The sequence below is a fragment of the Paenibacillus sp. TAB_01 genome (assembly GCF_043945595.1).
Classification (GTDB): domain Bacteria; phylum Bacillota; class Bacilli; order Paenibacillales; family NBRC-103111; genus Paenibacillus_S.
Genome location: NZ_JBIFNP010000001.1, coordinates 1532672 through 1763357 on the forward strand (window position 1 = coordinate 1532672; position 230686 = coordinate 1763357).

A 230686-nucleotide genomic window follows, 5' to 3' on the forward strand; every position below is an offset into this window, starting at 1 on the left:
CGCTGCTGACCTCAGCTGTGCCGGAGGAGCAGGGATCGATTTTTATTCTCCGCCCCGACGGCACCGTTCTGCTGGACAGCAACCAGCAGCTGATCGGACATCCTTACCCGAACGAGGAATTGCTGAAGCGGTCCTGGCTCGACCAATACAGGCAGCGTATCGGAACTGGAAATAGATGGTAAAAATTATTTGGCATTCAGCAAAAGGATGCGCTCCACCGGCTGGAACATTGTATCGCTGGTCAAGGACGAGGCGATCGTCGCCAAGACGAGCGCGCTGAAGGTGTCTCTGCAGGCGTTGTTCCTGATCGTATTTATTTTCGGGCTGTTCGCCCTGATCGGCTTTGAACTCGCCATCATCCGCCCTATGCTGGAGCTGAGGAAAGAAACGAACCGGTTGAAGACCGGCGACTTTTCCGCCCATGTGGCGATCCGCTCCCGCGATGAAATCGGGGATTTGGGCCGGCAGTTTAATAATATGGTACAGACGATAAAGGATCTGATCGACAAGAAGTACAAGCTGGAAATCCGCCAGAAGGAATCCGATCTCCGGTTTCTGCAAAGCCAGATGAACCCGCATTTTCTGTACAATACGCTCGATATTATCCGCTGGACGGCAAGGCTTGAGAAAGCGCCCGAAACAAGCCAGCTGATCGAAGCGTTGTCCGGCTTTTTCCGGATGAGCATGAACAGGGACAAGCAGACGACCACTTTGGCCGATGAGATGGAGTTCGTCCGTTCGTATCTCCACCTGCAGCAGAAGCGGATGGGCAGCAAGCTGTCGTTCTCTTTATTTATGGATGCTTCGCTGGAGCATACGGCGATGCCGCGGCGGCTGATTCAGCCGCTGGTGGAGAACAGCATCAAGCATGGTTTTCTCCCCCGGCAAAAGGGGGAAATCCGGGTACGCTGCTACCGCTCCGCTCCGAATGAGCTGGTTATCGATGTGATCGATACGGGAACCGGCTTCTCGGAAGAGCGGCTGCGCGCGATTCATCAAGCGCTGTCCCAGAAGAACAGCGACGAGCGGCTGGTCGGCCATGCGATCTTTAATATCAACGAGCTGATCACTCTTGCCTTCGGCAGCGGCTACGGTGTCGAGTTCCCGGCAGAGTACAATAAAGCCGGCGCATGCGTCCGGTTGACCATTCCCGCTCCAAGGAACCGAGAGGAGGTACAGGAAGCGATATGACCATCAAAATGCTGATTGTAGACGATGAACCTATCATTTGCAGAGGAATCCGGGAGACGATCCCTTGGGATCAGATCGGCGTGGAGGTGGCGGGCGAAGCGTACGACGGGCTGGAGGCGCTGGAGGCAATCGGCAGCGGGCCGGTTGACCTCGTGCTGACGGACGTTCATATGGACGGCATGGACGGCCTTGCCTTGTCCAAAATGCTGAGAGAACAATATCCGGACACCCGGATTATTATTTTGAGCGGCTACGATGATTTTGAATATGCCCGGCAGGCGATCCGCATCGGTGTGGAGGATTATCTGCTCAAGCCGGTCGATGTCGACGAATTGATGGGCATGGTGAAGCGCATCGCGGACGAGCTGTCGCACGAAGCGGAGCAACGGAAGGAGCGGCAGCGCGAGAGCTGGCTGAGCTGGTTAAAACAGTCCATGCAGAACAGCGGAGTCCTGCTGGACGGCGATCTGCCCGAAGGCTTCGTTCCGGCGGCAGGGCAGCGTTTCCGCATGATCGCAAGCCAGCAGGAGGACTATGCGCTCTGGGCTGAGCGGACCGAAGAAGAGCAGCGCCAGGCGGCGAGGCGCCAATGGGAGCAGGAGGTCCGGGAGGCCCTTGCCTGCGACGGTCAGGAAGCCTTTTCGTTCTTTTATCACCCGAACCTGCTGATCACCCTGTGCGTCGAGCTCGAGCCTGCCGGCCTCAAGGATCCGCTTGCGGCGCTGAGCGAAGTGAAGGGGCCGCTGGCAGGGAACCGGCTTTATTTCGGCGTCTCGCCTGTATTCCAGGCGCTGGAAGAGACGTATACCCGTGGCGAGGAGGCCGTTGCCGCTTTACAGCTTGGCATCGCCCAGGGAGAGCGGAGCGTGCTCCTTTACGGAGAGGCGGTAGTCCCGCCCAAGCCCCGCGGCATGTTTGCTCCCGTCGAGCTGGAGAAGCAGCTGGTGAACCTGCTGTTTAACGGCACCGAGGAGGAGCTGGAGGCGGTGCTGCGCGCGATCATGACCCAATCGAAGGAGCGAGGCTACCTTCCCGCGGATATCGCGCAGGGGATCAAGGAGCTGAAAATCCTCATTCAACGGAGGCTGCGCACAAGCGGGATCGATGTGTCCGGCGATTTGAAAAGCTCTCTGTCCGGCGAACCGGACCCGCATGTTTACAACTCCTACCGGTCGCTCGAAATGCTGATGCGGCGGGAGCTGCTGTCCTTGTTCTCGCTGATCCATTCCTCCGTGGCAGGCAAGAACCATTGGACGATCGAGCGGGTCAGGAAGTATATCGAATCGCATCACAGCCATGATCTTAAGGCTTCCGAGGTGGCGGCCTGGCTCAAAATTACGCCGAACTATTTCAGCATTATATTTAATCAGCATTTCGGCAAAGGCTTTGCGGAATATTTAAACGAGGTGCGGATCGAGCATGCCAAAGGCATCCTGCGCGGGACGCATGACCGGGTGTTCGAAATTGCGGAGAAGGTCGGCTACAACGATTACAAATATTTCTGCTCCATCTTCAAATCGTATACGGGGGTCACGCCCACACAATACCGTAAGCTGGCAGAAAGGACTCCGGTCTAAGGCCGTCCGGCGGTCTCGGACCCGGAAAGGACTAATATTATGGAGGAAGCTTCAAGGATAGGGGCGCGCTCGTTTGCCGTTATCAAGGGCTTTAATTTCTTTATTTACGGCGCTATCGCGATTTATTCGTCATTTTTTCCGCTTTATTTGAAGTCGATCGGCGTTTCGTCTCTGCAGATCGGTCTTTTGCTGGCTGGGGAGCCGTTTATCTCCATTCTGGCCAATCCGTTCTGGGGGTATTTGAGCGACCGTTGGAACCATACGAAGCGCGTGCTGCTGCTGCTCTTGATCGGGAACCTGGTAGTCATGCAGAGCGTATTTCTCCAAAGCTCCTATACGCTGTTATTTGCGCTGATGCTGGCCTATTTCTTTTTTCAAAGCCCGCTGTTCTCCCAGAGCAACAGTTTGATCCTGGATGCCATCGAGCATACGGGCAAAAGATTCGGCGAATTCCGCCTCTGGGGCTCTTTGGGCTGGGCGCTGATGGCCGCCGCTGCCGGACCGGTATTGAGCCTGCTCGGCATCGGCCGGTTCTGGGTTATGTACAGCGCGATCGTGCTGATCTCTATCGGGATCGCCCTTGCGCTTCCGCGGGGCCACGTTCGTTCCAAGGAAAGCAAGCTGCCGGGCGGGTATGCGGCTATCTTCGCCAATAAAAGCTTTGCCGCCTTTCTGCTGATCGGCGTGCTGATCTCGATTCCGAACGGCATGAATACGACGTTTATGCCGATTTATATGTCGGAGCTGGGCGGGAAGGAAGGGCTGATCGGCTTGTCGGCTTTTTTGACATCCATCTTTGAAATCCCGGTCTTTCTGCTGTTTGACCGTCTGCTGCCGAAAAACCGGCGGACGATGATTCTGTGCCTCGGAGCGGTCAGTCTTCTCTATGCGCTGCGCTGGCTGCTTATGTCTCTGGCGTCATCGCCGTATGAGGTCGTCTGTATTCAGATTTTGAACAGCATCACCTTCGGCGGTTATTACTATATCGGAACGCAGCTGACCACCATGCTCATTCCCAGGCAGTACCGTTCCTCCGGGCAGGCCCTCTATGCGTTGAGCTGGGGAGGGCTGTCCGGTATCGCGGCCGGCGTCTTAGGAGGCTGGATCTTCCAAAATCTAGGAGCCGTGGCGATGTACCGTCTTGGTACGCTGCTTGCCGTGCTGGGAGCCGCATGCTTTGCAGCTATGTTCGTATGGCTCCGGCGGACGGGAATTAGAACGGAAGCGGAGGAGTAATTGAACCCCCGAAGCCAGCGCCGCCGCTCTGGCCTGAATATATAGGCAAAGACGCTTCCGTCCCACGTATCTTGTGGTTGTGGAAGCGTCTTTGCTCATGCTCCGGACTAAGTTACGGAGAATGCCCTTTCAGAAAGCAATGGTCTTTTCTCAAAGGCTGAGGTTATTTTCGGGATACAGGAGCGGTCAGTAGCCGAGCAGCTTCTTTCCTTTTTCCTTCCACATCTCTACAAAAGGCTCGTCAATAGCCCACTGGATCATGACGACGGATTCGCTCGGGGCAAGGCTCAGCGTTAGCAGCGGTTTGGATCCGAGCTTTCCGTCGAACGGATAGACGGTAATTTCGCTGGACGACACAACCCCCACCAGCTCGTTATTGGGGGAAGAGAAGGCATCCTTAGCATCCGGACGAATACGCCGGATGTCATTCCAGTCCGCGGACAGCCGATCGTAAGTTACGACGGAGTCGGGCAGGATGAGGGGCACGTCCTGAAGCTGGTAGCCGAAGGCGTTGCTGCTGCCGCGGCCGGTATACGTAGCCAGCTGCGGAACCCACTGCCCCCGTTCGCGGACGATGGCCCAGCTCTCGCCGTTCTCATCCACCTGCGGCGCATCCGGACTGCCCGCGGAAAGCTGCAGCCTGGAGCTCAATGCCCTCAGGCGGTCCTGTACGGTATTGCCGTACAGCTCCTGCATCGACACATGAGGGTCCTGTACCGATGGAGAGCTGCCGAGCGGCTTATTTCCTATAATATCCTGGAGCTCTTTCACCCATACATATTCATATTGCGTATCTTTCCCCTGTGTGTTTTGACGGACCGTCTGAGCGACGGATAAATAACGGTTGCCTGCAAAAAGCAGCTTCTCGGACAGCTTGAGCGGTTGAACCGGCTTCGTATCCGGAGATTTGAGACGGGAGGCATCAGCCGCAAGCGAGGCGCTGAGCACCCGGGATTCTTCATTGGCATTCACGCGGCTCTCGGGAACGATTTTCATAAAATCGGTCTTGTAGGGCATCAGGATGCCGTTGCCTTCGGCAATCTTCTGCAGCTCGCCCTGGTCATCCGCCAGCAAAAGCGTACGGTAGGTGCTGTATTCGGGAGCGCTGCCGGTTTGCGGATGATCTGTTCGGAGGCCGATGAGCACGGCGGAATGAACGAGCACCTCCTTGTGATCGGAAGACGAGAACAGGGAGCTTAAGGAGGTCTGCATAGAGCTGCGCTCATGCTGTGGCTGGGCTGGATTTTGTCCCGGCCCCGTTTGCCAGTCTACCGACAAGAACACGGCCGCTGCCAGGAAGGCCGCGCTGATTCCGCTGAGCCAAGGCACCCACTTCTTGGTTGTGCCGCTCTGCTCATCGAGCCGCTCGCCAATGCGCTTCTTCAACGCATCGGAGAACCCGTTCCGGGTAAGCGGGCCGCCGGCCAGGTTCTGTTTTAACTGATCGTCAATCGACTCCATGACTATGACTCTCCTTTAACTTCGTCATTTTCTTGCGGGCATGGAACAGCCTCGACTTCACCGTGCCTTCGGTTACTCCCAGAACATGCGCCATTTCTTTCATTGATAGTTGATAATGTGCAAATAAAATCAGCACCTCGCGGTATTTGAGCGGCAGCTGAAGCACGAGCTTCCACAGTTCGTTGGCCGCCATGACGTCGATCACCGCCTGCTCCGCGGAGGGAGATTCGGCTGATGGGGACAGGAACTCCATCAAGGTGATTTTGCGGTAAAAGGCCGAGCGCCGGTAATCCAGCGTCATATTGCGGGTAATCGTTAAAATCCAGGTTTTGACGGACGATTCGCTGCGGAACGAGTATAAGTTTTTGTATACTTTAATAAATACTTCCTGGGTGATATCATCCGCCTGATCCCACTTGCGCGTCATGCTGTAGGCGTAATTCCACACATCTTTGCCGTAGGCGGTCATTAAATCCTCGAGGATCGCCTTTTTATCGGAAGTATCCGATAAATATTTCAAGTACTCAAAATTCACATTGGTTTCCAACCATGCCACCTCAATTATTTGACGATCAGACATTAAATGAGTTCAAAAAACGATTCTGCCATAACGACCTCCGGCAAGCAAGCTTCTTATAATATAAGACGATTCAACGGCAGAAAAGGTTTATCGTTTTGCCGGCAATTTTAAAGTTGTGTAACCCGGCTGCCGCCGCTGCAAAACTGGGATATTTTTTTGCCTCAAAAGGCATTGACAAGGATGAGAACCTATGGGAAGATATGGCTAGGCAAGTTTTTTGAACGACGTTCAGTATAATGAACAACATAGGAGGCTGTCAGATGAAGTTTGTCCGGTTTAACTTAAGCGGCGAGGAGACCGTGCGCAGCGGGATTCTCGAGGGCGAGAACATTCGTGAATTTACGGGGGATTTATTTGCAGAGCGCCAGCTGACTGGCCATGTATTTGCATTAGAGCAGGTACAATTGAAAGCGCCGCTCATTCCTAAGCATATTATCGGTATCGGCAAAAATTTCGTCCCCGAGGGGGCGGAGAAGCCTCCGGTGCCGGAGATGCCCATCCTGTTCTTCAAGCCGCTGACCACCGTGGTCGGGCCGGGAGACGCGGTTGTGCTTCCCAAGGGAACCGACGGGATCAAATTCGAATCGGAGCTGGCCGTCATCATCGGCAAAACCGCCAAAAATATTGAACCTGACCAAACGGATGACGTTATTTTCGGCTATACAGTAGCGAACGATCTCGGTGCGTTCAACTATTTTCACCCCGAAGGGCATTGGACTATCGGCAAATCGTTCGATACGTTCTGTCCGATCGGCCCGCTGATCGAAACGGATTTCGATTACCGTTCGGCGCGGATTCAAGCTACGGTGAACGGGGCTGCCATGCAGGATGCTCCGATGGAACGCATCATTACCCCGATTGACGTGATGATTTCTTATATCAGCAATTTTATGACTTTGATGCCGGGTGACGTAATCCTGACAGGCACGCCGGCAGGCTCGGACTTTGTCCGCAGCGGAGATGTGGTCGACTGCTTTATTGAAGGCATTGGCCGGCTGACGAATCCGGTAACCGACTAAATAAAAATTATAATAAAAGGGAGATGCCCTATGGAATCATATGTAAAAGTAGGCAGTCTGCAAGTTGCTTCCGCACTGCACCAATTTATCCAATCCGAAGCGCTTCCTGGAAGCGGCTTGAATCCGGAATCGTTCTGGTCTCAATTCGAAGTTTTAATTCGCGACTTGGCACCTGTAAATAAAGCTCTGCTGAACAAACGCGACGAGCTGCAAGCGGCTATTCATGAATGGCATATTCAGAATAAAGCTTCCTTCGACGCTGCAGCTTATAAATCCTTCCTTACGGAGATCGGTTATTTGGAGCCGGCGGCGGAAGATTTCGAGGTCACGACCACTCAGGTCGATGATGCGATAGCGCTTCAGGCCGGTCATCAGCTGGTCGTTCCGGTGAATAACGCCAGGTATGCGCTCAATGCCGCTAACGCCCGCTGGGGCAGCTTGTACGACGCGCTGTACGGCACGGATGTCATTGGCGAAGAAGAGGGAGCGGGACGCACGGCGGGTTATAACCCGGTCCGCGGTCAAAAGGTTATCGCCTACGGCAGAGCCTTCCTGGATCAAGCGGCTCCTTTAGCAGGCGCTTCTCATGCGGATGCCGCTGCCTATGTAGTGGTTGACGGCCGTTTGTCCGTCACTTTGAAGGACGGTAAAACCGCCGGACTTCAGGAGTCTTCCAAATTTGCGGGATACCGCGGTGCTGCGGATGCTCCTACGGCTTTGCTGCTGAAGAACAACGGCCTGCACTTTGAAATTCAAATCGACCGCGGGCATGCTATCGGCAAAACGGATGCGGCAGGCGTGAAGGATATCGTGATGGAAGCGGCCGTAACGACGATTATGGACTGCGAGGACTCCGTTGCAGCTGTTGATGCGGAAGATAAAGTGGATGTATACCGGAACTGGCTCGGTCTTATGAACGGTACGCTGACGGCTACCTTCAAGAAAGGGAACGCGACAATGACCCGTTCGCTGCAGCCGGACCGCAGCTACACGTCCCCTGCCGGAGAAACGGTGCAATTGCCGGGCCGTTCGCTGTTATTCGTCCGCAATGTAGGGCATCTGATGACTATCGACGCGATTGTGGACGAGAACGGGCAGGAGATTCCAGAAGGCATCATGGATGCGGTCGTCACGAGCCTGATTGCCAAGCAGGATCTGTTGAAAAACAATCCGTTCCCGAATTCCGTCAAAGGTTCTATCTATATTGTAAAACCGAAGATGCATGGCTCGGAAGAGGCAGCCTTCGCGAACACGTTGTTTAACCGGGTGGAGGATATGCTCGGCCTGGAACGCCATACGATCAAAATCGGTGTTATGGATGAGGAGCGCCGTACTTCGCTTAATCTGAAAGCCTGCATCCGCGAGGTAAAAGACCGGATCGTCTTTATCAACACAGGCTTCCTGGGCCGAACCGGCGACGAAATGCATACCTCGATGGAAGCCGGACCGATGATTCGCAAGAACAGCATGAAATCGTCGAGATGGCTGCAAGGATACGAGCAGTCAAACGTGGCGATCGGGCTGGCATGCGGACTTCAGGGACGCGCCCAGATCGGCAAAGGCATGTGGGCGATGCCCGATTTGATGAAGGAAATGCTGAAGCAAAAAATCAGCCAGCTCGAAGCGGGCTGCACGACCGCGTGGGTACCTTCACCTACGGCAGCCGTTCTACATGCGCTGCACTATCATCAAGTGGATATCCGCGAAGTGCAGAACAAGCTGAAGCTGACGAAAGCGGACTATACGGATCAAATTCTGGAGATTCCGGTCAGCTCCGATGTGAATTGGAAGCCGGAGGAAATCCAGCAGGAGCTGGACAACAACGCACAAGGGATTCTGGGCTATGTCGTGCGTTGGGTAGAGCAGGGCATCGGCTGCTCCAAAGTGCCGGATATCAACAATATCGGCCTGATGGAAGACCGGGCTACGCTGCGCATCTCCAGCCAGCATATGGCTAACTGGCTGCACCACGGCATTTGTACCGAGGAGCAGATTATCGAAACGATGAAACGGATGGCTCAGGTCGTCGACAAACAAAACGAGGGCGATTCTGCTTACCGCCGGATGTCGGATAATTATGACGGCTCGGCAGCGTTCCAAGCGGCTATTGAGCTGGTGCTTCAAGGATACGACCAGCCGAGCGGTTATACGGAACCGATCCTGCACCGCTACCGCAGGGAGTTTAAGGCCAAGCAAGCGACGCTGAACGCTTAGGAAAGCGTCGGCAGTCTAGCCGGCTCGGAGCGGGTCGAGCAAGCGATTCAAATAAATATGTAGGACAACAATCCAGTCGGAGCAGCGTTCCGGCTGGATTTTTTTGCTTGAGGGGATAACATGGTGATCCGCGGGAAGGAGGAACGCGCTGCGGCAACCGCTTGAGAGAGCTGTGGAAGTTAAGCAGCCAGGTTTGGACTTCCAGCACGCATCGTGCATTATGGACTCTACGCGGACGGCTATCGAGCTCTACGAGCTTCGATAGGCTGGTTTACAGGCTTCAATATGCGTGCCTGGAAGCCAGGCCAGGGAGCATGGAGGATGGAGGATGGCCTACTGCTTGGCTGCTTGAGGTGTTGCCATTTGCCCAATTGCCAGCTGGCGAAATGGGGACCACGAAGAAGTGGGTCGTAAAATAGCTGCTACAGCAATTAGTTCATGGATGTGCATCGAAATCGTAGACTGGTAAGAGCACATCGGATGACAGGCCGATTATGAATAAAAATATTGCGGCTTACCATAAACGTAAATCCAGAGAAGGAAGGAGTGTGGGGTGGAAAGTTTACGTGCCGTCTTTGAAGTCGTGTTCCCCCCGCTGGATCTAATCAAATGGAACACGACTTCAACAACGGCTGAAACTCCAGACCCCTTCCCTCCCCGCGCGCTAACGTATGGGTTTATACGAAGCTTTTCTGGGTTTACACCAAGCGGTTTACACCAGGCTTTAACCAATCGACGCTTCCAGCCAAAAAGCGCAAAAGTCCGTTCAGGACAAGAAATGCGCAGGAAGACAAATCTTGCTCCTGCCGCCCCCGCAGCAAGAACTGTCAGTTAACCGCCTTTGAACGATAGATTACAATAAGGCTTGAGAACGAGCTTGACGAAATGCATCCAGAGGAAATAACACGATAACGCAGATGAAGAAAGGATAAATGAAAGGGGAGAATAAAGTGGCTGCAACCATTGTTTATCGAGAGGAATCCACGATGATCGGCTTCGCGGCAGACAAGCTGCTGAACGTCTGGAAGACGTTGGGGGAAGAAGCCGATATCACCAATCCGAATGCCGATGCAATCACGGAAGAGTCTGGGAGACCGGCTGCCAACGGCAGTTTTGCAACCGTTATCATCTTGTCGTCAGCGGAAGAAGCGGCGCAGCGATATGGCGTAACGATCGATCCAGCCGTTGCTGCGGAAGGCTTTGAGCTTCGCATTGAGAAGGAAGGGACACAATCCGTTGTATATGTTTTGGCACGGGATGAAGCGGGGGCCATGTACGGCACGCTGGAGCTTGCAGAACGGCTGCAGCAGCAGGGCAGCTTGGACGCCGTGACAGGAGGCGTAACGAATGCCCGTTTTCCGTTCCGGGCGGTTAAATTCAACCTTCCATGGTCTACCTACCGGAGGAACGAATGCTTTGACCTGCAGCGGGACACCGTCCGCGATCTGGGATTTTGGCAAAAATTTCTCGATATGATGGCGGAGAACCGGTACAACGTGCTGACGCTGTGGAACCTGCATCCGTTTCCTTATATGATCCGGTCGAAGCATTTTCCGAAGGCCTGCCCGTTTACCGATGAAGAGCTGGCGGAGTGGAAGCAGTATTCGGACCGCATTATTTCGGATGGCGAAGGAACGCGGCATTGAAACGTATATGGTCAATTGGAACATTTTCGTATCGGAAGCGTTCCGCGAGCATTACGACCCGCAGGCAATCAGCGACGACACCTTTTATCATTTCGGGGATTCGTATTCCACAGAGCAGATTAAGCAGTACACCCGGGAAAGCGTCATCCAGATGATCGAGGAATACCCCGATCTGACCGGTCTGGGCATCTCGCTGGGGGAAAGAATGAACGACATGACGCCGGAGGATCGGCAGGAATGGGTTAAAGAGGTGTATTTCGAGGGGATGAGGCAGGCGAACCGGCCGGTCAAATTCATTCACCGCGCGCCGTTTTCCGTCGATCCTTCGATCACCCGCGAAGCTATCGAGAGCAACGGCTTTATGCCTGAGCCCGTATGGGTTGAGGTCAAATTCAACTGGTCACATGCCTACTCCTCGCCAAAGCTGCTGCTGACCCATGGCGGCTCCGACGGCATGGAGGGCTATTGGAAGCCTGCGCCTGAGCATTACAAGATTACGTGGATGATCCGTAACGAGGACTTTTTCACGCTTCGCTGGGCGCAGCCGGAGTTTATCCGCGAGCATATCCGCGAGAATGGCCAGGACTACGTAGGCGGCTATTATATCGGGTCCGAATGCATAATCCCGGGAGTGGATTATTCCCATGCACAGGACAGCGACCATAAGAACTGGGACTATTTATTCGAGAAAAATTGGCTGTACTACATGCTGTGGGGCCGGATGCTGTACGATCCGTCGACGCCGGATCAGGTGTTTGAGCGGGCCATCGACCGCCAGCATCAAGCAGAGGTGGGAGCGTCGCTTCTGAAGGCTTACGCTTCGGTGTGCCGGATGCCGATGGCGCTGGCATCGATGTATTCGTTCACCTGGGACTTCACCCTGTATGCCGAAGGCTTTCTGTCTACCGGGGAATCGGAATACGACGGAGGCGCGGCGTTTATTTCGCTGCAGGACCTGCTGCAGCGCAAAACGTTCAATCCCGCATACTTGTCGGTGTCCGATTATGTCAGCCGGTTGCTGGAGGGCGGAAGCGCAGCGGATGCGATAACTCCGCTGCAGCTGGCGGACACGCTGGAGTCCGATGCGCAGGAAGGGCAGCAATGTCTGGCTTCCATCTCAGCCGAGACGCCGCTGCTCTGCTGCGAGAAGGCGGATATCGAAGCATGGGCGCAGCTGAATTATTATTTTGCGGATAAGCTCCGCGCCGCCGTTGCCTATGAGCTGTACCGGAGAACCGGCGACGAAGCGGAGCGCGAGAAGGCGCAAAGGCTTCTGGCAGCGCCGCACGCCGCCGGCCACTGGGAACGGCTGATCGAGGTGACGGAGTCCCACTATGTGGAGCAGCCTTTGATGCATCTCGGCCGCACGCCGTTCTCTTGGGGGTTGTTCCGTCCCCAAGTGCTCGCCGATGTTGAGTTCGCCGCGGCAGGAAGCCGCGATTTGTAAGCGGCCGTTTTCCGCCGTTTGCAGCAAGCAGGGCAGGCTTGGCCTGCCGATGCTTTCGCGGGAGAGAAACCGCACGGCAGAGCGATGGCGGACGGCCGGACAAATCGGCTCCCCATTTTCATTTGCACCGGCTGCTTCGGTGTCCGCTTCAAATTCAAAGGGCAGCAGGACAATTCATGTCTTGCTGGACAAATCTTGCGCCCCGTCAGCGAGCGGGGCGCGGCAGCAAAAAGTGTCTATAGGGTGCGGAGAGCGGCTTATTTATAATCAAACGGGAAACGACGGCATGCTTTATGTACAGCTTGCTTTCTAGGCAGCCGGAGCAGAATTGGGGCTTTCTCAAGCTGGCGGCTGCCGCATAACTTATTTGGAGGGATAAACATGGCACAATCGGATTGGCTGAAGAAGCGAAGCAGGGGCGTCCATTTGACCATTCGGGATGTAGACTGCATCGATTTCGATACGGAACGGCTGGCGAAGGATTTGCACGAGCTGGGCGTGAACGTGCTTTCATTTTTTTGCGCAGGATACGTTACGGTGCATCCGACGAGCTTATCGATCAGAACAAGCCCCTTTCTCGGGGACCGCGATTTGACGGGGGATATTGTGAAAGCGGTTCACCAGTACGATATCCGCGCTGTGGCCGCCATGGATTTGAGCCTGATTCCAGGCAATGCCGCGCTGGCGCATCCGGATTGGTGCTCCTGCGATCAGGACGGCAAGCCTTACAAAGCCAATCAGGATTTGGGCGATTTCTATATCGCCTGCCCGCTCAGCGGCTACCAGAACGAATATTTGGCCGAAATATTAACGGAAATCGTTACGCGCTATGACGTGGACGGCATTAAATTCGGCGGCGGCAGCTACGGCTTCTCTTCCTACGGCAACGGCATTTGCCACTGCGCCCGCTGTAAAGCGGCATTCAGCGCCTTCTCCGGGCAAGAAATTCCGGTAAAAGACGATTGGAACGATCCGGTCTGGGGCACGTTCCAGCGCTGGCGGCAGCAGCGTGTCGTCGAGCGGTCGCAATTTTTGTATGAGCTGGTCAAATCGCTCGATCCGAATATGCCGGTCATGTGCAACAGCGTGTGCTTCGGCGAGACGGGCTGGACGCACGAAAGGCGCGCTCGATATCGAACGGATGGCCGAATATATCGATGCGGTTCAGGTCGAGGCTCAAACCCGGATCCGTGTGGACGGGGACTCCGGACATTGGGATTTTCTACTGTGGCCTGCAGAGGAAGCGAACTTCCTGAACAGCGTCAGCGACCACCAGCCTTGGGTACTGGCTTCCTATTTTCAGGCGTGGCCATGGCGCCGCAATGCGGTACCGCCCGCAGAGCAGAAAGTGTATATGGCGCAAATTTATGCCAATGGGGGCAATGCGATTCTGAATCTATCCGGCGGACCGATTCAGGGCCACCAGGATCAGCGCGGCTTCCCGGCCGTACAGTCGCTGTACCGCTTTGTCGCCGATAATCAGCCGTACTTCAACGACGACCGTTCCGGGGCGAACGTCGCCATTGTCTACTCCCAGGATACACTGTTCTATTACGGACGGGATCAGCCGAAGCTGAACTATGTGGATGCGATCCGCGGCGCAGAACTGGCGCTGTCCGATGCTCATATTCCGTTCGATCTTATTTCGGATGCGGTGGTGAAGCGGGGCGATCTCGGCAAGTACCGGGCAATTCTTCTGCCTTCGACAGCCTGCATGTCGGAAGAAACGGCTGAGGCGCTGCGCAGTTACGTTCAGGGCGGCGGCAATGTTATCGCAACGTTCGAAACGTCCTTGTTCGATACGGACGGGAACCGGCGCAGCGATTTCCTGCTGGCAGACCTGTTCGGAGCCGCGTATCACAGCACGGATTCGGTTATGGGCGAGGACAACGGCGTATACAAGCAGAGCTATTTGAATGTACGGGCACCTGAGCATCCGCTGCTGGAGCGGCTGGGCGCGACGAGCGTCATTCCGGCTTCCAACCGCTACTGCAAGGTAACCGCAAACGGCAATACGTCGGTGCCGCTGACCTTATCCGCGCCATTCCGCGTATTCCCGGAAGGCATGTCTTATACGCAGGAGCCGGACACCGGCATGCCTATGCTCATCGCCAAAGAGCATGACGGCGGAGGCAGGACGGTTTACTTTCCGGGTCAGCCGGACACGGCATTCGCAAGAGCCGGCTATCCGGATTGGGCGCTGCTGCTCGTCAATGCGGTCCGCTGGACAACCGGCGACAGGCTGCCGCTCAGCATAGACGGTCCGGAGACGCTGCTTGCTACCCTGAGAGTACAGGAAGGCAGACGGCTGGTTCACCTCGTCAATGTGAACGGGGGCCGAAGAATGTTCAGCGAGCTGATTGCTGCAAGAGACGTGACGGTTCGCCTGCCGTTCAGTGGGGAATTCCAGCCGCAGCGCGCCTTTTTGCTGTCCGACCGGAGTCCGTTAGCGGTTACGCAGGAGCAGGATGCCGTTATCGTTACGGTGCCTCGCGTGCTGGATTACGACGTAGTTGTCTTTGAGTGAGGAGGAGCGGCTATGATACATGAAATTTTGCTGCCGGGCCGGATCGTCATCGGCCTGGGAGCTTTCGCGGAAGTAGGGGCCCTGGCTGCGGGGCTCGGGAGCAAAGTATTGATCGTCAGCGATCCGGTGATGGAACGCATCGGGCATGTCGACGCCTGCCGGCGTTATTTGGAGCAGGCGGGTCTTGCCTGCGCGGTATACAGCGGCGTCGATACGGAGCCGACTGACCGGCATGTGGACGCGGCGCTGGCGGTCTGCCGGCAGGAGCAGTGCGATGTTCTTGTCGCCCTCGGCGGAGGGAGCTGCATTGACGCGGCGAAGGCGGCGGCCGTCATGATGACGAATACCGGAGTCATCGCCGACTACGCGGGAGGGGCGAAGCGGTTTGCGAACAAGCCGCTGCCGCTGATCGCCATTCCGACCACAGCGGGCACCGGCTCCGAGGTTACGAAGGTGACGGTCATCATCGATACCCGGACCGATGTCAAGCTGATGATCGCCCAGCCTGAGCTCGTGCCGCAGGCGGCCATCGTGGATGCGCAGCTGAGCATGTCCTGCCCGCCCTCCGTCATCGCTTCCTCGGGGATCGACGCCTTATGCCATGCTATCGAGGCGTATTGGTTCAGGAAAGCGAACACGGTGACCGACGGCTGGGCGCTGCAGGCTATCGGGCTGCTCGTCAAGCATCTGCCGAACTGCTACTCAGGCAAAGGCCAGGCGGACGATTTTGCCCAAATTGCGCTCGGCTCCATGCTTGCGGGCGCGGCCTTCTCCAACGCTTCGGTGACGCTGATCCATGGGATGTCGCGCCCGATCGGGGCTCTCTTTCATGTGCCGCACGGGATTTCCAATGCGATGCTGCTTCCGGCCGTGCTGGAGTTCACCGCAGACGATGCGGCGGAGCGCCTTGCCGTGATCGGCCGTTTGATGCGGCCCGATCTGTCGGAACAGGGGTCTGCGGTTCTCTCTGCCGCCGTGATCGAGGAGGTCAAAGCGCTGTGCAGGCTGCTGCGGATTCCGAACCTGCGGGATTGGGGGCTGGATCGCGAGGCTTTCGAACAGGCCCTGCCCAAAATGGCCGCCGACGCCATAGCTAGCGGCAGCCCAGGCAACCATCCGAGGACCGTAACGGCCGAGGAGATCGAAGCGCTGTACCGCGTTTGCTACGACTATGAATTTCAAATGAATGAAGGAGCTGCTCTATGACGCTGACTCGTACGATACCGGATTTACGTAATTATATTGGAGGCCGCTGGGTTCCTTCCGACAGCTCCGCTTATGAGACTGTGGTGAATCCAGCAACAGGAGAGGAGCTCGCCCGAGTTCCTCTCTCGACAAGCAAGGATCTGGATACGGCGGCAGCCGCTGCCCGGAGCGCCTTTGCGGTTTGGAAGGAGACGCCCGTTCCGAAGCGGGCGCGCGTGCTGTTCAAATACCAACAGCTGCTGACAGAGCACTGGGACGAGCTTGCCCGGCTCATTACGATCGAGAACGGCAAAAGCTATACCGAAGCTTACGGCGAGGTGCAGCGCGGGATTGAGTGCGTAGAGTTTGCGGCCGGAGCCCCGACGCTGATGATGGGCTCGCAGCTTCCGGATATCGCCACAGGGCTGGAATCGGGAATGTATCGTTATCCGATCGGTATTGTGGGAGGAATTACGCCCTTTAACTTCCCGATGATGGTTCCCTGCTGGATGTTCCCGCTTGCCATTGCCTGCGGCAACGCTTTTATTTTGAAGCCCTCGGAAAGAACTCCGCTGCTGGCGAACCGTTTGGCGGAGCTGCTTGCCGAAGCGGGCCTGCCGGATGGAGTATTCAACATCGTTCACGGCTCGCGCGATATCGTAAACGGGATGATCGGGCATCCGGACATCCAGGCGATCTCGTTCGTCGGCTCGCAGCCTGTCGCGGAGTACGTTTATAAAGCTTCCGCAGCGCAGGGGAAACGGGTGCAGGCGCTCGCGGGAGCGAAGAACCACAGCATCGTGCTGCCCGACGCCGATTTGGAGCTTGCGGTCAGCAACATTATGAACGCCGCGTACGGCTCCGCAGGGGAACGCTGCATGGCATGCTCGGTCGTGGTGGCCGTGGGAGACATAGCGGACACGCTGGTCGGGAAACTGAAAGAGGCGGCCGGCCAGCTGAAGATCGGCGACGGTCTGGAGCCGGACGTGTTCCTCGGCCCGGTGATCCGTTCGTCCCACAAGGACCGGACGATAGACTATATCGAAGCAGGCGTGAGCGAAGGAGCAGCGCTCGTGCTGGACGGCCGCACGGCGGCAGCTGCGGAGGCAGAGGGTTATTTTCTCGGTCCGACGCTGTTCGATGGAGTTCGCACGGACATGAAGATCTGGCGGGAGGAAATTTTCGCTCCGGTCTTGAGTGTGGTCCGGGCAGAAACATTGGATGAAGCCATCGATATTTCGAACCGGTCTGAATTTGCGAACGGCGCCTGCTTGTATACCGACAGCGCCAAAGCGATCCGGCAGTTCCGCGATCGGATCGATGCGGGCATGCTCGGCATCAATGTAGGGGTACCGGCGCCGATGGCCTTCTTTCCGTTCTCCGGCTTCAAGAAATCGTTTTACGGCGACCTGCATGCCAATGGCAGAGACGGCGTGGAATTTTATACTCGCAAGAAGATGGTCACCGCCCGCTATTGATCTGCCCGTGCCCGTGTTAGAATGAGTGAACGGACATTTCATTCCGGCCGGACAATATTTGCGATTGGCCTGCAATAGGCGGTTGAAGCAAGAACTGTCACTAACTTGCCATCCCGAGAGGGACTACAATAACGGTGAAAGCGTTTCCGTAATACAGAGGACATACCGGCGGTTGCGTGTTTCGAATGAAATGGAGGAGGGGTTCAAAAATGTTGAAGCGTTATCGTAAAGGGTTCAAAATGGTTATGGCAGGCGTGCTCTCGGTGGGAGCGCTGGCCGGCTGCGCAGACAATGGAGCGCCGGCGGCAGGAGGAAAGGATACGGCGGCTAAGCCGGGGAGTGCAAATACGGCGGCGGCCGATCCGTTAAAGCTGCAATTTCTCGTACCGTCCTATGCGGATGTTCCGAATATGAATGATGAGTATTGGACGGAATGGCAGAAGAAAACGAATACGAAATTAGATGTGGAATGGGTTCCGTCCGGAGATTACGACACGAAATTTGACCTTGTGCTGGCATCCGGCAATTTGCCTGAAATTATCGTAAGCACTAACATTACCCGCCCTACGCTGCTTCAAGCTATCAAGCAGGGCGCTTTCTGGGATCTGACGCCGTTCCTGGGCGATCTCAGCAAATACCCCAACATGAAGAACAACAGCGGACCGAACGTATGGAACTATATGAAGCTGGACGGTAAGGTATACGGTATTCCCCGCAACCGCCCGCAAATCGACTTAGGGATCAAGATGCGCAAGGATTGGCTGGATAAGCTGAACCTGCCTGTGCCTACGACAATTGACGAATATGCGGCTGATCTGAAGAAAATCGTGGACGGCGATCCGGACGGCAACGGGAAAAAGGATACGATCGGCATTATCGGCCACGGCTTCCTGCTGGCGGACGGCGACGATACGTTTGCAGGGGCGTTCGGCGGTCTCGATCCGGTCTACAACAAGGACGGCGGCTTAATTAAGAATCAATTGACGCCGAATTATACCCAAATGGTGGACTGGTTCCGAAAACTGTATGCAGACGGCATTCTGGCCAAAGAGTTTTCAACCATGAAGAAAACGCAGGCGGAAGAAATGTACGCAACAGGCCGCGCCGCTTCTTATGTACGCAATATTTGGCGCGATTACACTTGGGAGCAGGAGAACAAGAAAACGCAGCCTGACGCGAAGGTCATTACACTACCGCCGCTTAAAGGGCCTGGCGGGGTGTCGGTAAGCTTGGCGAACCCGACATTTGGCGCATTCTATATTTCCAAGAAGGTGCCGGAAGCGAAGGTGAAGCAAATTCTCGATTATTTCGAGAAAACGACGACGGCGGAGTATACCGATTTTAACTACTACGGTATCGAAGGCGTGCATAACAAGGTCGTAGACGGACAGCCTCAGCTAACGGACCTGGGTGTCAAGCAGGTAACGACGAACGCGAACCAGGTCTTCTCGCTGGCGTTTAACAACAAGATGAAAGTGCTGAACCCTTCGGCGCCGAAGGCTTATAATGACGCCAAGCTCAAGGAAGTCGAAGTATACGGACAGGTCGGCAAGCTGAATCCGTTCTCGATTATCAATTCGGATACTTGGACCCGTGTATGGCCGAAGTACGAGAAGGAATGGCAGGCGATGGCGACCAAAGCGATTGTCGGTCAAATTTCGATGGACGAATATAAGAGCTATGTTGATAAGCTGAACGAGAATCCGGATCTGAAGACCGCTTATAAGGAATTCGCGGAAAGCTACAAGCAGTATTTCCCTAAATAAGCGTTATTGCCTTGGGAGGCGGCCGGGCCGGAGGCCGGTAACAACAGGTTCGTCTCCCTCTGCCGCCTTGGAGGAGCTCACAGGCATTGCCGTGGACTCCTCTTTGGCGCATAAAGGTTGTTTTAATGAAAAAAACGAAACCAACACTAGGCTTGGCTAAAGGGTTCATCATGGGAGAGAGAGAAGTATACTTAGACAGTACGATCACGCGATTGATGTGGGGGGCATTATGATTAACTGGATAAAACGCATTCTTCCTTCAGGTTCCAAGCATGTCAACAGTCATGGTAGGTATTTGCATAAGCTGATATGGCTTGGCTGTATATCCGTGTGCATTCCTTTAATACTGGCTAGCGCAGTATACTATCAATTTTCTATGAACCGGGCCCAAGAGCAAATCTTGAGTGAAAGCACTTCCTCGTTATCCGTGATGAAGTGACCGGGCGGAGCGGATGCTTCAGGCTATTGAGCAGGAATCGCTTCAGCTTGCCGTAGACCCGAGTCTGACCAACTTCTTTCTGGAGCCCGATCAGGGCAACAGCTGGCTGTGGCATCGGGATTTCCTGGATAAAATTATGCTTGTGAAAAACAGCGACAGCTTCATTAATGAAATTTCTTTTTACAATACGGTGGAGAATGTGGTGCTTTCCAACCGGTACGGCGTTATCGATAAGGAGGATTATCCTTACCGGGAGGACATTGAGCGGATACTCGCCAGCGGAGAGCTGTCCCAATGGGTTTATCTGCCGCAGGCGCAGAAGGACGGATACGTCACCTTTGCCCGGTTGATCCCGAACCTGGGAGGAGGCCAGGCGCAGGGGGTTCTCTCTTTAGAAATCGAAAGCTCCGCCTTCAGCGAATTTATGGACTCCGATACGTATTTGCTTCCGGAAGGCCAGCAATTGTTCATCGTCCATCATAAACGCGTCCCGGGCAGCGAGGAGCTTGGCTATGACCAGGCGATTGCTTTGCTGGAAGGGCTGGACAGTCTGGACCGCATTCAGGAGCAGGGGCATAATTCGGGCAGCTTTACAGCCAGCGGGATTGACGGGAAGCCGGCGAATTTTCTGTATACCCAAAATATTTACGGCCGGATTTACGTAACGATCGTGCCTGAGCAGATGCTTGCCAAGCAGGTTAACTGGATTCGCGGTGTAACCCTGCTGTTCTTAATTATTTTTATTTCGTTCGGCGTGATTCTGACTTACTTCAATTCGAAGCGCGCATACAATCCGATTGGACAATTGATGAATCATAGTAAGGCACTGCGTATTGGTCAAATTCAAAGCAATGAAAATGAAATCGATTACATTAAAGAATGTCTTGATTTTTTGAACAAGGAGACGGAAAAGCTGGGTGGTTTTATGGCTAGCATCCAACCGACACTGAGGGAGAAGTTTCTTCAGCAGCTGATCAGCGGCGAATATTTGCGAAAAGAGCCGCTGCTCCGCGATTGCGAAGCTAACGGGGTATCCGTGCAGGCGACCAGCGTCGTTCTTATCGTAGACGCCGATAATATCGCCAAGGAGAACCGGTTCCGGCCGGAGGAAAAGGGAATCATCGCATTCGTCATTTCCAATGTGATGCAGGAGCTTCTTCAGAATCATCCGGGTATGCGCGGGTATGCTATCCCGGACCGGGGCCGCGGTGTGGCGCTGCTCCAGTTCGGAGCGGATACGGAGCAGGAGGACATGCTTCTGCTGACCTCCGCCTACGCGGAATCGGTCTGCGACTCGCTAAAGGAGCATTTGTCGATGAAGGCCTCGGTCGGCGTCGGGCGCTTTTACTTCCATATCGAGGATGTGCCGGTTTCCTGCAAGGAAGCGGAGAACGCGCTGCAGTACCGGATATTCAACCAAACGGAGCGGGTTCTGTTCATTGAGCATCTGGAGAATGAGAAGAAGCAGGCGGCCTTCCGCTATCCGCGTGAGTATGAAACGGCGATCATTCATGCGCTGGAGCAGGGCGAGCTGGATAAGGCGGCGGAGGGACTGTCCGCTTTTGCCGAGACGATCCGGGCTTCCCAGTCTTACCGTTCGATTTATCAAAGCTATAATCTGCTGCTGTCCGCGCTGATTACCTCTCTGGAGAAGCAGGGGGCCAGCCTGCTGGACATTTTGGAGCATGACTGGTACGGGCAGCTGCAAACAAGGCAGACCTCCCAGGAAATCATCGACTGGTTCGCAGGAAGCCTGTTCCCGTTCTATGTCTGGCTGACGGACAACTACCGCACTGAATCGGGACAGTCGGTCATTCAACAGGTCTGCAAGCATATTCGCGACAACTGCGGCAGCGATCTGTCTCTGGTGCAGTGCGCAGAGCAAGTGGGCCTAAGCCCATCTTATTTAAGCCGGCTGTTTAAGAAAGAGATGGGTGTGAACTTCCTCGATTTTGTCGTCGAGTGCAAGGTGGAGGAGGCCAAACGGCTGTTGACGGAGACCGATCATAACGTCAGTGAAATCGCTGCCGCCGTAGGTTACTCCGAACGGAACCTGAACCGGATTTTTCAACGCTTTATCAAGGTATCTCCGAGCACGTTCCGGACGCGCCAGCGGTGATGCTGCGGATGCGAAGATTTCCCTTATCCGCTTGTCTATTTCTATAAAGTGAGCGGCGGCGGTTTCCCTGATTTTCCGGGGCGAGCCGCCGCCGTTTGCTGCTTCCGAGAGCCGGATTGACGGCAGGCTGGCCGGACACTTTTTGCGGTAAAGACAATAATTGACGTCCGTTCGGCCAAGACGGATCGGCTCAAAAATTGTCTATTGGCTGCCTTGCGGCCCGGATCTATACTGAACCTAATCATGGAAGGGTTTACATGAATGAACCTTCGCCGTTGAAGATACGAATATTTCAGAGAGAGGTGCATGAAGATGCAGTCAACTGCAGGGGTTAACACCAAGGGCGCGGCGCGGGTCCGATCCCGGGGCTGGATGATATGGTCCAGACACAAATATGTATACATGCTTGCTGTACCCGGAGTCTTATACTTCCTTTTATTCAAATTCGTTCCGATGTGGGGGCTTCTGCTCGCCTTCATGGAGTACAACCCGTATGCCGGCGTCAGCGGCAGCGAGTGGGTAGGGCTGAAGCATTTCAACGAGCTGTTCTCCGACCCGAGCTTCTATATCATGCTTCGCAACACGTTCGCGATTAATATTTTCGGTCTGATCTTTATGTTTCCGGTTCCTATCGTGCTGGCCGTTATGCTGAATGAAGTAAGACACGAAGCATTTAAGCGCTTTAATCAATCGATCGTTTATTTGCCCCACTTTCTATCCTGGGTTGTCGTCGTCAGCTTGACCTTCTTCATCCTTTCCTCGGATGTGGGGATTATCAACAAGCTTATCTCCGAAGCGGGATATGAGCCGATTCCTTTCTTGTCCAATCCGAATTATTTTTGGGCGCTGATCACGGCGCAGAATATGTGGAAGGAAGCAGGCTGGGGAACGATCATCTTCCTGGCCGCCATTGCGGGGGTAGACCCGCAGCGTTATGAAGCCGCCGTCATGGACGGAGCAAGCCGCTGGAGACAGATCTGGCATATTACTTTGCCGGCGATCCGGCCGACTATCATTATTTTATTGATTCTGCGCCTGGGTCATATGGCGGATGTCGGCTTCGAGCAGGTGCTGCTGATGATGAATCCGCTCGTCTCCTCCGTTGCTGAAGTGTTCGATACGTATGCGTATACGATCGGCGTGCTGAATGGCCAGATCAGTACCGGGGTAACGGTCGGTATGTTCAAAGGAGTCGTCGGCCTGGTGCTCGTGCTCGTCTCGAACTATATTGTGAAAAAACTCGGGCATGAAGGGATCTATTGATCGCTGTCTGCCTTAATACCGACAAGGAGGATTGAAGCATGAGCTTTGTAGCCCAAAAGAAAGCGACCGTGTTCGATTATGTCAATTATTCATTGCTGGCGCTGATCTCACTGGTCTGTCTGTTTCCGTTTGTTTATGTATTCAGCGTATCGTTCACCGATCCGAAGGTGTATATTCCGCTTAAATTTTATCTCTTCCCGGATCAATGGTCGCTGTCCGCATATAAATACATTTTGTCGACCAACAGCTTTATCAACGCGCTAAAAAGCACCGTGTTCATCACGGTCGTCGGAACATTCCTTAATCTCATCGTTTCTTTCAGCTTCGCTTATGTTCTGACCAAAAAATCGCTGCCGGGCCGCTCGGTGCTGCTCGGGGCCGTCATCTTTACACTGGTGTTCAACGCCGGGATTTTGCCGGGGTATCTGCTCGTGAAGCAGCTGGGCCTGCTGAATTCCTCCTGGTCGCTCATCTGGCCAAGCTTGACAAGCGCCTGGAGCCTGCTTGTTATCAAGAGCTTCCTGGAGTCGCATCCGCCGGAGCTGGAGGAATCCGCCCGGATGGACGGATGTACTGAAATCGGCGTCTTTCTGCGGATTATCATTCCGTTATCAATGCCGGCGATTGCGGCGTTTACCTTGTTTTTCGCCGTATCCCACTGGAACACCTATTTCAATGCGCTGATTTATATTTCGGATTCAAAGAAATGGACATTGCAGGTGCTGATCAAGACGCTGGTTATCGATTCCGATTCGAACGGCGTAGGCCAGGCGGGCGCGGGCGGCGACGACCGGGTCGTACCGCAGGAAACGATCCGCATGGCGGCAATCATGCTGGCTATGGCACCGATCTTGCTCGTGTACCCGTTCCTGCAAAAGCATTTTGCCAAAGGGGTTATGCTGGGCTCCGTCAAGGGATGATCCGCTTCCAGCGGTTACCAGCCGTTAGTTGTTAGTCGAATAACAATTTAAAGGAGAACAAAGATATGAATTCAATCGCAGAACATGCCGCCGTAGGCTTTATCGGACTTGGCGTGATGGGTAAAAGCATGGCCCGCAACCTGATGAAGGCGGGGTATCAGCTTCACGTATTTACCAGAACGAAGAGCAAAGCGGAGGAGCCTGCTGCAGGAAGGCGCAGTGTGGCACGACAGCGCTGCCGATGTGGCACGTCATGCCGATGCCGTTATTACGATGGTCGAATACCCGCGCGACGTAGAGGAGCTGGTGCTGGGATCTTCCGGTATCGCTTCGGCCGCCAAGCCGGGCGCTTATATTATCGATATGACGACCTCCAGCCCGGCTTTGGCCGCCCGGATTTACGAGGAGACGCGCCAGCGGGGACTTCATGCGCTGGATGCGCCGGTATCGGGCGGAGACATCGGGGCGAAGAACGGGAAGCTGTCCATCATGGTCGGGGGAGACCCGGAAGCGTTCCAATCCGTGCTGCCGATCTTTCGGGCCATGGGCTCCAACATCGTGTATCAGGGTCCTGCCGGGGCGGGACAGCACACGAAGCTGTGCAATCAGATTGCGATCGCTTCCAATATGATGGGGGTTTCCGAAGCAATTGTCTATGCCGAGCGGTCGGGTCTTGATCCGGCCAATGTGCTGAAGAGCATCGAATCCGGCGCTGCGGGCAGCTGGTCGTTGAGCCAGCTGGCGCCGAAGATGATCAGCGGGGATTACGAGCCGGGCTTTTATATCAAGCATATGATCAAAGATCTGGGCATTGCCCTGCAGTCCGCAGAGGATATGGGGCTGGAGCTGTACGGCTTGTCGCAGGCCAAGCGTCTGTACGAGCAGCTGGCTTCGTCCGGTGACGAAAACAAAGGAACGCAGGCGCTGATTCAATTATACCGGCGGGCCTTGCTGGCTTCGAAAGCCTAGGCTGGAAGAGGGTTAGGGCCCTACGTGCAGCGGATACGGCTGCAGATTCACTATGCAGCTAAATAAAGAAGCGGGAGGCGAGCGTATGAAGCTTGTTTACGATCATAAGGATGACCTGGTCCGGTTCGGTATGGAGCAGGTCAAGAAAAGTCTGGAAAAGCAGGGCACATTTTATGTGGAACAGTTTAACGGACGGTGCCAGCGCTGGACCCGGAACGGGGCATCGTCGTACGGAGAGTTCCTATCCGTAAGGAGGACGCGGCCGAAGCGGAGCAGTCGTTCCGGCTGTACCGGACAGGGGAGCTGGTCCGGATCGAGGGAAGCGATTCCCGGGGGCTGCTGTACGGCTGCCTGGAATGGGCTGAACGGCTCGCGCGCGGAGCGGAGCTGGCGGACGGCGAGGAAATCCGCCGCAAGCCTGCGCTTCGCCTGCGCGGCATCAAGTTTAACCTGCCTTACGCTCCGTTCGACTCGGGCGATCCGTTTGTATTGAACGAGAAGACGTGCATGGATATCAACTTCTGGAAAGCGTATATCGACATGCTTGCGCTGAACCGGTATAACTGCCTCAGCCTGTGGTCGGAGCATCCGTATCATCTGATGGTCGTCTCTCCGAGGTTCAGAGACGCTAATCCTTACAGCGATTCGGAGATCGAGCGCAACATCCGTTTCTTCCGCGAGCTGTTCCGCTATGCGGCCAGCCGGGGCATCGACGTGTATCTGTTTACATGGAATATCCGTCTCACGCCGGAGGTGGCGCGCGGCTTGGGCCTGCCGGAGGCTGTTGGGGATTTCGGCAACATGTACGACAATCTCATTCACCGGGTAGGCTATCCGCTCAACCGGTTTCGCGGTGAATCCGAGATCATCCGCGACTATGTCCGCGAGATGGTGCTGCAGCTGCTGCTGACTTATCCGGAGCTGAAAGGGCTTGGGACGTCGGCGAGCGAATGGATGGACGGCAGCGGGTACGAACGGGAGAAATGGATTGTGGAAACGTATGTGGAAGCGATCAAGCAGTCGGGAAGAGACGTACCGTTCATTCACCGCACGAATATGCAGAATGCAGGTAAAGAAATCAAGGACATGGTGCAGACCCAGTTCGAGCCGGAGCAATTCCATATCAGCTGGAAATATTCCAACGCTCACTGCTATTCCCATCCGGAGCCCCAGTTTGAGAAGCTGTGGGGTGCCTGGGAAGGCATCGATTTGGAGCAAACGAACATTCTGTACACGGTCCGCAATGACGATGTCTTTACCCACCGTTGGGGCGATCCCGACTACGTCAGGGCTTATGTTAAGGGGATGCTGAAGCCTTATGTGAAAGGCTTTTACTGGGGCGCTGACGGTTACGTATGGGGAACCGATTTTCAGCATGTCGATCATGGGCATAAGACTTGGGAGTACGATTTTGAACGGCATCTGTTTCAATTCCAGCTGTGGGGCCGGCTGTCGTATGACCCGGAGACGAGCGACGAGGTATGGGTTCATCTGCTGGAAAGCCACTACGGGCCGGTTCACGCGCCGCTGTTCTTAGAGGGCCTGCGCAGCGCTTCCGCCGTCATCCCTGCGATTAACCGGCTGTTCTGGATTGATTACGATTTCCAGTGGCATCCGGAAAGCTGCCTGTCCGAGGTCAGCGGCTTCAAGACGATTCTCGATTTCGTCAACGGCAAGGCTATGCCTGGCATCAACGTAATGTCGGTTTCAGCCTATGCGGCAGCAGAGCACGAGAAGACATCGGACAAGGCTTCAGCAGAGGGTTATGAGACGCCTGTGGATATTATCGGGATATTGCGGCAAGCGGCGGAGCAGTCCGAGCGGACGGCGCTGAGGCTCTCGGAGGAGCTTGGAGAGCTGCGATGCGGCCATGCAGCCTGCACGCTTCATGATTTGTATGCTTATGTGGAGATGGCGCGGTATTACGCCTGCAAATTTGAAGCGGCATTGGAACTCAACCGGTTTAAACTCAATGGGAGTGTACAGCACAGGCTGGAAGCGGTATCATTATTGGAGCAGGCATCCTCGCATTGGGAGAAGCTCGGATATTATTGGAGTCTGCACAATAAGCCTTACTTTATGGCAAGAGTCAAGCGTACCTTCGGCTATCCTTATTACCTGGAAGAAGTGAAAGGGGACATTGCGCTGGCCCGCCAATTCGAAGGCTGAAAGAAACCGGATAAAGTCTGAAGGAGGAAATGACTTGAAAGTTGAGCTGCTGTACGGCAAAGGCGTGCTGCCCGTTGAGGTGCCGGATCACTCGGTGCTGATCGAACCCCGCTATCTGTCCGGTCTGGAGGACGAGAAGCAGGCCGTATTGGGAGCGCTGCGCTATCCGATCGGAGCGCCCCCGCTTAGGCAGAGCGTGCGGGCGACGGATAAGGTGGCTATCGTCATCAGCGATTTGACAAGGCCGACGCCCAACCATAAGCTGGTGCCATGGCTGCTGGAGGAGCTGTCGCATGTTCCGCCCGAGCAGTTCGTCATTATTAACGGCACGGGGACGCACCGGGACCAGACGAGAGAAGAATTCGTGCAGATGCTGGGCAGTGAGGTCGTGGACCGGATTCGCGTCATTAATCATCATTGCCACAACAAAGAGGAGCTGGTCAAGGTCGGCGTCAGCTCGTTCGGCTGCGATGTTTATCTGAACCGGGAATATGTGGAGGCCGACGTCCGCATCGTTACCGGCTTTATCGAGCCGCACTTTTTCGCCGGCTTCTCCGGCGGGCCAAAAGGCATTATGCCGGGTATTGCCGGCATCGAGACGATCCTGACATTCCATAACGCACGGATGATCGGAGACCCGCTGGCCACCTGGGGCAATATGACCGATAATCCGCTGCAGGACATGGCCCGCGAAGTGAACCGGATGTGCAAGCCTCATTTTGTGCTTAATGTGACCTTGAATAAAGACAAGGAAATTACGGCTGTATTCGCGGGCGAGCTGATTGAGACCCATGACCGGGGCTGCGCATTCGTCAAGGAGCACGCTATGGTACCGGTGGAGGAGCGGTTCGACGTAGTCATTACTTCCAATTCAGGCTACCCGCTGGATCAGAACCTGTACCAGGCCGTGAAGGGGATGAGCGCCGCCCACAAGATCGTCAAGCAGGGCGGTGCGATCCTGTGTGCGGCCGAGTGCTCGGACGGTATTCCAGCGCACGGCTACTACTTCGAAATTTTGAAAATGCGTCGGACGCCGCAGGAGCTGCTGGAGCTCATTCATGACCCGACTTTTCAGAAGTTCGATCAATGGCAGGTCCAGAAGCAGGCCGTCGTTATGACCTGGGCTGATGTGTATATGTACTCTTCCCTGCTGGACGAGGAGGTTCGCAGCGCCATGCTGAAGCCGGTCAGCCATATCGAAACGGCCCTCGAGCAGTTGAAAACCGTATACGGCGAGCAGATGTCCGTCGCGGTGCTGCCCATGGGGCCGTTGACCATTCCGTATGTGCGTTGAAATAAGTCAGATACCCTTAATTGGAGTATCTGGCTTGTTTTTTTGCTTACGGTGGGTTGTTCGAAGCTCGTTCTGAACTGCCCGGGTGAGTCCTTGCCGGCAAATGAGAGGACTCATGTGGGGTGACAAAAACATAGTCTCATTAGAAGCCGCGTAAATCGTGGCTTTTATATTTTATGGGAGCAAGTTTTTGTCAAAGCACTGACAAGAACTTGCTCTTATTCCCGGCAAAACTGATTCTAACGATCTTGTTAAGCAAATGTGTGTGAAATATATCAATGACATGTGGTAATATATTCTCATCTTATCATGCTCAGAGTGATATATAATAGTAGAATGAGAATACGTTTACATTGAAATTTCGACTTGCTGAGGAATTAAGGAGTGCATTCGAATATGTCCAGACTCTTTTCATCGAAGTACTTAATTCGCCTTCTGCTGCTTACTCTTCTGATCGGGACGATACCCGTAGTGGCGTTGGGGAGTCTGTCATTTATACGTGCCAAAGACAGCATTCAGGAAAAGGTCATTGAGAGCAACATGCAGTTGTTGCAGCAAACACAGCTTAACGTTGAGCAGGTTCTTCAGCTGTTTGAGAATCTGATGACTCAGTACATCTCCACTTCAACCGTGAACATCGCATTACAGACACCTTTTACACCGGATAATTTTGTGTTGATGAATGAGCTTTCAGCCGGTCTTAACAAACTGCAGCCGTATGAGCTGGGGATTCATGACGTACAAGTCGTGAACCTTGATCTTGAATGGGTGCTATCCAATCAAGGTTTTGGCACCTTGAATGAATCACCAATGAAGGGAGCTATCTTGGACTATGCTGCGTCGAAGGAGAAGTCCTTCTGGAAAACGATTGTTCCACTAACAACAAATTTGGAAGCACAGACTAACGAACCTCTGAACACAGCCGCGGCAGGAATCCGGCTTATCAAAAAACTGCCAATCAACAGGACTATCAGCTCGGGTTTAATTATCGGAGAAATATCTCGCAATAAATTGGAGAAGCTGGTCTTTAATGAAGCGAAGGAGCGGGAAACCGTGATTCTCGACGCGGATTTTAAACCGCTGACACAGCATTCAGGCAGTGTAATGAAATCGGAGAATGAGTTGGACCAGGCCGTCGAGAAGATTCAGCATACAACGGATGCAACTCGGGGATATTTTACGTTCAAAACGAATCAACAAACGATTGGTGTAAATTATACGAAGTCCGCCTATAACGGCTGGTATTATTTATCTTTTGCCTCATTGAGTGACATCACTAAGGATTCCCGCTCGATCGGATGGTACACTTTTTATATCTCGGCAGGTACATTCGCCCTCATTTTACTTTTGGCATGGATTGGCTCCAAGCAATTGTACATGCCGATTCGCCGGGTGTTCTCCGTGGCTGCGGGTGACGAAATTATCAATAAGCCCCAGGATACGGATGAACTGAAATTCATCGGCGACCAAATTCATCTGCTGAGAACATCCCAGACTCATATGAAAGATCAGCTGCGTATTCATTCCAAGCAATTGGAAGCGTTTTTTATCCTCAGGCTGCTCCAGGGAGAAGGCAGGCCCAGCGAGACGCGCGAGCGGTGGAATCAATTCGGCTATGACCCGACGCCAGGTCTATTAGCTGTAGTGAATGCAGAAATTGATACGCTTGAGAATACAAGATACGGTGAGCGGGATAGGGATTTGTTGCTTTTTGCCATCAACAACATAGCCAGCGAGCTGATACCTCTCAATCGTCGGCTTTTACCGGTAGTGATGATCGACAACCAAGTGACCATTTGCAGGGGAGCTGGAGAGACACCTCAGGAATTCGAAAAACAGCTGTGTGCTTATGCGGAACAGATCCAAAAGACGGTTGATGAAATATTGGGTTTGCAAATAAGCATCGGCATCAGCAGACCTTATCAGGATATCAATGAAACTCATCAGGCGTACAAGGAAAGCTTGGAGGCGCTTAAATACCGGGTACGCTTCGGAGATCAGGTCATTTTGCCTTTTCAAAACGTGCTGCCTGACACTCAAATTGCGGTAGCTTACCCCGATTGGTTGGAAAAAGAGCTAATTGATGCCGTGAAGATGGAAGAGCGGGACAAAGCAAGGGAATTGCTGAGCGAATTTGTGCAAAAGGCGATTCAGGATAACCCGCGCTATTATGATTTACAAATGGTGCTGACCCGCCTGCTGATCGACCTCATGAGGGAATGGCAGGATGCCGGGGAAACGGTGAATGCGCTTCAGGCAACCGGCAAGCCTCTTCAGGAGCATCTGCTTGAGCTCAGGACGGCGGAGGAGATTGAGGTGTGGTTTTACCATGATGTGATTGAGCCGATGATTGTATCGCTCCGTCATAAATGGGAAAGTCGGCATCAGAAGATTTCGGAGCGCATGCTGGAAATGATTCATAATGAATTCGATTCCGGCTTGACGTTGGAGCTGTGCGCTTCCCGCTTGAACTATCATCCCAATTACATCAAGACCGTTTTCCGTAAGGAGACGGGAAGTAACTTCAGTGACTATTTATCCAAATACCGCCTTACCATCGCCAAGCAATGGCTGGTGGGAACCGATTTAAAAATTAGCGAAATTGCTGAAAAGCTCCAATATCAGAATTCGCAGAATTTTATCCGGTACTTCCGCAAAATGGAAGACATGACACCAGGGCAATATCGCGAAAAGCACAGGTAAAGGCGGTAATATATATTAAACAGGACCTGGCGACGATCTCACGATCTTTCGCCGGGTCACTTCTCTTTTAGTGAAGCTGCCGTGAAGATTATTTGCACTGCTTCTTTGATTATTGCGCGCTTTAAATCCAGTTCCTGCCACAGGGATTGTCGACAGAAATTCAAATAATGATTACGGTAATATCAACGCTAAGGAATGAAGGGATGGGAGAGATGAATTTGATTACGTATAACATACGCGATTTCGGGGCTGCGGGCGACGCGGTGACCAAGGATACGAAGAGCATTCAGGCTGCGATTGATACCTGCTCTGAGCAGGGTGGAGGTACCGTTATTGTACCGAAAGGGGGATATTTGACCGGCACGCTCTTGCTGAAGCAGAATGTCAATCTGCATTTGGAAGCCGCCGCACGCCTCATCAGCAGTATGGAGGAACAGGATTTTGATCCGGATCCGCACATTGGGAGACGTGGACTGATATGTGCACGTCATGTAAATAACATCTCGGTAACCGGTGCAGGCATCATCGATGGACAGGGCCCCGTTTTTTGGAAGAGGACGATGGATGCGGTGATCATGTGCTTCTTCCGCTGCAGGAATTCCGTCCGAAGCTCATAGATCTGGAAGGCTGCGCCAATGTCCTGTTCCGCGACGTGACCTTATACCATGCATCCTCATGGTGCCTGCATTTGACCGGCTGCCAGCGGGTGAATGTGCATGGCATTACCATTCTCGGTCAGCTGCGTGGTCCGAACAACGATGGAATCGACCCGGACAGCTGCCGCGACGTGCATATTTCGAATTGTCATATCGAGGCGGGCGACGACTGTATCGTTCTGAAAACAACGAAGCATGGAGCGGCGCTTTATGGGGCTTGTGAGAATATTACCGTAAGCAATTGCACGCTCGTGTCTCGCTCGTGCGCTTTGAAAATCGGAACGGAAACGTATGCCGATATCCGGAATGTCGTATTTCAAAACTGCGTGATCCGTAACTCAAATCGCGGCATGGGCGTATGGTCCCGAAACGGAGGAACGATTGAAAATATTTTGTTTTCCAATATAATCGTGGAAACAAGGCTGTTCAGTGATGAGTTCGAGCAGACGCGCAAGCGCAAATGGTGGGGCAAGGGCGAGCCGATCTTCGTCTCGGCGGAACGCCGCCGCGAGCCAGATGCAGGCACACCGGGAATTATCCGTAATATCCGTTTTGACCACATCCTAGCTGAAGGCGAGAATGCCGTTTATTTGGAGGGCTCGGAGGACTGCCTGATCGAGGGAATAGCCATTCGGAATATGAAGTTGACGATGAAGCAGCGAAGTCCTTACCCCGGCGGTGTATTCGATACGAATCCTACAGCCCGAGGCGTGTTCGCACATCCGATCCCGGCGATCTTCTGCCGTTACGGCAAGGATATCTCGCTATGTGATGTGGAAATCGAATGGAGCGGTGCGTATAAACGCTCATTGGAAGCAGGCGCTGTACGGCGAGCATCTGGACAAGCTGTCCTTGATTCAATTCAGAGGTGCGCCTGCCCAGATAGATGGAACAGCCATCGAATTGAAGCAGGTGAATGAATTATCGGTGGAGCAATCTAAGGCCCTTCGGGGAACTAGAACGTTTTTGGAGCTGGAACAGGTGGAACCGGAGAACCTTTTTGTAGTGGGCAATGATTTCGCGAGAGCCGGGACAGCTATCCGGTTTACCGATGGCACGAATCCTGAATTCTATGCGGCCGCAAACCGTATGCCGGAGTGATTATCCGACCTGCTCAACTGATTATCAACAAGAGAAAGCTCCCAAAACCCGCTAAAAACAAGGGTTTGCGGTAATGATCTGCTATTGTGATTGTCGACAGGAATTATGCGGGCGGGTAACATGAGAATCGATCCGAGGAACAAGCAAGGATACCATGACTAACAGACAGGAGGAGAGGATACTTGGAGATGACCAAAGCAATGGCTCGACCGAGAGCGTTTTCAAACAAAAATGTCTTTCTAAGACGCTTAAAGCGTCAGCGCTGGTTCTATATTATGCTTTTTCCAGGTCTGCTGTATTTATTAATTTATAAGTATGTGCCCATGTGGGGGGTTCTCATTGCATTTCAGGATTATCAGCCGTTCCAGGGTTTTTTCGGAAGCAACTGGGTGGGGCTCAAGCATTTCGAAACCTTCTTTTCAGATGAGGCTTTCTGGATGCTGTTCCGGAATACCTTTATTCTGGCGGTGTACAATATTTTGTTCTTCTTCCCGTTACCCATTCTTATTGCGTTACTGCTGAATGAAGTGCGCAAGGATATTTTCAAACGTTTCATTCAGACGCTAATTTATATTCCTCATTTTGTTTCGTGGGTGGTTGTCGTCGGAATCAGCTTCCTTTTCTTCTCTACGGAAGACGGCATCGTTAACAACATGTTGAACAGTATAGGAAGTGAGCCGGTTAACTTCCTGCTTAGCAAGGATTGGTTCCGTACGATCATTACCTCGCAGGTTATGTGGAAGGAGACAGGGTGGGGGCAGCATCATCTTTCTTGCAGCGCTGGCGGGAGTCGATCCTCAGCTCTATGAGGCAGCGCGAATCGACGGAGCCAACCGCTGGCAGCAAATGTGGCATATCACGCTGCCTTCCATCCGAAGCACGATTATTATATTGCTTATATTAAGGATCGGCAGTTTTATGGATTCCGGCTTTGAGCAGATCTTCCTTATGGTCAACCCGATGAACCGTGATGTAGGGGAAGTGTTCGATACGTACGTATACAGCACAGGGATCTCTCAAGGGAAATTCAGCTACAGCACTGCAGTAGGGATGTTTAAATCAATAGTCGGACTCGTTCTGGTGGTGCTTGCGAATAAGCTGGCCAAACGGTTCGGCGAGGATGGAATTTACTAATAAGAAGGATAGACCAACGATATGGCGGATAAAACGATACCCGGCAGAATGCTGGATGGAATCATTTATGTGCTGCTTTCTCTCGTCGCCGCGGCTTGTGTGATTCCTTTTATCTATATTCTGGCAGCATCGGTGACAGCACCGGAAGAACTGATACAAAAAGGATTTGTATTGTTCCCCACCAAGTTTTCCCTCGTCGGTTATGAGTATATTTTGTCCACTGACGTGATTTTATCTAGTTTGGCCGTATCTATTTCCATCACGGTGGCCGGAACCTTGGCGAATCTGCTCTTTACGGCTCTCATGGCCTATCCTTTGGCTCAGCGAGACTTGATGGGAGTAAGCTTGTTCATGAAGCTGGTTGTATTCTCGATGCTGTTCAGCGGCGGGATGATTCCCACATATTTGGTAGTCAAGGAGACCGGGCTGTTAGATAGTCCCGCTTCACTCATTATTCCGGGCTTAATCAGCGCCTTTAATCTTATAATTATGCGGAGCTTCTTTCAACAGCTTCCGGACGGGCTGGAGGAGGCGGCGCGGATTGACGGGAGCAGCGATATTGGGATCTTGTTTCGAATCGTGCTACCCTTGTCAGCCCCGGTGCTTGCTTCACTCGCTTTATTCTACGCGGTTGGCCACTGGAATGCTTACTTCAACGCCATTTTATACATCAATGACAGCTCATACTGGCCTATTCAGGTATGGTTAAGACAAATTGTTATACTATCTCAAGGGGGGATCGGGGATTCATCGCAATTTAGTGAGGATTTTGTTCCACCACCGGCGGAGACTATAAAGATGGCGGTAATTGTACTCTCAACTTTACCTATCTTGATCGTCTACCCGTTCTTGCAAAAGCATTTTGCCAAAGGTGCCTTATTGGGGTCAGTGAAAGGTTAAATTAACTACAGACGAGGAGAATGTGTATGAAAAAATTCGAATCCCACAATATGGCGAAATTGCTCAAGGTTATTTGTATCACTTGCTTATCCGCTTCCCTGTTGGCTGCTTGCACGAATAAGGGCGGAACACCGGCTGCGCAGCCATCGGGAGGAGCAGCAGACAAGCCTTTGGAGTTGAAAGTGATGATGATTCAACAGCTCGCGGAGCCGCCGAAAAAGGACAGTCCGTTTTTAAAGAAAATCGAGGAGCATACCAACACGAAGCTGGATATCACCTGGGTACCCGGAGCGGGAACAGCCTATGATGATAAAGTAAGCGCGACAATCGCCTCAGGGAATTTGCCCGACGTCCTGTTGATCCGTAAAAACAAAGAAACAGCCAATTTGAACGCTCAAATGTCGGGGGTGTTCTGGGATCTTACTCCGTACCTGAAGGACTATCCGAATTTAAGCAAAATGAGCCAAGTCGCCGTGAAAAATGCAAGTATCAGCGGGAAGCTGTACGGTATTCCTCGGGAGCGTGTGCTGTCCCGTTACGGGATGATTATCCGCAAGGATTGGTTGGACAGTCTGGGGCTGCAAATGCCTAAAACGATGGACGACCTCTACAAAACGGCTAAAGCGTTTACAGAGAACGATCCGGATAAAGACGGCAAGAAAAACACGTTTGGCATCCAGGAAGATTCTACGATGGAGCTTTTGAAGCAACTGACCGTATATAATGGAGGCCCGAATGGCTGGGGGGTGAAGGACGGCAAGATTATCCCTGATTTTATGGCTCCGGAATTCAAGCCGGCACTGGATTTATATAAGAAAATGGTTGATGAAAAAATTATTGCCGCAGATTTCCCGATTGCCAAAAAGTATGATTATTTCAATCAGGGCAAAGCCGGTATGTATTTCTCCGTTATCGATGATGCCGCAACACGTCACCTGGATATGATGAAGCAGAATCCGAAAGTTCAAGTTGATGTGGCACAAAACTTCGATGGGCCGCAAGGGCAGCACGTTCGGGGGACTAATGGTTACGACTCTCTGATTGCCATTCCTAAATCAAGCGTGAAGGATGAAGCGAAGCTGAAGCAAATCCTCGGATTCCTGGATAAAATGGGCGATGAGCCAATGTTGTCCTTGATCAATGCTGGTGTAGAAGGAACTGACTACAAGATGGAGGGCGGATTGGCCAAGAAAGTTCCCGGATCCAAAGGCTCGGAGGATTGGCAGAATTTCCGGTGGGGCAATCAAAACGCGGGAGTCAAAATCGAGAAGACTCCACTGGAGCAAAAGATCGATAAGTTGTTTGCCGATAACAACAAAATCGGTACTGTTGATCTCAGCGCCTCGCTGCTATCCGATACGAACACCCAAAAAGGCGCAGATTTGAAGAAAGCCGTTACGGATGCGGAAGTCAAATACGTCTTGGGCGAATTGGATGAAAAGGGCTGGGAAGCCGCTGTTGCCAAGTGGCGTTCCGCCGGAGGCGACAAAATCATCGAAGAATTTACCGCGGACTTTAACAAAAATAACGGTAAATAAGAGATGAGTTTACCTGAAATCCGCCGGATCCTCGGCGGACTTTCTTTTTTAAACCACAACCCTTACAAGAAAGGATGTCATGCGGATGGTTGCATTGCCAAAGAATTTCAAGCCGTTATTTGAATTTCCGATTCGGGATACATCAATCTGTCTAGGTGGGGATGGGAACTATTATGTGACGGGAACCACCGGGTTCCCCGATTGGTGGGCGGTGACGGGGGATATCCAAGTATGGAAATCGGCAGATTTACTGAATTGGACGCCTGTCATTACAACCCCCCGAAAACGAAGCACGGTCTGGAACATTGATCGTGATGGAACCTGGCAGAAGAAAACAGCGATGCGTGACGGAGCACCTTTTCGACCGCTTTGGGCGCCCGAAATCCATTATTTGAAAGATACCTACTGGATCACTTACAGCATTCCTTTGCTAGGCAACGGATTGTTAAAAAGTGTCAGTGGACGTGCGGAAGGCCCTTACGTGGATATTATCAGCTCCAATGAACCGGTCAGTCCACACATTGACGCATCTCTTTTTCAAGACGATGATGGTGAAGTGTACTTCTTGTGCGACAACGGCAAAATTGCCAGGATGAATGAAGACATGACGACACTCGAGGAAGACCTTCGATTGTTAACCCCGGCCTGCGGCAAGCATGTCGGCTTTGAAGGGACGTTTTTGTTCAAGGCTCGCGGACGGTATCATTTATCCGGTGCAGATTTTGTGGACGGTGATTATCACTGCTTTGTGTCCAGCTCGGAACACATATACGGACCTTACAGTGAACGCTATTTGGCTGTACCGCATGGCGGGCATAATATGTTTTTTCAAGATAAAACCGGACAGTGGTGGAGCACGTTTTTCGGAAATAACACCAATGCGCCTTTTCAGGAAAGACCTGGCATTTTGCGGGTCGAATTCGATGAACAATTACGGATTCGTCCAATGATGGAGGGATGAATGTGACACAAGTAGATTTAGCGGGGATTCCATCCCCCATATTGCTGCAGGGCAATCAACGAATTGCTTATCGCGATCCAGCGGCCATTTATCATGACGGGGTATTCCGGCTCTTTTATACATTAACCGAGACAGAGTCCGACGGACAGATCTTTATGTATACGGCGATGAGCCAAAGTGAGGATCTGGTGCATTGGAGTGAGCCTAAGCGGCTTACGCCTAGAGACCGCAGCCTGAATTATTCGAGTCCGGGCAATATTATCCGTTTTCAAGGCAAATGGGTAATGTGCCTCCAAACGTATCCCAGACCCGGCGGTGAAAAATACGGCAATCAAAGCTCCCGAATCTGGATCATGGAAAGCCATGACCTCTGCCAATGGACGGATCCTAAGCTGCTCCGTTTGAAGGGAGAGGAGGTTCCGGTTGAAGATATGGGGCGCATGATCGACCCTTATCTTATCGAAAGCAAGGATGAACCGGGGAAATGGTTTTGCTTCTATAAACAGAATGGAGTTAGCTTATCGGTTTCCTATGATCTGGAGCATTGGAGTTTTTACGGCAATGAACATGCGGGGGAGAACGTGTGCATTCTGACGATAGAGAATCAATACATCATGCTCCACTCCCCGGAAAACGGAATAGGGATCATGAGATCAACGGACATAAAGCATTGGACCCATGATGAGACACTGCTGACGCTTGGACAGCAGGATTGGGAATGGGCGAGGGGAAGAATTACCGCAGGGTTTGTATTGGACTGCAGGCATGTAAGCGGCATAGCGAAATTTCTCATGTTCTTCCACGGCAGCGGCCCGGAGGATGAGCAATTGATCTTCGATACGCACGCATGCATAGGAATTGCTTGGAGTGACGACTTGAAACAGTGGCAATGGCCGAAATTATGAATGGAGGTAGCATATGTTTTTTACCGTAGAAAAGCTGGAGAAGCGTCTTCAGGAATTGGAACCGTTTCGATATCGGGAGCGGTTGCCGCTGAACGGTCTTCGGATCAAGCAAGAGCTCGATACGCAAATTGGACTTTATCCGGATGAGAGCGGCGAATGGAATCCGATTCAACATGGCGAAAGGTGGCAGGGGTACGATCAATACTACTGGCTGGCCGCCGATGTTCACATTCCTGAGACATGGAAGGACCGCAAAATCTTAGGTTACTTTGATATGGGGGTAAGCGGACGAGGGGGAATCAGCGGTTTTGAATCGCTGCTGTTCCTGAACGGGACTCCATACCAAGGTCTGGATGCCAATCATCTGGAGGTATTTCTGGATTCAAAGCTGGCGGGCACGTCCGTCGCTTTACGGTTTCGCATGTGGACAGGGCTAAACGGATATAATCCTGCCCCCACCCCGATAGAGTATAACATTAAGCGTTTGGAGCTGTGCTGGCTCGATGAGCCGACGGATGATCTTTATTTTACGGCAAAAGCTGTTTTGCAAACCCTGCACATTTTGGATGAAAATCGCCCCGAGTACCATACGTTACTTAAGATGCTGGATTCCGCCTTTCTCTGCTTGGACTGGTCGCGCCCGGGTTCAGAAATTTTCTATGAATCGATCAATGAAGCCATACAGCAGTTTCGTAAACAGCTGCAAAAGGAGCCCAAAACCCACGCTATAGTCGTACAATGTATCGGTCACACGCATATTGACGTCGCATGGCTGTGGAGGCTGCAGCACACACGGGAGAAAGCAGCCCGGTCAGTTTCTACCGTACTTCGTTTAATGGAGCAGTATCCGGATTATGTATTCCTCCAAACCCAGCCGCAGCTGTACGATTATCTGAAGCAGGATTACCCCGAGCTGTATGAGCAAATTCGCCAAAGGGTGGCGGAAGGACAATGGGAAGCCGGAGGCGCGATGTGGCTTGAAGCGGACTGCAATCTCTCATCCGGCGAATCGTTAGTACGGCATATTTTGTATGGAACGCGATTTTTGCAGGAGGAATTCGGGGCCAAATGTACATATCTATGGCTGCCCGACGTGTTCGGTTACAGCTGGTCGCTGCCGCAGATTTTGAGAAAAAGCGGAATCAGCACGTTCATGACAACGAAAATCAGCTGGAATCAATACAACCGGATGCCCAACGATACCTTCAAGTGGCGCGGTATTGACGGTTCCGAGATCATTACGCATTTCATTACAACACCGAACCCGGGCCGATCAGAAAATGGGGCTTTTTTCTACACGTATAACGGTGGTATTTCCGCAGAATCGGTGCAGGGCATCTGGAATGGGTACCGGGATAAAGGGGTGAACCAAAAGCTGCTGCTTGCTTACGGGTATGGCGACGGCGGAGGCGGCGTGAACCGCGAAATGCTGGAAATGCGCCGAAGATTCTTCGAGCTGCCGGGAACGCCTCAGGTTACCACGGGCCGGGCAGACGACTATTTCGCAGAGCTGGAGCAGACGATCCGGGAAACGGATGAGTATGTGCATACCTGGGATGGCGAGCTGTATCTGGAGCTGCACCGGGGGACTTATACGAGCCAGGCTTATAATAAACGGATGAACCGCAAGCTGGAGCTTTTATACAGGGACACTGAATTTCTGCAGGTGTTGGGAGGTCTGTTTAACAGCAATTTAGAGCCCTCTGCGGCGCTTTCCGAAGGTTGGAAAATCATCCTGAGAAACCAGTTTCACGATATTATTCCCGGCTCCTCGATCAAAGAGGTTTATGAGGACAGCAAAGTAGAATACGAGGAAGCTCGGGTAATAGCTAAGCAATGTATCGAATATGCTTCCAACATCATTCTGCAGCAAAAGGATCAAGTTTGGACCGTGTTCAACAGTGCTTCGTGGAGTCGTAACGATTATGTTGTCATCCCTTTTGACCAAGCACCGGGATCGGGGAGGTGGATCCGGGAAACGGGAGAGATTTGCTCTTCACAGCGGACCAAGGAAGGCTGGTTTGTACAAGTGAATGACTTGCCGCCTATGGGCTTTGCAGCCATCAGACAGGAAAAGACCGATATTCCGCATAGCTCGGAAGAAACCATTCCATTTCAATTCATGGGTAAACATCATGATCAAGGAATAGAAACTCCTTTCTATATCCTGCAGTGGAACGATGAAGGCCATTTAACCAGAATTTATGATAAGCAAGCCGCCAGAGATGTGCTTAAGGCAGGCGAATTCGGCAACGTTTTCGAGGTGTTCGAGGATAAGCCGAAAAGCCGGCATGAGGCATGGGATATCGATCTGTATTATTTGGAAAAAAGAAGAATCGTCGACCGTTGTACACAGATTCGGATCGTGGAAAAGGGTCCCTTGCGTGCTGTTGTTCAATTTTCCTGGGACTATATGGACTCCAAGCTGACCCAGGAGATGATCCTTTATACAGTCAACCGGAGAATCGACTTCAAAACCCATGTAAATTGGAATGAGCAGCGTCAACTGTTAAAGGTAGCGTTTCCTGTAAACATAAGGGCTACTGAAGCCACCTATGATATTCAATTCGGGAATGTAAAACGGCCTACCCATTGGAATACAAGCTGGGATTACGCGAGATTCGAAACTGTTGGTCACCAGTGGGCCGATCTTTCCGAGAGAGGCTATGGAGTCAGCTTGTTGAATGACTGCAAATACGGTTACGATATTAAGGATCACAAGATGCGGCTGACTCTGATTAAATCCGCCCTGGTGCCTGATCCTACGGCAGATCAAGGGGAGCATGTATTCAGCTACTCGCTTTACCCTCATGAGGGGGATTGGTATGCCGGCGGATCGGTGCAGGAAGCTTGGCATTTGAACAGCCCTTTACTTACGCTGCAAGGCCAATCGGCGGAGCAAGCCTTTTCACTTTTCAGCGTTAGTGCGCGTAATGTGGTTATTGATGTGGTAAAGCCAGCGGAGGATGGCGAGGGGGTAATCATTCGTTTGCACGAGTATGCCGGAGCGAGAGGGCCGGTAAAACTTACAAGCGGTCTAACCGATATAGCATGGCAGGAGACCGATATGCTTGAGAATCCTTTTGCGGATGATAGTAGGAATGGACACGGCTCTATCGATTTCGAAATCGGACCCTATGAGATCAAAACCTTCCGGATTCAAATCTGCAAATGACAGATTGAAGAGGATACCGGGAGCAATTAAGTTTCAAGCCCGATAGGGTGTCGAGGAGGATGGAGCGTATGTACGTATTCAGTTACTTTAAAGAGGAGCAGGAGAGCCTTTTTCTTGCTGTAAGCGAGGACGGTTATCAGTGGCGCGAGCTGAACGGCGGGCACGCGATATTTGCCTCCCATATAGGGTCGAAGCGGCTGCGTGATCCTTTTATTTGGGAGGATAGGGAAGGCACGTTTCATCTGATCTGGACGGATGGCTGGCGAAGCCGAAGCATTGGTTATGCGCGTTCGTCAGATCTCATTCACTGGGAGGATGAGCGGCTGCTTCCGGTGATGGAGCAAATACCTGAAACCCAGAACACATGGGCTCCTGAAATCTTTTATGACACGGCTGCCGGTCGCTGCCGCATTATCTGGTCTTCAACCGTCGGAACCGGACCGCGAAATCATCGGATTTGGTCAGCGACGACAGCAGATTTTAAATCTTTTACCGATTCCAGTCTGTTTTTCGACCCCGGCTATAATGTCATTGATGCTAATATTACAGATCTGGGTGAGAGCTATTTGATGCTTTTCAAGGACGAACGGGGCAGCAACGAAAAAGGGACCGACTATAAGGCTGTTCGTTCGTGTCTGCTCAAAAAACAGGAAGGCGACCGCCCGCAGGTAGCGGGAATCTCAGGTCTGCTTACACCGGCTTTGACGGAAAAGACCGACACTCTATGAGGCAGAGCGAGACGGGAAAAAGGAATGGATTATGCTTGTGGATGGTTTCCGTGAACAATACTACATCGGCTTTCGATCTTACGATTTGGAGGCTTGGGAACCGATTGGTGATGAAATGCAGCTGCCCCGTGGAGCGCGTCATGGTTCGGTAATCCGACTTCAGAATCATGGGAGGGAATGCATACAATGTCCAACAAACTTGCCTTAACACCGCCGATGGGCTGGAACAGCTGGGATTGTTACGGTGCGAGCGTTACGGAAGAGGAGATACGCGCAAATGCAGAGTATATGGCGGTGCATTTAAAGCCGTTTGGCTGGGAATATCTCGTGGTGGATATCCAATGGTACGAGTCCGGAGCCAATTCATCACAGTACAGACCTTTCGTGCCGTTAGAAATGGATGCGTATTCCGGTTAACTCCCGCAGTTAACCGCTTCCCGTCTGCCGGGAACGGGCTTGGATTTAAACCGTTGGCCGACTATGTGCACAGCCTAGGTCTTAAATTCGGCATCCACATCATGAGAGGCATTCCACGCCAAGCTGTCCATGCCGATGGTGCCATTCTCGGTACTGAGACTACGGCAAGGGGGATTGCTCATATCAATTCGATCTGCCCTTGGAACACGGATATGTACGGCGTGAATGCGTCTAAGGAAGGTGCACAAGCCTTCTACAATTCTTTATTCCAGTTATACGCCGAATGGGGAGTCGATTTCGTCAAGGTGGATGACCGGACTGCGATATGCTTCCATTGGGTCATATCGGGATCCGATCGGTTGACGGTGGCGGATCAGACCGATGGACACGGTTCACCAAGGAAGAACAAGTGACTATGATGACTCTATGGTGCATATTCCGTTCGCCGCTTATGTTTGGGGGAGAGCTTAGGGATAACGATGAATGGACTTTATCTCTACTGACCAATCCCGAGGTGCTTCAGGTGCTGAATCATTCCTATGCGAACAAACCGCTGCTTCGGTCCGGGGAACGCATCGTTTGGACGGCCGAAGGGGAAGGATGCAAATATGCTGCCGTATTCAATATTGGAGAAGTCGAGGATAAGGTGGAGCTTACTTTAAGCGAACTAGCTATAGCTTCCCCTTGCCAAGCACGTGACCTATGGAGTCGCGAAGATATAGGCAGAATTGATCAATCTTTTACGTTAGAGGTACCATCCCATGGCGCACGTTTGCTTAAATTGAGTTAAGTAATAGATGCATCAATTAAATATTGGCAGTTGTAAAAATCCTCGGTCCTTAAGCAACCCGAGGATTTTCTCTTATAATTGGAAGGCGCGGATCGGGGATGATCGATTGACGGCAATGGGATCAAGTTATTGGCAGCCGACAACCCATTTATACAACCATGAAAATCTTAAGGGCTTTCCTGCTATCCCCATTTCCGCCTCTGCTTTCGTTGTCGCGGGTACCTTCCGCACGCGTTACAGCTTTTCGACGCAATCCCCCTCCATCCGACAGCCTCCTTCGAACAATTTCTCGCCTCTTCTGGCTTATAATAGACACAATATAACGCTTCGACGGTGAATGATTTCACAAAATTACAAGAATATCCATCGGGATAGGAGACATTCAGCGCGAAGAAGGCTCCGCACCGGAGTCAGATCAACCATGTAGAGCTGCCTCTCTTTCCACCGCAAGGAACAAGCGGAAGAAATGATCGAGCGCAGCGTAAACAAGTGGAAGAAAGGCCCATGTTGACAAAAGAGGCGATGGATAGGGGGCGTAAAGTTTACGTGCCGTCTTTGAAGCTGTGTTCCCGCCATCAAATCTCATCTTATGGAACACGGCTTCAACAACGGCTGCAGCCCCCTATCCATCCCCTCCCCCCGCTAACGCACGGGTTTACTCCAAAATATTTAGAATAAATGGTCATTAGCCAAGCTTTTCACACGTCATGGAAGGGAGGCGCCTATGTACCGCGTTGTTATTGTAGATGATGAGCCTTGGGTACTCAAAGGAATCCGCAGCACGTTTGCCTGGCATGATTACGGCTTCGAGGTGGTCGCGGAAACGACCGATTCGGAGCGGGCCTGGGAGCTGATCCGGCAGGAGAAGCCGGACGCCGTATTGACGGATATCCGGATGCCGGAGCTGTCCGGGATCGATTTGATGCGTTTGAGCAGAGAGGAAGGGATCGATGCTGCCTTCGTCCTGATCAGCGGCGTAGCGGATTTTCAATACGCCAAGGAATCGATCCGCCTGGGCTGCTTCGATTACCTGCTCAAGCCGCTCCAATTTGATGAGGCCGATGCCGTCCTGAAACGGCTGGGCGAACACCTTCAGGCATCTTTCCGGCAGAAGCAGAAAGCGCTGCAGGCTGTGCTGCTGCAGGGTACGCAGGAGCAGCTGGAGCAGCTGCTGAAGAATCAAGGCTTCGAATGGAAGGGGAGAGAGGTCCAGGTGCTGCAGATGAAAGCGGCGTCGGAGGACACGCTGGCAGCTGCGGAGACGTGGCTCGCGCATACCAGCCGCTTCACGCTGCGGCCCGAGTCGAACCAAGCGATTATCATCACGGGCTGCGAGCAGAGCTTGTATCCGATGCTGTCGGCCAAGCTGCAGGAAGCCGGGGCGCAGACAGGCATATTCATCGGAATCAGCAGCCGCTCCGCCCGTGTCGAGGAGATGGCGGAGCGGGTGGAGGAAGCGCGCCAGGCACTGCAATCGTCATTCCTGTTTCCGGAAGGCGGCGTCTTTTTGTACCGGAAGGAGAGCTTGCCCGTACTGAGAAAGATGGTGCACGAGCTTTGCTCGGATCTGCGCCAATCGTCCGGCGCTCTCCTTGCTCCCCGGTTCGAATCGCTTCACGAACTATTTCGAAGGGAACAGGCCGGAATCAAGGACGTGGTCTACTTCTGGAATCAGATGGTGTCTACTCTGCATAACCCGCTCGGCGAAGGGGGACTGCGCCAGGAGCTGCAGTTCATGGATCCGGGGGAGCTGACGGAGCGGTTTGCCGATTTTGGGCAAATGTGCAGCTATTTGAAACGGCAGGCGCTGCCGGAGGCCAAGCCGCAGGATCATGAAATGAACCTTTTGATTAACGAAAATTTCAGCAAGCTGCTGGACTATGTAAACCAGCACTACATGGAGGAGCTGCATCTGAAGGAGCTTTCTCATCAGTTTTATATCAACTATACGTACTGCTGCGACTTGTTCCAGAAAGTGACGAAGTCTACCTTCACGGACTATATGACCCGGCTGCGCATGAAGAAAGCGGAGCTGCTGCTTCGGGAAAGAAGTCTTACGATAGTCGAAATATGCCAGAAGGTAGGGTACAAGGACTATACCTATTTTAATAAGGTTTTTAAAAAGTGGTACGGGCTGACGCCCTCGAACTACCGGAAAAGCAAGGCCCTAAATTAAACGGCAAGGCAGGCGAGCGAGGTGCGGATAGGGAACGAAATGACCTTAAAACAGAAGCTGCTGCTTTTGATCGGTATTTCCACATTAATGATTTTTTTGCTGCAAATTTATTATTATATGAATTTTTACGGGCTGACGGAGGACAAGGAGAGCATTCATACCTCCAATCTGATGAAGCAGGTGGAGGAGCGGCTCCAATCCTTCACTCAGGATATCAAGGACGCTGCGCTGGCTTCCTCTTACAACACGATTACGCATGATTATTTGGGCTCCCGCGATCCGATCTACCGGTTGAAGCTGAACAAGATCGTCGTCGAAATTTTAGCAGGCATCAAGGCGGCCAACAAAAACATTCAATCGATTTTTATGGTGGATAAATCAGGGAATATTATAGGCGCCTCCAATCCGGACGATTACTCCATTCTGGACGGCATTGTGAAGAAGTATCGGCTGAACCTGCAGAAGCCTGCTGCGCAATTTTACGGTAAAATCCACTCGCAGGAAATGACCAACCCCGCTTATGTCTATGTCCACCCAATCTATTCGTCGATCAATGATTCAAGCGACACGCCTGAGCTCGGCACCTGTATCGTCATTTATAAAACGGATGCGCTCGACCACATGGTCAGAGATATTAAAGGGACGCCGAATTCGCGCCTGATGATTGTAGATAATGAGCAGCATATCGTGACTGCCAGCGAGACGATGGCGAAGGGATCGTTCTTTGACGTGCAGGCGCTTCGCGATTTAAGCCGGGACGACCATGTGCAGGTGAAGGAAGTGGAGCCGCTTCATTGGAGCATTATCAGTTTGATTCCGATTAAGGAAATGACGGACGACCTCCGTTCCATCCGCAATTTCGGCTTGATGATCGGCGCTGTGATGACGCTGGTTATTCTGGTGATGGGGCTGTTTTTTATCCGGAGCGTCATGGTGCCCTTCGGACACATTATCCGTTTCGTCCATTACATCGGAGATTACGGAGGCAGGCAGAGGCTTCAGCTATCCGCTCAGAATGAAATGGGCATACTGGCGTCTGAAATTAACCGGATGCTGAACAAAATCGATGAGACGAACGAGAAATTTATACAGGCCAACACCTCCCTTTACCAAATGGAGCTTGCCAAAAAGCAGGCGGAGCTGTCCTCGCTTCAAAGCCAGATTAACCCCCATTTTCTCTATAATACACTCGAATGCATCCGGTCCATCGCTCTCGCCAGCCGGGTGATGGAGATTGTAGAAATATCCACCTCCATGGCCAAAATTTTCAGGTACAGCATTAAAGAAGAGAGCTGGGTATGGGTCCGCAGCGAGGTCGATTGCATTCAAGACTATCTGCGTATCATGTCAATCCGTTTCATGGACAAGTTCCAGGCGGACTTGCAGATTGAAGAGAGCGTGCTCGGGATGAAAATGCCCAAGATGATTCTGCAGCCTATTGTGGAGAATGCAATCTACCATGGGCTGGAACGGAAGGGCGGGAAAGGAAATATTCGCATCAAAGGGTACAAAACCGCGGATAACTGGGTACGCTTTGAAATATGGGATGACGGCAAGGGGATTAACGAGGAAGAAATCCTCGCCCTTCAGCATTATTTGACGAATGCCGGGATTGATTCACAGGCACCGGGGGCAAGGGGAATGGGCCTGCTGAACATTCATAAACGTATCCGGCTGGCTTTCGGAGAGCAGTACGGCATTGAAATACAGAGCCAACTCAATGTGGGCACCTTGGTAAGTCTGCATATTCCTGCACTAAGCCACAGAGAAGAAAAGGACGACGAAGTTCCGAATCCATAACCAAATCGTCCGAAACGAGACACTATTCCAACAAAAAGAATGCGCTTACAATAAAATAGACCCCGTCGACCCAGGCGGCCGCTGAATAACTAGCGGAGGGTATGGAATCTTACTGCAGAAGCGAAAGGGTTCGCCTTTGTCTCCGGAGTTCGACTGCTGACAGCGGGAGAATTCAAAGAAATCCGGGGACGGCAGCGAAACGGAAAAAGGTTCCGTACGCAAAGCGATGAGTTTGTCAGCGGCCTCTCAACCCGGATGCCCGGCTTCGGGGAGGCGAGAGGAGGAGGGGCATATGGTCCGATCAAGGTCCGTCGGCAAAATAGCGGCGCTCCTGCTTTCGGCAGCGGTGCTGCTTACGGGATCGGCCTGCAGCGGCGATCTGCCGGACGGCACGGCTCCTGCAATCCGGGAGAATCAGCCGGAAGCGGTCGGCGGCATCCTGAGCACTGCCGGCAAGCTGCTCTCGCTGAATGTGCTGTCCAATACGCCGCGAGAGCTGCCCGATCTGAACAACCGTTTTTGGACCAAGGTGCAGGAGCTGTTTCAAGTGAAGCTGCACGCGGAGTTCGTCCCTCTGGACGATTATGAGACGAGGCTGCGCCAGGTTCTCTCGTCGGGGGAGCTGCCGGAAGTGATGGTAGTCAACACATTAGACGACGGGGTATTCAACCAGGCGGCCAAGCAGGGCATGTTCTGGGATCTGCACGAGCTGGCAGGCGGCCTGGACGATTTCCCGAATCTGAAAACGAATATTCCCGAGGAAGCTTGGAGGTATTCCAGCGTGGAAGGGAAGCGGTACGTGATCCCGCGCGTACGCCCGATGCTGGACGGCGCGCTTCATTGGAGGCCGGATTTATTTGCGGCCCAGTGTCTGCCGGAGCCTCGAACACTGGACGAATACATCGCAGGCTTGAGGCAAATCGTCGAGGCCTATCCGCAGAAGCATTATGTCGGCCTGCATTTCGAGGAATCGTTCTTCGGGGCCTTTGGCGGCTTTGAACCGGTCTATGACCGTAAATCGGGAGGGCTTCTATACAAATATTTTACAGAGGCCTACACGGATTTTGTCGCCTGGTACCGCAAGGTGTACGCCATGGGCTTGATGTCCGAGGAGTTCGCCGTCCTGAAGGGAAGCGACAAGGAGTACATGTTCCGGTCGGATAAAGCGTTGACGTTTCAGAAAAATATGTATCACAGCTATACGTACGATCAGGATTTGAAGAGAATCAACCCGGATTTCCAGGCCGGTGTAATTACGTATTTAAACGGCCCGAACGGGCATACCGGCGAATTCGGCGTCGGCTATACCGGCGGATTCGTCATCTCCAGGAAGGTGCCGGCGGAGAAAGCGCTGCGAATTCTCCGTATGTATAACGACGCGGTCGTGCCGGAGGTAACCGATCAGCTGCTGCACGGATTCCAAGGCATCCATTACCGCATGGTAAACGGGGAGAGGGTGCCGACGGAATTGGCCCGCAAGGAAATCAGCAATGCGGTCATGCAGGTATTTCCGAACGCGCTGGACCCGTGGCAGAAGGTCACTCACACGGCGGCGCCCAAGGAATGGAACGAACGTATGAAGGGAATCGCCAGAACGCTGTATCAAGCGAAGCATGCCGTCGATCCGTTCCGGGTGATCCGCTCGGAAGCTTGGCTGAAGGAATGGCCCAAGCTGCAGGATGAATATATCGCCATGCGGACCGGGGCTATTATGGGGGTCGTCACGATGGAGGAATACCGGAGCTACGTAGCTAAGCTGAGAGAGAAGCCGGAGCTGCAGCAGGCGTTCCGTGAATTTGCGGAAAGCTACAAAAGTCTGTTTCAGTAGGCTGTATAACCGAAATGACAACGAAGGGAGTCGGCTGTTTTATGTTAAACATTACATCCTGTTATGTAAAGGATTTGAGCAGCAGATGGACTTTGAGGCGGTCCAAACAACGAGCTTCCTGCTGATTTTTATTACGAGCGGGAAGCTGGTGTATCGGGTGGACAATGAGGATTATCCGCTTCAGAAGGGGGATGTGCTGATGATTCCGGCCGGCTCCTTTCGGTGTGCCAAAGCGTTGGAGGCAGCCATCAAAGATATGCCGTCGTGTTCGAACCGGCAGGGGATGACAAGCAGGTGCTCCCTATTTTATCCGAGAACCGGGCTTATAAGCTGAAGATAGACAACACCGCATATTTCAAGCAGCGCATGTCCCTGCTTCTGCATCATTGGCTGCAGAAGGGCCCGTATGTGGAGGCTTCCTGCTCCTCTATCCTGATGGAAATGCTCAGCGTGATCAACCATGAGCTGGACCAAAGGGAGACGAAAGGGAAGAAGACCCGCATGGTTAAGGACATTGAAAATTATATATCGGCCCATTACCAGCACCCGCTGAAGCTTCAGGATTTGTCCGCGTACAGCGGCAGAACGCCCAATTACATTACCTGTGCTTTTAAGGAGGTCACCGGGTTCACGCCGATCGAATATTTGCATGTCGTGAGGGTCTCGGTCGCCAAGGATTTGATGCTGGAGCAGTCGATGTCGGTCAGGGAAATATCGGAGCGGACCGGGTTCTGCGACCAGGCCTATTTTAACCGGGTGTTCAAGAAGATTACGGGTTATTCGCCGACCGATTTCCTGCATCGCAAGTCCGGGTAACCGTTTTCAAAAAAAATTCGCCGTTAACCGTTGAATAGTACAAATGCAGAGGGATTATTAATGGTTCGTTTCCCGAAAACAAATTATGATAAAACAGGAAGCTGATCCCAGAGGATCGGCGCAGGAAATCAACATTTTATAACCAATGAATGGAGGCAGAACACATGAATCCAAGCTGCTTGCAGTATTCGCTGACGGAAGAAGAACGCAGAACGTTTGACGAAACGGGGTACCTTGTTCTGGAGAACGCGCTGAGCGCAGAGCAGGTGGAGGCGTTAACCCGGGAAGTGGATAACATTTACAATGCCAAGGTTCAGGCGGGACACGATAGTACTAAAGCGCTGTTTTATCCTAATTTTATTCCGGACCACAAGCTGTTTCTTGATCTCGTGGATTACGAGAAGGTGCTTCCTAAGGTGTGGGGGATTCTCGGCTGGAACATTTATCTCTACCATGCGCATATGATCGTAACGCCTCCCAGCGGTCAGGAGAAGAGCGATAAAACGTTCGGCTGGCATCAGGACAGCGGACGGATGAACATAGATATGGAGACGGATCCGCGGCCAAGAATGTCTTTGAAGGTAGCTTACTTCTTATCGGACTTGAGCGAAGCGGGCCGGGGCAACTTCTGGATTGTGCCGAACAGCCATCTCAACAACCATCTTGCCAAGCCCGAGGGGGGCGTCGGACAGCCGGAAGGTGCGGTTCCGATCTGCGTGAAGCCCGGAACGGCCGTGTTCTTCGACCGGCGGCTGTGGCATACGGCAAGCCCGAACTGGTCCGATATTACCCGCAAGGTGCTGTTCTACGGCTACGGCTACCGCTGGATTCGGACCAAGGACGATATGACCGTCCAGGATTTGTGGGACGACAACGCGCCGATCCGCAAACAGCTGTTGAGCGCGGGAACGAACTGCAACGGATATTATACGCCTACGGTAGAAGACGTGCCGCTTCGCACTTGGCTGGAGCAGCATGCCAAGGATCAGGTGAAACGCTGAGGAGGTCTGCGGAGTGAGCCGTCAAACGAAACCGGGAATTATCGATTGTGATGTGCATCCGATACCGAAGAGCCTGGATCAGATCAGGCCGTATTTGCCGAAATATTGGCGGGGCCGGTTCCGGGGCGGAGGCAGAGGGCTGTTCTATGGGAACCCGTCCCATGGCATGCGGCTTGACTCGAATCCGCCGGACGGCGGCCCTGCCGGCTCCGATCCGCAGTTCGTGCGCAAGCAGCTGATCGAGCCGAACAACATTAAGCACGCCATTCTGATTCCGCGTGAGAACAGCTGCCAGTTTCCCGATCTGGATTACGGGAATGCGATAGCCTCCGCCTACAACGAATGGATTGCGGACACCTGGATCGGGCCGGATAACCCCGACGGCTTGTTCAAATCCTCCATCGTCATCAATCACAGCGACCCGCAGGCTGCAGCCAAGGAAATCGACCGCTGGGCCGGGCACCCGCATATTGTGCAGGTGACGACGGACTCCGGCGCCCGGTTCCTGATGGGGCACCGCAACTTCCACCCTATCTTCGAGGCGTGCTGCCGCCACAACCTGCCGCTTGCGATTCATCCGGGACTTGACGGGATCGGGATCAATATTCTCCCGTCTCCCGGCAACCCGAGCCACTACATCGAGTGGCACACCTGCATGTCGCTCAGCTTCATGGCCCACCTCGTCAGCCTGCTGACGGAGGGTACCTTCGAACGGTACCCGAGCCTGCGCATCGTGCTGGTAGAGGGCAGCTCGACTTGGCTGGTGCCGCTCATGTGGCGGCTTGATATGGAATACAAGGCGCTGCGCCATGAAATTCCATGGGTGAAGAAGCGGCCGAGCGAATATTTGCGGGACCATGTCCGCCTGACCTCGCAGCCGCTGGAGCGCCCGGAGAAGGACGAGGATCTGCTGCATATGCTCCGCATGATGGACGCGGAACACCTGCTTATGTTCTCAAGCGATTACCCGCACTGGGACTTTGACAATCCGAAGCTGGCGTTTCCGAAGCTGCCGGAGCCGCTGTACAACCGGATCTTTTTTGAGAATGCACAGGAGTTTTACGGCTTGGCTTGAGGCTAATCTAAGCAAAACCCGTAAGGAGGTACGGCGCGAATGGGCAAGCATATTGTAGGCAATCGAAGCGATATTCCGGCAGGTCAGCGGAAAATTGTCAACCTCGAGGGCATATCGGTCGGCGTGTTTAATATTGAGGGGACCTACTACGCGGTCAAGAACAGCTGTCCGCATCAATTGGCGCCGCTGTGTCTCGGCAAGGTGACGGGAACGACGCTTCCGTCCAAGCCCGGAGAATTTCTGTACGGCAGGGAAGGGGAGATCGTCCGCTGTCCGTGGCACGGCTGGGAATTCGATCTGACGAACGGACAGTCGCTGTTCGATCCGAACAAGTGCCGGGTGAAGACCTACGAAGTGGGGGTGGAGGCGGAGACGGAGACGGCGGCAGCCCCGGAGGAAGAGCCGAGGCTGGAAACCTTTCCTGTCCATGTGGAAGAGGAAAGGGTGGTTGTGACTATAAACCGGTAAGAGGAGCCGAACAATCATGGAGCAGGTGAACCGACAAGGCAAGCGTTCATATGGCATTATCGATTGCGATGTGCATCCATACCCAGCGAATAAGGAAGTCATTCGGGCTTATTTGAACCAGCCCTGGCGCGACCGCTTCAGCGGCGGGGGCCGGGGCCACTACAGCAATCCCGTGCACGGGGAACGGCTGGACTCCAGGCCGCCCGGCGGCGGGCCCGGCGGATCCGACCCGGCTTTTCTGCGGGAGCAGCATGTGAACCGCTACGGGATCGATCACTGCATTTTACTGCCCCGGGCCTTCTGCAATCTGCACCCGGACCCCGACTTCGCGACGGCGATTGCCGCTGCGTATAACGAATGGCTTGCCGACACTTGGCTCGGCAAGTACAACCCTGACGGCGTGTTCAAAGGATCGATCACGATAGCGCACCAAGACCCTGCGGCAGCGGCCGCCGAAATCGACAAATGGGCCGGCCATCCGCATTTCGTTCAGGTGATGACCGATTCCGGAGCGAGAGCTCCGTTCGGCCAGCGCCAATATTATCCGATCTACGAGGCCTGTGCCCGTCACGGGCTGCCGTTCGCGATTCATCCCGGCACCGACGGGATGGGCATTAATATTCAGCCGACGCCGGGCTATCCGACCCACTATATCGAGTGGCATACTTGCCTTTCACTCGGGTTTCAGGCGCATCTGGTCAGCTTTATTACCGAAGGGGTGTTCGAGCGGTTTCCGGACTTCCGGGTCGTCCTGGTCGAAGGCGGCGTAGCTTGGCTGCCCGCGCTGATGTGGAGGCTGGATGCGGAATACAAGGCGCTCCGCTATGAGGTGCCCTGGCTCAAGAAACGGCCGAGCGATTATCTCCGCGATCACGTGCGCATTACCTCCCAGCCGTTGGAGCGTCCGGAGCAGGACAGCCATCTGCTGCAGACGCTGGAGATGATGGACGCGAGAAATCTCTTGATGTTTTCCAGCGATTACCCGCACTGGGATTTCGATTCGCCGCAGTTTGCCTTTCCCCGGCTTCCGGACGATCTTCGCAAACGTATTTTTTCCGACAATGCCAGAGCCTGGTACCGGCTATGACGGGCCGCAGGACGCTGCAGCCGGGGCGAAGCCGGCATGTGCTTAACGGGAAATGGATCGGCAGGACCATACGCAGAGCGGTACCAATAAAAGGAAAGGGCGGGGATGCGCTTGGTTCGTATTCCATTGTCAGAGCTGGAGCGGTTGTCTTATCAGCTGCTGAAGGCGGCCGGCTTGTCGGACGAACATGCGGGAACTGTGGCGGATGTGTTTATGAGGGCGACGTACCGGGGTGTGGGACATCACGACATCTATGAGCTGCCCGGAAGAATCGACCAGCTGCTGAAGGGCAAAATCAACGCGACGCCGTCGATTTCGAGGCTGCATAAATATGCCGCCCTGGAAAGCTACGATGGAGACAACGGGCTTGGCGAGCTGTGCGGCATGTTCATTATGCGGCGGGCCGAGAAGCTTGCCGATGAGCATGGCATCGGTTTATGCGCGATTCGAAACACGAATCACATTCTGGCCTCGTCCCCTTATGTGGAGGCGGCGGCGCAGGACGGTTACATCGGTTACATCATCACACGTGGCGCTCCGACCATGGGAGCGCCCGGACGGAAGGAGAAGGTGATCGGACCAGCCCGATGGGCTATGCGGTTCCCACAAGCAAAGGATTTCCGCTCATGTTCGACGCCTGTCTGGCGTATGCCTCGAACGGCGTGCTGGCCGAGAAGGCGCAGGCGGGCGAAAAGGTGCCGTCCCACTGGGGACTCGATGCCGATGGGCATCCGACCGATGATCCGTCCGCTATGTCGATCCCGAAGGGAGGCACGCGTCTGCCCATCGGGGGGCACAAGGGCTTCGGCTTGACCCTGTTGGGCGAGATTCTGACCGGACTGTTATCCGAGGGCGAGCTGATCGACGAGCCGCAAGCAGGCACCGGCGCGGTGGGCGTTCCATCGCATACGGCTATCTGTATCAAAGCGGACGGCCTGGTAGGTGCACAGAGGCTTGCGGACCGAACGGGCGAGCTGATCGACCGGATGGAGGCCCGTGCGCCGGGTTTGATCGTACCTGGCCGGCGTTCCTCCGAGAGCCGGGTCCGCATCTTGAGCGAAGGCGAAATTGAACTGACGAGTCAGCTGGTAGACCGGCTCAATGAAAGGTCGGCCATGCTGGACGTGATCCCGTTATCTTGTTGAACTTGAAGATATAAGAAGGGGAGAGGGTTGACATGTTCAAGAAATCGACTGCTTTTCTGGCGCTTGCCATGACCTTGGCGGTACTGCCTGCCTGCAGCTCATCCGAAACGGCTGCGCCGGAATCGGGGCAAGGGGACGGCAAATCGGGCACATCGGAGGATCAAGTATTTCGCTACAGCACGATGGTATCGACATTTGCCGAAGTGCCGGATATGAAAAACCAATTTTGGACGCGCTTTCAAAAGGAAAACCATCTCGAAATGGACGTTCAGTGGATTCCCGATCCGGAGTTCCAGACAAAGCTGAACCTGGCGCTGGCTTCAGGCGAGCTGCCGGATGTCGTGTCCGCGCAAAATCCTGACGACATTAACACGCTGAATGCGGTGGAGAAGGGCGTGTTCTGGGATTTGGACCCGTTTCTCGGCGATTTCAGCAAGTATCCGAATTTGAAAAAAAATATTCCCGAGGGCGCATGGAAATATTCCAAGTACAAAGGAAAGCATTACTTCATTCCCCGTGCCCGTTCGCAGATCAATACAGGCTATTTAATCCGCAAGGACTTGCTGGATGAAGCCGGCCTGGCGGTTCCCAAGACGACCGATGAGCTGTACAACGCGCTGAAGACCGTCAAAGCGAAGGATCCGAAGATGATAGGAATGCTGTTTATGGAAAATATGCAGTCCGCTTTCGGCACGTTTAAGCCGCAGTATAATGCGGAGGGCGGTATGTACCGCAACGTCCTGTCGGACGCGTATACCGATATGATCGAATGGTATAGAAAGCTGTATCAGGACGGCTTGATGTCGCCGGAATTTTCTGCGGTCAAGGGAGCGGAGCCGGACAATTTCTTTGCCGCCGGTAAGACGGTATTCCATACGAAAAACTTCTGGCATCAGTACCGGATGGAGCAGGAGAACAAGAAGGTCAAGCCGAATGCGCAGGTGGAGATCGTTCCTTTCATTAAATGACCGGGAGGCAATGCCTCGTATCTCGAGCCGGGCTTTACCGGCGGTTTGTTTATCCCGAAAAAGGTGCCTGAGGATAAGGTGAGGAAAATACTGGATGTGTTTAATCAAGCGGCCAGCGAAGAAAATTCCAAAGCGCTTTTCTACGGCTACGAAGGGACGCATCATACGGTGGAGAAGGGCAAGTATGTAATGACCAGCGTCGGCCTGAAGGAAATTCAAAGCTTTACGAACGATCCGTTCTCGATCAAGCGCAATGAGTGGGATAAAGTGGATAGCCCGCTGGCGCCGGTTGAAGTCGATTTGGCAAACCGCGAAAAGGTCAAAGTCGTTTACGATACTCTAACGGTCGATCCGTTCAAAATTATCCGCTCGGCGACCTGGGCGGCGGAATGGCCGAAATATGCCGACGAATTCGAAACGAAAAGAACAGAAGCGATTATGGGCAAAATTACGATGGATCAGTACAAGAAATATATCGAAGGCCTCCGCAGCAACGCTGCATTGAAAAAAGCGTTCGTGGAGCTGGCTCAAAGCTATAAAGAGTATTTCGGAGGATAATGTATCTGTAACAAACGGCCGGCGGCATAGCGAACTGACGCATCCGCCGGTCCCTATCCTTTCCTCGGATTGAAAGGAGCTTGCCGATGAAATCAAATGAGCTTGCCGTAAAAAAAGCTTCTTCTACTGTATTCGGCGGACTGCTTCGCAGGCGCTGGTCCGAATATGTGAAGTACCGGTATATGTACCTGCTTGTTCTGCCGGGATTTCTTTTCTTTGTCGTATTCAAGCTGGTGCCCATGTGGGGGCTGCTGATCGCCTTTAAGGATTATAACCCGATTGCCGGCTTTGGGCAGAGCGAGTGGGTAGGACTTAAATATTTCAAGGAAATGTTTGCCGACGAGCATTTTTACAGTATGCTGCGCAACACGCTGCTGATTAACATTTTCGGCCTCGTCTTTTTCTTCCCGCTGCCGATTCTGCTGGCCGTGATGCTGAATGAAGTGAGGCACGAACTGTTCAAGCGCATCAACCAGTCCTTGGTGTATATGCCCCATTTCTTGTCATGGGTTGTCATTGCCAGCCTAACTTTCTTTATGCTGTCCGTCGATATCGGCATGGTCAACAAAGTGGTGAGGCTTGTCGGGCTGGAGCCCTATTCCTTCTTGAATGACAGCCGGCTGTTCTGGGGGATGCTGACGCTGCAGGGCATATGGAAGGATGCCGGCTGGGGAACGATTATTTTTCTCGCCGCCATTGCGGGCGTCAATCCGGAGCGTTATGAGGCGGCGGTTGTCGACGGAGCGAGCCGGTTCCGGCAAATTTGGCACGTGACCCTGCCGGCGATCCGGCCGACGATTGTCGTCCTGTTGATCCTGCGTCTCGGCCATATGACGGACGTCAATTTCGAGCAGGTGCTGCTGATGATGAATCCGCTGGTGCGGGAAGTGGCCGACGTGTTCGATACGTATGTATACAACAACGGCATTTTGCGGGGAATGTACAGCATCGGCGTGACGGTAGGCTTCTTCAAAGGCTTCGTCGGGCTGGCGCTTGTCATGGCCTCGAACTATATCGTCAAAAAAATGGGGCATGAAGGTATCTATTAGGAGGGATGGCAGCATGAGCTTTGTACATCAAAAAAAGCTAACCTTGTTTGATTACGTCAACTACTTCCTGCTTGCGCTCATTTCGGCAGCATGTATCTTTCCTTTTCTGTACGTGCTCGGCGTGTCCTTAACGCACCGATCCGTGTATGTGCCTTATTCGTTCCAATGGTTTCCGCAGAAATGGTCGCTGGATGCCTACGCTTATATTTTATCCTCGAACAGCTTCGTCAACGCGTTAAAAAGTACGGCGTTCATTACGTTCTTCGGAACGGTGCTGAACCTCGTTTTTACCTTTACGATGGCTTACGGCCTGACAGAAAAGCGGCTTCCCCACCGGAGGTGGATTTACGGCTTGGTCGTCTTTTCGCTTGTATTCAGCGCAGGCATTATTCCGAACTTTCTGTTGATTAAACAGCTGGGGCTGATGAACTCGTATTGGGCGCTCATTCTGCCTGCCCTGACGAATGCGTGGAGTCTCATCGTGGTGAAGAGCTTCATGGATTCGCTTCCGCAGGAGGTGATTGAATCCGCCAAAATGGACGGATGCACCGATATCGGCGTGTTCATCCGGATCATCCTGCCGCTTTCGAAGCCGGCGATTGCGGCGTTCCTGCTGTTTTTTGCCGTATCGCACTGGAACACGTATTTCAACGCCGTCATGTTTCTGACGGACTCGAAGAAATGGACGCTGCAGGTGCTGGTGAAGTCGCTGGTGCTTGACAACAGCGCCAAAACCGCCGGCATGGAGGCCTCGATCGGCGACTCCTCGCCTCCTTCGGAAACGGTTCGTTCCGCATCGATCATGCTGGCCGTGCTGCCGATCTTATTCGTGTACCCGTTCTTGCAAAAGCATTTTGCCAAAGGCGTGATGATCGGATCGGTGAAAGGCTAAGTTTACACCCCTACAGTCTGTCTATGTACAATGGGATGGCAGGGGGCAGGGGACAGAAGGGCCAGTCCGTGCAGCAGCTGCCGCATTTGCCGTATTACGAAGCCAAAAGGAGGATTTTGATATGGATATTAAGGAAATTGCGGCCAGTCTTTACCCGTGGGATTTGCATGATGAAGGGGTGGAGACGTGCATCCGGAACTTGATCGAGCAGGTCGGGGTCAACAGCGTCTATCTCGTCGGCATTATGCACAAGGAGAAAAGACCGCTGCGGGGCCTGTACTATCCTCATAACCCGAAACGGAAGTTTTACTTGCCGGAAGACAGCCGGGTGTATTACCGGATGGATGAGAGCAACTTCAGCCATACGCCGCTGAAGCCTATTTACAGCTCCGTGGAATGGCTGAAGGGAACCGACTGGCTCGATGTGCTGATTGAAAGCGCCAGAAAGCACGGATTGAAGGCGGGCTGCGAAATTTCGCATACGATCTTTGATGCCAAAGTAGCGATGTCGGAATTTCCTTACACGATGCAGCGCAATGTCAAAGGCGAGATTGTGGGCAACATCGGCAAGCTGCTGTGCCCGAACAACGACCATGTCCGCGAGTATATTCTGGCCTTGTTCTACGATACGGCGAAAAATCACGATATCGATTTCATCCAAAGCTGTCTGATTCTGTTTCATGAGGGCGCCAGAACGAAGGTTCCGAATGACGGAGCCAGCACGGACCGTGAATTGGAGCTGCTGCTGGGCTCGCTCGAAGGCGGCTGCTTCTGCGACAGCTGTAAAGCGAAGGCGGTAGAGATGGGCTATGATTGGGACCGGATCAAGCAGGATCTGTCCAGACTGTACGATGTAGTGAAGCAGTCCGAGCTGCACGATCTGATGGAGAAAAAGCTGCTGGACGCCGGGAACTTGACGGCTGCGGGCTTTTTGCTGGAAAATCCGTCCCTGTACCAGTGGCTGGAGTTCAGGCAGAAGAGCATTACTTCGTTGTTCAAAGACATCTATACACGGATCAAGGCCGCCAATCCGAAGGTGGAGTTCCGGTACAATACGTATCTGAAATATCCTGAGCTGGCGGGCTTAAGCTTCTCCGCGATCAAGGATTACATCGATTCCGTCCGGGAATCCGATTATGCGGAACGGCTTGGGGATGTTTCCCAGCTGGTCGCCAAAAGGCAGAAGCTGATGAAGATCCGCCGGGGAGTCGGCTACGAGAAAGACTTGATCGCCGCCGTCGACGTCAGACCTACCGACCAGGGCCAGTCGAATGAAGAGGTGCTCCGCACGAGCGTCAGGCTGCTGAGCGGCTATGGCGTCGACGGCATCTCGCTCGGGCATTACGATGAAGCGACATTCGCCAGACTTCAAGCGGTGAAGGAGGGAATGATCGACGGGGAAATCAACCTGGTGAAGCCCGGGAGCTGATCCCATCGGTCAGAAAAGGCGTCGAATAGTGACTTATTGACTTGGCAAAGCCGTGTTCCGTATATTTCGGGCGGACGTTGTGCGAAGCGGCATTGACCGCTACAACAAGCCGTGTTACGATCAAAGGAACCTGTTTTTAGAAGTCGAAGGTTCACTATTCATAGGACGTGATACCATTGGATACGAAATACTCCGTACCCGCTCTGGACCGCGCGCATGCCGTGTTAAGCCTGTTGTCCGAAGAGCCTTATAAATGGAAATTATCCGATTTGTCGAAGGAGCTCGGCATCAGCAAGAGCACGCTGTATTCCCTGCTTCAGACCATGGAGCGCTTGCAGTGGGTTAACCGTGACCGCAATGAAACCTATGCTGTCGGCAGAACGGTAGGCGATTATGGCAGCGCTTATTTCCGCCAGTTTGACCTTATAGAGGAATTCCGGCGTCTGGGCGAACCGGTCATGCGCAAGCTTCATGAATCGATTCAGCTGGCCCGCTTGGACGGGAGCGAAGTATTATATTTGGCCAAGATTGAAGCGCCGACGCCCGTGCAGATGGTGTCGGGGCCGGGAGTCCGCTTCCCGGCGCATTCCACAGGGCTCGGCAAGTCGCTCATGTCGGAAATGGACGAGGAACAAATCCGGCTTCTGCTGCCGGAGGAGAAGCTCCCCAAACGAACGATGCATACGATCGACAGCCGGGAGGCTTTTATCCGCGAGCTGGAGCAGGTGCGCCGCGACGGCTACGCGCTGGATCATCAAGAGGGTGTCATGGGCTTCTGCTGTGTTTCCGCGCCGATCCGCAGCCGTGGAGAAATTGTCGCTGCGATCAGCTGCTCGATGCCTATGCATAACTGGGAGACGACGAAAGAGACGGCCATTCGGGAAATTTGCAGCCTGGCCGCCGGCTTGTCGACGAATAGGATATAAAATAAGCCGGTTCGCTGTTTTCAGCGAACGGCTTATTTTATACTAGACTCCTTTGGAATATTCTTCTCCAGCCGATTTTATTGATCTCTTCTTCATAGCCTTGCTTCGAATCGGTGTTTTCTTAGCTTTCATTTCCAGCACGTAATGCACGGATCACGAATTTGCTTTCGCTTCCGGATGTAAACATCTACGCATATGCCGAGCATTTTTCTTTTCGGGCATGCTGGCACATATGCTTAAGGCCGTAATTGACCCAAGGCTGCCGCATCTGCGGCAGCCTTGGGCTGTGAGAGAGAGAAAGAAAATTATTGCAAAATCAGCTTATCTTCTTGCAGGGACTGGGCGGATGCGGCTTCATCGGTCCGGAATTCCTTCGGAATCCGTTTGGCGACACCGGATTGCATCGCTGCCTGTACAACCGCGTCGCGGACGCTGCGCACAACCTGATCGTTAAAAATACTCGGGATGATGTAATATTCATTCAGCTCATCCTCGGTCACCATGGAAGCAATGGCGCGGGCCGCAGCCAGCTTCATTTCTTCATTGATGATGGAGGCGCGGCAATCGAGGGCGCCCCGGAAAATGCCGGGGAAGCAGAGCACGTTGTTGATCTGGTTCGGATAGTCGCTTCTGCCTGTGGCAAGCACTTTCACGTAAGGCTCGGCGAGATCCGGATCGATCTCCGGCTCGGGATTCGCCATCGCAAAGACGATCGGATCGCGGCCCATCCGCTGCAAGTCGGTCACCTTCAGCACGTTGGGGCCGGAGACGCCGATGAACACGTCGGCTCCCTCGATGACATCGCTAAGCAGCCCCTGCTTGCGCTCGGGATTAGTCACCTTGGCGATCCGGTCCAGCGTAGGATGGTTGTACTCTGTGCCGGGCACCAGCGCGCCCGGGCGGTCAACGGCAATCAGCCGTTTGACGCCGGCGGCAAGCAGCATCTCGATGCAAGCCGCGCCTGCCGCGCCGACGCCGCAGACGACGACACGGACGTCTTCAATCGCTTTGTTCACCAGCTTCAGCGCATTGAGGATGCCGGCCAGAATGACGACAGCCGTACCGTGCTGATCGTCGTGGAATACCGGGATGTTCAATTCCTCCTGAAGACGGCGCTCGATCTCGAAGCAGCGGGGGGAACTGATATCCTCTAGGTTGATACCTCCGAAAGTCGGTGCGATCGCTTTGACGATCTGCACAATTTCATCCGTATCCTTGGATTGCAGGCAGATCGGGAAGGCGTCGATATCGGCGAACTGCTTGAACAGCATCGCCTTGCCCTCCATGACCGGCAAGGCGGCTTCGGGGCCGATATCGCCCAGGCCGAGCACGGCTGTGCCATCCGTAACGACGGCGACGGTGTTGCGTTTGATGGTTAACGAGAAAGCCTTGCTCGGATCTTCGTGAATCGCCGTGCTGATCCGGGCAACGCCCGGCGTATAGACGCGGGACAGATCATCCCGGTTTTTGATCGGTGTTTTTGGGGTAACCTGAATTTTACCGCCCAAGTGGGCCAGGAAGGTGCTGTCCGACATATGGATAATGTTAATTCCGGGCAGTGCTTGTATAGCATCGGTCAGCCGGTCATGAATATCTACGTTCATTTCGACCGTGATATCCCGAACCGTTACTTGCTTGCCGGCGCGAATAACGTCGACAGCGGTAATATCCCCGCCGGATGCGTTGATAGCCGTTGCCAGCTCTCCGAAGGTCAGCTTGGTTTTATCGATCTCGACACGAAAAACGACGCTAGTGCTTATTGCCATGTGTCCCACTCCGTTTCCATGATTTTCTATTTAATAGGTTGATGCTTTGACCGGATTGCTCAGGCGGCCGATTCCCTCGACGATGCAATCGACCTGATCGCCGTCGCTGACGTTGACGGCTCCCGGCGGAGTGCCGGTTAGGATAATATCGCCGGGCGACAGCGTCATAAAGCCGCTGATATAAGCAATCAGCTCGTTGACCGGCGTAATCATCCGCTCGATGGAGCTGTCCTGTTTCCGGATCCCGTTCACCTCGGACTGGATTCGTGCCGAACGGTAATCGAACTCGGTTTCAATCACCGGACCGAGCGGGCAGAACGTATCGAACGACTTGCCGATCGTCCAGTGTCCTTCCGGGTGGTAAAAGCCGGAGGCGCTCATATCGTTGGATACGGTGAAGCCGAAGATGATGCTGTCGGCTTCGGCCGCCGCGATGTTTTTGGCTGTCTTCCCGATCACGACGGCCAGCTCGGACTCGTATTTAACCGCATCCGGCACGGGAGGCAGGATGATGGTATCGCCCGGCCCGATGACGCTGGTCAGCGGCTTGAAGAAAAGGACGGGCAGCTCGGGAATGGGAGGCTTCGTCACATCGTTCGCCGCAAAGTTTTTTCCGACGCCGATTATATGCTTCGGAATGAGGGGAGCCTGTAGAGAGACGGAACTCAGATCAAATTCCCGGCCGGTATAATCGAACCGGCTGAACGGGTCGCCTGTGAACTCGCGGATAAGCGATTCCTGGATCGTGCCGCTGCGTACTTGGGTTTCACCAGCAAGGGTAAATCGTACAAATTTCATAACCACACCCCTTTGTTCAAAATAATGAACAACGTTTTAAATAATGCATTTACCATATATTCCTACACATTTCGCCGCATGTCAATGGGTTTTAAAAAGTTCTTTGCCGAAAGCCGCAAGGAATATTCTGGAAGGGGAAGAACGTGCGATTCCCGATTATTCCGGCTGACAGCGAAATGTTCGTGACGGAAGCGGAACTATCGGGTAGAATAAAAGTCAAATTTATACCTCATGGAGGTGTGCTATGTACCGGCTTCATAGTTATCATGCCAAGCTGCTCCTGTTCAGTACGCTGATCAGCACGCTGCCGATTATTTTGCTGGGTGTGCTGTTTTACTTTAAATTCTCGCAATCGATTCAGGATAAGGTCGACGAGGGCAACCGTCATATTCTGGAGCAGACCCGTCTGCGCGTAGAGCAGGTGCTGCAGGGGGTCGATCTGTCGCTGCAGCGGCTGGTCGATAACAAGGCGGTTATTCAGTCCATGTCTCAAAACTTGACGCCTGCCGATTTTCAATTCGAGCAGGAGCTGGCATCCAATTTGAACCAGATTCAAAGATTCGACTTCGGTCTCAATGACGTGGCGCTGGTCGGCTTGCAAAACGGATGGCTACTGAGCAATTATGGGCTGCAGCTTGTAAACGCTGTCAGCAGCGGGCCGCAAATTAAACAATATGTGAACGTATCCGGAGATTCGTACTGGACTGCGGAGGACAGCAGCTTGGCTCGCGGCGTATCGATTCCGAACGAGCGTTTCGTCCATCTGGTCAAAAAAATCCCGGCCATCTCCGATCGCCCGCAGGGCCTGCTCATTGCGGAGATCTCTACGCACGAGCTGTTCCGTCTCTTATCGCAAAACAATTCGCTTGGCGAAATCTTTATTTTCGACGGGGCGAACGGGCTGCTGGTCGAGCAGAACCAAAGCTCCGTCTATCCCGTATCCGAGCTGCAGTCTTTTATTCAAGGTCTGGATATGACCGAAAACCAGTCAGGCATCGTCTCTGCCGAGTTCAACCATCATCGGGTCGGTGTCGAATACCAGAAGTCCTCTTTCAACGGGTGGCTTTACGTTTCCATCGTGCCTTCCGATGAAATCCGCAAAGCCACCTGGAAGACAAGCTGGATGATGCTGCTCGGCTGCCTGGGCCTGCTGCTTGCGGCGAATGTGATCTCGATTCAATATTCGCGGCGGCTGTACAGCCCGATTCAGCGTCTGTACGATATTTGCTTTGCGAGTGTCGGTCAAGCGCAAGGCGGCGACTCTCCGTCGCGAAAGGCCGAACGCAATGAATTTGATGTGATTAATCAGAATATCGCCAACCTGCAGGATTTGCAGACTCAGCTGTCACAGCAGCTGAAGGGACAGATCCGGCAGCTGGAGGAGCTGTTCGTGCTGAAGCTGGTCCAAGGAGAGTTCAGGCCGGGCGATATTCGGGACAAGCTGTCGATCATGGTATATGATCCGCCGCTTGAGCTGAAGTGGATGAGCGTTCTTGTGCTCCAGATCGATTCGTTGAAGGGCACGAGGTATGACGAGAAGGACCGCGAGCTGCTGCAATTTGCCGTAAACAATATGGTAAGCGATATTGTGCCGAATAAAAACTGCCTGATGCCTATTATCGTGCAAAATCATCAGGTGACGATCCTGTACACCGATGAGCCTTCGCTGGAACACTTCAAGCAGTTTATGGCAACGACCGCCGAGCGCATTGAGCAGGAGCTGCGGCGCTTCCTCGGTCTTTCGATCAGCATCGGCATCAGCCGTCCTTATGCGCAGCTGATGGAGGCGTATCCCGCCTTTGCGGAGGCGAAGGAGGCGTTGAAGCAGGGCCTGCTGGCGGAGCACGCTTCGATTCTGTACTATGACGACGGCGCCAAGGAAGGGGACGGCCCGTCGGTCAGCTTCCCCGAGCAGGCCGAGAAGGAGCTGCTTCAAGCGATCAAGTATGTGGAGCGGGACAAGCTGGAGCCTTCGCTGGAGCGATTTTTTACGGAAATTACTCTGCAGCACGGCACCTATATCGATTATCAGGCCTCGTTTCTCCGCTTGTTCGCCGATCTGATCCGGCTGCTTCAAGAAGCGGATATACCGCTCCAATCGGTGTACGGGGACAACCAGCTGCTTCTTCAACAGCTGTACACGTTCCATAAGGTGGACGAGATCAGGCATTGGCTGTATAAAGATATTATCCTTCCGATGCTTCCTCATCTTGAAACGCGGAAGCAGTCCAAGAATCAGCTGCTGGTTCAAACGATCACACGGATGGTCGAAGAAGAGTACGATACGGAAATGACACTGGAGCTGTGCGCATCCAGACTGCACTATCATCCGAATTACATCAGCCGGGTGCTGAAGAACGAGCTGGGCATGAACTTCAGCGATTATCTGGCGCATTACCGGCTGCTCATGGCTAAGGAAATGCTGACCAAGACGGATGCCAAGATTTCGGAAATCGCGGAAAAGCTATGTTACCACAATTCGCAAAACTTTATCCGGTACTTCCGGAAGATGGAAGGGATGACGCCGGGGAAATACCGGGAGCTGCATGCCCAGGAGAAGGAGTAAACAACTCAGGAGCCTGTCGTAGCCGTACGCAGCCGCACATCAGGAGAAGGAATAACGCCTGAGAAACAACCGGGGGCCGCATGCCTGTAAGAAGGAATGACGGCACAACCATGGTGTGTCAGGGACGTAAATTGCGGGTTGGATGATGATTATGCAGTGGTTGGCTAAGGATTATAGGGGAACCCGGCATTGTGTGATGCTGGGTTTTCTTATTGTGCGGTTGAGGATTCTAGGATGTCATCGGGCACCGTGTTATGGTTTGAGTACGGCAACGAAATATCGATAGGAGATGGGGGATGAAATTGTACAGTCAAACATTAAACAAAACCCAAAACAAATCCCGGACGATGAATCCAAGGCTCGCCTTAATGAAACGTCTGGTAAAAAACCGGTGGCTTTACTTTATGCTTCTGCCGGGGGTCATCTATTTTATTCTATTCAAATATTTACCGATGTGGGGAGTCATGATCGCTTTTCAGAACTATTCGCCGTTCATGGGATTCTGGGGCAGCGAATGGATCGGCTTCGATAATTTCACGAAGTTTTTCGCCGATCCGTCATTCGGTCTTATTTTTAAGAACACCGTCATTCTGGCGCTTTACAATCTGTTCTTCTTCTTTCCGCTGCCGATTGTTATTTCCTTGCTTCTTAACGAGCTGCGGTCGGAAATGTACAAGCGTTTCATTCAAACGATGATTTACATCCCGCATTTTATTTCCTGGGTTGTCGTTGTAGGGATTGCGTACATTTTGTTTACGCCGGAAGGCGGCATTGTGAACAACCTGCTGGCGGAGATGGGCATTCAGCAGAAGAGCTTTCTTCTAAGCAACGAATGGTTCCGTCCGATGGTCATCGGGGAAGTATTATGGAAGGAAACGGGCTGGGGAACAATTCTTTTTTTGGCAGCGCTTTCGGGTGTGGACGTTCAGCTCTATGAAGCGGCGCGCATGGACGGAGCGAACCGCTGGCAGCAAATGCTTCACGTAACCCTGCCTGCGATCAAGAGCACGGTCGTCATTCTGCTTATTCTGCGGCTGGGCAATTTTATGGACTCCGGCTTCGAGCAAATCTTTTTGATGCTCAATCCGATGAACCGCGAGGTTGGCGAGGTATTCGATACCTTCGTATATACCAGCGGTGTGCAGCAGGGACAGTTCAGCTATGCTACCGCATCGAACCTGTTTAAGTCGGTAATCGGCATCGCGCTGGTCGTAGGCTCCAACTATTTGGCCAAGAAGGCCGGAGAAGAAGGCATTTATTAATACTGAGGATCGCTAGACAAACGTACAGACAAGGAGTGAAGAAGAGATGAATTATAAGTCGCTTGGAAGCCGAATCTTCGATGGATTCAACTATGTTCTTTTGTTTGTAATCGCCATGTGTACACTGCTGCCATTTATTTATATCGTCTCGGGTTCGTTGACGGACCCGGCGGAATTTCTGGCTCACCCGCTGCTGCTGTTTCCGACGAAGTTTTCGCTGGCCGGGTACCAGTACATTCTTTCCTCGAATGTCATATTCCACAGTTTGCTGGTTACAATATTCATTACGGTCGCAGGGCAGCTTCGTTAACTTGCTGCTGACCACCTTGATGGCTTATCCGTTATCGCGCAGAGAATTGGATGGCCGCAAAACGATTATGCTGCTGGTCACGTTCTCCATGCTGTTCAGCGGCGGGATGATTCCGACCTTCCTGATCGTCAAATGGCTTGGACTGCTCGATTCCTACTGGTCTCTGCTGCTGCCCAATGCGATCAATGCCTTCAATTTGATCGTCATGCGCAATTTCTTTCAGCAGGTGCCCGAAGGCTTGGAGGAAGCGGCCAAAATTGACGGCTGCAACGATATGCGCATTTTGTGGCAAATTATGATTCCGCTTTCACTGCCTGCACTTGCGACATTTACATTGTTTTATGCCGTCGGACATTGGAATTCGTTCTTCCACGCGGTGCTGTACATCAACGATAATATGAAGTGGCCCGTTCAAGTATGGCTGCGTCAGATCGTCATCTTGTCGCAAGGCGGAGCGGGAGACTCCACGGTATTCGACAGCTCCTATGTTATCCCGCCTTCACAAATCGTGAAGATGGCTGTTATCGTTATTTCTACGCTGCCGATCCTTTGCGTATATCCGTTTTTGCAGAAGCATTTCGCCAAAGGCGCTATGATCGGTTCGGTAAAAGGGTAAGCAGCGCGATTTTCTACGAATAGACGGTCTCCTTCTATGGAGGCATCTAGATAAAAAGCTTTTGACTGATCCAACAATCAAGGGGGTATTTACAATGGCAAACCAGAAGAACAGATGGCGCAAGCCGGCATTGGCATTAACCGCTGCAAGCGTCATGCTTGCAGCCGGCTGCAGCGGCGGCACAGACAGTAAAGCGGGACAGGCTCCGGCAGCGGGCAAGTCCCAGGAGCCGTTCAAAATTACAATGATGAACCAGAGCATTGTGGCCGAGCCGCCGCGTCCTGACGACCCGGTCATTGCGGCAATTGAAAAGTACAGCAACACGAAGCTGGAAATCCAGTGGGTTCCGGGAACAACGTACACGGATAAGCTGAATGCGACGATCGCTTCCGGTACGCTGCCGATGGTTGTGCTGCTGCATGCGGCCCCAAACGGTAATTAATGCAATGCGCTCCGGATATTTCTGGGAAATCGGGCCTTACCTGAAGGATTATCCGAACCTGGAGCGTTCGCTGAACAAACAGGTGCTCAAAAACGTTTCCCTGGACGGGAAGCTGTATTCCATCTTCCGGAGCCGGGCTTTGGTCGGAAACGGCGTTATTTACCGCAAGGACTGGCTCGATGCGCTCGGCATGAAGGCGCCGACAACGGTCGACGAGCTGTATAACACAATTAAAGCGTTTACCCAAAACGATCCGGATAAAAACGGCAAGAACGATACCGTCGGTTTCGCCGAGGAGATGTCCATCCGCGGATTTAACTTCCTGCTGGCGGCCTTTGGCGGCGGCAATATGTGGGACGTGAAGGACGGCAAGCTGCAGTCCACTCTGTTCAGCCAGGCTTATTTGGATACAATGAATTTTTATCGCAAGCTGTATCAAGAGAAGCTGATGAATCAGGATTTCGCGCTGGCGACAAGACCGCAAAATATTGACAATATGGATAAAGGGCAGTACGGCCTCCGTATGGGCGACCCCGACCAGATTACAAGACATTCTCAGCTGTACAAGGTGAATCCGAAGGCAGAGCTGGAAGTAACGGCATCGCTGAACGGGAAGAACGGCGTCAAAGTTTTAATGGACCCAGGGTATACCGGTGAATTCGTCTTCCCGAAATCAAGCGTCAAAACCGAAGCGCAGCTGCGGCAAATCTTGGCCTTCTTTGATAAAATTTCCGAAGACGGCGCGCAGAACATCTTCGAATGGGGCTTGGAAGGCGTGCACTACACGATGCAGAACGGCAAGCCGACGCGTACGCCGGAGCAGCTGGATAAATACAACACCGAAGTGGTTCAGCTGGAGCAAACGCTTCAAGTATCCGACGGTTCCCGGGCTATGGCCGGCGATGTAGAGCCGAACGTGAAGAAGTATAAAGATGCCAAGAAAGCGGTGGAGGGCAATCTGATAGCGAACCCTGCGGCGGCATACACCTCCGATACCTGGAATCAGAAGAGTGCCGAGCTGAATAAAATCGTCAACGACGCGCGCATCAAATATATCATGGGCGAATTGGACGAAGCGGGCTGGAAGCGTGCGCTGGACAGCTGGAGCAAAGCAGGCGGAGACAAAGTGACCCAGGAATTCAATGACCAGTACGCAAAAGATCCGAACAAATAAACCGGCTTCAGGCCTAAGTTCAGGAGGCGAACGATGAAAGTAACCGATTTGACTTGTTATGTGGCGAGTGGCCTGCTCTATGTAAAAGTAGATACGGATGAAGGGGTATCGGGCTTCGGCGAGAGCAGTCCGATGCGCGCCGAAATTTTGGTCAAAATCATTCAAGAAATCATTAAGCCGCAAATTATCGGCAGCGATCCGTTCAATATTGAACGGATCGAGGAGAACGTCATGCGCAAGCATTACAAAATCTCCGGCCAAATGCTGGCGGCGGCCTACAGCGGCGTGGAAATTGCGCTTTGGGATGCACGCGCGAAATTTTTGAACCAGCCGTTGTACAACCTGCTCGGCGGTAAGTACCGGGAAACGATTCCGCTGTACGGCTCGAGCATGAGCCGGGACCTGACGCACGACCAGGAAGTGGAGAAGCTGAAGGAAGGCATCGAGGCATACCATTTCGGTGCGGTAAAAATCAAGGTCGGTTCCCGTTACGGTACGGGCCTGCCTGTAGATCTTAACGACGATGCGGAAAAGGTTCGGCGCGTGCGCGAAGCAATCGGACCGAATGTCCGTTTGATGATCGACGGAAACAGCTCTTATACTTATATTCAGGCAGTACAGCTGTACGATAAAATCAAGGCTTATGATATCCATCATTTCGAGGAACCATGCCCGTATTTTGATATTGAAGCTTATGTGAAGCTGGCTCATACGCTGCCGGTACCGATTCACGTCGGCGAGCAGGACTGGAACATTTTCACCTTCCGCGATTTTATCGCGCGCGGTGGCTGCCATCTGTATGCCGCCGACCCGATCAAATGCGGCGGGCTGCTGAGCGCCAAACGGGCGTCGACGCTCTGCCGGGCTTTCGGCATCAACTATGTGCCGCATAACACGACGCGCGGAATCGGCTTTGCAGCCGCCCTGCATCTGGCGGCAAGCACGCCGGAATGCAACAGCTACTACGAATATTCCATCGAAAAGCACAACCTGCGCGGGCAGATGGTGAAATCCGATTTCAAAGTGCAGGACGGCCGGATTTACGTTCCGGAAGGTCCAGGGTCTCGGCATTGAAATCGATGAAGAAAAAATGAACGCGATGCTGACGGTAATCAAATAGGCTGACGGTCTTTATCCAGACCGGCACCGGATTATCAGCGCTTTCGCGGGAGCAGGTCTCCGCCTCGTCTTTATGACGGCGGGGCACCTTTTTCATGCAAGGCAAGTAAAGCAGAGAGAAGCGGGAAGTACAGAGAGTAAATTAGTAGTAAAGTAGAAGTATGCACTGAAAGTCGAACCAGAGAGGCCATGGGTATGGGGCGGAAAAGCGTCAGCGGTCGCCTTTAAACCTGTGTCCTTACCATTCTAAGTTATATTCAAATTGGACACAGGTTTAACAGCGATTGGAGCCCCATACCCATGGTCTCCCACGCTCATACGCGTGGACACACAGCTGCACTTAAATCTGTGAGCAGCCTTCTCAAGACTATTTGAACCATGCAAACGCGCTTGTCCGCGTGGTGTCTCTAAAGAGCATCGCCTGTAGCGCTGAGGATTATTACGCCCGCCTGAAGCGGCAATAAGCGCAGCCGGCCCGGCTTTCCCGGGGGTTCGCCGCAACTGTCGCTGTCCGGATTGTAGCCTGTTACCGGGATGTAGGAAATAATGAAGTCATTCCGAACGGGGATGAACACACAATGGAAAACGAGGTGCCTTGTTACGATGAAGAAAAAATACGCGATATGCGGGGTCAGCAACCGGAGCATGAAAATGTTCATCGGTCCGATGCTAAAAACATTTTCCAGCCAGGCTGAAATCGTCGGATTGCTCGATATCGATCCGAGACGATTCGAGGTCTGCAAAAGCAAATATCCGGAGCTCGCCTCCGTTAAGGAGTACGGTCCGGACGATTTCGACGCGCTGGTCCGGTGAGACCGAGCCGGATGTCATTATTGTAACCGGACGGGACGATACGCATGTAACGTACATTTTGCAGGCGCTTGCCAAGGATCTCGACGTCATTACCGAGAAGCCGATGGCGACGACCGGCGCGGACTGCCGCCGCATTCTGGATGCGGAGCAGCGGAGCAAGGGCAAGGTTACGGTATCGTTCAACTATCGGTATTCGCCCATTCACAGCCGTATCAAGGAGCTGGTGCTGGAGGGCAAGGTAGGCCGGGTCACATCCGTGGACCTGAACTGGTACATTGACACTTATCACGGAGCCAGCTACTTTAAACGTTGGAACCGTGTGCGGGAGCATTCGGGAGGCCTCTCCATTCATAAAAGCTCTCACCATTTCGATCTGGTGAATTGGTGGATTGGCCAGCGGCCGGTGGAAGTATTCGCATTCGGCGCGCTGAACTATTACGGTCCTGACGGTCCGTTGAACCCGAAGAAGGAAGACGGGCGCCACTGTGAGACCTGTGAAGTGAAGGCGGACTGTGCTTACTTTATGCGCTGGTCGACCCGCAGCAAGGAGGGGACAGTGAAGGACGATCACATCGGGGCGGTCAGCTCGAATCTTTCCGCAGCCCCTTACAGCGAGTACCGGGCGGATGCCTGTATCTACGATTCCGTCATTAATATCGAAGATACGTACTCGGTCAACGTCAAGTACGACGGCGGCGCGCTGCTGTCCTACTCCGTCAATTTCTCTCTTCCTTATGAAGGCTATCGTTTGGCGATTAACGGAACGAAGGGCCGGATTGAAACGACGGAGTATCACTCAGCCAGCCGGGTTCCGTTCCCTGTTCCGGTGCAGACGATCGACTATTTCCCGCTGTTCGGCTCGAAGGAAACGATCCATGTCGTTCATCGCGAAGGCGGCCATGGGGGCGGCGATCCCGTACTGCTTGAGGATCTGTTCCTGGGTCCCGACCCGAAACGCCAGTATCCGATCTTATCCGGCTCGCGGGACGGCGCAGATTCGATCGGCACCGGCGAAGCCGTGTGGCGGTCCGTGAAGGAGAACCGTCCCGTCCGCGTAGAAGATGTGCTGGCTGCGTCTTATCCCACAGCTACATGAAAGGAGACATAACGCTTGAAAACACAAACGGCGCAGGCGCCAAAGCTCGGGCTTGGCAGCAGGGCGGGCTTGCTAAGGCAGCGAATTATGAAAAGTCCGCATTTGTATGTCATGATCGCCCCGGGGCTGATCTACTTTATTCTATTTAAATATTTACCGATGTGGGGCGTACTGATCGCTTTTAAGGATTACTTGCCTTTCAGGGGCTTTTGGGACAGCCCATGGGTGGGCCTCAAGCATTTCGACCGCTTTTTCCATGATCCTGTCTTTTGGCTTCTATTAAAGAACACGTTTGTACTGGCCATCTACAACATCGTCTTTTTCTTCCCGATTCCGATTGTCATTGCGCTGATGCTCAATGAGCTGAGGATCGAATGGTTCAAGCGCTCGATTCAAACGGCGATTTACATTCCCCACTTCGTATCCTGGGTCGTTGTTGTCGGGATGGTGTACACGTTCTTTTCCTCGGAGGGCGGGATCTTTACGAATATGCTCGTCGACGCAGGGCTGCCGAAGCTGAACTTTCTGATGTCGAACGACTGGTTCCGTCCAATGATTATTTTGGAAGTGATCTGGAAGGAATCCGGCTGGGGAACGATTATTTTCCTCGCGGCTTTGTCCGGCGTCGATCCTACATTGTATGAAGCGGCGAAAATTGACGGGGCGAGCCGGTACCGCCAGCTGTGGCATATTACGCTGCCCGCCATCCGCAGCACGATCGTTATTTTGTTCATTCTGCGGCTCGGCAACTTTCTCGATACCGGCTTCGAGCAGATTTTCCTGATGCTGAATTCGACGAACCGCCAAGTAGGCGAGGTGTTCGACACCTATGTTTATGTCAACGGGGTTCAGCAAGGACAGTTCAGCTTCAGCACGGCGGTCGGCTTGTTCAAATCGCTGGTCGGACTGTGCCTCGTGCTCGGGGCGAACAAAGCGGCCAAGAAGCTTGGCGAGCAAGGAGTTTACTAACAAGAAAAGGAGGCATTGGCCATGATTCGACCTACTCTGGGCTCGCGCTTGTTCGATATCGTTAATGTTGCAATGCTGGTCGTTTTCGCTTTATTTACTATCGTGCCGTTTCTGTTTGTGCTGTCAGGTTCCTTTACGGCTTCGGAGGAGCTGCTCCAGCGCGGTGTAGTTCTGTTTCCGACCAAGTTTTCGCTGGACGGCTACAGATATATTTTTTCCACGAAAACGATTCTGTGGAGCTTGGGCGTAACCGTGTATATCACGGTTGTGGGGCATCTTGATTAACCTGATCTTCACGACACTGACCGCTTATCCGCTGGCCAGAAACGAATTTATCGGACGCAAGCCGATTATGATGCTGGTTCTGTTCACGATGCTGTTCAGCGGCGGCATGATTCCGACGTTCCTCGTCGTCAAATCGCTGGGGCTGCTCAACAGCTATGCGTCGCTGCTTATTCCTGGAGCGATCAGCGCGTTTAACCTGATTATTCTGCGCAATTTTTTCCAGCAGCTGCCTGACGGCCTGGAAGAAGCGGCCAAGATCGACGGCTGTAACGATTACCAGATCCTCGTGCGGATCGTGCTGCCCTTATCGCTGCCGGCGATGGCTACCTTCTCGCTGTTTTATGCGGTCGGCCATTGGAACACCTTTTTCAACGCCGTATTGTACATTAACGACAACACGAAATGGCCGATCCAGGTGTGGCTCCGTCAGATTGTCATCCTGTCCCAGGGAGGCATCGGCGACTCTCAACAGTTGGGCAGCGATTATGTGGCTCCGCCCGGCGAGGTTATCAAAATGGCCGTCATCATCGTATCGACAGTACCGATTTTGCTGGTATATCCTTTCCTGCAAAAGCATTTTGCCAAAGGTGTACTGCTCGGCTCCGTCAAAGGGTAAGCGGGACGGCCGCCTGCCCTTGCCCGCTGGGCTCATCTGAGATGGAAGCGCTGGAAGTTATCCGTTAAAGAAATGTAAAGAAGCTAAAGAAGACGATACTATTAATCAGGGGATCAGGAGGTTTTGTACATTATGCAAACAAAACGTTTACTTAAGGCCGGTGTGGCGGCTGCAGGAGCTTTGTCGCTCGTTCTGACTTCCGCTTGCGGCAGCGGGAATGAGGGGAAACAGGACGGAGCTGCGGCTTCGACAGGCCCCGTCGAGATTACGATGATGAATCAGTATTTGACGGCCGAGCCGCCAAAAATGGACAGCGAGCCGATGAAGCTGCTGCAGCAGTACACCAACACCAATTTGAAGGTGACATGGGTGCCGAGCGCAAGCTATAGCGAGAAGGTGACGGCCTCCATCGCCGTGGCGAGCGATCTGCCTCAGCTGCTGCTGGTGAAGGACGACCGCAATCCGGCGATCATCGACGCCGCCCGCGCAGGCTTGTTCTGGGAGCTCGGACCGTATTTGAAGGACTATCCGAACCTGAAATCGCTCGATGCCACACGCTTGAACAACATGTCGATCGACGGTAAGGTATACGGTATTTTCCGGTGGAGAGCGATGGCCCGCAACGGCATTATTATCCGTAAGGACTGGCTGGATAACCTCGGACTGTCCGAGCCGAAAACGCTCGACGAGCTGCTCAATGTATTCAAGGCGTTCACGTACAACGATCCGGACAAGAACGGCAAGAACGACACGTTCGGCATTTCGTTCGATTCTAACAGCGCGCAAATTTTCCACTTCCTGTCGGTAATGGGAGCTCCGAATACTTGGGAATACAAGGACGGCAAAATGACGCCGGACTTTATGACCAAGCCTTATATCGACACGATGAAGATGCTTCAGCAAATGTTCAAGGATAAAGTGTTCAACAGCGACTTCCCGGTCGTGAAGTGACCGTACGGTATTGGTCAATCAAGGCAAAGCCGGCGTTTATATCGGCGCGCTGGACGATTTGAACGCAAGGTTCACCGATCTGTACAAAGCGAATCCGAATGCCAAGCTGGACACGGTAGCAAGCATCAGCGGCCCGGCCGGCGTCAAGGTACAGGGCGGCAGCGGCTACAACAGCGTATTTATGATTCCTAAGACCAGCGTCAAAACCGAAGCCGAGCTGAAGCAGGTACTGTCGTTTATCGACAAGCTGGGAGACGAGAAAGTGCAAAACCTGATCAACTGGGGGATCGAGGGCAAGCATTACAAGCTGGAAGACGGCAAAGCGGTCCGGATCGATGAGAAGGTGTATACGGACGAGGTGTATAATACGCTGTTCCAGATGATGACGTTCGACGGCAGCAAGGCGCTGCCAGGCAAGCTCGATCCGAGCGTTGAGAAGTATACGAAGCTGATCCAGGATAACGAGAAGTTTGCGGTACCGAATCCGGCGCTGCCACTGCTGTCCAAAACATATATGGAAAAAGGCAAGCAGCTGGATCAGGTCATCACGGATGCGAGAACCAAATTCATCATGGGCGAGCTGGATGAGAACGGCTTTAGCCAGGCTGTGGCCAACTGGCAGAAGCTTGGCGGCGACCAAGTAATGACTGAGTACAAGACCGAGTATGAGAAGAATCAGAAGAAATAGTGCGCAAGCCATACACCAAAGCTGAAGCACATGGAATTGTAAAAAAATACAGCACACCGTCCGTCCGGTTTTCGCTCTAGACCGCTGAAAACGAAGCGGTAAGTGCGGAACCGTCTGCAAAAGCGCAGCACATTCGCTGTTGTCTCCGGATCTTGATTTTCACCGCTACAAGCGCGGGAGGAATTCAAGATATTCGGGGACAACAGCTGCGCGTTTGCTGAGCGAACGGCTTGGGAAGCCTGAGCCGGGAAGGAGGATCCGCACCTGCAGCGATGGCTTTTCAGTGATCTTGCCGGTACCGGGTGGTGTTTGTCCATGATTGTATCGCTGAAGATTATTTGAATTTATGAGTCTTAATGCGATAATGGAGGGCAAAGCAACGATTCTTCGAGAAGGACTGAGCGCATGTGATAAAGCCAAAGCTGTCGCGGTACCAGGTCAAGCTGTTTACGTTATGCCTGCTGCTCGGCGCCATTCCCGTTATGGTGCTGGGCATTTTTTCGTATATAAAATCGTCGAGTCTTATTGAGAGCAAAGTGTTGAAGGGCAACGACCAGCTGCTGCTGCAAACGCAGACCCAGCTGGAAAATACATTGAAAATTATCGATTTTTCCATTTTTCAGCTGGGTAATTCCCAGGCCGTGACCGATGTGCTGCAAACGCCGATTGATGCCAAAAATTATCCGCTCGTCGACAAGCTGCTCGAATCGATGCAGCGTATTCAGATCTACGAGCTAGGTATTCGCGATATCGAGCTGCTCCATATGGAGCAGAAGTGGATTATAAACAACAAGGGCTACGCCAGGCTGGAGGAGCCGCTTGATCCGAGCTACCCGGCGCTGTTCGCCGAGCTGGATAAGCCGATCAAATGGATTACCCTGTCAGCGAAGGATAAGAGCGGCGGCAGTACGGAGCGGCCGTCGATTTATTTGGTCAAGCGATTTCCTAATTATACTTCTCCCCCCACCGCTTTTCTGGTCACGCAAATGTCGTCGCAGCAGCTGTTCAAAATGATTCCGAAAAGCAGCGAGCTGGGCTCTCTGATCGTGCTTGACGAGAGAGGGGAGATCATGGAATCGAATATGACGCCTGATGTAGAGCAGACGCTGCTCAGCCTGCCGATGCTCCGGGATGTCCAGCAGTCGAACGAGCCGAACGGCTATCTGACCGGCCGGATGGGACAGGAGGAATTCGGCTTCACCTACCGCAAATCGTCCTACAATGGGTGGACGTACCTGTCCATGGTGTCGTTGGACGATATTAAGCGGGAATCCAAATCGATAGGCTGGGTCACCTTATGGGCCTGTGCCATCATCATTCTCCTCGTTATTATGCTGTCGCTGCAAGGAACCAACAAGCTGTATACTCCGCTGCGTTCCTTATATCAGAAAACGGCCGATCCGGAGGAGGATTCGACTGCCGAGGAGCCGCAGGATGAGTTTCAGGTCATCGAACGCCGGATCGATAAAATGTCGCAAAGCTATCTGCATGTAAGCAGTCATGTTCAGAGGCTGCGGCAGGAATTGCGGCCGTTCGTCATCCTGAAGCTGGTGCAGGGGGAGCTGCCGGTCAAAGAGATCCAGGAGCAGCTGCGGCAGTTCGGCGATCCGGCCGAGCCCGATTGGCTGGCCGTTGCTGCCATCCGGATCGATTCCTTAGAGGGTACCCGTTTCGGAGAAAAGGATCGTGACCTGCTGCTGTATGCGATCAGCAATATCGTCGAGGATACGATACCGGCAGAGCGCCGGCTGTATCCTATCGTCATGGAGCAGTCGCAGATTACGGTAATTACCGGGGAGGGCGAGTCGATTGAGGAGTTTAAGCAGTTCCTGTCCTGTATTATCAAGCAGGTGCAGGAGAATGTGCTGAAATTTCTGGGCATTCCGGTCAGCGCGGGAATCAGCCGGCCTTATACTTCGTACGAGCTGACACCGAAGGCGTATGCGGAAGGGCTGGATGCGTTGAAATATCGAATTACGAAAGAGACGGAGACGATTCTCTTTATTGAGAATGAAGAGCCGGAGACGCAGATGGTATTTTTCCCCGAGCATTTGGAGAAGCAGCTGGTGGAGGCTGTGAAATTTGCGGATGACAAGCGGGCGCACGTGCTGCTGAGCGAGTTTCTGCAAATCCTGTCCAACCGCGAGCTGAGCCATAACCAGATGCAGAACTGGCTGATGAAGCTGCTGCTGGATCTGCTCTATCTTCCGGAACAGGCGGATACGGCGATTTCCTCGCTGGATACGAACGCGATCCCGCTGTATGAGCAGCTGAAACGGCTGAATACGGTGCAGGAAATCGAGCAGTGGTTCCACCAGCAGATTATCGGCCCGATTGTCGAAGCGGAAGAAAGCAGTAAGGAAGCGCCGTACCAGAAAATTTCAAACGAAGTGATCCGTATTATCCAAACGGAGTATGATCGCGATTTAACGCTTGAGGAATGCGCCTCCCGCCTAAACTACCATTCAAGCTATCTGAGACGTGCGTTGAAAAAAAGCTTAAACGTTAATTTTACGGATTATTTGCTGTCTTACCGGATGGAGATCGCCAAGAAATGGCTGATGGAAACCGAAATGAAGGTGACCGATATTTCCCAGCGGCTGCAGTATAACAATCCGCAAAATTTTATCCGATATTTTAAAAAAGCGACCGGCATGACCCCCGGGCAGTACAGGGGCATGTGGCTGAACGACGAAAGTGGAGAGCGGCATGGATGACATGCGCTCTCCGCTTTTTTTAGGGGGAGAATGGTCATTTGGTGCCGATCTGGATGAGCGCAAGGATGTATGGGGCTAGAAGTAGCCGTTAATTGTGAAGTCCTGGCGTCAAAACTGGGACGAGTTGCCCGCCGTCTGATGACGGTCTTATTTTATGAAGTGTTATGATTGATTTACTTACCTAAAAATCCGCCTTCAGATTTAATTACTTGCCCCGTAATCCAATAAGAATCCTCACTTGCTAAAAATTTAATAATCTTCGCGGCATCAGCGGGTTCTCCTAGACGCCCAGTCGGAAAAAGAGGTAGTAAATCTCGTTTTAAATCGTCATTTATCCAGCCAGAGTCAGTGGGGCCGGGATTAACTGAATTTACAGTTATACCTATAGGTGCAAGTGCAACTGATAGTGGTTCAGTTATTGCGATTATCATTCCTTTGGTCGCTATATAAGCAAGATTATTGGGGTCAGGCCCACCTGAAACCAGATTTAGTATTCGACCTATTTTTTCTTGTGGGAATGAAAATTCATACCTTCTCGCAAATTCCATAGAAAGCATCAAAGTGCCCCGGTTATTAACCATATAATGTTTATCTAATATTTCACCGTTAAATGTACGAAAATTTGTAGGAGATTCGTAGGTTGCATTATTAACCAAAATGCAAGGGGTACCCAGTGTTTCTTCTACCTTATCCAAAATAAGAACTGGTGAGTTCATATCACTTAAGTCAACTTGCATATGATCGGAACGCACACCGATTTTTCTTATTTTATCGCATAATACATTGGGAAAATCTCTCTCTCCACCATTACCTTCAATCTCGTCAAATGAAGACCAATGTGTAAAAAATATATCTACTCCCTCATGAGCAAGCGCAAGACAAACTGCTGCTCCTATACCAGTGGAACGACTTGCTCCTGTCACAATAGCAACTTTTTTGTTCAATTGTTTCATACTTCATCCTCCAATTTTTGAAGGGGCGCTGATAATGAAGTTGGACTAATTTAATACTATATCTACGTCCCTGTAATGTTAATAAATAGACGTACTTATCCCTAAACAGATTAGAAATAGGTGATCTATTAATTTTACCATTTACAAGATAAGCAGCAATACAGAATTCATAATTGTAATTTGTAAATGACGGATTATAAGATGAAGTGCGGCAGCTAAACACAAAGAAGCCCATGAATGGTTCCATGTAAAATGGAAGTTATCACACAACCATCATTTACAGAAGAACCCATCATGAGCTGCTTAGCACGTCCCCACGCCCGCCCAAGCGCCGTGGCTTCAGCCGCTTGCAAGCTCAGGCCCCGCAGCACGTCCCCGTTCCCGCGGAAGCGCCGGACCTCGGCCGCTGGCCGGCCTGGGTACGCAGCCGCAGCGCCGCCGAAGCGCGGCAGCACAAACTTAGCCTTGGAGCTGGCGCTGCAGCCAGTTATAGGCCTTGCGCCCGGACACCTCATGCTTGCCGGGATGCAGATCGTAGTCCAGCAGGCTGCCGCACTCCAGGACGTCGTAAATCGTCTGCAGCGCCTGAATCGCCTTTTGCGTACCGGCGGCCGGAAATCCCGGGTCGTCCAGCCCAGACTCGATGAACAGCGGACGGGGCGCGATCAAGCCGAACAAATCCGGCATTTCCGCACAGCTCAGCAGCCCCGGAATATAATTGTCCAGGCAGTGCGGCTTGGCCAGTATGCTGTCGCGGTAGGTGTTCGTGTAGCCGCAGATGACAGCCGCCCGAATTCGTTCGTCCACCGCCGCCGTCATAGCCATGACCAGACCGCCGCCGGAGAAGCCCATGCAGCCGATCCGGTCCGGGGCGACCTCGGGCTGCTCTAGTAAATAGTCGACACAGCACATCATTTCATGCACCCGGTACCCGGCCAGCGTTTTGCCGATCATCAGCAAATTGGAGGCGAGCCGGAAGCAGGACGGCTCCTTAGGGGGCTTGCTTTGATCGGCTTGAGTCCGTCTATCGCCTAGCCCCAGCATTTCGGGCACGATGACGGTCCAGCCGCGGCGGGCCCACTCGATCGGGTAATCCTTATAGATCCCCGGCTCACCCGGCCTGACGCTGCCGTCGGGAAGCAGGCCGACGAGTTCTTTGCTGCCGTAGCCGTGGCCGGGACAGGCAATCAGCGCAGGCACAGCCGCCTGCTTCGGCTTCAGCACATAACAGGGCATTGACAGATGAGGCGCGGTTTCCAGCTGGATCCGCTCTCTTATGTAATCGCCGCAATCGACCCTCTCAAGCAGTACGGGATTAAGCTTGACTTGATTCCGTTCCGGCATAGCCAGCTTTTGCAGAAAGGCTTCCTTTAGCGCGGAACGCCATGCCTGCCATTGCATTTTATCTGCGGCTTGAAATGAATACCGCGGCGGTGCACTGAACAATAATTCCTCAAGAAACGCATCGGGATTCCACATTCTGATCCTACTCCCACCTGTATGAAATGGCCGTCCCTAGAGGCTCCAGCCTGTATCATTATTGTAATGGAAACCGAAGCAACCCAAAATAATCCTTAACGACACTCTTTGCAGCGAGGCCAATTAGCCGCTGTTATACGCTTCATTGCCCGGGGAATAATCCGAAGGCACGCTTGCGATAATCCGCAGAGCGACAGCCGCCGCCTAAATTTCTTATTTATTTTTCCGTTAAATGTAAAAATAATGGCTGGCATTTTAAGCGCGAAAGCTTTACGATGTAAGCAAAAGATTGCTCATAAGGTGGTCTTAAGCGGAGCGCCGGGCAGGCTTGCCATTCCAGCCATTCCGGTGCTCAGGTTTTCCAGGAGAAGGAGGACGGCTATTGTTTAAGGTGCTGATTGCGGAAGACGAGCAGTGGATCCGGGATGCTGTGGCGGAAATGATCGAGAAGCTGGGGCCCCAATTTACTGTCATTGGAGAGGTAGGCAATGGAGAGGAAGCATGGAACGTCATTCAGGAGCATTGGCCGAGCATTGTCGTTACCGATATTATGATGCCCCGTAAAAACGGTCTGTGGCTTTGCGAGCAGATTCATCAAATGAACCTCCCTATAATCACTATTATTGTAAGCGGTTACGATAATTTTCAGTACGCTAGACAGGCCATGCGCTTCGGGATTAACGAGTATGTCTTAAAGCCGGTGGATGAGGCGGAGCTTCATGAAGCTTTTCGAAGATCGATGAAACGGCTGGAGGGCATGGCTGAGCTGCATGACGGGGTGCTGCGGATTCAGCAGTTTATCGACCGTCTTCCCGGATTCGAACCGGCAGTCGCTTGCCGCCGAAGTACATACGCTGGTTTCCCATATTTTGAAGCTGAAGGGGGCATCCCCGAGCGCTCGCAAAAGCCAGCTTGCTATTCTGTCGTCCAAATGGAATGAGCTGCTGAAGCTCGCGGCCCCCGACGCTGCCTATCTGCCGCTGACAGAGGATGAAGAGGCCGGCATTCGCAAATATTTCGCGGATTTAACCGAAGCGTGGCTGCTGCTGTATCCGCAGTTTGCCGACGACACCAATCATTCTTCTATTAAAAGAGTCTGCGAATATATTGATGTGCATTATTACGAAAACTTTTCGCTGGCGCGCTTGGCGGAGATGTGCCACCTGAGCGTGTCTTATTTCAGCGCTTTGTTCAAAAGAACGACAGGCCAGACCTGCTTAAACTATATTAATCAGGTCCGTATTCAGAAAGCGAAGGAGCTGCTGCACGAGCCCGATCTGAAAATCTATGAAATTGCCGACATGGTCGGCTATACTTCGCTGCCCTACTTCAACCGGATCTTTAAGCAGCTGGTCACGATCACGCCGGTCGAGTACAGAAAGAGAATCGGATTATGAAACCGCGGATGATTTTGGGGAAATTATCGATCAAGATGAAGATGGTGCTTGCATTTCTGAGCGTTAGCGTTCTATCGGTGCTAATGGTAGGCGTATTCTCCAATTATTATTACAGCCGGGCCGCCGAGAAGGAATTTTTCAATATATCCAGCGAAGCGACCGCCCGGTTGAATTACCATCTCGATTATTACTTCCGCCAGCTGCAGCAGTCTACCCACTCGCTGATCCAGAACGATACGATTCAGGACTGGCTGACGAATCCTGAGTACACGAATGCCGATATTCAGAATGTAGAGCGGGAGCTCAGAAGTTATTTGGCGCTGAATTATACCGAAATTCAGGGCATGTTTCTCGTCTCCAAATCGAAGCCTGCCGTATCCATGGCGCAGTATCTCGGCAAATTAAGCCATTTGTCGGAGGAGCCTTGGTTTCAGCTGCCGATCTCTCCGGATATTCGAATTCTTCCGACGCATACAGCCAAGTATGAGGTGGTGAACGGCAATACGGTCATTTCGGTGCTGCTGCCTATTTATGATAAGAAGACGCTGGATTTGGTCGGTACGCTTGTGGTGGATATTTCCTTGGCCGAAATTAACGCTTCCTTTAAAAGCTCTCAATTGGGAAGCTCCGCATCCTTCTTTATTTTATCGGGCGATGACCGCATCGTGTACCATCCCCATGAGGAATGGAACGGACTGACGAAATCGCAGACTTCGCTTGCCGCTTTGCGGATTCCGGAGAACCAGGAGGTCTCCGTGCAAAGCTTTCAGGGAGAGGACTATCTGCTTGCAAGCTCCCTGTCCCCTCAAACGGGCTGGCGCATCGTCTCGCTGGCCAAGTTTAACGAGATGGCTGTGGGGCTCAGCTCGGCAAGAATTTCGATGCTGCTGGTGCTCGGCATGATTACGCTGCTCGTGATTCTGGTCGTGCCGATCTTGTCCGACAGGCTGGTGAAGCCGATCCTGAATCTGAGAGGCCTGATGAGGCAGGTGGCCAAAGGCAATTTGAGCGTCCAGTCCGACTTGGTGCCGGGGCAGGACGAGCTGCAGCAGCTGTTCCACAGCTTCAATCATATGGTGAAGCGGCTGGACGATCTGGTGGCCACGAATACGAATCTGCAGTTTAAGGAAATGCAGGCCGAGCTGCGGCAGAAGGAAGCGTTAATCAAGGCGCTGCAGAATCAGATTAATCCGCATCTGCTGTATAATACGCTGGGCATCATTACCAGTATCGCCTATCTGGAGAAAGTGCCTGTCATCGAAAAGATGGCGCGCAATTTGGCGGATGTCTATCGCTATACGGCCCGTTTTTCGGAAATGGAGGTCTATCTCAAAGACGAGCTGGAGCAGCTGCGCAAATATTTGGAAATCATTCACGTCCGCTTTCCCAAGCATTTTCAGAGCCAATATTTCATCCATGAGAAATTTTTGAACTGCCGCGTCGTCAAATTCATTCTTCAACCCATTGTGGAGAATGCTGTCAAATACGCCATTGAGCCTCGCGGCGGGGAAGGGGTAGTCATTATCAGCGCGTATAATGAGGGCTCGAATCTGGTATTGGAGGTAGCCGATAACGGGCCGGGCATCGAGGAGCAGGAGCAGCAGCGGATCAACGATCTGCTGGAAAGCATTTCGGCGAAGAACGACCCGCATGACGGGCAGGACTCGCTCGGCATTCCGAACGTGCATGCCAGACTTATTTTGAAATACGGACGCGATTATGGCGTCAGAATTACTTCTTTTCCGGGAAGGGGCGCTGTCGTCTCCCTGCGCATTCCGATGCGTCCGTCAGCTTAGCAAATCCAATAAGATTGCATCGGAAATCGAAAGATCGGTTCATACGGTCTCGTTCACGCTTTAGTAAGCTGACGCCGGTGAGGAGAACGCGGTCCAGGGAGGGGAGCGGCGAATAGGAATGGGGAACTAAACTTGCCGTGCGCGAGGCGGAATTTCCCAGTCCATCCAGCGGGATCCAGAAGAGTAAGATCAGTTAGGAAATCGAAAGATCGATTAATGTATTCGCTTTCATTATGCCTTATCCTGAATTTGTAAGCTTCATAATTGATTAAGGGGGAAGGCCGAATGGTTAAATGGTTGAACGTTTCCGTCGCACTAGCACTCTCCACCGGCATTATTGCAGGGTGCTCCGGCAGCGGGGCGAACCAAGCTGCAGGAGATAAGCCCGCGGATACCAAGACTGCGGACGCCAATGGGATCGACACAAGCGAGAAAATAACGATTAATATGATGTCGATCGCCTATGAAGGCGGAGCATGGGGAGAGAAGCATCCCGTTATTGATGAACTGAATAAGAAGCTTAATATCGATCTGAAGATTCAATGGGTACCTTCGGATAACTATGTGGAAAAGCTGGGCATTATGGCTGCTTCCAATACGTTTCCGGACGTATTCCGCATTAACAGCACCGAATATTTGAAATGGCGCGACAAGGGCGTTTTTCTCGATATCGCTCCGCTGCTCAGCAAATATCCGCATCTGACCAAGGAAATGGACGCGGAGACGCTGGCTATCGGGAATCCGAAAGGCAAAACCTACGGCTTGCCGAACTGGAGCCCGGAATACCGCGAAACTTTATTCGTACGTAAAGACTGGCTCGAGAAGCTGAAACTGAAGCCGCCGACAACGGTGGATGAATTGTACGAGGTGGCGAAGGCCTTCACGAAGAACGATCCGGACGGCAACGGCAAAGACGATACGATGGGATATTCCTTCGCCATCGCCAATAACCGGAGCTTTACACGCGGGGCGGAGCCGCTGCGCTTCGCCTTCGGCCTCGCTAACGGCTGGAAGGAGTCGAACGGCGGCATCATTCCGTGGCAGGCGCAGACCAAGGAGCTGAAAGACTTCCTGACATTTACCAGCAAAATGTATGCCGACGGGCTGCTCGATAAAGACTTCGCGATTAATAAAGGGCAGGACCCGGATTTTAAATTCGAAGCCAACAAGGTCGGTTTTACGGACGTTCCCGGCACGAACATTTACGATACCGGGCTCCCTAACTTACAGAAGGTAGTTCCGACCGCCGATGTGCTTCAATTGGCGCCTCCGAAAGGGCCGACAGGGCTGCAGGGCAATACAACGTATGCGACTACGAATAAGGTAGTCATTAATGCGAAGATCGACAAGAAGAAGCAGGAGCGGATTCTTGCCCTGATGGATTATATGGTGACGGATGAGGGGCACAACCTCATTACGTACGGAGTCGAAGGAATTCATTACAAGAAGACAGGCGAGAAATACGAGGTGCTCCCTGCGTTTGAAAGCGACCGTCCGATGCTGATTAACTTCTGGTTCTTCCACCGGTTCGATCCATTCAATACGGTCAGACCATGGGAAGATCAGGAGAAGCCGAAGAAGGTAAAAGCTTTGTTCGAGGAAAACAAGAAATATCTTGTGAAGGATAAAGGAGCCGGGCTGTTCTCGGAAACGTTCACCAAGGTGGGAGCCAATATCGACCAGAAGCTGATGGGCGAGATGGTAGCGATCATTATGGGACAGAAGCCCGTCGATGCGATTGAAGCGGCGGTGGAAGCATGGAAGAAGGACGGCGGCAACAAGGTGATCGAGGAAATGAACGAGCAGTATAAGCTTTCCAAATAAGCGGCGGGCGCATCCTTATGCGCCTCAGGCTGTTGAGAAAGTCATGCTAAGTAAACCATGCGTACCAACGCAGGTGGGGTATCCAAGCTTACGAAGCCCGTTTTTCTACGAAAAACGCTTAGTTTACGTCCGCCTTTGAAATCCGTGAAAATACCTTTAAATTTAATCCAATTCACAGGTTTCAACAGCGGCTGGAGGAGGATACCCCACCGGAGTCTCGCACACATTCAGGCTTTCTCGACAAGCTCGGGCGCATCCCAACTGCGCCTTCTCTTAAACAGCCTGCAGCCTGCACAGTCCGCTTGCACATAATGACCAGGGAAGGACAAGGATAAGATGAAAGCGATAACTCTTGCTGGGAAAGAAGGAAGGGCCGATGTGCTGACGGAGCGCCAAAGAAAGCTGCGCGCTTGGAAGAGGGGAATTCCGCTCTATCTGATGATCTTGCCGGGCCTGCTTTATTTTATCATCTTCAAATATATCCCGATGGGAGGGGTCGTCATCGCCTTTCAGCAGTTCGACCCCTTCGACGGATTTTTAAAGAGTGATTGGGTCGGTCTGGATAACTTTCGAAGACTGTTTGCGGAACAAGATTTCCTGCGGCTGCTGGGCAACACCTTGATGCTGAGCTGCATGAATCTGCTGCTGTTTTTTCCTGCGCCGATTGTGCTGGCCCTGCTGCTGAATGAAGCCAGGCATGCGCTGTTCCGTAAATTCGTGCAGACGGTCGTGTACGTCCCCCACTTTCTTTCCTGGGTTATCGTCGTCAGTCTCACGATCCTTTTGTTCTCGGTACAGGAGGGCGGCGTTAACAAGCTGCTGGTCAATTACGGGTTTGCCCCGATCGAACTGCTGACCGACAGCGATTATTTCCGGTTTCTTTACGTCTCGCAAAGTATTTGGAAGGAAGCGGGCTGGAGCGCGGTTATCTTCTTCGCGGCGCTCGCCTCCATCGATCCGACGCTGTATGAAGCGGCGGTGGTCGACGGCGCGAGCCGCTGGAGGCAGATGTGGCACATTACTTTGCCGGGGCTGCGGACGACGATTGTCATTCTGTTTATTCTCCGGGTCGGCTATTTGATGGATTCGAGCTTCGAGCACATTCTTCTGATGCAGAATCCGACGAACCTGCAGCTGTCTGACGTGTTCGATACGTATGTGTACCGGATGGGGATTATTCAAGGGGACTTCAGCTACACGACGACCGTAGGGCTGTTCAAATCCGTCGTCGGCTTAACCTTGATCCTGCTGGTCAACCGTATCGCCAAGAAGCTCGGAGAGGAAGGGGTGTACTAGGATGAAAGCGCATGATTTCCGGGGAAGAGACCCGCTGTACCAGACAATCGTGTACACGCTGCTGGTGCTCATCTTACTCATCATTTTGATTCCTTTTCTGTATGTCGTCTTCGCATCGTTTGCAACCAAGCAGGAAATATTGACGCGCGGTTTCTTCCTTATCCCGAAGGTATGGACCACGAATGCCTATGCGTATTTAATGAAGAATCAGAACTTTATGACCTCGTTCCAGAACTCGGTGATCATTGCCATATTCGGTACGGCGATCAGTATGACCGTGACGACCTTGATGGCGTACGGTTTATCCAAAACCTGGCTCAAGGGGCGCAGAGTGCTCAACTTCATGGTCTTGTTCACGATGCTGTTCAGCGGCGGCATTATTCCGCTGTACCTGCTGGTCAGAGGATTGAACCTGCTCGATTCGTATTGGTCCTTGTTCTTGACAGGGGCGATAGCTCCCTTTAATCTGATTATTATACGCAGCTCGTTCCAAAATTTCCCTTCGGAAATTGAAGAGTCCGCCAGAATCGACGGATGCTCCGAGCTCAGGCTGCTGCTCAAAATTGTGTTACCGCTTTCCATGCCGGTATTGGCGACTTTCACGCTGTTTTATACCGTGGAGTATTGGAATTCGTACTTCAGCTCGATCCTTTACCTGACGTCTGCAGAGAAAATGCCGCTGCAGGTCTTTCTCCGGCAGATGCTGATCCAGCCGAGCGAGAATATGGGAGCGGTCGTCGAGGGCCTGGAATTCAGCCCGGCTGTAAGGATGGCGGCTGTCGTATTCACTGCGATTCCGCTGCTCGTCGTCTACCCGTTCCTGCAAAAATATTTTAACAAAGGCATGCTGCTCGGCTCGGTAAAAGGCTGATTTCTTTCATTATCTATCTATTCAACCTACAATTCAGAGCGTCCGCAGGCGCAGAAGGAGAACAGGAACATGGAACAATTGTTGAATACGAATGTGATCGCACAAATCGGGATTTTGGTGAACGATATCGAGAAAACGTCTCAGGCTTACGCCGATTTCTTCGGCATTCCGAACCCGGGCTGGTTCGATCACGGCGGCCGTTGACGAAGCTCAGACGGAATATAGAGGCGAGCGCTCGGAGGCGAGAGCGAAGCTGGCCTTCTTCAACATGGGATCGCTGCAGCTGGAGCTGATCGAGCCGGATGAGCATCCGAGCACATGGCGCGAATATTTGGATGAGCACGGCGAAGGGCCGCATCATATCGCTTTCCGCATTCAAGGCATGAAAGAGACCGTTATGAAGCTTGAGCGCAATCAGATGCCGCTGGTTCAAAAAGGGGAATATACGGGCGGCCGCTACGCTTATATCGATACCTTCGAGCCTTTGAAGGTCATTGTCGAGCTGCTGGAAAACGACAAGAAATAATTCCCACCTGAGCGAAGGAGGCATGTCTGATATGGAGCATATCGAAAATCGCAATCTGGTCAAGATCGGCATCGTTGTCGAGGACATCGAAGCAGCCGCCAGACACTATGCCGAATTGTTCGGCATGGACATGCCGGTCATCCGGGTTCCTGACTTGACCCGCGAGCCGAAGCATACGGACAGCAGCTATACGTGGTACCGGGGCAAGTTCGTCCCGGGCCGGGTCAAGCTGGCCAATATGCAGCTCGGAGCGGTGACAGTGGAGCTGCTTGAAGCCTGCGACGAGGAGAGCCCTTGGAATGAGTTCAGGCGGCAGCATGCGCAAGGGGTGCATTTTATAACGTTCAATGTCCCCGGCTTTGAACAGCATATCGATTTTATGGAAAGTCAAGGGTATCCGCTCATTCATAAGGGCGAATATGGCAGCGGAAGATACAGCTATTTTGATACGATCGCGAAGCTGGGGGTTACCTTGGGCCTGCAGGAGCTTGGCAAGCCGTTGGACACGCCCGTCATGCCGAAGGAGGAGGAGCACGCTTGAATATCGTTATTACAGGAGCAAACCGCGGCCTTGGCTATCAGCTGACGGCGGAAGCCGCACAGAGAGGCCACACCGTTATAGCCGGCATCCGCTCGGGCCAAGCCGAAGGAAAGCTGCAGGAGCTGATGGGCAGGTACCCCGGTCAGATCGTGCCTGTGGAGCTGGACGTAGCGCGGGAGGAGACGGCGGAACGGCTGGCGGAGAAGCTGCGCGGCAGCGGGCAAACGGTAGACGTTGTTATTAATAACGCGGCCGTTCTGCTCGGCAGGGGCGTGAAGCTCGAGGAGCAGCCGATGGAGGATGTCTCCGTAAGCTTCGACATTAACCTGTTCGGGCCGATGCGGGTGATGAAGCATCTGCTGCCTTTGATCGCGGAGGGAGGGAACTCGGCGGTCATCAATATTTCCTCGGAAGCGGGAAGCCTGTCCAATGCTTATGGCGGGGATTACGCCTACGCGCTGTCGAAGGCGGCTATCAACATGTTCTCCAAGCAGCTGAGAAAATATTTGCTGCCACGCGGCATCCGCGTGTATGCCCTGCATCCGGGCTGGATTAAGACGGACATGGGCGGAGAGAAAGCGCCAGGCGATCCGGTGGAAAGCGCGCGCGGAATTATCGATATTGTTGAGAACAAAAAAGAGATCGCGCCGGAGCACTTTTTTATTAACTACAAGGGAGAACCGATGCCGATTTAAAAAAAAAGTCCGGCGGGCATGCGGCGGAGCGGGTCAAATGGCGGTGAAAGAGCATTCCGCTCCCGTCTCCGGGCTTTGCCGCTGAAGCGGAGATGTTCTGGACTTCCTGCCATATGCCATGGACCTAAAGATAAAGAGGAGCGTGACCAGGATGAAAACGATTTATGCGATTGTAGGCGACGATTACCATGCCGAAGCCTCGATTCGGGAGTCTTTGAATGAAGCTGTGGGGCCGCTCGCAGCGTACGGTACCTGCCGCTTGGAGTACACCTCGGCGGAAAAACTGCTGGAGCTTTTGCCAACGAAGCCCGCTGCGGTCATTCTGTTTAAGGAAGACCGGGTAAATCCGCGGGAGGCGGTGGTCCGCACCTGGTTAACCGATGAAGTATCGGAGGCCATTTCCCGGTATGTGGAAGAAGGCGGAAGCTTTCTTGCCTGGCATTCGGGCCTGGCTTCTTATCCCGTGGATTCGGCCTTGATCCGGATGCTGAGAGGCTATTTCGAGCATCATCCTTCGAAGCATCAAATCGTTCATTATACGGGGCATCATCCGGCTGAGCCTGCGGCGCAGACGGCATTTGATATTTTGGATGAGCATTATTTCGTTCACTGCGACGAGGCGGACACAAGCGTGTTCCTGAGATCGGAATCGGTAGACGGCTCCTCAATTGGCGGCTGGTCGCATGAGTTCGGTCAAGGAAGGGTGTGCTGCCTGACGCCGGCGCATAACAAAGAAGGCCTGCTTCATCCCGATATGATCGGACTTCTTCGCAGCTCTGTGCAGTACTGCTTGGGTTAAATCGGATACAGAGGGAGAGGTCGGCCTGATGATTCGCGGAAAAACGGCTTTAATAACAGGCGGAAGCCAGGGGATTGGCTTGGCTGTCATGCACAGCCTGCTGGAAGAAGGGGCGCTCGTCGGAATTATGTCGCGGAATGCGCAGCATTTGCAGGCGGCGATCGAGTCGGTGAACACGCTGTACAAGCACAACGTAACGGGAATACAAGCCGACGTGCGGGAGGAAAGCGAAGTCCGGCAGGCTGTGCAGCAGATGGTATCGCAGTACGGGACGATCGATTACTTGATTAATTCTGCCGGCGTCAGCATGCGGGAGAAGCAGGCTCTTCAGGATACGGATGTGAACGAGTGGAAGAACATGATCGATATCAATTTGACGGGAACGTATCTGATGTGCCGCGAAGTCTTTCCTTATATGACGGAGAAGCAATCCGGGTACATCATTAATATCCTGTCCACGGCCGCTTTTCGGAGCGGCAAGGAGAACAGCCTGTACAGCGCTTCGAAATACGGAGCCCGCGCTTTGACCGAATCGATCATGGAAGAAAACCGGCGCTCCGGCGTCCGGATCACCTCGGTAAGCCCGGGAGCGGTCGATACGACGATATGGGATCATAAGAAGCATCCCATTTCGGCCGAAGACAGGGAGACGATGCTGCAGGCGGGCGATATTGCCGGCATTATCGTCTATTTACTGAACCTGCCGCTGCGGGTATACATCGACAATATTACGGTCACTCCGTGGCTTCGCTGACTTATGGAAGCGGAACGGCATAGGCTGCGAGACTCCAATCAATCCTGCGGATAGATAACGAATGAACGTTCGAGAGGAGAAACCGATGAATACGTTAAAGGAACCCCGTAAAATGACGGGACGCAATGTCGTCAGCACGCTGGAAACCGTGGACGTGCAGACCGGCGAACGCATCGCGCTCGCTGCGTTCGATTACTTGATCGAAGCGCCGAACTGGACGAACGACGGGAAGCGGCTCATTTACAACAGTCTCGGCCGCATATATTCGTTCGACATCGCTTCGGGAGAAAGCACGCTTATCGATTCCGGCTATGCGGTGCAGTGCAATAACGACCATGTGCTGTCTCCAGACAACACCCGCATCGCAGTCAGCCATCAAACCCGCGAGGACGGCCAGTCCCGCATTTACATACTCCCGCTCCAGGGCGGCGAGCCTGTCCTGATTACGCCGATGGCGCCGAGCTATCTCCACGGCTGGTCGCCGGACGGCAGCACGCTGTCCTACTGCGCCGAGCGCAACGGCCAGTACGACATTTACACGATCCCGGTAACCGGCGGAGTGGAGACGCAGCTGACCGATACGGCCGGCCTGGACGACGGCCCCGAGTATTCACCGGACGGCAGGCATATCTGGTTCAACTCGGTGCGTACCGGGCTGATGCAGGTATGGCGCATGAATGCGGATGGCAGTGAGCCGACGCAAATGACGTTTGACGAAAGCAATAACTGGTTCCCCCATGTTTCCCCGGATGGGGAGAGCATTGCTTTTATCGCTTACCGCAAGGACGACGTCGCGCCGGGCGAGCACCCGCCGAACAAGCATGTGGAGCTTCGGCTGATGCCTGCGTTGGGCGGCGAGTTCCGCACGCTGGTTCGCCTATTCGGAGGACAGGGTACGATCAATGTCAATTCCTGGTCTCCTGACAGCAAGCAGCTGGCCTTCGTCAGCTATAAGCTCAAGGAATAGCAAGGAGGAGATAACAACGATAGCTTTTCAGAACAGCAGCCTGCCGGTAGCGACGGGCTGCCTGCTTATGTTCGTACAATTTTAAACAAAATCATATATATACCGTATGGATCTTTGGGCGAAACCTTAGTACGTTTAGGCAGGAGATGGTTTATTAAGGGAGGAGTGGCAGAATGAAAGTTTTATTCATAGGCGGAACCGGGCTTATCAGCACCGCCGTTTCACAGCTGGCCGTCGACAGAGGGATTGAGCTGTACCTGTTAAACCGGGGACAGCGGGAAGCCTTCGTGCCGGAAGGGGCTCGGGTAATCAAAGCCGATATCGGGGATACGGCAGCGGTTCAGCAGGCTTTGAAGGGGCATCGGTTCGATGCGGTCGTAAACTGGATCGTCTTTACGGAAGAGCAAATTCAGCGGGATATCGAGCTGTTCCGGGATAAAACGGACCAGTATGTATTTATCAGCTCGGCGTCCGCTTACCAGAAGCCTCCGACGCATTATATGATTACGGAGTCTACGCCGCTCGCCAATCCGTACTGGCAGTATTCCCGTAATAAAATCGCATGCGAGCAGCAACTGCTCGAAGCCTACAGGGAATCGGGCTTCCCGGTGACGATTGTCCGCCCATCGCTTACTTACGGGAACACGATGATCCCTGCGGCTTTGAACAGCTGGAGCAAGCCGTGGTCGATTGTGGAGCGGATGCGCGCAGGCAAGCCTATCGTCGTGCATGGGGACGGAACGTCTCTCTGGACGATGACGCACAATACCGATTTTGCCAAGGGCTTCATCGGACTGCTGGGGAACCCTCAGACGCTGGGCCATGCATTCCATATCACTTCGGATGAAGTGTTAACCTGGGACCAGATTTACCGGGCGATTGGCAGCGCCGCCGGCGTGGAGCCGGAGCTGGTGCACATTGCGTCCGACGATATCGTCTCGCTGTATCCGGACGAGGAGGGCGGTTTGCTTGGAGACAAGGCCGTCAGCGTCGTGTTCGACAACACCAAAATCAAGCGGTTCGTGCCTGATTTCACGGCTGTCATTCCGTTTGTGCAAGGCGTCAAAAGATCGGTCGAATGGTTCGAGGCCCATCCGGAACGCTGCATTATCGATGAGGCATGGAACGAGCAGATGGATCGCTTGATCGCGGTGCACAGCGGGAAGAAGGCAGTGCATGGCTCCTGACCCGGATGTAAGGCCTGTAAGTCTGCAGCCTGTGTAAGCCTGCAAGTTTGTAAGTCAGTAAGTCAGTAAGTCTATAAAGCCAATAAAGCCCGCTGCCGTCCGGCAGCCTGAATAAACGATCTATAATGACTTACTACGGCCGCAGTCCGGTGCAAGAACGGGAGGCGGTCTTTTTTTCATACAGGCATGTTCTATCGGAGATGAAACCGGCTGTTGAACACGACCGAACATCCATGAAAGGCCATCATAGAAGTGCTGCTAGGCAGCTTCAGGCCAAAAGTATAAATTTTTTTAAAGTGGTCATGTTCCTTACTTATGGCTTCCACGCCGCTTCATTATAATAACTAGTAAATCGGACTCATTAAATCATGCATAAGGAGATCATTAGGATGAACACAGCTTTTCCGTACGGAGCGGTTCTCAAGGTGCAGCGGGAATTTTCGCTGGAAGTGATTAAGAACAAGCTCAATGAGATGAAGCAATGCGGAATGAATTTCGTTGTTATTTGGCCGGCCCAGTTCTGGTGGGAGAACAAAGCGAACGCTAATTACCCTTTTCAAACGGGAATCGAGATTCTCAAGCATGCCGAGCAGATCGGGATGAAGGTTATTATGGAGCTGGCCGGGCAGATTACCGCGTTGGAATATGCGCCGGATTTTGTGATGAAAGAGGAGTTTTACGCGAAGAAAGCCAACGGCACGGTGGATAACGATAAAATTATTTTCGATTATTTGAACTATAATCATCCCGAGGTCAAGCAGCTGGTCAAGCAGCATTATACAGCCGCCGCGCAAGCCTACAAGGGTTATGCATCGTTGTACGGATACGACATTTTAAATGAAACGATGTTTACTTCTTACGACCGCTATACGCTGCAGCTGTTCCGCACATGGCTGGAGGAGAAATATGGAACGATTGAGCGGCTGAACGAAGTATGGGACCGGACGTATGCCGGCTGGCATCAGATCGAATTCACGTATTGGCTGTGGGCCAGCGTAATGCCATTCGTCGATTGGGAGCAGTTCCGCAAAGCGAACATGGGCATGATTATGAAGGAATGGAAGGGATATGTCCAAGCGGTCGATCCGGACCGCCCGGCCATTGCTGATAATATCAATTCGATGATCGCAACGGATAATTTCTATACCAGACCGCATGATGACTGGAACATCGCCGACAATGTGGATGAATACGGCATCTCCTTCTATCCGAAGGAAACGCTCGAGGGGCAGCCGCACTACAAACGGTGGGAGACGTTCGTCGGGGTTCATTCGGCCACGAAGACCGGACGCTTCTGGGTCTCCGAGCTGCAAAGCCATCACCGCAATATGTTCAAGCCGAACAGCTTCGTCTATCCACATGAGCTTAAATGGTGGAACTGGGAGGCGATTTCCCACGGCGCGAAGGGGCTTATTTACTGGAAATGGGACCCTTTCATCAAAGGGATTCAAACAGCGGGCCGGGGGCTGGTCGATCCGAACGGAGGCTTGACGCCGAGAGCGCATGCGGCAGCGGAAATCGGCAGAATTCTCGAGGAGAACCGCGAGGCCTTCACGGCCTACGGGCCCGAGCAGCCGCGTGCGGCTATTGTGTACGACAAGCTGACGCACGATTTTACGAAGGCGTTCACCTTAACGGTGCCGGATGAAACGAATATTTACATCAATTCGATTGCAGGCTTGTACGAATGCTTGTGGGAGCTTAACATTCCGGTGAAGTTTATTACGCCTGAGGATGTGAAGCAGGGCAGGGCAAGCGCATTCCAGACGCTGTTCTTGACCAACCAGCTGACGATGGGGCCGGAGATGGCTGCAGCCATCCGTCAATTCGCCGAGAACGGGGGCACCGTGATTGCGGACGGCAAATTCGGCGAGATCCGGGAGGACAGCCTGCTCAACGAACAGCTGCCCGGCGGGGAGCTGAACGCGGAGCTGGGCTTCCGCTTCATCGATATCGATCCGCTTCAGCTGGACATTGCCCTGAACGCAGCAGAGGGAGGAAGCTTAAGCCTGCCGGGCTATTTCGAGCGCAAGCTGCTCAGTATTGAAAAGCCGAAGGTCGAGGTGCTGGGAAGCTTTGCCGACGGCTATCCGGGCGTATTGTGTTCGCCGATCGGCCAAGGCCGCGTTCTGTATATCTCGACCATGCTGTGGTACGGCTATCATAAGAAGCCGAATGCCGAAGTGTTGGAATGGGTCCGCCAGCTGGATGCGCAATATGGACTGGCTCTCCATAAAGTCAGCGATTCGCGGCTGAAGCTGTGCACCCTGAAAGGGGACGACGGTCTGCTGCTGTTCGTGTTCAACTATACGGACGATGCGATTGCAGCGGAAGTGGAATTGAGCGGTATCGGAGCGGCGGTACAATCCGCGGTCAGTTTAACCGGCAGCAGCAGCGGCAGCCCGGCGCTGGAGGTTCGGCAGGAGCAGGGACGAGCGGTGTTTGCCGCAGCGGTTCCGGCCAAGGACGTTGCCATCTATAAGCTGGCATGGAGGGGATAACGATGTCTAACACATCCTACGGGTATTTAGCCAGGCAGCCGCTCGCGCTGCTGCCGAACCGGGTCTGGCGCACCTACTCCGGCGGCAGGCTGATTGACGAATGGCAGGGCAGCGTGCAGCCGGAGGACAGCAGCTTTCCGGAGGAATGGGTCGCTTCGGTCGTAAAGGCCACGAACGTCGGACGCGAGCATGTGCAGGAAGGGCTCAGCCGAATTCAGCTGCCGGACGGCACGGCGGCGACATTGCAGGAAGTGATCGAATCGGAGCCCGAAGCGTTTTTCGGCAAAGCTCATATCGAGCGGTTCGGCTCGGCAACGGCGGTGCTGGTCAAGCTGCTCGATTCCAGCGAGCGGCTGACCATTCAAGTGCACCCGGACCCGCACTTTGCCGAAACCCGGTTCCGGTCGCGCTTCGGCAAAACCGAAGCCTGGTATGTGCTCGGCGGAAGAACCGTTGACGGAGAGGAGCCGTATGTATTGTTCGGCTTCAAGCCGGGGGTCACGCCGAAGAAGTGGAAGGAGCTGTTCGAGCGGCAGGACATCCCCGGGATGATCGACGCGCTGCATCGGATTCCGGTGCGGGAGGGCGATGTTTTTCTTGTGGAGGGCGGGGTGCCTCATGCGATCGGAAGCGGCTGCTTCCTCATTGAAATTCAGGAGCCCACCGATTACACCCTGCGGACCGAACGGACGACGCCCAAGGGAAACGCCGTACCGGATCAAGCCTGCCATCAAGGTCTCGGGTTCGAGACGATGCTGGAATGCTTTCATTACGACACGTACTCGCTGGAGCAGATCAGGAGCAGATGGCATATCCAGCCCCGTCTGCTGGATGAAACGCCCGGCGGCAGCCTGACAGCGCTCATTCAAGAAACGGACACCGACCGGTTTTCGATGAACCGACTGACGGTGGAAGCGGAATACCGTCCCGCTCTTAACGGGGCACTTCGCTATCGCCATCGTCATTCAGGGAACAGGCCGTTTAGTATGGGAATCCGGCGCGGTGGCAGTGAAGCAGGGTAGTACCTTCTTCCTGCCGGCCGCTCTGTCTGATATGAAATGGATTCGCGAAGGGGAGCAGGCATTGCAGATCGTGCTGTGCTATCCGCCAACGGTTTAATTATTCTCCGTAAAGCCTTCCTGGCCCTACAGGAGGGCTTTACTTCACTCTCAAACCTAGCAGGAAACTGGAATACAACTAAAAAATGGAAAAAAGGAGGCGGGACACAATGAAGAAAAGCAACGCTGCCGAAACGCTGACCGGCTACTTGTTTATAGCTCCGTTAGCTATCGGAATGCTGGTGCTGACGCTTATACCGATTATTATTTCGATCGCATTGAGCTTTACGAGCTGGAGTCTCGTTCAAGGATTGGACGGCATCAAATTTACCGGCTTGAAAAATTATATGCTGCTGTTCCATGATCCCGTGTTTCTAAAGGCGCTGGGCAACAACTTTATTTTCATTCTTGTCGTGCCGGTGACGATGATCTGTGCCATTCTTCTGGCGGTCATTATCAATAAGCATGTATATTGGAAAGACTTGTTTAAAGTCGTTTATTTCATGCCTTATATCTCAAGCATCGTAGCGGTCGCGATTGTCTGCCAGGTGCTGTTCCATCCGGAGTACGGTCCGGTGAATGAAACCTTGAAAGCGCTAGGCGTCGTGAATCTTCCCAAGTGGCTGGCAGATCCTCACTTTGCCCTCTATACCATGATGGCGATTACGGTCTGGACAGGCATTGGCTACAATTTAATCATTTACTTGGCCGGATTGCAGAGCATTCCGAGCGACCTGTTCGAGGCCGCCGATATCGACGGCGCGTCCCCGTTCGTCAAGTTTTTCAAAATCACAGTTCCCATGCTGTCTCCGACGACGTTCTTTTTGCTCGTAACCGGGGTCATCGGTTCGTTCAAGGTGTTCGATATCATCGTCGTACTGACCGGCGGGGACCAGTCCGATTCCACTACCATGATGGTGTTTTACTTGTATCAGCAGGCGTTCGTCAATTTGAAGACGGGCTTCGCCTCCGCCGTATCCGTCATTCTTTTGCTTTGCGTGCTGGTCATCACGTTGATTCAATTTTTGGCTCAGAAAAAATGGGTCAATTATTAAGGGGGTTCGCCGAATGCAGCTTAGTATCAAGAAATCCGCAAGCACGCTGGTCATGATCGTTATCGGTTTATTCTTCCTGTTCCCTTTCTTCTGGATGATCTCCGCATCGCTCAAGCAGGAGACGGACGTCTTCAACTTCCCGATCGAGTGGATTCCGAAGCATTGGAACGCGATTCAGAACTATACTCAAGTGTGGGTCGAGACGCCGTTCGCCCGATACTACGGCAACTCGATTGTGGTATCGGTCATCACGACCGCCCTGTCGGTGCTGGTCTCCTGCCTGGCGGCCTATGGCTTCACCAAGGTTCAATTTAAAGGCAGGGAAGCGATCTTCCTTATCCTGCTGGTCGTTTATATGATTCCGCATCAAGCGATTCTGGTGCCGCAATTCATTATTTACCGGATGCTGGGGCTCTACGATACGTTGACGGGGCTCATTCTGCTGAACAGCTTCAGCGTGTTAGGCACCTTTTTGCTCCGCCAGGCTTTCCTGAGCATTAACAATGAATTCATGGAATCCGCGCGCATGGACGGAGCCGGACATGTCCGCATCTTCACTTCCGTCATGCTGCCCTTGGTTCAGGCCGATGGTAGCAACGTACGCGATCTTGAGGTTCATATGGACCTGGAACGATTATCAAAATCCGTTAATCTTCCTGAATTCGAAGCATTTGTTTACCTTGCAGCTGGGGATTCAATCGTTCGGCAATGAGAACGGCCAATTCTATTCGCTGGTTATGGCCGGCGCCGTTTCGGCGATTCTGCCTCTGCTCGTCGTATTCGTTCTGGGCCAAAAGCATGTCATCGAAGGAATCTCCGCAGGCGGGGTGAAAGGGTAGATAGTCGTAAAAATTTTTACCATGAGGTTAAAATTGTTGCTTATGCCGCCTATTTGGGCTCGGCTATAATAAATGCAAGAACGATATATTTTTTAAGGGGGAAGTTGTACAATGAGAAAAACAAGCGCTATCCTGCTGTCCAGCGCCATGATGGTTTCCTTATTAGCCGGCTGCGGCAATAAGCCCGAAGGGGAGGCAAGTGCAGGGACAGGCTCTGCAGACGGAGGCCAGGTTAATTTGAAGTTATACACCTGGTTGTCCGAAGAGACTATGCATTGGAACAAAATTTTGCCGGAATTTTATAAAGATTATCCGAATATTAAAGTGGATGTAAATATTCTTTCGACGAAGGACGACGCGCACGAAGCGATGAATAAGCTGGACTTGGCGGCGGCCTCCGGCCAGGATATGGACGTCGTGATGCTGAATGATTCGACCGGCTATGCACAGCGTGTAAGCGCGGGGATGCTGGCGCCTTTGGATGATTTCATGAAGGCTGACGGCATCAACTATGACGAGGAGTTTAAGGCTTCTACCCAGATTGAAGGCAAATATTATGCGCTGCCGGGCCGATTGCTGAGCTGGTTCGTTATGCTGAACAAGCAAAAGCTTGATGAAGCCGGACTTCCCGTACCGAAAGAATGGACCTGGGATGAGTTTATGGATTACGCCAAAAAGCTGACGAAGGGCGATGGACCGTCCAAGGAATACGGCACGTACTTCCACAATTGGAATCAGTACATTACGCTGGCGCAGATTAATAATCCGGAGGACAATTCCCTCGTGTCGCCGGACGGGAAGGTCAACATTAATAACGACCGCATCCGGAAGTCGCTGCAAATCGCGCACCAGGTGCAGAACGAGGATAAGACGGCGCACTCTTATGCCGACGTTATCTCGCAGAAGCTGACGTACCGGAATGAATATTTTGGAAATAAAGCGGCTATGATACCAACAGGCAGCTGGATGATTACCGAAGCGGCGGGCACGGATACCGTCCCGGCGAAGTTCGTATCTGTATTTGCTCCATACCCGAAATACAGCAAGGACGATCCGAACGGCCCAACGCTGGGGAACGTGGACTATATCGGTGTGGCTGCCAAATCGAAGCATCAGAAAGAAGCCTATGAATTTACCAAATGGTTTACGACCAAAGGGATTCTGGCTGCAGGGAACTCGCTCTCGTCCTGGAATAAAGCCGATTTGAATGCTATGATTGACGGGATGATCAAAACCGGGAAAAATCCGGAAATGGTCGACCGGGCTTCCTTGGAATATACACTGAGCCTCTCCAAGCCGGTGAAGATCGTCGCTCCTCCTACTTATATTAACGATGCTTCCAAACGGTACGTCTCCGAGGTGGAGAAATATTTGCTGGACAAGCAGGATCTGGACACGACGATTAAGAATGCGGAAAAAGCCGTCACCGATGTCGTTAATATTAATAAATAAAGCACCGGCCAAGACCGTGAAGAGGATATGTCTCTTCACGGTTGCTATGTTTCAGGCAAGAAGGGATCGAATGGAATGCGCATATTCGAAAGATTGGCGAAATTATCGTTGCGTCAAAAAATTATGCTGTCCGTCGTCGCCTGCCTCATCGCTCCGCCGTTCATTGCCGTTCAAGTATCCAACTACTTCACGCGCGATGTCCTGCGCGAGCAGGCGGCCATGAACGCGAAGGAATCGTTGGATGTCGCGAATTTATATGTGACGGAACTGATCAATACGATGATTTATATGACCAACAATATTCAATTCGATAATGAAATGACGACCGTTATGAAAAAGCTGGGACAGGAGCCCCTGGACCCGGCCTTGCTGGTCACTTGACGGCAAGCAGGTGACGAGCAAGCTGGAGACCCTCGTGTTCTCCAAGAATCATATCTATATATCGGTGCTGCTGCCTAACGGAGCTTATTTCACCAATTACAACGGCTCGGAATTTAATCCGCTGCAATTTCGCTCCCAAGCCTGGTTCTCCCAATTGGACCGCTTGACCGAGTATGATATTTACTGGGTGGGGACTCATCCGAATTATATCCAATCCAGGACCCAAGCCAGCCCGTATATGATTACGATGGCGCGGACGCTGAAATCGGGCAACGCCAAGCCATACGGCTATATCGTGCTGAGCGCGGAAGAGCAGATGGTCAGCGATTTTTTTAACAAATACGAGCCGCACCAGAAAATGACCCTTGTGGATGACACCGGTACGGTGCTCTCTACTACGGACAAGCAGCAGATCGGCAGCCGGCTGCCGTATTTCGATACGATGGATCAGCTGCAAACCAAAAACCTGCTGCTGGATAACGAAGAATATATTGTGCTGAATCAAAACCTGCCGTTCGCCGACTGGCAGTTAATCAGTCTCGTTTCCTATCAGAATGCGATCGAGCGCATCCAGAATATACGCCGGAACGACTATTGGGTGCAGATTGTCTTTTTACTGCTCTTTATTATTTTCTTATTTTGGATTATTAGCCGTATTATGAAGCCGCTTGTCGTCTTGGCAAGGGTGGCCTCGGTTGTCAAGCTGGGCAATCTGAATGTCAGAGCGGATATTCGGGGCGCGGATGAGATCGGACGGCTGGGACAAGTATTCGATCAGATGCTTGACCGTATCGAGGGGATGATCGAACAGATTACCGAGGAGCAGACACGCAAGCGCAAGGTGGAGCTGGAGCTGCTGCAGGCCCAGATTAATCCGCATTTTCTGTTTAACCTGCTCAATTCGATCCGAATCCGGATTCGGATGCGGGGGACCGGGAGAGCGCGGATATTATCTCCTCGCTGTCGAAGCTGCTCAGAATGACGATTAACCGGAACAACGAGTTTTTACCGGTGCATGTGGAAGTGGAAACGGTAAGGCACTATGTTAAACTAATGAATGTAAGGCACAATCAGAAGATCCAATACGAAGAGTCGGTTGCATCCAATGCGCTGATGGAGGAGATTCCGAGATTTACGATTCAGCCGTTTATCGAGAATGCGTTCATTCATGGACTGAAGCAGAAGTACGGGCATATTACCTTATCGATTTGGAAGTCCGAGAAGTGGCTTTTCATTGCGGTTAAGGACGATGGGGCCGGTATGGAGGAAGCCACAATAGATGATCTGAAAACGTCGTTTAGCCGGGAAGAGCAGCATCACGAGAAGAGCAAGATCAGCGGCATCGGGCTGTCGAATGTGCATGACCGGCTGCAGCTGATTTATGGTTCTTCCTTCCGTTTGGATATTCGCAGCGATATCAATCAGGGCACGGAGATTGTGGTCCGGCTTCCGCTGGCGGCAGCAAGGGGGGAGATGTAGCATGTACAAGGTACTGCTCGCAGACGATGACTACCCGGTCATTGAATTTTTAATGCAGGAGGTTCCTTGGGAACGGCTGAACCTGCAATGCATCGGTTATGCGGAGGACGGGCTGGCGGCGCTGGGTATGGCACAGGAAGACATGCCCGATTTATTGATTACCGATATCGGCATGCCGGGCATGGACGGAATCGAGCTCATTCAGCAGCTGAAGCAGCTTAACGCCGGCCTGCGTACCGTCATTTTGTCGTGCCATGATGAGTTCCAGTATACCCGGCAGGCCGTCAAACTGAATGTGCAGGACTACGTGCTCAAGGAGTCTATGGAGATCGAGGAGATTACCGAGATTCTGGAGAAGCTGGTGATTCAACTGGAAGAGGATCGTTCGGAGACGGAGAAAAACGAACGGCTGATCCATTCGTTCCGGCAAAATGAAGGTGTGCTGAAGGAGAAGCTGGTCAGCCGGTTATTGATATCGCCGATATTTAACGAGCTGCAGTGGCAGGCCGAATTTGAGAAGTTCGGGGTTAATTTCTCCAGGACGTCGTATTTTCCGGTTGTTTGCTACCTGAATGAGCACGATAAACAGCTCAAACGCCTTCAGTCCGAAGAGCTGTTAACATATTTGATGACCAATGTCATTGAAGAAATACTGCACGCGCATCAAGACGCCGCCTGCTTCCATCTGGGAGGACAGGAGCTGATGCTGCTGTTTTCCGAGCCCGGCAGGCAGGGAGGACGAAGCGCAGCCGGCGGGGCGGAGCATGCGTATACATGGCTCAGAGACATCCAGTCGGCACTGCGGCAGTACGTTCATATCGATGTCGGTTTCATTACGGGAAAGCAGTATTGCATGGACCATTAAGGAATTAAAGAAAGATGTTCATGAAATGATGGACGGAGCGGACCAGCGCTTTTATCTGCCTGCTGCCAGCATCACAAGTATCGGACAGCTGAAGACGCCGTTCGCGTCGGAGGGCCTGTTCCAATACTACGCTGAAATGAACGATGCGTTGGAAAAGCTGCTGATCCACGAAGCGCAGGAACCGCTTGCGCCGGCGATTGCCGAGTGGTTCCGCTTGTTCAGGGAGCGCCGGTTCCATCCGGAAGAGCTGAAAAGCTTTATTCTGCGATTAGTTATGGATCAGTATATGAAGGTCAGATCGTCAGCCCAATATTTCGATTTCCCGTTATCGCGAGAGCTGCTGCACCAGGCGGTCTTCTCCGCTGAATCCATTGATGACCTTGAAGCATGGCTGGCTTCTTATTGGAAGTCGCTGCTGGCCTCCATTTCGGATATGTCCAAGCGGTCCAGACGTCTGGAGATTGTGAAGGCGCAAAAGTATGTGCAGACGCACCTCGATAAAAAGATTTCGCTGGAGGAGGTTGCGGAGCTGCTTCATTTGAATCCCGCCTACTTTAGCCGGCTGTATAAAAAGGAGACGCAGGAGAGCTTCATCACCTACGTGACCCGGGTCAAAATGGAGAAGGCAAAGGAATGGCTTGAGACGACGAATAAGACGGTTGAAGAGATTTCTTATCAGCTGGGCTATGATAACAAAAGCTATTTCAACAAATGCTTCAAATCCGTCTTTCAGCTGGCTCCGTCTCAGCTGCAGCACGGCCAGCATTAACAGCCAGCATTAACGGCATGAAGCATTGACAGATGTAGAGCAAAGTGATATTTTGTACTTAATTAAAACGTTATGACAAAAAGATATTCAGACTGTACATGAAGCGATGCCCAGTTCCTGGAGGAAGGGAATCGCCTCTTTTTTAAATAGTTGTCATAACGTTTTTACAAAGAGATAGATAGAGAGAGTAAGAGATATCCTACTGGAAAAGAGAAGAGGAATGAGGATGGATCCACATCGGTTCGGGATCGCAATTGTAGGCTCGGGCATGATCGCCAGGGAGCATGCCAACGTTATCCGCAGGCTTGATAAGGCGCGGCTGGTTGCCGTGTGCGGCAGCACCCGGGAGAGCGCCGACCGCTTTGCGGACGAATTTGGCTGCGAAGCGTACAGCGAGTTAGACGAGATGCTGAAGCGTCCCGATATTCATATCGTCGTCATCTGCACGCCGAGCGGGCTTCACGGAGCCCAGACGATCGCCTGCGCGGAAGCGGGCAAGCATATCATAACGGAGAAGCCCATGGATATACGCTGGGAGCGGGCCAGGCGATGTTAGAGACGTGCCGGAGAAACAAGGTGAAGCTGACCGTCATCTCCCAGAACCGTTTTCAGAGCGATATCGTTCGAGCCAAGGAGCTGGTTGACAGTGGCAGGCTCGGCACGATCGCCGCAGCCAACGCGGCGGTGAACTGGTACCGGACCGAGGAGTATTACGACAGCAGCGCTTGGAGAGGTACTTGGGAATGGGACGGCGGCGGCGCATTGATGAATCAAGGCATTCATACGGTAGATTTGCTGCAATATTTGGCGGGGCCGGTGGAAAGCGTGTTTGCCCGGCACCGGACCGCGTCGCACGAAAGAATTGAGGTCGAGGATGTGGCGGCTCTGACCTTGCAGTACAAGCACGGGGGCATCGGTACACTCTTTGCTTCTACCGGCTGCTATCCCGGACTGCAAACCCGCATTGAGCTATTCGGCAGCGCCGGCACGCTTATTCTGGAGAATAACAAGATCGTCACCCTGCATATCCGAGGCCAGGAGACGTCCGGTGATCCTTCGCAGCAGCAGCAGCCGGCCTCCAGCGGCGTCTCCCCGAGCCCGTCTTCCTCCAACCCGGTCCACGCGGTTGGGGACACTCATTTGCTGCAGTATCTCGACTTGATCGATGCCATCGAGCAGGATCGCGAGTCCTTGATGAACGGGGAAGAGGGAGCGAAGCCTGTTGCAATTATATTGGCGGCCTATTTGTCCGCCCAAAGCGGCCTTATCGTTCCTCTGGAACAACATTTTTCATTATAAGCTTGCACCTGGCAGCCGCATACTGACAGCAACGAACAACGGCCGAAGAGCTCGTCCTCATCCGAGGGCGGGCTCTTCGGCCGTTTGTTCTATGGGGTGGAAAGTTTACGGGCCGCATTTGAAATCGTGTTCAAGAGCGGCTGAAACCCCATATCCACTCCCTCCTAACGAGTAAACGTTTGGGGACGTATAGCAAACGAATGTCCTGCGATTCGCATACTGTTTTCTTATTGCAAGCGGAGATTGCGCATAATTTTTTCCATGGAAGATCATGCTAAGCTACAGGTGATGGTATGATGCGAATGGAGCTTCCAGAGGATGCCAGAAGATTGCAGGAAGAGTTTCGCCATAACGGGGATTTTCGGCTGGAGCCTTATCAAATCCGCGGGCGGAATTTTATTGTCTGCTATTTTGTCACATTGATTGATGTCGCGCAGACGAATCAGGCGATTCATGCTTATGCCGATCAAGGGCAACAAGATTCGGCCACGCTGGCCGACCAGTTGAATGTCCGCTACGTTCCGGCCTACGAGGAATTGGCGGATGCGATTGCCGAAGGGAAGATGGCCTGCTTTGAATTAGGTGCCACCGAATGGATTGTTTTCGATCCGTTCAGCAACAATTTGAACCGCGCTATTTCAACACCGCAGAATGAGAACTCGCTCCAATCCCCTACACAGGGGTTTATCGAAAATTTCCAAACCAACCTGGGACTGCTTCGCGCTCAAATGAAATCCAGGCATTTGTCTATTCAAACGTATCAGATGGGTAAAACAACGCTCAAAAAAATCGCGGTCTGCTCCAAGGCTGGAGCGGTGAACAGTAAGCTGGTGGAAAGCATCTGTGCTTGTCTGGAGCTGCATCAGAACCGTAATGTAAATAATATGCAGCAGCTTCTGCAGGTGCTCGGACAAAAGAAGTTCTCGTTTATTCCGGCAACGTTAACGACAGAGCTTCCGGCCGAGGCGGAAGCGCATTTAAACAACGGCAAAGCGGTTTTATTCCTGGAGGGCTTCCCGTTTGCGATCATTATGCCGACTCTGATTACGGACATATGGTCCTTGAAATCGGATTACAATCTGCCTTACGTCTTTATGCTGTTTACCCGTTCTTTGAGACTGTTCGGATTCATCATCAGTATCGTGGCGCCTGGTATGTATGTCGCTCTCGTATCGATTAACCCGGAGGTGCTGCGTATTCAGCTGGCGCTCTCCATCGCGCAGAGCAGAGAGGGAGTCCCGTACCCTGCCCTGATCGAAGTTTTGTTTATGCTTGTTATTCTGGAAATGATCGTCGAAGCCAGCGTACGGCTGCCCAAGAGCATCGGTCCGACCATCACGATGGTGGGTGGTGTCATTTTAGGGGAAGCCATTGTACAGGCCAAGCTGGTCAGCAATTTGCTGATCATTGTTTTGGCAGCAACGACCATTGCCAATTTCACGCTCAACGGTGTACAAAACGCGTTATTTGTCCGGATTTGTAAATACGGTATTTTGCTGGTGGCGGCTATTTACGGAATCGTAGGTCTTAGCGCTGCGGTCACGGCCTTATGCATCTATCTGGCTCAAATCCAGTCGTTCGGGACTCCGTATTTAAGCGTACATTTAAAGAAAGGGTCTCGAGATGATTGAAAAGATAACGCCTTATGTAACGTTTCTCATCATCCATATCAGCCTGGTCTTTTTCATATATCCGGAGAAAATATTCGAATCCACTGACCGCGCCCATTGGCAGCCGGTTGTTACGGGATGTCTGCTGGAATTTACGATGCTGTGGCTCTATTTGAAGGCGCTGGTCGTTTTTCCTCATGCGGATATTATGGATATGATGAACTCCGTCTTCCCTAAGTGGGTAACGCGGCTGGTGCTGCTTCCGCTTGTCCTCTATTTCTTTGCCAATATCATACTCCACATCCGCAGCCATTCCGAGGTGTTAACCATCGTGCTGACTCCCCATATACCGATATGGGCGTTGATGCTGTTTCTTGTGATCAGCCTGTTCTCCGCTTTGTCCGATATTCAATCCGTCCTTCGGGCATGCTTCATCACCGCCTTGATCTTCGTGCCGATCGTCTGCTTCTGCGTGCTGAGCTCTCTTCAAAATACGAAGCTGCAAAATATTATGCCGCTCGGCAATGCGCATCCCGATTTCTTTTACCAGGCTCCCTTTTATTCGGGATTTTTTACCTTTTCCAGCTTTTTATTTCTGGGCATTATCCGGCCGTATATTCAGTTGGAGGCGGGGGCCAAAAAATATTATTTGCTCCTCTACCTGGGTCTTCTGTTGCCGCTTACCTTGGCGTCGATCTATGTGCCGCTGCTTGTTTTCGGGCATGAGACGGCATCCAAGTATTTGTTTCCGTTCATTGAAGCTATGGATACGATCAATATATTTTGGCTCATGTTTGAGCGCGTCACCATTTTTTACGTAACGGCGACGCTAAGTTTTATCCTTATGTATATCGCTCTTCTAATATGGATGACCGCCATGATGCTTCATAAGCTATATTTTGGCTTTTCCCGAAAAGGATGGTCCGTCCTTATTACCCTGACTAGTTATATCGCGACTTGCTTTATCCCGAATTGGACTACGATTGAAGAGCTGATCTGGCTCGATACGGGGCTGCGGTTTTATTGTATTGTAGGACTGCCTGTAATTCTAAGCATAATCGGTTTGGTATACAAAAGGAGGCGCGCTGTCACTTGAGATTCCGCCGTGCACTGCTGGTTCTGCTCCCGCTCGCTTTGCTGACAGGCTGCTGGGAGAGTAAGGATATTAACAAAAGGGCGCTGCCTGTAGCTATGGGCATCTGTAAAGGCAAGCATCAGAAATACAGAGTCGGGCTGCGTATCCCGGAGCCTAGAGGAGGCACGATGCAGATCCGCCATATCGAATCCGAAGCGGCAACGATCAGCCAAGCTATAGAAGGCATGCGGATGAAGATGGAGAACAGCATTGACCTGCTTCATTTGAAGCTGATCCTGGTCAGCGAGGATCTTGCGCGTGAGGGCATACGGGATATCATAGAATATACGATGCAGTCGAGTGCGATTCAGTCCAAGACATTAGTAGCCATTGTCAATGGCGAGCTGTCCGCTTTTTTAAGCGCGCCCAGTGAGGACGGGGAGGAGGCAGGGCAGGGCTTTTATGACTTTTTCAGCAAACAGGCCGGCTGGACGCCCTATATTTCGGAAGCGACCATCTGGGAGGTTTACCGGTCCCTATATTCTTATACCGAAGACATTGCCATCCCCGTTCTGAGCAAGGAGCAGGAAACGATGTTCCGCTTCAAAGGCTCGGCTGTGATGTACCGGGACAAGATGGTGAATCTCATTACTCCTAGTGAGACGCTGCTGTATAACATTTATCAAAATAAATACGATGGAGCTCATATCGAAGTGATGGAGCATGCGAGTGTAGTGGTGCTTGGAGCCAAAGTCCAGAAAAAAGCCACGCTGGAATCGGGCGGGCCTAGGGTGATGAACCGGCTGAAGGTCGTCGTTACCATCGAGGAGATGAAGGAAGGTACGACGATGAGCATGATTGAGAAAGAGCTGAAAGACCTTCTGCAAAAAAGATTTCAGCAGCTGACCGCCAAGCTTCAAAAGAATCAATCCGATATTTTGGGCTTCGGCCAATATTTTCGCAATAAAATGTCCTTACCCGAGCTGAAGCAGTGGCGCGAGAAAACGTATCCGCAGCTTCAGCTGGAGGAAGCAGTGGAAGTCGTCATACGCAACGGAGGGAGCATTAAAACTCCGAAAAGCGGCGTGGATCGGCCGGCCTTGTCCAATTCCTAGAAACGGCGCAATGATAAGGGGATCCGGCGAAACTGAAGCAAACGCGAAGCACCGCTTATCCCGTTAAGGAGCGGTGCTTCCGTGCTTCATCGCTTCCGTATTACGGCAGCGGATTAAGCGGCGATGGCGGCATTTCCTTTCTTGCGGCTCCGCTTGCGCGCCTGGGCCTTCAGCCTCCAGATCGTCAGCCCGGTAATCATCAGCACAAGCGGCATCATCTCGAACACAAAGCTGACCGCTTTACGCATGGGGCGACTCCTCCGATGAGCTATTTTATTCTTTAATAATAATGATAATCATTTTCATCCAAGCCATATGATAATCATTATCAATTCAAATGTCAATAAGCTTAACAAGCTAAGGCAAAAATGTGACGAATTACACAAGAATCTTTGTGGGAAGACCCGTTTTAGACAAGAAAAGATAGGGACGAGGTCATAATATCTATCAAGGACTACAGTCATCCGGCAGCAGGGAAAGCCGGGCTGAAAGTCCTTTATTCCTTATGCTATGATATCGACAGGAGGTGAGCTTAATGAGCGGCAGAGAGCATACGGTTATTCTCGGCATGGGCTGCTTCTGGAGTCCGGACGCCTTGTTCGGCCAGCTGCAGGGCGTCATCCGAACAAGAGTCGGCTACGCGGGCGGAACGGCACCGAATCCTGTATACAGGGAGCTGGGGGACCATACGGAGGTCGTCGAGGTTACCTTCGAGCCCGATATGATATCGATCGCAACGATCGCGGAGCTGTTCTGGAGCCGCCACAATCCGGTGAATATTAACGATTACAAGGGACGGCAGTACCAATCGCTCTTGATGTATGACAGCGAAGAGCAGCTTCACAGCATGCAAGATGTGCTTGGAACGCTGGAGGAGCAGGGAAAAGGAAGACCGGATACGGAAATCGTGCCCAGGTCTGTCTTTTATCCGGCAGAGAACAGGCACCAAAAGTACTACTTGAAGAGGTATCCGGACGCCGTTCGTCACCTGGAGGCCCTCTATCCCTCCGAAGAAGCGTTAACCGACGGCACTTTGGCGGCCCGCCTGAACGGCTTGGCTAAAGGCTATACCAACTTGACGCGCATCGTTCAAGAGATCGAAGCCTGGCCCGTATCGATGGAAGAGCGGCAGAAGCTGATCCGGCTGGTCAGGCAAATCCGCTGGTGAGGTCAGGGGCTTGATAAGCCCGGAAGCTCGACCGGCCGGAACGGCTGCATTTTGGAAAATTTAGTATTCTCTGCTTTATCATAGCGTACGCGAAGAGCGGCGGATGCTATAATAGAGGTCGGGCAATCCGGTAGGGTATCGTCCTGTATTTTCCAGCATGGTGGAGGGGTTGGCATGGAGCGGTTATATTTGCTGAGCTATGAATATTTAAAAAGCATTCCTGTAGTGGGAGGGCACTTCCAATCCCATGATAATTACGAAATCTTTTATTTCCATGAGGGCAAAGGGAGTTATCTGATCGGCGATAAAATCCACTTCCTTGCGCCGGGTACACTGATTGTCATGCACGGGATGACGCTGCATATGCCGAAGAGCTTTGAAGGACATCCGTATATCCGGACGCTGCTTAATTTCGATCCCGGTTATTTCCGCGCGGTGTCCGAGCATGTGTTCGCGGTCAATCCGCTGGAGCCGTTCGAGCGGCTCGGCAATTATAAGGTCCAGCTCAACGAGGACGAGCGGGCCGAGTTCGAGGACATGCTTTACAGGATGAACCGGCTCTACTCCGCAGACGATCCGTTCTCGCGCGAAAGGTTTCGCGTGGCCTGTCTGGAAGCGCTGTTTTTCATTTGCCAGGTGCTGATGAAGCCGGTGCGGGAGGAGGTTGCGTTCCCTTCGGAGAAGGAGCAGCACGTGCAAAATGCTTTAACCTACATTGAGAAGCACTACATGACCGATATTTGCCTCGATCAGCTGGAGGAGTTTCTGCACATCAACAAATATTATTTGGTCCGCATTTTCCGCGAAGTGACGGGGATGACAATGTTTCATTACATTTACAAGCGAAGAATCAATCAGGCTAAAATTTTATTTCTGGTAGAACCAGGAAAATCGGTGACGGACATTTGCTACTTAACCGGCTTCAAAAACCTGTCTCACTTCATCAAAGTATTCAAGCAGTGGGAGGGCAAAACACCGGATCAATACCGGCGCCTCCTAAAAAGTCAATTATAGAACAACGGCATCCCGAAGTTGGTCAACGGGAAAGTATCTTAAGCGCTTCACCTCCTGCTAAACTAAGTGATATCAACCTTGGTTGAAATCGTTTACAAAGTTTAGGAGAGGTGAAGCCTTTTGCTTATTTTAACAGGATTTGCCGACGAAATCTCTGGGCAGTTGGACGAGCAGCTGGACGTGCTCGCTTCGGAGGGAATTACCCATTTGGAGCTGAGAGGCGTGTACGGCAAAAATGTAATGAATTTGACCGATGATGAATTAATCCGCCTGAAAGCGGAGCTGGACGCCAAGGGCATCCGGATTTCCTCGATCGGTTCGCCGATCGGCAAGTATCCGATTCAGGAGCCGTTCGGTCCCGAACTGGAGCGTGTCGATCGCGCATTGGCTATCGCCAAGCAGCTGGAAGCGCCTTACATCCGGATATTCTCCTATTTTATCCCGGAGCAGGAAGCGCCCGAGCCATACCGTGATGAAGTGCTGTCCCGCATGAAGCAGCTGTCCGTGAGAGCGGAACAGGCGCAGATCACCCTGCTGCTGGAGAATGAGAGCGGCGTATACGGCAACACCGACGAACGGTGCCTGGACATCCTGCAGCACTGCAATTCGGCGAGCTTGAGGCTGGCCTTCGACCCGGGCAATTTCGTGATGAACGAGATTATGCCGATGTGCGAAGCGTACCCGCTGTTATATTCCTACCTGGAATATGTACATATCAAGGATGCGGACCGCCAAGCCCGCATATTTGTCCCGGCGGGCGAGGGAGACGGGGAGTTCCCGACATTCGTTAAGGCGCTGAAGGAGCGCAATTTCTCCGGATTTTTGTCCATCGAGCCGCATTTGACGAAAGCCTTTCCCGATCAAGACGGCCCGCAGCGGTTTAAGATTGCGGTTAAAGCCTTGAAAAGGCTGCTTCAGCAGGAAGGTCTGGCTTGGTTCATGATTTGAACTTCGACTAAGGGAGGTAGCGTCCTATGAGCGCTCGGAAAGTAAAAGTAGGTCTGATCGGTTTAGGCAATATCGGTAAAACGCACATTCGCAATATCAAATCCATGGAGCAAATCGAGCTTGTCGGCGTATGCGATCAGGTGAAAGAAAAGGCGGACCAGTTCGCAGCGGAATGCGGAACAACCGCGTATTACGAGCCTGCGGATCTGTTTGACCGCTCGGGCTTGGAAGCGGTCATTATCGCCGTACCGCATTACAGCCATCCGGATCTGGCGATTGAAGCCTTCGCACGCGGTCTGCACGTACTGTGCGAGAAGCCGCTGGCAGTCCATGTGAACGAGGCGCGCCGGACGATCGATGCCTACAACAAGGCGAAGGAGTCTCATCCTGAGCTGGTGTTCGGCATGATGTTCCAGGAGCGGACACTGCCTTTTTACAAGCGGATCAAAGAATTCGTCGACAGCGGCGAGCTGGGGCAGCTGACGAGAGCGACCTGGATCAATACGGCCTGGTTCCGGTCGCAGGCGTACTACGACAGCGGCGATTGGCGCGCCACCTGGGCGGGCGAGGGAGGCGGCATCCTGACCAACCAATGCCCGCACAATCTCGACTTTTATCAATGGGTGTTCGGTGTGCCTTCCAAAATCAGCGGTCACGCACATATCGGCAAATACCATCATATTGAGGTGGAAGATGAGGTAACCGCTTACTTCGAGCATGAGAACGGCATGATCGGGCATTTTATGGTCACGACGGCGGAGTCGCCTGGGGTAAACCGGCTGGAAATCGTAGGAGAGAACGGGCGGCTTGTCTTCGAAAATAATAAGCTTCGGCTTTTCCGGAACAAAGTATCGATGCTGAAGCATTTGCAGGAAACGACACAGGGCTTCGCCAACGTGGAGAGCGAGGAGAGCGAGCTTGAGGTGGATACGGAGGTGCCGACCGGACACAAGGTGGTCACGGAGAAGTTCATCCACAGAGTCGCCACAGGAGAGGGCGAGCTGATCGCCGAAGGGCCGGAGGGCATCCGCTCGGTTACGATTGCCAATGGGATCATGCTGTCGTCTTTTACGGAACGTCCTGTCGAGGTGCCATTCGATTCGGATCAATACGAATCCATTCTCAAGCAGCTGATTTCGACCTCCAAGTTCCATAAAACGGCTTCCAAAGAGATCGAAGCGGACATCACGCAATCTTTTTCCAAATAGGTCTTTATTCTAAAAATATAGGATTCAGCGGCTGCGCTTTTGTTCTCAACCGGGCAGAGCGCAGCGGTCTGATGTCCAAATCGATTTGTAAGCGTTTTATATAGAGGAGGCGGAAAAATTATATGTCCATGAATATCGTACCGCGTAAGACCGCAGCTGCTGTAGCAGCGCTGCTGTTAGCCTTTACAGCTGCCGGCTGCAGCTCGCTGGGAGTGAAGGAGGAGGCTCAGCCCGCACCGCAAACGGGCGGGACGCAGACCGCGACAAGTACCGGCGCCAAGCCGATCAAGCTGCGCGTCATGTGGTGGGGCTCACAGGCAAGGCATGACGCCACGCTGAAAATACTGGATCTGTATACGAAGAAAAATCCGAACATAACGTTTGAGACGCAGTATCAAGGCTTTGACGGCTATTTGGATAAGCTGACGACCCAGGCAGCTGCTAAAAATGCGCCGGATATTATTCAAATGGATGCCGCTTGGCTGGCGGATTGGAACGGGAGGGGACAGCTCGCCGATTTATCGTCGGGGATCAATACAAATGATATCGACCCGAGCCTGCTGGATACGGGGAAATATAAAGGGAAGTTAACGGCGGTTCCGCTCGGGAACAACGCATGGGGGATGATTTACGATAAGGCAGCGCTGGAGAAGCTCGGCGTAGCGCCGCCAAAGGACGGGTATACGTGGGACGATTACTTTAAGCTGGTGGAAGAGATTAAGCCGAAGCTGGGCAAAGGGCAGTATGTAATCAAGGACGGGACTACGGATACGACGCAGTATGCCGCGTTCCAATTGAGCCGAGGGAAGGGCTGGCCGGTTACGGTAGATGGCAAATTTAACTATGACAAAGAATCCTGGCTGGAGTGGACGAAGAAATTCGCTCAATTAAGAAAAGACGGCGTCGTTCCGCCTCCGGATGTGCAGCTGGCGGACAAGGACCTGGATCCGACGGCCGACATGCTGATTAACGGCAAGCTGCTGTTCAAAGGGCTGCATGCGGCTCAAGTGTCGGCGTATGACGCGCTGAAGCCGGGTGCGATCGGCGTGGCGGCCATGCCTCAAGGAGTACAGGGCGGCGGCTGGTTGAAGGCGACGTTCTACTTCAGCGTAAGCCAGGATTCGCAGTATAAGGAAGAAGCGAAGAAGTTTATCGACTGGTTCATTAACGATCCGGAGGCAGGCGAAATTGGCGGCACGACCCGTGGCGTTCCGATTACGAGCAAGATCGTAGCGCAGCTGCAGCCCAAGTTCAATCTCGGCGACAAGCTGACGGTAGAGATGATCAACAAGACGGCGCTTAAGCCGCAGGTATTCAATCCGGGGGCGCCGGGCTGGACCGACTTCGCCAAGGATGAACAGGACATCCGAGAGAGACTCATGTTCGAAAAGATCACTCCGGAGCAAGCTTTTGACGAGCTGGCGAAGGCTGGCAAGAAATACGAGAAATAACGATGACGGATCGGGGCGATAGCATGAATCAGGATTCTGCAATGACAGTGAGCAAGCCGATGAAAAGCGCGAAGACGGCCAAGCTGAAAAATCATTCCTATTCGCCATTGGCCGGATATTTGTTTATTTCTCCGTGGCTGATCGGCTTTGCCATCTTGACGGTTTGGCCGATGATCCAATCGCTGTACTATACATTTACGGACTTTTCGCTGCTCAGTCCTCCGCGTTGGATCGGGATGCAGAACTTTCAGGAAATTTCCGGAGACCGTTTCTTTTACAATTCGTTGAAGGTTACGTTTATTTTCGTGGCGACCTCCGTTCCGGCCCGGCTGATCTTCGCCCTGCTGGTAGCTATGCTGCTGAACAAAAAGATGCGGGGCATCGGATTTTACCGGACGATCATTTATTTGCCCTCACTCATTGGGGGCAGCGTCGCCGTGGCGGTGCTGTGGAAAAATATTTTTGGCATCAGCGGCTTTATCAACCATATCGTTCCGCTGTTCGGCATCGAGGCGAAGAACTGGATCGGCACGCCCGGGACGGCGCTCGGCACCCTGGTGCTGCTGAGCGTCTGGCAGTTCGGCTCGGCGATGATTATTTTCCTGGCGGGATTGAAGCAAATCCCGGGAGAGCTTTATGAAGCATCCGCTGTAGACGGGGCCGGAAAGCTCCGGCAGTTTTTCATGGTGACGCTTCCGCTGCTGTCCCCGGTTATTTTCTTCAATCTGATTATGGGCGTCATTAATTCGTTCCAATCGTTCACATCGGCGTTCGTAGTTACTAACGGCGGGCCGCTGAATTCTACCGAGATGTACGCTCTTTATTTGTACCAGAAAGCGTTCGCGACCCTGCATATGGGCTATGCTTCCGCATTGGCCTGGATTCTGCTGGTGATCGTGGCGGTGGCTACTGTCATTAACTTTATTGCATCCAAGTATTGGGTATTCTACGAGAATGAAGCGGGAGGGAAACGATGAAGACGTTAACCAAGAGCAAGCTGCTCACCCATATCGTTCTGCTGCTGTTCAGTGCGGTCATGTTTTATCCGGTGCTGTGGTGGGTAGGCGCTTCCTTCAAGACGAACATGGAGCTGAGTCTCCCGACGCTGTTCCCGGGCCAATTTCAATGGAGCAATTATGCCGACGGCTGGGTGGCGCTGCCGAAATATACGTTCACTTACTTTTATATCAACAGCTTTCAGCTGACCGTGACGACGACCGTCTTGACCGTCATCTCCAGCAGTCTGGTTGCGTTCGGCTTCGGGCGGCTTAATTTTCCTTTGAAGAAAATGTGGTTTTCGCTGCTGCTGCTGACGATTATGCTGCCGGCTCAAGTTACTTTGATTCCGCAGTATGCAATGTTTCATAAATTCAACTGGGTGAACACGTATCTTCCGTTTATCGTGCCGAGCGCGATGGGCGGCGCCTTCTTTATTTTCCTGCTGATCCAATTCATTCGAGGGATTCCGGGCGAACTGGACGAGTCGGCCAAAATCGACGGCTGCACCTGGTTCGGCATTTATTGGCGCATTATTATGCCCCTGATGAAGCCGGCTTTGATCACGGTCATGATTTTCTCCTTCCTGTGGCATTGGGAAGACTACTTCGGCCCGCTTATCTATTTGAATACGGTCGATAAATTTACCGTACCGCTGGCGCTGCGCATGTTCATCGATACGCAGTCGGCCGTCTCCTGGGGCCAGGTGCTCGCGATGTCGCTGTTGTCGATCATTCCCCAGATCCTGCTGTTTTTCGCAGCGCAGCGGCATTTTGTCGAGGGCATAGCGACCTCCGGATTGAAGGGATAAAAAATGTTTGCGGAGCGGTGCAACCTTTTTTACACGCTCTCCGTTTAAAGGGTAACTCTAGAGGAACAAAAACATACCCGCTAAAAGGAGAGAAATTACTGTGAAAAAATTAGCCGCTATAACTTTGACATCCGCATTGGTGAGCAGTCTTACCTTTAGCACGGCCTTTGCTTTTTCCGACGTGGAGGATGCCCAGAAGGAGGCCATCGCCGCACTGCAAAACCGCGGGGTGGTGAGCGGCATCGATAACGAGCATTTTGCTCCGAAGGGCCAGATCAGCTTCGCGCAAAGTCTGCAGATGATTGTGAAAGGGCTGGACCTGAATCTGGATGCGATCCGCTTTGCCAACAAGCCGACAGCTTCGGGTATTTATACGCACGTGGCCGATGATGCCTGGTACGCCGATGCTTTCATCATTGCTTATTATAACGGCCTGGATATTCCTAAGGATGTGGACCCGAATGCGGTCATGTCCAGAGAGCAGTTCGGCGATCTGCTGGTCCGCGCGTTGGAGAAGAAGGGGAACTTCCCGCTGGTCAAAATGTATATTGAGATCAAGGACGCCGATCAGATCACTGTACAATACCAAGGCGCGCTGCAGCGGCTCCTGCTGTACAAGATTGCAACGCTTGACCAGGAAGGGAAGCTGTATCCCAAAGCCGCCCTTACCCGCGGCGAAGCGGCGGCCTGGGTTTACAATGCAAGCAAGGTGGTAGAGGCTCATCAGCAAAAGCCTGTGCCGGCTGAAGAAATCGCCGTTTCGGTCGAGCCGGTGAACGATGCGGTCAATAAGGTGACGCTATCGCGCGGTTCCAAGCCAAGCGCCGGCTATGCCATTGCCGTGACGGACATCCAGTTCGGCCAGGATGGCCAAGCCGTCATTCACTACACGCTGCAGGATCCGCAGCCGGACGCGATGAATGCGTCCGTCGTGACGGAGCCGAAGGCTGACGTCTACATCTCCTCGGCTTACAAAGTGACTGCGGAGCCGGCAGCGGGCCAGTAAGCTCAGCCCGTGCAAGGCTTGCGCGGTATTCCGGTAACGTAACAAACGGACTTCGTCTGCCTGAAGCTTGAATACCGCCAGGCATTCGAGCTGCTCTGAAACCCGCCTTAAACAAAAATGAGCACAGACTCCGGTTGGGTATCTCCCGAAAGATACCCAACCGGAGTCCCCTGTCATGTAAGGAGTTTCTCAACAAGCCCGGCGGCGCCTCCTCAGCTAGAGGAAGCGCCGTTTTTTTGCGTTCAGGGCAGTTTATCATAACGGGTTTCAATTTCGCGCATAATGGATAATATAAGAAAAAACCGCACGGGGTGGAACATGTACTATACCATCAAGAGACTGCTGCTCGGCCAGCCCTTGAAGTCCAATGAGCTGGGAGAGCAAAAACTGAATAAAACGAAGGCGCTCGCGATTCTCTCGTCCGACGCCTTGTCCTCCGTCGCGTATGGGCCGGAACAGATTCTGATCGTGCTGGTGACCGTCGGCATGGCCGCTTTCTGGTATACCATTCCGATTGCGGTCGGCGTGCTGGTCCTTTTGCTGGCGCTTATTTTATCGTATAGACAGGTCATATTCGCCTACCCTCACGGAGGCGGCGCCTATGTCGTATCCAAAGAAAATCTGGGCGAGAATCCGGGCCTGATCGCAGGCGGCTCGCTGCTCGTGGACTATATTTTGACGGTGGCTGTCAGTATTTCCGCGGGAACCGATGCCATCACGTCGGCCTTTCCGCATCTGCACCACCATAATGTGCTTATCGCGTGTTCGCTCGTCGTTCTGATTACGATTCTGAATTTGCGGGGCTTGACCGAATCGGCCTCCATATTGGCCTACCCGGTGTATTTGTTCGTGCTGGCCCTCGGCATCATGATTGCGGCAGGCTTGGTTCAGATCGCCTCAGGGAAGCTGCCCGCAGACCTGCATGCTCCGATCGGCACCCCGGTAGCCGGTATTTCGTTATTTTTGCTGCTGCGCGCCTTTGCATCCGGCAGCTCGGCTTTGACCGGGGTCGAGGCGATCTCCAACGCCATCCCGAACTTTAAGGACCCCGCGCCCAACAACGCATCGAGAACGTTGGCAGCCATGGGTCTTTTACTGGCGCTTTTATTTTCGGGTATTGTTTTTCTGGCCTATTATGAAGGCATCGTACCGAATGTGCGGGAAACGGTGCTGTCGCAGATCGCTTCGACAACCTTCGGAAGGGGGCTCATGTATTACTTCATCCAGGCGACGACAGCGATGATTCTTGTGCTGGCTGCGAATACCGGATTTTCAGCATTCCCGCTGCTGGCCGTGAATTTGGCGAAGGATAAATATATTGCCCGGATGTTTACCGTACGCGGAGACCGGCTGGGCTACTCGAACGGGATCGTCTTTTTGTCCGCGGCGTCCATTCTGCTTATTATCGTGTTTGAGGGACGTACGGAGCAGCTGATTCCGCTCTATGCGGTGGGCGTGTTTATTCCGTTCACCTTGGCTCAGACCGGCATGATGGTGAAATGGATGAACGATAAGCCGCCCGGCTGGATCATCAAATTATCGATTAACTGTATTGGGGCATTGATCAGCTTTTCTGTCATGTGGATCTTTTTTATTACGAAATTTGCCCAGGTGTGGTCGGTGCTGATCTTTCTACCCTGCATAGTGCTCATCTTTCACCGGATCAAGAAGCATTATCAGGCCGTTGGGGAGCAGCTCAGTCTGAACACCTGCGAGCCTGCCCCGCCTATCGAAGGCAACGTCATTATCGTGCCTGTCGCAGGGATCACCCATGTGGTGGAGAATTCGTTGAACTATGCCAAATCGCTCTCGCCGGACCAGATTATTGCGGTGTATGTTGCGTTTGAAAGAGAGACCGAGAAGCAGTTCGAGGCGAAGTGGAACCAGTGGCAGCCGGACATCCGCCTGGTCACCCTGCATTCCCACTACCGGAGCATTATTCAGCCGTTAACCAAGTTTATCGATACGGTAGCCAATAAGGCGGAAGAATCGAACTTCCGGGTCACGGTCGTCATCCCGCAGTTCATCCCGAAGAAAAGCTGGCACAATGTGCTGCATAACCAGTCCAGCTTGCTGATCCGCACCGTTCTGCTGTACCGCAGAGATATTATCGTTACGACCGTCCCGTTTCATCTGAAAAAATGAGAACGTCAAAAAAGCAGCGGAAGACGCGAAGTCTTCTGCTGCTTTTGTTCATGTAGCCTACTTTTAGAATACTTTGGTTGTCCACGATTCGCAGTTCCAGATGTCCGTCACGATGTCGCGGTAAAATTCCGGTTCATGGGAAATCATCAGAATGCTGCCCTTGTACGTCTTCAATGCGCGCTTCAGCTCATCCTTCGCATCCACATCCAAGTGGTTGGTGGGCTCGTCGAGCACGAGCAGGTTCGTTTCGCGGTTGATCAGCTTGCACAGGCGTACCTTCGCTTTCTCGCCGCCGCTCAGCACGGTAATTTTGCTCTCGATATGCTTGGTCGTCAAACCGCATTTCGCCAGCGCCGCGCGCACCTCGAACTGGGTGAAGGAAGGGAACTCCTGCCAGATTTCTTCGATGCAGGTGTTGTAATTGGCATCTTTCGCTTCCTGCTCGAAATAGCCGATGTTCAGCAGATCGCCGCGCTGGACGGTACCGGACAGCGGGTTGATCTCGCCGAGGATACTGCGGAGGAGCGTCGTTTTACCGATACCGTTCGCGCCGACCAGGGCGATTTTTTGCCCGCGTTCCATGCGCAGATCGAGCGGGCGGGACAGCGGCTCATTGTAGCCGATGACGAGATCCTTTGTTTCAAAAATCAGCTTGCCGGACGTTCGCCCTTCCTTGAAGTTGAACTGCGGCTTCGGCTTCTCCTTGGCCAGCTCGATCACATCCATTTTGTCGAGCTTCTTCTGCCTGGACATCGCCATATTCCGCGTCGCGACGCTCGCTTTATTCCGCGCAACGAAGTCCTTCAGATCGGCAATCTCCTGCTGCTGGCGCTTATAGGCCGATTCCAGCTGCTGCTTTTTCATATCATATACTTGGAGGAAATAGTCATAGTCGCCGACATAGCGGTTCAATTCCTGGTTCTCCATATGATAAATCAGGTTAATGACGCTGTTCAGGAAGGGAATATCATGCGAGATCAGAATGAACGCATTCTCGTATTCCTGCAGGTAACGCTTCAACCATTCGATATGCTGCTCGTCCAAATAGTTCGTCGGCTCGTCCAGCAGTAAAATGTCCGGCTTCTCAAGCAGCAGCTTGGCCAGGAGCACCTTCGTCCGCTGCCCGCCGCTCAGGTCGTTGACGTCCTTATCCAGACCGATATCGGTCAGCCCGAGACCTCGCGCCGTTTCCTCAATCTTCGCATCGATCAAATAAAAATCCTGACTCGTCAGCGTGTCCTGGATCGTCCCGACATCCTCCAGCAGCTGTTCGAGCTCCTCGGGGGAAACGTCGCCCATCCGGCCGTACATATCGTTCATCTCTTGCTCCATATCGAACAGATATTGGAAGGCTCCCTTCAGCACGTCGCGGATCGTCATGCCTTTGCTCAGCACGGCATGCTGATCGAGATATCCGACACGCATCCGCTTGGACCATTCGATCTTGCCGTCGTCCGGCTGCAGCTTGCCTGTAATGATGTTCATGAAAGTGGACTTGCCCTCGCCGTTGGCGCCGACAAGACCGATATGCTCGCCCTTGAGCAGGCGGAAGGAGACATCGTTGAAGATGGCCCGATCCCCGAAGCCGTGGCTCAAATGTTCTACGTTTAATATGCTCATGCTATAACACCTTTTCCCTTTAACTATATTTCTCGCTTTATTATAAGCTACAAGGGCGGAACAACTCAATGAGGGAATGCAAAACGGGAGGATTCACCATGAAACAGCAAAAGAACACCTCTTGTACGCGCGGCCGTCCTTGCGGCATCAGGCGTGAAAAAGGTGTTTGTTTTGCTGCCGGGAAAGTTGAATATCCCAGCATAGCTTAAGGACTGACGATCCGCTCGTAGTAGATGACCGGGATCGTGACTTTCATCTCGGTTCCCTTGTCGCTGCTTTTGACGATTTCGATGCTGCCTCCATGGGAATTCAAGATCCGCTGGCAGATCGACAGGCCGAGTCCCATTCCGGTTTCCTTGGTCGTGTGGAACGGGGTGAAGATTTGACTCCACCGCTCCTCCGGGATGCCCGATCCGGTATCGTTGAAGAAAATGTTGATATCGTTGCTGTTGCTGGTCACTCGAATTTTAATCTGCCGCAGCTCTTTGCCTTCCATCGCATCGATGCTGTTGTTAATCAGGTTAATGAATACCTGCCTGATTTTATCCTTGTCGACCCGGGCGATCGTCGGCTTTCCTTTCTTGAGCTCGATAGCGACGTCTTTTTCCTTTGCCTTAATTGAGGTCAGTACCATAGCTTCCTGAATAATCTCAATGATGTCGGTTTCTTCCGTGCTGATTTTCCCGCTCTTGATGAATTCGTTATAGTTCAGCACCACACTGTTCATGTGCGCGCCGGCCATTTGAATCTGACTGACCATCCCCTGTGCTTTGCTATCCAGCTCCTCGTATCGGGCCAGCAGCTCTGAATACCCTTTCATAATTGTCAGCGGATTCCGGATCTCATGAATCAATCCGGAGGTCGTAATCTCGATCTGTTCTTCCTGTTCTTTTCGCTTCAGAATCTTGTTGGATTCTTTAAACATCTTGGTGTTCATATGTACGAAGGTGAAGAAAATGAAGATGGAGAAGATCATGACGGCGATTTGGCTGGAATAAATAAACGTGCTCGCCTGCAGGTTCATGACACCGACGGAATAGGTCAACAAGAAGGTGAGACTGAACAGAGTCAGAAACAATTTCACATAGTTATCGACAACCTTACGGCTCGCAAGCAGCGTCAATAAAATACTGACGATCAGCAGCTTGATATGGTTGGCAAACAAGCCGCTCCATTCGCCATAGATCGGGTAGAGGACGTTTATATTCTCATAGCCTTTGATCTTGTCCAGGCCCAGGACGCCAAGGTCGCTCCAGTTAATGATATAGACAAACAATGACCAACAATAGTAAGCGGCCAGCGTATATTTGTTAATGATCCATTTAAGCCAGTTGCCGTTTTCTTTAGTCAAATATTTGATAGCCACATAGCCCACGTACAAAAAAGCCGGCGGAAGCATGATAGACCCGATCCTAAGAAGCCTGAACATGAAGAAGATCACATCCTGGCTGAACAGATCGAGACTGTATAGGAAGCTTACGTCCAACTGCCACAGACTTATAAAAATCATAAACATGATCATGGCATTCGTCATTTTTGTCTTAATCATGATCTTACTGGACATCCCAAGAAACAGCGGCACCAGGGACATAGCCGCCATGAGTATAAAACTCATACGTTAACCTTCTTTCGACACCACGATAGTATTATTATTTCCACCGTAGCCATGGGAAGTGACAGCAACGGATTGAATGTCGCGGGACAGCGTCTCCTTAACGATATTCAAATGCTCGTAGCCGGCAAAATCACTATGTATGGTCGGCGGAATAAATTGTTGCTCCAAGCTGATTAAAGAAGATATAAGCTGTACGACGCCGGATGCGGCAAATGCATGACCGACCATTCCCTTAATGGAGGTAATGGGGGTCGAGGCTCCAAGCAGACGGAGATGGTTCTTCGCTTCGTTGGCATCCTGGATGCCGAGCCCAAGCGCCAGGCTATTCGTATAGGTAATCTGCTGATTGCCTACCGCCTGCACCATCGTTTCGTATAACCGGTCTCCGTGCATATTCATTTGATGTATATTTACTCCGTCATTATTGGCAGCCGCTCCCGTAATATACCCGTAAACGGTTTTATTTTGAAGCTTGGCGATTTGCTCCGATTCCAGCACGACGATCGCAGCGCCTTCGGAGATTACGAAGGTATTGCCGTTTCGGGAAAAAGGGTTCCCGGTCTCGCCGATACCGGCATTAAATTTAATGGCTCGCTGTTTAGCAAAGCTCGCTATGGCTGCGTTGCACAGGGGCGTTTCCGCAGCGCCGGCAATGCAAACGTCGATTACGCCGTTTTCAATTAAAGTCTTCCCTAACAATACGGCATCTGAGCCGGAAGAACAACCGTTTGTTAGCGTAAATACCCAATTTCCTTCCCCGAAGCCGAAATAATTGGCGACTCCTGACGATAAACTATGTATATTCGTTAATCCGGCATTAAGCACGCTTATTTTACGATAGTCGTTATTTTGGTAAAGCTGGTTGCAGTGCTCGATTTCGGGCAGGCTGGAGGTGGAGGTTCCCAGGATGACGGCGATCCGTGCGCCGGACTTGACGAGCCGCGCGCGTTCGACCGCTTCCTTGGCTGCCGCTATGGCGAGCAGGGCCGCTCTTGGATAGCCGCGCAGCTCCCTCTCCGAAGCTTCTTCCAGCTCTTCGTCAATGATTCCGCAAACAAGGCTTTCTTGACGGGGGCCCAGACCAGGGACGATCGAGTGTGTACAAGTTCCGTTTCTCAACAATTGCTCGAATTGAAGACTATTCTGAACTTTTGGCAGCCTGATTCCAAAACCGGTGATGACCGACTTGTTATTCACTTGGGTAATCCCCTTTATCATAGATTTATATCCTAATATTATTTTAATATCTTTTCTACAAATTCCAACGTTTTTTTACAAGATTCCATAAGGGAATAGAAAGAAAAGTTCATTTTTTTGAACGGATGATCCAATTTCTTCTATTTGTAGAAGGCCATGCAAAAAAAGCAGCCTGCCGTTGTTCCGGCAGGCTGCTTTTTTCCTGATTATAGATTGATAGAGTCCTAGACGCTAGGCCGCCAGCAGGAATACAGTTGGCCTACATAGGTCGCTTGATCGGATGGGGCAGTTCCATATGACCCATTAACGATTCTTCAGGCTTTCCGTCCACCAGAATATCGATGGCGCCGACTTCCGGGAACTGGAACAACGTTTTCTTCAACGCCTCGAGCAGCATCTGCTCGCCGGGGGCGCCCAGACGGCCCTCAGCGGAAAGCGTTACGTTTACGGTCAGCGTGCCGTCCTTCAATACGGCAGATTTGAAGCCGAGTGCGGCGGCCAACGGTACCAGACCGCTGTCCGCAGGCGCTTTCTTCAAGGTCCAGAGCGCCGTAGTATATTTGTCCTTCTCTTCTTTGTAGTTGATCGCGACTTGCCGCTCTACCAGCATGGTTTGCTGCTCGTCTCCATAATAAGCTTTAATTTCGCTGTGAATGGCGTCATTTGACTGATTGGGTTGACCTTCCGCCGCATCCTTGGCATTGGAAGCAGGCGTCGTCTTGCTGCTGTCAGCCGGAGGGGGAGCGGACGGGCTCTCCTGGGACGACGGGCCGCTTAAAGGCTTCTGCCCGCAGCCGGACAAGGCCAGAGCGACGGCTCCGATCAGAACGATTCCGCGCAGCGTCATTTTTTGCATCGAATCCACCACCTTTAACTGTTGCTTCCTTACGGAATTTGAAGCTGTTCTTTGATGCCTGCGACGATGGCAGCCGCTACCTTGTTCTGGAAGGCCTCGTCAAACATCGTCGCGCTTTCCGTCGGATTGGAAAGGAAGCCTACCTCAAGCAGGATGGCCGGCATATTAGTTATCTTTACCACGCGGTACGCCTCTTGACGCACGCCGCGGTCGGCAAAGCCGGTAGCCGGCGCCAAATGCTTATGCATGACGTTGGCAAAGTCGATGCTGTCGGACTTGTAATAATACGTTTCCGTGCCTGTGGAAGAGGCGATGTAACTGTTGCCGTGAATGGAAACGAATAGATCGGCATGCAGATCATTGGCGAACTTGCCCCGGTCATCAAGCGGCACGAACGTATCGTCATTGCGCGTCATATAAGGCTCGATCTGGGATTCCTGCTGGAGCAGATTGTATACCTTAAGCCCCATAGCAAGATTGAATTCTTTCTCATCGCGTCCGATGGCCGCTCTGGCGCCCGGGTCCTGATCTCCGTGTCCGGGATCGATCACGACCTTGTACTTGCCGCTGCCGCCTTTACTGCCGCCGCCCTGCTGGAGCACGCCGACTAACGCAGCGGTTTGCAGCCCGGATTCCCAGCTTAGGCTGGCGGATCCTTTCATATCCAGTACGATCCGTACCGTATAGGGCTGGATATTGAACTGCGAGTAACGGACGGTGGAGACGTACACGCTGCTTGACACCGTGCTGCCGCTTTTGGAGGACGCGTCACTGAAGAGCGCCGGGTCCAGCACGGCATTCGGGATGTCCACGACGATCCGCTCGGGCCCGTGCAGCGGGAATACCGTTGGGCTGAGCTTGCCGGAGTCCGCCGTAATTTGAAGCTGTGAGTCGGTCATGGCGATGGATTTAATGACGGGAACGAGATTTCCGTTCGCATCCGTCGCCGGCTTGTCCGCCGAATCGCCCGTATCTTGCGGGGGATGAACGGTTTCCGTAGGATCGGCGCCGCCGGACGGCGTCTCCGTCAAATAGACGGCACGGGTCACGTCGTCCCAGTTTACGTCGATGCCCATATTCTCCGCGATGAAGCGGACGGGGAGCAGCGTATTGCCCGCGATCAGGACGGGAGCGGCATCGAGCTTCTGCTTGACGCCGTTAATCGAAGCCGCAGGCTGGTCGATTACCATCGTGATCTTGGTTTCTTTCTTCGTAATCGTCACCTGGCGGGCTTTCTGGTTCCATTCGACCTTCGAGCCGAGCTCTTCGGCAATAATGCGGACCGGCACCATCGTGACGTCTTTAATAATCCGGGGGGCTACCTCGGGCTTTAATTGTTTACCGTTAAAAAATAATGGGACGCCGGCGTCGGAGTCCTGCGGATTCGCAAACGCCAGGGCCGGGAGCAGTAGGGCAATTAGCAGCAGGGATAATAATGTCGTAACAAGCCTCAACTTCATCGTTCACCTCTAAAAATAAATAATCATAGGGGATCTCGCTCGATCCGCCGTTGGTCTGCGCTTTGGGAAATCGGCTTCAATGACTGGGGTCAGTTCTTTCGTATGTACTCTTGGTTAGACAGCAAAACCCCCTTTTCGACAGTGTACAAACCATTAGACTCCGCAGCATGGAGAATGTTGCATTTTTCCAGCCGATAATTTTGAAATTGAGTCTATGGGCACAGTCGGGCTGCAGAACGGCATCGGTTTATACCGGAAAAAAACGTGCGGAAAAAAAGTATAAGCCGATAAAAAGTGCAATCCTTCGCGGTTGTTCGGAGGAGAAATGTGTTATTGCCGGCAATCGGACCGGCTTCTATGATGGGCATATATTCACACAGAAGGAGGACAGCTATGGCAGGCGGCATCATGAAGCAAACCGGCTTGGCAGGGCAGAGCGAAGTGAAGGAAAGCGGCAGCAAACGAGGAGGTGTACTTCAATCCTTTAAGCGGGATAAATATTTGTATTTGCTTGCGGTTCCGGGAGTCTTGTATTTTCTAATATTTAAGTACGTGCCCATGTGGGGCATCAGCATTGCCTTCAAGGATTTCTCGCCGTATCAGGGAATTTGGAACAGTCCCTGGGTAGGGCTTGAGCATTTTGAACGTTTTTTTTCAAATCCCGATTTTATTCATCTTTTTCGGAATACTTTGGCGATCAGCCTGATGAATCTTTTCTTTTATTTCCCGCTTCCCATCTTGCTTGCCATTTTATTGAACGAATTGAAGAACGAGCTGTTTAAGAAGCTGATTCAAACGATTGTGTACATGCCCCATTTCTTGTCTTGGGTCATCATTGCAGGGATTAGCTTTCTGCTGTTGTCCCACTCGGAAGGAATCATTAACAAGCTTTTGACGGCAGCGGGCTATGCGCAGATCGATTTTCTGACGAATCCCAACCTGTTCTGGCTCATTCTGACCGTTCAAAATATTTGGAAGGATGCGGGCTGGGGGACGATTCTGTTCTTGGCGGCGATCGCGGGCATCGATCCGCAGCTGTATGAAGCCGCTAAGATGGACGGGGCAGGGCGGTTCCGCCAAATGTGGCATATTACGCTGCCTTCGATTCGAAACGTCATCGTCATTTTATTGATCCTTCGCATCGGTCACATGATGGATGTAGGGCTTGAGCAGGTGCTGCTGATGATGAACGGCGCCGTATCGGATGTGGCCGATGTGTTCGACACGTACGTGTTCAGGGTAGGCATACAGCAGGGAGAGTTCAGCTACAGCACGGCTATCGGACTGTTCAAGTCCATGACGGGACTGGTTCTGGTGGTCATCGCCAACAAGTTTGCCAAAAAACTGGGCGAGGAGGGAGTGTATTAAAATGAACACATCATGGAACGACCGCACTTTCACCGCCGCTAATGCAGGATTGCTGACTCTGATCGGACTCGTCACTATTTTTCCGCTGTACTATGTGTTTGTAGTATCGTTTACTTCGGCGCAGGAGTATATGACCAAAGGGTTCGTACTGTTTCCGCAATCCTGGAGCTTGATCTCGTACCAGTATATTTTCTCCACGAAAGCATTCGTCAACGCGATTGGCGTCAGCGGATTTTTGGCGACGGCCGGCACGCTGATTTCCCTGCTGTTGACCTCCAGCTTCTCTTATACCTTATCGAGGAAAAGACTGAAGGGGCGCAAAACGCTGATGGTGCTGGTTCTTATCACAACTCTGTTTCAAGCGGGCATTATTCCCGACTATTTGCTGGTAAAGCAGCTCGGGCTGATAAACAGCTTATGGGCTTTGATTGTCCCGGTAATGACCAGCGGATGGTACGTACTGCTGATGAAGGGCTTCTACGACAGTATTCCGGATGCGCTGCAGGAGGCGGCCTCCATCGATGGATGCAACGAGATTGGCGTGTGGGTTAAAATTATTTTGCCTTTATCCATACCGTCGATGGTTGCCTTCGGATTGTTTTTTGCGGTGGGATACTGGAATACGTTCTTTAATGCCATGCTGTATATTAATAACAGCCACAATTGGCCGCTGCAAATGCTGCTGCGCAACATGATCGTGGATTCTTCGACTTCGATGGGGGGCTCAATGGCTATGGGGAATGACCTCCAGCTGCCTGCCGAAACGATCAAAATGGCTGCCGTTGTCGTTGCGACGGTGCCGATTTTGCTGGTATATCCGTTTCTTCAAAAGCATTTTGCCAAGGGAGCCATGATCGGCTCGATTAAAGAATAAATCAAATTCCATTTTATTATAAACGGTAAAGACATACGGAAGGGGTATTTCAATTGAAAAAGCAAAGCGTGTTGGCGTTATCTTGTTTCATCGGTTTATCGGGGGTGCTTGCCGCCTGCGGCAGCCAAAAGGAAGAGGGTGCGGGTGGCAAGGATGCGGCCGGGAAGCCGGTTGAAATCAGCATCATGTCGGATTATTACAGTCCGGAGCCGCCGAGCGAGCAGGACCCGATCCGCCAGGAGATCGAGAAACGAACGAATACAAAGCTGAATATTACCTGGGTGTCGGCCAACAATTATACGGATAAAACGAACGTGACGCTCGCTTCGGGCGATTTGCCCGAGCTTATGCTGCTGCGCGATCCTTATCAGGCGCAAATCCGGAAGATGGCGGATCAAGGCGCGTTCTGGGATCTGACTCCCTACCTGAAGGACTATAAGAATTTGAGCGCTTACCCGAAGGAGAGCTGGACAAACACTAGCTTGAACGGTAAAAATTACGGTATTCCTTTCGTGCGTCCGCTTTACGGAACCGAAGGCATGCCGATCGTCCGCAAGGATTGGCTCGACAATTTGGGCTTGAAGACGCCTGCAAACCTGGATGACATGTACAAGGTCATGAAAGCTTTTACTGAGCAGGATCCGGACGGGAACGGCAAGAAAGACACGATCGGCTTGACCGCTTCCGTGGCTCAATACAATATGGGCAATCTCGGCTGGGTAGAGAATGTGATGAACGGCAACTACGGCAAGTGGAAGGAGAAGGACGGCAAGCTGATCGATTTGACGTTCGAGCAGGGGACGCGGGATGCCTTGGTATGGCTGAACAAGGTATATAAGGAAGGACTGCTGGCAGCCGATTTTCCTACGCTGAAATCGTCTCAAGTGCGGGAGAACATAACCGCCGGCAAAGCGGGGATTTTGACCGAGGCGATCAAGCCGACATGGCTGTTGACCGGACAGATGCGCTCGGCGAATCCGAAGGCGGACCTGCTGGCTCTATCTTATCTGGAACGGACCGCAGGGCAAATATGCCCCTAAAGGCAGCGGAGCCTATGGATTCTGGGTCATTCCCAAGTCCGTATCCGAGGAGAAAATGAAGCAGATTCTGGCCTTTATGGATTATGGCGCTTCGGAAGAAGGCAGTGTAATGGCGAATTTCGGGTTTAAAGACGAGCATTACACCGTGCAGGACGGCATGTACCTGTTCACGGAAAAGGCCAAGGCCTACACGGGCGTTATCTTCCCGATTTTCCAAAGCAACGACAAGTACGCTTTCGCGTATCAAACGGGCATTCCTGCGGACTTCCTGAAACGGAACATGTCCATTATCGACGAGCTGTCCAAAGTGGCCAAGGGCGATCCGTCCGTAGGCTTGACATCGGAAACCTATAATAAGGTCGGAGTCGATTACGATAAAAGAACGCAGGATTTGAAGATCAAAATTATTCTTGGACGCGAGCCGCTGGAGGCTTGGGATACGTATGTGGCGGGACTTAAAAACGATGCCCAATATCAAAAAATCATCGCGGAAATGAACGAGGATTATCAGAAGCGGCAAGGAGGCAAGTAACCTTCCGGCGAAGCGGGGCTAAAGATCGTTCACTGGGGGGCATGGTGACTTCCCAAGCGGAATGTTAAAATGGATTTCGTCTTCAGCCAGATTATTTCAAACAAAGAGGAGTAAGACCCAGGTGAATAGATGGAAGCCCTCACTTCGCGGCATCAGCAAGCAGAGCTTGTTTCAAAAACGTTTATACCGAAAAAGCCTGATAGCCATTTTATTGGCTATCTGTCTGCCGACCATTATCGTAGGCAGCGGAGTGAAATGGATCGGAACCAAGCAGCTGCAGGACATGGTGCTTACCTCGCGCAATCATCAGGTGGTGCAGTCGGCGCAGCGTGTGGACGATTCTTTGTCTTATTTGGAAAAAGCAGCTACACAGTGGGCATTCAACCGGGAATTCGGCATGAAGCTGAAAACGCTCGAGACCAGCTATGATTTTGAATTTATTCGTAATATTTATACCGACTTACTGCTCCTTAAAGAATCTAATCCTTTAATTGAGCAGGTCTATTTATACCTGGATCGTCCCTCCGTCGCGTTCTCGGACAGCAGCGGCACGATAGAGCTGAACGCAGCGGACAAGTCCCCGTTTCATACGCTTTTGAGTAACGGCAATTCCGCGTTTTGGCTGTCTGCTTTTCGAACGGCAGCTCACCCGGGCAAAGAGCTTCCAGCTCTTGTGTTTCAGCTGCCCGCGGAAAGCGCAGAGCCTTTTGGCGCGCTGGTCGTCTATTTGAATCCGGCTCAGGTGACGCAAATGCTGAACGGCGCTACCTTGGATGAGAACGGAGCTGCTTTTCTGGTCAATGAGCAGGGCAATCCGGTTGGCAGCTCCATGACCGCCGCATCGCCCCCTCAAGCGGTGCAGGCTTCCGTGCTGAATCAAATTCATATACGGAAGAAGGCCAGCGGCTCCTTCGTCTATGATACAGAACAGGGACATTACTCGGTTTCTTATGCTTCATTCAAAAGGCTGGGCAAGAGCTGGACTTACATGACGATCGATTCGCTGGATAAATTAAATTCCCCGGTGATTGCCGCATCGAATTTCGTCTATGCGATTGGATTTATCGGCTTACTGATCTGCATTGCTGCGGCATTGATCGTATCCCGTAAGCTTTATCAGCCTATTCAAGGGCTGTTAAAGGTGTTTAGAGCAAATCCGGGAACGAACCCCGAGACTTCGGATGAGATTGAATTCATCACCGAGCAGTGGCAGCGGCTGAACTTTGAAAGCCGCACGCTTGAGCAGCGTCTGCAGGATCAGCTCCCGACGATGAAGGAAGGATTCTTTCTGCAGCTGCTGCAGGGCCGCTTTCAATCGTCCAAACGCTCACAGCTTGAGGAACGGATGGAATGGTTCGGCTGGGACACGGGAAATCTTGGGTATGCCGTATTCGGTATTCAGTTCCACGGCGCAAGTCAGGCGAACGCCAGATTCCGGGAAGGCGATCAAGAGCTTATTTCCTTTGCCGCGGTGAACATTACAGAAGAGGTCATGAAAGAAAGCCCGTTCAAAAGCGAAATTATTAATTTGCACGATCAGTCTGTCAGTGTTCTGCTGGGTTGTCCTCTATACGATCCGTTCGATGAAAGGACGGAGGAGCTTTACCGGCTGGCCGAGCGGCTTGTCGGTGCGCTTCAGCGTTTTCTTCAATTGAATACGACCGTATCGATCAGCAAAATGGTGGCTTCCGTCATCGAAATTCCGCAAGCCTGGGATGAAGTGAATCGTATAGTCCGGTACAGGGATTTGAATGAATCCAGACAGGTTATTAATGCGGAGGATTTCCACTCCCTGGAAAGCAACGCGGTTCGTTATCCCTTCGCGGCGGAAATGGACATCCTGCAGGCGATTCGCAGCGCGGACGAGAAGGAAGCCTACCGTGCCTTAGAGCAGTTTTGTCTTGAATTGAAACGCAATACGACGAAGGAATATGTGTTCCAGCAAGGCGTGCTCCAGCTGTTCGGCAACCTGCAGTTCGGATTTCTGAAGGCGGGCTACAATCCGTTCGAGACAGATTCATTCGACCTGCGCGAGGAGCTTGCGCGAAAGACGGAAACGTCCGAAATTGTAAGCTTGTTTAACGAACACGTCATCCGGCGATATATCGAGAGAGTCGTGCAGGATTCGGAGAAGCAGGACGTTCGGCTGAAGCATGCGATCGACTCCATTGTCGAGTCCATCCACACCAGATATGATGCCGATCTCTCGCTCGATTTGTTTGCCGAAGAACATAATGTCACTTCTTTGACGCTGAGTAAGTCGTTTAAAAAGCAGACCGGCGTGAATTTTATTCAGTATTTAACGGAGGTCCGGCTCCGCAAGGCCAAAGAGCTGCTTGCCGAGACAGATTACCGGATCAATGACATTGCCGAAATGGTAGGCTATCAGCCGACTTATTTTAACCGGATTTTCAAAAAGTCCGAGGGCATCACGCCAAGCCAATACCGTGACTTGACTTTAGTGGAGGCACCAACTGCCTCCGAGGAGGAATAAAATAAGGATTCGGAAGGAGAGGACAGGATGAAGGCTGTTATGGTAATGTTCGATTCCTTGAACAGGCATATGCTTCCTCCTTACGGCTGCGGCTGGATTGAAGCGCCGAACTTTCAAAGATTGGCCGAGCGGTCCGTTACGTTCGACAGGTGTTATTCGGGCAGTCTGCCCTGCATGCCTGCACGCAGGGATTTGCAGACGGGCAGGTACAGCTTTTTGCACCGCAGCTGGTGTACCGCTGGAGCCGTTCGATGATTCCATGGCTGAATTGTTGAAGGAGAACGGAGTTTACACTCATCTGACGACGGATCATAATCATTATTTCGAGGATGGAGGAGCGGCTTATCATACCCGCTACAATTCATGGGAATTCGCCAGAGGCCAGGAAGGAGACCCCTGGAAAGGCGAGGTGAAGTAACCGGATATTCCGGAAACCTTGAGCGGGAGGAAGCTGGGCAGCCTGTGGCGCCAGGATTGGGTGAACCGCCGGTACCTGGACGCGGAGGAGAAGCAGCCGCTTGCGGTAACCGTAAACAGAGGCATTGAGTTTATCGAACGCAACCATCAAGAAGACCGGTGGTTTTTGCAGATCGAAGCCTTTGATCCGCATGAGCCTTTTTTCACGCAGCAGAAGTATAAGGATTTGTACCCGCATGCGTATGAGGGGCGTCATTGGGACTGGCCCGATTACGGGAAAGTGAAGCAGCAGCCGGAGGAGCTGCAGCATCTTGTCTACGAATACGCATCCCTGGTAAGTATGTGCGACCATTATCTGGGCAGGGTGCTGGATACGTTCGATCGCCTGGAGCTGTGGAAGGATACGCTTCTTATTGTGAACACGGACCACGGCTTTTTACTCGGCGAGCACCGCTGGCTAGGAAAAAACATACAGCCGATGTACAACGAAATCGTACATATTCCGCTGTTTATTTGGGACCCCCGCTGCGCGGAGGCCAATCGGCGCTCCGCTCAGCTGGTGCAGACGATTGACCTTGCCCCGACGCTGCTTGAATATTTCGGGGTAGAGCTCCCTCAGGATATGCAGGGCAGACCGATAAAGGCATCGTCCGACGCCGAAGCGGGCGCGAGAGCGGCGGCGCTTTTCGGGATTCACGGCGGTCACGTCAATTGTACGGACGGGCGCTATGTGTATATGCGGGCGCCGAAGACTATGGATAACGGTCCGTTGTACGAATACACTTTGATGCCGTCTCATATGCACAACCGGTTTAAGCCGAGTGAATTCGAAGGGATGGAGCTTGCAGGACCGTTTCGGTTTACAAAGAGTACCCAGGTGATGAAGTTAAAAGGAAGCACCTACCTGAATCCTTATTATTATGGGCACCTGTTATTTGACTTGGAGCAGGGCCCGTTCCAGGAGAATCCGATCGATCATCCTGAGATCGAACGGCGGATGATCCGGCTGCTGGCCCGGCTGATGCAGGAGCACGACGCGCCGCCCGAGCAGTTCGAACGGCTGGGTATTCCCGCAGACGGAATGGTTACGGAAGCGGAGCTTCAACAGGAAAAGGAACTAAGACGCAGGCAGAGAAACGTTGAGCTGGGTCTGGGGGAAAGCTGGACGGAGCAGGCGAGGGATGCGTTCTTCGCGCTGCAATGTTGTGCTCCCGCGGAGAGCAGAACGCAGCTGCCGGTGCAGTTCGTTTCTTTCCTCGGCCAAGGGACGGAACCGCATCAGCGGGGAGCAGGTATTCGAATTTGCCGAAGCCTTATTCGGTGCCGAAGCTCCAGTCACCCGGGCTGTTCAGTCTGCACTGCTGTAGCGAAGGATACGGCAGGGGATAACCAATAACAAGTCCGACGTACGACTATGTGCGGATGAATGCTGCTTATCGGGTAGCGAAGAACTTAAGTACAACCAATAACAAAGTCCGGGCGGCTGCCCGGACTTTGTTGCATCATGCTGCGCCGGCCGTTGACGGGAGGGCGCCCATATGGCATTGCAGTCTGCCTGCTGATCCGCGATGCTGCAGCAATTCGGCTGTTTGGCCGGGCTGTCAAACGCCCGTGTCGGGCTGGCTCGCTTGTACCGCTTACTTGGGATAGTAGGTATAGGGAGGATATTTCACGACCGGCGATTTGGTCTTATGCAGCGCGTCGGTCAATTCGGGACCGACCTTGAGATTGCTCTGCACGAGCTGCTGGGGCGACAGCGCCATCCATTGATTCAGCGAGACATCCTCGAAGCGGTCGGCCTTGAACATTTCGAGAAACCACAGCGGCTCGGTGCCGGTATTCTGGATGTAATGGCCGAATGCAAACGGAACATAGCCGACATCTCCGGCACGGTAATCAAAGGTCCGTGCTGCGCCGTTGCCTGCAAACACGGTCATCCGTCCCTGGCCTGTCAGGTAATACTGCCATTCGTCGTTATTGGGATGCCAATGCAGCTCCCGCATGCCCCCGGGTTCGATTTCGACAAGCGCGGCGGCAACCGTTTTGCTGATGGGGAAATTGGTGGAATCCACGATGCGCACGCTTCCTCCGGAGGTTTTGACCGGCGGCTGAGCCAGCAGCTCATATTTAAAGCTAAGCGGTACGGTACCCTGCGGGGACGCGACTTCCTGACTGGCGAGAGAGCCGGGTACGGTATCTTGATAGATATACACTTGCTGCGACGGAATGGAGGCGAAGGCGCTCTCCGGCACGCCGAAGTTCGCCGACAGCACATCCTTCGGCGTATGCGCGAACCAGTCCGAGATCGACAGCGTGTTCAAATCGGAGAAGCTGCCGTCGTCGAAGACCAGGAGAAATTCGCAGCCTCCCTCCAGGCCTTGAATGGAATGAGGAACACCGGGAGGAAAATACCACAGATCGCCGGGGCCGACATCGGCAAGAAAATTACGTCCGTTCTGGTTCACGGCGGAAATCCGCGCGCGGCCCCATATCATGTAAGACCATTCGGCCTGCTGATGCCAATGCAGCTCGCGGACCCCGCCGGGCGTGAGGCTCATATTGACGCCTGCAAGCGTCTTGGCGATAGGCAGCTCCCGCACCGTGATTTCCCTGGACCATCCGCCGTAGTTCAGCTGCATATGCGTATCGGAAAAGGAGAATCGCAGGTTGGCGACCAGCCCCGCATCTGTAATCGGCGGCACCAGCATGTCAGGATTCTCCATGTCCCTCATCACGTCGCGGGGGCCCTTATCGATGAAGCCCTCGCCGTTTTTCCGGATCGGCTGCGGAATTTCGGGATTTAAGCTTTGATTCTCATTCCGTTTCGGCTTCTCCATGCCACTAGACAGCTCCTTTCTTGAGACAATATACTCGGAACAGTTATTTTCAATATACAAAAGGTATGCCCTGCGGTATGCATATATGACTGTCTGGAGGGTATTTCCAGCCAAAAAGGAGTATACTATGTCTACATTCACAGCGGTTCTGAAGCGGAGCCGCCGTAAATAAAGGAGTGGGTGCACGTGCCAGGCATTTCAAGCAAAAAATGGGCCCCTTGGCTTACAGGACTCGCGTGCGCGGCAGCTCTGACAGCCTGTCATCACGGCTCGCCCGTTCAGCCTCCCGGCTCGCAGGCCGATTCGCAGGCGCAAGGACAGCAGGGGCAGCAGGGAGCCGCGCCGCCGGTCAAGGAAGAAGCGCCTCCGACTCCGGTGGAGCGGATGAGCTTGGATGAGAAGATCGGGCAGATGGTCATCGCCGGCATGGACGGCTATGAAATCAACCCGCATACGCGGGAATTAATCCAGAATGACCATGTGGGTGGACTCATATTATATAAGCCGAATGTGAAGAGCACCGCACAGCTTACTGAGCTGGTGAATGCGCTGAAGCAGGCGAATGAAGGGAGCCGGCTGCCGCTTTGGCTGGGCGTGGATGAGGAAGGCGGGCGGGTAACCCGGCTTCCGGACGAGCTTCAGAAAACGCCTGCCAGTCAAGTGGTAGGCAGAACGGGCAAACCGGAGTTTGCATACGGCATCGGGAGCCTGCTCGGCAAAGAGCTGAGCGCCTACGGCTTCAATGTCGATTTTGCCCCGGTTATGGATGTGAACAGCAATCCGAACAATCCGGTGATCGGCGACCGCTCCTTTGGCGCAGAGGCTTCGCTGGTCAGCTCTATGGGCGTTCAGGAGATGAAAGGGCTGCAGTCGCAAAAGGTGCTGCCCGTCGTCAAGCATTTCCCGGGGCATGGCGACACCTCCGTCGATTCCCATCTCGGACTGCCGATTGTGCAGAACGACATGGAGCGGCTGCTGAAGCTGGAGCTGGTTCCCTTTGCGGAAGCTTTCGGGCAGCAGGCGGATGCGGTGATGGTCGCCCACATCCTGCTTCCCAAGCTGGATCCCGACGTTCCCGCCTCGATGTCCAAGGAAGTTATGACGAATCTGCTCCGAAAGGAAATGGGCTTTGAAGGCGTCATTATGACTGATGACATGACCATGGGGGCTATTGAGCAGCATTACACGATTGAGGAAGCGGCGGTGAAATCGGTGCAGTCCGGGGCGAACGTCATTATGGTCGGACATGACTATGACAAGGCCGTGGCCGTGATTGGAGCGATACGTCGTGCCGTGGACGACAAGCGCATTCCCGCCGAGCTGATCGACGACAGCGTGAACCGCATTTACAAGCTGAAGCAGAAGTACCAAGTGAACGATCATCCGGTAGCGGTTCCCGATACGCAGGCATTGAACGCTTCGGTGAAGGAGCTGCTGGAAGCTTATCAGCACAAATAAACGGCTTTCCTCTGTACGTCTCAGGAGAGGAAACGGATTTTTGACGAGGGGCAGGGCGGATTTCGGACAGGGGAACGATTGAGTAAAAGCGGCGCTCGGGCAAACGGTTCGATGCCCAGACTGCGGCATGATGCTGCCGCGCGGCGGCCGGTCGAGCCCTGCGCTCTGCCGGAAGGCAGGTGGGAGCCGTTTGCGTAAGTCCCTGCAGGCAAAATACATAAAAAAATAACCTGGCCGGTTAGAGGGCCAGGTTATTTTATGTTCATTGCTGTGCCGAAGCGCGTAAGCTGAGCTTTCGTTCCACCAGCTCTCTGAAGGCGGATGTTCATAGGATTTGCTTTCGAGAAGCCGGCTATACCGTCATGGGGCCGTCCATGCATATTAAGAGCTGCCGGAGCAAAAACAAACTTTTTTGCCAGGCTGTATAAAACCGAATTGGTGCGGCTATACTAAATTTCGACGGTGAAAAGAGAGGTGTGGTTCCGTTGGGCCAACTAACGATCAATACCGGGAAAGTTGTTAGAATCTAAATAGAAGCGAGGGGATGTGCCGCAGAGACGTTATTGTAGTACCCCATACTACAATGGTGGTTTGTGGTAAGACCTAAGATTCAAAAGAGGTTCAAAGCAAAAATCCATTATCAATTCACCGTTAAAGGGACCCTGAAAGGGGTCCTTTTTCTTTATTGAAAAATAATCGAGGTACAAGGAAAACCGGTCCCCCGTCTAGAAATTGTTGGAGTATGGTTATGACAACAATCCGGAACAGGAAAGGGAACGAGTATGAAAACCTTGGTTACCGTATGGAAAAGCGAGCTTCGTCAGCTGTTGTTTTCCGGTCAGGTTCGCGAGCAGCTGGAAGCGGTTTCGCAGGTGGACTGGGTCCCCGAGGATCATCCCTATACGGCAGAGCAGCTTGCCGCGGATATTTCCTCGTATGATGCGGTCCTGACGTCTTGGGGCTCGCCGAAGCTGACAGCGGAGGTGCTGGAGCGGGCCCAAGCTTTGCGGTTTGTCGGCCACGCGGCCGGCACGCTGATTCCCTACGTCGATCCGTCTGCATTCGAGCGGCCGGATCTGGCGGTAGTGAACGCGAATACCGCCCTGGCCCGGTCCACTGCCGAGCTGACCGTGTCGCTGATGCTGACGGGCGCCTGGAATATCGGCGCTTACCGGGAGCAGCTGCGCGGCGGAAGATGGGGCAGCAATGACCAGACGGTCATGGGACTGTACGGGCAAGCCGTCGGCATCGTCGGCCTGGGCGAAATTGCCCGGGAGGTCATCCGGCTGCTGCGCGGCTTCGACGTGAAGCTCCGGCTGTACTCGCCGTACTGCACGCCTGAAGAAGCCGCATCGCTTGGCGTCGAGCTGTGCAGCCTCGAGCAGGTGTTCCGTCACAGCCGGATCGTGTCGCTGCACGATACGCTGACGGCATCGACCCGCGGCATGATCGGCCGCGAGCTGCTGCGGCTGCTTCCCGACGGGGCGCTGCTGATCAACACGGCCCGCGGCTCGCTGGTGGATGAAAGCGCGCTGCGCGAGGAGCTTGCTTCCGCAAGGATTCAAGCGGCTCTCGATGTGTACCACAAGGAGCCGCTGCCGGCGGACGATCCCCTGCTGGGGCTGTCCAACGTCATCTGCCTGCCGCACATCGGCGCTTATTCCGGCTATTGGAAGTCGCAGCTCGGTGCGATGGTCGTGGAGGATTTGACCCGTTTTGCAGCGGGAGAGCCGCTGCTGCGGCAGATTACGGCGGAGAAATTCACCCGCATGACTTCTTCATAGAAGTAACTCAATAATGACGAGAATCGGGAGGAATGAGCAGCATGCAATTATCTTTTACGACATTGGGTTGTCCGGAATGGGAATTGGACGTGATCATTGAGCGGGCCGCGGCTTACGGCTTCGACGCCATCGACTTTCGCGGCGTGACCGGCGAAATGAATATTTACAAGCTGCCGGCATTCTCCGATCAGGCCCAGGCTACGCGCAGCCGGATCCGCGACGCGGGGCTTCAAGTTTCCTGCTTCTCCAGCTCGGTACATATGGTTTCCCGGGAGAACTATGAGAAGAACCTTGAAGAGATCAAGCAGTACGCCAAGCTGTGCTCCATCTTCGATACCCGGTATATCCGCGTATTCGGCGGGGCGATCGGCAGCGTGAGCAGAGAGCAGGCGGTCGAAGATATGGTCCGGCATTTCGGCGAAATGGGGAACGTCGCCAAGGAGCATGGAGCGAAGCTGCTCCTCGAAACGCATGACGATTGGACGTCCTGCGCCGATGTGCGGTCCGTGCTGGAGCAGGTCGACCCGGAGGCTGTCGGTGTTTTGTGGGATCTTCATCATCCGTACCGGACGAAGGGGGAGCAGCCGGAGCAGACCTGGGAGACATTGGGACGCTGGATCGAGTATGTGCACGTCAAGGATTCCCGGCTGACGCCCGATTCGGACAGAGGCTTCCAATATTGTCTCCTGGGAGAAGGCGACGTGCCGTTGAACCCGATATTCCAGCTTCTTCACAGCAAGGGATACAGCGGCTATTACACGCTGGAATGGGAGAAAAAGTGGCATCCGCAGCTGGCGGAGGCAGACATTGCTTTTCCTCAGTACGTTCGCTACATGCGTCAAACGGGCTTATAAAATCATTCATTAACAACGAAGGCGTATCCGTTCAAGGATGCGTCTTTTTGTTTTTCATGAAACCTTCATTTGCTCTTCATCATTTCTTCATGATGTTTACGTCAAGAAGAAGTACAGTTTAACTAAGGTTCTAACAAATAGTAAGTGAAAATGATTATCATCCGCATTGCCTCGATCGGTTATAGCGATTATGAACAGGGGGACTGCCCAATGGAAGCAGCGACATTTATTTTATTCGGATCGACGGGGGATTTGGCGAAGCGCAAAATTTACCCTGCCTTATATAACTTGTTTCTTGACGACCGGCTGCCCAAGCCGCTGTCGATTATCGGTCTTGGCAGAAGAGCTATCGACAACGGGGAATTCCAATCGCGGGTCGAGCAGTCCATTCGCTTGTTCTCGAGACGCCAGGTTCAGGATGAGGGCAGGCTGAAGGCTTTTATCCAAGCGTTCCGGTACATCTCGCTGGATATTCCGGTATCCGGGGATTATACCCGTTTGCTGGGTCTTGTGAAGCAGAGGGAGGCCGAGCTGGGCATTCCGGAGAACCGTATTTTCTATATGTCCGTGGCCCCCGAATTTTTCGGAACCATTGCCCAGAACATCAAGGAGAGCGGACTCGGCAGCGTAGCGGGCTGGAAGCGGCTGATTATCGAGAAGCCGTTCGGCAGAGATTTGGCAACCGCCCGGGAGCTCAATGAGAAGCTGGCCCAATCGTTCGAGGAGCGGGAAATTTTCCGCATCGACCATTATCTCGGCAAGCCGATGATTCAGAAGCTGGAGGATCTGGAATATGCGAATCCGGTGCTGCAGGCGCTCTGGTCCAACCGTTATATCGCCAATGTGCAAATTACGGCCAATGAGACCGTCGGTGTTGAGGAACGCGCGGGCTATTACGACCATTACGGGGCGATACGCGATATGTTCCAGAACCATATGATGCAAATTTTGATGATGTTCGCTTTGCAGCTGCCGAAGCACAGCTCCGCGGACAATGTTGCTTTCAAGAAAAAGCTTGTGCTCGAATCGCTGCGTCCGCTCCCCAAGGAGGAGGTCAAACGCAACGTCGTTCGCGGGCAGTATACCTCCGGAGCCGTTCAAGACAGGGAGGTTGCCGGCTACACGGACGAAGCCGGAATCGACAAGCATTCGATGAACGATACGTTTATTGCCGCGCGGCTCTGGATCGATAATTATTTCTGGAACGGAGTTCCGTTCTATATCCGGACAGGCAAACGTTTGAATGAGAAATCGACCCGGATTGTCATTCAGTTTAAAGACCCGCTGGATAAGGCGAACGGAAAGCGACCGGGAAGCGGCTCCGAATTTGCTCATTATTGAAATCGGGCCGAAAGAAGGCATTTCGTTCCAGCTGAATCTGAAAACGTCAGGCCAGGAAACAAGCACGGAGCCGATCCGGGTTCAATATTCCGCCGAGCAGCGGGATGTGCCCGAGGCTTATGAGAATCTGTTCCGCGACGCGCTGGCCGGCGATTCGACGTTTTTCGCCCATTGGGACGAGGTAGAAATGTCGTGGCAGTGGGTGCAGCCGCTGCTGGAGGCGTTCGAGGAAAACCTGATCCCGCTTCATCCTTATGCGGCCGGCAGCAACGGACCGGAAGCAGCGCACGAGCTGCTGAAGGAGGACGGGTTCACCTGGCTGCTCGATCCCGAGGAGCCTGAGAGCGAGACGGACCTGGATCCAAAGACGAGAATCACCGCCTCGGTTTGATGCGGAGAACGAACGGCCGCATGCTGATCCGCAGCGCGCCTGGGATAGGCTCCGACGAGGAGCGCGTTAAGCTGCCCGGAAAACCGAACTAAGTGAAGACTGGGCACTACAGCAGGCAGGGGTATCCAATAATCCTCATTCAAATTCACGTTCACGGCTTTCAACAGCGGCAGCAGGAGAAGCCCCCGCTGGAGCATCATACAAATTCAGGGTTTCTCAGCAACCTGGACCGTCCCTCTGTGGAGGCCACTGAAAAAGTCATTGCTACGAGTACGGAACATTCTTCCGATCGCTGTTGTCCCTGTATTTCTCTGATTAGATTCCGCTTGTAGCGGTTGAAATCCAGGGACAAAGGCGAACGCTTTCGCTTCTACAGAACGATTCCGCACTCTCCGCTAGTTTTTCAGTGGCCTCCCTCTGTGGGCGGTTCTTTTTGTTCATCCCACAGGCCCATTGGGCGAAAGCCATTGTGGAAGAAGCGGGCTCGCGCATGCTCGTACAAGGCGCGGGCGAAGGAAAGTTTTACCCGGATGCGCAGATAACGCGGGCGGAGTACGTGACCCTGCTGGTTCGATGTGCTGGGTCTGCCGAAGCGCGCAGGAGGGGCTGCCGGCTACGAGGGCGTGAGTCCGGACAGCTGGTATGCTGACGAGGTTATGGCGGCTCGCCAAGCCGGCCTGCTGGGCTGGGCGGAAGGAGCTAAGCTGAACCCGGATGCACCCATTACCCGGGCGGAGATGGCGCAGGCGACCGCGGCTGCAGCTCAATATTTGAAGTCCGGCAAGCTGGACGCTGTTCCGCTTACCGGGTTGAACGGCTTTATCGATGCGGCGCAGGTTGCGGAGCGTGACAAAGAAGCGTTCGCGTGGTGCGCAGCTCATGGGCTTATGACGGAACGGTCGATGCGGCGACGGGCCGGCCGAAGCTTGCCCCGGGCGAAACGGCGACGCGGGCCCAGGCTGCGGCGGTCATGCTCAGACTGTTGAGAGAGCTTGGCTTGATTTAATCTTCAAAGATAGCGGGTAAAAACAGAACAGCCCTCCCGGCCGGAGCGTTCCTATTCCGGCCAGGAGGGCTGTTCCTATTTAACTATGATAACGCGCCATAGATGACATTGCGCATTCTTGGATGGAAATAAGGCTCCTGGCTCGGAATCAGCTGCTGCATATATACCGCAGAGAGCTTCAGCGCCGGGTCGATCAGCGCCCATGATCCTGCCATGCCGCTCCAGCCGAATTCTCCGATACTGCTGCTGCTTCCTCCGGCCGGCGGATCGATCATGACCCTGACCCCGAGGCCATAGCCGTAGCCTGCCTGCTGCGGCCATTCGTAATCCTTAAGCTGCTCTGGACCGAGGTGGTTGGTTGCCATCAGTCTGATAGTATGCGGGCTGAGGAGGCTCACGCCGTCCTTGCGGCCGCCGCCGGCCAATATTTGGGTGAATCGGCTGTAATCGCCCAAGGTGGAAATGAGTCCGCCGCCGCCGCTTTCAAATACGGCGTCCGGCTGGTAGTTGGCATCCAGCCGTGTATTTTTCGTTAACACGCCGTCATCCGAGCGGTCATACATGGAGCACAAGCGGTCTTTCTTGTCGCCGGGAATGCGGAAGAACGTATCGTGCATCTGCAGCGGCTCGAAAATTTCATCCTTCAGAAACTGGCCGAACGATTTGCCGGTCAGCACTTCGATCAAAGCGCCGAGAACATCGTGGCTCAAGCCGTACTGCCAATGCGTCCCCGGATCGAAGGCCAGCGGCACGGAGGACAGGGAGCGGGCGAACGACCTAATATCGTATTTCTCGCCATTGGCCGCCTTGGCTCTTAATTCTTCGTTCAGCTTGGCGATGTCGCGCGCCGTCTCGTGACGATCGCCGCCATAGGTTAAACCGGAGGTCATGGTGAACAAATCCTTGATCCGGATCGGGCCGGCCGCAGGAGAGGTGCTTATCGCGCCGGTCGGATTATGCCGGTACACCTCCGAATGCTTGTACTCGGGCAGGTAGTCGCCGAGCGGATCATTCAGCAGGTAGAGGCCGCGTTCATACAGCATGAGCGCCGCAGTGCAGGTGATTACCTTCGTCATCGAGTAAATCCGGAACAGCGTATCCGGGCGGACCGGGGCTTTCGTTTCTACATCGGCGTAGCCGAAGCACTGCTCGTAGAGCACCTCGCCGTCTTGAACGATCGTGCAGGAGCAGCCGGCAGGGCCTGTTTCCGTAAATCGCTGGAGAAGCTCGGTTAACGGTTGAAATCGATCCATAACAACCTCCTGAATGGAAAATAATGCCTTAACCTCTTCATCGTAGCACTGGAATAAGCTATTTGCAACCGCTTCCGCGAAGGGGAGCAAGTGATAAAACGAGACAAGTTGGACTATAATGGAAGGATAGCTTGTTTAACCGGAAAGGAGCGGAACACCGAATGAAACGAGGATGGATTTGGCTTGTCCTGTTTATCGTCTACTGTACGGCCGTGTGCTGGTATTTCCTGCAGCAGCCGGTCGCCGACGTGCCCGCGTCGCTGCGCGGAGGCCCGGCGGATCCTTCGACTTTTATGAGCGCTGAGCAGCTGCAGAGCGCGCACAGGCTTGCGACGATCGAGTACTTGTCCTACTTTATTTCGACGCCCATCTCCTGGGCCGTATTGCTGCTGATTATGCTCCTGGGCGTGTCCGCCTGGTTTCGGAGCAGGGCGGAGGCCTGGATTCGAGGCTCCTTTTTCCGTCTGGCCGTCTATATTTTTCTGCTCCTGCTGACTATCGAAATCATCGAGCTTCCGCTTCATTATTATCTGCACCAGCTGGAGCGGTCGTACGGCCTTACAAGCCAAAGCCTGGGATCCTGGCTGCTGGACACGGCCAAAAGCTTCGGGGTCAACTGGCTCGTATCCGTGCCTGTGGTCTGGCTGTTGTATCTGGCTATGCGCAAAAGCCCCCGGCGCTGGTGGCTGCTGGGCTGGGCGGTCTCGATTCCGCTGACGCTGTTTTTCACGTTCATTCAGCCGGTCGTGATGGAGCCGATCTTCAACGATTTCAAGCCGCTGCAGAATGAACAGCTGAAGCAGCAGATTTTGCAGCTGGCCCGGCAGGCGGATATCCCGACGGATCAAGTCTACGAGGTGGATAAATCGAAGCAGACGAACACGCTGAACGCGTATGTAAGCGGGATCGGCTCCTCGACCAGAATTGTGCTGTGGGACACGACGCTTCAGAAGCTGAAGCCGGATGAAATTTTATTCATTATGGCTCATGAAATGGGGCATTACGTGAAGCGCCATGTGCTGTGGGGAACGTTATGGGGCATTGCCGAAAGCTTTCTCGGCTTTTGGCTGACGTATCGTTTGTACGGCTGGATAAGCGAACGATGGGGAAGGAGGCTGAAGGTGAAGGGGATGCTGGATATAGCCGCGCTACCCATTCTGCTGCTGCTGGTTTCGATCCTTTCCTTTGCGGCGTCGCCGGCGGACAATGCGATCTCCCGGATGCACGAGCACAGCGCGGATGAGTATGCGATCCAGCTGCGCAAGGACCCGGATGCGGGGATCAGGGCGTTCCAGAAGCTGGCCGCAGACAGTTTGTCGGACGTGAATCCTCCCGGGCTTGTCCAGTTTTTTCTCGGAACGCACCCGACCTTAGCGGCGCGGATCGATTACTTCGAGCATTATCAGCCGGGCGGCAAAAGCTAATTCAGCCGGATGGCGTCATATACGGCTGAATGGAGCTGCACCTTGGCTGTGTTCAGCCGGTCCGCCAGCTGCTTTTGGATATCTTCGTGGATATACAGCTTTTTGACATCGGATCGGACCTCGTCGTAGCTGCTGTAACCGAGAGGCTGCTTCTTGGTCAGTTGAAACTGCGCCTGGCCGTTGTTGTAGGGCAGAGCTCCGCTCCGTTCTCCCGGATTCAGCTTGACGGCTTCGTTGTACAGGCTCCGGCCTGCCTCGTCCTCCTTGGACATCGTCAGCAAATCGAGCGTCACCGTGTCTGCAGCCGTGTTATCCGTCAGCCATTGGCCCTCCAGGAGGTAGCCTTTATTGTAATACCGCTCCTTTTGCCGCTCGTAATAATCACGGTAAACGGATTCCGGTAAGCTGTATTTTTTATCGGACATTAAAGTATTGATCAGGCTGGTATAATGGGCAGATTGCAGATAGGAATAGTATTGAAGCGGACTGAACTGCATTAAGCCGTAGACCTGCTCTTGACGTTCGATTTTGGCGCGCCGGGCCCGGTTCTCTTCCTCAAGGCTTTTCCTGAACTGACCGAAGTCGAGATCGCGGATTTCGCCGTGCTCTTTCATCAGAAGCTGTTCTACCTTGAGCTTTTTCAGCTCGTCCACCGTTCTTTGCTTCACATAGTCAATCGGCTTCTCGCCTTGGTAGGAGCTATTCCAGAACCCCTCGCTGTAGTCCGCATGATATTTGGATTTAAAATAGCTCGCCGCCATCGCCTTATTGTTCTGAAGAAATAAGTTGAACTCGTCCAATGAGACGGGGGTTCCGTTGACGGTCAGGACGGTGTCCGGGGCCATTGTATTACTGCTGTACGCCGGGCGAAAAAAAAGAAAGGCCGCTGCCGTCATCGCAAGGATTAATAAGGCTGCCGCCGCAAGCGGTTTAGGTCTCAATTGCATTGCAGGCACCTCGGTCCGGGAAAGATGATGTAGAATGCATCCCACTCAAGTAAGCGGTTTCATTTTTAACTATTATAGCGGAAAAAGAAACGCATCGCAGCAGCTTATTTTTACTCTTTTGTGCACGATTTTGACATGGCCGAGCAGGTGCAATGTCCATGGTGTAATGCCCGTATGCAATGCCTCATGTCTCTTAAAATCCAGTGAACCGTCCCTAAAAAAATAACCCGCCTATCGCGGAGGCCGCTCAAAAAATCAAAGCTGCGAGTGCGGATCATTTTTGGGATCGCTGCTGAACAGAACGATTCTGCACTCTCTGCTTGTTTTTCAGCGGCCTCTCATGACGGCCGGGTTATTTGGGCTACTTCTTCAAAATATATTTCTCCAGATCGTCGAGCATCAAATTCGCGGAAATAATGCTTCCCGAAGTGTTCCAGATATCGTCGCTCACCTTGAAGGCTTTGCCATTCTTGACGACATTCAGGTTTTTCCACAATGGGTCATTCGTCCGATTCCTGCTCGACCTGGCTTGCTTCCTTCTTGTCGTTATCCCATGTGTAGTAGAACAGGATATCCCCTTCCATATCGGGAATCCGTTCCTTCGTTACGTCATCGGCGAACGTTTCCTTATCCTGCGCTTTCGGACGCGGGAAGCCGATCTTTTGAAGCATGAAGCCGGCGAACGTATCTTTATAATAAATACGCGTTTTGCCCGGGATAAAACGGACGAGGGATACCTGCTGGTTGATGCTGTCGCCCGCCTTGGCTTTAAAATCCGCAATCCGCTGGTTCAGCTTGCTCAACAGCTGATCGCCCTCCGCTTTCTTATTCAGCGCTTCGGCATACAGCTTGAAATTCTTTTGCCAGTCGGAGTTGATCTTCTCCGAGAAGATGGTTGGAGCGATGGCGGTCAGCTGGGCGTATACTTTTTCCTGGCGCAATTTATTGCCGATAATCAGATCGGGCTTTAAGGCGGCAATGGCTTCAAGGTTCGGCTGGTTCTCATCGCCTACGACTTGGACGCCGTCGAGATCCTTCTTAATATGATCGTAGAATCGGGTACTCGGACCACGATTTCACGGCTCCTACCGGCTTTACGCCCAAGGACAGAAGCGCCTCGGTTCCCTCGTTGGTCAGGACAACTACCTTCGCAGGCTTGCCTTTAATTGTGGTCTCTCCCATAGCGTGCTTAACGGTGTAAGCTTGCTCCGCCGCTTTCGGCGGTTCGTTGGACGGCTGGGCGGCGCCGCCGGCGTTCTCTTTCGTTGCCGTTTGGCCGCAGCCGGTCAAGAGAAGGCCGACGCTCACGATGCTTGCCAGAATCAAGGATGCCGGCTTGCTAAGCCCGCGTTGCTTGGTGAAGTACAAGTAAATCTCCCCTTTTTTTAATAATGAAAATCATTCTCAGAAATTTTACTTGTTCTTGAAAAGCGTGTCAATAGAAGATAGGACATTGCAGTTTGGCTCATAAAAGGTTAAGTTAAATATAGGAAATAGATTATAATTGAGGAGGCGTCGCGCAATGAGTATTACCCCCATCGCAAAAGGGGCATCCATCGGTTTTATCGGAACCGGAGTTATGGGTCAAAGCATGGTAAAGAATTTGATGTCCGCAGGCTATAAGCTGCATGTGTACAACCGTACCAAAGCGAAGACAGACGAATTGGTCGCTTTGGGAGCTACATACCAGGATTCGCCCGCACAGCTGGCAAGCCAGGTGGATGTCGTCATTACGATTGTCGGTTTTCCGAAAGATGTGGAGCAGGTGTATTTCGGCGAGCAGGGCGTTATCCGCAATGCCAAGCCAGGCACGTATTTAATCGATATGACCACGTCGAGTCCCTCGCTGGCTAAACGGATCGAGCAGGAAGCGTCTGCCCATCAGTGCTACGCGCTGGATGCGCCGGTTTCCGGCGGCGACGTCGGCGCCCGCGAGGCGAGACTGTCCATTATGGTCGGCGGCGAAGCGGCGGTATTCGATGCGGTGAAGCCGGTGTTTGAAGCGCTTGGTACCAACATCGTCCATCAGGGACCGCGGGAGCAGGCCAGCACACGAAAATGTGCAATCAAATTGCAATCGCTTCCAATATGATGGGAGTCAGCGAGGCGCTCGCGTACGCCAAGAAGGCGGGACTCGACCCGAACGTGGTACTCAAAAGCATCGAATCCGGCGCGGCGGGCAGCTGGTCCTTGAGCAACCTGGGGCCGCGGATGATTAACGGCAACTTCGAGCCGGGCTTCTATGTTAAGCACTTCATTAAAGATATGCGCATTGCGCTCGAAGCCGCGGACGAGATGGGACTGGAGACGCACGGGCTGCAGCTGGCGCGTCAGCTGTACGAGCAGTTGGCTGAACAAGGCGAAGAGAACAGCGGCACGCAGGCGTTATACAAGCTGTATTTTAAATAATCGGGGACGCCTTACGAGCATGGCAACGAAGCAGCATTTCCCGAAAGGCTGGGGGATGCTGTTTTTTTTGCTGTGCATGGGACTTAATGGATAGGAAAAGTTGTTGATTTCATCTTAATATACTAGTATGATCAGTTATATGAGGAAGGATCTGCTTTGAAGCAGCGATTTCACATCGATTCCTTCCGGGAGGTTGGCATGGCTGCACCTATTACTGCATCCAAGGACAAAAAGGGTCTGATCCGCGACTACGTGTATGAGACCTTGAAGAAAAACATCATGGAGCTGCGGCTGGAGCCGGGACGTCAGATTTCGGAGAAAGACCTGGTGGAAATGCTCGATGTCAGCAGAACGCCGATCCGGGAGGCGCTGGTAAGGCTCACTCAGGAGGAACTGATCGAAACGACGCCGCAGAAGGGCTCGGTCATCTCGCTGATCGATCTGGAGCACGCGGAGGAATCGAGGTTTCTTCGGGAAACGCTGGAATCCGCCATTGTTCGGGAGGCCTGCGATAAGCTGAGCGGAGAGAACGTGCTGCATCTGCAGCATCTGGTTTCTTTGCAGGAGCTGAGCGCTTCGGAGGAAAACTACGAGCGGCTGTTCGAGCTGGACGAAGAATTTCACCGGACGATCATTCTCGGCTGCGGCAGAGTGCGGACCTGGGGGCTCATCCAGCAGGTGACGACGCATTATAACCGGATTCGTTACTTGAGACTGGCGGCTAACCATGATTGGCGGGTAATCCTCTCCCAGCACCAGGACATTGTCCAGGCGATCAAGGAGAAGGACCCGGACGCGGCCGAACGGGTGCTCAGGGAGCATTTGAAGCGGGTTGTCGTTGAGAAAGAAGAGCTGGTCCGTATGCATCCTTCCTATTTCAAGGTGTAACGGACAGCGGTTTGGAGCAGGCGCAGGCTTGTTCCATCTTGACTGGTATACTAGTATGATTAATTTGGGTGAAGGAGGCGTGAGCATGAAGATGGTGTTCAGATGGTACGGCGAAGGCAACGATACCGTATCGCTGCGGCAGATTAAGCAAATTCCCGGCGTGGAAGGCATCGTCTGGGCGCTTCACGATGTTCCGGCAGGCGAAGAATGGCCGATGGACAAAATTCTCGAATATAAGCAAAAGGCGGACGCTTACGGCTTTCATCTGGACGTCGTAGAAAGCGTTAACATTCATGAGGATATTAAGCTGGGGCTGCCTACGCGCGACCGTTATATCGAGAATTACAAAAAAACGATCGAAAAGCTGGCCCAAGTCGGGGCCAAGGTCATTTGCTATAATTTTATGCCCGTATTCGACTGGATCCGCACGGATTTGTTCAAGGAGCTGGAGGACGGCTCTACGGCGCTGTTCTATGAGAAAGCAATAGTAGACCGGATGGATGATCCGATGGATCTGGTCCGCAAAATTAACGAAAATCCCGATTTCACCATGCCCGGCTGGGAGCCGGAGCGGCTGCAGCATTTGACCTCCTTGTTCGAGGCTTACAAGCAGGTAACGGAAGAAGATTTATGGAATCATCTTCAATATTTTCTCGAGCAAATCGTTCCCGTGGCGGAGGCCAACGGCATCAAAATGGCGATTCATCCGGACGATCCGCCTTGGCCTGTGTTCGGTCTGCCCCGCATTATGACGAGCCGGGACAATATCCGCCGGCTGCTTTCACTGGTGGACAGTCCGTCGAACGGAGTAACGCTTTGCAGCGGCTCGCTGGGCGCAAATCCGGAGAACGATATTCCGGCGATGGTCAGAGAGTTTGCGGACCGCATTCCGTTTGCCCATATCCGCAACGTCCGCGTGTACGAGAACGGCGACTTTATCGAAACGTCTCACCGGGCATCGGACGGTACGGTCGATATTTGCGATATCGTGAAGGCTTATCATGAGAACGGCTTCACCGGCTATGCCCGACCGGACCATGGAAGGCACATTTGGGACGAGAAATGCCGCGCCGGCTACGGCTTGTACGATCGTGCGCTCGGAATCATGTATTTATGGGGCATTTGGGACTCGCTGGAAAGAACAAAACAGGAGGCAAGGGCATGATTACTTTAAACGATAATTTGAAGGGAAAAGTAGCCGTCATTACAGGAGGAAGCGGCGTGCTCTGCTCCGCTATGGCCAGAGAGCTCGGCAGGCATGGCGTCAAGGTGGCGGTGCTGAACCGGACGGCGGAGAAAGGCGAGCAGGTTGCGCGGGATATCCGCGAGGCCGGCGGCACGGCGATCGCCATTGCGTGCGACGTGCTGAACGCGGAAAGCGTGAAGGCCGCCGAGCAAGCGGTAACGGAGCAGCTGGGCGTCTGCGATATTTTGATCAACGGAGCCGGCGGGAACCATCCGAAGGGGAGCACGACGAACGAAACCTTCAAGCTCGAGGACCTCGGCAACAAAGAGATCACGACCTTTTTCGACTTGAGCGAGGAAGGGTTCGGCTTCGTCTTTAATTTGAACTTCCTCGGCACCCTGATTCCGACGCAGATTTTCTCGCGCGGCATGATCAACAGACCCGGCGCCGTTATTATCAATATGTCCTCGATGAGCGCGCCGAGTCCGATGACGAAGGTGCCTGCATACAGCGCTGCCAAAGCGGCGATCGAGAACTTTACGCAGTGGCTGGCGGTTCATATGGCGGATGCGGGCATCCGGGTCAACGCGATCGCGCCCGGATTTTTCCTGACGGAGCAGAACCGGCGGCTGCTGACGAACGAGGACGGCTCTCTGACCGAGCGCTCGAACAAAATTTTGACGCATACACCGATGCGCCGGTTCGGCAAGCCCGAGGATCTGCTCGGTACGCTGCTGTGGCTGGCTGACGAGAATTTGTCGGGCTTCGTTACGGGAATTACTGTCCCTGTAGACGGCGGCTTTATGTCGTATGCCGGCGTCTAGGCGGCAGCCGTTTTTTTATAAAGCAGGTGCGAAATTCGTATCTGCTTTTTCCTTCCAAAGCATTGCTACCTGGGCAGGCTAGGAGTATAATGAACGGGAAATCTAGTATACAAGTATTACCAGATGATGAAGATGGGGAGCTGATGTCATGATTCGAGTAGCCGTTATTGGAACGGGAAAAATTTCCGAGTCTCACCTGCGAGCTTATGCTTCTTTTGGTCAACGCTGTCATATTACCGCTTTATCGGACATTTATCCTGACAAATGCACGCAGTTGAAAGAAAAGTTCGAACTGGATTGCGACATTGAAAGCGATTACAAAAAACTGCTGGACCGCACCGACATCGATCTCGTCTCCATTTGCACACCGCCTTACATGCATGCCGAAATTGCTATCGCGTTCTTGAAGGCAGGCAAGCATGTGCTCGTGGAGAAGCCGATGGCTTCCTCGCTGGAGGAGTGCGACCGGATGCTGGAAGCTTCCGAGCAGTCCGGCAAAATATTGTCCATCATCTCCCAGAACCGTTTCCGCGACCCGACGATGCGCTTGAAAAAAGTGCTTGATTCCGGCTTGCTCGGCAAAGTGGTTCACGCCCAGGTCGATTCGTACTGGTGGAGAGGGCACGTATACTACGATCTTTGGTGGAGAGGCACATGGGAGAAAGAAGGCGGCGGCTGCACGCTGAATCATGCGGTGCATCATATCGACATGTTCCAGTGGATGATGGGCATGCCGAACCGCATTCAGGCGGTTATGTCCAACACCTCCCACGATAACGCCGAGGTAGAGGATTTATCGGTAGCCATCCTGTCTTACCCGAATGCGCTGGCGCAAATTACAAGTTCGGTGGTGCATCACGGCCAGGAGCAGCAGCTGATATTCCAAACGGAAAAGGCGCGGGTGTCCGCACCGTGGAAGGTGTTTGCCTCCATTTCCAGGGAAAACGGCTTCCCGGTTCGCAACGAAGCGCTGGAAGCGGAGCTCGACGCTTACTATACCGCTATTCCGGAGCTTGAGCATACGGAGCATGCGGGACAAATCAACGACGTGTTAACGGCGATCGAGAACGGACGCACGGATATTTTGGTGGACGGCCGGGAAGGCAGAAAAACGCTCGAGCTGATCACGGCCATTTATCAGGCGGGGACTACAGGGCAGGCGGTAACGCTTCCGCTGCAGCCGGACAGCCCGTTCTACACGACTCAGGGCATCTTGTCCCATGCGCCGCGTTTTTATGAGAAGAAGAATTCCGTTGTCGGCTTTGAACAAAATGAAATTACGCTCGGCAGCGATTATAAGCAGGCTTAAACCGAAGGAATATAGACGAGTCTGAGCCAAAGGACAATAAGCGGGCCTAAACGGAAGAACTGCCAGCAGGCTTATGCTTAAAGAGCGGTAAACGAAGGACGGTGCACACAGTGAGTCAACCTGCAAAATTCAGTATTATCGGCGGGGGAGGATATAGGGCGCAATATTTTCTCAGAATCGCCCAAGCGCTTCCCGAGCGCTTTCAAATCAGCGGTCTGGTCGTCCGCGATGAGGCCAAGGGGCAGGCGATGGAAGCCCAGTGGCAGACGGCGACTTACCGTACTCTGGATCAGCTGCTGGCGCAGGAAAAGCCCGATTTCATCGTGCTGTCCGTGAATCCTTCTGCAGCTACTCCTTACATGCTGGAGCTGGCGGAGCGGGGCATCCCCGTACTGGCGGAGACGCCGCCGGCGCCGGACTTGGCAGGGCTGCATCTGCTTCACGAGAAGCTGACCCGCCAAGGGGCAAAGATTCAAATCGCGGAACAGTATCAGTTCCATCCGATTCAAATAGCCCGCGAGCAGTGGATCAAATCGGGACAGCTGGGACGGGTGACGGAGACGACCGTGTCCATCTCGCAGACCTACCACGCGGTCAGCCTGATCCGCAAAATGCTCGGGATCGGGTTCGACGACGCTACGATCCGGGGCATGCGCTTCGAGTCCGAGTGGGTGGCCGGCCCGAACCGCAGCGGAATACCGACGGAAGACCGGCTGATCCCGCTGCAGCGGGATTTGGCTTGGCTGGACTTCGGCGGGAAGCTCGGCATTTATGACTTTACGAAGGACCAGCACCGCTCATGGACGCGTTCGAATCATTTGTCCGTACGGGGAGAGCGCGGAGAAATATTCGACAACCGGCTCATCGGGCAGCGGCCGGACTGCTCGCCGGTCCATATGGAGCTCAAGCGTATCAACAAAGGGGAGTACGAGAATCAGGAAGGGTATTTCCTCAAAGGTATCGTGGCCGGCGACCGTTGGCTTTACGAGAACCCATACACCCCCGGGAGGCTGTATGACGATGAGATCGCCATTGCGGCCTGCCTGGACAAGATGGCTGCGTACGCCGCAGGAGGGCCCAGCTTCTATGGTCTGCCTGACGCCTCCCAGGATCATTACATCGGCATGCTGATCGAGCAGGCGATCAAGACCGGAGAGACCGTGCGCTCCGAGCCGCAGCCGTGGGCAGGGGAAGTATCCGCATTGCAGCTGTAATGCTCGTGGGTCGGACGACCCCATATAGCGCCGCAGCGCGCGCCTGGAATTGGCGCGCGCTGCGGCGCTTTTTTTGGGGAAGGGAACAATGGATAACTAAAGCCGTACTGCAGTAGCAGGCTACTGATGATCGCTGCGGTACTGCTTCGGTGTCAGACCCGTAATTTTCTTGAACAGCCGGCAGAAATAGGCGAAGTTCGGAATACCGACGCGCGAGCCGACCTGCTCGACCGATAGATGCTCGAGCTTGAGCAGCAGACAGGCCTGCCGGATTCTTCTGGCAATCAAATATTCCGTAATCGTGCTGCCGGTTTCCGAACGGAACAGATGCGAGATGTGATGCTTGGACAAGTGAAGCGCCTTTGCCAGCTCATCGAGCTCGAAGGGCTCGGTATAGTGCTCCTCAATCCACTGCATAATTTTCTCGGCGTGGCGCTCGGCGCGGGGGGACCCTGGATGGGGCTGCTGTCGTGCAACGAATGGAGGTAATCCATAATTTGAAGGATCATCAGTCCCGCCCATTCCATGGAGTCTTCTTCCTCCAGATCCGTCAGCTTCCGGTGGGAGCGTTCAAGCACGGCATCAATATAGGACGTATCGCTGCCCATACGAAACAGTTGGCTGGGGAGATCGTCCTTCCACATATGCCCGAAAAAGCGGCTAGCCGACGGAAGCCCGCGGAAAAAAGGCTCAAAGGTGGCCGGTTCAAAGGTCAGAATCGTACGCTCGTAGGGAGCGTTCTCCGCGACGTCGAAGTGGAGCCTATGAAGCTGGAACGGCTGAAAAAAAAGGATGCTCCCGGATTCAATCGGATACATACTGCGATTGAGTACCAGGTTCCCGCTGCCGCGGTGAACGATTAATATTTCAATCCCCCGGTGATAGTGATAAAAGCCGGGGTAATTTTCTGTTGTAATGTTACGGAAGCGGTAATTTAACGTCTCGTTAGGTCTGAGCACATTATATAGAGACGGCATTCCCTTCCCTCCTTTTTCCTTAAAACAGCCGCTGTTTCCATTATAGCAATTGAGTGATATTTTTTCACAATGAAGGAGAACTCTTTTATGAGTTTTCTTGATATGATGGAGAAAATGAATATCCGGTATGCACAGGGTTGTGATAGAAGGAGTTCATTTGGCACAGTTTTCATAAGGGAGGGGAAGGCCGTGACATTAAATGATCTTGTGACGGAAGCCGAATACTCCGATGTGATGGACGGCGTCAAGGATTTATTGAAGGAAACGTACAGCCTCACGGACAAGGAAGCGAATTCGGTCGTCAGCGGCACGTTAAATCATGTCGACGTTTTCCTAGACGATTACAAGCCCTTTATTCATTACCTTCAGGATCTCCGGGGCGATCTCAGAACTACGCTCGACACGCATCTGCAGCAGGCGGTGGACAATGAACACAAGCTGCAGATGAAAATGAGCAACGACGCTGCCGTATGGCTTGCTTACGAATGTATAAGAAGGTTTTGCCGGAGAAATTTTTAACGAAGATGGCTTACGTTTAAATACAAGCAGCGGAGGTAGCCCCGTCCTGTTTTCAGGCGTGGGCTATTTATTTGTGTACAGCCTAGTGATGGCAACTCATCGCTGCATTGTCAAGCAGTTCCTCTACAAGACCACGTGGCCAAGCTTATTGTTCAAATTGGCGGTTGCCAGAGCTGGAAATATCGTGTAAGATAAAATCAATTAGTGATTGGTCAATCAATAACAAAAAGGAGTTGAGAGTGTTGGCCAAAGGAGCATCGACTTCCGCCAACCGGCGCACGGATATCGTATCCGCCGCCATTGAGGTTTTTGCCGAGATCGGCTATTACCGGGCGACGACCGCACAGGTCGCCGACAAAGCCGCCATATCGCAGCCCTACGTTTACCGCTTCTTCGCCTCGAAGGAAGCGCTGCTGCTGGAAGCGTTGGAAGTATCGTGGCAGCGGATCGTGCACGCTTTCGAGGGCGTGAGAGATTCGGCGGCGCCGGAGCAGCTGGAGAAGGGATTTATCGCAGCGTACGAGGAGATCATTCAATCGCACCGGAGTGAAATTCTGCTCCAGATGCAGGCCCAGACCATTCGTGAGGAGCCCATCCGGGAATCCATGCAGCGTGGAATGCAGCAGGTAAGGCAGCTGGTGCTTGACGCGTTCCGGGAAGCGGGCATCGAAGCGCCGGAGAGCAGGACGTCCGATTTTCTGGCGCGCGGCATGCTGTGCAATGTAGCTATGGCGCTGGATCTGTATGACGAGCTGATGGTTAAACAGCGATAACAAATAGCCAATAATCTACAAATAGCCAATAAGCAAAAAATAGACCAAAAGCAAAACTAAATTTTTTTCAGCTTTAGTAATTGATTAATCAATAACAAATATAATGACAGGAGAGATGAGGCTATGAGAAAAGCAATCGTATTGGGTGCGACAGGCGGCGTAGGCTATCCCTTAACGGAGGAATTGGTAAGCAGAGGCGTTGAAGTCGTCGCTTTCGGCAGGTCCATAAGCAAGCTGGAGCGTATGGCTCAAGCGATGAGCCATACGCCGCTTTTGAAGCTGCAGGCCGGGGACGCTTTTCAGACGGAGGACGTGATTCGCGCCGCCGAAGGCGCGGACGTTATTTTTCACAGCGCGAATGTGCCTTACCATGAAATGGCGGACCGGCTGCTGCCGTTAGGGGAATCGGTGATGGAGGCCGCCGAACGGCTCGGGAGCAAGGTCGTCGTCGTGGACGGCATCTATCCTTACGGCAGACGAACTGTCGAGCGGGCGTCCGAGGAGCATCCGAAGAACCCGCACACGCGTAAAGGCAAGGTGCGTCTGGCTTACGAGCAGCTGATTTTCAGTTCCCGCTGGCGCCGGGCCAGGCCGCTGATCGTGCGTCTGCCGGATTATTACGGACCATCGGCGCAAGCTTCGTACTTGTCCATGACGATGGAGGCGATTGCGGCAGGGAAGCCGACGGCTTTTATCGGGAACATGAAGGTGCCGAGGGAATACGTGTACCTGCCGGATGCGGCGCGGATGATTGTGAACATTGCCGGACGCGACGATGCGTATGGGCACAATTGGCACATTCCCGGCCCTGGGCTGCTGTCGGGCCATGAGATTGTCCGGATCGCGCAGGAGGCCAGCGGCCGGCGCAAGCCTGTCATTCCGCTCGGACGCATCGGCTTATCTCTGATCGGGCGGTTTCATCCGGTGCTGAGGGAAGTGGTGGAGATGCTGTACTTGACGGAAGAGCCATTCGTGCTGAGTGGGGAGAAGTACAGGCAGACGTTCGGAACAATGCCATGGACGCCGCACGGGCAGGCGATTTCGGAGACGATCCGCAGCCTGATGCAGCGAAATAATTCATGACTGCCAACGAAAATTTATAGGTAGTTAGCTTCATTTGTTTTGTGGTAAAATACGGTAAATTGCAGGAGATGATATCCTTGCTGACCCTCAGAAGATCCTTACTTGAGGAAGCCCGGATGCTGCACCATATTCAGGTAGAAGCCTTTCAAGACGATCTGGCGCAATATCAGGATTACGCAACCAACCCTGCGTGTGAAACCATCGATAAGACCCTAAACCGAATAACGAGCTACGATTATTACACTATTCGCCTGGACGATCAAATCATCGGCGGGATCTGTACAAGGGAAACAGCAGAGCAGGAATACAAGATCAGCCCGTTTTTTATCTCTGCGAAATTTCAGAACCAAGGCTTCGGCTCCAAAATAATAAATTTATTATTGGCTCAGTACCCGAATGCCTGCTTATAGTGGCTTAACACACCGAAACAAGACGCAAGAAACTGTTATTTTTATGAGAAATTAGGGTTTGCTGCCGTTGGCTGTACAACTGTAAATGCGAATCTGATATTGACGCGCTATCAAATGGTCATATAAGCCGCGCGGGCAGCCCATTCCCCTAGCACGATTACCGGCAAAATAGGAGGATGCTTACCTAATGTTACAGGACATCATTAATGAAATTATTACAAAAGGATTGCTGTCCAAGACGGTTACCCAGTGGAGCGAATTAAAAGGCGGCACGATGAGCACGCTCGGTGTGCTGGGGACACCTGAAATGCCGAAGCAATACGTCGTCAAAATAAACCCGAAGGAAGTAATCGCAAGCGAGTCCCGATTTTTGAAGCTGTACGAAGATATCGATCTTCTGCCCTCTGTTCGCTATGTCGATACGGAGTTCCGTTATTTCGTTTATGACTTTATTCCTGGCGATACCCGATATGTATGCGGTATGAAGACTGCTCTCATGCACGAGCTCTCGCAGCGAATAATGACCCGGTATGTCCATCCGAAACCCGGTGATCCCTATGAGTATGTGGAGGCCCCGTCCAAAGTGGAGGAATCGATTCGCTATGCCTGTTCGGTTATTGGCGCAAGACTTGCGCCGGAGGATCATGAGCTTGTCGCCTTCATCACGCGTACCCGGGGGAAACGAGCTGCCACAGAAGATCTCTACGTGCTTCACGGTGATTTCGGTGTCCACAATTTTTTGTTTGCGGATGGGAAGCTGTCCGGAGTTATCGATCCCATTCCGGTTATCGGGCGGAAGCGGTTTGACCTGCTCTACGCGTTCTGTTCCTCTCCCGATGAACTGACACTGCCCGTGCTGCTGCAAGCGGTTCGCGAGACGGAACTCTCGAAAGAGATCGATAGGTATGAGCTGATTGGGGATATGCTCGCGGCTCTGTACAGCCGTCTATCGACCTGTCTTCGTTATCATCCCGAAGATTTCGCCGCGTATCAGCAGGCCTGGTCTTATTGGACGTCTCTTAGAAACAACTCGTAGTGCAGATTGATAATTAGAATAAACGGAGGTGATGATGGTGGAGGAGTTACTTTCAACAATAAAGCACAAACATGGAAGGATCATAGAGGGAAAGCGGCATTTCTGGGATGTAGAAAAACTTTGGGAGTTATCTAAAGGCTTACCCGTTCATAAAATCCAAATAAATTCGATAAAGGAACTTGATCAGGATTGTTGGATTACCGATAGCAAAAGCACACCCCTTCCGACTATACGCAATGTTGCTCGTCACTGTCAACGGATTATTAACGCAAACATGGAGTACCCGATATTACTATGTTCAGACGGACAATTAATTGACGGGGGACATAGAATAGCAAAAGCATTAATTGATGAAAAAAGTGAAATTGATGCCGTTTATATTAAAGTGAAATTGATGCCGTTTATATTACATTGCCGACGGCGGATGTGATTTTGGAATAAAGTTAATTTTTTCATTCCATGAGTATTTGTTGTGCGTAAGAATCCCAGTCCGCTTCGTCTGTGTTTATTTCTAAAGTAGGAATCAGTGATTGTGCTGCACAGATACGAAGGTTTTCTTGATCGTCTAAGAACTTCTGACATGCTTCTGTTGCCGTGGAGTGGTTTTCCATGACATATGATTTCCAAGCTTCACCACGGCTTTCGATAAATCTCGGCCGAACAGCATCTTGGGACAGGGTTAAAAGTATGCAGCGTGCATTCAGCCTTGATAATCGTTGTTCCAGCTTCTCAATTTCCGCAAAATTTAAAAATGCTGCCCGATGGTTTAAGTGGAATCTCTCGAGAAGATAAAATACGCCGTTTGATGGTTTCGTATGACCAAGTGAATCCATCCACTCGTACTGCTGCTCGAGATATTCAACATGACGATTTAAAAGCTGAATATGTTCATCCTTGTCCATCGATCTTAAGACGCCTCGGTATGAATGCAAAACTTGCGAATAATGTTCACTTAATGCAATTATCGTTTTTTCATTATTGCTTGTTTGACTATGCAGCCTCTTTATCGCAGAAAAAACGGAAGTTTTTCCTGCAGTAGACAGCCCTTCGATAATGACTCCGCGAATCATAATTCACCTCTTTCAGTCTTATTAGTCTAACAAAAAAAGGACGCTTCCGCGCATTCGCTCGGGCTGCGTCCTTCTCATTATATTACCACTAGCAAAACATCTTCGTCACGCTACAGCCGGACGTCACTGGAAGGCCCGCGGTCTTCCAGCTTTCTCGCTTCTTCGAGCTCGTCGGTTCAGGTCAAATGCCGGTATTCGGCGGCTTCCGGAGCGGCTTCGAACCATTGAATGAAGTCCTGCCAGAGCGCCACGTTCCAGGAGGCGTCGATCTGCGCAGTGGAGTAGACGCCCTCCTTCAGGCGGATGAAGCCGAATACGTCCCGCACCTGGGACTTCTCGGCGCGCACGACGGTCAGCTCCGCCAGATGCGGCGGAATAAAGATGACGCCCGCCGGCGTGCCCAGCACGACATCCCCGGGAAGGCAGACGGCCCGGCCGATCCGCGTCGGGCCGTTCATGCTGATCATCGTGCAGTCCGCGATGGCGGTAGGATCGCTTCCGCGGTAATATACATTGATATTGTCGATTTCCACGACCTGCTGATTGTCGCGGATCCCGCCCCAGATGACGGCTCCGCCTTGCTTGGTGCGGGTGGATATGGCGGTGGACAGGTTGCCGCCGACATAGGTGCCTTGATAAATTTTATCGTACATATCGACGACGGCAACGTCATCTTCCTCAAGCGAATCAATGACCCATTGATTGAAGAAGCCTTTGCGGCCCTCCTGCTCATGGCCGTAGGCCAGCAGCGTATCGTGCAGATCGGGGCGCTTGGGCACTAGAACGGCGGTGACGGCCCGGCCGACCATCGTTTTTTCGGGGTGAATGATTTTGAAATCGCCCTCGAATTGGCTCGTGTAGCCCCGGTTCCACAGCGGGCCCCAGGCTTCCTCCAGCGTAATTTTGCGCATTCGGCGAAGCAGCTCGGCAGGGACCTTGGGACGTCCGTTCGAGAACCGCTCGCCCTTCCATAGCGGCGTAATTTGAATAATATCTTCCGGATTGTCGAATTTCATATCGAGACACCTCTTTCAGGGTTGATTTTGATTTTAGCTCCAGAGCCTGTCATTGCCGTAAAAATGATTCCAAGCGCTCGTCTCTTCCCACAGTCCTGGAATTTGAGGGTGCAAATGCTGTGCGATCACTTCGTCGTTCAGATCCTCAATGCCTAGACCCGGCGCATCCGGAACGGCGATAAAACCATTTTGCAATAAAGGCTTGGGCAGCTTGCTGATCATGATGTCGTCCCACCAATCGACGTCGTTGGAGTGGAACTCGAGCGCGAGGAAGTTTTCGGTCGCTGCGGCAACATGCACGGCGGCCAGGCAGGCGATAGGGCTCTCCGCCATATGAATCGCCATCGCGACCCCATGCTCTTGCGCCATGTCTCCGATTTTTTTCGTCTCAAGGATGCCGCCGGTGCTCAGCACATCGGGATGGATGACGGAGACGCCGCCGGATTCGATCAGCGGACGGAAGTTTTCCTTCAAATAAATGTCCTCACCCGTGCAGATCGGCGTAGATACCGAGCGGGCCAGGCGGACATACTGCTCCGTAAACTGCCAGGGGATCATATCCTCCATCCAGGCCAGATTGTATTTGCCGATCCGGCGTCCGAGCTTGATGCAGTCCTCGACGCCGATATGGCCGAAGTGGTCGATTGCGATCGGCACCTCATAGCCGACCACGGCGCGGACATCCGCGACATACTGCTCCAGCATGTCCAGGCCCTTCTCCGTAATATGAATGCCGGTAAAGGGATGGGCGATATTTTGCAAATCGTATACGCGTCTTCTCAGCTCACGAAGCTCCATCTCGGAGAGCTGGGAGCTGTTGCGGTTGTACCATGCGCGGGACACCGTCCGCATCTCTTCCATAAACCCGAGCGGGGCGCTGACCGTACCGGGCTCGCCGGCGAGAATGCCCAGGCCGAGGTCCATTTTCAGAAACGTAAATCCTTTGTCCATTCGCATTTTTAACGCTTGGCCCATCGCGGTGCCCGTGTTTTTACCGTCGACGTCGGTGTCGCAATACATCCGGATCTTGTCGCGGAATTTGCCGCCGAGCATTTGATATATCGGGATATGATACGCTTTGCCTGCCAAATCCCACAGTGCAATTTCAATGCCGCTGACCCCGCCGCCTTGTCTCGCGTGGCCGCCGAACTGCTTGATGCGCCGGAACAGCTTATCGATGTTGCACGGGTTTTCTCCGATCAGGCGGCTTTTGAGCTGGAGGGCATACAGCTTATCCGCTCCATCACGCACCTCGCCGAAGCCGACCAGCCCCTGGTTGGTGTATACCTTGATCAGGCTGCAGTGCATCGGCGCGCCGGCAATATCGGCAAAGCGGATGTCCGTAATGCGCAGCTCGGACGGCTTGGAGAAAGTATTGACGTGCGCCAGCGTATGTTCATAGGCTTCTTTATTGATCATGCGACAGCTCTCCTTTGCAGGTTCGTTCCGGTAAATTTTTATTTGAATCGGTGCCCTGAGGAATTACAGCAGCATGCTCGCTCCGTCGACACGGATGGAAGCGCCGCTTATAAATTCGGCTTCAGCGGAGGCCAGGTAGCAGACGAGATGCCCGATGTCATGCGGCCGGCCAGTGCGGCCCAAAGGGAATTTCTTGCGGATTTCAGCTTGAGACCGGGCTTCCTGCTCGGGGGAAAGCGGGCGTACGCGAATCGCCCCGGGCTCGATGGAATTGACAGTAATGCCGTAAGGAGCCAGCTCGATGGCGCTTTCGCGGACGAGCATTTTGACGCCGCCCTTGGTCATGGAATATACCGTATCGAAATCGGTAGGGCGCTTGCCGTGAACCGAGCAGATGCTGATGATCCGTCCGGCGCCCCGCAGCTTCATGGAAGGAACGACGGCCTGGATGCACTGCCAATAGCCTTTGACATTAATGTTCATCATCCGGTCATACGTTTGTTCGTTATGCTGAAAAAGAGTGTAATTCAGCTGCAGCGCCGCATTGTTCACGAGGATATCGATACCGCCGAAGCGCTCGGTCGCTTCATGGACCATCCGGTCAATTTCATCCTTTTGAGAGACGTCGGCTTTCACGACGATGCCTTCCCCGCCCAGAGCTTCGATCTGCTTTAAGGTGTCGAGCGCTCCGGCGTCGCTTTCCTTGGAGTTGCAGTTGACGGCGACCTTCACGCCGCGGCGTGCCAGCGCCAAGGCCGTTCCTTGACCGATTCCGGAACCCGCGCCGGTGATAAGTGCGATTTTTCCGGCAAGACTCAGAGGATTCACCCCTTTCCCAATAAATAAGCATTCACAGCTGGATACGCGGGTCTGTCTTAACGGGCTGCTGCGGCCTGCAAATTGCCAACTGTGAACTGTGAACGGAACAAACGGTAAAGCCGATGATCCGTCCCCGCTACCGGGGTTTATTCATCTTGTGATCCATGTAATGCAGCAAAAATCCGCCGTCCAGCCTCAGATCGGCGCCGTTCACATAACGGGAAGCGCCGGCAGCAAGGTATAGCACCGTTTCCGCCAAATCGTCGTAGGTGCCCATTTCGGTGCTCGGGATTTTGTACTTGGCGTCATCGTACAAGGAGGATCGCGTACTGCGGAACGGTTCGACCGCTCCTTCCAAGGAACCGGCCTCAATCGTATTGACATTGATTCCGTAGCGGCCGAGCTCAAGCGCAGCTTCCTTGGACAGCATTTTTATGGAGCTGCGCGATATACTGTAAAGAAAGGAAACGCCGGTCGGCTTCTCCGCGTGGATGGAGCCGATGTAAATAATTTTGCCGGAGCGCCTTGCCGCCATCTGCCTGCCGACCGCCTGGGTACAGATCAAAGCCGATTTCGCATGGTAATTCATCATCCGGAAAAAAGCATCTTCGCCGGATGCTTCAACGGATGCCGGCTCGATACGGTTAGCATTGTGGATCAGCACGTCGACCGGTCCGATCTGGCGCTCGGCTTCTTCCAGCATACCGCTCACCTCCGCGCTTGCGCACAGATCGAGATTGACGACCAGGATGCCGGAGCCGGTCTTGCGGCAGTGTTCGATTTCGGCTTCGATTGCGCCGCCGCCGGAAGGGCTGTTGACGATAAAGGAGGCTCCTTCATCCGCCAGCCTGCGCAGCAGAGCGGCACCGGAGGCGCTGTCCGCTTCGGTTATGAAGACGGTTTGTTGCTGCAATCTCAATGCGGCATCTCCTTCCTGAGCCAAATTCACATCCCCATCATACCCACGGAGAGAAGCGGATTCGATGCCGTAAATTTATGATTTTGTTTAATTTTTTTAGCAACAAGGTTCAGCTCCGAAAAAAACGAACAAAATCGTAAAAAAACCGCCTATGCGCCGGGTTTCCGGGCTAGTAACTTGAATCATGTACCCCAAAAGCAGCGGCTGGAATAAAAAGATGAATCTGATTCTGCCGGCTGGTGTGCCGTCTGCTTCAGCATCGGTTTCATTTCAAGCCGATAAGGCTCTTGTAATTGAGCGCGGAAAGGCTCGGCCTGACGGAGGCTTTTCGCCAATGTGGAAATATCTGCCGCCGTATCGGCAGGCATACAAACTTCAAAGGGAGGGAATCCGATGCTTGCCTTGGGAGTTTTGGATCAATCGGCCATCGTAACGGGAGGGACTCCGGTACAGGCGATGGCTCAAACCATCGAGCTGGCGAAGCTGACGGAACGGCTCGGGTATTACCGGTTCTGGCTTTCGGAGCACCATGCCGCGGATGGTCTTGCGGGCTCGTCGCCGGAGGTGCTGATGGCCGCCGTCGGAGCGCACACTTCCCGTATTCGCATCGGCTCGGCGGGAATTCTGCTGTCCCACTACAGCCCCTACAAGGTAGCCGAGAATGTACGCGTATTGGAGGCGCTGTACCCGGGACGGATCGATGTGGGAATCGGCCGTTCGGCCGGGGGAGGCACCCCGGTGTCCGAGGCGCTGCGCAGAGGGCCGGCGGAGGACGCGGAGTCTTTTGCAGGGAAGGTATGGCAGCTCATCGGCTATTTGGGCGATATCGGGGAGCAGGGCTGGGGAACTGCAAGGCTGAAGGCGGCACCTTTCGTGACGACAGCCCCCGACCCATGGCTGCTGGGCTCGGGCCATTACAGCGCCGAGCTGGCGGCATCGCTGGGCGCAGCGTTTTCCTATGCCCACTTCATCAAGGGAAGCGCGGGGCTGGGAGCAGCGGGGCTGTATGCCGACAGGTTCCGGCCGGGGCCGCTGGGGACGCGGCCGCGCATCAATCTCTGCGTCAATGTCGTATGCGCGGACACGGAGGAGGAGGCCGAACGGCTGGCCTTTCCGGTGGCCCTGCGCATGCTGCTCATCGAGAGAGGGCAGTTCGGCCGAACGTACCTGACGATGGAGGAAGCGGCAGCTTACCGATTAACCGAAGAGGACATGGCGGCGGTTCAGGCTCACCGGCACAACCGGATGATCGCCGGCGATCCCGAGCAGGTGAAGCGTCAGCTGATCCAGCTCAGCGGCGATGCACAGGCGAACGAGCTGATCGTGCTGACGATGCTGCATGATTTTGAAGCAAGGAAACGGTCGTATGAGCTGCTGGCCGAAGCATTTTTCCATACAAACGGTTGACATGTCCGGACATGCAATGGTACAAGGAAGGTGATGCTGTCAACATTAAACTCGGGATGGTGAACGGTTATGGATTTGGGATTGAAAGGGAAAGCTGCGCTCGTTACGGGCGGCAGCAAAGGGATTGGACTGCAGACGGCGCTGACGCTGGCTTCGGAGGGCGCGCAGGTGGCCATCTGCGCCCGCAATGAACAGGATTTGCAGAAGGCAGCGGCGCGAATCAAGGAAGAGACGGGGGCGGAAGTGCTCGTTATTTCGGCAGACGTCTCGCAGGAGGAGCAGTGCAAGCAGGCGGTGCAGCGCGTATTCGAGCAGTATGGACGGCTCGATATTCTGGTCAATAACGCCGGCACTTCGGCTGCGCGTCCGTTTGAAGAGGTGGAGACGGAGCAGTGGACGTATGATTTGGATCTGAAGCTGTTCGCCGCTATCCACTGCTCGCGTGCCGCTGTGCCTTATATGCGCCAATCGGGCGGCGGGGCGATAGTTAATCTGGCCACTTCCTCGGCGAAGACGCCGGCGGCTTCCTCTCTGCCGACGACGGTAAGCCGGGCGGCGGGCCTGGCGCTGACCAAAGCGATGAGCAGGGATCTGGCGAAGGATCAGATCCGCGTGAATGCGGTATGCATCGGCTTGATCCGCAGCGATCAGATCGAGAAGATGTGGCAGCGCACGGCTCCCGAGAAGACCTGGGAGCAGTTCGCAGACGATCCGGCTCATCAAATCCCGCTCGGCCGTATCGGCCGGACGGAAGAAGCGGCCCAGGTCATTGCCTTCCTTGTATCCGATGCAGCTTCTTATGTGACCGGAACGGCGGTCAATGTGGACGGCGGCAAGGGCGCCGCGCTGTAAGCGTGCGCGGGCTTCGACCGGGCACTGTACATATCCGCAGCGTGCCTGGGATTCGCGTGCGTCGGAATACCGCCGGCAGCAGGTGCGTGCCAGGCGTCGGCGGGCAGCAGGCCAGCCGCAGCGGGAGCGTCTACGTGTCGGCGGACGACTGTCCGACCGCAGCGGCAAATGCCTAAGCGCGGTGGGTCGGCCGCCTGGCGATAGCAGGAGCGCTTCCAGTTTCCCTAGCTCACATGGATCGTAACGGAAAGCTATCCCTTTGCTTAACAAGGGATAGCTTTTTTTCATTTAGGCAAAATGCCCAGAAAGTGTTGACGATCCTTTTTAAGTGGTGATATAGTGAGTTCACAACATTAATCCGAGTAAGTTGATATGAATTGTTTGTATCTAACGTGGTATAGGCAAGTCTACCCTGCGATGAGGAGACTTCCGCTTTTTTCGTTTCATTGAAAAAGGTTGGGGTCTCTTTGTCATTTACTCCACTTCACAAAAAGAGAGGGATTCACATGTCCAAACGAAAATTCGCAGTTTCCTGGCAGCCCTGGCTTTTGCCCGTCCTGCTGCTTGCGGCCTGGCAGGCGCTTGGTGCGGCAGGCTTTCTCTCCCAGCGCATCCTGCCTACGCCTTGGGAGGTCGTGCAGGCGCTTATCGAAGTCGTTAAAGACGGTACGCTGCTCGAATATGTCGGCGCCAGCACACAGAGAGCGTTCCTGGGCTTTTTGATCGGAGGCAGCATCGCGTTCTTCCTCGGATTGTTAAACGGAATCTTTCCGGTGGCGGAGCGCTTCATTGACACCTCGGTTCAAATGCTGCGGACCATTCCGCATCTGGCTCTCATTCCGCTCGTTATTTTATGGTTCGGTATCGGGGAAACGTCCAAATTGTTTCTGGTGGCGCTTGGCGTCGCGTTCCCGATTTATTTGAATACATTTCACGGCATCCGCTCCGTCGATCCGGGATTGATCGAGATGGGCCGCGTCTACGGGCTCAAAGGAACGGCGCTATTCACACAGGTGATTCTTCCCGGCGCGCTTTCCAATATTTTGTTGGGCGTCCGGTTTTCGTTAGGTATTATGTGGATTACGCTGATTGTTGCCGAGACGATCGCCGCCGACTCCGGGATCGGCTATATGGCCTCCCATGCCCGGGAATACATGAGGATGGATGTCGTCGTACTGTGCGTCATCTTGTACGCATTGCTGGGCAAGCTTTCCGATATTGCGGCTAAGTTCCTCGAGCAGCGCTGGCTTCAATGGCATCATAACTACGTGAAAAGAGCATAAGAGAGGGGGAAGGACGAGATGACAGTAAAAGATGGCGGTATCAAGCTTCATACACGTAATTTGGGCATTTCCTTCGGTGAGACGGAGGTGCTGACGGATATTAGTCTGCAGGCGGAGCCGGGCGAATTCGTTGCCATTGTGGGCCGCAGCGGCTGCGGTAAAAGCACCTTGCTCCGGCTGGTCGCAGGGCTGGAGAAGCCTACGGACGGGCTGTTGATGATCGACGGCAACGCAACGAAGGGGATTCATCCCGATACCCGCGTGCTGTTCCAGGATTCCCGGCTGCTTCCCTGGCGCAAAGCGGTGGACAATGTGCGGATCGGCGTCCGCTCCAAGGACCGGGAGCTGGCCAAAGCCGCTTTGAAGCAGGTGGGGCTGGAGGAAAAAGCGAACGTCTGGCCTGCGACGCTGTCCGGCGGGCAGAAGCAGCGGGTTGCCTTGGCCCGGGCTTTGGCAGGTCAGCCGAAGCTGCTGCTGCTGGATGAGCCGCTGGGCGCGCTGGATGCGCTGACGCGCATTGAGATGCAGGAGCTGATCGAACGCTTGTGGAACGAGCAGCGTTTTACCGTACTGCTTGTTACCCATGATGTGAGCGAGGCGGTGGCCTTGGCCGATCGCGTCGTACTTATCGAGGGAGGCCGCATTGCGATGGACGTGAAGATCACGCTGCCCCGCCCGAGAGAGCGAGACAGCGGATTCGCTTATTTCGAGAAAATCATATTGGACCGGCTGCTGCTGAAGGAGCCGGGCACGGTGCAGGATCAGCGGGAGCTGTCGTTTTCCATATAAATTCAACTATCAACTAAAAAAAGGCGGGGTAAACGATGAGTCGTAGCGATGTGAATTTAAAAGCGGATGTATTGGTAATCGGCGGATGACCGTCCGGCACTTGGGCGGCATTAACGGCAGCCAAAGAAGGGGCGAAGGTGGTCCTGGCAGATAAAGGCTACTGCGGTACGAGCGGAGCTACGGCGCCGTCCGGGACAGGCGTATGGTATGTGAATCCGACTCCCGAGGAACGGGAAAGCGCAATGAAAAGCCGTGAAGGGCTGGGCGGTTATTTGGCGGACCGCAATTGGATGCAGCGGGTGCTTGACCGCACCTTTGCGAATATGAACCAGATCGCGGATTGGGGATATCCTTTCCCGGTTGACGAAGAGGGCGTTTCGCAGCGCAGAAGCCTGCAGGGGCCTGAATATATGAAGCTGATGCGCAGACAGGTGCAGAAGGCCGGGGTCAAAATTCTCGATCACAGCCCGGCGCTCGAGCTGCTTGCGGATGAGCACGGCGTGGCCGGAGCCACGGGGACGAATATTCAAACGAAGCAGGCATGGCGCGTAGACGCTTCGGCGGTTGTCATTGCCACTGGCGGCTGCGCCTTCCTAAGCAAGGCGCTCGGTACGAACGTGCTGACAGGCGACGGTTATTTGCTGGCAGCCGAGGCGGGAGCGGATTTCTCCGGCATGGAGTTCTCCACGGCATATTCCTTGTGCCCGGCCTTCTCACCGGTGACGAAATCGGCGTTCTATACCTGGGCGACATTTTATTATGAAGACGGCCGCGTCATTGAAGGCGCAGGCTCGCAGCGCGGACGGTCCGTCATTGCGCGGACGCTGCTTACCCAGCCGGTGTACGCGCAGCTGGACAAAGCCGATGATGAGCTGAAGCGCGCGATGCGCAAAGCGCAGCCGAACTTTTTTCTCTCGTTCGACCGTCTCGGCATCGACCCGTTCACGCAAAAGTTCCCGGTGACGCTCCGCTTCGAGGGCACCGTCCGCGGCACCGGAGGCATTCATATCCTCGATGAGAGCTGCGCGACGAAGGTGCCGGGCTTGTACGCCGCAGGCGATGCGGCAACCCGCGAGCTGATCTGCGGCGGCTTCACCGGAGGCGGCAGCCACAATGCAGCCTGGGCGATGTCGTCGGGCTACTGGTCCGGCGAAGGCGCGGCGCGTTACGCCTTGAAGCTCGGAGCGCATGCATTGAGCCGCAGCGGCCAAGGGCTGTCGGAGCGCACGGGCATTCCGACGCAGCCGGCGGCACGTACGACGGGCGTGGATACGAGCGAAATCGTGAAGGCCGTTCAGGATGAGGTGTTCCCGTACGACCGCAACTGGTTCCGCACGGGAGCGGGGCTTGAAGGCGGGCTGCAGCGGCTGGATCGCATTTGGAGCGAAGTCAAAGGCGGGCTGCAGGCTTCCGACGGGAACGCTGTGCGCGTCCGGGAAGCGGCTGCGATGACCGCAACGGCCCGCTGGATGTTTACAAGCGCTGCCGCACGACAGGAGACGAGGGGCATGCACCGCCGTGAGGATTTCCCGGGCTCGGATACGAACCAGCATTACCGGCTGCTGAGCGGGGGTTTGGATCAAACCTGGGCCAAACCGTTATCGGGTAACGGCATCCGTGCAGCTTCTACAGCTGACAATCACAACATTCATAGGGAGGCTGTTATCTAATGATCGAAATTTTAAGTCAAGACCGCTGCGTCAATTGCAATCAATGTGTCTCCGTCTGCCCGACGAATGTATTCGATCCGGCCGCAGAGGAGGGCGGTCTTCCCACTATAGCGAGAAAATCAGACTGCCAGAGCTGCTTTATGTGCGAGCTGTACTGCCCGACGGACGCTTTGTTCGTAGCTCCGCTTGCCGAGCAGGATGCTGACGTTAACGAGTCGGCTTTGATCGAAGCCGGACTTCTCGGAAGCTACCGGACGAATCTGGGATGTACCCGCGGCTCCAAGCCGACAGCGGGCGATGACGGTTCTCATATTGTTTTCAGACGTATGCACGGACATTAATTTCTATAAATCATCATACTAGACACAGACAGGGGTTACTACTATGAAATCATTCCGCAAACCATGGACATTTACCGCACTGCTCCTTACTTCCGTCTTTACTTTGGCGCTCTCCGCTTGCGGCACCTCCAGTACGAAACAATCTGCAGCGGGGGCATCAGCCCCTCCTGCTGCGGCGTCGGCCCAGCAGGGCGACGTCAAGCTTGCGCCGAAGCTGCGGGTTGGCTATATCTCGCCTAATAACAAAGGAACGATTACCGGCGTTGAGGGCTGGGCCCAGAAGAAGGGGGATCTGGATGCCGAGCTGAAAAAATACGGCGTGACCGAGATTTCCATCAAATCTTTTCCGAACGGTCCGAACTTGAACGAAGCGTTAGCTTCCGGCGCTCTCGATGTAGGTATATACGGCGATACGCCGGCTATTAATGCCAGGTCCGTAGGCTTGAAAACAAAGCTGATTAATATTTCCCAATCCGGCATGAATTCGTGGCTTGTCGCCAAAGCGGACGGTCCGCAAAAGGTAGACGGACCTGAAGGGCAAGAAGATCGCTACTGCCGACGGCTCTTACATGAACCGGTATCTGAAGGGGCTTCTGCTGGAAAAAGGACTGGATAAAGACGTGAAGGTCGTTCATTTGCTCCCGGCAGACGCGGAAGCCGCCCTGGCCCGCGGCGATATTGAAGCCTACGCTTACCCGACCGGCTTCGGTCCGCTATTGATCAGCAAAGGGTATAAGGCGATTGATGAAGCGAAGAATCACCCTGATTTGCGGGGTTCAAGCGTGACGGTGGTCAGCGAGGATTATTTGGCGAAAAATCCGGGCTTTGCGAAAATTTGGAACGGAATCCGGCAAAAAGCGGCCAAGGAAGTTCAATCGAACGCGGATGAATTTTATAAGCTGTATGCGGAGTCTTCCGAATTTCCTGTAGATGTGGTCAAAGCTTCATTTGAAATTCAGCAGTGGCAGGTTGAGGATTTCACGCCTGAAAGCTTGAAGCTGCTCGACGGCACGAAGAAATATTTGTTCGACAACGGCATCATTAAAAAAGACTTCGATCTGAACGATTGGATCTACAAGCCTTAAGGCTTGGACGGCGGCAAGGACGCTCTTCCGGTCAACTGGAGACATGTTACCCGAATGGGGCATGTCTTTTTTTACCTATCATATAAATTTTCGGGGTCCCCGCAAAGTACCTGAGTCCGCTTCGAAGCATAAGCCACACTTTGTGGGGTTATTTTATTTTTCATCAGAGAACGCGAGGGACTATTATGGCAATTGAATGGAAGTGGGATATACCGATCCCGGCCGCAATTCGCTGCGTCATCCGGCTTGCAGAAATCGCGAACCGATTCGAAAGCGTGATTTCATTCGGAAAAAATCAGATTTATATTAACGGAAAAAACGCCGCCCAGGTCGTGTCGCTTTTCCTGGCGCTGGGGAGCGAGCCTTCTTTAAGCTTTATCGTGGAAGGAAACGATGCAGGCGAGGCATTTCGATCGATTCATAACTATATTGATCAGCTGGTGAACAGGCGGGAGCCTACGGAAATATACGGAGCGCCGGATTCGGCGCCAGCCGGGCTGCAGCTGCCTTATCATCAGGCCATCTAGCATTTAAGACGCGAACCGAATATGATAAACTGGGAGGCAGGCAGGGCCTTCATCGGCCCGGGCTTCTTGAAATGAGGCTCCCGTTAGGAAATGGAGGGATTGGAAGCCAAGTGAATGGAGTGAAGTGGCTTTTTTTTGATCTGGGGGATACGCTGGTGGATGAATCGCCCCCGTTTGAGGACAGCATTCGGCAGCTGGTTCAAGCTTCGCGCAGCTTGGGCTATGCTTTCGGCGAGGATGAGCTGAGGATCGAGCTGCTCCGCGCCTATGAGGAGCTGCATATACAGCCGATGCGGGAGGCGCTGGGCCGGCTTGTGCCGAAGGAAGACGACCGGCTTGCCGTTCGTTCGGGCATGAAATACCGCAAGGAGATGGAAAAGCCGTTTCCTAATGCTTTGCCGGTTGTTCGTGAGCTGGCTGAACGCTGCCGGCTTGGGGTTATTGCCAATCAGAGTCTCGGGACGGCGGAACGGCTGGAGCAGTACGGTCTGCTGCCTTACTTTCAGGTCATTTGCTCCTCTGCGGAGCTGGGCGTGGCGAAGCCGGACCCCCGCATTTTTAAGCAAGCGCTTGCGGACGCCGGGTGCTTGCCGGAGGAAGCTGCGATGATCGGTGACCGTATCGACAACGATATCGTTCCCGCCAAGCAGCTGGGGATGAAAGCGGTCTGGATCCGTCAGGGCTTCGCGCGGAACCAGCGCGTGCCGGGACCTCCAGAGGGACCGGATGCGGTCATTACCCGGCTGGAGGAGCTGCTGGACTTATTTTAATAATAAAATGAACCCTGTGCCCCGTTTCGGCTTCGAGTCCGTCAGCAGCCTCCCGTGGCGGAGGCCGCTGAAAAAGGCATTGCTACGAGTACGGAATATTGTTCCGATCGCTGTTGTCCCTGGATTTCTCTGATTATATTCCGCTTGTAGCGGTTGAAATCCAGGGACAAAGGCGAACGCTTACGCTTCTGCAGAACATTTCCGTACCCTCCGTAAGTTTTTCAGTGACCTCCCGTTTCGGAGGCTCTTTTTTATAATATAGAATGTTAAAAGGGCTCGTATAAAAGTTACCATGAGCAGCGGCTGGCTAATGCCGCGATTTTATGACATTATTAGAAGATGATAGATTACATTCTGATAGTAGAGGGAACCTGACTTCGTTATGAAAAAGTTTAAGAAGTTTTATATTGAAATTACAAGCGTTTGCAACCTGGCCTGCACTTTTTGTCCGCCGACCAAGCGGAGCGCAACGTTTATTAAGGTCGAGGATTTCACGCACATTCTGGACGAGGTCCGAACGTATACGGATCATATTTACTTTCATGTCAAAGGCGAGCCGCTGCTGCATCCGAAGATCGATCAGCTGCTGGACCTGAGCCACGAGCGGGGACTGAAGGTGAATTTGACCACGAACGGTACGCTGCTGCCGAAAGCCAAGCACAAGCTGCTTGGGAAGCCTGCGCTGCGGCAGGTCAATATTTCGCTGCACAGCTTCGACGGGCATTTGGGTTCGACCGACAAGGAAGGTTATGTGAAACAGGTGCTTGCTTTCGCCCAGCAAGCCGCCGAGGAGCACAAGGTAACGATTTCGCTGCGGCTGTGGAATTTGACGCAGGATAACGCCACGAATGCGGAAAAAATGCGCAACCGGGAAATTTTATCGATGATCGAGAACCATTTCGGGCTGGATTATTTGATTGAGGAGAAAGTGGTGCGCGGCAGCGGCACGAAGATTGCCGACCGGATTTATATTAATCAGGACCATGAGTTCCAATGGCCGTCTTTGAAGGAAGAAGAGGACGAAGGCAGGGGCTTCTGTCATGCGCTGCGCAATCAGGCCGCTATTTTGTCCAACGGCACGGTCGTCCCCTGCTGTCTTGACGGGGAAGGCGTAATCAATCTGGGCAACATTCATGAAAAGCGGTTTACCGATATTATCGAAGGGGAGCGGGCGACCGCCCTGTATGACGGCTTCTCCCGCAGGGAAGTTGTAGAAGAGTTGTGCCGAAAGTGCGATTACCGCAGAAGATTCAGCGTCTAGCTCTGAACGAAGAAGGATACATCGGCCCAGCCGTCCCTGCAAGCCTCCCGCTTTGGGCGGGCGGCTTATTTTTGTTTTTTCAGAAGCGGCCCGACCGGAAGATGGAGTAAAGCAGGAACAGGAACATCAGCGTCGCGACGCTGAAGCCGATCTCGATGACGGGAAAGTCCCACAGCAGCGTCGACTGGCGGCCGAGTGAGGAGCCGATAATCAAGCCGACCATGATGATGCTGAATGCCAGCAGGACGATGCTGAAGGACAGCTGGTTGCTGATCCGGTCGATTTTCTTCATCATCGATTCGAGCTCGTTGACCGAGATGTCCATATGGAGCTTGCCTTTCTTGATGATCCCGAGCAGCTCGCGCAGCTTGGACGGCAGCTCCGTCAGCAGGTCTGCGTATTCCCCGAGCTGGTGCCACACGTTGTCTGCTACATGCCGGGGATGGAAGCGATCGGCGAACAGCTTGCGTCCGAACGGCTCGGCGATCTGGACGATGCTGAAGGTCGGGTCGAGTGCGGTGACGACGCCCTCCAGCGTCAGCAGCGTCTTGCCGAGCAGGGTCAGGTCCGAGGGACCCGAATCTGATGCTCGTAAGCGACGCTCAGCAGATCGTTCACGGATTCGCCGAGGCTGACGCGGCTGAGCGGGATGTCGTAATATTTCTCGCGCAGCTCGTCAAGGTCGCTGCGCAAAGCGTCCATATCCGTATCCTCGGGAATGATGCCGATGCCTTCGATGGCTTTGATCAGTCCTTCGGTGTTATTGCGGCGAAGGGCAATCACGATAGAGCCGAAATGATATTTCATCATGGGGGTCAGACGGCCGACCATGCCGAAATCGATCAGCCCGACCGCCTCATCGGGAAGAATAATGAGATTGCCCGGGTGCGGATCGGCATGGAACAGGCCGTCCACGAAAATTTGCCGGAAAACCATTTGCGCGATCCGTTCCGCAATCCGTTTCCGGTCGTAGCCGAGCTCCGCGAGCCGGTCGGTTTCGTTTGTTTTTACCCCTTGAAGAAAGGTCATCGTAAGCACATTTTTGCTCGTATAATCCCAGTAAATCGCTGGGAATACGATATGCGGATCCCGCTCGAACGATTTGGCAATCCGCTGCGCATTGCGCCCCTCATTCGTGTAATCCAGCTCGGCGCGCAGCGATTGCGACAGCTCGTAAACCATATCCCTGACCTGATATTTGGCCGCCCATTCCAGCCGGTGCTCGGCCAGCCGGGCCAGGTTGTCCAAAATCTCCAGATCCGTCTCCACAACGGAGCGGATATTGGGCCGCTGGATCTTGACAGCGACCTGCTCGCCCGTGTGGAGCCTTGCGAGATGCACCTGTCCGATCGAGGCAGCGGCCATAGGGACGGTTTCGAATTCGGCGAACAGCGTCTCGAACGGGCCGCCGAATTCATGCTCCAGCACTTCGCGCACCTGCTCGAACGGGAAGGCAGGCACCTGGTCCTGCAGCTTGATCAGCTCATCAATGATGTCAGGAGGCAGCAGGCCCGGCCGCGTGCTTGCGATCTGGCCGATCTTGACGAAGGTCGGGCCCAGCTCCTCCAGAAAAATGCGTACCCGCTCGCCCAAAGTACGGGTACGGGCTTCCCGCCTTTCCTGAAGGCCGATCCGGGTTGCCGAAAACAGATCGGGCAGGCCCAGCTCCTTGACGAGAAAGCCGAAGCCGTTGCGGCCGAAGGCCCGGGCGATGTCATGATACCTTTGCAGGTGCCGGATTTTCCGCCCGAGACTCATGATTCGGCAGGCGGCAAGCTTATAGGGGCGTCATTCTTGGCAGGGGGAGCGTCCTGGCCCTCCAGCTCCGCCAGACGCCGTTCCAGCTCAGCTACGCGCTGCTTCAGCCGGACATAGTCCTCCTTGGTCGTCAGGTTCATCTCATGAAGCGCCTGCTGCAGATAACCGCGCACCTTTTGCTCCAGCATAGACTGGGCTTCCTGCCCCTTTTTCACCAGCTCGTCAACGTACTGCTGCGACTCCGCTTTGTTGACTTCCCCTTTCTTGATCAGCTCATCGACAATTTTCTCCGCTTGTTCTTTGCTGGCCATGGCAAATCCGAGGCCCAACGATAAGGCTTTATCAAACATATCTCTCATCGCGCGAATCCCTCCTTGGAAATGGATCTATAGGGCGATTTTACCATAATGATGCGCAAACGCCAAAAGCCGGACAGCTTCTCTGCGAATGGCTTACCGGTACGGGGAATGCTGAGCGGATCAGGGGGCGTTTTGTAAGACGGACGGGCTGAGAAGGCACCGCTTCCCGGCTGCCAGGTTGCCAGGTTGCCTGAAGCGCAAAGCTCCGGCATGCTCCAGCGGAGGGGAAACAGCCGGCAAGAGGGCTGTCAGGCTGTCGAGAAAGTCACATTAAGTGAACTATGAGTACCAACGGAGGTGGTGGGGGATCGAAGCTTACGAAGCCTCAACAGCCGGCAGGCTGGCTGTCCGTGAACGGAGCGGCCGTGCGCTGCAGGCCGCTTGATTATTTATGCCGGTATACGCGCTCCGGCCGTCCGACCACCCCATAGGACAGGTCGGCATACACGTCGCCGAGGCTGACGAGATGCTCCAGATAGCGCCGGCCGGTGGAACGGCTGACGCCGATCATTTTGGCGACTTGCTCCGCCGTCAAGCCTTCCGCCGCATGCGAAATCGCCTGGACGATTTTGACGAGCGTCAGCTTGTCGATCCCTTTGGGCAGATAGGCTGTCTCGGAGCGGGCTTCCTTCTTAGCGGTGCCGGACAGAAGACGATCCACGTCGCTCTGATCGATGGTGCCGCTTTCGTTCAGACGAATCAGCTCACGGCGAAAATCCATGTAGCGCAGCAGCGTTTCCTGAAGCCGGTCGAAAATAAGCGGCTTCATAATGTAGTCGAATGCGCCGCTGCGAACCGCTTCGCGAATGGCATCCAGTTCTTTGGCGGCCGTAATCATGATCACGTCGGTGTCCCGGTAATGCCTTCGAATAAACTGCAGAATATCCAGGCCGTTCGTATTGGGCAAATAAATATCCAGCAGCACGAGATGGGGCTTCAAAATCTCAAGCTGCTCTTTAGCCTGAAGCTCGTCGGTCGCAATGCCGACGGTTTGAAAGCCTTCGACCTTCTCGACGAACCGCCGGTTGATTTCGGCAATCCTTAAATCATCCTCAACGATCAGAACCTCAACGGCCGGTAGCTCCATAGTCTTGTCCTCCTTCCGAATGTTGTTCGCTCTTTGGAATGGCAGCAGTGAAGATCGTACCTCCGCTCGGATGTTTATGAAAAGTGATGTATCCGCCCAGCTTGCTTATGGCATGCTGTACCAGCGCAAGTCCGATGCCCCGGTTCTCTCCTTCCTTGGTCGAAAAACCTTTGGCGAATACGGCGGCGCCGGTATCCTCCGGAATGCCGATGCCCGTATCCTCGCATTCCACGATCAAATCCTCGCCCAGATCTGTGAAGAACAGCTTGACGTATCGTTCAGAGGCGGTCTCCCGGGCGAGAACCGCCTCCATGGCGTTATCGATCAGGTTGCCGATAATGGTTACGAGCAGGCTCCGATCGATCCGCTCCGGAATGTCCCGGAACGAGCTCTCAGGGTCAATCACGAAGCTGAGCTTCAGCTCCTGGGCGTGGTTGTATTTGCCGATCAGCAGGCCGCCCAGCATCGGGTCCGGGATTTCCCGCATGATGAACTGAACGAAGCTTTGATGGACATCGACTTCACGGGAAATCAGCTCGACCGCATCCTGGTAGGACTCCAGCTGGATCAGGCCGGAAATGACGTACAGCTTGTTCGAAAATTCATGGGTCTGCGCCCGCAGCGTATCCGCAAACCGCTTCACCTGGGACAATTCCTCGGCCAGCCGGTACAGCTCCGACTTGTCCCTGAAGCTGGATACGGCGCCGGTTACCTGCTTGTTCCGGTCGGTGATGGGGACGCGGTTGACAACCACCTCGTGATCTCCGATCAGCATCTGGTGATCGAATTCCGCTGCTCCCGTACGGACGACCTCCAGCAGACGCGTATTGGGGATGATCTCCTCCACATGCCGGCCCGTAATGCCGTCATGTGGAGGCAGGCCCAAGAGGCGCAGCGCATAGCGGTTCGCCATCGTGACGGTGCCTTTGCGGTCGACGGCAATGATGCCCTCCCGGATCGATTCCAGGATGGCCTGCTTCTCCGTGTAAAGAAGGCCGATTTCCTCCGGCTCCAGGCCATGAATGGAGCGGCGGACATTGCGCGCGATCATCACTGCGCCGGCGATGCCGACGGCCAGCACCAGCAGGGTGATCCATTCGATATTGGACTGATAGTTATCGGTAATCTGATCAATGTCATCCATTAGAAAGCCTACGGAAATAATGCCGACCACCCGGCCGCTGCCGTCCAATACCGGGGCTTTGCCGCGAAGGGAGGGGCCCATCGAGCCGACGGCACGGGAAATGATCGACTTGCCCTCCAGCACCGGCCCATTATCGCCTCCGACCATTTCTTTGCCGATCCTCTCCGGGATCGGATGCGAATAACGGATCCCTTCGCGGTTGCCGACGACAATATATTCGGCATCGATTTTTTCCCTTATATGTTCCGCGATCGGCTGGATAACGACAGAGGGGTTCGGTTCCTCGAAGGCTTGCCGAATTTCCGGCATGACAGCCATGGTTTCCGCTACCTTGAGCGCGCGGGTGCCGATCTGCTCTTCCAGAACAGAAGTGGTGACGTAATAGAAAATAGCGCCGAGGCTGACGATAACGAGCGCGAGTAAAGAACAGATAATGAGAATCAGCTTGGTTTGCAGTCTCATATAAATTCAGGCCCTCCGCTTGGATGAAATAGTGCAAATGCTGCTGCCGTTAATAGGCTGGCGGGGAACGGTTTCTGCGCCGGCCGTATGGAGGTGCGGGAAATAAAGCGCTGCCATAACAGATCAAATTGTAACATAAAGCGCTGTCATTTGGGGCGGAATGGTCGGAAGTATCCCGTGAACAATATGAACAAAATACCCTTAACGGTTTTAATTGAGTTAATTTTGTTAAACTTTTATAAATTTTATTGCAGTGGTATCCTGAAATCGCTCTTTAAGAAAGCGCATACAAAAAAGAAAACCTATGGAGGGGTTTCATTTGATTAAACACTTTTTGTCTAAATCGTTGAAGATTACTTCGATCGGCGTACTGGCCGTCAGCTTGACTGCCTGTGGCAGCGGCGGGGGCGGATCCAAGCCTGCGGCTTCCGGAGGGGCAGAAGGAAAAGGCGCGGGTGAGCCTGCATCCGCATCCGCGTCCACGTCGAAATACCCCGAGAAGGCGCTGACCCTTGTAGCTCCTTCCGGCGCCGGCGGCGGCTGGGATATGACCGCCCGCACCCTGGCCAAGGTGCTGTCCGAAACGAAGGCGGTGGATAAGCCAATCACTGTAGAGAACAAGCCGGGCGGCGGAGGCACGGTGTTCATGGCGGAGTATGCGACCAAGGATTCTAAAGACAACTACAGGCTGTTCGTCAGCTCGCCTCCGATTCTGATCAATAATCTGAAGAAAGAGGGCAATACGCCGTTCGGCTATAAGGATACGACGCCGCTGGCGCAGCTGACCAAAGACTACGGAGCTATTGCGGTGGCAGCCAATTCCAAATATAACGATCTGAAGTCGCTGTTGACCGACATGAAGGCGGATCCTTCCAAATTGACGGTAGCGGGCGGCTCGGCTCCGGGCTCGATGGATCATCTGGTTTCGATTCTTCCGGCGTTCAAATTCGGCATCGATCCGAAGAAGGTGAAGTACTTGTCCTATGACGGGGGCGGCGAAGCGATTACAGCGCTGCTCGGAGGCAACGCCGATGTGCTGGGAACCGACGCCTCCTCGCTGGATCAGTACCTCAAGGCAGGCAAAATCAAGGTGCTGGCGGTAGCGTCTCCACAGCGGCTCGGCGGCAGCATGAAGGACGTTCCGACGATGAAGGAGCAGGGAGTCGATGCCGAATTCCTGATCTGGCGCGGGGTATTCGGAACCGAAAGAGATGAGCGCGGATGCGAAGAAATTCTGGGATGACGCGATAAAGAAAATGGTCGAATCCGACCAGTGGAAGAAAGAAGTGCAGGCGAACAACTGGGAGACCGAGTATAAGAATGCGGATGCCTTCAAGACGTACCTGGCTTCGCAGGAGACGCAGGTCAAGGACATTTTAACGGCTTTGGGCATGCAGAAATAAGGAGTTGGGGATGAAATGAGCAAAACGTTCGACCGGTACGCAGGAATCGTATTTCTGGCTATAGGCGCGGCGTTTGCGGCCGGGAGCCGGAGCATTGCGGCCAGCGCCTACGGCAGCAACATCGGCGCCAACATTTTCCCGATGGTTCTGGGGATTTTCCTGGTGCTGATGAGCCTGAGGCTGATCTATGAAACCTTTCGCCGGCAGCAGCAGACGGAGAGCAGGAAGAAGGAGCAGCTGGACTACAGACGGTTCGGCATCATTTTCGTATCCGCCGTATTGTATGCCTATTTCCTGGAGGATATCGGATTTGTCCTCTCTACCTTTATCTTTCTGATGATCGGCTTCCAAACGATGCAGCGGGGACGCATCTGGGTGTCCCTTTTGATCTCCGCCGGTTTTTCCGCGGGTGTGTATTATTTATATGTTTATGTGCTGGATGGCTCTCTTCCCGGGTTCCCGGCTTGGTTAGGCCTATCCTAGATTACAGCGAGGAAGAAGCTTCGCTTCGGCTCGGTTGATCCGAAGCTTTGTAGGAGGTTGGAACAGTGAGTACGGTTGAATATTTGCTTCATGGGCTCGGGACGGCGATGCAGTGGCACAATCTGTTGTTTGTCTTCTTCGGGGTGTTAATAGGTACCGTCGTCGGAGTACTGCCGGGCATCGGCCCGATGAGCGGAGTCGCGCTGCTCATTCCCATTACGGCGACGATGACGAGCGGACTGAGCCCCGAGGAAGCGGCGACGAGCTCGATCATCCTGCTGGCTGGGGTATATTACGGCGCGATGTACGGGGGCTCGACCACTTCGATTCTGCTCAACACCCCCGGTGAATCGTCCTCCGTCGTCACGACGCTGGACGGCTATCAGATGGCCAAGCAGGGTAGGGCTGGGGCGGCGCTCGCAATTTCGGCGATCGGCTCGTTTGCGGCGGGCATCATTTCGCTGATCGGCCTGATATTCCTGGCCCGTCCGCTTTCGGCGGTCGCGATCAAGTTCGGGCCTGCCGAATATTTCTCCCTGATGGTGCTCGGGCTGCTGGCGATCAGCGGCTTGGCCGGCAAATCGATGGTGAAGGCGCTGATCATGACCGCTTTCGGCCTGCTGCTCGCCACAATTGGTATTGACAGCGTATCCGGTGTAGGAAGATTTACGTTCGATATTCCAGAGCTGTACCAGGGCTTGGAGTTTTTGACGGTTGCGGTAGGGACGTTCGCCGTCGGCGAAGTGTTTAAAACCATTCTGGAGAAAGAAAGCAATGACGGCGAGATTGCCAGGATCAGCCGGATTCTCCCGACACGCCAAGATTTGAAGGACAGCGCGGCTCCCATCGCCCGCGGCTCGGTTCATCGGATTTTTTATTGGGCTTTTGCCCGGGGCAGGTGCCATTCTTGCGTCTTTCTTTGCATATATTGTAGAGAAGAAGCTGAGCAAGCATCCCGAAGCATTCGGGAAAGGGGCGATCGCAGGCGTAGCTTCACCCGAGTCGGCCAACAATGCGGCTTCGGGCGGGGCCATGATTCCGCTGCTGAGCTTAGGGATTCCGTCCTCCGGGACGACAGCGATCCTGATGGGCGCTTTTATTATGTACAATGTTCAGCCGGGCCCGCTGCTGTTCCAGGATCACCCGCAGCTCGCGTGGGGCGTGATTGCAAGTATGTTCGTCGGCAACCTGATGCTGCTTGTGCTGAATATGCCGCTGGTCAAAGTGTTCGCCAAAGTGATTGAGACGCCGACCAAATATTTGATTCCGCTCATCATCGTCTTCTCGGTATTCGGCGTCTATGCGGTTCAATATTCCACTTTCGATCTGCTGCTGATTATGGGCTGCGGCCTTGTCGGCTATATCCTGGCAAAGCATGATTTCCCGCTCGCGCCTTTGGTGCTGGGGCTCATTCTCGGACCGATGATGGAAAACAACATGCGGCGCGCACTGACCATCTCGAACGGCGATTTTATGATTTTCTTGCAAAAGCCGGTTTCTCTGGTGTTCCTCATCATCGGGGCGCTGTGGATTCTGATTCCGCTCGTCCTCAAGATGAGAGGTAAAAACGTGCTGGTTAACGAGGAAGGATGACCGATGGACATTCAATGGCTGTTGTTAGGACTGCTGCAAATTATTATGATCAACATCGTGCTTAGCGGAGACAATGCTGTCGTCATCGCTCTCGCCTGCCGCAATCTGCCGAAGGAGCAGCAGAAGAAGGCGATTTTTCTCGGAAGCTTCGGGGCGATTGTGCTGCGCGTCGTGCTGACCTTTGCCGCCGTGTGGCTGCTGCAAATTCCATACGTTCAGCTGGCGGGGGGCATCCTGCTGCTGTGGATTGCCTTTAAGCTGGTCCGGCATGAAGAGGACGAAGGCAAGCTGCAGTCCAGCTCGCACCTTGGCACGGCGATCAAGACGATTATGGTGGCGGATCTGGTGATGAGCCTGGACAACGTGCTGGCGGTGGCGGGTGCGGCCGGCGGCAATTATTTGCTGATCGGGCTTGGCTTGGCGTTCAGCATCCCGCTCATTATTTGGGGCAGCAAGCTGCTGATGTCGCTGATGAACCGATTTCGCTTTATCGTTCTGCTGGGCGTAGGCTTGCTCGGTTATACGGCAGGCGAAATGATGCTCGGAGACAGTCAGATCTCCATGTATGCGGAAGCGATGCATCCTGCGCTCCATATCGTCATTCCGGTACTGCTGGGACTGCTCATTATGCTGCTCGGCAAAATTCTGGAGAGAAGACAGCGGGAACACCGGACGAGGGGCGAACTGGAGCATTCTTCTGTCTGAAAGCGCTTCTTCGGAAACTGAACCGAAAGGGGACTCATGAGAAGCGCAAACAATGCAGGGAGGAGCATCCAAACGGCAGAAAGGTGTGCGGCTAATGCCAAAAAAGGAAAAAGCTTAGCGGAGCGTTCGACGCTCAGGCTGAGCTTTTTTGTTATCCATCTGAACTCTGGCGGCTGTCCCGAGAAATACGCAGTAAGGAGTCCGGCGTCGTCTTCTTCGCTGAGCGCGAGCATGGAATCGAAGGCACGAAAGGAAGGGAAGCAAGGCAGCCTGGATCGGGGTAAATAAAGAGCATGGAAGAGGATAAATCTATCCTCAACTGGCTATATTATGCAAAAACATGCTCAACAAGGAGGTTGTAAAATGACACAGCAGCACAATGCAAACGAGCTTCCTCAGTACCCGCAATCCTATTGGCTTGCCTCTGCGTCCCTCCCTGGTTTTTCCGCACTGCAGGAGGATATTCAAACGGACGTAGCGGTGGTCGGCGCAGGCATGACGGGGATCGCCGCCGCTTATTTGCTGGCTGAGCAGGGAGTGAAGGTTACACTGCTTGATGCGGGCCGCATTCTGAACGGAACGACCGGCCATACGACCGCCAAAATTACGGCGCAGCATGATTTAATCTACGACGAGCTGATCGCACATTTGGGACAGGAGCAGGCCAAGCTTTATTACGAGGCGAATACGGAAGCGTTGCAATGGATCGGGAGCACGGTCAGCAAGCATGGAATTTCATGCGGCTATACGGAAGAGGATGCATACGTGTATACAGCCTCGAAAGAATCTGAGGCGAAGATAATTAAAGAATTCGAGGCTTATGAGAAGCTGGGCATTCCCGGCTCCTATGTTCAGCAAACGCAGCTGCCGCTGCCGGTGATCGGAGCTGTGGTGATGAACAAGCAGGCCCAATTCCATCCGCTCGCTTTTCTTTCGGCATTGGTGGAGCAGCTGACCCGCAAAGGGTCCGCATTTATGAGCATACGGAAGCGATGACGGTGGAGGAAGACGGGAACGGCAGGCAGACCGTTGTGACGAGCCGGGGGCATAAAATCCACTGCGGCCATGTTTTGTCGTGTACGCATTTTCCTTTTTACGGCGCGCGCGGATTGTATTTCGCCAAGCTGCATGCGGAGCGTTCTTACGTACTGGCTGTAAAGGCGGGAGAAGGCGTCAAGAAGCCTAAGGGGATGTATCTGAGCGCAGAGGATCCCAAACGCTCTATAAGAACGGTGCGCATCAACGGGGAAGAGCTGCTTCTGCTCGGGGGCGAGAACCATCAGACGGGCCAGGGCCTCTGTACGATCCGGTATTATGAAGCACTGCAATCGTTCGGACAGCAGTTTTTCGATATACAGAATATAGCTTACCGCTGGTCTGCCCAAGACTTGATTTCATTGGATAAGCTGCCTTATATCGGTCCTGCAACGGACAATACGCATCGGGTGCTTGTTGCGACAGGCTATAAAAAGTGGGGCATGACAACAAGCATCGCTGCTGCACAGCTGCTAAGCAAGCAGGTCACGGGTCAGAAGAGCCCGTACGCCGAATTGTTCCGTCCCTCCCGTTTTCATGCCGATCCGAGTCTGCGCAATCTGGTTGTGGAGGGCGCGGATGTGGCCAAGCATTTCGTAAAAGGCAAGCTGGAGATGCCGATGCATTCGCCGGATGAGCTGGGTAACGATGAAGGCGGCGTTGTTCGCGTGAACGGAAAAAGAGCGGGTGCTTACCGCGATCCGCAGGGAAAGCTGCACCTGGTCGATACGACATGCACGCACATGGGCTGCGAGGTGGAATGGAACGCAGGGGAGAGATCATGGGACTGCCCGTGCCACGGCTCCCGGTTTTCGTATCAGGGCGAGGTGCTTGAGGGACCCGCGAAAAGACCGTTGGAAGCCGTCAAGGAGACGGCAAAGGTATAAAGTTTATGAAGGTGCGTGTTAAATACGGGAGGCAGCGTGAGACAAACGTCTATCGTTGTCCTTCTCAGAAAGGTTCGGCCGCGTTCAGCGTTCAATAACGATTTACCGCCGATAGGATTTGGTGTTTACCGCGCTGACGCTTGAACCATTATTAGGTGGTAAAAAAAGTGCGCTGAGCTCCTTTATTGCGGGGACACCGCGCTCCGACTGCGGGCCAGCCGATGATTCTGCCGGCCCTTTTTGACGTTCGAAATTTTTTTATATTCATAAGCGGTTCTTGCAGGGAATAGACTTGTCTTAATCGTATTTTCCTATTTAGAAAGAGAACGCGGGAGAGAAAGTTCCTATTCCATGCCATTCAAAAGGAGGAGCCATAGGATGAAGAGTGCTGCTGAAAGCACTGCAGTGCTGGGATTAGGCACGGCCCTGCCTCCATTTCGGATCGAGCAGACGGAGACGGCGCAGCGGCTCGCGGAGGCATTGAAGGATCACCCGGATGCCATGCGCTGGGCGAAGCGGATTTTCAAGCAGTGCGGGGTGGAAAACCGCTACACGGTCCTGCCCGAGCTGCTGCAGCCGGCGGATCAGTGCCGCTATACGCCGTGCACGCCTGCAGAGGACGTGCCCTCTACCGCCGAGCGAATGGCGGTATTTAAGAGGGAAGCCGTCCCGCTTGGCTTGAGTGCGGCTTGCGAGGCGCTTCAGGACAGCGGCGTAGAGCCTTCGGCGATTACGCATCTGATTACCGTCAGCTGCACCGGCCAGTTTCTTCCCGGGATGGATGCCGTTCTTGCCGCCGAGCTGGGCTTATCCCGGGAAGTCACCCGGATTCCTTTAAATTTCCTCGGCTGCGCCGCAGGGCTTAAGGCGATTGCCCTGGCAAGCCGATTCGTCAAGGCGGAACACAGCGCGAAGGTGCTGATCGTCTGCGTCGAATTGTGTACGCTTCATCTGCAGGCGTCTGTTGAGCGGGAGCAGTTATATGCGGCTTCCTTCTTCGGAGACGGCGCGTCTGCCTGTGTGGTAGGCCGTACGCAGCTCCGGGACAAAGGGATGTTCCAGCTCGGAGAAGAGCGTTCCGTGCTGCTGCCCGACTATGCGGAGGAAATGGTATGGGAGGTGGGCGACCATGGCTTCGACCTGTATTTGTCGCCGAACATTCCCAAGCGGATCGGGGAAGGCGTTCCGCCTTTGTTGAAAGACTGGCTCGATCACGCTGCGCCGCCCGGCCTCTGGGCGATTCATCCGGGAGGAAAAGGCATTGTGGACGCGCTGCAGGACCCGCTTAGGCCTTTCGGAGGAACAGGTTGCCTTCAGCCGCGGCGTGCTTAGACAATATGGTAATATGTCTTCAGTCACAATTTTGTTCGTGCTCAAGGAGATGCGCCGGAAGCTGGACGAGCGGAAGGCTTGCGAGGAGGAAGGCATCGCGCTGGCGTTTGGACCGGGGCTCACCGCGGAGCTGGCCCGCTTCCGTTATTTGCCTTCCGCCGGGGTGACGGCGTCCGTGCCGCTTGAGGATGCTTATGCTTGAGCCTTTGAAGCAAAGAGCCGTCCGGGCGGAGCTGATGGATGATTTTACAGCAGGCGGGCCGGAGCTGACCGAGGCGCTGAGGCATCTCCGCCGGCTGAACCGCTTGTTTGCCGCCGCCGGACCGACTCTGCACGGGGTCCGTCGATTGTGGGAGCGGGCCGGGCGGCCGGAGCGCCTCACCTTGCTGGATATCGGCTGCGGGTCCGGGGATGTGAACCGGGCGCTGCTGCGCTGGGCCGATGCGGAAGGCATTGAGCTTTGCATCACGCTGACGGATATGACCGAGGAGGCGTGTGCGGAAGCCAGGCGGTTTTACCGGGACGAGCCTCGGGTCCGGGTGCTCCAGGGCGATCTGTTCGCCTTGGAGCCCGGCAGTGCGGATATTGTTACCGGAACGCAATTTGCGCATCATTTTACCGCGGAGGCGCTTCCGGCCGTTGCTGCCGCCATGCTTCGGGCATCTGCGCGCGGCGTAGTGCTCGGCGATATTCACAGGCATTGGCTTGCCTGGACGGCGGTATGGGCGGCGACGAGGATTGTATCGCGCAACCGGTACATCCGTCATGACGGGCCGCTATCCGTAGCCAAAGGCTTTACGGCCGCAGACTGGCGTCAGTTACGGGAGGCCTTGGGAGCCGGATTTTTTATTTATCAATGGAGACCGTTATTTCGCTACACGGTCGTGATTGGAGCGGAGCCATGAAGCAAATCCGGGATGTCGTCATTGTAGGGGCGGGAATTGCGGGCAGCTGCTTGGCCAAAATGATGGCGGACTGCGGCTGGGATACGGTGCTGATCGACCGCCAGTCTTTTCCGCGTCATAAGGTGTGCGGAGAATTTTTATCTCCGGAATCCCGCCGTATTTTGCATGCCGCCGGGCTGAAGGAGGATGTCCAAGCGCTTCAGCCCTCCAGAATCAAAAGCGCGCGGCTGATGCTGCCGCGAAGCGAAGGGATAGAGGTCGAGCTGCCCGGCGCTGCGCTGGGCGTCAGCCGCTTTGCGCTGAACCAGGCGCTGCATGAGGCCGCAGTGCGGTCCGGCGCCGAGGTGCGGACGGGCACGGCCGTCCTGTCGCTATCCGCTTCGGAGGAACCGGGCTGCACCGTCCTTCAGACGCGGTGCGGCGGCTCCACGGAAGCTTTGCGCGCCAGAGCCGTTATTGGCGCTTGGGGGACGAATCCGCGTTTGGCTCCGTCAGCGGCGGCATCCGGCGAACGCCGCAGATCGAGGCGGGTGCCGCGTCAGCCGATTTATGTCGGAGTCAAATCGCATTTTACCGGGCTGGATAGCGGACAGGCTGTCGAGCTGTATTTTTTCCCGGGCGGCTACATCGGCATCTCTCCTGTAGAAGGGGGAGAAGTCAACGTATGTGCGCTGCTGAGGCAGGAAGCGGTGCAGGACGATGGGGCCGACCGTTCGGTTCTCGGCCTGCTTCGTCAGGCGGCTCAGCGGCATCCCGAGCTGCGCGGCAGGCTGGCATCGGCGGTGCCGGGCCCGGGCACGCAGGCGGCGGTAGCGCCGGTGCTGCTTAGTGGGCGGCCTGCGCCATGGGGCGATTGCGCGCATGTGGGCGATGCGGCGCTGATGATCCCGCCGCTGTGCGGCGACGGCATGACGATGGCGCTGCGTTCCGCCCAGCTGTGCGCCGGTCTCGCCGACGGCTTCCTCCGAGGCGAGCTGAAGGAAAGCCAGTGGCGGGAGCGATATACGCAGGCGATTGTCCGGGAATTTAGCGGGCCCTTAAGATGGGGCCGCTTCCTTCATCGCCTCGGCGACCTGCCTGTACTGCCGCGGCTGCTGATGGAGCTTGCGCGGCTGTCGCCGCAGCTGGCGGCAGGCCTGGTCCGAAGCGACCCGGCTGAAGGAGAGCGGCCTGTAGGGGCGGGGAGGTTCGATGACCGTGTTCAAACCGAGGTCGAGCGAACAGGTGCAGAAGCCGAACCGGACGCGGGAGCCGGGGCATCCGGCGCGGCTGCCGGGATCGGCGCCGCAGAGGTGCGAGCCGGTGAGGCCGCGTCCCACGAGCGACCCTCCCCGGGGCGAGGTTGGGGCGAACAAGCCGCCGGAGCTTGGGGAGCATCCGGCGCGGCTACCAAAATCGGCGCCGCAGAGGTCCGAGCCGGCGAGGCCGCATCCCACGAGCGGCCCTCCCCGGGGCGTGGCCGGAGCGAACAAGCCGCCGGGGCTTGCGGGACATCCGGCGCGGCTGCGGGAATCGGCGCCGTATCCCACGAGTCGGCCCTCCCGGCGGCACGATGCGCGGATGAACATGCCGCCCGTGCTGCGCTGGCTCACTTTTTTACCTCTTCGCTATCCGAGAACGTTGATTGCGTTTTGGACGGCTTTTTTTATTGTCACCGGTTTCTTTGCGCTCCAGCTGCCCAGCGTGCTCAAGGATCACGGTCTGACGCCGGAAAACGGGGCGTATGCTTATGTCAAACAGGTTTTGGCGGAGGATTTCCGCATACCCGACGCGCCTGTCATTCTCGTATTTGAGAAGGAGCCAGGCATACCCGACCCGTTATTCCGCCGGTTCATCGGGCAAACGCTGGACGGGGTGAAAGACGTCGCCGGCTTATCCGATATTTGGTCGCCTCTGCAGCAGGAAGGCATGCTCGAGGGCAATTACGCTTATGCGCTGCTTGCCTTCGAGCAAAATCCTTACGAGATGGAGGCAGTGCTGACCGCGCTGAGGGACAGGCTGCCCCGCCAGCAGGACATGTCTGTCGCGATCACCGGGAAAGCGGCGATTCAGGAGGAAGTCAACCGGGCCAGCAGACACGACTTGGAGCAGGCGGAGCTGCTCGGTCTGCCGGCGGCCTTTCTCATTCTGTGGCTCGCCTTTGGAGGCTGGTTGAGCGCCATGCTCCCGGTAATTATGGGCATGCTGGCCGTTACGGGGACCATGGGGATTTTGTACGGCGTCGGCATGCGCATTGAGCTGTCCAGCTTCGTGCTGAACGTCGTGCCGATGGTAGGGCTGGCGCTCTGTATCGATTTTGCCTTGATGGTGGTCAGCCGGTTTCGGGAAGAACTGGGAGGGCCCCGGGCCTGCTCGGAATGTGCGCTCCGCACTGCCATGGCCACCGCGGGCAAAGCGGTGCTTTTCTCCGCCGGCTGCGTGCTGCTGGGCCTGGCAGGGGTACTATGGATACCGCTTCCGTTATGTACCACTGTGGCTATAAGCGCTATGGCGGTAGTGGCCGTTTCCACCCTGGTCACCTTTACGCTGCTTCCTGCGCTCCTGGTGATCTGCGGGCCTGCGCTTGAGCAGGAGGCGAAGCGAAAGCGGCGCTCCAGGCGTGAAGGCGGGTGGGGACGCTGGGCGGATACAGTCATGAAGCGGCCTGTCCGCATGCTTATACTGTCATCGCTGCTGCTGCTGGCCTGCCTGCTGCCGCTGAAGCAGATGAACCTCGCAATTCCAGATGCGGCGTCATTGCCCGAAGGGAACGCCGCAAGGCAAGCGATGGAGACGTACCAATCCCGCTTTGAACCTTTCACTGCTTCTCTTGTTTACATGGTTGTGCGGCTAGACGGGGGAGGATTGCTGCCGGGCAGGCAGGGCTGGGAGCAAGCCTACAGGCTTGTACAGCATTGGGAGGCGAACCCTGCGGTGAAACGGGTCGATTCCGTGTTTTCACAGCGGTCTCTTATGCCGGAGCAGTTGGTTCTAGCCACTTCGAATCCGCAGTACCGCCAGGCGCTGGCTCCTTTCTTCCAGCACGGCAGGCTGCTGGTTCAGGTGACGCTGCACGCGCCGCCGGGTTCTGCGGAGGCAATGGAGTGGGTCAGGACGCAGGAACGGATGGGACGTACTGCGGCGCTTCCTTATTATGCGGGAGGGGAAGCGAAATATGAGCAGGAAGTGTTCGATGCGTTCAAGCATCATTTTCCTAAAGCATTGTTTTTCATCATTGTCAGCAACTATGCGGCCTTGGCCTGCGCCTTCCGTTCCGTGCTTCTTCCGGTGAAGGCGCTTGCGATGAATTTCCTTAGTCTCGGGGCAGCTTTCGGCCTGTTGACCCATTTATTTCAGCAGGGCGGTCCGGGCATCGAGCCGAATGACATTGCAATCATGATTCCGCTGTTTATTTTTGGACTTGTCTTCGGCATCAGCATGGATTACGGCGTCTTCCTGCTTTCCCGCGTGGCAGAGAGCTATGAACGGAGCGGGAATAATGAAGCCGCCATCCGGGAAGGACTGGTATCGACCAGCGGGATTATCACATCCGCGGCGGCCATCATGATTGCCGTTACCGCTCCCTTTGCCTTCGGGGAGGTCGTCGGCGTGAAGCAGCTTGGCATTGGCATTGCAACGGCGATTGCTATCGACGCTACGCTGATCCGGCTAGTCGTCGTGCCTTCCCTCATGAAGCTGATGGGGGATTGGAATTGGTGGGCGCCCTGGAGGCATGCAAGGGTAAAATGAAGCTTGACTTCTCTGACTGTACGATGATAGAATGTCAATATTAATTAAGTTTATAAGAATTATCGGAATTATATTGTCCACCGGATAGCTGGAGGCAATCATTTTTTACCCGATGGGGGTGAAGGTGATTGCCTCTTTTTTTTGCGCTCCCCTTTTGACCAGACCACTGGAAAAACACAACATTTTTTTGTTGTGTTTTTTTAGTTGAACAGATTATAGAAGCTTTTCTGTTGATGGCTTGGCTCAAGTACCGGCTTTCGAATATACGTCCCGCCCGGAAAGCCAGCGCTGCCGCCAGACTTGGTTCGGTTCGGCATATCGGGAGCGATGCCCCTGATTCGAATAGCAGGCAGCTTTTACCCGGTGCCTTGGCATGGTCAGCTTCACTCACACAGCTCGACCGTTTGACCGGAGAGTTCGGGCGCGTCTCGTCAATCAAATGCTGAGGGGCGGTGAACAATCGAGCGATCGAGCGGGCGGGGCGCATTGTAGCCCGGCGGGAACGGCAGGATGCCGCCGTCCAATAGTATCCGTGGCAGCACGGTTGTCCGCAAAGCGCTGGAGGCAATAGGTTTGTCATTCATCATTTGTCATTCGCCATTTGTCATTGGTAATTGGTTATTTATCACTATAAGGCACGCTTCCATATTTTCTCTAAAAATTAATGAAAGCAGGGGTGTTCTTTGACTATGAACGCATCGAATCAAAGAAAGCTGCATTTGAATGCATTTTTATTTGGAAGCGGGCATCACGAGGCGTCTTGGCGTCATCCGTCTTCCCGCCCGGAGCTGAATCTGGATATCCGCTATTCGCAGCAGCTGGCCCAGACGGCGGAACGGGGGCTGATGGATTCGCTGTTTCTCGCGGATGGGTATGCAGGCAGAGCGAACAAGCTGGAGCCGTTTACGCAATTATCCGCGCTGGCCATGGTGACGGAGCGGATCGGATTAATCGCTACCGTCGGAACGACCTATAACGAGCCTTTTCATGTCGCCCGCAAGTTTGCCTCGCTGGACCATATCAGCGGGGGGCGTGCCGGATGGAATATTGTGACGGGAGCCCAATCGGCAGCTTTTAACTTCAGCCGGGAGGAGCATCCGGAGCATTCGGAACGGTATGAGGATGCCGAGGAATTCGTGGAAATTGCCAAGCGCTTATGGGACAGCTGGGAGGATGACGCTCTCGTACACGATAAACAAGCCGGTATCCAAATCGCTCCCGGCAAGGTGCATGAAATCGATTACCAAGGGCGGTATTATTCGGTGAAAGGCCCGCTGAACATTCCCCGGCCTCCGCAGGGATACCCGGTGCTCGTGCAGGCCGGATCTTCCGAGAGCGGCAAAGAGCTGGCGGCCAAGGCGGCCGAGGTTATTTTTACGGCTCATCAAACCTTGGCGAGCGCCCAATCCTTTTATGCCGATGTCAAGGCGAGATTGGCAGGCTACGGGAGAACGCACGATCAGTTGAAAATCATGCCCGGCTTCAGCCCGATCTTAGGGGATACCGAGGCGGAAGCCCGGGAGCTGGAGGAGGAGTTAAACCGGCTGACCAGCACGGAATCCGCGGTTAAGCGGCTGTCCGAGCGGTTTGGGACCGATTTATCGGCTTACTGGCTGGACGATCCGGTACCGCTGCATATTGCAAAAAGCGTGGAAGAAGTGAACGGGCACAAAAGCCGCCATCAGCTGATACTGGATTTGGCACGGAACGAAAGCTTGACGATCCGGCAGCTGGTCCATCGTTTGGCTGGAGCGCGGGGACATTTGACCTTTACAGGGACGCCGCTGCAGGCGGCGGATGTGATCGAGCAGTGGTTCAAGCAAGGGGCGGCGGACGGCTTTAACGTCATGCCGCAGCTGTATCCGAGCGGATTGGAGGCGTTCGTCGATAAGGTGATTCCTGAGCTGCAGAACAGGGGTTTGTTCCGTACCGCCTACGAGGGCAGCACGCTTAGAGAGAACCTTGGCTTGGCCCGTCCGTCCAATGCGTACGGCGAACACCTGCGCTCTGCTTCAAACGGTTAAAGTCAGGCTTACAAAGGTCTCCGAACTTTGAATCGAGTTAAATTATAGAAAAAAATTAAAAAAATGGTTGTCAGCTTGAACCATGCTGTGATACAGTATCAAAAACAAATAATTCCAATAGAAATTATCGGTATAAATGCTTCTGACCAGTCGACTGGAAAAGCACAACATTTTTGTTGTGTTTTTTTGACATGTAAAACAGGGGAAGGAGTGATTCAGCTATGGCTGCAGGAGCCTGAATTCAGCTGGTATATGCCTACTCGGGGCGATGGCCCATACATCGGCGTCAAGCCGGAGCGGGTGGTCGATACGGCCTACATGATTAAAGTGGCGCAAGCCGTAGAAGAGGCGGGCTACACATTTGCGCTCATTCCGACGGGAGGCGCGTGCACAGACGCTTGGATTATGGGAGCGACGCTGGCCGCACATACCCAAGTGTTCAAGCCGCTGATCGCTATGCGTCCGGGACTGATTGCCCCTGCGCTGGCTGCGCGGATGGGAGCGACTTTGGATGAGGTGACGGGAGGCAGAGCCTTATTCAATATCGTGACAGGCAGCTCGCCTGAGGATATGAAGGCGATGGGCGACCCGCTCGCTTGGGACAAAGACGCGAGGTATGAACGGACCCTTGAATATATTAAAGTGGTCCGGCAGCTGTGGATCCAGTCGCATGGAGCGGAAGGCAGCCAGCAGCTGGGCAATCTGAGTAAAGCCAAGGAGGTGGAGCCTGTCACCTTCCAGGGGAAGCATGTTTCATTGGAAGGCGGAGTGAGCTATCCGCCGCCGGTTCAGCGTCCGCATCCGCCGTTTTACTTCGGGGGCAGCTCTCCGGCGTGCCGAACCGACCGCTGCGGAAATCGCCGATGTGTATCTCATGTGGGCGGAGCCGCTCGACTGGATTCGGGAGCAGATCGAAGAGGTCGAGCATCACCGCGAGGTGCTGCGGAGAACGCAGGGGCTCGACCGGCCTATCCGCTACGGCTTGAGAGCGCAGGTCGTCATCCGCGATACCGAGGAGGAGGCGTGGGTGGCCGCCAGGCTGATTATCAGCAATGCGGACCCGGCTGCGGTGCAGGAAATCGAGCATCGCTTCGCTCAGGCGGAATCGGAAGGCCAGCAGCGGCAAAACCGGGTTCGCCGGCAGGCGGCCGCCAACGACTATGTGATCGGGCCCAACTTCTGAGCCGGGCTGTCCACGATCCGGGGCGGGGGCGCCATGGCTTTCGTAGGCACGGCGGAGCAGGTCGCGGACCGCTTCCTGGAGTACATCAATATCGGCATTTCCTCGTTCATTCTGTCCGGCTATCCGAACCTGGAGGAAGCCACGATCTCGGGAAATGCCCTGATCCCGGCCGTCCGCAGGAAGCTGGAGGAGAGACGGCAGTCCTCGCAGGACATAGCTGCCGTATAGGCAGGAGTTCATACCCAATAAAAGGAGTGTTAGAGCATGAGTATCGCTTTTCGCAAATTAGGCAGAACAGGCTTGAAGGTATCCGAGGTCAGTCTCGGCACGATGGCATTCGGACGATGGATCGATCAGAAGCAGTCGGCGGAGGTGCTGGATACGGCTCTGGATGCCGGTATTAATCTGATCGATACGGCCGATGTGTACGGCACGGCATTGGACCGGAGCAATCCGCTGGAATCCGGACAGTCGGAGGCGATTCTGGGCCGCCTGCTTGGAGAGCGCAGGCACCGCATCATTCTGGCCACTAAGGTGCACGGACGGGTAGGGCTTGAGCCTAACGATGCCGGGCAGAGCCGGTATCATATTTTCCGCGCTGTGGAAAACAGCCTGAGAAGGCTGCAAACCGATTATATCGATTTGTACCAGGTCCACAGGTTTGACGAAGGAACGCCGCTGGAGGAAACGCTGCGGGCTCTGGACGACCTGGTGCGTCAAGGCAAGGTGAGATACATAGGATGCTCCAACTATGCCGCATGGCAAATCGCCAAGGCCCATGGCATCTCGAATCAGCTGAACCTTCACCGCTTCGAGAGCGTGCAGCCGGAATACAGTCTTATTTCCCGGGGAATCGAGCAGGAGCTGCTGCCCTTTGCCGCCTCCGAAGGCGTGGGCGTCATTGTCTACAGTCCGTTAGGACGCGGCTTGCTGACAGGCAAGTACCAGTTTGATCAAGCGCCTCCCGAAGGCACGCGCGGAGCTGCGGGCGAGAAGCGGCTGCAGGCGCTGCTGGAGCAGGAGCGCAATTTCCGCATCGTGGAGGGACTGAAGGGTATCGCAGAGCGCAAAGGCTGGTCGCTGGCGCAGCTGGCCTTGACCTGGGTCGTCAGCAGGCCGCATATTACGTCGGCCATCTTGGGCGCTTCGCACTCCAAGCATGTGCTGGATTCTCTGCTGCGCATTGAGGAGAAGCTGTCCGCAGAGGAGCTTGCGGAGATCGATGCCGTGGCATCGCAGGAAAGCGTTGGAGCTGGCGTCGGAGCGAACGCCGGCTCATCCATCCATTCATCGTAAAAAGGAGGCAGTCTCCTATGGCGGGAATTACGATCAACCATTTGTATAAAAGATACGGCAAAGACAAGCAGGCCGTAGTAAAGGATTTTCATCTGGACATTCAGGATAAGGAATTTCTGGTGTTTGTCGGTCCGTCCGGCTGCGGCAAATCGACCACGCTCCGCATGATCGCAGGCTTGGAGGATGTAAGCGAGGGCGAGATCTACATCGGAGATACGCTTGTGAACAACCTGCCCCCGAAAGACCGGGATATCGCCATGGTGTTTCAAAATTATGCGCTGTATCCGAATCTGAGCGTATATGAGAACATCGCCTTCGGGCTGCGCCTGCGCAAGCTGCCGAAGCATGAGATCGATCTGGCGGTCAAGCGGGCGGCCCGCGTGCTGGAGATTGAGCCCTATCTGGACCGGAAGCCGAAGCATCTTTCGGGGGGACAAAGGCAGCGTGTCGCTTTGGGGCGGGCTATCGTCCGCAATCCGAAAGTATTTTTGATGGATGAGCCGCTTTCTAATCTGGACGCCAAGCTGCGGGTGCAGATGCGCACCGAGATCATTAAGCTGCACAAAGCGCTTGGCGTGACATTCGTCTACGTTACGCATGACCAGGTAGAGGCAATGACAATGGGCGACCGGATCGTCGTGATGAAAGACGGCATCATCCAGCAGGCGGATACGCCGGAGACGATTTACCGGTACCCGAATAATACGTTCGTTGCAAGCTTCATCGGCTCCCCGCAGATGAATTTTATCGAGGGGCGGATTATTGAATCGGTCCCCGGCAAGCTGGAATTTTCCATGTCCCGCTTTTCCTTGGAGCTGCCCGAGGATTGCGCCCATATTCTCGAGAAGCATAAGCAGGTGAACCGGATCGTGACGTTAGGCATCCGGCCGGAGGACGTTCATTTGGAAGAGCTGTACTCCGATTCCATCGTCACCGGCTTGTACAAGTTCAGCGAGCTGATGGGAGCGGATCGTTTCCTGCATATGGATATCGGTCAGGATAAGCCGCTGGTAATGCGGGTACAGCCGCAGTTTCATTATCAGGAGAATGAGAAAGTCAATATAGCCCTGGATATGACCAAAGCTTTATTTTTCCATAGAGATACCGGGGTCCGATTTACTGAGTAAGGGCCTGCTTCCGGCATGGGGAAGGGTGTGTTTACGATTGTTGTCATTACGTTTCAACATTGCACATAAACGGCTGGGATTGCTTGGTCTTGCCGCAGCGCTGCTTGTTACCGGCAGCCAGCCGGTGCAGGCTGCCGATGCCGCAGGGACGGCCGTTTCTGCGGGGAAAACGGCTGCGGCCGTTCCGCAGACGAAAGCTGCGGCGGCGCAAGGCGGTTCCCCGGCAGACGTGCTGGCGGCGGATACCGAGCCGTACTATGCGGACCAGCTGAAGCAGTGGCAGAGCAAGGGCGTTCCGCAGGCGTCCGCGACGCTGCATATTCCCGCAGCGCAGTTCTCTGCCCGCTCGGACACCGGCGAGTTTCAAGTCGGGGAGAGCGGCGGCAAGCCGAATGTGCTGCAGTGGAAAGGGAATCGGCCCAGCTGGGTGGAGTATACTGTGGATGTGAAGACGGAGGGGCTGTACGAAATGCAGACCTCTTATCTGCCGCTCGCGGGCAAGGGAGTCGGCAATCCGATCCTATGGGATGTGACGCTGGACGGCGGGCATCCATTCCGGGAGGCCGCGTCCATTACGCTGTATCGTGAATGGAAGGATGCCCGCCCGATAGGGAAAAACGACGACGGAGACGAGGTGCGTCCCCGTTCTGCCGAAGCTGCGGCCTGGAGGGTGAAGCCGCTGATCGATTCGGAAGGGGCGTACGCCCATCCGCTGCAATGGCATCTGACCGCCGGGGTGCATACGATCCGGCTGAATGGCAGCGAGCCTGTCGCCCTGGAGTCGATCTCCCTGACGCCTCCGGAGCAGGTGCCGGCTTATAAAGACGCGCTTGCCGGCTATCCGCAAACCGCGCCGGTCCAGGCGGAGGTGCAGACGCTGCAGGCGGAAGACTTGGCGTATAAGAACGACACGTCGATCAAGCTGTTTTCCGACACGGACCCGCGAACGGTGCCTTTGGCGCAAGGTAGAATTACCTATAACACCGTGGGCGGCAAACGGTGGCTGTATCAGAATCAGGAAATTACGTGGACGCTCGATATTCCGGAGACCGGAGCCTATAAGCTGGCGCTGCGTTCGCTGCAGGATCAATTTTCCCAGAAAGCGTCGTTCCGGACGCTGCGGATAGACGGGAAGGTCCCGTTCGAGGAAATGCTGGCCTACCGTTTCCCTTACGGCTCCGGCTGGAGGGGAAACGTCCTGGAAGACAAGGAGAAGGTGCCTTTCGCATTTTATCTGGAAAAGGGGACGCATACCCTCTCGCTTGCAGTAACCCATGCACCGCTCAAGCCTGTGCTGCTCGGGATCGATGAGCTGTCGGGCCAGCTGCGGTTGATTGAGCAGGATTTGCGGTCGTTGACGGGAGGCATTGTAGACCGGAACCGGACGTGGAAGGTAAGCCAGGATCTGCCCGATCTTCAGGAGCGGCTGGTCAAGGCGGCGAGCAAGATGAAGGAGCTGTCGGGCCAGCTGCAGGCGGTCAATGGAGATAAAGACAGCATCAGTCAAGGCTTGGATACATCGGCTCAAGATATTGCACAGCTATTGGAGAAGCTTGATGATATTCCCTACTATGCGGATCAGATTACTAGTATGAATGAGAAGATTAGTAATTTTATTGAAACGCTGCTTCAGCAGCCGCTTCAGCTCGATGAAATTTATGTCGCTCCGCTGGAGAAGGCTTTTCCGAAGATGGAAGCCTCCTGGGTTTCTGAGATCACGGGCGTGGTCGCGAACTTCTTTTACTCGTTTCAAAGCCGGAACCAATTAAGCCGGATGGACGACAAGGTGCTGAACGTATGGGTGCAGCGGGGCCGGGACTACGTGGACCAGCTGCAGCAGCTGTCCGATGAATGGTTCACGCCCGATACGGGGATCAAGGTTAAGGTCAATCTGCTGCCGACTCCGCAGCTGCTGGTCATGTCCAATGCGGCGGGCATCCAGCCCGATGTTGCGCTGGGGCTGACGCAGGATTTGCCGGTCGATTATGCGATTCGCGGAAGCGTCGTCGATCTGTCCCGTTTCCCTGATTTTCCGGAGCTGTACCGGCAGTTCAGTCCGGGCTCCTGGCTGCCGCTTTACTATAATAAAGGCTATTACGCCATACCGGAGACGCAATCGTTCCAGGTGCTTTTTTATCGAAAAGATATACTGAAGCAGCTGAAGCTGCAGGTGCCGCAGACGTGGAACGAGGTGCATGCGATGCTTCCGACGCTGCAGCAGCACGGGCTTAACTTTCAATTGAATTCCAAGGATTATACGCCGTTTTTTTATCAGAACGGCTCTGAATTTTTTAAACCGGACGGTTTGGGGACGGCCCTCAATACGCCGGAAGGCTTCTCTTCTTTCAAGAAATGGACCGATTTATTCAATATTTATGCGCTGGATAAGGAAGTGCCGAGCTTCTATCAGCATTTCCGCAGAGGCACCATGCCGATAGGCGTTTCCGATTACAACATGTACGTCCAGCTGGCGTCGACAGCCCCTGAATTGAGCGGGCGCTGGGGCATTGCGGAAATTCCCGGCGTCGTGCAGCCGGATGGCACGATTGCGCGGTGGGCAGGCGGCGGCCAGCGCACAGGCGTTATTTTTGAAGCGTCCAAGAAGAAGGAGCAGGCGTGGCAATTTATGAAATGGTGGATTTCCCCGGAGGTGCAGGCTCGCTACGGCAACGATATCGAGGCGGTGAACGGTCCGGCCTTCCGCTGGAATACGTCCAGTGTCGAAGCGTTCGTACAGCTCCCCTGGAAGCGCGAGGATGCCAATGTCATTCTGAAGCAGTGGGGCTGGTACAAGGACGTGCCGAATCTTCCCGGCGGATATTTCCTGGAGAGGGAGATGAAGAACGCATGGCTTCGGACCGTGGTCGACGGCATGAATTACCGTTCTTCGCTGGAGACGGCCGTGCTGGATATCGACCGGGAGCTCAGGCGCAAGCAGCAGGAATTCGGGTTCGTCGATCCCGAGGGGCATACGCTCAAAACGTTGGATTTACCGGCGGTAAATAAACCATGGGAAGGAGTGGAGGCCTATGTTAAGTAAACTATCCAATGCCGGCGTAACGGCGGGGAGGGCGCCGGAAGAGGCGGTGGAGCGCCGCAAACGTTCTTATGTCAAAAGTCTGCTTGCTGACATATGGTCTTACCGCATCTCCTATTTGTTTATTGCGCCGTTCCTGTTTTCCTTCGTCGCTTTTATTCTCATTCCCGTTCTCGCAGCGATAGGCTTGAGCTTTACCTATTTCAATGCAATTGAGCCGCCACGGTTTATCGGCTGGCAAAACTATCAGTACCTGATATCGCAGGACCTGCTCTTCCTGAAATATGCGCTGCCGAATACGTTTCAATTCGCGCTCATTGTCGGGCCGGGCGGATACTTTGCATCCTTCCTGCTGGCCTGGCTCATTACCCAGCTGCCCGACGCGCTGCGCAGATGGTTCGCGCTTGCGATGTATACGCCCTCTCTGACGATAGGCATTGCGATGTCGATCGTCTGGCTGCCTATGCTGACGGGGGCCGGATCGGCTATTTGAACAGCATCCTGCTGCAGCTGGGCATTCTGGATGTGCCGAAGCTGTGGGTCACCGATAAAGAATATTTGATGAACTCGATGATTGTGGTGACTCTCTGGTCGAGTATGGGGGTTGGCTTTCTGGCTATGCTGGCCGGAATTCTGAACGTAAACAAGGAGCTTTACGAAGCGGGGCGTCTGGACGGCATCGGCAGCAGGCTGCAGGAGATCTGGTTTATTACGATCCCTTCGATGAAGCCGCAGATGCTGTTCGGAGCGGTCATGGCTATCGTGTCCACCTTCAAGGCGGGGGCTATCGGCGTAGAGCTGTCGGGGACGAATCCGACACCGGAATACGCCGGGCACCTTATCATCAACCATATCGACGATTACGGCTTTATCCGTTTTGAAATGGGTTACGCGTCAGCCATTTCGGTGTTTTTGCTGCTATTGATGTACTTGTCCAACAAGCTCAGCTGGGCGTTATTCGGCTCCAAGGAGGATGAATGATGAAGCCTGCCGCATACCGGTTTTACCCGAGAAGCTTGAAACGGCTCGTCCGTGTGGACGGCTTCCAGCTTATTCTTATTGTCGTGCTGTCCGTGCTGGCTGCATTTATGCTGCTTCCTATCGTCTATATCATCAATCATGCGCTGAAGCCTTATCATGAATTGTTCGTGTACCCGCCCAACTTTATTGTGCGGGAGCCGACACTGCAGAACTTCAACGAGCTGATGCTGGTCGCGGCGAATTCGACGGTGCCGTTATCCAGGTATTTGTTTAACAGTACCGTCATCACCGCTGCAGCGGTAATCGGGGTTACTTTGGTCAGCGCGATGTGCGCTTATCCGATCTCCAAGCATAAGTTTCCGGGCCACCGTTACGTGTTCGCGCTAATTATTTTGACGTTGATGTTTGCCCCGGAGGTCATGCAGATTCCAAGGTACCTCGTCGTGAGCCATATGGGAATTATGAATACGTATTGGGGCCACGTGCTTCCGCTGCTTGCCATGCCCGTCGGGGTGTTCCTGCTGAAGCAGTTTATCGATCAGCTTCCGAACGAGCTGCTGGAAGCGGCCAAAATCGACGGCGCAGGGGAAGTGCGCATTTTTTTGCGGATTGTCATTCCGGTATGTATGCCTGCGGTGGCTACCGTTGCCATTCTGACCTTTCAGAATGCCTGGGGGAACGTGGAAACCTCGTCCTTGTTCATGCAGGATGACGAGATGAAGAATTTCCCGTTCTTCCTGACGACGCTGACCAATAACCAGGCGAACATTGTGGCGCGTCAGGGTGCGGCCGCTGCGGCTGCCCTGATTATGTTCGTGCCTAACCTGCTTATTTTTTTGTTTTTGCAGGGCAAGGTTATCGCTACGATGGCCCATTCGGGGATCAAGTAAGGCCTGGCGGCTTAGGGCCGCCCGGCTTCAACGAGCTATACAGAGAGGGGGGAGAAGGTTGCGTCCATGGTTTACTCACCGCATCGCGCTTAAGCTTGCTGCCGTTGCGCTTGCGCTTGCCGTATCGGTCGTCGCGCAGGCGCAGAACAAGGCGTGGGCCTATACGCCTTATCATACGACCTATAAGGACGGCTACGAGCAGCTCGTCTGGACTCAATCGGCGTACAATCCGGCGGGAGCGCTGGGGCGGGAAATTTATGCCGACGACCCCAAAAAGCCGGGCCAGCAGCAATTTTCGCCGCTCAAGCAGCCGCAGGATCTGTTCATCGACGGAAAGGATGAACTGTACATAGCCGATACCGGCAATAACCGGATCGTGCATCTGGATCCCCAGGGGCGGCTGATCCGCATCCTTGATCTGAAGCAAAGCCCGCTGAATAAACCGCAGGGCTTGTTCATCGCAGAGAACGGCGATATCTATATCGCGGATACAGGCAACCAGCGGGTCGTCCGTTTGGACCGGGACGGCAGGCTGATCCGCGAGTTCAAGCGGCCGGACTCTAAATTTTTAGCCGAGTCGTTTAAATTCGATCCGGTGAAGCTGGTGGTTGACAAGCGCGGGTTTCTGTGCATTACTTCGCTCGGCGGCTACCAGGGATTGGTGCAGCTTGATCCGGACGGACAGTTTCAAGGCTTCTTCGGCGCCAATACGACCAGCTTCTCGCTGATCGACATGTTCAAAAGGCTGGTCTATACCCGGGAAATGTATCAGCGGGAAATCAGCAAGCTGCCGGGCTCCGTCGCCAGTGTGACGGCAGACCGGGACGGGTTGATCTATACGGTGTCCAGCGATACGGAGACGGGGCAGATCAAGAAGCTGAATATCGCGGGCCTGGATCAGCTGGCAAGCAAGGGCGAGTTTGCCGTGCCCGGGGAGAAGACGACGTTCGGCGAAATCGCCTTTGCCCATTATACGGATGCCGTCCCCGTGCTGACGGATTTAACCGTAGACCCGGACGGGAATATTACCGTAATCGATGCGAAGCAGAAGGTTGTCAACCAGTATGACAGCAACGGGAATCTGTTGTTCTTCTGGTGGGGAGACGGCGAAGCGGTTACCACGAAGCTTGGCGTCGTTAAGACGCCTGCGGCTATTGCGAGCAATTCCAAGGGCGAGCTGTTTATTCTGGACGGAGAAAACAATCTGGTGCAGAAGTTCAGCCTCTCCGAATTCGGGGCGCTGGTGCACCGCGCGAATCATTTGATGCTGGAAGGAAAGTATGCCGAGAGCGAAGGTCCATGGAAAGAAGCGAACCGGTTAAACGCGTATTATACGCCTGCACTGATCGGGCTGGGCAAGGCGGCTTACCAAAAAGGCGAATATGAGCGGGCGCAGGCGCTGTTTCTCGAGGCCGGCTATGTGCAGGGCTATTCCGATGCGTTATGGCAGAACCGGCTGAGGTGGTTTCAGCAAAATTTCGGTCTGCTGATGAACATCGCCATTGCCGCCTCGATCGTTGTGTTCGGAATCCAGCGGTTCCGTAGAACCCGCCGCCCCCGGACGGCTGTACGAACCGAGTCCTTGCTGGCCGTGCAGCTCAAGCAGGCATTCTATATTCTCAGGCATCCGATCGACGGGTTCGCAGCATTGCGTCACGAGAATAAAGCCGGCTGGCAGAGCAGTCTTATTTTATTCGTGCTGGCTTTGGCATCGTACTGCATCATGCGGGCAGGGATCAGCTTTATATTCAATCCGGGTATTATTCTGGAAGTGAGCCTGCTGACCGTTTCGATTCAATTTGTCGTCCTATGGCTGGTGTGGGCTGTCTCCAACTATTTGATCAGCGCCATTTACCGTGGCGAGGGGCGGTTCAGGGATGTCGTGTACGGCAGCTGCTATTCGCTCTTTCCTTTAGTTCTTGTCGGACTTCCGCTGACGCTCATCTCGAACGCTATGACGCTTAACGAGAGTGCGATCTATCATTTTATGTACGCAGCTGTTTTCGTATGGATCGGCCTGCTGCTCTTCTGGAAGGTGCAGAGCATGCACAATTACAGTGTCGGAGAGACTGCGGCCAATGTCGTAATGTCTTTGTTTACGATGAGCGTGTTCGGCCTGCTGGTGTTCATTACCATAGGCTTGACCAAAGAATTAACCGACTTTTGCTATTCCGTATTTCAGGAGGTGACGATCCGATGAAACGCTGGGGAACCAAGCGCATCCTTTATAGTTTGACTGCCGTGCTGGCGCTTGTCCTGGCGGCGGGTTACCTGTGGGGACAGGCAAAAGGAGGCGCTCCGATCTATGCGGCGGATCAGCCGGCTGGCAAAGCTCCGGGGGCATCCGCAGACGCGGGTGCGGCAAAGCCTGCCGCAGCATCCGGTTCGGCGGCAGCCCATCCGCAGCCCGCATCGGCGCCGCCGAAGCTGGCCTTGCCGGACGAAGCGGGCTTCCGCGTCATTGCGGAATCTTCGCAGTTAAAGCTGTGGGTGGACGAGAAGACGGGGCACTTTAAGGCGGAAAGCAAGCAAACCGGGCAAGTATGGCGGTCGTATCCCGACCCTGCTTATTGGCCGAAGGAAACGATAACGGGCAATTGGCGGAACAATCTCATGTCCCCGGTGATGCTGGAATATATCGATGCGTCCAATGCCAAGTCCCAGGCCAAAATCGTCAGCTGGCTGGAGGATAAAGGCACGCTGGAGGGATTTCAGACGACCGCCACCGGCTTTAAGGCGGTGTACAACTTCACAGGGACGCAGTTTCGCATCCCGGTGGAGGTCAGGCTGAAGGACGACTACGTGGAGACGGTGGTCCGCGATCCGGAAATTCAGGAAGGCAAGCTGAGCCTGCTGAATCTAAAGCTGTTTCCTCTGTTCGGCGCCGAGCCCTACCAGGAGGGGGAAGAGGGGTACATCGTGATCCCCGACGGCTCCGGCGCGCTGATTCGCTTCAAGCCGAATCTGATCAACGATAAGTCCTTTTACCGTGCGAACGTTTATGGACCGGACAGCGCCTTTTTCAACGAGCAGACCGACCGGAACCCGCTGCGCTTGCCCGTGTTTGGGTTGAAGGCGGGAAAACAGGCGTTTGTCGGCGTGATGGTATCCGGGGAGGAATACGGCAAGCTGTTCGCTGCGCCCGGCGGGGCCTTCGGCCAATATAACTGGGTGACGCCGGAATGGCAGTACCGCACCAAATATTTTCAGAGCACCAGCAAAAAGGGCGAAACGGGCTTCTTCACCTACAGTAAAGAGCGGTTCGGTGTTAAGGAACGCGCAGCCCGGTATTATTTGCTGGATTCGGGAGCGGCGGATTATACGGCGATGGCATCGAAGTACCGCGCCTACCTTATGCAGGAAAAAGGCCTGAAGCCGCTTGCGGCCAAGGGCAGCCAGGTTCCTTTTTACGTAGATTTGATCGGAGCCGATATCAAGAAAGGCCTGCTGTGGGATAAATATTTACAAGGCACCACGACGGACGAGGCGGCTCAGCTGATACAGGATCTTACCGCCAAGGGAATCCGCAATATGACGGTCAACTACGCCGGCTGGCAGGATGGGGGCTACAGCTCCTATGGAGGGTTGTTCCCGGTCGATTCCAGGCTGGGCGGCAATGAGGGGATGAAACGGTTCATCGAATTTGCGCATTCGCAGCAAATTAAGGTAAACCTGACCGCTAATTATACATTGAACAGCAACGGAAGCGACGGCTTCTGGCCGATCCTTGACGGCATCCGGGATTTGGCGGGCACGGTGCTGGAATATGAGAATCCCGCGAACCGGGAGATGACGACACTCGTCAGCCCTAAGCGCACCGAAGAGCTGGTCGTCAGAGATTTGAAGCAGTATCAAGCGCTGGGGGCCGACGGTATTTATTTCAATGAAGGCATCGGGCAATATTTGAACAGCGACTACAACAGCCGGTATGCGGCAACGGCCATGCGGTGCTTGAAAGCCAGCGCGCGATTCTGCAAAAGACGAGAGAAGCGCTCGGCAGCGTCAGTGTCGAGAATGCGAACTTCTACGCATGGGATCAAATCGGACATATTCACCGGTTAGCCGATACGTATTCTTATGATATTTTCGTGGATGAATCGGTCCTTTCACCCAAATCGCCCTTCACGGGCTGCTGACCTATACGTCGCAGTGGTCGAATGAAAGAGAGCAGAACCGCGATGAATTTCTGCGAAGCATCGAATACGGAGCCTATCCGGCCTACGTATTTACTTCCGCTCCTTCCAATACGATGAAGGGGGCCTACTCCATCTGGTACTACAGCATGGATTACCATGACTGGCTGCAGGAGGCGTCCGACGAGTATGTACGGTTTAACGAAGCGCTCGGCGACGTGCAAGAGCAGTTCATTGTCGGTCATCGGTCCCTTGCGCCGAACGTAAGAGAGACGGTCTATGCCGGAGGCCAGCGGGTGATCGTGAATTACAATACGGAGCCTTATGCGGAAGCGGGCATTCGCATACCTGCCCAGGATTTTATCGTGCTGAAAGGGGGAAGCCATCCGTGAGAGCGCTCAAGCTGCACGCTTCCACGCTTCGCAGGCTGGAAGGCACCTTATTTATAACGCCTTGGATCGTCGGTTTTTTTGCCTTCGTCGCATTCCCTCTAGGCTTCTCGCTCTATATGAGCTTTCATCGGGTTAAGGTAACCGTCAGCGGCATTGAAACGGTGCCCAACGGCTTTGATTATTACCGGGAAATCTTATTTTCCGACGGGGGGCTTCTATATGACAGCCTGATCCCTTTCCTGCGGGAAGCGGCTGTGATGATCCCGATCATTCTGATCTTCTCGATGATGGTGGCGATTTTGCTGAATCAGAAGTTTTGGGGAAGGACGCTGTTTCGGATTCTCTTCTTCCTGCCGGTCATTTTCTCCTCCGGACAAATTATGATGGAGTTCATTCAGCAGGGGGAAGGCTCGTTGTCCTTCGTAGATTCGCTGCACATCCAATATTTTATCCAGGACTACATCCCGGCCTCTTGGGCCGAACCGATTAACCATGTCTTAAGCTCGTTTGTGCTGGTTTTATGGTATTCGGGGGTGCAAATTCTGATTTTTCTGGCCGGCCGTCAAACCATTGCCTCCTCGGTTTATGAAGCGGCCCGGATCGACGGGGCGGATCCTTGGAATACGTTCTGGAAAATTACGCTGCCCGGTCTCGTGCCGTTTCTATTCCTGAACATGATCTTTACCGTTATCGATCTGTTCACGTTTCCTTCCAACCCGATCATCAGCAAGGTCAATACGACCAATTACGGATTGTCCAGCGCGCTGGCATGGATTTATTTTGTTATTGTGCTGTTGTTCATCGGTCTGGTTCTGCTCGTCTTTAGCCGGGTAGATAAAGCGTTCGGCGGCAAAGGGTAAAGAAAGGAGGAGGCAGCTATGGCTAAAAGGCTTCCATTGTCCACGCAGAACATCCGCTGGCAGCATTGGGGAAATGCCGTCAAGGAACGAAGCTTTGACGCAGGAAGGCTGCTGCTCGGCAAAGAGGCGGATCAAGGCTTGCTGTTCCGTTTGTTCCTGTATTTGATTCTTATCGACACGGCCTTTATTTATGTAAAGCCGATTCTGTACATGGTAGGCACGATGGTGAAGGATGCATCCAATATGCTCGACCCTTCCGTTATTTGGGTCCCCCGGTCAATCTATACGGGGCACCTTGAGGAGGCGTTCCGGCTGCTGCAATACAGCACCGGCTTCTGGTACAGCTTGACCATCTCGCTGTCCGTAGCTGTGCTGCAGATCATTTCGTGCGCCGTTGCAGGGTACGCCTTTGCCCGGCTGGAGTTTCCGTTCAAAAAGCTGTGGTTCGGCGCGCTCGTGTTTACGTTTATTTTGCCGCCCCAGCTGACGATCCTTCCGTCGATTCTGATGTTCAAGCAGTTCGGCTGGGCGAACACCTTTCTGCCGATGATCGTGCCCGCCTTGTTCGGACATGGACTGAAGGGGGCGCTGTTCGTCATCATTTTCCGGCAGTTCTTCTCCACCCTGCCCAAGGAGCTGGAGGAGGCGGCGCGCATGGACGGCGCCAATGCTTTCCGCTTTTTCTTCAAGGTGATGCTGCCGATCTCCAAATCGGCGATCATCGTCGTGTTCCTGTTTTCCTTTGTCTGGAACTGGAACGACTTTTATTTGCCGTCCATGTATATGTCCGGCTCCAAGGAGGTTCCGCTGTCCATCAGCTTAGCCAAGCTTGCCGCATCGCTGAATGCGGAGGCTGCGCAAGGGGGCGTCAGCATTTACGCCGAGCCTATCAAAATGGCGGCTTCCTTCCTTATTATCATGCCTGTGCTGGTTGTGTACGCGATTGCCCAGCGATGGTTCGTCGAGGGGATTGAACGGACAGGACTGGTGGAATAACCTAGGCGGCTTTATGCAGCAAACAACTTACTCTACTTCAAACTAGGCGGTGCTTTTCTTATGTTGAAAAAAGCTACAATTTTGCTCGGCGCGCTCACTCTGCTGCTGCAGGCGGCTTGCTCGGCCCCGACGTCTTCCTCGCCGGGCTCCGCCGGAACGCAGGAAGCGTCAGCCGGCGAGGCGAAGGCCGCTTCCGAGCCGGTAACGCTCAAGTTCTACACCAGCAGCGGAACGCTGACGAATACCGAATTCAAGGCGCTGATTGCGGACCCCGTTCACGCCAAATATCCGAACATTACGATCGAACGGGCCGAGCCGCCGACGGGAACGACGCCGGAGGATTATTTCTCTTCAGGGGCCAACCCTGATTTGATCTACTCCAGCTCGACTACGCACACGAAAATGATCAGTATCGGCGTGTATCAGGATTTGAGGGAGCTGATCCAAAAGTATAAATTCGACGAAAGCCGGATTAAGCCTTTTCTTTACAATTATGCGAAAGGCTTGGCTCCGAATGGGGAAATATGGGCCATTCCGTTTAACTCCAACCAGCACATTCTGTATTACAACAAAGATATTTTCGATAAATTCGGCGTGCCTTACCCTTCCGATCAACAGATGACCTGGGAGCAGGCGATTGAACTGGGCAGGCAGCTGACCCGGACGGAGAACGGGGTCAATTATATCGGAATCGATGCGGAAGGTTGCCTATCGGAATCGCCAAAAACTTGGCGCTGCCCCTGATCGACCCCAAAACGGGCAAGTCTGCATTAAGCTCTCCCGACTGGCTGCGCGTCTTTAATCTGGCCAAGGCAAACTACGAAATTCCCGGCTATCTCGGCAAAGACGGCAAGTATGTATACGGACGCGATGATTTTATGAAGGAACGGAACCTGGCTATGCGGCCAACCTGGCTTGCCAATATGGTAGCGACCGTTGGAGGAGCTGCGGCAGCAGGGGCTGGAGGTCAACTGGGATATCGCTCCGATTCCGACGTTCAGCGACCATCTGGGCCAGACGCGGGAAGCTCAGGTTCACACGCTGTCGGTGTCGAACAAGAGCAAGCATAAGGACGAAGCGTTCCTGGCGATCGCCCATATTTTGTCCGACGAGGTGCAGAGACTTCTGGCGCGTAACGGCAGGGTACCGGCTATTATTAACAAAGAGCTGGAGAAGGAGTACGGCGCGGATATTCCGGTGCTGCAAGGGAAGAAAGTGCAGAACGTCTTCGTCGGCGAACCGCTGCAGGAGCATAATTTCCATCCGTTCGAATCCGATGTGCAGAAATTCGTAACCGATGCCGCCAAAAGCATTGCGGTGAACGGCACCGACGTGAATACGGCTATACGTAAAGCGTCCGAGAGCATCGATAAGGAAGTGGAACGGCTTCAAAAGAATCAGTAATGTTATCCTAAATCAAACCTAGACGAGGTGTGAATCCATGAGTTCATTCGATCGTAAGCTGCATATCAATCTGTTTCTGCGCAATACCGGACACCATGAGGCGGCATGGAGGCATCCGGACGCACAGCCGGAGCGTACGCTGGATGTCCGCTTTTATCAGCAGCTGGCGCAAACGGCGGAGCGCGGACTGCTCGATTCATTATTCATTTCGGATAATTATTCCGGTACCTGGCGCAGAGTGGAGCCGTTCACGCTTCTCTCCGCGCTGGCCATGGTGACCCGGAACATCGGACTGATCGCAACGGTCAATACGACGTACAACGAGCCTTTTCATGTGGCCCGGCAGTTCGCTTCGCTCGATCATATCAGCGGAGGGCGGGCCGGCTGGAATATCGTTACGGGGGCGGGAGGCAACGACGCTTATAATTTTGGCCGGGACCGGCATCCGGAGCATGCGGAGCGCTATGAGACGGCGGAGGAGTTTGTCGAGGTCGTCAAACAGCTGTGGGACAGCTGGGAGGATGATGCGCTGATTTACGATAAAGAAGCGGGCAAGCAAATCGATGACGGCAAGGTGCACGAAATTCATTTTAAAGGCAAATTTCATGCGGTCCGGGGGCCGCTGAATATACCGCGTCCGCCGCAAGGCTACCCGGTGCTCGTTCAGGCTGGCTCCTCCGAGAGCGGCAAGGAGCTGGCCGCCCGAACAGCCGAAGTGATTTTTACGGCGCAGCAGTCGATTGAAGAAGCACAAGCATTCTACGCGGATGTAAAAGCGAGGCTGCCCAAGTATGGACGCACGCCGGAGCAGCTGCAAATTCTGCCCGGCTTGAGCCCGATCCTTGCCGATACGGAGGCTGAAGCCAGGGAGATCGAAGAGCAGCTGTTCGAGCTGACCGATTCGAAAGCGGCGATCAACCGGCTGTCGGAGCGGCTCGGCATCGATTTCTCCGGCTATTCGCTGGACAGTCCAGTGCCGGTGGATGGCGCGAAGGGCATCGAGACGGTGAACGGAATGAAGGGGAGGCATCAGCTTCTGTTGGACTTGATCGAGCGGGAGAGACCTACGTTCAAGCAGCTGATTACCCATTTGGCCGGAGCAAGAGGGCACTTGACCTTTACCGGTACGCCGATGCAATTGGCGGATGTGGTGGAGCGCTGGTTCCGAGGGCACGCAGCGGACGGCTTCAATGTCATGCCGCCGATCTTCCCGTCCGGTCTGAACATCTTCGTGGACAAGGTTATTCCGGAGCTGCAAAACCGCGGGCTGTACCGCACTTCTTATGAAGCGCCTACGCTTCGCGGAAACCTGGGGCTGGCCCGTCCGGCCAACGTTCGGTTCATTCAGGCGGCATCTAAAGGGTAAGCAGGTACGCCGATACGCCGATACATGATGCGGGAGCGCTCCCTCCTATAGCTTTAAAAGTGCGTAAAACAGCCGCTTCCGGTCTCGATCGGAAGCGGCTGTTTATGCTGATAGGAGGCTCTGGCGGGTTCCGCCCGGGCAGACCGGAGAAGGGCCAGCCTATCCGAACACTCGGGCGGAGTGTGCGGAATCGTTCAGCACGTTCTGCAATCTGTCCGGCCTGATGCCCCGCACACTCCACGATAATGTCCAATTTGCGCCCGAAAAATTCATCTTCCCGCTGTACGGGAGGCGATTCGTTTCAGCGGGGCACTCTTGTGCCCGCAATTCGTGGAATGATGGACAAGCAGGTCTTTCTTAGACCGGCGATAAACCGGAAGGCCGGGCCATGGCTGCGGGAAGCGAGAGGGCCGGCAAAATACAGCCCGGGCTCGCTGCTTTCGAACCACTCGTTCAGTCGCGGGTAAGCGGGGGAGGCTGCGGTCTCGTCGGACTCCCGCTCGATGGCGGCAGCAAGCCCAGGCTCGATAAAAGGGACCTTGTCCACATCGATTCGGTAGCCCGTTGCGGCAATCAGGTGATCGACGATTCGTTCCTCGCCGTTGGACAGGCTCAGCTTCAGCCGCCCTGCAGCCGCAGCTTCCGCCCGGTCAATCCGGACGCCCGGCGTCTCCTTGGCCTTGCCTTCCACCAGCGGCCGGAGGAACTCGGCAACGCTGCCTGCTTGCTGTGCCCAGCGTTCGCGCTTTTTGTCCGCCGGCCATGCGTAGAAGGCTTCGCTCAGCGCGATCAGCTCGGCCCCGGAATTGCCTTCCCGATAGTTCGGCGCTTCCCGGCGATAGAGCAATTCGACCACGCTGCCCGCTTGATGGAGCAGAGCGGCCGCCTCCCATGCGCTCTGGCCGCTGCCGAGCACCGCTACCTGCCTGCCTGAAAAACGGGTAAAATCCGTCAGGTCGAACGTATGGGACAGCAGAGCCGAAGGCAGGCCCCTGAGGACCTCGGGGACATACTCATAATGCTGCAGTCCGGTAGCTACGACGGCATGACGTGCGGAGAGCTGCTGTCCCTGCCTGGTCTGCACCGTATATCCGCCGGGGGTGCGCGATAGGCGCACAGCTAAATCCGGAGTGAAACGAACGCCGGTTCGTTCGGCAAACCAGAAGGCATACTGGACGAAGACGGGGCGGGGGAGCGGATAGGCAATCGTGCGGCCCGTCTCTTCGGCGAAATGCTCCAGCGTGTAGTTCTCATGCAAGTCGGACAATTGAATCGAGGCCGGATGGGTTCGAATGAACATGTTCTGGGGCATTTGACGCTGCCAAAAATGCATTGGCTCCCCCAGCAGCACATAGCTCAAATGATGGGCAGCCGCATGAGCGGCCAGGGAGATGCCGTACGGGCCGGAACCGATAATAATCAGGTCTACCAAGCGGATCAGTCCTTTCAAGGTTGCGGAGCACTAAAAAACCGGAAACGAAGCTGCGCGCAGCTCGTCTCCGGTTGTCCGGTAGAATCAGTTATGTATAGGGTATAGAGAAGGGCGGGAAATGCCCTATCGTTATTTTTTAATGTAGCATCGCGGCGTTAGGCTGTCAACGGGCAGGCTCTTCCTCTTCATTCATTCCCATCGTCCGGTAAGTGCCGAGCATGGCCAGGCGCGTCAGCTGCAGCGCCATGTAATGTGGGGTATACATGGTGTTCTCCTTATACCAGTTCAGAATGACGCCCATAAGCGAAGAGCTTATATAATCGAGCAAAATATCGAGGGGCACGGACAGCTTCTGCTCCATTTTCATATTGGCGATACGGCCGTAGAAGCTCTCCCGGAGCACCTCGTACATCTTTAAGGCAAACCGTTCGGGCTCAAGCCTGGACAGCAGAACCTGATAGAAGGGCTTGTTCTCGTTCAAATGATTGAACAGCATCAGGAAGTAAGGGTCCGGCTCATCGAAATTTTCCTTATACCGCAAAGAACCGGGCCGCCCGGCATCGATGGCCGCCGCCAGCTCCGCGAGCTTCTCCTTTACGCTTTTCTCCAGCAGGTCATATTTATCCTGATAGTGAGCATAAAACGTAGAACGGTTAATATCCGCAAGACGGGTGATATCTTTCACCGATAGTTCATCAAAGCCTTTTTCCTTGATAAGAGCAACAAAGGCATCGACGATCGTCGTACGCGTACGATGAATACGGCGGTCCTGGGAAATGGATTCGGAGCTCACAAGCGCACCTCCTGCACTTAATTATAGAAAGACTTGCTTGATTCATGATCGACATAAATAGATGAAATGACGGAAAAACAACATGATACGCATAGATGTCGGTTAGAAGAAAATGGCGGACTTAAACTGTTCATGAAAGCGGTGAACATTTGGCAGAGAAGGAAAAGAGAGTATGGGCGCGTTTAATCCTAATTCTCGCAAAACAAGACAATTTGGGCTCAAACGTAGCATATACCTGCAATCCGCTACATTTAAAGCAGGAGTGTCGGATACAAGACAAAGGAGTTGAAAGTGTCGGTTGAAGTAAATATTTGGATTAGTATAATAATAAACATATTAAACCTACTTTGGCAATGTGTTTTATAGGTTATATGGATGGGGGAAAGCAGAACGAGTGAGCAGAGGAGATCGGTTTATAAACAGCTTGGCGGATGGGCGCAGCGTCTGGCTTGAAGGGCAAAAAGTGGAGCAGCTGCAGGAGCATCCGGCATTTCATGGAACCTTGCACACGCTCAAACGGCTGTTCAATCAACTGGACGATCCGTCTGTCCGGGATTGCGTCGGATTCATGCCTCCCCATAGAGAGGCTTATGCCCACGCTTCCTTTCTGGTTCCGTACTCGTCTCAGGATTTGGCCAAACGCAGCGCATCGTTTACTTACTGGGCCAAGGATACCCATGGCATGATGAGCCGACTGTCCGATTACGGCAGGTCGATGATTACAGGCTGGTACGCCGCACGCAGGCAGCTGGGCCGTCTCGGACCCGCAGTTCGAAGCGAAGATTACGGCTTATTACGAACAGGCGAGAGATAACGATTTGTTTCTGACGACGGCCATTCTGGATCCGCAGATCGATCGTTCCGCAGGCCTGGACAATGAGCGTATTGCCGAACGCTTCCTGCATGTCGTGAAGGAAACGAGTGACGGCATCGTCGTCCGGGGAGCCAAAATGATTGCGACAGGTGCGCCCTACACCCATGATTTTATTATCTTTTCGTTCCTGCAGTTTCAAACGGAGCACCGCCATCACGCGCACATCCTGATCGTGCCGGCCAATGCGCAAGGGCTTCATATCGTATGCAGGGAATCGTTCGCGGAGGTGACAGAGCCCAATCATATTCTTGGATCGCGGTACGAAGAGATGGATGCGGTGCTGTTCTTCGACGATGTGTTTATTCCATGGGAGAGGGTGCTGCTGTATGGGGACACCGAAAAGGTGCTGACCCTGCGGGCCAATAAAACCGCTAACGCCCTGGCGTTTCATCAAACGGTCGTCCGATACGTCGCCAAGCTGGAATTCGTCACCGGCGTCGCCTTCGCCGTTGCGGAAGCCATCGGCGTCACCGGATATCTACATATCCAGGAGAAGCTCGGCGAGCTGCTGACCCAGGTGGATACGATGAAGGCGCTGGTCATCGCCAGCGAGACGATGGCCTGTCCCGATGAATCGGGCGTGTGGGGCCCGGAGCTGAGCTACATTGATACGGCGCGCAATGTGGGCACCCGATTTTATCCCCGGGCGATTGAAATTTTGCAGCAGGTAGGCGGGGGCGGCTTTGTTCAGACACCTTCGGGAATGGGCGATTTCTACGGTTCCATTTCGAAGCTGATGCACTTGTATTTCGAAGGGGCCTCGGTCAGCGCCGAGAAGAAGGTCCAGCTGTTCAAGCTGGCCTGGGATCTTATCGGAAGCCCGCTCGGAGCGAGACATGAGCTGTACGAACGATTTTATGCGGGCGACCCGGTGCGAGCCTATGCTTCGCAATATACAAGGGCGGACAAAACGGCTTTCACCGAGCCGGTATGGAAGCTGCTGAAGGAAGCCAGCAAGCATGGCGCCAAGCGGATTTAACAGGAATGACGGGATGGAGCAATGAAAGCGAAGAGAGAGGAAGGATAGGTATGGAGGTTTTCTGGTTTATTCCGACACATGGAGACGGACGTTATTTGGGGACGACGGAAGGGGCAAGGGCGGTCAGCTTCGCTTACTGCAAGCAGATCGCGCAAGCCGTCGACGAGCTGGGCTTCAGCGGTGTGCTGCTGCCGACGGGAAAATCGTGCGAGGACGCGTGGATCGTCGCTTCCACCTTGGTCCCGGTTACGGAGAAGTTGAAATTTCTGGTCGCGGTTCGGCCGGGACTCGTGTCTCCTACGCTGGCTGCGCGGATGACAGCCACCCTGGACCGCTTCTCCAAAGGGCGTCTGCTGATCAATGTGGTTACAGGGGGCGATCCGGTGGAGCTGGCCGGTGACGGCCTGTTTCTGAGCCATGATGACAGATATGAGCTGACCGGCGATTTTCTGAGCGTCTGGCGCAAGGAGCTGGAAGGCGAGGAGGTTGACTTCGAGGGCAATTATTTGCAGGTGAAAGGCGGCAAAGTGTTGTATCCGACGGTTCAAAAGCCGTATCCGCCATTGTATTTCGGCGGCTCCTCTGAAGCCGGTCTGGAAGTCGCAGCCGAGCATGTCGACGTTTACTTGACCTGGGGCGAGCCTCCGGCGCAGGTGGAGGCCAAGATCAATCGGATGCGCCGTCTGGCCGAGGCGAAAGGAAGAAAGCTGCGCTTCGGCATCCGGCTGCACATCATCGTCCGCCCTACCGAAGAGGAGGCCTGGCAGGCGGCGGATGAGCTGATTGCGCATCTGGATGAGAAGACGATTGCCTCGGCGCAGCAAATTTTTGCCCGTATGGACTCCGAGGGGCAGCGGAGAATGTCCGAGCTGCACAAAGGAGACCGCTCCAAGCTGGTTATCAGTCCGAATCTGTGGGCAGGTATCGGCCTTGTGCGTGGCGGAGCGGGGACGGCGCTTGTCGGCGATCCGGATCAGATTGCGGCCCGCATGCGGGAATATGAGGAGCTGGGTATCGAAACGTTTATTTTGTCGGGCTATCCTCATCTGGAGGAAGCTTACCGGACGGCGGAGCTGCTGTTTCCCAAACTGAATCTGGGCAATGCCGCACAAAGGCAGGATCCATCCTATATCAGCCCGTTCGGCGAAATGATAGCCAACAATGAGCTGCCCGGCGCTGCGGTATCTTCCCGGCAGGGATGACCTGAGGTAAAGTATTACGAAAATCAGGGAACGCGATTGGAGAAAGGACGCGCACCATCGGAGGCCGTTGAAAAAGTCATCGCTACGAGTACGGCCTCGGAAAGCTTGCAGGTATCCTTATAGATGGAGGTTGGTTATGTCGTTTCAATGGAAGACCATTCGCTATGACAGCGTAAAAGCACCTGGCGCCTGGCAGCTGGCCCTGCAGCTGCAGGAGCTGGCCAAAGATCTGCGGGCATCCGGCATCAGGCTGCATCCCGTGGAGGCAGCACCCGTGCAGCAGGCAGCAGCAGCTACAGCTGCAGCCCCGGTCTATCCCGGTGCGGGGCTGACTGGGACAATAGTGAAGGAGCAGCATCCTTCGGCTCCGGATATCTATATATGCGGCGGCACGGAGCTGCTCCGCCTGCTTCGCCAGGAGCGGGAGATCCGCATCGCCGGACTGTATGCGCTGGAGCAGCACGAAGCGATAAGCATCCGGCCGGAATCCGCGATGCGAAGCGTCCGGGATCTGAAGGGAGCCCGGATCGGCATTGCCTATGACGGGGAAGCCGATCTCGACGTCCGTGAGGCGGAAGCCAAACGGCGCTGGCTGGCGCAGCTGCGCCAGGCGGGGTTAACCGCAGCGGATGTCCAGTGGGTCCGGCTCCCGCTGCCAATCTATAGCACGCACGGCGGTGCGTCTGCGGAAGGCGGCTTGACCGGATCCGCCCGATATCAAGCGTATACCCGCAGAGAGGCATTGGCTCTGCTGCAGGGAGAAAGCGACGCGCTGCTTGCCTGGGGTCCGGCTGGAGCGGATGCGCTCCAGCTTACCGGAGGGCGCTCGCTGGAGCGCACAGCCGCCGGGAACGAAGGCGCTGGTGCCGGCAGCGGCCAGCCCGAGCTGTATGCCGTCGCCGTTTCCGCTTCTCTGCTGGAGAAGGAGCCGGAGCTGACGGAGCGCATCCTGGCGCACCTCCAGTCGGCGGCCGGGTGGGCGGCTCGCCATCCGCAGGAGGCGCTGCGGTATGCGGCGCTCGCAGCCGGTATCCCGGAAGCAGCGGTAGAAGCCGTCTACTCGCCGTCGCTGCCGTACCGGCTGCAGCTTACATGGGACGGCTCCGTGCTCGGGCTGCTTGAGCAGCGGATCGCCGAATGGTCTGCGCTGGGCGCGCTGCCTCCGGCCTTTGGCGCTTCTTTGCACCGGCTGACCGATCGGGACTTGCTCGGCAGGGCAAACGAGCTGCAGGCCTCCGGGCAGGTGCAGGCACCGTCGGCGGGGGGAAGGTCAGCGTTCTCGCCTTATGCTGTGGCCGATGTGCCGCCGGCTTATTTCACCGGCCGCAAGCCGGCATACCGGATTCAGTCGGACGAAGAAGCGCTGCAGATCGCTAGGGCGTTCGCCGATGAAATCCGCGACGGCGCTTCCGACCGGGACCGCTACCGGAGGCTGCCTTTCGAGGAAATGAAGCGCCTGTCCGAGAGCGGACTGCTGGGACTTGTCGTTCCGAAAGCCTACGGCGGGCCTGAGGTATCCACCGTCACGTTGACGGAGATTTTCAAACTCATTTCGGCTGCGGATGGGGCTATCGGGCAAATTCCGCAGAACCACCATTTCTTCGTCAAGGTGCTCGAGCTGAACGGCACGGAGGAGCAGAAGCGGTTCTTTTTCGAAGAAGTGCTGAACGGCGCTCAATTCGGCAACGGCCTGGCGGAGCGCGGACCGAGAAGCGGTAAGCTGATGTCTACGCGGATTACCTGGTCCGGCGAAGGAAGCTGGAAGGTCAACGGCAGGAAATATTATTGCACCGGCTCTTTGTTTGCTTCCTGGATTCCAATTTATGCGGATGACGAGGAGGAGAAGCGGGTTGCCGTGTACATTCCCCGTCATACGGAGGGGCTGATCCTGATTGACGACTGGTCGGGCATCGGCCAGCGGACGACAGCCAGCGGGAGCGTTGTCCTCCGGGATGTGGAGGTGCCGGATGCCTACATTGTGCCGCATTGGAAAACGTTCGAGGCTCCGCAATATTTCGGAGCTTTTGCCCAAATCATGCATGCGGCGCTTGATGTCGGCATTGCCGTCGGCGCCATGGACGATGCGGCCCGTTTCGTCCGTGAGAAAACGAGACCGTCGATCCAGAGCGGTGCGGCACGGGCGTCGGAGGAGCCGTATCTGATCAAAAGATTCGGCGAGCTTGGCGTGAAGCTGCAGGCGGCCGAAGCCCTGCTGGAGAAGGCGGCGCGGGCTGTAGATGCAGCCAGGGAGCAGCTGAACGAGCAGACGGCAGGCCAATCGTCGCTGCTGGTCGCCTCGGCCAAAGCGGTAGCGACGGATGTCGTGATCGAGATCACGAATGCGCTGTTCGAGGCTGCCGGTACGTCATCCATGGATGAGAAGTACAATCTGGACCGGCACTGGCGCAACGGGCGTATTCATACGCTGCACGATCCGGTTCGCTGGAAGCTGCATCATGTCGGCAATTATTACTTGAACGGAGTGCTGCCTCCGAATCAGGCGGGATTATAATCTGAACGATAGAGAGGAGAGCGCAGAGATGGCAAGCAAGAAGCTGTTGTTAAATTTATTCGATATGAACTGCGTCGGCCATAATTCTCATGGCCTCTGGAAGCATCCTGACAACGAACGGCGCCGGTATAACGATCTGAGCTATTGGACGGATCTGGCCCAGCTGCTGGAGAAGGGGATGTTCGACGCGCTGTTCCTGGCCGATGTGATCGGCGTTTACGACGTTTATAAGCAAACACGCGATATTTCGGTTAAACATGCGGTACAGGTACCTGCTAACGATCCGGCGCTGATCGTGCCGGCGATGGCTCACGTTACACGCCATCTCGGGTTTGCCGTCACGGTCTCTACATCTTACGAGCATCCGTTCACGCTGGCCCGCCGGATGTCGACGCTGGATCACTTGACCCGGGGAAGGATCGCGTGGAACATCGTAACGTCCTATCTGCCGAATGCGGCCCGCAATTTCGGACGGGATGAAATGATCAAGCACGACGACCGCTATGCGCTGGCGGAGGAGTTCCTGGAGGTCTGCTACAAGCTGTGGGAGGGCAGCTGGGAGGAAGGGTCCGTCGTGTTCGATCCTGCGAACGACACCTATGCGGATCCGGCCAAGGTGCATGAGATCGGGCACAAGGGAGAGCATTTTCAGGTTGCGGGCCCGCATTTGTGCGAGCCGTCCCCTCAGCGGACGCCGGTCATTTATCAGGCGGGCAGCTCGGAGCGGGGCCGGGCGTTTGCGGCAAGGCATGCCGAATGCGTATTCGTAGGAGGTCAGACACCGGAGGCGCTGCGGTTTTATGTAGACGATATCCGGCGGCAGGCGAAGGCGGCGGGACGCAATCCCGAACAGATTCTGATGTTTAAAGGCTTCTCAGCCATTACAGCGCCTACCGCAGCGGAGGCGAGGGATAAGTTCGAGGAATTCAAGCAGTACCGCAACGGAGAGGCGGCGCTGGCGCAATTTTGCGGGTCGAGCGGGTACGATTTGTCGCAGCTGGATCCCGATCAGTTATTCCAATACACAGCAACCGAAGGCAATCAGACGAGGGCGGCGCAGTATACGCAGTTTACTAAACCGCGTACGGTCAGAGAGGTGATGGAATCGATTGGTAAGCTCGGCGGAGGCTGGATGAAGGTAGGGACGCCGATCGAAATTGCCGATGAAATTCAGCGGTGGGTGGACGAAACGGGAATCGACGGCTTAAATTTCGCACAGGTCGTAACACCGGGGACGGTCAAAGATTTCATCGAGCTGGTCGTACCGGAGCTGCAGAACCGGGGATTGGTGAAAGAGCAGTATGAGGAGGGCACGTACCGCCAGAAGCTGTTCGGCAATGACGGCCCGCTCCTGCCGGAGACGCATCCGGGAGCCGGCTACCGCCAGCTCGATGCGTCCTTCATCAACACCTGACAAAATTGTTCGAGATAGGTTTGATCCGCCGGTTCAAACCGGGCTTCGACCGGACTGTCGATATCCAGCACGCCGACGATGGCGCCGTCCTGATACAGCGGGATGACGATTTCCGAGCGGGATGCCGCATCGCAGGCAATATGTCCGGGGAACTGATGGACATCATCGACACGAAGCGTGCGCGCCTGCTGAACTGCGCTTCCGCATACGCCCTTGCCGACGGGAATCCGCGTGCAGGCGGGCAGGCCTTGGAACGGCCCGAGCACCAGCTCGCCTTCCTCGTCGAGCAGGTAGAAGCCGACCCAATTGATGCGGTCGAGAAATTGGCCCAGCAGGGCGGACGCATTAGCCAAATTGGCGATCCGGCCGGGCTCCCCGTCAATCAAGGCTTCCAATTGACGAAGCAGCAGGGTATACCGTTCTTCCGGTTGCCCTTCGTAAGCTTGGCTTTGAAACATAAGTTCATCGACCTCCTGAAATAAGGGTGTAATGGAGATAACCATAACATTAATGGAGCATTGTGCATGTCATCCCGAAAAGCTTCTGAGTCCGCATGAAACGGATGAACCTCGTATTCGATGAATACTCATTGCCTAATACCAATAAATCCTATATGAATAATTAAATAAAGTCAATCGCACAGGAAGGCGCCGATTCCTATCATAACACTACTTCCCGGATGCGTGAACTCTGCCCATCAGTCGACTGAAGGCAGCTTGGCTGCAGCCACTGCGGAGAAGCTGTCTTTTCCATGTACTCCTGCACCAGCCTTCCTAAACAAATTGCTGAAAAGAGGGATTTCCTATGTCCAATGAACAGAATCATGAGCGCCATTACTTGTTGGATACGCTGGCGGTTCACGCGGGTCAAGAAATCGACCCCACAACGTTTTCGAGAGCCGTCCCGATCTATCAGACGACCTCCTACGGCTTCCGGGATACCGAGCATGCGGCCAACTTGTTTGCCCTTAAGGAGCAGGGCAATATTTATACGAGGGTCATCAACCCGACTACAGATGTGTTCGAGAAACGGATTGCCGCGCTGGAAGGGGGCGTTGGCGCTTTGGGTGTCGCTTCGGGTCAGGCGGCCATCACCTATTCGATTCTGAACATTGCCGGCGCCGGGGACGAGATTGTATCCTCCGCAAGCTTATACGGAGGTACATATAATTTGTTTGCTCAAACGCTGAATAAGCTCGGCATTACGGTCAAATTCCTCGATCCGTCCGACCCGGATCATTTCCGTCAGGCGATCACGGCTAAAACCAAAGCATTGTATGCGGAAACGATAGGGAATCCGAAAGGCGACGTTCTGGATATTGAGGCGGTAGCCTCCATCGCTCATGAGCACGGCATTCCTCTGATTGTGGATAACACGTTTCCGAGCCCTTATCTGCTTCGACCGATTGAGCATGGAGCGGACATTGTCGTACACTCGGCGACCAAATTTATCGGGGGCCATGGCACTTCCATCGGCGGCGTGATCGTGGACAGCGGCAAGTTCGACTGGGCGGCCGGCGACAAGTTCCCGGGGCTGACCCAGCCGGACCCAAGCTACCACGGCCTGGTGTATACGGAGGCGGTCGGACCGCCCGCCTATATTATTAAAGCCAGAGTGCAGCTGCTTCGGGATTTGGGTGCGGCGCTGTCGCCGTTTAATTCCTTCCTGCTGCTGCAAGGGCTCGAGACGCTGCACTTACGCCTGGAGAGGCACAGCTCGAATGCGCTGAAAGCCGCCAGGTTTCTGGAGCAGCACGAGGATGTCGAGTGGGTCAGCTATCCCGGACTTGAGAGCCATCCATCCCATACGCTCGCCCAGAAATATTTGCCGAACGGCCAAGGGGCGATTCTCAGCTTCGGCATCAAAGGCGGAGCGGAAGCGGGCAAACGGCTGATCCATGCCGTGAAGCTGTTCTCTCATCTGGCGAACGTCGGCGATTCCAAATCGCTGATCATTCATCCGGCAAGCACCACGCATCAGCAGTTAAGCGAGCATGAGCAGGCTGCAGCCGGCGTGACACCGGGGTTAATCCGCCTATCGATAGGCACGGAGGCCATTGACGATATTCTTTTTGATCTGGAACAGGCGATTGCCGTAAGCCAGAAGGCGTGAGGCGCCATTTTGCCGTATTTCAATACCGACTAAATCCATAAGAAAAGTATTTTAAAGGAGCGATTCTCTATTTATGAAAAAGTCTGCCGGACTGTTACTATTAGCCCTCATGCTGCTGATCAGCGCTTGCGGCTCGCAAGCCTCCGCACCGACCGGGGGAACGGCTGCTGCCGGAGGGAACCAGGATACGAAGGAACCGAAGAAGGAAGATAAAGTCATTAAGCATATTATGAGCGACAGCGGCTTTAACGGCGATATTATCAAAATATTGAAGGACGAAGTCGCGAAGCAGGGCTATGTGCTTGAGCCGGTCATCGTCAATGATATTATTCAGCCGAACAAAATCGTCGATGATGGTCAGGCGGACTCCAATTCCTTTCAACATGAGGCTTATTTCGATCAATTCGTTACGGATCACGGGCTGAAAAATATTGTGCGCGGCTTCTACACCGTCTTCACGCCTTCGGGCCTGTATTCAAAGAAATATAAGAAAATAGAAGATGTACCGGACGGTGCGACGTTCGGCATTCCGGTCGATCCGGCCAACAACGGCCGCGCCTTGTTCATGCTGCGCGATTTGGGCCGATTAAAGCTGAAGGACGGGGTCACGGTTACCCATGCTTCGCTGAAGGATATTACCGATAATCCGCACAAGTACAAATTCAAAGAGGTCGACCAGCTGATGCTGCAGCGGACGCTGGAGGACGTGGACGTCGGCTTCCTGTTCGCAGGCACGGCGGTGCAGATCGGCTTCAAGCCGAGAACCGATGCGCTGGCGCTGGAGAAGGGCGAAGGACTGCCGTACAAAAGCATCGTAGCTGTCCGCAAAGATCTGGTCGGCTCGGAGAAGATCAAGGTGCTGGAGAAAGCTTATGAGAGCCAGGCGATCAGAGATTTCTATACAAGCAAGTACGGCGATGCGATTGAGTTTATCGACCATTTAAATAAGAAGTAAGCTGCCGGCTTACGGAAGAAGGAGCGATGCGCTGTGATTACGCTTCAACAGATTGATAAAGCTTTTCAAACCCCCGAGGGAGAACCGCTGAAGGCGATCTCCTCGGCCTCCCTTCAGATTGAAGAAGGGGACATTTACGGTATTATCGGGTTCAGCGGGGCCGGCAAATCGACGCTGCTTCGAACGATCAATTTGCTGGAACGTCCCGACAGCGGCAAGGTGATCGTCGACGGTCAGGATATGCTCGCCTTAAGCGAGAAGGAGCTGCGCCAGGCGCGGATGTCGATCGGGATGATTTTTCAGCATTTCAATCTGCTCAATAACCGTACCGTGTACGAGAATGTTTCGTTTCCTCTGGAAATTGCGGGCGTTGCAAAGGCTGACCGGAAGGCCAGGATTGAAGAATGCCTGCGGATCGTCGGGCTGGAGGACAAAGCGAATGCGTACCCGGCCAAGCTGAGCGGCGGACAGAAGCAGCGCGTAGCTATCGCCAGAGCGCTGGCGAACAGGCCGAAAGTGCTGCTGTGCGATGAACCTACGTCCTCGGTAGACCCGTCGACGACCGGCAGCATTTTGGCCTTTTTGAAGGAAATCAATGAGCGTCTCGGCATTACGATCGTTATCGTGACGCATGAAATGAATGTCATCAAATCGATCTGCAATAAGGTGGCCGTGATGGAACACGGGATTGTCGTGGAAAAATTCGAAATGAACGACACGAAGTTTGTGCCGAAATCCAATATCGCGCAATTTTTGTTCAACAATGAAATTATTCTGGATAAGCGGGAGGCGGCGTATGTTTGACAACATTATTTATGCCGGGCCGGAAATCGTGCAGGCTTTGGGCGAAACGTTCTATATGCTGATCATTACGATCCCGCTGGCCGTGCTGTTCGGCACGCCGCTCGGCACCCTTTTGTATTTGACGAGGCCCGGATCGTTCGTGAAGGCGCCGAAATTTTACCTTGTATTAAACGGGCTAGTGAACCTGGTTCGCTCGTTCCCGTTCTTGATTCTGATGATCGCTATTATTCCGATTACCCGGTTACTGGTAGGAACAGCGCTTGGCACGACCGCCGCAACGGTACCGATGGTCATTAATGCGGTCCTTATTTCGCCCGCTTCGTCGAGCAGACGCTGCTCGAGGTGAACCGCGGTGTCGTAGAAGCGGCGGAGTCCATGGGGGCGAATCGGCTTCAAATTATATGGAAGGTTCTGTATTTGGAGGCACGCTCAGGGATTGCCAACTGCATTACTATCATTACCGTCAGTTTCCTGTCTTATTCCACCGTTGCGGGATTGGTAGGCGGCGGGGGCATCGGCGATTTCGCGATCCGTTACGGTTATTACCGGTACCAGACGGACGTCATGTTTTTCACCGTCATTCTGATGGTCGCCTTCGTGCAAGTTTTCCAGTTCGCGGGGAATTTTATCGTGCGCAAGCTGGATAAGCGGCTCTAGCAAATACGGTCCACAATCAACGGAGGTGAGGCTTGCATGTCAGCGAAACCAATTCATTTAAACGCATTCGAAATGAACTGCGTAAGCCATTTATCGCATGGAATGTGGGTTCACCCGGACAATAACCGGCACCGCTACACCGATCTGACGTATTGGACGGAGCTTGCGAAGCTGCTGGAGAAAGGGAAATTCGATGCGTTGTTTTTGGCGGATGTGGTGGGTGCTTACGATACGTATAAAGGGGGCATCGAAACGTCGCTGAGAGAGGCGGTACAAATTCCGTGCAACGATCCGCTGCTGATCGTACCGCCTATGGCGATGGTGACCGAGCATTTGGGCTTCGCCGTCACCTTCTCCACCACGTATGAGCATCCGTACGGGCACGCGCGCCGCATGTCCACGCTGGATCATCTGACCCGAGGACGGGTAGGCTGGAACGTGGTCACCTCTTATCTGCCCAGCGCGGCAAAAAACTACGGCCTCGACCGGATGGTTCCGCACGATGAAAGGTACGAGCGCGCCGACGAATATATGGAAGTATGCTACAAGCTGTGGGAGAGCAGCTGGGAGGAGGGAGCGGTGATCCGCGACACTGCATCCCGTGTCTACACCGACCCTGCCAAAGTTCATGAGATTCAGCATGAAGGGAAATATTTCCGTTTGCCCGGACCGCACCTGTGCGAGCCGTCGCTGCAAAGGACACCGGTCATTTATCAGGCGGGCAGCTCGGTCGGGGGCGGGCATTCGCGGCCAAGCATGCGGAATGCGTGTTTCTGGGCGCGCCGTCCATAGAGGCGTTGAAGCAGTTCATCGCGGATATCCGCAGCCAGGCGCAAGCGTTCGGACGTCAGCCCGAGCATATCAAAATGTTTACAGGACTCTCTGTCATCGTCGGAAGGACGGAGGGGGAAGTCCGGAGCAAGGTGGAGGAATATACCCGGCTGCGCAGCGTCGAAGGCGTGCTCGCACACTATGGCGGCTCCAGCGGCTACGATTTGTCCAAGTACGGGCCGGACGATTTCCTGGAGTATGTAGATACGGATCACGGACAAACGGCGGCAAGCCGGTTTACGCGCCATAACCGCAAAAATGTAGGTCAAATTATCGAAACCTTTAAAACGCTCGGCGGCCAGTCGCCGTTTTTTATCGCGGGAACGCCCGGACAGGTGGCGGACCGGATTCAGCAGTGGGTGGAGGCCACAGATCTCGACGGCTTTAATCTTACCCAGTTTTTATCCCCCGGCACGTTCGAGGATTTCATCGAGCTGGTCATTCCCGAGCTGCAGAGCCGGGGATTGTACCGGACGGACTATGAGGAAGGCACCTTCCGCGAGCGGTTATTCGGAAAAGGGAACCGGCTGACCCCGGCAGGCCACCCGTCCGCCGTCATCCGTGAACAAGCGTTTCCGCTGTCCGTGCAGAACTGAAAAGGGAACCGGCTGACCCGGCGTGCCACCCGTCTGTGGTCATTCATGAACAAGCGTTTCCGCTGTCCGTGCAGAAATGAAAAGGGAACCGGCTGACCCGGCGTGCCACCCGTCTGTGGTCATTCATGAACAAGCGTTTTCGCCGTCTGCACAAAACTGAACAATACAGCTGCTTCCCGTGAATCCGGGCTCGAGCGGCTGTATTTTTTTCGCGGCAAAGGCTTCACAATACCTTCATCAACATTTCATCTAATCTTCATTCAAAATACGCACGAAGCAGGTATGATAGTCACATAAGCCAATTATATCTAAAGCACGCATTGAAGGAGTGGATACGATGTATAAATCAGTTATTATCGGAACGGGGCCTGCGGGCCTGACAGCAGCAATTTACTTGGCAAGAGCGAACTTGAATCCGCTCATTATCGAAGGTCCCGAGCCTGGCGGTCAGCTGACCACAACGACAGAAGTCGAAAACTTCCCTGGATTCCCGCAAGGCATCATGGGCCCGGAATTGATGGATAACATGCGCAAGCAAGCCGAAAGATTCGGTGCGGAGTTCAAATCCGGCTGGGTGAATAAAGCCGACTTGTCCAAACGTCCGTTTATTTTAACCGTTGAAGGGCTGGGCGAGATTCAAACGGAAACGCTGATTATCTCGACAGGCGCTTCGGCCAAATATTTGGGCATTCCCGGAGAAAAAGAAAACGTCGGCCGCGGTGTCAGCACCTGCGCAACCTGTGACGGCTTCTTCTTCCGTAATAAAAAAATTATCGTCATCGGCGGCGGCGATTCCGCAATGGAAGAAGCGAACTTCTTGACGCGCTTTGCATCCGAGGTTGTGCTGGTCAACCGCCGCAGCGAGCTCCGCGCATCGAAAATTATGCACGACCGCGCCCGGGACAACGCGAAAATCAGCTGGAGCCTGAACCGTACACCGCTTGAGGTCATTAGCGGCGAACGCGGCGTAACCGGCCTGAAGGTCAGGAACAATGAGACCGGGCTGGAGGAAGTGATCGAAACGGACGGTGTATTCGTCGCTATCGGCCACAGACCGAATACGGCGTTCCTTGAGGGGCAGCTGACAACGGATGAGCAGGGCTATTTGATCGTGAATCCCGGTACGACGGAAACGAATATCCCAGGCGTATTCGCCTGCGGCGACGTACAGGATAACCGTTACCGTCAAGCGATCAGCGCAGCGGGAACCGGCTGCATGGCCGCGCTGGACAGCGAACGCTTCTTGGAATCCGTCGAGCACAGTCACAAAACGGAAGCTTCCGTTTAATCGAATTTCATCAATATTTTGCGGCATGCCGGGCTAACAACGCCTTGGCATGCCGTTTCTTTTTGCAGAAGCAAGGGGCCTGCTTGAACGTTGCATATTCGCTGCTGTCTGCGACCCGCAGGACAGAATAGGAGGCAAGCAGGGGTGTTTATCGTTATAGAGCGTCTCGTCTCCACGCGATCGCTGTTTATCGAGGCTCCCACTAAGGAACATATACCTTTCAGCTGCGCCTTGGCACGAAGGAAAAATCCGCGGAATATTACGTAAATCCTTCCAGTGTCGTATGAATCACACCACGGACGATTCCGAGGGGGATTTTATATCAAAATCGGCGGTTTCTGCGACTTGAACTTCGCCGCCAAACATGGGATTCTGTTAATGATTCGTCTACAAAAGCTGTATAGACTGACGAATACTAGGAGACGGACAGAAGAGATGAAAACCGGCAAATATGTCAATTTTCTTGGATTGCAAATGGATCGCGGCACCTGGAGCAACTTCCGGTGGGATGTTTTCGGAGCGGCGCTGTTCAGCCTCTTCAATGTAGTGTTCAACCAATTTTACGTGCCGATTTCGATTCGTCATGGAGCGAGCGAGTTTCAAGTCGGTCTGCTGACGGCGGCGCCGGCGATCGGTCTGCTGTTCTCGCCTTTGTGGGCGGGCATCGTGGAGCGAGGCAATCCGAAGCCATTCGTCGTCATTCCGCAGCTTATTGCCAGAGCGCTGATTCTGGTACCGGCTTTTTTCACGGCTCCCTGGGTATTCGTCACGGTGGCCCTGGTGTTTCAGCTGCTGATGGGCATTCAGGCTCCGGCCTATGCGGCCGTTATTACACAGATTTATCCCGCTGCATTGCGGGGAAGGCTGATGGGGAATGTACGCGTGGTCATGGGCGTCTTAATGATTCCAATGGCTTACCTTGTCGGGCTATGGATCGATTCCAGGGGAAGCTCCGAGATCATTGTCGCAGCTTCGATCCTGGGCGTGTTCTCGATTCTTTGCTTCCAGCGGGTGAAAGCACTGGAACCGGAAGAAGCGAACGATAACCCGACGGTTAAGGTAATGGACAAGAAGCCTAAGGAAAGGACAACGTTCATCCAGCAGCTGCAGCTGATAAAAGGAAACAAGGCGCTGATTCTTTTTCTGTCCGCTACGACGTTAGCCGGCTTCGGCAACTTGCTGGCGAATCCGCTTTATTTCATTATTCAAGTTTCTACGCTGGGGTTAAGCAATCTGGAAATCGGCTATATTCGGGTGGCCTATTTTACCTGTCTTTTTCTGGCTTATCTTACGATGGGCTGGGTTATTGACCGCTACTCTCCGAAAACCGCGCTGACCTTCGGGTTTATGGGATATACACTGGTTCCGCTTTTATACGGCTTTATCGGCAACTATCCGGCAGCCATCATAGCCGGAGGGCTGCAGGGCTTCGGCGATGCCGTATGGGATATCGGCTGCTTGACGTATGTGTTCCGGATTGCAAAAGGAAAGGAAGCCGTCGTATTCGGTCTTCATCTGATGCTGTTCGGTATCCGGGGCACGATCGGTCCGCTGCTCAGCACGTCGCTGATCGGCAGTATGTCCATACAGATCATTCTTGGAACGGCGGCCCTGTTCGCCGCGCTCGGACTGCTGTTGCTGCTTCGCTCCGGGAAAAAAGATGCGCGCCTCCCATCGCAGCAGGTCAACCCATCGTTGTCTTTGGGGGATGGATAAAAATAGAAAACAGTCCGGTCGCCATCAGGGTGCCGGACTGTTTTTTTGTGAACAGCTTCGCTGAGAGTTTTAATAACGAAACAAGGGAGGGAGCAGTGCATTCGCAGTGGAAGCGGGACAAAGGACGAAAAAGCAAGCTGAGACTGGAGGCTAGGCGACATAAGCAAATCTGGGCCAGATTTACTTATGTGGCTAAGAGCAAACCAGGGTCAGGCTACATCGCTGAAATGGCTGAAAGCAAACGATGTGACCAGGCTCTATGGGCTAAAAGCAAAACGGGATCATGCTTAATGGGCTAAAAGCAAATCAGGATCAGACTCTGCGGGATAAAAGCAGCCGACGATCAGACTCTATGTGCTAAAGCAAACCAGGGTCAGGCTCTACGAGCTAAAAGCAAGCCGTAGCCAGGCTCTATGGGCAAAAGCAAACCGGGATCAGGCCCTATGCGCTAAAAAGCAGCTCTGCCCCCCTTGGCGTATACAGCCGGGGGCCGGCTGTTTATCCGTCAGCTGTACCCGCAGGAGCAGTTCAGCACCGGCTTGCGGGCGGCCGTCGCCTCATCCAGCCGGCGGACCGGCGTACCGTGAGGCGCCTGGAGCAGCAGCTCCGGCTGGTCGGCAGCCTCCCGGGCGATTTGAATCATCGCCTCGATGAACGCATCGAGCGTCTGCTTGCTCTCCGTCTCCGTCGGCTCGATCATGATGCATTCTTCGACGTTGAGCGGGAAATAAACGGTCGGCGGATGGTAGCCGAAGTCCAGCAGACGTTTCGCGACATCGAGCGTGCGGACACCGTATTTTTTCAAGCTGCGCCCCGACAAGACGAATTCATGCTTGCAGGGTCCGGGATACGGGAGCTCGAAATAAGGAGCCAGCCGGTGCATCATATAATTGGCGTTCAGCACCGCGCACTCCGATACCAGCCGAAGGCCTTCGGGGCCGTAGGTTCGAATGTAGGTGTAGGCGCGGACGAGAATGCCGAAGTTGCCGTAAAAAGCTTTGACCCTGCCGATTGAATCGGGACGATTCTCATCCAGATAAAAGCTGCCGTCCGCCCGCTTCGCAGCAACGGGCTTCGGAAGA

The 230686-nt window shown here is 53.9% G+C and carries 180 protein-coding genes and 25 pseudogenes (2 of these 205 cut by a window edge); 173 read left to right on the forward strand and 32 right to left on the reverse strand.

The genetic code is table 11. The features are described from left to right. The 4 genes in view from ACHHV8_RS07350 to ACHHV8_RS07365 are tightly spaced (at most 39 nt apart) and all read left to right on the forward strand, a layout consistent with a single transcriptional unit that may run on beyond the window. Positions 1–182 carry the final stretch of a hypothetical protein gene (locus tag ACHHV8_RS07350; RefSeq protein ID WP_395157696.1) on the forward strand. The gene continues 196 nt to the left of window position 1, outside the view, so 182 of the gene's 378 nt are visible here — the last part of the coding sequence; the start codon falls outside the window, past its left edge; its stop codon occupies positions 180–182. A gap of 7 nt (positions 183–189) precedes the next feature. Continuing rightward, entirely contained in the window at positions 190–1191 is a 1002-nt protein-coding gene (locus ACHHV8_RS07355; protein WP_395157697.1) for a sensor histidine kinase, read from the forward strand. Beyond that, complete coding sequence (locus ACHHV8_RS07360; protein WP_395157698.1) at positions 1188–2768, forward strand: response regulator; 1581 nt, start codon at positions 1188–1190, stop codon at positions 2766–2768. Before ACHHV8_RS07355 ends, ACHHV8_RS07360 begins: the two co-directional genes overlap by 4 nt. Positions 2769–2807: 39 nt before the next feature. Then, positions 2808–4004 carry an MFS transporter gene (locus ACHHV8_RS07365; protein WP_395157699.1) on the forward strand — a complete coding sequence of 399 codons (1197 nt, stop codon included), beginning with the start codon at positions 2808–2810 and terminating at the stop codon, positions 4002–4004. Positions 4005–4190: 186 nt separating this feature from the next. On the opposite strand, the gene ACHHV8_RS07370 is transcribed toward ACHHV8_RS07365, so the two are convergent. After that, on the reverse strand, positions 4191–5465 hold the full coding sequence (locus tag ACHHV8_RS07370; RefSeq protein WP_395157700.1) for a hypothetical protein: 1275 nt from the start codon (positions 5463–5465) through the stop codon (positions 4191–4193). Next, entirely contained in the window at positions 5452–6012 is a 561-nt protein-coding gene (locus ACHHV8_RS07375; RefSeq protein WP_395157701.1) for an RNA polymerase sigma factor, read from the reverse strand. The genes ACHHV8_RS07370 and ACHHV8_RS07375 overlap by 14 nt, the downstream gene beginning before the upstream one ends. 293 nt (positions 6013–6305) lie before the next feature. Here ACHHV8_RS07375 and ACHHV8_RS07380 point away from each other — a divergent pair, with 293 nt between their 5' ends. From ACHHV8_RS07380 to ACHHV8_RS07590, 43 genes and pseudogenes are all read left to right on the forward strand, one after another. Continuing rightward, positions 6306–7064 (forward strand): fumarylacetoacetate hydrolase family protein, encoded by a 759-nt coding sequence (locus ACHHV8_RS07380; protein ID WP_395157702.1) that lies wholly within the window; start codon positions 6306–6308, stop codon positions 7062–7064. A 30-nt stretch (positions 7065–7094) separates the two neighbouring features. Then, complete coding sequence (locus ACHHV8_RS07385) at positions 7095–9278, forward strand: malate synthase G (RefSeq protein ID WP_395157703.1); 2184 nt, start codon at positions 7095–7097, stop codon at positions 9276–9278. 950 nt (positions 9279–10228) lie between these two features. Further along, positions 10229–10924 (forward strand): hypothetical protein, encoded by a 696-nt coding sequence (locus tag ACHHV8_RS07390; protein ID WP_395157704.1) that lies wholly within the window; start codon positions 10229–10231, stop codon positions 10922–10924. Beyond that, positions 10902–12371, forward strand: a complete 1470-nt coding sequence (locus tag ACHHV8_RS07395) for a hypothetical protein (protein WP_395157705.1) — start codon at positions 10902–10904, stop codon at positions 12369–12371. The genes ACHHV8_RS07390 and ACHHV8_RS07395 overlap by 23 nt, the downstream gene beginning before the upstream one ends. 381 nt (positions 12372–12752) lie before the next feature. After that, on the forward strand, positions 12753–13850 hold the full coding sequence (locus ACHHV8_RS07400; RefSeq protein WP_395157706.1) for a family 10 glycosylhydrolase: 1098 nt from the start codon (positions 12753–12755) through the stop codon (positions 13848–13850). After that, positions 13735–14898: a beta-galactosidase trimerization domain-containing protein gene (locus ACHHV8_RS07405; RefSeq protein WP_395163446.1), complete on the forward strand. Its 1164-nt coding sequence runs from the start codon at positions 13735–13737 to the stop codon at positions 14896–14898. The genes ACHHV8_RS07400 and ACHHV8_RS07405 overlap by 116 nt, the downstream gene beginning before the upstream one ends. Positions 14899–14913: 15 nt before the next feature. Continuing rightward, positions 14914–16104 (forward strand): iron-containing alcohol dehydrogenase, encoded by a 1191-nt coding sequence (locus ACHHV8_RS07410; protein WP_395163447.1) that lies wholly within the window; start codon positions 14914–14916, stop codon positions 16102–16104. Beyond that, positions 16101–17561, forward strand: coding sequence for a CoA-acylating methylmalonate-semialdehyde dehydrogenase (locus tag ACHHV8_RS07415; RefSeq protein ID WP_395157707.1), 1461 nt, complete (start codon positions 16101–16103; stop codon positions 17559–17561). The genes ACHHV8_RS07410 and ACHHV8_RS07415 overlap by 4 nt, the downstream gene beginning before the upstream one ends. Before the next feature lie 209 nt (positions 17562–17770). Further along, a complete protein-coding gene (locus ACHHV8_RS07420; RefSeq protein WP_395157708.1) occupies positions 17771–19327 on the forward strand; it encodes a type 2 periplasmic-binding domain-containing protein in 1557 nt (518 codons plus the stop codon). A gap of 452 nt (positions 19328–19779) precedes the next feature. Continuing rightward, positions 19780–21885 carry a helix-turn-helix domain-containing protein gene (locus ACHHV8_RS07425; protein WP_395157709.1) on the forward strand — a complete coding sequence of 702 codons (2106 nt, stop codon included), beginning with the start codon at positions 19780–19782 and terminating at the stop codon, positions 21883–21885. Between the two features lie 306 nt (positions 21886–22191). After that, positions 22192–23148: an ABC transporter permease gene (locus tag ACHHV8_RS07430; protein WP_395157710.1), complete on the forward strand. Its 957-nt coding sequence runs from the start codon at positions 22192–22194 to the stop codon at positions 23146–23148. A 38-nt stretch (positions 23149–23186) separates the two neighbouring features. Beyond that, complete coding sequence (locus ACHHV8_RS07435; protein WP_395157711.1) at positions 23187–24068, forward strand: carbohydrate ABC transporter permease; 882 nt, start codon at positions 23187–23189, stop codon at positions 24066–24068. Positions 24069–24133: 65 nt separating this feature from the next. Continuing rightward, positions 24134–25037 (forward strand): annotated as a pseudogene (locus ACHHV8_RS07440) (NAD(P)-dependent oxidoreductase). Positions 25038–25232: 195 nt separating this feature from the next. Beyond that, a complete protein-coding gene (locus tag ACHHV8_RS07445; RefSeq protein ID WP_395157712.1) occupies positions 25233–27206 on the forward strand; it encodes a hypothetical protein in 1974 nt (657 codons plus the stop codon). Positions 27207–27240: 34 nt separating this feature from the next. Continuing rightward, a complete protein-coding gene (gene larA / locus ACHHV8_RS07450) occupies positions 27241–28500 on the forward strand; it encodes a nickel-dependent lactate racemase (protein ID WP_395157713.1) in 1260 nt (419 codons plus the stop codon). Between the two features lie 396 nt (positions 28501–28896). Continuing rightward, positions 28897–31203: a helix-turn-helix domain-containing protein gene (locus ACHHV8_RS07455; protein ID WP_395157714.1), complete on the forward strand. Its 2307-nt coding sequence runs from the start codon at positions 28897–28899 to the stop codon at positions 31201–31203. A gap of 212 nt (positions 31204–31415) precedes the next feature. Then, positions 31416–31820 (forward strand): glycosyl hydrolase family 28-related protein, encoded by a 405-nt coding sequence (locus ACHHV8_RS07460; protein ID WP_395157715.1) that lies wholly within the window; start codon positions 31416–31418, stop codon positions 31818–31820. Continuing rightward, positions 31781–32779, forward strand: coding sequence for a glycoside hydrolase family 28 protein (locus ACHHV8_RS07465; protein WP_395157716.1), 999 nt, complete (start codon positions 31781–31783; stop codon positions 32777–32779). The genes ACHHV8_RS07460 and ACHHV8_RS07465 overlap by 40 nt, the downstream gene beginning before the upstream one ends. A 7-nt stretch (positions 32780–32786) precedes the next feature. Then, on the forward strand, positions 32787–32960 hold the full coding sequence (locus ACHHV8_RS07470; protein ID WP_395157717.1) for a hypothetical protein: 174 nt from the start codon (positions 32787–32789) through the stop codon (positions 32958–32960). Positions 32961–33160: 200 nt separating this feature from the next. Continuing rightward, positions 33161–34094, forward strand: a pseudogene (locus ACHHV8_RS07475) (ABC transporter permease). Positions 34095–34115: 21 nt separating this feature from the next. Continuing rightward, positions 34116–34994: a carbohydrate ABC transporter permease gene (locus ACHHV8_RS07480; protein ID WP_395157718.1), complete on the forward strand. Its 879-nt coding sequence runs from the start codon at positions 34116–34118 to the stop codon at positions 34992–34994. 26 nt (positions 34995–35020) lie between these two features. Continuing rightward, on the forward strand, positions 35021–36532 hold the full coding sequence (locus tag ACHHV8_RS07485) for an extracellular solute-binding protein (protein WP_395157719.1): 1512 nt from the start codon (positions 35021–35023) through the stop codon (positions 36530–36532). An 85-nt stretch (positions 36533–36617) separates the two neighbouring features. Then, positions 36618–37493 carry a family 43 glycosylhydrolase gene (locus ACHHV8_RS07490; protein ID WP_395157720.1) on the forward strand — a complete coding sequence of 292 codons (876 nt, stop codon included), beginning with the start codon at positions 36618–36620 and terminating at the stop codon, positions 37491–37493. A 2-nt stretch (positions 37494–37495) separates the two neighbouring features. Then, positions 37496–38398, forward strand: a complete 903-nt coding sequence (locus ACHHV8_RS07495; protein ID WP_395157721.1) for a glycoside hydrolase family protein — start codon at positions 37496–37498, stop codon at positions 38396–38398. A 13-nt stretch (positions 38399–38411) separates the two neighbouring features. After that, on the forward strand, positions 38412–41573 hold the full coding sequence (locus tag ACHHV8_RS07500; RefSeq protein WP_395157722.1) for an alpha-mannosidase: 3162 nt from the start codon (positions 38412–38414) through the stop codon (positions 41571–41573). Between the two features lie 68 nt (positions 41574–41641). Beyond that, positions 41642–42301, forward strand: coding sequence for a glycoside hydrolase family 43 protein (locus tag ACHHV8_RS07505; protein WP_395157723.1), 660 nt, complete (start codon positions 41642–41644; stop codon positions 42299–42301). 186 nt (positions 42302–42487) lie between these two features. Further along, positions 42488–43508: pseudogene (locus ACHHV8_RS07510) on the forward strand (hypothetical protein). Positions 43509–44232: 724 nt separating this feature from the next. Further along, on the forward strand, positions 44233–45684 hold the full coding sequence (locus ACHHV8_RS07515; protein WP_395157724.1) for a response regulator transcription factor: 1452 nt from the start codon (positions 44233–44235) through the stop codon (positions 45682–45684). 39 nt (positions 45685–45723) lie between these two features. Further along, positions 45724–47484 (forward strand): cache domain-containing sensor histidine kinase, encoded by a 1761-nt coding sequence (locus ACHHV8_RS07520; RefSeq protein WP_395157725.1) that lies wholly within the window; start codon positions 45724–45726, stop codon positions 47482–47484. Between the two features lie 292 nt (positions 47485–47776). Continuing rightward, entirely contained in the window at positions 47777–49312 is a 1536-nt protein-coding gene (locus tag ACHHV8_RS07525; protein ID WP_395157726.1) for a type 2 periplasmic-binding domain-containing protein, read from the forward strand. Between the two features lie 85 nt (positions 49313–49397). Continuing rightward, positions 49398–49646 (forward strand): cupin domain-containing protein, encoded by a 249-nt coding sequence (locus tag ACHHV8_RS07530; protein WP_395157727.1) that lies wholly within the window; start codon positions 49398–49400, stop codon positions 49644–49646. Beyond that, positions 49577–50128 carry a helix-turn-helix domain-containing protein gene (locus tag ACHHV8_RS07535; protein ID WP_395157728.1) on the forward strand — a complete coding sequence of 184 codons (552 nt, stop codon included), beginning with the start codon at positions 49577–49579 and terminating at the stop codon, positions 50126–50128. The genes ACHHV8_RS07530 and ACHHV8_RS07535 overlap by 70 nt, the downstream gene beginning before the upstream one ends. Before the next feature lie 164 nt (positions 50129–50292). After that, complete coding sequence (locus ACHHV8_RS07540) at positions 50293–51129, forward strand: phytanoyl-CoA dioxygenase family protein (RefSeq protein WP_395157729.1); 837 nt, start codon at positions 50293–50295, stop codon at positions 51127–51129. A 13-nt stretch (positions 51130–51142) separates the two neighbouring features. Next, complete coding sequence (locus ACHHV8_RS07545) at positions 51143–52204, forward strand: amidohydrolase family protein (protein ID WP_395157730.1); 1062 nt, start codon at positions 51143–51145, stop codon at positions 52202–52204. Positions 52205–52243: 39 nt separating this feature from the next. Beyond that, positions 52244–52672 carry a Rieske (2Fe-2S) protein gene (locus ACHHV8_RS07550; RefSeq protein ID WP_395157731.1) on the forward strand — a complete coding sequence of 143 codons (429 nt, stop codon included), beginning with the start codon at positions 52244–52246 and terminating at the stop codon, positions 52670–52672. A gap of 16 nt (positions 52673–52688) precedes the next feature. Beyond that, positions 52689–53759: an amidohydrolase family protein gene (locus ACHHV8_RS07555; protein WP_395157732.1), complete on the forward strand. Its 1071-nt coding sequence runs from the start codon at positions 52689–52691 to the stop codon at positions 53757–53759. A 105-nt stretch (positions 53760–53864) separates the two neighbouring features. Continuing rightward, positions 53865–54904, forward strand: a pseudogene (locus ACHHV8_RS07560) (Ldh family oxidoreductase). 32 nt (positions 54905–54936) lie between these two features. After that, the gene (locus tag ACHHV8_RS07565) at positions 54937–55872 is read left to right on the forward strand and encodes an extracellular solute-binding protein (protein ID WP_395157733.1); all 936 of its coding nucleotides are present in this window, start codon (positions 54937–54939) and stop codon (positions 55870–55872) included. A 78-nt stretch (positions 55873–55950) separates the two neighbouring features. Continuing rightward, positions 55951–56430 (forward strand): type 2 periplasmic-binding domain-containing protein, encoded by a 480-nt coding sequence (locus ACHHV8_RS07570; protein WP_395157734.1) that lies wholly within the window; start codon positions 55951–55953, stop codon positions 56428–56430. An 86-nt stretch (positions 56431–56516) separates the two neighbouring features. After that, the gene (locus ACHHV8_RS07575) at positions 56517–57479 is read left to right on the forward strand and encodes an ABC transporter permease (RefSeq protein WP_395157735.1); all 963 of its coding nucleotides are present in this window, start codon (positions 56517–56519) and stop codon (positions 57477–57479) included. Between the two features lie 13 nt (positions 57480–57492). Further along, positions 57493–58371, forward strand: coding sequence for a carbohydrate ABC transporter permease (locus tag ACHHV8_RS07580; protein WP_395157736.1), 879 nt, complete (start codon positions 57493–57495; stop codon positions 58369–58371). Positions 58372–58492: 121 nt separating this feature from the next. Continuing rightward, positions 58493–59800, forward strand: coding sequence for a hypothetical protein (locus ACHHV8_RS07585; RefSeq protein WP_395157737.1), 1308 nt, complete (start codon positions 58493–58495; stop codon positions 59798–59800). Positions 59801–59976: 176 nt separating this feature from the next. Then, complete coding sequence (locus ACHHV8_RS07590; protein WP_395157738.1) at positions 59977–60726, forward strand: IclR family transcriptional regulator; 750 nt, start codon at positions 59977–59979, stop codon at positions 60724–60726. Between the two features lie 305 nt (positions 60727–61031). On the opposite strand, the gene ACHHV8_RS07595 is transcribed toward ACHHV8_RS07590, so the two are convergent. Then, positions 61032–62492, reverse strand: coding sequence for an NAD-dependent malic enzyme (locus tag ACHHV8_RS07595; protein WP_395157739.1), 1461 nt, complete (start codon positions 62490–62492; stop codon positions 61032–61034). 30 nt (positions 62493–62522) lie between these two features. After that, positions 62523–63290 (reverse strand): fumarylacetoacetate hydrolase family protein, encoded by a 768-nt coding sequence (locus tag ACHHV8_RS07600; protein ID WP_395157740.1) that lies wholly within the window; start codon positions 63288–63290, stop codon positions 62523–62525. Between the two features lie 244 nt (positions 63291–63534). Between ACHHV8_RS07600 and ACHHV8_RS07605 the strand changes: the two genes are divergently transcribed. The 11 genes and pseudogenes from ACHHV8_RS07605 to ACHHV8_RS07655 all read left to right on the forward strand — a co-directional run bounded on the left by ACHHV8_RS07605 (position 63535) and on the right by ACHHV8_RS07655 (position 78914). Next, positions 63535–65856 carry a helix-turn-helix domain-containing protein gene (locus ACHHV8_RS07605; RefSeq protein ID WP_395157741.1) on the forward strand — a complete coding sequence of 774 codons (2322 nt, stop codon included), beginning with the start codon at positions 63535–63537 and terminating at the stop codon, positions 65854–65856. A 347-nt stretch (positions 65857–66203) separates the two neighbouring features. Then, the gene (locus ACHHV8_RS07610) at positions 66204–67118 is read left to right on the forward strand and encodes an ABC transporter permease (protein WP_395163448.1); all 915 of its coding nucleotides are present in this window, start codon (positions 66204–66206) and stop codon (positions 67116–67118) included. Between the two features lie 46 nt (positions 67119–67164). Continuing rightward, positions 67165–68044: pseudogene (locus tag ACHHV8_RS07615) on the forward strand (carbohydrate ABC transporter permease). Between the two features lie 419 nt (positions 68045–68463). Beyond that, entirely contained in the window at positions 68464–69660 is a 1197-nt protein-coding gene (locus tag ACHHV8_RS07620) for a type 2 periplasmic-binding domain-containing protein (RefSeq protein ID WP_395157742.1), read from the forward strand. A 33-nt stretch (positions 69661–69693) separates the two neighbouring features. After that, the gene (locus tag ACHHV8_RS07625; RefSeq protein WP_395157743.1) at positions 69694–70734 is read left to right on the forward strand and encodes a mandelate racemase/muconate lactonizing enzyme family protein; all 1041 of its coding nucleotides are present in this window, start codon (positions 69694–69696) and stop codon (positions 70732–70734) included. Between the two features lie 648 nt (positions 70735–71382). Next, positions 71383–72688: pseudogene (locus ACHHV8_RS07630) on the forward strand (Gfo/Idh/MocA family protein). Between the two features lie 87 nt (positions 72689–72775). Next, the gene (locus tag ACHHV8_RS07635; RefSeq protein ID WP_395163449.1) at positions 72776–73657 is read left to right on the forward strand and encodes an ABC transporter permease; all 882 of its coding nucleotides are present in this window, start codon (positions 72776–72778) and stop codon (positions 73655–73657) included. Between the two features lie 21 nt (positions 73658–73678). Further along, positions 73679–74558: pseudogene (locus ACHHV8_RS07640) on the forward strand (carbohydrate ABC transporter permease). A 132-nt stretch (positions 74559–74690) separates the two neighbouring features. Continuing rightward, positions 74691–75509 carry an extracellular solute-binding protein gene (locus tag ACHHV8_RS07645; protein ID WP_395157744.1) on the forward strand — a complete coding sequence of 273 codons (819 nt, stop codon included), beginning with the start codon at positions 74691–74693 and terminating at the stop codon, positions 75507–75509. 10 nt (positions 75510–75519) lie between these two features. Beyond that, on the forward strand, positions 75520–76197 hold the full coding sequence (locus ACHHV8_RS07650; protein ID WP_395157745.1) for a type 2 periplasmic-binding domain-containing protein: 678 nt from the start codon (positions 75520–75522) through the stop codon (positions 76195–76197). A 407-nt stretch (positions 76198–76604) separates the two neighbouring features. Next, positions 76605–78914: a helix-turn-helix domain-containing protein gene (locus ACHHV8_RS07655; protein ID WP_395157746.1), complete on the forward strand. Its 2310-nt coding sequence runs from the start codon at positions 76605–76607 to the stop codon at positions 78912–78914. A 173-nt stretch (positions 78915–79087) separates the two neighbouring features. Here ACHHV8_RS07655 and ACHHV8_RS07660 read toward each other — a convergent pair whose 3' ends face one another. Further along, positions 79088–79867 (reverse strand): SDR family oxidoreductase, encoded by a 780-nt coding sequence (locus tag ACHHV8_RS07660; RefSeq protein ID WP_395157747.1) that lies wholly within the window; start codon positions 79865–79867, stop codon positions 79088–79090. Positions 79868–80326: 459 nt separating this feature from the next. Continuing rightward, positions 80327–81346, reverse strand: coding sequence for a dienelactone hydrolase family protein (locus ACHHV8_RS07665; protein ID WP_395157748.1), 1020 nt, complete (start codon positions 81344–81346; stop codon positions 80327–80329). 391 nt (positions 81347–81737) lie between these two features. On the opposite strand from ACHHV8_RS07665, the gene ACHHV8_RS07670 reads away from it, so the two are divergent. From ACHHV8_RS07670 to ACHHV8_RS07805, 28 genes and pseudogenes are all read left to right on the forward strand, one after another. Continuing rightward, a complete protein-coding gene (locus tag ACHHV8_RS07670; RefSeq protein WP_395163450.1) occupies positions 81738–82286 on the forward strand; it encodes a response regulator in 549 nt (182 codons plus the stop codon). Positions 82287–82458: 172 nt separating this feature from the next. Further along, the gene (locus tag ACHHV8_RS07675) at positions 82459–82743 is read left to right on the forward strand and encodes a helix-turn-helix transcriptional regulator (RefSeq protein ID WP_395163451.1); all 285 of its coding nucleotides are present in this window, start codon (positions 82459–82461) and stop codon (positions 82741–82743) included. Then, positions 82740–84539 (forward strand): sensor histidine kinase, encoded by a 1800-nt coding sequence (locus tag ACHHV8_RS07680; protein WP_395157749.1) that lies wholly within the window; start codon positions 82740–82742, stop codon positions 84537–84539. Before ACHHV8_RS07675 ends, ACHHV8_RS07680 begins: the two co-directional genes overlap by 4 nt. Positions 84540–84824: 285 nt before the next feature. Beyond that, the gene (locus ACHHV8_RS07685) at positions 84825–86363 is read left to right on the forward strand and encodes an extracellular solute-binding protein (protein ID WP_395157750.1); all 1539 of its coding nucleotides are present in this window, start codon (positions 84825–84827) and stop codon (positions 86361–86363) included. A gap of 336 nt (positions 86364–86699) precedes the next feature. Continuing rightward, complete coding sequence (locus ACHHV8_RS07690) at positions 86700–87659, forward strand: ABC transporter permease (RefSeq protein ID WP_395157751.1); 960 nt, start codon at positions 86700–86702, stop codon at positions 87657–87659. A 1-nt stretch (position 87660) separates the two neighbouring features. Next, a complete protein-coding gene (locus tag ACHHV8_RS07695; RefSeq protein ID WP_395157752.1) occupies positions 87661–88530 on the forward strand; it encodes a carbohydrate ABC transporter permease in 870 nt (289 codons plus the stop codon). A gap of 69 nt (positions 88531–88599) precedes the next feature. After that, positions 88600–89056 (forward strand): annotated as a pseudogene (locus tag ACHHV8_RS07700) (VOC family protein). A gap of 31 nt (positions 89057–89087) precedes the next feature. After that, a complete protein-coding gene (locus ACHHV8_RS07705) occupies positions 89088–89597 on the forward strand; it encodes a VOC family protein (protein ID WP_395157753.1) in 510 nt (169 codons plus the stop codon). Continuing rightward, positions 89594–90292: an SDR family oxidoreductase gene (locus ACHHV8_RS07710; RefSeq protein WP_395157754.1), complete on the forward strand. Its 699-nt coding sequence runs from the start codon at positions 89594–89596 to the stop codon at positions 90290–90292. Before ACHHV8_RS07705 ends, ACHHV8_RS07710 begins: the two co-directional genes overlap by 4 nt. Positions 90293–90443: 151 nt before the next feature. Next, positions 90444–91091 (forward strand): ThuA domain-containing protein, encoded by a 648-nt coding sequence (locus ACHHV8_RS07715; RefSeq protein ID WP_395157755.1) that lies wholly within the window; start codon positions 90444–90446, stop codon positions 91089–91091. Positions 91092–91119: 28 nt separating this feature from the next. Then, a complete protein-coding gene (locus tag ACHHV8_RS07720; RefSeq protein WP_395157756.1) occupies positions 91120–91845 on the forward strand; it encodes an SDR family oxidoreductase in 726 nt (241 codons plus the stop codon). An 85-nt stretch (positions 91846–91930) separates the two neighbouring features. After that, the gene (locus tag ACHHV8_RS07725) at positions 91931–92812 is read left to right on the forward strand and encodes a TolB family protein (protein ID WP_395157757.1); all 882 of its coding nucleotides are present in this window, start codon (positions 91931–91933) and stop codon (positions 92810–92812) included. Positions 92813–92985: 173 nt separating this feature from the next. Then, on the forward strand, positions 92986–93999 hold the full coding sequence (locus tag ACHHV8_RS07730) for an SDR family oxidoreductase (protein ID WP_395157758.1): 1014 nt from the start codon (positions 92986–92988) through the stop codon (positions 93997–93999). 389 nt (positions 94000–94388) lie between these two features. Further along, positions 94389–96500: a beta-galactosidase gene (locus tag ACHHV8_RS07735; protein ID WP_395157759.1), complete on the forward strand. Its 2112-nt coding sequence runs from the start codon at positions 94389–94391 to the stop codon at positions 96498–96500. Positions 96501–96502: 2 nt separating this feature from the next. Further along, positions 96503–97522: a type I phosphomannose isomerase catalytic subunit gene (locus ACHHV8_RS07740; protein ID WP_395157760.1), complete on the forward strand. Its 1020-nt coding sequence runs from the start codon at positions 96503–96505 to the stop codon at positions 97520–97522. 206 nt (positions 97523–97728) lie between these two features. Beyond that, a complete protein-coding gene (locus tag ACHHV8_RS07745; protein ID WP_395157761.1) occupies positions 97729–98613 on the forward strand; it encodes a carbohydrate ABC transporter permease in 885 nt (294 codons plus the stop codon). 13 nt (positions 98614–98626) lie between these two features. After that, positions 98627–99452, forward strand: a pseudogene (locus ACHHV8_RS07750) (carbohydrate ABC transporter permease). A 111-nt stretch (positions 99453–99563) separates the two neighbouring features. Next, entirely contained in the window at positions 99564–100904 is a 1341-nt protein-coding gene (locus ACHHV8_RS07755; protein ID WP_395157762.1) for an ABC transporter substrate-binding protein, read from the forward strand. Between the two features lie 75 nt (positions 100905–100979). Next, positions 100980–101285 carry a hypothetical protein gene (locus ACHHV8_RS07760; RefSeq protein WP_395157763.1) on the forward strand — a complete coding sequence of 102 codons (306 nt, stop codon included), beginning with the start codon at positions 100980–100982 and terminating at the stop codon, positions 101283–101285. A 442-nt stretch (positions 101286–101727) separates the two neighbouring features. After that, positions 101728–102069 (forward strand): annotated as a pseudogene (locus tag ACHHV8_RS07765) (HAMP domain-containing protein); the annotation flags it as partial. After that, positions 102043–102764: pseudogene (locus ACHHV8_RS07770) on the forward strand (sensor histidine kinase). The pseudogenes ACHHV8_RS07765 and ACHHV8_RS07770, both read left to right, overlap by 27 nt. A gap of 1 nt (position 102765) precedes the next feature. After that, positions 102766–103629 carry a response regulator gene (locus ACHHV8_RS07775; protein WP_395157764.1) on the forward strand — a complete coding sequence of 288 codons (864 nt, stop codon included), beginning with the start codon at positions 102766–102768 and terminating at the stop codon, positions 103627–103629. 25 nt (positions 103630–103654) lie between these two features. Continuing rightward, a complete protein-coding gene (locus ACHHV8_RS07780; RefSeq protein ID WP_395157765.1) occupies positions 103655–104398 on the forward strand; it encodes a helix-turn-helix transcriptional regulator in 744 nt (247 codons plus the stop codon). Between the two features lie 226 nt (positions 104399–104624). Continuing rightward, positions 104625–104954 (forward strand): Gfo/Idh/MocA family protein, encoded by a 330-nt coding sequence (locus ACHHV8_RS07785; RefSeq protein WP_395157766.1) that lies wholly within the window; start codon positions 104625–104627, stop codon positions 104952–104954. Beyond that, positions 104948–105697 (forward strand): Gfo/Idh/MocA family protein, encoded by a 750-nt coding sequence (locus ACHHV8_RS07790; protein ID WP_395157767.1) that lies wholly within the window; start codon positions 104948–104950, stop codon positions 105695–105697. Before ACHHV8_RS07785 ends, ACHHV8_RS07790 begins: the two co-directional genes overlap by 7 nt. A 302-nt stretch (positions 105698–105999) precedes the next feature. Then, complete coding sequence (locus ACHHV8_RS07795; protein WP_395157768.1) at positions 106000–107328, forward strand: spore germination protein; 1329 nt, start codon at positions 106000–106002, stop codon at positions 107326–107328. Next, entirely contained in the window at positions 107321–108403 is a 1083-nt protein-coding gene (locus tag ACHHV8_RS07800; protein ID WP_395157769.1) for a GerAB/ArcD/ProY family transporter, read from the forward strand. Before ACHHV8_RS07795 ends, ACHHV8_RS07800 begins: the two co-directional genes overlap by 8 nt. Continuing rightward, complete coding sequence (locus ACHHV8_RS07805) at positions 108400–109497, forward strand: Ger(x)C family spore germination protein (protein ID WP_395157770.1); 1098 nt, start codon at positions 108400–108402, stop codon at positions 109495–109497. Before ACHHV8_RS07800 ends, ACHHV8_RS07805 begins: the two co-directional genes overlap by 4 nt. 113 nt (positions 109498–109610) lie before the next feature. Here the strand turns inward: ACHHV8_RS07805 and ACHHV8_RS07810 are convergent, their stop codons facing one another. Further along, a complete protein-coding gene (locus ACHHV8_RS07810) occupies positions 109611–109745 on the reverse strand; it encodes a hypothetical protein (RefSeq protein ID WP_395157771.1) in 135 nt (44 codons plus the stop codon). Positions 109746–110032: 287 nt separating this feature from the next. Here ACHHV8_RS07810 and ACHHV8_RS07815 point away from each other — a divergent pair, with 287 nt between their 5' ends. From ACHHV8_RS07815 to ACHHV8_RS07855, 9 genes are all read left to right on the forward strand, one after another. Then, positions 110033–110665 (forward strand): peptide-methionine (S)-S-oxide reductase MsrA, encoded by a 633-nt coding sequence (locus ACHHV8_RS07815; protein ID WP_395157772.1) that lies wholly within the window; start codon positions 110033–110035, stop codon positions 110663–110665. 174 nt (positions 110666–110839) lie between these two features. Next, positions 110840–111679 carry a helix-turn-helix transcriptional regulator gene (locus ACHHV8_RS07820; protein ID WP_395157773.1) on the forward strand — a complete coding sequence of 280 codons (840 nt, stop codon included), beginning with the start codon at positions 110840–110842 and terminating at the stop codon, positions 111677–111679. Positions 111680–111799: 120 nt separating this feature from the next. Then, positions 111800–112627, forward strand: coding sequence for a sugar phosphate isomerase/epimerase family protein (locus ACHHV8_RS07825; RefSeq protein ID WP_395157774.1), 828 nt, complete (start codon positions 111800–111802; stop codon positions 112625–112627). Positions 112628–112653: 26 nt separating this feature from the next. After that, positions 112654–113835 carry a Gfo/Idh/MocA family protein gene (locus tag ACHHV8_RS07830; RefSeq protein ID WP_395157775.1) on the forward strand — a complete coding sequence of 394 codons (1182 nt, stop codon included), beginning with the start codon at positions 112654–112656 and terminating at the stop codon, positions 113833–113835. A 122-nt stretch (positions 113836–113957) separates the two neighbouring features. Continuing rightward, positions 113958–115286, forward strand: coding sequence for an ABC transporter substrate-binding protein (locus tag ACHHV8_RS07835; RefSeq protein ID WP_395157776.1), 1329 nt, complete (start codon positions 113958–113960; stop codon positions 115284–115286). A 23-nt stretch (positions 115287–115309) separates the two neighbouring features. Next, complete coding sequence (locus tag ACHHV8_RS07840; protein WP_395157777.1) at positions 115310–116263, forward strand: carbohydrate ABC transporter permease; 954 nt, start codon at positions 115310–115312, stop codon at positions 116261–116263. Continuing rightward, the gene (locus ACHHV8_RS07845) at positions 116260–117093 is read left to right on the forward strand and encodes a carbohydrate ABC transporter permease (RefSeq protein ID WP_395157778.1); all 834 of its coding nucleotides are present in this window, start codon (positions 116260–116262) and stop codon (positions 117091–117093) included. The genes ACHHV8_RS07840 and ACHHV8_RS07845 overlap by 4 nt, the downstream gene beginning before the upstream one ends. 100 nt (positions 117094–117193) lie before the next feature. Beyond that, positions 117194–118099: an S-layer homology domain-containing protein gene (locus tag ACHHV8_RS07850; RefSeq protein ID WP_395157779.1), complete on the forward strand. Its 906-nt coding sequence runs from the start codon at positions 117194–117196 to the stop codon at positions 118097–118099. A 318-nt stretch (positions 118100–118417) separates the two neighbouring features. Beyond that, positions 118418–120244, forward strand: a complete 1827-nt coding sequence (locus ACHHV8_RS07855) for an APC family permease (protein WP_395157780.1) — start codon at positions 118418–118420, stop codon at positions 120242–120244. 63 nt (positions 120245–120307) lie between these two features. On the opposite strand, the gene ACHHV8_RS07860 is transcribed toward ACHHV8_RS07855, so the two are convergent. The 5 genes from ACHHV8_RS07860 to ACHHV8_RS07880 all read right to left on the reverse strand — a co-directional run bounded on the left by ACHHV8_RS07860 (position 120308) and on the right by ACHHV8_RS07880 (position 126992). Next, positions 120308–121864 carry an ABC-F family ATP-binding cassette domain-containing protein gene (locus ACHHV8_RS07860; protein WP_395157781.1) on the reverse strand — a complete coding sequence of 519 codons (1557 nt, stop codon included), beginning with the start codon at positions 121862–121864 and terminating at the stop codon, positions 120308–120310. 205 nt (positions 121865–122069) lie between these two features. Next, positions 122070–123479: a sensor histidine kinase gene (locus ACHHV8_RS07865; protein WP_395157782.1), complete on the reverse strand. Its 1410-nt coding sequence runs from the start codon at positions 123477–123479 to the stop codon at positions 122070–122072. A gap of 3 nt (positions 123480–123482) precedes the next feature. Continuing rightward, a complete protein-coding gene (locus ACHHV8_RS07870; protein WP_395157783.1) occupies positions 123483–124676 on the reverse strand; it encodes a beta-ketoacyl synthase N-terminal-like domain-containing protein in 1194 nt (397 codons plus the stop codon). A gap of 259 nt (positions 124677–124935) precedes the next feature. Continuing rightward, positions 124936–125532, reverse strand: coding sequence for a GerMN domain-containing protein (locus ACHHV8_RS07875; protein ID WP_395157784.1), 597 nt, complete (start codon positions 125530–125532; stop codon positions 124936–124938). Between the two features lie 29 nt (positions 125533–125561). After that, entirely contained in the window at positions 125562–126992 is a 1431-nt protein-coding gene (locus ACHHV8_RS07880) for an N-acetylmuramoyl-L-alanine amidase (RefSeq protein WP_395157785.1), read from the reverse strand. A 393-nt stretch (positions 126993–127385) separates the two neighbouring features. Between ACHHV8_RS07880 and ACHHV8_RS07885 the strand changes: the two genes are divergently transcribed. From ACHHV8_RS07885 to ACHHV8_RS07920, 8 genes are all read left to right on the forward strand, one after another. Then, positions 127386–128360, forward strand: coding sequence for an ABC transporter permease (locus ACHHV8_RS07885; RefSeq protein WP_395157786.1), 975 nt, complete (start codon positions 127386–127388; stop codon positions 128358–128360). A 1-nt stretch (position 128361) separates the two neighbouring features. After that, the gene (locus ACHHV8_RS07890) at positions 128362–129234 is read left to right on the forward strand and encodes a carbohydrate ABC transporter permease (protein WP_395157787.1); all 873 of its coding nucleotides are present in this window, start codon (positions 128362–128364) and stop codon (positions 129232–129234) included. 53 nt (positions 129235–129287) lie between these two features. Then, on the forward strand, positions 129288–130274 hold the full coding sequence (locus ACHHV8_RS07895) for an extracellular solute-binding protein (protein ID WP_395157788.1): 987 nt from the start codon (positions 129288–129290) through the stop codon (positions 130272–130274). Between the two features lie 55 nt (positions 130275–130329). Further along, on the forward strand, positions 130330–130806 hold the full coding sequence (locus ACHHV8_RS07900) for a type 2 periplasmic-binding domain-containing protein (RefSeq protein WP_395157789.1): 477 nt from the start codon (positions 130330–130332) through the stop codon (positions 130804–130806). Between the two features lie 121 nt (positions 130807–130927). Further along, entirely contained in the window at positions 130928–133300 is a 2373-nt protein-coding gene (locus ACHHV8_RS07905) for an AraC family transcriptional regulator (protein WP_395157790.1), read from the forward strand. Between the two features lie 27 nt (positions 133301–133327). After that, the gene (locus tag ACHHV8_RS07910) at positions 133328–133555 is read left to right on the forward strand and encodes a sulfatase-like hydrolase/transferase (protein ID WP_395157791.1); all 228 of its coding nucleotides are present in this window, start codon (positions 133328–133330) and stop codon (positions 133553–133555) included. Between the two features lie 4 nt (positions 133556–133559). Next, positions 133560–133718, forward strand: a complete 159-nt coding sequence (locus ACHHV8_RS07915) for a hypothetical protein (RefSeq protein ID WP_395157792.1) — start codon at positions 133560–133562, stop codon at positions 133716–133718. Between the two features lie 18 nt (positions 133719–133736). After that, entirely contained in the window at positions 133737–135113 is a 1377-nt protein-coding gene (locus tag ACHHV8_RS07920) for a sulfatase-like hydrolase/transferase (protein ID WP_395157793.1), read from the forward strand. 241 nt (positions 135114–135354) lie between these two features. Here ACHHV8_RS07920 and ACHHV8_RS07925 read toward each other — a convergent pair whose 3' ends face one another. After that, positions 135355–136554, reverse strand: a complete 1200-nt coding sequence (locus tag ACHHV8_RS07925; protein WP_395157794.1) for an oxalate decarboxylase family bicupin — start codon at positions 136552–136554, stop codon at positions 135355–135357. 186 nt (positions 136555–136740) lie between these two features. On the opposite strand from ACHHV8_RS07925, the gene nagZ reads away from it, so the two are divergent. From nagZ to ACHHV8_RS07955, 6 genes and pseudogenes are all read left to right on the forward strand, one after another. Further along, positions 136741–138012 (forward strand): beta-N-acetylhexosaminidase, encoded by a 1272-nt coding sequence (gene nagZ / locus ACHHV8_RS07930; RefSeq protein WP_395157795.1) that lies wholly within the window; start codon positions 136741–136743, stop codon positions 138010–138012. Between the two features lie 782 nt (positions 138013–138794). Then, on the forward strand, positions 138795–139796 hold the full coding sequence (locus ACHHV8_RS07935) for a hydroxyacid dehydrogenase (RefSeq protein ID WP_395157796.1): 1002 nt from the start codon (positions 138795–138797) through the stop codon (positions 139794–139796). Between the two features lie 41 nt (positions 139797–139837). Next, complete coding sequence (locus ACHHV8_RS07940) at positions 139838–140650, forward strand: sugar phosphate isomerase/epimerase family protein (RefSeq protein ID WP_395157797.1); 813 nt, start codon at positions 139838–139840, stop codon at positions 140648–140650. Positions 140651–140860: 210 nt separating this feature from the next. Continuing rightward, positions 140861–142382, forward strand: a pseudogene (gene zwf, locus ACHHV8_RS07945) (glucose-6-phosphate dehydrogenase). Between the two features lie 406 nt (positions 142383–142788). Next, the gene (locus ACHHV8_RS07950; protein WP_395157798.1) at positions 142789–143031 is read left to right on the forward strand and encodes an S-layer homology domain-containing protein; all 243 of its coding nucleotides are present in this window, start codon (positions 142789–142791) and stop codon (positions 143029–143031) included. Beyond that, the gene (locus tag ACHHV8_RS07955) at positions 142958–143368 is read left to right on the forward strand and encodes an S-layer homology domain-containing protein (RefSeq protein ID WP_395157799.1); all 411 of its coding nucleotides are present in this window, start codon (positions 142958–142960) and stop codon (positions 143366–143368) included. Before ACHHV8_RS07950 ends, ACHHV8_RS07955 begins: the two co-directional genes overlap by 74 nt. Positions 143369–143471: 103 nt before the next feature. Here the strand turns inward: ACHHV8_RS07955 and ACHHV8_RS07960 are convergent, their stop codons facing one another. Continuing rightward, on the reverse strand, positions 143472–144641 hold the full coding sequence (locus ACHHV8_RS07960) for a serine hydrolase domain-containing protein (protein WP_395157800.1): 1170 nt from the start codon (positions 144639–144641) through the stop codon (positions 143472–143474). Between the two features lie 161 nt (positions 144642–144802). On the opposite strand from ACHHV8_RS07960, the gene ACHHV8_RS07965 reads away from it, so the two are divergent. After that, complete coding sequence (locus tag ACHHV8_RS07965; RefSeq protein ID WP_395157801.1) at positions 144803–146065, forward strand: M48 family metallopeptidase; 1263 nt, start codon at positions 144803–144805, stop codon at positions 146063–146065. Here the strand turns inward: ACHHV8_RS07965 and ACHHV8_RS07970 are convergent. Beyond that, complete coding sequence (locus ACHHV8_RS07970; protein WP_395157802.1) at positions 146062–147012, reverse strand: hypothetical protein; 951 nt, start codon at positions 147010–147012, stop codon at positions 146062–146064. The genes ACHHV8_RS07965 and ACHHV8_RS07970 overlap by 4 nt on opposite strands. A gap of 361 nt (positions 147013–147373) precedes the next feature. Further along, positions 147374–148380, reverse strand: a pseudogene (locus ACHHV8_RS07975) (ABC transporter substrate-binding protein). A 154-nt stretch (positions 148381–148534) separates the two neighbouring features. On the opposite strand from ACHHV8_RS07975, the pseudogene ACHHV8_RS07980 reads away from it, so the two are divergent. From ACHHV8_RS07980 to ACHHV8_RS08005, 6 genes and pseudogenes are all read left to right on the forward strand, one after another. Further along, positions 148535–149421 (forward strand): annotated as a pseudogene (locus ACHHV8_RS07980) (NAD(P)-dependent oxidoreductase). Between the two features lie 156 nt (positions 149422–149577). Continuing rightward, positions 149578–150309 (forward strand): GntR family transcriptional regulator, encoded by a 732-nt coding sequence (locus tag ACHHV8_RS07985; RefSeq protein WP_395157803.1) that lies wholly within the window; start codon positions 149578–149580, stop codon positions 150307–150309. Between the two features lie 85 nt (positions 150310–150394). Next, on the forward strand, positions 150395–151474 hold the full coding sequence (gene uxuA / locus ACHHV8_RS07990; protein ID WP_395157804.1) for a mannonate dehydratase: 1080 nt from the start codon (positions 150395–150397) through the stop codon (positions 151472–151474). Further along, positions 151471–152319 carry an SDR family oxidoreductase gene (locus tag ACHHV8_RS07995; protein WP_395157805.1) on the forward strand — a complete coding sequence of 283 codons (849 nt, stop codon included), beginning with the start codon at positions 151471–151473 and terminating at the stop codon, positions 152317–152319. Before uxuA ends, ACHHV8_RS07995 begins: the two co-directional genes overlap by 4 nt. A gap of 148 nt (positions 152320–152467) precedes the next feature. Then, on the forward strand, positions 152468–153628 hold the full coding sequence (locus ACHHV8_RS08000) for a Gfo/Idh/MocA family protein (RefSeq protein WP_395157806.1): 1161 nt from the start codon (positions 152468–152470) through the stop codon (positions 153626–153628). A gap of 110 nt (positions 153629–153738) precedes the next feature. Beyond that, entirely contained in the window at positions 153739–154842 is a 1104-nt protein-coding gene (locus ACHHV8_RS08005; protein WP_395157807.1) for a Gfo/Idh/MocA family protein, read from the forward strand. 120 nt (positions 154843–154962) lie between these two features. Here ACHHV8_RS08005 and ACHHV8_RS08010 read toward each other — a convergent pair whose 3' ends face one another. After that, positions 154963–155259: a helix-turn-helix domain-containing protein gene (locus ACHHV8_RS08010; protein ID WP_395157808.1), complete on the reverse strand. Its 297-nt coding sequence runs from the start codon at positions 155257–155259 to the stop codon at positions 154963–154965. 179 nt (positions 155260–155438) lie between these two features. Next, positions 155439–155819 (reverse strand): annotated as a pseudogene (locus ACHHV8_RS08015) (AraC family ligand binding domain-containing protein); the annotation flags it as partial. 189 nt (positions 155820–156008) lie between these two features. Here ACHHV8_RS08015 and ACHHV8_RS08020 point away from each other — a divergent pair. The 6 genes from ACHHV8_RS08020 (at position 156009) to ACHHV8_RS08045 (ending at position 160070) form a co-directional block, all read left to right on the forward strand. Further along, positions 156009–156338 carry a hypothetical protein gene (locus ACHHV8_RS08020; protein WP_395157809.1) on the forward strand — a complete coding sequence of 110 codons (330 nt, stop codon included), beginning with the start codon at positions 156009–156011 and terminating at the stop codon, positions 156336–156338. Positions 156339–156580: 242 nt separating this feature from the next. Then, positions 156581–157111 carry a TetR/AcrR family transcriptional regulator gene (locus tag ACHHV8_RS08025; protein ID WP_395157810.1) on the forward strand — a complete coding sequence of 177 codons (531 nt, stop codon included), beginning with the start codon at positions 156581–156583 and terminating at the stop codon, positions 157109–157111. A 123-nt stretch (positions 157112–157234) separates the two neighbouring features. Continuing rightward, positions 157235–158194 carry an NAD-dependent epimerase/dehydratase family protein gene (locus tag ACHHV8_RS08030; RefSeq protein WP_395157811.1) on the forward strand — a complete coding sequence of 320 codons (960 nt, stop codon included), beginning with the start codon at positions 157235–157237 and terminating at the stop codon, positions 158192–158194. Positions 158195–158310: 116 nt separating this feature from the next. Beyond that, positions 158311–158604: a GNAT family N-acetyltransferase gene (locus ACHHV8_RS08035; RefSeq protein ID WP_395157812.1), complete on the forward strand. Its 294-nt coding sequence runs from the start codon at positions 158311–158313 to the stop codon at positions 158602–158604. A 187-nt stretch (positions 158605–158791) separates the two neighbouring features. Next, complete coding sequence (locus ACHHV8_RS08040) at positions 158792–159640, forward strand: phosphotransferase (protein ID WP_395157813.1); 849 nt, start codon at positions 158792–158794, stop codon at positions 159638–159640. A gap of 31 nt (positions 159641–159671) precedes the next feature. Further along, positions 159672–160070 carry a hypothetical protein gene (locus ACHHV8_RS08045; RefSeq protein ID WP_395157814.1) on the forward strand — a complete coding sequence of 133 codons (399 nt, stop codon included), beginning with the start codon at positions 159672–159674 and terminating at the stop codon, positions 160068–160070. Positions 160071–160092: 22 nt separating this feature from the next. On the opposite strand, the gene ACHHV8_RS08050 is transcribed toward ACHHV8_RS08045, so the two are convergent. The 5 genes from ACHHV8_RS08050 to ACHHV8_RS08070 all read right to left on the reverse strand — a co-directional run bounded on the left by ACHHV8_RS08050 (position 160093) and on the right by ACHHV8_RS08070 (position 164883). After that, positions 160093–160710, reverse strand: a complete 618-nt coding sequence (locus ACHHV8_RS08050; RefSeq protein WP_395157815.1) for a hypothetical protein — start codon at positions 160708–160710, stop codon at positions 160093–160095. 176 nt (positions 160711–160886) lie between these two features. Next, positions 160887–161726: an RraA family protein gene (locus ACHHV8_RS08055; protein ID WP_395157816.1), complete on the reverse strand. Its 840-nt coding sequence runs from the start codon at positions 161724–161726 to the stop codon at positions 160887–160889. A 33-nt stretch (positions 161727–161759) separates the two neighbouring features. After that, a complete protein-coding gene (locus ACHHV8_RS08060) occupies positions 161760–163145 on the reverse strand; it encodes a mandelate racemase/muconate lactonizing enzyme family protein (protein WP_395157817.1) in 1386 nt (461 codons plus the stop codon). Between the two features lie 63 nt (positions 163146–163208). After that, a complete protein-coding gene (locus ACHHV8_RS08065) occupies positions 163209–163973 on the reverse strand; it encodes an SDR family NAD(P)-dependent oxidoreductase (RefSeq protein ID WP_395157818.1) in 765 nt (254 codons plus the stop codon). Between the two features lie 127 nt (positions 163974–164100). Next, positions 164101–164883, reverse strand: a complete 783-nt coding sequence (locus tag ACHHV8_RS08070; protein ID WP_395157819.1) for an SDR family NAD(P)-dependent oxidoreductase — start codon at positions 164881–164883, stop codon at positions 164101–164103. A 393-nt stretch (positions 164884–165276) separates the two neighbouring features. Here ACHHV8_RS08070 and ACHHV8_RS08075 point away from each other — a divergent pair, with 393 nt between their 5' ends. The 12 genes and pseudogenes from ACHHV8_RS08075 to ACHHV8_RS08130 all read left to right on the forward strand — a co-directional run bounded on the left by ACHHV8_RS08075 (position 165277) and on the right by ACHHV8_RS08130 (position 174868). Beyond that, a complete protein-coding gene (locus ACHHV8_RS08075; RefSeq protein WP_395157820.1) occupies positions 165277–166290 on the forward strand; it encodes an LLM class flavin-dependent oxidoreductase in 1014 nt (337 codons plus the stop codon). A 69-nt stretch (positions 166291–166359) separates the two neighbouring features. Then, complete coding sequence (locus ACHHV8_RS08080) at positions 166360–167142, forward strand: SDR family NAD(P)-dependent oxidoreductase (protein ID WP_395157821.1); 783 nt, start codon at positions 166360–166362, stop codon at positions 167140–167142. Between the two features lie 2 nt (positions 167143–167144). After that, a complete protein-coding gene (locus ACHHV8_RS08085) occupies positions 167145–167318 on the forward strand; it encodes a hypothetical protein (protein ID WP_395157822.1) in 174 nt (57 codons plus the stop codon). Positions 167319–167648: 330 nt separating this feature from the next. Beyond that, positions 167649–168425, forward strand: a complete 777-nt coding sequence (locus ACHHV8_RS08090; RefSeq protein ID WP_395157823.1) for an ABC transporter permease subunit — start codon at positions 167649–167651, stop codon at positions 168423–168425. An 18-nt stretch (positions 168426–168443) separates the two neighbouring features. Next, entirely contained in the window at positions 168444–169214 is a 771-nt protein-coding gene (locus tag ACHHV8_RS08095) for an ABC transporter ATP-binding protein (protein ID WP_395157824.1), read from the forward strand. Between the two features lie 35 nt (positions 169215–169249). Next, positions 169250–170884, forward strand: a pseudogene (locus tag ACHHV8_RS08100) (FAD-binding protein). Beyond that, entirely contained in the window at positions 170884–171225 is a 342-nt protein-coding gene (locus ACHHV8_RS08105) for a 4Fe-4S binding protein (RefSeq protein WP_395157825.1), read from the forward strand. The pseudogene ACHHV8_RS08100 and the gene ACHHV8_RS08105 overlap by 1 nt, the downstream one beginning before the upstream one ends. 43 nt (positions 171226–171268) lie before the next feature. Then, complete coding sequence (locus ACHHV8_RS08110) at positions 171269–171841, forward strand: type 2 periplasmic-binding domain-containing protein (protein ID WP_395157826.1); 573 nt, start codon at positions 171269–171271, stop codon at positions 171839–171841. Beyond that, entirely contained in the window at positions 171795–172310 is a 516-nt protein-coding gene (locus ACHHV8_RS08115) for an ABC transporter substrate-binding protein (RefSeq protein WP_395157827.1), read from the forward strand. Before ACHHV8_RS08110 ends, ACHHV8_RS08115 begins: the two co-directional genes overlap by 47 nt. Positions 172311–172495: 185 nt before the next feature. Further along, on the forward strand, positions 172496–172837 hold the full coding sequence (locus ACHHV8_RS08120; protein ID WP_395157828.1) for an HPr family phosphocarrier protein: 342 nt from the start codon (positions 172496–172498) through the stop codon (positions 172835–172837). Positions 172838–172947: 110 nt separating this feature from the next. Continuing rightward, entirely contained in the window at positions 172948–173607 is a 660-nt protein-coding gene (locus tag ACHHV8_RS08125; protein ID WP_395157829.1) for an HAD family hydrolase, read from the forward strand. A 382-nt stretch (positions 173608–173989) separates the two neighbouring features. Beyond that, positions 173990–174868, forward strand: a complete 879-nt coding sequence (locus ACHHV8_RS08130) for a radical SAM/SPASM domain-containing protein (RefSeq protein WP_395157830.1) — start codon at positions 173990–173992, stop codon at positions 174866–174868. A gap of 79 nt (positions 174869–174947) precedes the next feature. Here ACHHV8_RS08130 and ACHHV8_RS08135 read toward each other — a convergent pair. From ACHHV8_RS08135 to ACHHV8_RS08150, 4 genes and pseudogenes are all read right to left on the reverse strand, one after another. Then, positions 174948–176626: pseudogene (locus ACHHV8_RS08135) on the reverse strand (ABC1 kinase family protein). Continuing rightward, positions 176623–176985, reverse strand: coding sequence for a phasin family protein (locus ACHHV8_RS08140; RefSeq protein ID WP_395157831.1), 363 nt, complete (start codon positions 176983–176985; stop codon positions 176623–176625). Before ACHHV8_RS08140 ends, ACHHV8_RS08135 begins: the two are co-directional and overlap by 4 nt. Positions 176986–177370: 385 nt before the next feature. Further along, positions 177371–178072 (reverse strand): response regulator, encoded by a 702-nt coding sequence (locus ACHHV8_RS08145; protein WP_395157832.1) that lies wholly within the window; start codon positions 178070–178072, stop codon positions 177371–177373. Beyond that, positions 178053–179678 carry an ATP-binding protein gene (locus tag ACHHV8_RS08150; RefSeq protein ID WP_395157833.1) on the reverse strand — a complete coding sequence of 542 codons (1626 nt, stop codon included), beginning with the start codon at positions 179676–179678 and terminating at the stop codon, positions 178053–178055. Before ACHHV8_RS08150 ends, ACHHV8_RS08145 begins: the two co-directional genes overlap by 20 nt. A gap of 304 nt (positions 179679–179982) precedes the next feature. Between ACHHV8_RS08150 and ACHHV8_RS08155 the strand changes: the two are divergent. The 10 genes and pseudogenes from ACHHV8_RS08155 to ACHHV8_RS08200 all read left to right on the forward strand — a co-directional run bounded on the left by ACHHV8_RS08155 (position 179983) and on the right by ACHHV8_RS08200 (position 191750). Continuing rightward, positions 179983–181081 (forward strand): annotated as a pseudogene (locus tag ACHHV8_RS08155) (tripartite tricarboxylate transporter substrate binding protein). 15 nt (positions 181082–181096) lie between these two features. Beyond that, complete coding sequence (locus ACHHV8_RS08160; RefSeq protein WP_395157834.1) at positions 181097–181564, forward strand: tripartite tricarboxylate transporter TctB family protein; 468 nt, start codon at positions 181097–181099, stop codon at positions 181562–181564. Between the two features lie 65 nt (positions 181565–181629). Then, positions 181630–183157, forward strand: a pseudogene (locus ACHHV8_RS08165) (tripartite tricarboxylate transporter permease). A 3-nt stretch (positions 183158–183160) separates the two neighbouring features. Beyond that, on the forward strand, positions 183161–183862 hold the full coding sequence (locus ACHHV8_RS08170; RefSeq protein WP_395157835.1) for a TerC family protein: 702 nt from the start codon (positions 183161–183163) through the stop codon (positions 183860–183862). Between the two features lie 495 nt (positions 183863–184357). Next, a pseudogene (locus tag ACHHV8_RS08175) lies at positions 184358–185781 on the forward strand (NAD(P)/FAD-dependent oxidoreductase); the annotation flags it as partial. 381 nt (positions 185782–186162) lie between these two features. Continuing rightward, the gene (locus ACHHV8_RS08180; protein WP_395157836.1) at positions 186163–187116 is read left to right on the forward strand and encodes a type III polyketide synthase; all 954 of its coding nucleotides are present in this window, start codon (positions 186163–186165) and stop codon (positions 187114–187116) included. Further along, the gene (locus ACHHV8_RS08185; RefSeq protein ID WP_395157837.1) at positions 187046–187318 is read left to right on the forward strand and encodes a hypothetical protein; all 273 of its coding nucleotides are present in this window, start codon (positions 187046–187048) and stop codon (positions 187316–187318) included. The genes ACHHV8_RS08180 and ACHHV8_RS08185 overlap by 71 nt, the downstream gene beginning before the upstream one ends. Further along, complete coding sequence (locus ACHHV8_RS08190; RefSeq protein WP_395157838.1) at positions 187311–188021, forward strand: methyltransferase domain-containing protein; 711 nt, start codon at positions 187311–187313, stop codon at positions 188019–188021. The genes ACHHV8_RS08185 and ACHHV8_RS08190 overlap by 8 nt, the downstream gene beginning before the upstream one ends. Then, positions 188018–189814, forward strand: a complete 1797-nt coding sequence (locus ACHHV8_RS08195; protein ID WP_395157839.1) for an NAD(P)/FAD-dependent oxidoreductase — start codon at positions 188018–188020, stop codon at positions 189812–189814. The genes ACHHV8_RS08190 and ACHHV8_RS08195 overlap by 4 nt, the downstream gene beginning before the upstream one ends. Next, complete coding sequence (locus ACHHV8_RS08200; protein ID WP_395157840.1) at positions 189705–191750, forward strand: MMPL family transporter; 2046 nt, start codon at positions 189705–189707, stop codon at positions 191748–191750. The genes ACHHV8_RS08195 and ACHHV8_RS08200 overlap by 110 nt, the downstream gene beginning before the upstream one ends. Positions 191751–192181: 431 nt before the next feature. Here ACHHV8_RS08200 and ACHHV8_RS08205 read toward each other — a convergent pair whose 3' ends face one another. Further along, on the reverse strand, positions 192182–192337 hold the full coding sequence (locus tag ACHHV8_RS08205; RefSeq protein WP_395157841.1) for a hypothetical protein: 156 nt from the start codon (positions 192335–192337) through the stop codon (positions 192182–192184). Positions 192338–192439: 102 nt separating this feature from the next. Between ACHHV8_RS08205 and ACHHV8_RS08210 the strand changes: the two genes are divergently transcribed. The 17 genes and pseudogenes from ACHHV8_RS08210 (at position 192440) to ACHHV8_RS08290 (ending at position 211439) form a co-directional block, all read left to right on the forward strand. Continuing rightward, positions 192440–193774, forward strand: coding sequence for an LLM class flavin-dependent oxidoreductase (locus tag ACHHV8_RS08210; protein ID WP_395157842.1), 1335 nt, complete (start codon positions 192440–192442; stop codon positions 193772–193774). A gap of 318 nt (positions 193775–194092) precedes the next feature. Further along, positions 194093–194545, forward strand: a pseudogene (locus ACHHV8_RS08215) (LLM class flavin-dependent oxidoreductase); the annotation flags it as partial. A gap of 103 nt (positions 194546–194648) precedes the next feature. Beyond that, positions 194649–194957: a hypothetical protein gene (locus ACHHV8_RS08220; RefSeq protein ID WP_395163452.1), complete on the forward strand. Its 309-nt coding sequence runs from the start codon at positions 194649–194651 to the stop codon at positions 194955–194957. Positions 194958–194990: 33 nt separating this feature from the next. Continuing rightward, entirely contained in the window at positions 194991–195185 is a 195-nt protein-coding gene (locus tag ACHHV8_RS08225; RefSeq protein WP_395157843.1) for a hypothetical protein, read from the forward strand. A 36-nt stretch (positions 195186–195221) separates the two neighbouring features. Continuing rightward, entirely contained in the window at positions 195222–196253 is a 1032-nt protein-coding gene (locus tag ACHHV8_RS08230) for an aldo/keto reductase (RefSeq protein WP_395157844.1), read from the forward strand. Positions 196254–196270: 17 nt separating this feature from the next. Further along, on the forward strand, positions 196271–197380 hold the full coding sequence (locus ACHHV8_RS08235) for an ABC transporter ATP-binding protein (protein ID WP_395157845.1): 1110 nt from the start codon (positions 196271–196273) through the stop codon (positions 197378–197380). A gap of 37 nt (positions 197381–197417) precedes the next feature. Continuing rightward, entirely contained in the window at positions 197418–200420 is a 3003-nt protein-coding gene (locus tag ACHHV8_RS08240; RefSeq protein ID WP_395157846.1) for an extracellular solute-binding protein, read from the forward strand. Next, positions 200410–201398, forward strand: a pseudogene (locus tag ACHHV8_RS08245) (carbohydrate ABC transporter permease). Before ACHHV8_RS08240 ends, ACHHV8_RS08245 begins: the two are co-directional and overlap by 11 nt. Further along, entirely contained in the window at positions 201395–202288 is an 894-nt protein-coding gene (locus ACHHV8_RS08250) for a carbohydrate ABC transporter permease (RefSeq protein ID WP_395157847.1), read from the forward strand. Before ACHHV8_RS08245 ends, ACHHV8_RS08250 begins: the two are co-directional and overlap by 4 nt. A gap of 58 nt (positions 202289–202346) precedes the next feature. Then, on the forward strand, positions 202347–204488 hold the full coding sequence (locus ACHHV8_RS08255) for a YIP1 family protein (RefSeq protein WP_395157848.1): 2142 nt from the start codon (positions 202347–202349) through the stop codon (positions 204486–204488). Continuing rightward, positions 204485–206350, forward strand: a complete 1866-nt coding sequence (locus ACHHV8_RS08260; RefSeq protein WP_395157849.1) for a DUF5696 domain-containing protein — start codon at positions 204485–204487, stop codon at positions 206348–206350. The genes ACHHV8_RS08255 and ACHHV8_RS08260 overlap by 4 nt, the downstream gene beginning before the upstream one ends. Beyond that, a pseudogene (locus ACHHV8_RS08265) lies at positions 206236–206813 on the forward strand (DUF5696 domain-containing protein). Before ACHHV8_RS08260 ends, ACHHV8_RS08265 begins: the two are co-directional and overlap by 115 nt. Further along, positions 206810–207673, forward strand: a complete 864-nt coding sequence (locus ACHHV8_RS08270; RefSeq protein WP_395157850.1) for a carbohydrate ABC transporter permease — start codon at positions 206810–206812, stop codon at positions 207671–207673. The pseudogene ACHHV8_RS08265 and the gene ACHHV8_RS08270 overlap by 4 nt, the downstream one beginning before the upstream one ends. Before the next feature lie 18 nt (positions 207674–207691). Beyond that, the gene (locus ACHHV8_RS08275; protein WP_395157851.1) at positions 207692–208669 is read left to right on the forward strand and encodes a carbohydrate ABC transporter permease; all 978 of its coding nucleotides are present in this window, start codon (positions 207692–207694) and stop codon (positions 208667–208669) included. Between the two features lie 60 nt (positions 208670–208729). After that, positions 208730–209413: an ABC transporter substrate-binding protein gene (locus tag ACHHV8_RS08280; RefSeq protein WP_395157852.1), complete on the forward strand. Its 684-nt coding sequence runs from the start codon at positions 208730–208732 to the stop codon at positions 209411–209413. Between the two features lie 192 nt (positions 209414–209605). Further along, a complete protein-coding gene (locus tag ACHHV8_RS08285) occupies positions 209606–210073 on the forward strand; it encodes a hypothetical protein (protein WP_395157853.1) in 468 nt (155 codons plus the stop codon). Between the two features lie 37 nt (positions 210074–210110). Further along, on the forward strand, positions 210111–211439 hold the full coding sequence (locus ACHHV8_RS08290) for an LLM class flavin-dependent oxidoreductase (protein ID WP_395157854.1): 1329 nt from the start codon (positions 210111–210113) through the stop codon (positions 211437–211439). A gap of 301 nt (positions 211440–211740) precedes the next feature. On the opposite strand, the gene ACHHV8_RS08295 is transcribed toward ACHHV8_RS08290, so the two are convergent. Then, a complete protein-coding gene (locus ACHHV8_RS08295; protein ID WP_395157855.1) occupies positions 211741–212871 on the reverse strand; it encodes an NAD(P)-binding domain-containing protein in 1131 nt (376 codons plus the stop codon). Between the two features lie 163 nt (positions 212872–213034). Next, a complete protein-coding gene (locus tag ACHHV8_RS08300; protein ID WP_395157856.1) occupies positions 213035–213664 on the reverse strand; it encodes a TetR/AcrR family transcriptional regulator in 630 nt (209 codons plus the stop codon). 394 nt (positions 213665–214058) lie between these two features. On the opposite strand from ACHHV8_RS08300, the gene ACHHV8_RS08305 reads away from it, so the two are divergent. The 5 genes from ACHHV8_RS08305 to ACHHV8_RS08325 all read left to right on the forward strand — a co-directional run bounded on the left by ACHHV8_RS08305 (position 214059) and on the right by ACHHV8_RS08325 (position 220645). Further along, positions 214059–214478, forward strand: a complete 420-nt coding sequence (locus ACHHV8_RS08305; RefSeq protein ID WP_395157857.1) for a 4-hydroxyphenylacetate 3-hydroxylase N-terminal domain-containing protein — start codon at positions 214059–214061, stop codon at positions 214476–214478. After that, positions 214447–215517 carry a 4-hydroxyphenylacetate 3-hydroxylase C-terminal domain-containing protein gene (locus ACHHV8_RS08310; protein WP_395163453.1) on the forward strand — a complete coding sequence of 357 codons (1071 nt, stop codon included), beginning with the start codon at positions 214447–214449 and terminating at the stop codon, positions 215515–215517. Before ACHHV8_RS08305 ends, ACHHV8_RS08310 begins: the two co-directional genes overlap by 32 nt. Positions 215518–215567: 50 nt before the next feature. Then, on the forward strand, positions 215568–216719 hold the full coding sequence (gene ssuD / locus ACHHV8_RS08315; RefSeq protein ID WP_395157858.1) for an FMNH2-dependent alkanesulfonate monooxygenase: 1152 nt from the start codon (positions 215568–215570) through the stop codon (positions 216717–216719). 136 nt (positions 216720–216855) lie between these two features. Next, positions 216856–219231, forward strand: coding sequence for an SfnB family sulfur acquisition oxidoreductase (locus ACHHV8_RS08320; RefSeq protein WP_395157859.1), 2376 nt, complete (start codon positions 216856–216858; stop codon positions 219229–219231). A gap of 28 nt (positions 219232–219259) precedes the next feature. Beyond that, a complete protein-coding gene (locus ACHHV8_RS08325; RefSeq protein WP_395157860.1) occupies positions 219260–220645 on the forward strand; it encodes an LLM class flavin-dependent oxidoreductase in 1386 nt (461 codons plus the stop codon). On the opposite strand, the gene ACHHV8_RS08330 is transcribed toward ACHHV8_RS08325, so the two are convergent. After that, positions 220609–221103, reverse strand: a complete 495-nt coding sequence (locus tag ACHHV8_RS08330) for a GAF domain-containing protein (RefSeq protein WP_395157861.1) — start codon at positions 221101–221103, stop codon at positions 220609–220611. The two genes, ACHHV8_RS08325 and ACHHV8_RS08330, sit on opposite strands and share 37 nt — an antisense overlap. 346 nt (positions 221104–221449) lie before the next feature. Here ACHHV8_RS08330 and ACHHV8_RS08335 point away from each other — a divergent pair, with 346 nt between their 5' ends. The 7 genes and pseudogenes from ACHHV8_RS08335 to ACHHV8_RS08365 all read left to right on the forward strand — a co-directional run bounded on the left by ACHHV8_RS08335 (position 221450) and on the right by ACHHV8_RS08365 (position 229604). Beyond that, positions 221450–222757 (forward strand): homocysteine synthase, encoded by a 1308-nt coding sequence (locus ACHHV8_RS08335; RefSeq protein ID WP_395157862.1) that lies wholly within the window; start codon positions 221450–221452, stop codon positions 222755–222757. Between the two features lie 73 nt (positions 222758–222830). Then, a complete protein-coding gene (locus tag ACHHV8_RS08340) occupies positions 222831–223712 on the forward strand; it encodes a MetQ/NlpA family ABC transporter substrate-binding protein (RefSeq protein WP_395157863.1) in 882 nt (293 codons plus the stop codon). A 33-nt stretch (positions 223713–223745) separates the two neighbouring features. Next, entirely contained in the window at positions 223746–224516 is a 771-nt protein-coding gene (locus ACHHV8_RS08345; protein WP_395157864.1) for a methionine ABC transporter ATP-binding protein, read from the forward strand. Continuing rightward, a pseudogene (locus tag ACHHV8_RS08350) lies at positions 224509–225173 on the forward strand (methionine ABC transporter permease). Before ACHHV8_RS08345 ends, ACHHV8_RS08350 begins: the two are co-directional and overlap by 8 nt. A gap of 102 nt (positions 225174–225275) precedes the next feature. After that, positions 225276–226600, forward strand: a pseudogene (locus tag ACHHV8_RS08355) (LLM class flavin-dependent oxidoreductase). Between the two features lie 337 nt (positions 226601–226937). Then, a complete protein-coding gene (gene trxB, locus ACHHV8_RS08360) occupies positions 226938–227888 on the forward strand; it encodes a thioredoxin-disulfide reductase (protein WP_395157865.1) in 951 nt (316 codons plus the stop codon). A gap of 435 nt (positions 227889–228323) precedes the next feature. Continuing rightward, entirely contained in the window at positions 228324–229604 is a 1281-nt protein-coding gene (locus ACHHV8_RS08365; protein ID WP_395157866.1) for an MFS transporter, read from the forward strand. Positions 229605–230109: 505 nt separating this feature from the next. Here the strand turns inward: ACHHV8_RS08365 and gcvPB are convergent. Continuing rightward, positions 230110–230686: the 3' end of an aminomethyl-transferring glycine dehydrogenase subunit GcvPB gene (gene gcvPB / locus ACHHV8_RS08370; protein WP_395157867.1), read on the reverse strand. 887 nt of this gene lie beyond the right edge of the window; the window shows 577 of its 1464 coding nt (coding positions 888–1464); the start codon falls outside the window, past its right edge — the gene reads right to left on this strand; it ends in the stop codon at positions 230110–230112.

Excerpts from the sequence above, each read along its gene's own strand:
- ACHHV8_RS07530 (WP_395157727.1), top strand. The coding sequence starts at position 49,398 with ATGGACTTTGAGGCGGTCCAAACAACGAGCTTCCTGCTGATTTTTATT.
- ACHHV8_RS07550 (WP_395157731.1), top strand. The coding sequence starts at position 52,244 with ATGGGCAAGCATATTGTAGGCAATCGAAGCGATATTCCGGCAGGTCAG.
- ACHHV8_RS08115 (WP_395157827.1), top strand. The coding sequence starts at position 171,795 with ATGAACCGGTATCTGAAGGGGCTTCTGCTGGAAAAAGGACTGGATAAA.
- ACHHV8_RS07365 (WP_395157699.1), top strand. The coding sequence starts at position 2,808 with ATGGAGGAAGCTTCAAGGATAGGGGCGCGCTCGTTTGCCGTTATCAAG.
- ACHHV8_RS08060 (WP_395157817.1), bottom strand. The coding sequence starts at position 163,145 with ATGATCAATAAAGAAGCCTATGAACATACGCTGGCGCACGTCAATACT.
- ACHHV8_RS07515 (WP_395157724.1), top strand. The coding sequence starts at position 44,233 with ATGTACCGCGTTGTTATTGTAGATGATGAGCCTTGGGTACTCAAAGGA.
- ACHHV8_RS07745 (WP_395157761.1), top strand. The coding sequence starts at position 97,729 with ATGAAGAAAAGCAACGCTGCCGAAACGCTGACCGGCTACTTGTTTATA.
- ACHHV8_RS07505 (WP_395157723.1), top strand. The coding sequence starts at position 41,642 with ATGTACGTATTCAGTTACTTTAAAGAGGAGCAGGAGAGCCTTTTTCTT.
- ACHHV8_RS08260 (WP_395157849.1), top strand. The coding sequence starts at position 204,485 with ATGAAACGCTGGGGAACCAAGCGCATCCTTTATAGTTTGACTGCCGTG.
- ACHHV8_RS07455 (WP_395157714.1), top strand. The coding sequence starts at position 28,897 with ATGTCCAGACTCTTTTCATCGAAGTACTTAATTCGCCTTCTGCTGCTT.
- ACHHV8_RS08190 (WP_395157838.1), top strand. The coding sequence starts at position 187,311 with ATGCTTGAGCCTTTGAAGCAAAGAGCCGTCCGGGCGGAGCTGATGGAT.
- ACHHV8_RS08320 (WP_395157859.1), top strand. The coding sequence starts at position 216,856 with ATGTCGTTTCAATGGAAGACCATTCGCTATGACAGCGTAAAAGCACCT.
- ACHHV8_RS07795 (WP_395157768.1), top strand. The coding sequence starts at position 106,000 with ATGGAGCTTCCAGAGGATGCCAGAAGATTGCAGGAAGAGTTTCGCCAT.
- ACHHV8_RS08275 (WP_395157851.1), top strand. The coding sequence starts at position 207,692 with ATGGCTAAAAGGCTTCCATTGTCCACGCAGAACATCCGCTGGCAGCAT.
- ACHHV8_RS07635 (WP_395163449.1), top strand. The coding sequence starts at position 72,776 with ATGAAAAGTCCGCATTTGTATGTCATGATCGCCCCGGGGCTGATCTAC.
- ACHHV8_RS08040 (WP_395157813.1), top strand. The coding sequence starts at position 158,792 with ATGTTACAGGACATCATTAATGAAATTATTACAAAAGGATTGCTGTCC.
- ACHHV8_RS08030 (WP_395157811.1), top strand. The coding sequence starts at position 157,235 with ATGAGAAAAGCAATCGTATTGGGTGCGACAGGCGGCGTAGGCTATCCC.
- ACHHV8_RS08250 (WP_395157847.1), top strand. The coding sequence starts at position 201,395 with ATGATGAAGCCTGCCGCATACCGGTTTTACCCGAGAAGCTTGAAACGG.
- ACHHV8_RS07385 (WP_395157703.1), top strand. The coding sequence starts at position 7,095 with ATGGAATCATATGTAAAAGTAGGCAGTCTGCAAGTTGCTTCCGCACTG.
- ACHHV8_RS07380 (WP_395157702.1), top strand. The coding sequence starts at position 6,306 with ATGAAGTTTGTCCGGTTTAACTTAAGCGGCGAGGAGACCGTGCGCAGC.
- ACHHV8_RS07735 (WP_395157759.1), top strand. The coding sequence starts at position 94,389 with ATGAACACAGCTTTTCCGTACGGAGCGGTTCTCAAGGTGCAGCGGGAA.
- ACHHV8_RS07645 (WP_395157744.1), top strand. The coding sequence starts at position 74,691 with ATGCAAACAAAACGTTTACTTAAGGCCGGTGTGGCGGCTGCAGGAGCT.
- ACHHV8_RS07815 (WP_395157772.1), top strand. The coding sequence starts at position 110,033 with ATGAGCGGCAGAGAGCATACGGTTATTCTCGGCATGGGCTGCTTCTGG.
- ACHHV8_RS07415 (WP_395157707.1), top strand. The coding sequence starts at position 16,101 with ATGACGCTGACTCGTACGATACCGGATTTACGTAATTATATTGGAGGC.
- ACHHV8_RS07875 (WP_395157784.1), bottom strand. The coding sequence starts at position 125,532 with ATGCAAAAAATGACGCTGCGCGGAATCGTTCTGATCGGAGCCGTCGCT.
- ACHHV8_RS07915 (WP_395157792.1), top strand. The coding sequence starts at position 133,560 with ATGGCTGAATTGTTGAAGGAGAACGGAGTTTACACTCATCTGACGACG.
- ACHHV8_RS08010 (WP_395157808.1), bottom strand. The coding sequence starts at position 155,259 with ATGCAGTGGATTGAGGAGCACTATACCGAGCCCTTCGAGCTCGATGAG.
- ACHHV8_RS07500 (WP_395157722.1), top strand. The coding sequence starts at position 38,412 with ATGTTTTTTACCGTAGAAAAGCTGGAGAAGCGTCTTCAGGAATTGGAA.
- ACHHV8_RS07705 (WP_395157753.1), top strand. The coding sequence starts at position 89,088 with ATGGAGCATATCGAAAATCGCAATCTGGTCAAGATCGGCATCGTTGTC.
- ACHHV8_RS07585 (WP_395157737.1), top strand. The coding sequence starts at position 58,493 with ATGGATATTAAGGAAATTGCGGCCAGTCTTTACCCGTGGGATTTGCAT.
- ACHHV8_RS08145 (WP_395157832.1), bottom strand. The coding sequence starts at position 178,072 with ATGGAGCTACCGGCCGTTGAGGTTCTGATCGTTGAGGATGATTTAAGG.
- ACHHV8_RS07775 (WP_395157764.1), top strand. The coding sequence starts at position 102,766 with ATGTACAAGGTACTGCTCGCAGACGATGACTACCCGGTCATTGAATTT.
- ACHHV8_RS08195 (WP_395157839.1), top strand. The coding sequence starts at position 188,018 with ATGAAGCAAATCCGGGATGTCGTCATTGTAGGGGCGGGAATTGCGGGC.
- ACHHV8_RS07725 (WP_395157757.1), top strand. The coding sequence starts at position 91,931 with ATGAATACGTTAAAGGAACCCCGTAAAATGACGGGACGCAATGTCGTC.
- ACHHV8_RS08330 (WP_395157861.1), bottom strand. The coding sequence starts at position 221,103 with ATGTTTCAAAGCCAAGCTTACGAAGGGCAACCGGAAGAACGGTATACC.
- ACHHV8_RS07400 (WP_395157706.1), top strand. The coding sequence starts at position 12,753 with ATGGCACAATCGGATTGGCTGAAGAAGCGAAGCAGGGGCGTCCATTTG.
- ACHHV8_RS07910 (WP_395157791.1), top strand. The coding sequence starts at position 133,328 with ATGAAGGCTGTTATGGTAATGTTCGATTCCTTGAACAGGCATATGCTT.
- ACHHV8_RS07555 (WP_395157732.1), top strand. The coding sequence starts at position 52,689 with ATGGAGCAGGTGAACCGACAAGGCAAGCGTTCATATGGCATTATCGAT.
- ACHHV8_RS08280 (WP_395157852.1), top strand. The coding sequence starts at position 208,730 with ATGTTGAAAAAAGCTACAATTTTGCTCGGCGCGCTCACTCTGCTGCTG.
- ACHHV8_RS07610 (WP_395163448.1), top strand. The coding sequence starts at position 66,204 with ATGAATCCAAGGCTCGCCTTAATGAAACGTCTGGTAAAAAACCGGTGG.
- ACHHV8_RS08205 (WP_395157841.1), bottom strand. The coding sequence starts at position 192,337 with ATGATGAATGACAAACCTATTGCCTCCAGCGCTTTGCGGACAACCGTG.
- ACHHV8_RS07995 (WP_395157805.1), top strand. The coding sequence starts at position 151,471 with ATGATTACTTTAAACGATAATTTGAAGGGAAAAGTAGCCGTCATTACA.
- ACHHV8_RS07520 (WP_395157725.1), top strand. The coding sequence starts at position 45,724 with ATGACCTTAAAACAGAAGCTGCTGCTTTTGATCGGTATTTCCACATTA.
- ACHHV8_RS07540 (WP_395157729.1), top strand. The coding sequence starts at position 50,293 with ATGAATCCAAGCTGCTTGCAGTATTCGCTGACGGAAGAAGAACGCAGA.
- ACHHV8_RS07855 (WP_395157780.1), top strand. The coding sequence starts at position 118,418 with ATGTACTATACCATCAAGAGACTGCTGCTCGGCCAGCCCTTGAAGTCC.
- ACHHV8_RS07680 (WP_395157749.1), top strand. The coding sequence starts at position 82,740 with ATGAAACCGCGGATGATTTTGGGGAAATTATCGATCAAGATGAAGATG.
- ACHHV8_RS07715 (WP_395157755.1), top strand. The coding sequence starts at position 90,444 with ATGAAAACGATTTATGCGATTGTAGGCGACGATTACCATGCCGAAGCC.
- ACHHV8_RS08000 (WP_395157806.1), top strand. The coding sequence starts at position 152,468 with ATGATTCGAGTAGCCGTTATTGGAACGGGAAAAATTTCCGAGTCTCAC.
- ACHHV8_RS07420 (WP_395157708.1), top strand. The coding sequence starts at position 17,771 with ATGTTGAAGCGTTATCGTAAAGGGTTCAAAATGGTTATGGCAGGCGTG.
- ACHHV8_RS07790 (WP_395157767.1), top strand. The coding sequence starts at position 104,948 with ATGTTAGAGACGTGCCGGAGAAACAAGGTGAAGCTGACCGTCATCTCC.
- ACHHV8_RS07565 (WP_395157733.1), top strand. The coding sequence starts at position 54,937 with ATGTTCAAGAAATCGACTGCTTTTCTGGCGCTTGCCATGACCTTGGCG.
- ACHHV8_RS08365 (WP_395157866.1), top strand. The coding sequence starts at position 228,324 with ATGAAAACCGGCAAATATGTCAATTTTCTTGGATTGCAAATGGATCGC.
- ACHHV8_RS07490 (WP_395157720.1), top strand. The coding sequence starts at position 36,618 with ATGGTTGCATTGCCAAAGAATTTCAAGCCGTTATTTGAATTTCCGATT.
- ACHHV8_RS07845 (WP_395157778.1), top strand. The coding sequence starts at position 116,260 with ATGAAGACGTTAACCAAGAGCAAGCTGCTCACCCATATCGTTCTGCTG.
- ACHHV8_RS08225 (WP_395157843.1), top strand. The coding sequence starts at position 194,991 with ATGGCTTTCGTAGGCACGGCGGAGCAGGTCGCGGACCGCTTCCTGGAG.
- ACHHV8_RS07890 (WP_395157787.1), top strand. The coding sequence starts at position 128,362 with ATGAACACATCATGGAACGACCGCACTTTCACCGCCGCTAATGCAGGA.
- ACHHV8_RS08035 (WP_395157812.1), top strand. The coding sequence starts at position 158,311 with ATGCTGCACCATATTCAGGTAGAAGCCTTTCAAGACGATCTGGCGCAA.
- ACHHV8_RS07480 (WP_395157718.1), top strand. The coding sequence starts at position 34,116 with ATGGCGGATAAAACGATACCCGGCAGAATGCTGGATGGAATCATTTAT.
- ACHHV8_RS08055 (WP_395157816.1), bottom strand. The coding sequence starts at position 161,726 with ATGAAATTCGACAATCCGGAAGATATTATTCAAATTACGCCGCTATGG.
- ACHHV8_RS08290 (WP_395157854.1), top strand. The coding sequence starts at position 210,111 with ATGAGTTCATTCGATCGTAAGCTGCATATCAATCTGTTTCTGCGCAAT.
- ACHHV8_RS07720 (WP_395157756.1), top strand. The coding sequence starts at position 91,120 with ATGATTCGCGGAAAAACGGCTTTAATAACAGGCGGAAGCCAGGGGATT.
- ACHHV8_RS07810 (WP_395157771.1), bottom strand. The coding sequence starts at position 109,745 with ATGCGTAAAGCGGTCAGCTTTGTGTTCGAGATGATGCCGCTTGTGCTG.
- ACHHV8_RS07800 (WP_395157769.1), top strand. The coding sequence starts at position 107,321 with ATGATTGAAAAGATAACGCCTTATGTAACGTTTCTCATCATCCATATC.
- ssuD (WP_395157858.1), top strand. The coding sequence starts at position 215,568 with ATGGAGGTTTTCTGGTTTATTCCGACACATGGAGACGGACGTTATTTG.
- ACHHV8_RS07595 (WP_395157739.1), bottom strand. The coding sequence starts at position 62,492 with ATGGCAATAAGCACTAGCGTCGTTTTTCGTGTCGAGATCGATAAAACC.
- ACHHV8_RS08110 (WP_395157826.1), top strand. The coding sequence starts at position 171,269 with ATGAAATCATTCCGCAAACCATGGACATTTACCGCACTGCTCCTTACT.
- ACHHV8_RS07860 (WP_395157781.1), bottom strand. The coding sequence starts at position 121,864 with ATGAGCATATTAAACGTAGAACATTTGAGCCACGGCTTCGGGGATCGG.
- ACHHV8_RS07435 (WP_395157711.1), top strand. The coding sequence starts at position 23,187 with ATGAGCTTTGTAGCCCAAAAGAAAGCGACCGTGTTCGATTATGTCAAT.
- ACHHV8_RS08235 (WP_395157845.1), top strand. The coding sequence starts at position 196,271 with ATGGCGGGAATTACGATCAACCATTTGTATAAAAGATACGGCAAAGAC.
- ACHHV8_RS07460 (WP_395157715.1), top strand. The coding sequence starts at position 31,416 with ATGAATTTGATTACGTATAACATACGCGATTTCGGGGCTGCGGGCGAC.
- ACHHV8_RS07865 (WP_395157782.1), bottom strand. The coding sequence starts at position 123,479 with ATGAGTTTTATACTCATGGCGGCTATGTCCCTGGTGCCGCTGTTTCTT.
- ACHHV8_RS07620 (WP_395157742.1), top strand. The coding sequence starts at position 68,464 with ATGCGGCCCCAAACGGTAATTAATGCAATGCGCTCCGGATATTTCTGG.
- ACHHV8_RS07760 (WP_395157763.1), top strand. The coding sequence starts at position 100,980 with ATGCGCATATTCGAAAGATTGGCGAAATTATCGTTGCGTCAAAAAATT.
- ACHHV8_RS07925 (WP_395157794.1), bottom strand. The coding sequence starts at position 136,554 with ATGGAGAAGCCGAAACGGAATGAGAATCAAAGCTTAAATCCCGAAATT.
- ACHHV8_RS08095 (WP_395157824.1), top strand. The coding sequence starts at position 168,444 with ATGACAGTAAAAGATGGCGGTATCAAGCTTCATACACGTAATTTGGGC.
- ACHHV8_RS08105 (WP_395157825.1), top strand. The coding sequence starts at position 170,884 with ATGATCGAAATTTTAAGTCAAGACCGCTGCGTCAATTGCAATCAATGT.
- ACHHV8_RS07965 (WP_395157801.1), top strand. The coding sequence starts at position 144,803 with ATGAAACGAGGATGGATTTGGCTTGTCCTGTTTATCGTCTACTGTACG.
- ACHHV8_RS07685 (WP_395157750.1), top strand. The coding sequence starts at position 84,825 with ATGGTTAAATGGTTGAACGTTTCCGTCGCACTAGCACTCTCCACCGGC.
- ACHHV8_RS08050 (WP_395157815.1), bottom strand. The coding sequence starts at position 160,710 with ATGATTCGCGGAGTCATTATCGAAGGGCTGTCTACTGCAGGAAAAACT.
- ACHHV8_RS07600 (WP_395157740.1), bottom strand. The coding sequence starts at position 63,290 with ATGAAATTTGTACGATTTACCCTTGCTGGTGAAACCCAAGTACGCAGC.
- ACHHV8_RS07525 (WP_395157726.1), top strand. The coding sequence starts at position 47,777 with ATGGTCCGATCAAGGTCCGTCGGCAAAATAGCGGCGCTCCTGCTTTCG.
- ACHHV8_RS07820 (WP_395157773.1), top strand. The coding sequence starts at position 110,840 with ATGGAGCGGTTATATTTGCTGAGCTATGAATATTTAAAAAGCATTCCT.
- ACHHV8_RS07695 (WP_395157752.1), top strand. The coding sequence starts at position 87,661 with ATGAAAGCGCATGATTTCCGGGGAAGAGACCCGCTGTACCAGACAATC.
- ACHHV8_RS07835 (WP_395157776.1), top strand. The coding sequence starts at position 113,958 with ATGTCCATGAATATCGTACCGCGTAAGACCGCAGCTGCTGTAGCAGCG.
- ACHHV8_RS07730 (WP_395157758.1), top strand. The coding sequence starts at position 92,986 with ATGAAAGTTTTATTCATAGGCGGAACCGGGCTTATCAGCACCGCCGTT.
- ACHHV8_RS07690 (WP_395157751.1), top strand. The coding sequence starts at position 86,700 with ATGAAAGCGATAACTCTTGCTGGGAAAGAAGGAAGGGCCGATGTGCTG.
- ACHHV8_RS07485 (WP_395157719.1), top strand. The coding sequence starts at position 35,021 with ATGAAAAAATTCGAATCCCACAATATGGCGAAATTGCTCAAGGTTATT.
- ACHHV8_RS07960 (WP_395157800.1), bottom strand. The coding sequence starts at position 144,641 with ATGGATCGATTTCAACCGTTAACCGAGCTTCTCCAGCGATTTACGGAA.
- ACHHV8_RS07395 (WP_395157705.1), top strand. The coding sequence starts at position 10,902 with ATGGCGAAGGAACGCGGCATTGAAACGTATATGGTCAATTGGAACATT.
- ACHHV8_RS07840 (WP_395157777.1), top strand. The coding sequence starts at position 115,310 with ATGAATCAGGATTCTGCAATGACAGTGAGCAAGCCGATGAAAAGCGCG.
- ACHHV8_RS07780 (WP_395157765.1), top strand. The coding sequence starts at position 103,655 with ATGATGGACGGAGCGGACCAGCGCTTTTATCTGCCTGCTGCCAGCATC.
- ACHHV8_RS08325 (WP_395157860.1), top strand. The coding sequence starts at position 219,260 with ATGGCAAGCAAGAAGCTGTTGTTAAATTTATTCGATATGAACTGCGTC.
- ACHHV8_RS08080 (WP_395157821.1), top strand. The coding sequence starts at position 166,360 with ATGGATTTGGGATTGAAAGGGAAAGCTGCGCTCGTTACGGGCGGCAGC.
- ACHHV8_RS08220 (WP_395163452.1), top strand. The coding sequence starts at position 194,649 with ATGTGGGCGGAGCCGCTCGACTGGATTCGGGAGCAGATCGAAGAGGTC.
- ACHHV8_RS07935 (WP_395157796.1), top strand. The coding sequence starts at position 138,795 with ATGAAAACCTTGGTTACCGTATGGAAAAGCGAGCTTCGTCAGCTGTTG.
- ACHHV8_RS07430 (WP_395157710.1), top strand. The coding sequence starts at position 22,192 with ATGAAGATGCAGTCAACTGCAGGGGTTAACACCAAGGGCGCGGCGCGG.
- ACHHV8_RS08075 (WP_395157820.1), top strand. The coding sequence starts at position 165,277 with ATGCTTGCCTTGGGAGTTTTGGATCAATCGGCCATCGTAACGGGAGGG.
- ACHHV8_RS07940 (WP_395157797.1), top strand. The coding sequence starts at position 139,838 with ATGCAATTATCTTTTACGACATTGGGTTGTCCGGAATGGGAATTGGAC.
- ACHHV8_RS07360 (WP_395157698.1), top strand. The coding sequence starts at position 1,188 with ATGACCATCAAAATGCTGATTGTAGACGATGAACCTATCATTTGCAGA.
- ACHHV8_RS07665 (WP_395157748.1), bottom strand. The coding sequence starts at position 81,346 with ATGTGGAATCCCGATGCGTTTCTTGAGGAATTATTGTTCAGTGCACCG.
- ACHHV8_RS08180 (WP_395157836.1), top strand. The coding sequence starts at position 186,163 with ATGAAGAGTGCTGCTGAAAGCACTGCAGTGCTGGGATTAGGCACGGCC.
- ACHHV8_RS08140 (WP_395157831.1), bottom strand. The coding sequence starts at position 176,985 with ATGAGAGATATGTTTGATAAAGCCTTATCGTTGGGCCTCGGATTTGCC.
- trxB (WP_395157865.1), top strand. The coding sequence starts at position 226,938 with ATGTATAAATCAGTTATTATCGGAACGGGGCCTGCGGGCCTGACAGCA.
- ACHHV8_RS07785 (WP_395157766.1), top strand. The coding sequence starts at position 104,625 with ATGGATCCACATCGGTTCGGGATCGCAATTGTAGGCTCGGGCATGATC.
- ACHHV8_RS07625 (WP_395157743.1), top strand. The coding sequence starts at position 69,694 with ATGAAAGTAACCGATTTGACTTGTTATGTGGCGAGTGGCCTGCTCTAT.
- ACHHV8_RS07740 (WP_395157760.1), top strand. The coding sequence starts at position 96,503 with ATGTCTAACACATCCTACGGGTATTTAGCCAGGCAGCCGCTCGCGCTG.
- ACHHV8_RS08160 (WP_395157834.1), top strand. The coding sequence starts at position 181,097 with ATGAGCAAAACGTTCGACCGGTACGCAGGAATCGTATTTCTGGCTATA.
- ACHHV8_RS08210 (WP_395157842.1), top strand. The coding sequence starts at position 192,440 with ATGAACGCATCGAATCAAAGAAAGCTGCATTTGAATGCATTTTTATTT.
- uxuA (WP_395157804.1), top strand. The coding sequence starts at position 150,395 with ATGAAGATGGTGTTCAGATGGTACGGCGAAGGCAACGATACCGTATCG.
- ACHHV8_RS08130 (WP_395157830.1), top strand. The coding sequence starts at position 173,990 with ATGAAAAAGTTTAAGAAGTTTTATATTGAAATTACAAGCGTTTGCAAC.
- ACHHV8_RS08090 (WP_395157823.1), top strand. The coding sequence starts at position 167,649 with ATGTCCAAACGAAAATTCGCAGTTTCCTGGCAGCCCTGGCTTTTGCCC.
- ACHHV8_RS07755 (WP_395157762.1), top strand. The coding sequence starts at position 99,564 with ATGAGAAAAACAAGCGCTATCCTGCTGTCCAGCGCCATGATGGTTTCC.
- ACHHV8_RS07370 (WP_395157700.1), bottom strand. The coding sequence starts at position 5,465 with ATGGAGTCGATTGACGATCAGTTAAAACAGAACCTGGCCGGCGGCCCG.
- ACHHV8_RS08150 (WP_395157833.1), bottom strand. The coding sequence starts at position 179,678 with ATGAGACTGCAAACCAAGCTGATTCTCATTATCTGTTCTTTACTCGCG.
- ACHHV8_RS07580 (WP_395157736.1), top strand. The coding sequence starts at position 57,493 with ATGAGCTTTGTACATCAAAAAAAGCTAACCTTGTTTGATTACGTCAAC.
- ACHHV8_RS07880 (WP_395157785.1), bottom strand. The coding sequence starts at position 126,992 with ATGAAGTTGAGGCTTGTTACGACATTATTATCCCTGCTGCTAATTGCC.
- ACHHV8_RS07900 (WP_395157789.1), top strand. The coding sequence starts at position 130,330 with ATGAAGCAGATTCTGGCCTTTATGGATTATGGCGCTTCGGAAGAAGGC.
- ACHHV8_RS08340 (WP_395157863.1), top strand. The coding sequence starts at position 222,831 with ATGAAAAAGTCTGCCGGACTGTTACTATTAGCCCTCATGCTGCTGATC.
- ACHHV8_RS08120 (WP_395157828.1), top strand. The coding sequence starts at position 172,496 with ATGGCAATTGAATGGAAGTGGGATATACCGATCCCGGCCGCAATTCGC.
- ACHHV8_RS07970 (WP_395157802.1), bottom strand. The coding sequence starts at position 147,012 with ATGCAATTGAGACCTAAACCGCTTGCGGCGGCAGCCTTATTAATCCTT.
- ACHHV8_RS07425 (WP_395157709.1), top strand. The coding sequence starts at position 19,780 with ATGCTTCAGGCTATTGAGCAGGAATCGCTTCAGCTTGCCGTAGACCCG.
- ACHHV8_RS07660 (WP_395157747.1), bottom strand. The coding sequence starts at position 79,867 with ATGAAACAATTGAACAAAAAAGTTGCTATTGTGACAGGAGCAAGTCGT.
- ACHHV8_RS08045 (WP_395157814.1), top strand. The coding sequence starts at position 159,672 with ATGATGGTGGAGGAGTTACTTTCAACAATAAAGCACAAACATGGAAGG.
- ACHHV8_RS07830 (WP_395157775.1), top strand. The coding sequence starts at position 112,654 with ATGAGCGCTCGGAAAGTAAAAGTAGGTCTGATCGGTTTAGGCAATATC.
- ACHHV8_RS08170 (WP_395157835.1), top strand. The coding sequence starts at position 183,161 with ATGGACATTCAATGGCTGTTGTTAGGACTGCTGCAAATTATTATGATC.
- ACHHV8_RS07605 (WP_395157741.1), top strand. The coding sequence starts at position 63,535 with ATGTACCGGCTTCATAGTTATCATGCCAAGCTGCTCCTGTTCAGTACG.
- ACHHV8_RS08335 (WP_395157862.1), top strand. The coding sequence starts at position 221,450 with ATGTCCAATGAACAGAATCATGAGCGCCATTACTTGTTGGATACGCTG.
- ACHHV8_RS08230 (WP_395157844.1), top strand. The coding sequence starts at position 195,222 with ATGAGTATCGCTTTTCGCAAATTAGGCAGAACAGGCTTGAAGGTATCC.
- ACHHV8_RS07575 (WP_395157735.1), top strand. The coding sequence starts at position 56,517 with ATGAAATCAAATGAGCTTGCCGTAAAAAAAGCTTCTTCTACTGTATTC.
- ACHHV8_RS07885 (WP_395157786.1), top strand. The coding sequence starts at position 127,386 with ATGGCAGGCGGCATCATGAAGCAAACCGGCTTGGCAGGGCAGAGCGAA.